Below are 229,162 nucleotides of genomic sequence, written 5' to 3' on the forward strand. Positions count from 1 at the left end.
TGGCGTGTCATATTCAACGTGTGACGTTGAAATAGTAATACCACGCTCTTTCTCTTCTGGCGCGTTATCGATGGCTGCGAAGTCTTTCGCCGCACCACCATAAACTTTTGCCAAAACTGTTGTGATAGCAGCAGTCAGTGTAGTTTTACCGTGGTCAACATGACCAATGGTGCCGACGTTTACGTGCGGCTTCGAACGTTCAAATTTTTCTTTAGACATTGCAGCCTCTCTAACAAAATTCTTTCGGTGTGTTACCTAAGCTAAAAAGCAAGACCGAGGTTTATTAGGGGCCTAAAGTGAAATGGTGCTGATAGGCGGATTCGAACCGCCGACCTCACCCTTACCAAGGGTGCGCTCTACCAACTGAGCTATATCAGCACTAACGGAATTTGGAGCGGGTGGCGGGAATCGAACCCGCGTCATCAGCTTGGAAGGCTGAGGTAATAGCCACTATACGACACCCGCAAATTCACAATTTTGTGAGGCCACCTCAAAACCAAGGAAATTGCGTGGTGGAGGGGGCAGGATTCGAACCTGCGAAGGCTGAGCCGTCAGATTTACAGTCTGATCCCTTTGGCCACTCGGGAACCCCTCCCGCATTTTGCAATTTGAATTGGTGCCGGCAGAGAGAGTCGAACTCCCGACCTACTGATTACAAGTCAGTTGCTCTACCAGCTGAGCTATGCCGGCACCCCGGTTAGGTGGAGCGCATTCTATGGTACTAAATTTGATAGTGCAATAGATGCGTGCAATTTTTTTGATTTTTTTGTTCTGACTGGTCAGTTTTTATCTACATCGGATGAAAACTGACCGTCTTTTAGTAACATATACTATAGTCGTTTACTTGCCAAAAGGGTGTCGTAAAACGATGGTTTCTTTACGATCAGGACCGGTTGAAATGATGTCTACCGGAACACCTGTTAAGGCTTCAATACGGGCAATATAAGCCAGCGCTTCAGGAGGTAACTCATTGTGCTGTGTTACACCCACTGTGCTTTGTTGCCAGCCAGGCATGCTTTCGTAAATAGGCTCAACGACTTCGTAATCCTCTGCAGATAGCGGCGGGTGATCGGTCACACTGCCGTCTGCAAGCTGATAGCCGGTACAAATTTTCAATTCCTTAAGCCCGTCTAACACATCTAACTTAGTTAAGCAGAAGCCACTGATAGAATTGATTTGTACAGCTCGGCGCATGGCAACGGCGTCTATCCAGCCAGTACGGCGTTTACGTCCCGTTGTTGCACCAAATTCATGGCCTTTTTCACCTAAATACTGCCCCACTTCACAATCGAGTTCTGTCGGGAAAGGTCCACTACCGACACGAGTGGTATAGGCTTTTACAATACCTAACACATAGTCAATATAACGAGGACCAAAACCAGCGCCTGTAGCAACGCCACCGGCAGTCGTATTTGAAGAGGTGACGTAGGGATAAGTACCGTGATCAATGTCCAGTAAAGTGCCCTGCGCACCTTCAAACATTATTGACTCGCGGTTTTTGCGAGCCTTATCCAGTAACGATGGTACATCGGCTACCATTGGTTTTAATACTTCAGCGAATTCTTCGCATTGCTTCAGAACCGTTTCAAAGTCAATCGGATCAGCTTTGTAGTATTCAACCAAAGAGAAGTTGTGGTAGTCGACCAGTTCTTTTAGCTTTTCACCGAAGCGTTTCATATCGAACAGGTCGCCAACGCGCAGACCGCGGCGGGCAACCTTATCTTCATACGCAGGACCAATACCACGACCAGTTGTTCCAATCGCCTCTTTACCTCGGGCACGCTCACGTGCCTGATCAAGAGCAATATGGAATGGTAAAATTAGAGGGCAGGCTTTGCTAATTCGAAGACGGTCAGCAACAGGAACATTACGTGCTTCCAACATGGCCATTTCTTCCATCAGCGCTTCAGGTGACAAAACGACACCATTGCCAATAACGCACTGAACGTTGGTGCGTAGAATACCTGAAGGAATTAAATGCAGAACGGTCTTTTCACCGTCAATAACCAATGTGTGTCCAGCGTTATGTCCACCCTGATACCGCACAACCATTGTGGCTTTATCGGTTAACAGGTCGACAATTTTACCTTTGCCTTCATCACCCCATTGGGTGCCTAGAATTACAACGTTCTGACTCATGATTGCCCCGCGTAAAAAAAATCGGAGCGATCTTACCTTTTATCGGAGGGTTTGTACATCGGAGGAGAGCGCCTGATGATCACATCAGACGCTCATTCTTGATTACTCTTCAGATTTTCCCATCATATTTTGTAAATAACGGAAGAAGTCACTGTTCGCATCCAGCACTAACATGTCATTGCCGGTACCGAATGAGCTACTGTAAGCTTCCATGCTGCGAATAAATGCAAAGAACTCAGCATCTTTTTGATACGCCTCAGCATAAATTCTCGCTGCTTCCGCATCACCTTCACCACGTAATTCACGTGACTGACGCTTAGCATCAGCAAGCATTACCGTGACACGGGCGTCAACATCAGCACGAATAAACTCAGCCTGCTCACGACCTTCTGAACGGTGCTCTGTCGCCACCGCATTACGTTCTGCACGCATACGCTGGTAAATGGACTGACTCACTTCGTTCGGTAAGTTGATTTGCATAACCCGAACATCCAGCACTTCAACACCTAAGTCTGAAGCACTTTCTGAGCCCTGAATCAGAGCTTCGCGCATTAACTCATCACGCTCGCCGGAGACGATGTCTGAAATAGTGCGGTTACCAAACTCACTGCGTAAGCCACTGTTAATACGACGTGTCAGCAGTGCTTCGGCCTGGAGATAGTTACCGCCATTAGTACTCAAGTAAAAGGTCGAGAAGTCATTAATACGCCACATGACGTAGGTATCAACAATCAAATCTTTCTTCTCACTTGTTACAAAGCGATCCGGATCTCCGTCCAGCGTCTGTAGACGCGCATCAAGCTTTTTAACCTGCTCAATGAAAGGAATTTTAAGATGCAGACCTGGTTCGAAAACCATGGCTTCACCCGTCTGAGCGTCACGTTCTACCTTACCGAACTGGATTAAGATGGCACGTTCGCCCTCTTTAACCACATAAACGGAGGACAGACCCAGAACGACCAGGACCACAACAATAATTGCGATTAGGTTTTTCATTAGTTTCGACCTCCGCTACGGTTACTGCTGCGCGTATTTTGTGACTCTGAACCACTGTTTGAAGAGCCACCTGAAACATTTTCAGGAACACGCGTCGGAGAGAATGTATTCGTATTTCGACCTTGTTTTTCCAGAAGCTTTTCAAGCGGTAAATACATCATGTTATTACCACCTTCAACGTCAACCAATACTTTAGGCGTTTTTGCATAAAGGTCTTGTAACGTATCTAAGTAAATACGCTCGCGAGTGACTTCTGGCGCATTTTGATATTGAGGTAACAGCTCTTCAAAGCGAGCAACCTCACCCTGAGCTTCCAGGATAATTTGTTCACGGTAAGCCTGTGCTTCCTGCAACATACGACGTACCTGACCACGTGCCAATGGCTCTACTTCACGAGCATAAGCCTCAGCTTCACGGATGAAGCGTTCTTCATCTTCCTGTGCTGAGATGGCATCATCAAATGCGTCTTTAACCGCTTCCGGCGGACGAGCTGGCAGTAAGTTAATATCGACGATCTGTAAACCAACGGTGTACGGATTCATCGTTTTTTCCAGCATTTCCAGCGTGTTGGCTCTGACCTCTTCACGACCACGGGTCAAAACTTCGTCCATGGTTGTGTGACCAACCACATAACGCAATGCGCTATCGGTCGCTCTGGATAATACGCCGTCAGCATCTTCGACATTAAATAGGTAAGAACGCGGATCAACAACACGATACTGAACATCAAGTTCAACACGCACCACGTTTTCGTCCTGAGTCAGCATATAACCGTCGGTCTTATCTGAGCGAATGTTGTTAACGTCAACATGCTCTACCGAGTCAATAAATACCGGACGCCAGTGAAGTCCCGACTCAACCAGTGAATGGAATTGACCGAAACGCAGTACAACACCGCGGTCAGCTTCTTTTACTGTGTAGAAGCCAGCGATAAACCAAACAATTAACGCAATAATTGCGATAATACCGATGCCTTTACTCGGGATACCTGAACTGCCACCCGAGCCGCCGCCTTTCTTGCCACCAAAACCGAATTTGGAAAACAGTTTGCGAACTGCTTCGTCGAGATCAGGTGGCCCCTGATCCCGGCCACCTTGATTTTTCCATGGGTCACGGTCGTTGTTATTACCGTTTCCCGGTTGATTCCAAGCCATTGAGTGCTCCAAGTTTTTAATAAAACTGTTGCTAATAATTTTTATTCAGGGATGACCAAGTCATCCAGTTGATCGCCGTAGGCCTTATGTAAACGCTGCCAGTCTACCGATGACATTCGCACTTGCAACGCAAGTTCGCCATTTTCGTTAACATCTTCTGATGTTACGCAATTCCAACGGTATAATGTACCACGTAATTTACCCATTGAGTGCGGGATTTTAAGGGACAGCTCAACCATCTGTGGACCAAGTATCTGCCGCAACGCTTCCAGCACATGCTCAATACCAAGCCCCTGTTGAGCTGAAACCCATACTCTTATTGGCTTTTCGTTATCATCGTAATCGATTCTGGGTTCGGCACCATCTACTTGATCTATTTTATTACAAATAATTAACTGAGGTACATCACCCGCATCAATTTCTTCTAAAACCTCAGCAACCTGATCCATATTATTTTGCTGCTGTTCGTCGCTGACATCAACCACATGCAACAATAAATCCGCTTCCTGGGTTTCTTGTAACGTAGCTTTAAATGCAGCGACCAAGTCGTGAGGCAAATGACGGATAAACCCAACGGTATCGGCCAGAATAACGTCGCCAATATCTTCTACTGCAAGTTTTCTGAGGGTTGGATCAAGCGTTGCGAATAGTTGATCCGCCGCATAAACACCCGCCTCAGTCAGGCGATTAAACAACGTCGACTTACCAGCGTTGGTATAACCCACCAGCGATACCGTCGGAATATCTGCTTTCTTACGTGCCCGACGACCCTGTTCCCGCTGCTTTTGCACTTTTTCCAGACGCTTTAAAATGTTTTTAATACGTCCGCGAATTAAACGTCTGTCGGTCTCAAGCTGGGTTTCACCCGGTCCACGTAAACCTATACCACCTTTTTGTCTCTCAAGGTGGGTCCAGCCTCGTACCAGCCGGGTCGATATATGACGCAACTGCGCAAGCTCAACTTGCAGCTTACCCTCGTGAGTACGCGCACGCTGCGCGAAAATATCCAGAATAAGACCTGTACGATCTAAAACCCGGCATTTACAAACAGCCTCAAGGTTTCGCTCTTGGGTAGGTGACAGCGCGTGATTAAAAATAACAATGTTGGCGTCTAACAGCTTCACCTGTTCGGCAATTTCTTCTGCCTTACCACTACCAACAAAATATCGGGGAGTTGGGGAGCTACGACTGGATGTCATCACTCCCATCGTTTTCACGCCCGAAGAATCAGCTAAGAGTTGTAATTCTGAGAGATCTTCTCGGTCAACTTCTGCGGGTAAATCCACATGAACCAATATTGCGTAGTCGCCACCTTCATACCTATCGAACAAGTTGTTCAGACCTCTCTTTCATTATTAATCTTCTAATTCAGCCATATCTTCTGCGGCTTGCTGCGGCAAATAATTTTGTGGGATACGCGCAGGCACAACCGTTGAGATTGCATGCTTGTAAACCATTTGGCTAACCGTGTTTTTTAATAAGACAACAAACTGATCAAAAGACTCAATTTGCCCTTGTAATTTAATGCCATTAACTAAGTATATAGATACTGGTATGCGTTCACGACGTAACGCATTTAAGAATGGGTCTTGTAAAGTTTGCCCCTTAGCCATCTTGGATTCCTTTTTATCGTTATTAATATCCAATGTGTAAATAGTAAGCCACAGGACTGCCAATTTGCAGTCACCTGTAAAGACACACTAGACCAGTAAAGAATTTTTGCAATAAGAAAAACGTTAAGAATTACTCATTTAGTCAGAAATTGGATCTGCGGGCTTAAACGTCGTATTTCAATCCTGACGGTCAAATTTCTTTGCCGGCTGCTGCATTACCCTTAATACTTTGGCCTCCATGTCGGTATCGCCAGTGGTCAGCCAATGAACGCCGGGCCAGCCCCGTAGCCATGTCATTTGCCGTTTTGCCAACTGCCGTGTTGCTATAATGCCGCGCTCGCGCATTTCATCATAGCTGAGTTCACCGGCAAGGTACTGCCACATTTGACGATAACCGACGCTGCGTATTGACGGAAGATCCGTATGCAGATCATCGCGGTCAAACAGCTTTTTGACTTCGTCTTCAAAAGGTTGTGCCAACATCTGGTCAAAGCGCTGTTCGATACGCTGGTGTAAAACTTCCCGTTCTGCCGGGGCCACCGCAAATTGATAAATAGGTTTATCCAACTGACCGTAGCGTTCCCGCGTAAGTTCCGTCAGGCTTTTACCGGCGAGTTCATACACTTCCAGAGCACGTATAATCCGCTGAGGGTCATTTGGGTGAATGCGTTCAGCGCTTACCGGATCCACTTCCTGCAGTTGCTTGTGTAACTCAGTTAGCCCTTTGTCATGCCACTCAGCCGAAAGCCTTTCTCGTACGCTCGCATCCGACTCAGGTAAGTGCGAGAGTCCTTCCAGCAATGCTTTAAAATACAACATGGTGCCGCCAACCAACAAAGGTACTTTGCCACGTTGCTGAATGTCTTCAATTAATGCCAAAGCGTCTTTTTGAAAGTCGGCCGCGGAATAGGTTTCAGCCGGGTCACGAATATCCAGTAAATGATGAGGAACTTGAGCTTGTTCCTCGGCGCTGGGCTTAGCTGTACCAATATCCATACCGCGGTATATCAGTGCTGAATCTACAGAAATAATTTCGCAATCCAGTTGCTTACATAGAGCCAGTGACAACGCCGTTTTGCCCGATGCTGTCGGCCCATAAATCGCTATAACAGCGTCCTTACTGTGCATGACGTTCTCCGGGTAGCGGCAATCGCTGCAGTACATCCGGTGCTTCAAAAAGCTGTGAACGCCACTGGATAAGCCAATGTTCAGCCTGAGTGATGCTGTATGACTCAAGACCCGCAAACTGCGCAAGCCAACTCGCCAACGCCTCAGTTTCAGCACCTTCTGTTAATAGCTTTAATAATTCGGTAAAGCCACTAACCACATTCCCCTGACGCAGCATTTCAGGCATTTGCTCAATAATGACCTGTTCGCGCTGACACTGATACACTACGCCACACTGATTCAACTCCTGTTGCGGCCACTGACTTGCCGGGCCCGGTAAGTTGGCTAAATTAATCGCCACCGGTACTAGCAGTGGCTGGCCATTGAGCCCGTCCTGCAGTTGTTGAACCAGCTTTTGGGCAACGCATTCGGTATGCACTTTTGCCAGGTTTAGCCAGGCCAGGTTTTGTTCATTTCTAATAAGCGCGTAAACACCATTAAAAACCGTAAGGACCCGCCAGTTTTCTTCCGATTTTACCGCCCCTGGCTCTGTCTGGGGTTGTCCGCTACTGATACTATTTTGAACTCGGGCGGCATTTGGCAACAACGAACCTGATGCTTTTCTTTCACCTAAGACACTTCCGCCTGAAGCTCTGCCGGAAGGAAACGACGTTGGTCCTGACGGGCGTTCTTGTGAACCATAATGATGCTGGTGAGTCACAGCAGATTGCGGGCTATCTGTTGCAACCAACTGCATCAAAGCTTGCTCAATACGCGTCAGAATAAAGTCGTGCACTTGCCGCTGGCGATGAAACCGCACTTCATGTTTGGCCGGATGCACATTCACATCCACCTGCTCTGACGGCAATTCAAAATAGAGCACAAAAGTGGGGACCCGCTCGTTTGGCAAATACTTTTCATACGCCTGGCGTACCGCATGCGACAACAGCTTGTCCCGCATCATGCGACCATTTACGAAAAAATATTGAATATCACCCTGGTGCCGGCAATGCTCAGGGGGAACGAGCCAGCCAGTTAAATGAAAATCTCCGTCCACCGCATCGACAGTCGAAGCTTGTTCAGCAAAGCCACCACCGCAAATTTTTGCCAACCGCTGCAACTGTTGTTTTTCGCTCAGCGCCTGCGGAAACATACGGACTGATTTGCCGTTATGATTCAGTTGGAAACCAACTTCAAAACGACTGAGCGCAATACGCTTTATCACTTCATCAATATGAGTGAATTCAGTTTTTTCTGTACGCAGAAACTTACGTCTTGCCGGCGTGTTAAAAAATAGGTCCTGAATATCAACCGTGGTGCCGTCGGGGTGAGCAGCCGGCTCAATATTAACCTGCATGTCCCGGCCTTCGGCCCAGGCCTGCCAGGCTTCTTCTTGCTCCGGCGGTTTTGATATTAAACGTAAACGAGAAACCGAACTAATACTGGCCAAAGCCTCACCACGAAAGCCAAGGCTGCCAATATGTTCCAAGTCATCCAGACTTTTGATTTTACTGGTGGCATGCCGGCTTAACGCCAGCGTTAGTTCCTGCTTAACAATACCGCAGCCGTTATCACGAATTCTTATTCGCTTGCTGCCGCCCTGTTCTATATCCAGTACTAACTGGGTTGCACCGGCGTCGAGCGCATTTTCAACTAACTCTTTAACCACCGACGAAGGGCGCTCAACCACTTCACCCGCAGCAATTTGGTTCGCCAGCTCAATGGGTAACTGCTGAATAGCCATCAGCGACTCGGGATCGTCAGCTTCTGGCCAATTTTAAGCGTATTACTGGCCAGACTATTTTCAGATTTAATGGCTTTGACGGTAGTGTTATAACGCTGAGCGAGAACAGACAAAGAGTCACCCGACTTCACGGTATAGGTAAAACTACTTTGATTGGCCAAGTAAGTATTGTCGATTGGGTTACTGACAAAATAACGCCGGATACCATTATAAAGCGCTCGCGCCAGTTTTTGCTGATGGGCATTACTGGTTAGCAGTTGCTCTTCTCTGGGGTTAGAAATGAACCCTGTTTCTACCAGTAATGACGGTTTATCTGGTGATTTTAGCACGGCCAGGCTAGCAGCCTGTGGCGTGCGCTTATGCATTTTGGTTACTGCTGACATTTCATCAATAATGTGTTTTGCCGCACTATAGGCACCGGCAATAGAACTGTCCATTGACATGTCCAGTAGAGTTTCAGCCAAATAAGGTTCGTGTCCATTTTTACTGAGGATGTCCGTTACCCCACCCAGCAACTCCGATTGCTGTTCGCGGTTTTCCAGCCAACGACCCACTTCAGAATCCGCCCGGCGTTTTGATAGCACCCACACAGACCCTCCATTGGGCTGAGGTGAATGAAAGGCATCAGCGTGAATAGAAACAAAGAAGTCCGCTTTAGCATCCCAGGCTTTCTGCGGGCGTTCATTAAGGCCTACGTAGTAATCACCAGTACGAATCAAATAAGCCTGCATACCCGGGTCATCATTAATCAGCTTAGCCAGCGCCCGCGCGATACGAATAACGACGTGCTTCTCGTAGGTGCCGCGTGGACCAATAGAGCCGGGATCATCACCACCATGACCAGCGTCAATGGCAACGGTTACGCGCCTGTCTTTCAGTTCAGAAACGGATTTTGCCGGTCCGCTGCGCTCAATCGACTTACCCGGTAAGTCCACCACTAAGCGATCTTTATAAGAGTCGTTGGCCGGAAGGGTAAACAGGTTCGCGTCACTTTTTGAGTCCAGTTCAATAACGATGCGAGTGCTACGGGAGTTTTTGGGCGAACTGGTGCGAATTTTATCCACCAGCAGAGAGTCTTTACCCAAATTACTCAAATCCGCTTTTAGCGACGTATTGTTGAAATCAATAACCAGCCGATAAGGCTTTTGCTGATAAAGCGTGAAATAGGAATAGTCCGGTGTATCAGACAAGTCAAAAACCACCCGCGTTTTATCCGGAGATGGCCACACCCTTACACTGTCTACACTATTGTCAGCCCATGCCCACAGAGGAACACAAGCAAACAAAAACACCCAAAATCGCTGCATCATAATGTTTTAATTATTCTTTGTCCGGCTTCAGTTAGCGCACTGAAAGTTATTTTACGTCCTTCACCAGCATACTCGATTCGGATTTCTATGTCCGCTCCCGGTAGCCAGCCATAGCCTTTATCAGGCCATTCTATAAAGTTTAGCGTATCTTCGGCAAAATAATCACGAATTCCCATGTACTCAAGCTCTTCCGGATCAGCCAACCGATACAAATCAAAATGGTGAATGCGCCATCCCTGCAGCTGATAAGGCTCTACAAGGGTGTAGGTGGGACTTTTTACCGCGCCACAATGGCCCAAAGCCTGAATAACACCACGACAAAATGCTGTCTTACCGGCACCTAATTCCCCTTTCAAATAGACCACCAAAGGAGCTTGTAAAACTTCTGAAAATTTCTTCGCAAGCGCCAGCGTCTCAGCTTCATTTGCTAATTTACAGTGGTGTACCTCAGTCATCGTCCCTTCCATATCCATTCACCAACCGCCGTATATAGGGCAACAAATCAGAGGCTAAGGTTCCCCGCTCGCCATCTTTTCCTGCTTCTTCACCAGCCATGGCATGCCATAAGGCGCCGGCAATTAATGCCTGTGCCGGTGCCATTCTTTGCGCTAACAGGCCGCTTATCAACCCCGTTAATAAATCACCCATACCACCCGACGCCATTGCCGGTGAACCTCTGTCAATCAGGCATCTCCCGCGATCGGTGACCAACAGTGAGCCGGCGCCTTTAAGTAAAACTTGAGCACCGTACTTTTCGCGTAGTTGTGTTACCGCTAAAAACCTATCGGCTTCCACTTCATCAGCTGTGGTTTGCAGTAATCTGGCCGCCTCTCCCGGGTGTGGCGTCAGCAATAACTTTGACGACCGGGCTGGATAACTTGCCAGTAAATTCAACCCATCGGCGTCTATCACTTTCAATGCATCCGCCTTCATCACTTGTGAAAACACATCGTGACTCCAACGGCTTTGCCCTAACCCGGGACCAAGAGCAATCGCCGAGGCCTCACGTAACAACGGCTTTAACGTATCTTCGTCTTTAATAGAATGCACCATAGCTTCTGGCTGAGTCGCTGCAACAATTGCTTGTACGTCGGGGTGGCAGGCCACTGAAACTTTACCGGCACCTGCTCGCAAGGCGGACTTCATAGCCAGTATCACCGCCCCTGACATACCCGGTTGTCCACCCACGATAAGCACATGGCCTTGTTCGCCTTTATGAGTGCAGCGCGCCCGGGCCGGTAGCCAATTGCCTAACCCTCCGGCATCGACCCGAAACCAGTCGGCTTCATTTTGCTGCTTAAAGGTCTCACCAATGCCTAAGTCCTCTAAAACAAGCTCACCCGTATGATTCTGAGCTTTACCTGTGAGTAAACCGCGCTTTAATGCCACCAGACTTACCGTTAGGTGGGCGCGCACGGCAGCACCGGGAACATGGCCGTTATCGGCATTTAAACCAGAAGGCACATCGACTGAGATCACCGGCGTAGAACTGGCATTGACATGTTGTACCCAGGTCACGGGGTCTCCCTCGAGGGCTCTATTCAGTCCAACACCAAACAACGCATCTACCACAAGGTCAAACTGATCAGGTGCACAATCGAGCAGGGCTTTTTCGTTGCCCCCCTGCTCGCGCCAGGCTGAGCGAGCCCGGTGCGCATCAGATTCTAAGGGGTCTGAAAGCTCTGCATTGGGCTTTAGAGCAAATACCTGTACCTGATACCCCGCCTCCTGAGCCAGTCGGGCAACAATGTAACCATCGCCACCGTTATTGCCCTCACCGCAACATACTGCAATACGCGCCGGTGCCGGGAAGCGTCTTTGTAACTGCTTGAAAACGGCTTTACCAGCGGCTGACATCAGCTGCATCATATTCATTGCGCTGGCTTCAGCTGCCTTTTTTTCGCCTTTCTGCAATTGCTCAACACGATAAAGGCAGTTCTCATAGCGGCTACCGTCGGTGTTTGTCATGGTGCCTCCCCAATAGTGCGTTAGTCTGGCTTAAATACGCCAATGACCTGGTCAAACTGACGCTCGCTACCACCACCCTGCTCCTTGGGCTCACTAAACCGGTGCTTACATTGCACGCATTCAACTTGTTCGATATCGTTTTCGATAAAAAGCATGAGCGTGTCCATGGCATCGCATTTGGGACAAACCGCCCCGGCAATAAATCGCTTCTTTTCTCTAGCCACAACAGCTCCTGTGTTAGAATTGTGAGCAGAACATGTCTATGATACCGCAGCTGAACAGCTGTACAAAATGAAGAGTAGTTTATGATCCGTGCTGAAGCTATCACCTTGTTGCGTGGCGGTGATGTTTTATTTGAAGACAGTGACTTACAAGTATTCCCGGGACACCGCGTTGGCCTGGTAGGCCGCAATGGCTGCGGCAAGTCATCGCTGTTTGCCTTGCTGCGTGGTGAGCTTAGTGCCGACAGCGGAAACATACATTTACCCGCCGACTGGCGCATAGCCAGCGTAGCACAGGACACTCCGGCACTGGATAAGTCCGCTATCGACTATGTAATGGACGGTGACGCCGAGTTCCGTCAGCTAGAAGCGCAACTTACCAAAGCCGAGGCCGACAATAATGGCGAAGCCATTGCGCACTGTCACGACAAACTCGCTGCAATTGGTGCCTACGACATTCAGCCAAGAACGGCCAGTTTAATGGCCGGCCTTGGTTTCACTCAGCAGCAGCTGCAACAACCGGTGAAAGCCTTTTCCGGTGGTTGGCGTATGCGTCTTAATTTGGCACAGGTACTGATTGCCCGTGCCGATTTAATGCTGTTGGATGAGCCAACCAACCACTTAGACGTTGATGCGATTTTCTGGCTGGAAAGCTGGTTAAAGCAATACGATGGAACGCTATTGCTGATATCGCACGACCGTGATTTTCTCGACTCTGTAACCACCGACATTGTTCATATTGAGCATAAAAAGTTGAACAGTTACCGCGGTAATTACTCTCAGTTTGAGCGCCAACGGGCAGAGCATATGGCTCAGCAACAGAGTGAGTACGAAAAAGCACAGGTTATGCGTCAACATTTGCAAGCCTACGTTGATCGGTTTCGCTATAAGGCCAGCAAGGCCAAACAGGCACAAAGCCGCTTAAAAGCCATTGAAAAGTTGCCCAACCAGGCGCCACTTCGCGCCGAAAGCGGCATCGATTTTCACTTTCTGACACCAGAAAAGTTACCTAACCCACTGCTGACCCTTCGTGACGCCAAAGCAGGCTATGGTGACACCACCATACTAGAAAAAATTAAGCTCAACCTGGTGCCGGGGACCCGCTTAGGGTTACTTGGCCGTAACGGCGCAGGTAAATCAACGCTGATTAAACTGCTGGCGGGGGAATTAAAACCTATGGCCGGAGAGCGGCTGGTTAACCCGGGGCTCAGTATTGGCTATTTTGCTCAGCATCAGTTGGAAACTCTGGACCTGGCAGCATCGGCGCTGTTGCATTTACAGCGCATAGACAAGCAAGCCAGTGAACAGAAGCTGCGTGACTTTTTAGGTAACTTTGGCTTTTCCGGAGATCAGGCAACCCGCTCGGTTGAACCCATGTCAGGCGGTGAAAAAGCGCGTTTAGCCCTGGCGCTGATTATTTATCAACGGCCAAATTTATTGCTGCTGGATGAGCCAACCAACCACCTCGATTTAGGTCTGCGCGATGCTCTGGTTGCCGCTTTGCAGGAATACGAAGGCGCGCTGATTGTGGTTTCGCACGATAGACACTTGCTACGCACCACTGTTGATGAATTTTGCCTGGTTGCCGATGGTAAAGCCGAAACCTTCGACGGCGATTTAGAGGCCTACCATGACTGGCTGCAGCAACAGGCAGCCAATGACAAACGCAGCGAGCAACCGGCCACGCGTCAACGCGACGATCGTAAACAGCAAAAACGCAAAGAAGCCGAAGCACGACAAAAGACAAAACCTTTGCGCCAACAAATCGAAAAAGCAGAAAAAAGCATTCACACACTGGAACTGAAGTTGGCCGATATTCATGAACAACTCAGCGATAGCAGCCTCTATGAGGATGCCAACAAAGCTAAGTTACAGAAACTATTAGACCAACAGGCGCAAGCGCAGAAAGACTTACAACAACAAGAGAGCGCCTGGATGACAGCGGAAGAAGAGCTGGCAGAGCTAACCGAAGAACTACAGCAAACGGAGGACAAATGATTATTCCCTGGCAGGAAGTGGATCAGGAAACACTGAATAGTTTACTCGAATCCGTAGTACTGAGAGAAGGAACAGATTACGGCAGTCAGGAACTCAGTTTCGACACAAAAGTCGAGCAACTGAAGCAACGATTAAAGTCCGGCGAGGCCGTTATTGTTTTCTCCGAATTACACGAAAGCGTCGATATTGTCGATAAAGACAGTGTTACCGGAAGCGAGCCTGGCGAGCAATGAAGATCTCGTCCCATGGAACGCTTTGGTCGCCCAAAACCAGAAAGTTAGGGTTTAGCAAACTGACCGTTCGATTGTAGGTAATTGGCTCAAAGTTTTCATTGACGATACGCCCACCAGCTTCACCCACAATCACTTGAGACGCGGCTGTATCCCATTCGCCGGTTGGGCCCAGCCGTAAAAAGCAATCGGCTTTGCCTTCGGCAATGAAGCAGGCTTTTAGTGAACAACTTCCGGTTGGCAAAGGCTGGACATCACGTTCAGTTTGAAGGCGGTTCAGCACCGGTTCCCGGGCCTGGCGACGGCTAATGGCAATAATAATGGGGTCAGTCTTAGGGTCATTAAACTTACGGACATTAATAGACCGGCTTTCTGTGGCGTCCTTTTTAAAAGCTCCTAGCCCTTTCTGCGCGTAATAAAGCGCTTCACCTACCGGCCAGAAAATAACACCAATAACCGGTTCATTGTGTTCCACATAAGCAATGTTTACGGCAAAGTCACCCGAGCGGGCAATAAACTCCTGAGTTCCGTCAATAGGGTCGATAATGAAATAGGCCTTCCACTGACGGCGCTCGTTATAGTCCTGGTGCTCACTTTCTTCAGAAATTACAGGAATGCCCGGAAAGGATTGTTTAAGCCGGTCTTCTATCAGCTCACTAGCGACAATATCGGCGGTAGTAACGGGGGAGTCATCAGTCTTTTCTGCAGTACTGTAGTCACGTCTTTCGTACATGGACAAAATAACGCCGCCGGCTTCTATTGCAATCTCTTTCAGTCGATTCAGCATGGTTTCTGCCACTACCGGTCCTCACCCTGATTACGCAACAACATTAACAGCGCAGCAACGCTGCGGGCTTCTGAAAAATCCGGCTGAGCAAACAGGTTATTAATGTCACTGATAGACCAGGTAACTTTTTCCAGAGGCTCAGGCTCATCACCGGGTAAGCTCTCAGGGTATAAGTCACGAGCGACAAAAACACTCATTTTCGCGGAAAAGAACTGAGGCGCGAGACTCAATTCCATTAGAAACTCAAGCTGGTGACTACCGTAGCCAACTTCTTCTTTCAACTCGCGCTGTGCTGCTTCTTCCGGTGTTTCACCCGGGTCGATAAGCCCTTTGGGAAAGCCTAGCTGATAGTCATGCAGGCCTGCTGCGTACTCGCGAATAAGCAATAAGGTGTCATCGTCAATGCAGGGAACAATCATTACCGCGCCACGGCCACTGCCTTTCATACGCTCAAACTGGCGCTGCTCACCATTGCTGAACTTAAGATCAACCGCTTCTACACGCATTAGCCGGCTTTGCGCAACAACGCGACGGGATAAAATTTGCGGGACTTGTTTTTCTTTACTCATACGACAGGTCCAAGTCATTGTCTCTCTTTACTATAACGAGTCTGCGCACAGAAAACAGTGTCAATTTACGCTTTTCTTATAGAGTGCTACTATCTAAAACCCGTCCACCGGTAGTGAAGCGAGTAATATGACTGCAATAAAGCCTGAAACCGAAACTGAATACGATGTGGTTGTCATCGGTACTGGCCCCGGCGGCGAAGGCGCTGCTATGCAACTGGCCAAAAGCGGCTACAACGTTGCCATTGTAGAAAAACATAAAGCTCTTGGCGGCGGCTGTACTCACTGGGGAACCATTCCCTCAAAAGCCCTGCGCCATTCGGTCAGTCGTTTAATTGAGTACAATAACAACCCACTATTCTCAGGGCCAGGCTGGCAAAGCGGCATGACTTTCAGCCACATATTGCACTACGCTGAGTCGGTTATCCGCAAACAGGTCAAGCTGCGCAGTTCGTTTTACGACCGCAATGATGTCACCGTCGTACACGGTAAGGCCTCATTTTTAGACAAGAACCGTATTCGGGTAACTAAGCTAGACGGTTCGGTGGATGACCTGATTACAAAACATGTTGTTATCGCGACCGGCTCCCGGCCGTATAATCCCGAAGACGTCGATTTTTCGCACCCCCGCATTTACGACTCAGACAAGGTTCTGTCATTGTCACACGAGCCTAAAACCATTTTAATTTATGGTGCAGGTGTGGTCGGAAGTGAATACGCCAGTATTTTCCGTGGAATGGGCGTTAAAGTGGATCTCATTAATCAGCGCGAACGTTTGCTGTCTTTTCTGGATGCTGAAATTTCCGATGCGCTCAGCTACCACTTGCGCAACAGCGGCGTAGTCATCCGTCATAACGAAGAATATGACACCATTACTGGCTATGACGATAAAGTCGTTCTGAAAACCAAGTCCGGCAAGACCATGGCTGCCGACTGCCTGCTTTTTGCTAATGGCCGTTCTGGTAACATAGAAGAGCTAAACTGTCAGTCTGTGGGCCTTGAGCCCAACTACCGGGGGCAACTGGAAGTGAATGACAACTACCAGACAGCCGTGGAAAATATCTATGCAGTGGGTGACATTATTGGGTACCCCAGCTTAGCCAGTGCCGCTTACGATCAGGGCCGCATCTGTGCGTCAGCCATTATTAACGGCGACTGTGACAAAGTTCTGGTGAGTGACATACCGACGGGTATTTACACCATTCCGGAAATCAGCTCAGTGGGTAAAACCGAAGAAGAGCTCACCGAAATGAAAGTGCCTTATGAAGTTGGCCGAGCTCAGTTCAAGCATCTTGCCCGGGCGCAAATATCGGGTGCCGATGTGGGTTGCCTGAAACTGTTATTCCACCGCGAAACCAGAGAGCTGCTGGGTCTTCATTGCTTTGGTGAAAGGGCTTCAGAAATAGTACACATTGGTCAGGCTATTATGGAGCAGAAAAACGGTGGTAATACCATCGATTACTTCGTCAACACCACCTTTAACTATCCGACTATGGCAGAAGCGTACCGCGTTGCCGCATTAAATGGCATTAACCGCCTGCTGCAATAAGCCAGGTTACTGCCGTTTCTGGTACAGCGGCAGCTCAATTCGGACACACAAACCGCCTTCCGGGCGGTTTTGCAGTTTTATATCGCCGTCGTGACGATCAACAATACGCTTAATAATTGCCAACCCAAGCCCTGAGCCTACACCACCACGCGCTTTATCACCCTGAGTGAAAGGCTCAAAGAGTTTCTCTTGTTGTTCCTCGGGAATGCCAGGGCCGTCGTCGGTTATCCGGAACCAGACCCGTTTTTGCTTTTTATCGTGACCAGAGCTGACCACAACCCGCTGCTTACCGTAACGCTCAGCGTTTTCCAGCAAATTAATAATGACGCGCTTCATCGATAACGGGCGCAACCAAACCAAAGGCAACGTCCCTAAATCAAGTTCAAATTGCTTTGTCCAGTTGTCCGGTACATTCGCCACCGTTTGCTCAATGAGTTCATTAAGAGACTCTTTGCTGCTGCGCTCCTGCTGATCAAGACGGACATAATCAATAAACTGATCGATAATGTCATTCATGTCATCGATATCTTCAACGATCCCCTGAGCCAGAGAACCGTCTTCCTGCGGCATCATTTCAGCGGCCAGGCGAATGCGCGTCAGTGGCGTTCTTAAGTCATGAGAAACCCCTGCCATTAACAGGTTACGGTCATTTTCAAGCTCACGAATACCCCGCGACATTTGGTTAAAAGCCCGGGTTACCGCCATAATTTCGTTTGCGCCTTTTTCAGGCAGTTGCTCAGGGAATTCTCCTCGCCCTACTCTGCGCGCCGATTCTTCCAGTGCTTTAAGTGGCCTGTTCAGCCAATTAGCAAACAGCATACCGCCGAATACACTCAAAAGACCAATTAACACCAAGTACATCACCAGCGGAGAGAACTGTCCGCGCTGCATGCTATCCAACGGAACACGTATCCAGAAGTCGGGCGCCCGGGGTGGCTTTACCCAAAGGTAAAACTTTTGCCCCTGAGCAACTCTAACCTGTGACTCCCCGCCCAGCATGTCGCTCATGTCATCCGACAAGTAGCCGTAATAGGTGGAGTTGCCCAGGCCCTGCTGCTCGGCTTCAGTGTCATTAAACACTTCTATGCCAGTGGCTTCAGTGTAATAAGACATCAATTCACGTTCGGTTTCAGCTGAATGCTGACGAGGAATGAACATCGTGCGGATATGTTTAGCCACCAACTCATTAATTTGCTCAATGGAAGGCCGGACAACATAGTTACTCACCATCACGTAAGAGACGAGCTGGTTAATAAGCAATACAAGAGCCAGCAGCGCAACCGTGCGGGCAAACGCTGACTTGGGAAATAACTTCATCAGGACTTCAGCTGACCATCCGGTACAAACACATAACCTAAGCCCCAGACCGTTTGAATATAACGCGGTTTAGTGGGGTCAACTTCAAGCATACGACGTAAGCGTGATACCTGAACATCTATAGAGCGTTCCAGTGCGCTGTAGTCACGCCCGCGTGCAAGGTGCATTAGTTTATCGCGGGAAAGCGGCTGACGAGCATTGCTGACTAAAGCCTTCAAAACAGCAAACTCACCACTGGTCAGCGGCATTGGTGTGTCGCCACGAAACATTTCACGAGTTCCCAGATTCAGTCTGAACTCACCAAAAGTGACTTCCTGATCTTCCTGCGAAGGTGCACCAGGTACTTCGGTACCGCGGCGACGCAATACCGCCCTTATCCGCGCCAGCAACTCGCGGGGGTTAAAGGGTTTTGCCAGATAATCGTCAGCCCCCAACTCCAGGCCAATAATACGATCAACTTCATCGCCTTTGGCGGTCAGCATAATAACCGGCAGGTTATTACCTTCGCTGCGTAGACGTTTACAAATAGACAGTCCGTCTTCACCCGGCAGCATCAGATCTAATACCAGTAAATTAAAATTCTCACGGGTCAGCAAACGGTCCATTTGCTCCGAATCCTGCGCGACTCGTACCTGAAAGTTCTGCTCAGTAAGATAACGTTCCAACAAGCTTCGAAGCCGCGCATCGTCATCCACTACCAAAATTTTTAATGTTTCCTGCATCATCAGTTTTGTTTTCCAAGCTGCCGTGCCTTAACCATAAAGATACACCGCTTAGCGGCGTTATAGAAGCAGGCTTCTGTTAGCAAATGTTTCAACTACCGGTGCCAATAACGCTGCATTTCGACATACAGGAAAGAAGCCGTCCAGGTAATTAAAACCAGTCCTGTTAGGCCCTCAACACCGGTTAAGAACCTTAAGGTGCCTGATGGCTCAATATCACCAAAACCCACCGTAGTAAAAACCGTAAAAGAAAAGTACAAGGCATCTAAAAAGCTGCCGTCAAAGTTTCCTACTAAGGTGCCGAACCCTTGTTCGTGGTGCATGAGGTAATAGGCAACAGCAAAAATGGCAACTTCGACAGTGTGAGCAATAATAGCAAGTATGACCCCAAACATGAGTCGAATTTGGCTGAACATTCTCATGTGGGTAATAAGCCAGCCTATCCGGTTTAGCGCTTCATAATGAAAAATAACCGCCAAGCCAACCACAATAGAATTACACAAAAAGGATATCAGCATAACTTAATCTTTCTCACTGGAGGTCCAAAAGCTGACCGGCTCTGGCCTTGCAAAATAATACCCCTGAAAACGAAAACAGCCCATTTCCTGAAGCTTAAGCAAATGCTCTTCGGTTTCCACGCCCTCAGCAATAATGTCTAAATCCAGGCTGTTTCCTAAAGCGATTACAGTGCGCACAATGGCTTCGTCACTATTGTTGGTGTGCAAATCCCGAATAAAAGACTGATCTATCTTCAGTGAGTTCAGCGGCAAGCGTTTTAAATAACCTAACGAGGCATATCCCGTACCAAAGTCATCTAAAGCGAACGTGACACCCAGAGCTTTAAGCCGCTCCATGTTGTTCGCAGTATGCTCAATATCGTCAATCAACATACTTTCTGTGACTTCTAATTCCAGCAACTCTCCCGGTATGCCTGTTGCCAGCAACCGTTGTTCGATATCTTCAACAAAACCTTCGGTTTTAAACTGACTGGCACTGACATTTATAGCAACCCGCGCACCACACTCAGGAGCGGAACGCTGCAACCTCGGGATGCTAGACAGCACCTGGTCAAGCACCAGTCTGTGCAGGTCGGGCATGAGCCCCTGACTCTCTGCTAATGGAATAAACTCAGCGGGAGAGACCCAGCCAAGCTCATCATCGCACCAACGTAACAAGGCCTCAAAACCTAAACAGTTTAAAGTCGAGTCGGGTGATACCTGCTGGTATTGCGGCTGTAAATAGATTTCCAGAGTTTCAGATTTTATCGCCTTTCGCAAAGCTGCAATGAGCTGCTGTCGATAATTAAACTCTCTCTGTATTCCGGTATTAAAAAACTGCAATTTCGATGCATTTGTTTCTTTTGCCTGTGATAACGCCAAGTCAGCCGCTTGCATTAAATCACTTGTACTTTGCGCATCAGAAAATAAAGTAATCCCCATACTCACTGACACTGACTCAAGACTGCCGCCTAGCTTATAAGGCTCCCCCAGCCGCTCTAAAAGTACTTGTAATCGCTGACGCAAATTATTGTCGTCACGTAAACTTTGGCCTTTTTCACTTTTCAACAACACCATGAACTCGTCCGAGCCTAAACGCCCGGCATTGTCAGCCTGGCGTAATTCAGACTCCAACCTCTGACCAAATAAAATGAGCAATTCGTCCCCGGTGTCATGGCTAAAGCTGTCGTTAATCTTTTTGAAGTGATCAATGTCGAGCATAACCAATACGCCGTCTCCGCCGCCACTCTGGTAAAGGTCAAACTCTTCGTTTAAGCGTTCAAGCATAAAACGTCGATTTGCTAACCCGGTTAAGGGATCAAAGTAGGCAAGAGACTGGATTTCTTCCTTCATATTCTGGTATTCGGAAATATCTGTCGAAATACCGCACAATCCGACTACTTGGTTCGTTGAATCAAATAGCGGGACTTTAACTGACCAAAATTGATGGATATCTTTATCGCCGGGCAGGTTATTCACCTCGCTCTGAGCCAACCGGTGTCCACTCTCCAGCACTTTACTGTCATAACTCTTAAGCTGATCGGCCGTGGTCTTATCGAACAAGTCATAATCGGTTTTGCCAATAATATCTTCAAGCTCCAGCTTGAACAGCTTTAACACCTGCCAGTTCGCATACTGGTATTTTAGGTCTTTATCTTTAATGTAAATGTAGGCTTCCACGCTATCCAGAATGGTATTTAAACGGTACTTACTTTGCGCCAGAGCTTTTGTTCTGTCTGAGACTTTACGTCTTAATAGCTGATTAAAGAACAGCACGCCCACAGCAAGTAACACCAGTGCCGCTATTATCCACCACACATAGGAAGGAACACTGACCGCCTTTTGTTGGGAGCTCCAGCGTTCAATTATTTGGTAATAAACTGAGTTCTCGTCGGCCTTTAAGCGCTTAAGCTCGTTATCTATTGTGGTTAGAATGTCTGAACTTGACTGTTGAGATACGGCAAAAAAGAGTTCACTTGGTAGGAACATGATAGGCGTCATTTCAACGCTTCGATCAACCACTTGCTGGTTCCCGAAAAACTGATTGGTTGCAACTGCGTTCGCTTTACCTGTGAATACTGCGTCAAAGCCCTCGCTAAAACTTTCCACCGGATAAAGCTCACTTTTTAATTCAAAGCTTTCAATCAGTTGTTGTAAGTAGCTTTCCTGTACAGAGCCTTTTAAAACCGCGACACGTTTACTGTTTAAATCCAGCAGACTGGTAATTTTCTCATTCTTTGCGGCATACAGTTGCGACCAGCTAAGCAGTGCAGCTTCCTCATGAAACTCTGCCCATTGAGCCCGGGTATCATTTTTGGCAACGTCCGGAAGAATATCTATTTTCCCTTGCTGCAAAAACGTCAGGCACTGCTCCCAATCGCATTCAACAGGCAGCAGTTGCCAATTGTGGCGCTCGGCAATAACCGTTAATAGCTCACCATGAATACCGCTTAACTTCCCGTATTCATCGAACATGATTTTCGGCGGATTATGGTACACACCCACTTTGAGTGTTTTATCCTGTGCCATTAAAGGCGCCGCAGCTAATAACAGAAAAACAGTAACAAGAAGGTTTCGCAAAAAGATACCTTAAGTTAATAAGTTGTATAGGCCTAGAATAGGCCTATTTCCACGCTGTGAAAAGCCCTGTTACTGCTGCGGACATTTAATTACCAATAACTTACTTCCTAAGGAAGTAAGGTAAAAAGAGAAGCAACGCAAGTAGGCTGACAATAAGCCCGACATAAATCCCGTAACTTAAGGCCGACAGAGTAAATGCGGCGTAGTAAAGAACGTCTAACAGAAGGTATGCCAGAAAAACGCGTTTGAACCAGCTTTGCTTTGTCCAGAGTCCAACCAACAAAGCCAACTGAAGCGGAACAAAAAGCACCAGTTTCCAGGGCAAACCGTACAAAATCACCTTCTGTATACTATCGGCGTTCAAAATCATTGAAAACGCCATTTCATAGGTACTCGCTATGCCAGCAATGAACATACCAAGGTAAAAGAAACTGAATGTATAAATTAGACCCATGACAAGATAAAAGGAAATCAGCTTCTTCGGCACTTTCGCGCTCGGTGCTGAGCCACTCTGAGTTGCCTGTCGGGTCGCGACAACCACTACGGCAATAACGTACAACACCTCTGATGCGATATAGAGAAGACCACCAAACACGCCCACGTCAATCGACCGTGCTATGCGCGACGGTGACGGCCAGGGGAGTTCAGAATAAAAGCCAACCAGATGCAATACACTGGCCAGCATAACCTCCAGTTCGTAGGCTATTGAATCAAACCACTCCATCGGGTAGGTGAGAATATTCGCCAGGTAAATTTGTGATACGGCGCCGACAACAACAGCAAGGCCTAACAGAGCCATCATTCCGGCCGCTGGCGGCATTTGACGGGTTAAAGTAAAATGCATAGCAATCATTAGAAGGTAAGTTCCTTTATATTTTTTTGAAAACTATACCTTTTTTTTAATTGTAAGTCTTGTTCACCTATTACTTGCCACCATAAGCAAGGGAGCTTTACTGCGCGGTATAGCCCCCATCAATCACTAATTCCGTTCCGGTCACAAATTTAGATTCATCCGACGCCAAATACAGCACGCCGTAAGCAATGTCTTCAGACTCACCAACATGACCAATGGGGTGCAGGCTATCCAGCTGCTTTCTGAACGCATTCACGCCTTCATCAGACTCTTTCCCTAGCTGCTCCACCAGTGGCGTCCAGATAAAGCCCGGGTGCACTGAATTGACCCGAATTTTGTCCTTTGCGTAAATGAGTGCATCGTTTTTGCTCATTAATCTGACCGCGCCTTTAGAAGCATGGTAAGGCGGTAAATCGGCAGCACCTATCATTCCGTAAATTGATGACAAATTAATAATGCTGCCCGCGCCTGCTTTTTTCATTGCCGGAATGGCGTGTTTAGTACAGTAAAAAACACCACTGACATTAACGTTAATCACCTTATCCCATTCGTCTTTGGTAATTTCGTGCGTCGGCTTATTAACCCCAGCAATGCCGGCGTTATTGACTAAAACATCGATTGACCCGAACTCTTTCGCAATGTCGGAAAACGTTTGGCCTACTTCGTCTTCATTGGCCGTATCGATATGCCAATATTTGGCTGTACCGCCAAAGCCTTTAATTTCATTGACGACTTTTTGCCCTTCATCGTCCGCTATGTCCGTTACTGCAACCTTGGCACCCTCTTTAGCTAATTCCAGACAAACGGCCCGTCCAATACCTAATGCGCCGCCAGTAACAATGGCAACTTTACCTTCGACTCTTTTCATCACTGTGTCCTATTTTAGCTCTTTTCCTGAGTCTAGTATGGGTCACAAATCGGCATATAGACAGGAATCAAAGTATAGTGATCTAAAGCAACCTTAATCCGTAGAAAAGCAAAGTATCTATAAGTTAACAAGGAACCGTTATGACCACCTATAAAGCCATTAACCTGATTAAACGCCCTGAGCCTGGCCCTGTCACAGCCGACATATTTGATGTTGTAGAGAAAGAGCTACCCAAAGCTGGCTCCGGTGAAATTCTGATTAAGCAAACACAAATGTCACTAGACCCTGCCATGTTCGGTTGGATGAGCCCTGATACTGAAAGCTATATTCCCCCTGTTGAACTGGGCAGCGTAATGCGCAGCTCTGGTGTCGGCAAAGTCATTGAGAGTAACCACCCTGACTTTAACGAAGGTGACCGCGTCATGGGTATGATGGGTTGGCAGGAATATGCGTTGAGTAATGGCCAGGGTATTAATAAAGTACAGGCCGATGTGCCCGACGAAACCGTGCTGTCAGTGTTTGCATTACCGGGTCTGACGGCCACACAAGGACTGTTTAATGTTGGTAAACCTAAGAATGGTGAAACTCTGGTGGTAACCGGCGCCGCAGGTTCGGTTGGATCAATTGTCGGGCAGTTGGCCAAAGCCGAAGGACTGAAAGTGATTGGCGTTGTCGGCAGCGATGAAAAAGCCAACTGGATTGTCAACGAACTCGGGTTTGACGGTGCCATTAATTACAAAACCAGTGACTTGCGCGACCAGCTAATCAAGCTAACCCCTGAGGGCATAGACTTGTACTTTGAAAACACCGGTGGCCCCATTCAGAACCTGGTCGTTGAGCGCATGAACGCTCATGGGCGTGTCGTGGTTTGCGGCATGATAGCCGACTACGACAAAGAAGTACCAAGCCCTGGTCCAAGCTGGATACCGGTTATTAAAAAGCGCCTGACCATTCAGGGCTTTACTATGCCGGACCATTTTGAGGAGATTCCCAGTTTGCTAAGCAAACTAACGCCTTACGTTATGTCTGGAAAAATCAAATACCGTTCTCATATTCTTGAGGGGCTGGAGTCCGCCATTGAAGGCTTGAACCTGTTCTTCACGGGTGAAAACAAAGGCAAATTGATTGTTAAGCTGTAAGTCACTGGAAACTCTTCTCACGCCAGTTTTACCGTATTCGGGTTATCCTCCAAATACGGTAAAACTCAGTCCTACGTAAGCTGCGTATCCTAACAGAAGCAGACCGCCTTCAAATCTGCTTAGCCTACGCCCGGTATAAAGAAAAAGTAGCAAAACTAGTGACGCGCCCAGCATAACCCACTGATCAAACTGCAGTATTCGTTCATGAACGGGTAGCGGCTGTAACAACGCCGAAATACCGAGTATGCCCAAAACATTAAAAATATTACTGCCCAGAATGTTGCCAATAGCCACGTCAGCATGTCGCCTGAAGGCCGCAATAACTGAAACGGTGAGTTCAGGTAAAGAAGTGCCAACCGCCACAAGAGTCAGCCCAATAACGGCTTCAGAAACACCCAACGACTCGGCAATATCGACCGCACCTTTTAAAAGTACCTGAGAACCGACAATTAACAACGCCAGACCAAACACAATGGCTGCTGCTATACGGAGCTTGGTTGTGGGCAAAGAGGTCACCTCCTGCGCCTCTGCTTTATGCAAATCTGCAGATGGTGCATTTCCGAAACGCTCGGTTCTGTATGCCCAGATCAAATAACTTACCAGCGCCAGCAACAAAATAGCGGCATCAAACCTGGCCAGCGCACTTCCACCGACAAGAACCAGAAACAAGACTGTTCCGGCAACTACGGTAATACCGTCACGGCGCAGTACCAGCGGCTTCACTGCAAGAGGCGCGATTACAGCACACAGTCCCAAAATAAGCAGAATATTGCCGATATTACTGCCAACAACGTTACCAACAGCTATGTCCGGCCGCTCGTTTATAGCGGCATCAATTGAAACCACTAACTCAGGGGCAGAAGTACCAAACCCGACAATCAGTAAACCGCTAAGCAAAGGTGAAACACCCATACGCTTCGCAGCGGCCAGCGACCCTCGAATAAGGGCTTCACCACCCGTGGTCAACAACAAAACCCCAATAATGACGAACAACGCACTCAGCATAGCTTTAAGCTCCCGGCCAGACACGTTACATATAAAAACTTTCCAATAGATAGGTGGCGGCCAAACAAACGCCAATAAAAGCACTATTAATAACAGCCCTAACTCCCCACGGGAGACCACCGTAGGTAAGGTCCAAATACTTAGTTACCACAACCATAAGACCCATAAATACAAACCACGGTGTAAAAAAGAGGATGAATTGCCACTTAACAACACTAACCGCTATGTCATGCAGACCACCACTGACTGCAAAAGTTATTAAAACCGCGAGCCAAACCGGCAAAAAAGAACTCGCAGGTTTCATGACGTTACGCGACAGATAGTAGCCCCAAATAGGATTCCAATAATGCCAAAACTGCGTAAAAGAGCCCGCACCCAAAGCTCGCTGAAACATATTCTTCATAGAGCCCGACGCGCCTATGGCGACACCATTTCTCTTCTTTACGTACTTAGCCAAGGATACTGCTTTTTGCATATAGACTCCGTATGGTTAGCGCTTAGCTGCCCAGCTGGGTAAAAATACCAACCGCGAGCTCGGCCCAAACATACAGTAGCGCTACAACGCATAACCCCGCCCAAAGCAACCAATACTTGCCAGGTACTTTTCTTGCCACCAGCACAAACAAGCTGCTTATTGAAAGCAGCAGAGCTCCCATAACAACAAAGTCGTTAAGCTCCCAATTAACGCTTGTCGTGAACTGCATGGCAACAAACGGCACAAGCAAAATGCACCCTGTAGCTACTGCAATCCAGATAAAGACGTCATTGCGCATTATTAAGTTAGTGGTTTTGTTTTTCATTTTGAATTAACTCTTATTGGTTAATAGCTCAGCGTTCTGTTTAAGGCGCCTGTGCAGGCTGCCCCTAAAGCTTATAAAACCACAAAAAACAAATCTAAAGCTATAAAAATGATGTTAAGTATTATTTCGGGCTTTGCATGTAAGGCGGTGAAATCCGCGGAATCTTGTTAAGGAGCTTAAGAAACTGAGTCATAGCTATCGCTTGCCGAGCCATTCTGATGTTCCCGTTATTTACGCTCAAGCTTGCTTACTAACACCATTAGCTTAGTCTGGTCGATTTCTACTGATGCTTCTTTATCGTAAAACACAGTCAGAGTAGGATTAATAACACTCTTCCCAACTTCAACGGCCGCCTGAACCTCAACCGTCTCGCCTTGCGTTGGTGACACGGTTAATTCATAGCGAAAGTCATCACCAACCGTCATGTAAGCCATTTTACCTTCTTCCACGATCATCACTGGCGACTCAACGAGTTCACCACTTTTAAATACTGAGCTTGAGACCCGAAAAGTATCTGCGGCTAAGCATGGCAACGATGCCAACAGTGATACCGACAGCAAATAAAGCCTTGTTTTCATTTCAGTTTTCCTTTGTCGGGTAGGCCATAGTGACTTTCCTCATAGTGGCTATTCAACGCAGCGTTTTCTGGAGAATGCCAGACTAATAGCTGCGAGCACTCCTGCACACAAAAGCCAGAAGGCAACAATAGATAACCACACCATCATTGAAGCATCTTGAACCCCAAACGCACTAAAAGCCACTGCCTGGTCGCTAAAAAAGTGTTCTAACCCCAGCCAAAACGGCGCATTCACCCAGGCGGCTAATAACGCAATGAGAAAGACAGGTTCGAGGCCCAGCTGTATAAATACGGGTGTAACAAGCGGGGGAAGATTAAGCACTAAAGCAACGATTAAAAAGCGCCTAAAAAAGCGGTTGGAGGTAAACATGCTCACATCCTTTTGAGTTAACCTGGCCTTCTGCCTACCAGAGCCAACCTACCTGTATGGTTAACTGAGGGCTCGAGAAGTCGCCGCTACCCGCTGTTATTCCAGGTTCAATATAGAATCCCCCATATTGGAAAGTGCCACTGACACCGGCGTAGTTCCAATCTTCGTCTTCATAGACCCTATAGACAACATCTTGAGTTGAGTAATAAGTAAGGGCGTTATCTTTTATTGTGGAGCTTCCGACTATTACCTGCCAAGAACGCATTGCGCTGTCACGGTTATAGTAAAAACTGTAACCGGCCTCAATTCCGTAGGCTTTTCCCGTGTATCCAACGGCTAACTGAATTGGGTGCCCGGCAATCTCTTTTTTCATAACCAGGTTAACGCCTCCCGGCGTACCTAAAGCAACACCTAGCTGAGTGTCGTCAGGCTCAGCGGCGTGCAGAGTCACAGGAAGCAGAGCAGCTATTGCAAGAAGGTATTTCATCTCATTCCTTTTTTGTTTGTTAACAATTGGCTAACACTAAATGAGAAGGAAACAAAAGGCAACGGTATAATATGCCATGTATCATATATAGTTAGTGCCGAATAATACCCTTAATCCTTCATCACAACCTGATTTCTTCCGTCACGCTTACCTTCATAAAGTAGGTTATCGGCTCGGGTAATCAGCATATCCAAATCGTCTTCGGCCTTGGCAACAGCAACGCCAATGGTCACACTCAGCTCCAGATCATTTAATTCGTCAGTTGATGACAAGGCTTCTACATTTTGCTTAAGACGCTCGGCCACCGCCTTAGCGTCGGCAGGACTCGTATGAGGCAGCCCCACCACGAACTCTTCGCCACCAAAACGACCTATAATGTCGGTTGGCCGAAGTGAGTGCTGACAAACTTCGGCTATCTTCGTCAGAATGACATCACCACGGGTGTGGCCCCAAGTGTCGTTAATACGCTTGAAGTGGTCAACGTCAATCATAAACAAGCAGAACGGAGTATCTTCCAGTCGAGATCTTTGCAGCAAAGCTTCAGCTCGTTTCATAAAATGACTGCGGCTATCAACACCAGTGAGCGCATCATTCTCAGCGACCATGCGCAACTGCGCCTCTAATGACTTTCGGTGTTTTATTTCCTGCAGTAACTCGCGGTTTTGATCGCGCTCTTCGTTAAGCAAGGAGTACTGCTGACGCTGCAAACGCTCTAACCGCCGCAGCGCCGTGTACCCAACAATATTGGCCATGATAAGCAACAGACCCAACCGGATTGCGCCTGTGGGAGTTACTCCTGCGTACAACATACTCGCCGCTAAAAAAGTAATACTTAAGAACAGGCTAGCCAGCGCCGCAACCGTCAACAAATTTGGAATAAGCAGATAAAAAGCCATAATAGCGACCACCACTGCGGTGATCTGCGTAAGAAGGCTTTCCGGGCGCAAAGGAACAATCAGAATAATCCCCGTTGCCAGAATCCATAATGGTAACGCGTGCAACCAAGCTTTTTCAGCATAACCACCCCGGTGACCAATAACAAAGGCTAACACCAGGCAGGAGCCCACTACCGCAACGCGCATAGTTAGCAGCGAGTAATACTCTTGCGTTAGTCCCAGAAGGTTGTAATCGGTAATGCCGAACATGGCAAAAATAATAGCTACTAAAAGTAGCGCAAGGCGGGAGTCAGACCTAACATTAGATTCAATAGAATGGCGGTATTTTAACTCTTTACCGGCGTCAAGAAACTGACCGGTCAGCCAGTGAGTATCATTTTGCTTTTGTTGTTGTGACAAAGTTTTACCTGTTAAAACGGTTTTGATTCCAGACAATAAGCGTTAATTCTGACCTTTTCTCCACCGTTTTGCTGTATTTTTCTCACTCTTCCTCGCTGAGCTTCCTTTTTAAAGCCTTGAGGTTGGCGTTAAGCTCTTTAACTTCCAGTCGAGACTCCCGTGCTATATCTCGAATGTCCTTAACGCGCTTTGAAATAAGAAAAATAAATATTGGTACTAGTATCCATAACAAAGCAATAGCTAAGTAGGCCAGCCCACCTATAATACCGATGCCAGCGAAAAATGTATCTTCCATAGAGTTAGTCTCCTTTTACTGTACCTGTACGAACCATGTTCGCCGAACCTCGGTTTGATCTTTTTGTCACTTAAGCTCATTCCAAACAATGCTCCTGCAGATTCCGTTTTATCTGAGCTTATCATCAAACGAACAATACAACGCCTAGCTATTTTATATATTATAAAATAGCCTTTAAGCAACCCACAGTAATGAAGCAGCACCTTACACCTCAAACCCAAAAAACAACTTTATGTACTGAAAGAAGTCTGGGGTAGCGTAATCTAGCAACGGTTCGCGCTGTACCCACCTACCATTTAAGTAAATAGCTTTAACCTTAGCTGAAAGACCTAAGTCTTCAAAAATACGACGGTGGTGCAGAGTAAAATTGGCTGGTCGACCTTCTTTAATGCCCCAATCCACATCAAGAAAATCATAGGCGCTGTATGTAGATCCCAGAACAATATCCCAGGGAGACATGCCCATTTGTTGCAAAAAGTACATTTCGCGATGAAAACCTACGCCTTGAAATACCGCGAAGTTTCCTCCATCCGAGCCTACCAGTATAGTGACTCCAGCGGCATCTAAACGCTTAATCGCATCCTTCCGATTTACGAGAGCTCCATCTTCTTTTAACCCTGCAATCCAGTCAAAATACACTTTATTTTCTGCGGTTATCGGGTAGTCGTTCAACAGATCTTCCTCGACTAATGCGTCCGTCATTGTAACGGAAAGTACTGAGGCAGAGAGCTCATCGGAGCTTGAATCGTGCAAGTGCAGCAGCTCGTTTATAACACTAACTGTAGGAATAATGACGGTTCCCTGTTTCACCAGTAACTCGGGAATATCCTCAGGCATTGTGTGCCACGGTAAGTGGGTAACAGCATCAGCGCCTAACTCCGAGGCCGTACGAATATCACTCCAGGAACCTATATGCACTACCGATTTAATATTGAGACTCCTAGCTTCGTTCAAAAACGCCTCAAGCGTAGCCTCATCAACGGTGGGTTTACTGCCCGCGTTATCGAATACAATTTTCACGACATCAGGCTTAGTGGGGCTTAAATCACGCAACTCCAAAACCGCTTCATCAGGCGTACTGATCAATCGCGTTTCACCAAAGTCACAATGTCCGGTTGGCACGGTAAAACAGGGGCCAGCGGCAAATACATAGGCTTCGTCGCGCTCCTCTGGAAATTGCTGATCACGATACTCAAAAATATCTTCCTCATCACTATAGAGATCGAGCCAGCCGTGCACGCCTGCGTATAACATGGCGTTCGCAGTGCCGCGTATACCAATGTATTGATAGTCGCTACGATCCAGCGAAGAATTGCCCATGCTGTGGGAATGCATATCGATAAAAGCTGGCATTATCACTTGTCCCTTACCATCACGCACATTGGTATGTGACAAAGGCACCGAGCTATCGACAATTTGTTTGAATTTACCATCCACCACTTCAATATTAACAGGCGTTAATTCACGCGTTTCGAAGTCTGGTAAAAGCACATTGTTTATCACAAAGTCATTTGCCAGAGTCGGCGCTGTAATAGCAAGCGCTAGTAATAACCATAGCTTTTTCATATTATTCTCCGGTTATAGGTTTAGATGCTTTCTTAGCGCTACGGCGCCGCGTCTGCTGGTCGTAATGGTGTCGTTTACACCCTCGAAACGAAGTAAAAGCGCTCCGTTTTGCCACTTTTCTATTTGATGAATATGTTGGGTATTTACGATGCGGTTACGGTGCACCCGCAAAAAGGAAGATGGCAACTGGCTCAACAAGCATTCCAGACTGCCATCCAAATGGTGTTCGCGCTCAAGGCATTGCGCTACCACCAAGCCCTGTGAAGCTTTTAAAAACCGAATATCGAATGAGTTCAGCATCCGTATTTTATCGCCGACTTTCGCGGTGAGTTGCACTGTGGCGGGCTCTGCAACCTGAGGCTCTGGTAACACCACGCGCTTTAAAGCATGACGCAGTCGCGGCAAGTCAAAAGGTTTCAGTAAATAATCTAATGCCTGTTTCTCGAATGCCTTCACGGCATATTGGCTATAAGCCGTGGTAAATATCACATGGCACGGGTGCTTTATTGCTTTCAGAACGTCAAAACCTGACAACTCACCCAGCTCAATATCTAACAGAACCAAATCTGGTTTGAGCGAGTTAATGTCTTGTATTGCCTGAGGCGCATCGGCGCATTCAGAAACGACCTCAACGCCTTCCACTTGTGCAAGCTGCGTGTTTAACTTCGAGCGCGCGGGCGCTTCGTCTTCAACGATAACTACACGCAAGCGTGGATCGGTAAGGTAATTTCGCACACCGCACCTCCTTGCTCTGACGTATCGTTATAAAGCGACAGCTCACCACCTGTAATATCAACACGTTGCTTTACAATATTGAGACCCTTACCAGCTCTAGATTGCTCATCCAACGACTGCTCAGAAAAACCTTTACCGTTGTCTTTTACTTTGAATATCAACTTGCCCTGCTCCACTTGCACGCTAATGATCAACTCAATAGGTCGGCACTTCACGTGCTTCATAACGTTCTCAATCAGCGGCTGCAGTAACAGCGGCGGCACCTTCAAGCGTCGCCTGTCGACGGAAGATGCAATTTGCCAACTAATGTTTAAGTTATCGGTGAACCTCGCTTTCTCAACCGTTAGATAGGTTTCGCAAACAGCAAGCTCCTGCTCCAGAGACACCCACTCATTTTGCTGATCAACGGAGTAGCGCAGTATGTCGGCTAGCTTGTGCAGTACATCGTCAGCTTTGTCGGGTGATGAATGAATTAGCGCCGAAATGGTATTCAAGGAATTGAACAGAAAGTGTGGATTTAAACGGCTGGTCAAATCAGCCAGTTGCGCTTCTTTTCGCAGCTTTTGTTCGTTAACAAAGCGTTGGTACAGAAGATACATATGCGTCATCGAAAAGATAAACACGCCCCACAGGAATGCCGATAGAATCTGCTCCTTTACCGGAAACTGATACTGCGGAAACGCCAGCGAATGCAGTCTACTGACAATATTGGCACCAGCGAACATCATCAGAACGTACAACGCGCCCTGCCCCACCACATGTAAGCGAGCAACACGCCTGCTCTTCTGAACCCAGTAGAACAGCCAAAACGGGCCGAGGTAAAAGAAGAGCAGCCAAATTGGCAGGCTGATTGCAATAAGGTGTAAGTGTTCGCTATCAAACTCTATCCACTCTAACCCTGCTGGTATCAGGTAGAGAATAACCAGCAACGCCGATATCGATAACTTTTCTTTTTTATTGAAGCTCATACGTCAGTGCCGTTAGGAAACTGGCTGCTAAGCTAGCCCAGCCTGCCGATAGATACAAATAGGGAATGCGTGAACGGTAGAAATTTAGGTCTGAGCGGCAAATAGTTCATTCATGGGAATGCAAACACGTTAACCAAAACGCCGTTCGGGTCAGCTACCATGAAGCGCCGCATACCAAAGCTTTCATCTCGCAATTCCAGTTCAATAGAGAAGCCGCGCCTTTTTACCTCAGAATAGGCTGTATCAACGTTTTCAACCTGTGCTGAAATAATCACTCCCTGTGCCGATTGCTGATAAGCCTCCGGCGTAAACTCGTGATCGCGCCGTATAATGCCGACTTGCAACTGGGGATTCGTTTGTGACGCCATTTGGGTGTACCACCCCTGATGTTCAAAGCCAACGACGAAGCCAAGTAACTCCATGTAAAAACTTTTAGTTTCTTCCACGCGATCTGTACAAATATTTGGAAGAAGTCGCGTGACGACAATTTCGCTTTTTGCCTTTTGATGACTTTCCATGATTCCTCCTGCCATCATTTTCCGTATTACATACTAATCTTTTAATGCCTGAATAGATTTTTGAGTCTTGCTTAGGTTTTCAGCCAACGCATCGAGTAATTTTTGATACTCCGCCGACTTCTCACCCAGCTTCGTGCGCTTTACCACAGTTGCCAGTTCTTCATCTTCCTGAAGACACTTATCCAAAATGGCGTTTTTAGAATTCGCAAAGAAAAACTGAGTAAGTTCCCCTTCTATTTTGTGCAGGAGTTCTTTATCAGGGTCAGGTTTAGCCGGTAGCTCGCCTAAGTCTTTAACTACATTCTCAAATGGCTCAATATAGGAAGATCTCTCGTTGGCAATATCATTAAGCTTACTGGCGAGGTTATCATCCCCAACCACTTTCGCTATCTCCCGGTAGTAATCCGTTGTCTCAATGACTAACTTCAGAATTTCTATACTATCGGCCTGATTATCTGTGCGTAATATCGACATTTTAATCCTTGTTTACGTTAGGCAGTGGCATATCACCTACAACAGCTTCAATAGCCTTAGGCATTACCTCGAAATTGGCCGGTGTATCGGTTTTAAACTCACCGTCAGCCTGAATGTGCTTAGCCCTGGAGGTTTTAATGCTAATTTTTCGGGCCTTTTTACAGACAACCCGTTCTGCCTTTTGCAAATTGCCGTTACGAAAATTGACTCCCAGTAATAACAACCGCCACCACCGTATTGGTTTCAAACAAAATAAGTTCAGTTGTCCATCCAGCAGTGTAGAGTCATCATCGACAACGTTCCCGCCACCGTAGTAACGACCATTACCTACCGCCAGGTGAATTGCCTTTACAGACTCCTTCCAACCGTCAGCTTCTATTTGAACTTTAAAACTCTTGTTGCGCTTCATGACGCTGGTAAATGCGCCCAAATACGCAAACACGCCAAAGTATTTCTTCATTTCTGACGTCAGCTCGCGGGTTACCTCTACGCCTAAACCAACATGAGCAACATTCACAAAATAGCTATTATTCACCTTTGCCAAGTTTATGCGTTCTCGCTTGTCATTAACAATAGCCTGAGCGGCTGCAACAACGTCATGCGAAATACCAAGCGAGCGCGCCAAGTCGTTAGCTGTTCCCATCGGTAAAATGGCCAAGGTTTGCTCGCTTTTATAGATTGACTCCAACGCCGAGCTGATGGTTCCATCGCCCCCGGCAACAATCACCACTCCCTTTTTCTCACGGTAATTTTCAATGCATGAGGCCATATGAGATGGACTTTCAGTGACGCAAACCTCAACCTCAATGCCGGAGTTTCTGAGCAAGTCGGTGGCTTGTGTTAACTCATCGGAATGACCATTACGGCTCTTCGGGTTGATAACTAACAACGCATGCTGCAATGCTTTACCTCTTCCTGTTATGCACTGCGTTAAATATAAGAGGTTTATTCCAAGGCTTCAAAGCACTGACGGAATATTTACGTTGGGGATTTGGGGGAGAGATCAATTTGAATTTATTTCGCCCTCAGCCATGAGCCAATTTAAGCCCCACAATACCCGCACAAATTAACCCTAAACTGACCAGTTTAAGAACGTCCGCCGACTCGCCGAACAAAAATATACCCATAACCGCTGTACCTACGGCACCAATGCCGACCCAAATGGCGTAAGCTGTGCCGACGGGTAAAGTTTTCAATGCCAAGCCTAACAAGACGAAGCTGCCGACAAGGGCAACGGTGGTGCCAACCGTAGGCCAAAGCTTGGTGAAGCCGTCGGTGTACTTAAGCCCAACCGCCCAAGCGACTTCCAAAAGACCGGCGATAAATAGTATGACCCAACTCATATAAACCTCTTCAGATTTTGGGGCCGTCCCCGAGTGAAAGTTGAGCGGTGAGGTCGTCCTCACTCCGAATCTCGGTTCGCTTGCGCCGGTAACTCATCAAAACTCGGAACATCACTCAAGTCAGCTGACCAGGCAGCGCAGTCAGCAACAAAGATTTTAGCCGTAGGCTTAACTGATATCGGCATATCGAGGCTACCGGCCGGCACCACAACACAATTAATAGACTCAGCGAATGTAGGAAGCGCTGAGCCGCAACACTGACAAAAGCTCTTCGTATGCAGCGAGCCGGGGTGTTGATAATAAGTTATGTCCGCCTCGCCTTTTAACCAAGCCAACCGCCCTGCTTTAGCAAACAAGTTAGCCGCATGAGCAGAGCCGGTGTCTTTTTGGCAGCGGCTACAATGACATAAATAAAATGCGTCAAAGTCACCATTAACCTCGTAGCCGACACGACCGCAAAGACACGAACCGTAATATTTATTCACCATGACATTACCTGTTAAATAAACCCGCCTATCAATTGGCTTGGTTAGCCACTGCGTCCAATACGACATCTTCAAGTTTTGAGAATAGCAAACAGGTTTAGCTGAGTTTTTCCATAACAAAGTTACGCAACTTCTTACCTCGAATTTCTATCGTTTGTTCCTTTGCGACCTCAAAGCCAAATTTCTCATAAAACGGACGAGCGGTAATGCTTACCTCAGAGTAAAACCGAGTAATTCCTTGTAACTCACCCACTCTCAGCACGTGCTCCATCAAATGACGCCCGATACCTTTCCCCTGATGCTCATGGTGACAAAAGAAATGATCAATTAACCCATCTTCCTGAAGGTCGGCATAACCAACAATTTCTCCGTCAATTTCAGCAACAAACGGAGAGATAGCATTCATCTTTCGCTCCCATACCTCAGGAGAAACGTCATCCGGCGCCCATGCTTCGACTTGCGTTTGTGTGTAGTCACGTGAGTTCACATTGCGAATGGTGTGATAAAAAATAGCCCATAAATCACGCGCATCTGATTCGTTATATTTTCTAATTTTTATCATGTTGGTGTTTGCCGTTCACTCTCAATCACTATCATGACAGAGATCTAAATAAGCAATGAGATACCCATATTCTTTATCCGTAAGCATCCCTTTTGTATGATGCTGCTTTGCTAGCTCATGGCTCCACGCTCTTCCTTCGGGAGGGGGCGGAATCGACAAATCCTTTTCGAGCAGAGCGGTATCTTCGACCGTGTTGCCTCTGGATACTGCCTCTTGAGCGCAATGCGCCAGAACATATTCAACCGCATACTTATCAACACTCGGCTGCCATGTGTATTCCGTTTCGCATGCAACCTTTCGTTCGCCCTCGGCGGTGAAATACTCCAAACGTCCGGATGTGCACGCCGATACGAATAAAGCTAACGCGAAAACAATACAGGTACTTTTAATGTTCACCGGTGTGGTTCCTGTTTATATAACGACCGCTTAAGCGCTTGTTATACGCTTCCTTCGGATTCTACGACCAAGATTCGTGCTTCTCCGCGAGGGTGCGCAACATGCTCAGTTCCAATAGACGCATAAAAAATATCTCCTGTTTCTAACATCGCTGATTGCTCAACCCCATTTTCTTTAAAAAGCATTTCGACAACGCCATCCAAAACAACAAATACTTCTTCGCCATCGTTTACATGCCATTTATATGGCTTATCAGTCCAATGCAAGCGCGTCGTAATTCCGTTCATATTTGCGATGCTTTTTGCACCCCAGGCGCGTTCAGATTTGAATTCTTTACTTCTAATTATTTTCACGATACTTCCAAATTATGAATAGTGTATAACGCCGCGTTCACCAGCTTGCCCGGTGCAACGCCTTGTTCTGCTCACCAAAGTGTAAATCTCGGTGACAGTTTGGACACAGAGCAACAGCATTAGCTACAGTGTCCTCTCCTCCGTCAGCAAGTCTAGTTTTGTGATGAACTTCCAAGTATGGACTTCCATCCTTTTTCCTTTTAAAAGGGGCGTCGGCCTTGCATCTCTCACATACCCCATTTGCGCGGGTAAGCACCTCTGCCACCACAAACGGATTACGCTCATATACTTGGACGAGTACGGGCTTGGTTCTTGGTAGCGCACTCGATTCAGAAATTCGCTTTTGCCGTTCATCCTTGGGCGTATTTATCGCTTTTTCAATCTCCTTATCGAAAGATTCATTCAAATTTTCAAGGCTGGATATGCCTTTCTCGATGGCAAGGTAAGATGAATGCAGATCACGAAGAGACTTAAGCGTAACGTTATTCCTTGCTTCGTAGTACTTAATGTGTTTCCACAACGCGTCGACCGGGTTAGTCAGAGCATTGGTTCCTCCATCGCTCATAAGACGAGCTAAGAAATAACTCATGTGAGCCACGCTCAGAGCACGTTTGAATTCTAGCCCTCTAACCATCTTTCCATAGACGGTTATCATAATTTTCGCGGAGTTAACGTTGACTCCATGTTCCGTATTCAGTTGGCGAGCGCCTTCAGTTTGAGATAACTCTCCTTCGAATACTCTCTTTGCTATTGCGAAAGCCTCTTCAGCAACTTCCATCCAATTCAACCTCAATAGAGCATAACGCTTGGCTTTGCGGCTAACCGGAGCGCAGCGTAGGTACGTCCGACAACCGCCTCTTGTTAAGCTTTTATCGCTCACTTGACCAAACTAATAGCTATCATCCGAAGCCTTTTGTCCACGAATTCATAGTGCACAGTGTAACGATCGGAAATTGACTTGATCCAGCGTTGGTAAAGCTCACTACATTCGGTGATATATTTAGCAACATTCGGTGTTTATTGTTCATTGACATAATTTTGAAGTTCTATAGGCCATGGGGATACTTCCCTCATTTGATTTTCAAAATGTGCGCTAACAGAGCGCCAAAGCAATAGGGCATCTTCACAAACACCAAACATCTTTCCCGGCACCCACTCAACTTCAACCCCTAAGTCCAAATCACTGTTATTGCGAGCTGTACCCTTCAGCCTTCTAGCAAAAAACCAACTCCGTTTAATCATTGGAACAGCCTCTGCTATTTCAATGATTTTTTCAGTACATCTGATATATCTTGTTCCATCCCAGCCCTCAATTGGTCATTGATTACAAATAGCCTTTACCATCACAGCGTGAGCAATTCCCCATGCCGCCAGTTCCTTTACAGACTGGACAAATATCTCCAGACCGACTTTTTGAGGTTTGTTTTTCAATACCTAATTTCTTTTCGTAATCATCAATCTTTGCCCAGCACCCTAGTAAGGCTTTCTTTAATCTTGCCAATTCCTCTTCTAATGGCATAACTCGTTTATTTATTTCCTGTTCTTGACTGTCGATTCGCTTTACAAGGCCATTTTTTATAGAGTGCTCATTTTCAAGGGAAGCTTCTAGAGAAGCACACTTTTCAATCAACTGATTTATGGCAATAACGTTGAACCAAATAATCTCTGACTTGCCCTGTGGGTCCTCTCCATTCTTAAATACATTTACAAAACGCTTCTCGTTAGGATTCTTAGGGCCTATAGAGCCATCATATAGGCCCGCAAGCTTGATACCCCATTTCTCAAGGAACTGCCGCCCTTCCTCGCTAAGGTAGGAGTCAAATTCTGATAGGTCTCGCATCAGGCACCTCTATGCATAGCGCTTTAAACAGCGGCGAACGTTAGTAAGTCCAGCAGCGATATCTGCGGACTGTTTTACTTTGTTTTGTGAAGTTGTACAAACTGCCTTATTCGAATACATAAACCGCAACGCCATTTAACCTAGTGTAAGTATCACCACGATTTACACTTGTCGCATTACCTGTTGCATGTGCGCTACCGCCACTACCTATTGCAGTGGCAGAGCCGTAACTAGTTGTAACGCTTGGTACATCTCGTTCGTCTATTCTTGTGAGTATCACGCCATTTGCGCCGACCTTTGCCGCTTCTTCTTTTAGCCGTTGAATTGCCTCGTTCACTAAAGTGCTACTCTTTTTAAAGTCATGCCCTGCACTTGCATAAACAATTGCGATCTCCTCAAAGCCTTCAGGAGCAGATCTATAAATATGCACACCATTAGGAGCTATAGCGGGACGAGCCTTACCGGTAACAACTGCATTACCGTCTATGACGGTACAACCGGGAATTGTTGTAATCGCGAACACAGCAATAATAAGGGTAAAAATCGTTTTCATATATCTCTTTCCTTATCGAGAGCTAGCCATATCGCACCTATGATCATTCCCATCTGCCTAACACGGTCACAAAGCATCCAATCAACATTAAACAAGTTAAAACTAAATTACAATAATATAAGCAATAGCTCATAGTGGTAACTTACACACCCTTACTAATCCGACATTTCCCTCAAACACATAACCCAGTAAAATCCCCTAATCATTCAACGTAGGCATTAACGAATCAGCGTATGAAAACTAATTTAATTACCCTTGGCGGTTATGAAAAGTTGCAGCAGGAACTCGAGCACCTCTGGCGGGTGGAGCGGCGCGAAACCGTGGAGAAGGTGTCGTGGGCAGCGAGCCTCGGCGACAGGTCAGAGAACGCGGATTATAAATACAACAAGCAGAAGTTGCGTAAAATTGATGGTCGTATTCGCTATTTAACCAAGCGTCTGGAGCAGGTGAAGGTTGTGTATTATTCGCCGCAACAGGACGGTAAGGTGTTTTTTGGTGCCTGGGTGGAAATTGAGGACGAAGACGAGAACATTCGGGCGTTTCAAATTGTCGGCCCGGATGAGATTTATGACCGCAAAGACGCGGTGTCTATTGATTCCCCCATGGCGCGCGCTCTGCTGAAAAAGCAGGTGGACGATGAGGCGGAGGTAAACACGCCACAGGGTACTAAGACCTGGTTCATTAATAAGATAAGTTACCAACAGCCCGCGTAGTCAATTCGTGATAGTATTCGTCCCCATTATTTGTCGTAACGTTTTAAAACCAAGAGATGTACTATGAGCCAGATACCGCAATTACTTGCTAATGAACTGAAGGTCGACGAGCGTCAGATTGCCGCTGTTATCCAGTTGCTGGACGAAGGCTCGACGGTGCCTTTTATTGCCCGTTACCGTAAAGAGGTAACCGGCGGTTTAGACGACACGCAATTACGTCAGCTGCATCAGCGCCTGAACTACCTGCGCGAGCTGGACGACCGCCGTCAGGTGATACTGAAATCAATTGACGAGCAAGGCAAATTAACTGACGAACTGGCTCAGAGTATCAAAACTGCCGATTCGAAAACCGAGCTGGAAGATTTATACCTGCCCTACAAACCTAAGCGCCGCACTAAAGGCCAAATTGCTATTGAAGCGGGCATTGAGCCGCTGGCGGATTTACTGTGGAAAGACCCAACGCAGAACCCGGAACAAGCGGCCGCTGACTACGTTGACGCTGACAAGGGTTTTGCTGACACCAAAGCGGTGTTAGACGGTGCCCGTGCCATTTTAATGGAGCGCTTTGCCGAGCAGGCGGAGTTGTTGAAGCGTTTGCGCTCGCACTTGTGGCAGAACGCGCACTTAACCAGCACCGTTGCGCCGGGTAAAGAGAAAGAAGGCGCTAAATTCCGCGACTACTTTGAGTTTTCTGAATTGTTTAAAACCATTCCCTCGCACCGCACGTTGGCGTTGCTGCGCGGTCGTAATGAAGGCTTTTTGCAGCTTTCTATGGACGCGGACCCGGGCAGTGAAGACAAAACCTCCGGCTCGCACTGCGAAGTGATGATTGCCGACTTCCTGAACTTTGAGCACAAAGGTCGCGCTGCCGATGACTGGCTGCGTCAGGTTATTCAGTGGACATGGCGGGTGAAGCTGTCGCTGCACATGGAAACCGAGCTTATGGCTCGTGTGCGTGAGCGCGCCGAGGAAGCCGCCATTCAGGTATTTGCCAGCAATTTAAAAGACTTGCTGATGGCGGCGCCAGCCGGTGCAAAAACGACCATGGGGTTAGACCCGGGCGTTCGTACCGGTGTTAAGGTTGCGGTGGTCGACGAAACCGGTAAAGCGGTTGCCACTAACACGGTCTTCCCGTTCCAACCGCAGAATCAAATGGACAAAGCCATGCGTACGCTGGCGACCTTGTGCAAGCAGTACAAGGTTGAGCTTATCAGCATTGGTAACGGCACTCACTCGCGCGAGACCGACAAAATGGTCGGCGACATGCTGAAACAGCACAGCGACATTAAAGCCACAAAGGTTATAGTGAACGAGGCTGGTGCGTCGGTTTACTCAGCGTCTGAGCAGGCGGCGCAGGAATTTCCGGATATGGATGTATCACTGCGTGGCGCGGTGTCTATCGCCCGCCGCCTGCAGGATCCATTGGCCGAGCTGGTTAAAATTGAACCTAAGTCTATTGGTGTGGGTCAGTATCAGCACGACGTTAGCCAGTCACAACTGGCTCATAGCCTGGATGCAGTGGTTGAGGACTGTGTAAACGCAGTGGGTGTGGACGCCAACATGGCTTCTGCGGCCTTGCTTCAGCGCGTTTCGGGTTTGTCGAAAACACTGGCGAAAAACATTGTCGATTACCGAGACGCCAACGGTGCCTTTGCTAACCGTAAACAGTTACTTGATGTACCACGCATGGGACCAAAAGCCTTTGAACAGGCGGCGGGTTTCCTGCGTATTAACAATGGCGAACAGCCGTTAGATGCCTCATCAGTGCACCCGGAAGCCTATTCGGTAGTAGAACGCATGGCGAAGGCAAATGACTTGCCGGTGCAGGAGCTTATTGGCAATCATTCATTGGTTAAAAGCCTGAACGCTGCCGACTACACCGACGAGCGCTTTGGTCTACCAACGGTCACCGACATTTTGTCTGAGCTTGAAAAGCCAGGCCGTGACCCACGCCCTGAATTCAAAACCGCGGAATTCAAAGAAGGTGTTGAGAAAGTCAGCGATCTGAAACCCGGTATGCAATTAGAGGGTGTTGTGACCAACGTGGCTAACTTTGGTGCCTTTGTCGATGTTGGCGTGCATCAAGACGGTTTGGTTCACATTTCAGCACTGGCCGACAAGTTTGTCAGCGACCCGCGTGAAGTGGTGAAGGCCGGCGATATTGTGAAAGTAAAAGTGCTGGAAGTAGATATTGAGCGTAAGCGTATTGGTTTAACCATGCGTTTAAGCGATGAAGCGCCAGCCAGCACCTCAGCTGACAAGCCTAAAACGAAAGCCGGTAACGGGCCTAAGAAAAAACCTTCGGGGAACGGTGGTCGTGCGCCGCAACCGCAAAACTCAGCTATGGGCAGCGCATTGGCAGATGCCTTTGCAAAAGCGAAGAAAAATTAAAACGGGATAGAGAGGCGTTAAGCAGTAGCGCTGAATGAGTCCACGGATGGACGAACACGCTTATCGTAGAAAGAGGCAATCATCTCGCCACGCTCCGGCGATGACAGAGTCTTTTTGCCCTGTTCGGCAGGTGCTGCAGCATCGACGCCATTTGACTGGCTATCAGCTTCGCCTTTATCTGCACCTTCCAGACTTTTGTTAAACGGCGCATTAATACTAATGTCCGGGTTTGGCTCTTCGCCCTCTTCACCATCCTGGCCGGACTCAATTTGCATCTGAGCTAACTCAGCCCGCGCCTGAGTTGCTTTATTGGTTGCTTCAGACGCTATTGCTCTGTCTGCCGGTGAAGGTTGCGCCGGTGCCATAGCTGCACGACGAACCACCTGCATTTTCTGGATAGTGGCTTGTGGGTCACCATTAACCGGGCTAACGTCTATCTGAACTTCACCGCCAACAGCATAAGACTTGCCATCGGGTCCTCGCTCATATTCGTACGAAGGTGAGCTGGCATACTGACCACCAACGGCAGCGTGAGCCTGTTCGTGCACACGAACTTCCTGGTCACGGCTTTTCAGTTCATCGACTTTCTCAATTTCTTCTTCACTGAGTTTTTGCTGATTTTTTTCAGCTTCATCGGTAACTTCCTTGCTGGCTTTGTCGGTGGCTGTTTTGTCGTCACCTTTGCCATCACTCTTGCCGCCGGCTTTTCGGTCGGCCTGAGTATTCGGTTTATTACTGGATTGGTCAGATTTGGCAGGTTCTTTCACCAATGGCCGCTCGAAATTATCCCTGTTCATCGACTCCGCAGGTGGAGCCGACGTTACAGGAATAGGCGGTAACGCTGGTGAGATATTCATGTTAGAACATTAAGCGTTGGTATCGATCATTGTGCCCAACACTTCGTCAGCAGTTTCTACTGTACGAGTGTTTGCTTCAAAATTGGTCTGCCCCTGATTCAGAGAAACAAGAGAGTCCGTTGTGCTTGTAGCCGTTACGCTTTGGCTCGTTTCAGATGCGGATTCTGTCGCTGTCTGAGCACCATTAACATTGGCATTGTCCTGCTGCTGAACGTCATTGCGCCCAGATGCAGAAGCTGAAGCAATTTCCTGGCTAGCCTGAGAAACTTGCTGGTTTGCACGTTGCATACCTTGCAAGCCTGAGTTCATTGCTGCACCAATTTCCATAGTCACTCCTAATCACGCGCTGCGCGTGTTACTGCGAATGTACTTGTCAGTATCGGTCATATTTTAAACATTTTCAAGTACTGACAAGTACCGTTCATCGCAATTTTCAGCCGGCTTTATGCGTGTTGTTGAATCTGGTTCAGCAAGGCTTTCCATGAGCGTTTCTGCACTTCTAAGGCTTCTTTCATTTCATCGACCTGCTTTTTCAGCACGTCAATATCATGGTTCACATGCTCTTTTAACGCTTTAGTTTTCGTGTCCAAAAGCTTTTTACGAGCCTGATAGTAAGCCTTCAAATGCTGACCCATTTGATCATAGTGCTCCTGAGCCCTTTCAAACAGCGAATCCGGTGCTGCTTTAGCTTTCTGCTGAGCGCGTTTTAACTGCATTTGCAGTTTCGCCCGCTCTACCTGATACGGCGAGCTACGCTTTAAGTTTTTCGCCAGACCCAGCCATTTACTGGCAACAATGAGCCATTTGGTCGGGTCAAAATGCCACCAGCGAATGCCGTTACGATAGTCCGCAGCAAAAATGTGGTGATAATTATGGTAGCCCTCGCCAAAGGTTAAAAAAGCCAGCACGCCGTTGTCGCGTGCCGTATTTTTGTCGGTATAAGGTTGTTTACCCCAAATGTGCGCCAGCGAGTTAATAAAGAAGGTAGTGTGATGGTTCAGCACCAGGCGCAGTACGCCGATAACCAGTAACCCGGCCCATACGTCGCCCAGCATAAAGCCAGCGGCAATTGGCCAACCAAAGTTCACAAATAAGGTCAGCGGCAGGTAATACTTGTGCTGCCACATAACAATTGGGTCTTTCTGTAAGTCCTGAACATTGTCGTAGTCGGTATAACGACTGGCCTGATATTCACGGATCATCCAGCCTATGTGCGAGTACCAGAACCCTCGCTTAGCGGAATACGGGTCTTTGTCGTTGTCATCAACATGTTTGTGATGTTCACGGTGATCAGAAGACCAGTGAAGCGCACTGTTTTGCAGTGCGACAGCACCACCAATAGCAAAAATAAAGCGAATTACGGGGTTGGCATCGTAAGTACGGTGCGCCCATAAGCGGTGGTAGCCCGCGGTAATCGATAGCCCGGCGAAACACGCCGTGCCTAACATAACCCACCAAAATGCGGCGCCAATACCTACGCTGTACGCGTATAAAGGCACGCCAACAAGGGCGACGATAAAAGTAATGGCAAAAACTAAGGTGTTTAACCAGATAATGGGGGGCTTTTCAGAAATCTGTTGCATGCATATAACCTAAAACAATCAAATAAAGGCAGGTGACAAAACAGCGTACACCTGTTCGCTGAATGTACGTGTTTCTCGGTCAAATTACAAGCGGTAAAAGTGTAAAAAGCTGTGTTATCATTCTTTACACACACGCATAAATAAACGAACACTATGGCCGGAATTCGCGCAAAGCAGAAAGAGAAAACCCGACAGGCGTTAATTAACGCGGCAATGAACCAATTAAGCGCCGAAAACGGGTTCTCCAGCTTAAGCTTACGCGAAGTGGCACGCGAAGCCGGTATTGCCCCTACGTCTTTCTACAGACACTTTCGTGACATGGATGAGTTAGGACTCACTTTGGTTGATGAGTGCGGTCTGGCATTACGTCAGTTGCTTCGTCAGGCGCGCCAGAGAATCGAGTCCGGCGGTTCTATTATTAGAGTATCCATTGAAACCTTTATGCAATTTGTGGCGGACAATACGGCGACCTTCCGGCTGTTGTTGCAGGAACGTTCCGGCCGCTCGCGCAGTTTCCGTTTAGCCGTAGTGCGCGAAATTGATCACTTTAAAGCAGAGCTGGAGGACTACTTAGTAAATGAGCAGTCCTTTACCCGAGAGCTGGCCGAACTGCAATCCGATACCATAGCTAAAATTGTATTCAGCGCCGGGGCCGACTGCTTCGATGTTGATGAAGAAGAACGCGAAATTATTACCGAGAAAACAATTCAGCAAGTTCGCCTGGTTGCCAGAGGCGCCGAAGCGACTCGCCGATTATTAAAACGAGAGTCATAGAAAAACAACTTTAAACAGACAGAACACTGGAGACTTATATGCTTTTACGTGCTGTAAGCGGTATGGCATTAGCAGTTTGGGCGGTTAATTTAGACGCCCGCGAAATGTCGCTAATAGATACCGTAACCACCAAAGCCATTCGTTCAGCTCAATTATCGCCGGATGGGCAATTCACGGCTGTTATCCGCTCTACGCCTCGTACTCCGTACGAAGACGACGACGGTTCCAGCTACCGTGAGTTAGTACTTATTAACGCCGAAGGCGAAGAAACTTCTTACCTGAGCAAAGATAAAAAGTTCAGCCGGGTCAGTTTTGGGCCACAAAGTGAGTACCTGTACTTTACCGCTAAAGAAGAAGGTGACGAGTACCAGGAGTTATATCGCATGCCAGTACGCGGCGGCGGTGTTCAGTCAGTCTTTGAATTTGAAGGTAACATTGGTAGCTACGCACTGAGCGATGACGGTGAGCAACTGGTCTTTTTATCTTCAGGCGCAAAAGACAGTGACAAGAAAAAGCTTTCGAAAAAGGGCTTTAAAGCTGAAGTGTACGAAGAAGATTTAACCTACACCCAGGTTTACCATGTTTCTCTGGGTAACGAAGAGGCAGAAGCCAAAGCGGTTACCGCCGAAGACCAGCACGCGCTTTCGGTTAGCTTCCACCCGAATAACGAACAGTTACTGGTTCGTACCGCACCAACTTCGCTGATTGACGACAACTACATGAGCAGTCAGTACCACTTAATGGGTCTGGATGGTGAAGTTGTTACTTCGTTCGAAAGCGAAGGCAAACTGGGACGCGCTGAATTTTCACCAGATGGTCGTTATCTGGCTATGATCCGCGCGGCGGACTACAACGACCCGTCTGCCGGCACTTTATTTGTTTATGACACCCGCGAGCAAGAACACCGTAATGTTCTGCCGGACTACAAAGGCTCTATCAAGGACTTTAGCTGGCGGACGGATGAAGAAATTGTCTGGTTAGGCCATCGCGGCACGGAGTCAGAAGTTCAGGCGTTGACGCTTAAATTCCTGGAAAGCCGTAGCCTGTTAGAAACTGGCGAAGCCATTTTCACCAGCCTGGACGGCGAAGCGGGCAAATCAGAATTTGTGCTGACGGGTCATCGCCCCAGCCATCCAAACGAAGCCTTTAAGTACAGCAATGGCCGTCTGGAGCGTTTAACGGATTCCAACCCCTGGTTGGCAGATATTGAAATGCCGCGTCAGGAAACCATGACCTACGAAGCTCGTGACGGGCTGAAACTGGAAGGCATTGTGGTTTATCCGACAGACTACGAAGAAGGCAAACGCTATCCGTTAATGATGGTGATTCACGGTGGTCCTGAGTCGCACTACAGCAACGGCTGGTTAGACCGTTATGGTTCGCCGGTTAAGCACGCTGCCGCCAAAGGTTATGCGCTGTTCTTCCCGAACTACCGCGGCAGCACCGGGCGCGGAGTTGAGTTCTCTAAACTGGGTCAGAACGACTACGCAGGTAAAGAGTTCGATGACATTGTCGATGCTAAAAAACACCTCGTTGATATCGGCCTGGCGGATGAGTCAAGCGTCGGTATTACCGGCGGTTCTTATGGCGGCTTTGCATCAGCCTGGGGCGCAACGGCACAGACCGAGCACTTTGCTGCCAGCGTCATGTTTGTCGGTATCAGCAACAACTTATCTAAGTTTGGTACCACTGACATTGCGAAAGAAATGCACGCGGTACACGCGCGCAGCTACCCATGGGACAAGTGGGAATGGTACTTAGAGCGCAGCCCAATTTTCCACGCAGAAAAGGCGCGCACGCCAATTCTTATCATGCACGGTAAAGAAGACACCCGTGTACACCCTTCTCAGTCAATGGAGCTTTACCGTTATCTGAAGACTCACGGTAACGTGCCGGTTCGCTTAGTGCTTTACCCCGGCGAAGGCCACGGTAACCGTAAAGTTGCAGCACAGCTCGACTACAGCATGCGCCTAATGCGCTGGATGGATAGCTTCCTGGTTGAGAAAGCCGAAGAGAAACCATCGTTTGAGCTGCCACACGCTGAGCAGTTGAAGTAAGAATACCTCTAATAAAAAGCCGGGAGCTGTGAAGCGTCCCGGCTTTTTTGTTCCTTCAACTTTTTTATTTACCGGCGACAGCTCGCCAAATTTCTTTCCAGCCTGGTTCTTTACCATAGTACTGAATGCCCATGGCGAATAAACGCCCGGCAACACTACGCATCCAGTAAACGAAGGCCGCCAGCAATACCAGGCTCAGCAACCACTCCCATACTGCAACGTCAGTTTGCAGCAAGCGCGCAGGCATCATTGCGAATGAACTGATCGGAATAATGCTCATCACCGTTGCGATAGTGGAGTCTGGCTCACCAATCACACTGAAGCTTAAAAACACCGGCAACAGCGGTACCAGCATTACGGTACTGCGGGACGAGTGATTCGGGTCATCAATGGTTGCCGAAAAGCCAGCCAGCATGGCGTTGATTAAAACTGTTCCCAGCACCACAAAGATAATACTGAGCAGAGTCGTTCCCACGCCCCAATCCAGGCCCGAACCACCGTCTTCTGAAAAGGCGGCAATCACCATGCTCACGCCCAGAATCATTAATCCAATAAAGGTCATGGATTTAATACTGTGCAGCGTAATACCTATGATTTTTCCGTCCATCCACTGCGTAGGCGTCACAATCGTCAGCAACTGTTCCGTCACACGTTGCTGCTTCTCGGCAGTAATCGACATCATCATCAATCCAAAACCGGTGAAAACGCCGACCATGATCACCATCAGTAACATGGTGGCGGAAGCGTCGCTGGCATCGTCTATCGAAGCGTCTTCGCTTTCTTCAATAGCAAAGGTTATGTCGGGTTTCTCATTAATGACTGTGCGCTCTTCCGGCGTCAGTGACAGTTGTTGAATACGAAGAGTCTGCAACTGCTCCTGCAGCTCGCTGCGTAACTCCTGCTGCCAGCTTTGTGACTTCTTCACCCAAACCTTAGCGGTTAGCTCGGGTGTAATCACAATCAAGGTATCTAAGTCTTCTGGTAGCTGCGTTTGCCACTTTTCCACTTCCATGGTGCCGGCGCTACGAAGGGTTAAGTCTTTTGGTGCCTTGAATTCCCACGCCTGCGGCTTACCTTCCTGATAGAAAATAGCGCCCTGGTATTCATCGGAAAAAATTTGGGTAATAGCTCCCCAACCAGCACTCACCGCAAAAATCACCACTAAAAGCGCAATGGAAAACAGCTCCTGCTTCCACTTAAAAAAGCGTTTGAATTCCCACCAGGCAATAGCTTTTAACTGTTGTAAGTAACTGACTTTCATGACTGCACCTCCCCGGTTTGCTTACGTATGGTGTCCAGGTACAAGTCATGTAACCCCGGCTGAATAGGTGCAAAAGCCTTTATCGGCACCTGCTGTGCTAGCTGCGGCCACAACTGCTCAATATCGGCGTCCTTGTTAAACGTCAGTTCAACCTGCTCGTCGTTTACTTTATGAACTGAATAGACCTGTTCCACTGCCGCCCAGTTTTCCATTGCAAGCTGGGCATTGGTGGTCACCCGGTAAACCGGTTCCGGTAGTAAAGTATTGCGAATTTCCTGAAGGCTTCCCTGCGCAACAGCCCGGCCTTTATTCATTAACAGCATGGTATCGGCTAAACGTTCTACCAATGCCATCTGGTGCGCACTCAGCACCACGGTTTTGCCGCGCTCGCGCAGCTCACTAAGTACCGTCAGCACATGTTCCTGATTCACCGGATCCAGACCTGAAAACGGCTCGTCAAGAATCACCAACTGTGGGTCATGCAGCAAGGTGGCTATAAGCTGCACTTTTTGCTGGTTACCTTTAGACATCTGACGCAACGGCTCGTCTTTACGATCCGTCAGTTCAAACCGTGCCAGCCAGCTGTCAATGTCGCCACGTATGTCGCTCAGCTTCAGTCCGCGCAGACTGGCAATGTAATTAAGGTTATCGAGAATGGAGCGGTCCTGATACAAGCCACGGTCTTCGGGTAAGTAAGCAAAGTCGTGGTAAGTCAGGTCTATGGTTTGACCGTTGTTCTCAACCACAATTTCGCCTTGGTCGGGGTGCGTCAAACCAACCAGCATACGAACTAAAGAGGATTTACCGGCACCGTTGGGACCAAGCAGAGCCTGAATTTTTCCGGGTTGAATATCGAGTGATATTGCATCTACCGCCGTAACCGTGCGATAGCGCTTAGTGACATTATTAACTGAAAGGCGCATGTTGTTTTTCTGTTATTAGAATGTGCCGCCTATCTTAGAAACACAAAGGGCCCGTAACAAGTGTTACGAGCCCTTTAATTTGTTTCAAACTGTGACTTTACAGTTGCGGGCCTGCCGCTACCAGCGCTTTACCGTTATCGGTGTCGGTAAACTTCTCGAAGTTAGCAACGAAACGCTCAGCCAGGTCTTTGGCTCGCACATCCCACTCACCCACGTCTTCGTAGGTGTTACGCGGATCTAAGATGCTGCTGTCTTCAACGCCGGCTAACTGAGTTGGCATCGCTAAGTTGAAGTATGGCAGTTCGACAAATTCCGCGTCTTCAATCGAGCCGTCTAAAATAGAGTCGATGATAGCGCGGGTCGCTTTAATAGAGATACGCTTGCCGGTACCGTTCCAGCCAGTGTTAACCAGGTAAGCTTCTGCGCCAGCCGCTTCCATACGCTTCACTAATACTTCCGCGTACTGAGTTGGGTGCAGACTTAAGAACGCCGCGCCAAAACAGCTGGAGAACGTTGGCGTAGGCTCGGTTACACCACGCTCTGTACCCGCTAATTTCGCGGTAAAGCCAGATAAGAAGTGGTACTGCGCCTGCTCTTTAGTCAGCTTAGATACCGGAGGCAATACGCCAAAAGCGTCAGCCGTCAGGAAAATCACTTTTTTCGCGTGACCCGCTTTAGACACCGGTTTCACAATGTTTTCAATGTGATGAATTGGGTAAGAAACACGCGTGTTTTCTGTTTTTGAGTTGTCGTCAAAATCAACAACACCATTTTCGTCAACGGCTACATTTTCCAGCAGAGCGTCACGGCGAATGGCGTTATAAATATCCGGTTCAGCTTCCTTCGACAGGTTAATGGTTTTCGCGTAACAACCACCTTCGAAATTGAAGACACCGTCGTCGTCCCAACCGTGCTCGTCGTCACCAATCAGTGCGCGTTTCGGGTCAGTCGACAACGTCGTTTTACCTGTGCCTGACAAGCCAAAGAAAATAGCCACATCGCCTTTTTCACCGACGTTGGCAGAGCAGTGCATAGAAGCAATACCTTTAAGCGGCAGAAAGTAGTTCATCATTGAGAACATACCTTTCTTCATTTCGCCGCCATACCAGGTGCCGCCAATTAACTGAATTTTTTCAGTTAAGTTAAACGCCACAAAGTTTTCAGAATTCAGCTCTTGTTCTTGCCACTTAGGATTAATGCACTTTGCACCATTCATGACCACGAAGTCTGGCTCAAAATTTTCCAGCTCTTCTTCGCTTGGGCGAATGAACATGTTTTTTACAAAATGTGCCTGCCACGCCACTTCAGTAATGAAGCGAACCGCAAGACGTGTATCTTCGTTAGCACCGCAATAGGTGTCGACCACAAACAGACGTTTGTGCGACAACTGCTCAGTAACCAAACCTTTCAGTTCATTCCAGGTTTCAGTCGACAATGGCTTGTTGTCGTTCTTGCCCTGGTCAGCCCACCAGACGGTATTGCGAGTTGTGTCGTCGCGAACAATGTATTTGTCTTTGGGGGAACGTCCGGTAAAAATTCCTGTATCAACAGCAACCGCTCCAAGGTCCGTTACCGTTCCTTTTTCATAACCTTGCAGGTCATCGCGAGTTTCTTCTTTGAACAGCAGGTCATAGGACGGATTATGGACGATTTCTTCGACATCGGTGATGCCGTAGCGGCTCAGATCCAGATTTGGCATGACGTAAGGCTCCTGAGATTACGGTCTTGTTCGTTAACGTTAACAGCAGTAGCACCGCGCAAAGCATCCTGTTTTGCTGCTGGTTTACTGGTCAATTTTCAGGCCGCGAATGTTAACCCGATTCCGGTAAAAAAGATAGAGCAAAATTTTGTCAGTTCGATAGAATGCCCGCCTGACTTAAGCAAGCAGCAGTGGGTTTCTGATCATTTATGCGTGATTCTTTTCACAGCCGAATTGGCTTTATACTAGCAGCCGCGGGCTCGGCCGTTGGTCTGGGCAACATTTGGGGCTTTCCGACACAAGTGGCAAACCACGGTGGCGGCGCCTTCCTGCTGGTCTATCTTTGCGTAATCTTTATACTTGCTATACCAGCGTTATACAGTGAAATGCTTATTGGTCACAGTGCACAGGCGAACCCGGTTCGCTCTTTAACGCAGCTGTCTGAAGGTCGCGCCCGCCCCATTGGTCGCCTAATGGGTTACCTGAATGTACTGGGCTCGTGCTTAATGCTGAGCTTTTACCACGTGGTTGCCGGCTGGATGTTGGTTCACGCTCTGGGCTTTTTGGCGCGCGGTTTTGGCATTGAAGTTGCCGCCGAATTTTTGCTTAACAGCTCACTCACCCGCGACTTAATTTTTACCGCTGTATTTTTGCTGGCCACAGCTTATGTGGTTTTTCAGGGTGTGGAAAAAGGCATTGAACGCTGGTCGAAACGGCTGATGCCAACCCTGGTCGTTTTGCTGGTTGCTCTCATTGCTTACATGCTGACTTTACCCGGTGCTGACGAAGGGTTGCAGAAATACTTAGTGCCCGACTTCAGTCTCATGACCGACACCAGCATTTTGGTTGCAGCTATGGGCCAGGCCTTCTTCTCACTCTCTATTGGCCTGGGCGGCATGATGATTTACGGCTCTTACCTGAAGCCTGGTGCTAATTTAGGCCGCTTAAGTTTATCAGTAGCTGCGCTGGACACCTTTATTGCGTTTTTAGCTGGCCTGCTCATTATTCCCGCTTTGTACGCTGGTATTCATCTGGGCGTTAATGTCGGTGAAGGTTCCCAGCTTATTGGCGAAGGCCAGCTCATTTTTGCGGTATTGCCAGAGCTCTTTAACAGCATGGGCGTAGCCGGACCTTTCGTTGCTTTCGCATTCTTTATCTTACTCAGTATCGCCGCTTTGACTTCAACCATTGCTCAGGCCGAAGTCCCGGTCTCTTACTGCATTGAAGAACGTGAGCTAAAACGCCCTGCGGCAACGGCTTTATCACTGGGGGTTATCGCAACCTTCTCGCTGTTATTAATCTTGTTTTTTGAGCCGCTGTTTGGCTGGGTTGTCACGGCAGTTACTCAGTTTCAGTTGCCGCTGTCAGGGTTATTCTACTTGCTGGTGGTCGGTTGGTTATGGCACCGCAGCAACCACTTAAAAGCTATTGCTGCGGGAAGTCTCGGTTTAACTTTATTACGCTGGCATATTCGTTATTTATGCCCGGTGCTAATGAGCATTGTGTTTTATCACGTCGCTTTTAGTTAAACCAAGTTAACTTTTACCGGGACGTTTTCCGGAAAATTTTTGCCCTAATGCTGACGCCACCCGGGCGTCAGTGAATCCGGAAACGTCACCGCCGTGTAAAGCGACCTCTTTCACCAGCGACGAAGAAATGAACGAGTTTTCCTCTGCCGGTGTTAAAAAGACACTTTCCAGGTTCGGGTCTAAACGCCGGTTCATGTTGGCTAACTGGAACTCATATTCAAAGTCTGAAACCGCCCGTAACCCTCGAATCAGCACCGTTGCATCGTACTCATGCGCAAAGTCCACCAATAACCCGGAAAAGCCTACGACAGTTACGTTGTCGAGGTTTTCAGTGACCTGCTGCGCTAATAAAACGCGTTCTTCCAGACTGAATAGTGGCTTCTTGCTCGGGCTTTCTGCAATACCCACCACAATTTCACTAAACAGAGTTGAAGCACGCTCAATTAAGTCGGCGTGGCCGTTTGTAATAGGATCAAAAGTCCCCGGATAAATTGCTCGGCGGTGCATAGCGTCTCCTAAACCGTGATTGAGCCATTCTTAATTTTCAATAAAGAGTACACGCAAGTGCACACTAAACAAAAGCCCGATATTCAAATTAAGGATGCGAGTTACGACTAACATCAGTAAACTAGAGGGTAATTTACGTTTTCAAATAGTGGAGTAAAAAGATGAGCTCAGCCTTTTATCAGCAATTGGCCGACCAACTGGCCGAAACTAAAGCCGAAGGCCTTTACAAGAAAGAACGTATTATCAGTTCGGACCAAAGCTCGGAAATTACGGTTAATGACCGCAAGGTACTCAACTTCTGCGCCAACAACTACTTAGGGCTGGCAAACCACCCGGACTTAATTAAAGCCGCCAAACAGGGCCTGGACGAGCATGGCTTCGGTACGGCTTCTGTCCGTTTTATTTGCGGCACTCAGGACATTCACAAAACGCTGGAACAAAAACTGAGCGAGTTTTTAGGCACTGAAGACACCATTTTGTATTCATCATGTTTTGATGCGAACGGTGGCTTATTCGAAACCCTAATGGGCCCGGAAGACGCTATTATTAGTGACGAGCTTAACCACGCCAGCATCATTGACGGTATTCGTCTGAGTAAGTCCAAGCGTTACCGCTACAAAAACAACAACCTGGAAGATTTGGAAGCACAGCTTAAACAAGCTGACGCGGATGGCGCACGCCACAAATTAATTGCTACCGACGGTGTGTTCTCTATGGACGGCGTTATTGCCAACTTAAAAGGCATTTGCGACCTGGCCGACAAATACGACGCGCTGGTGATGATGGACGACTGCCATGCCACTGGCTTCTTAGGTGAGAACGGTAAAGGTACGCATGAATACTGCGACGTGATGGGTCGTGTCGACATTATCACCGGCACCTTAGGTAAAGCTCTGGGCGGTGCATCTGGTGGTTACACTTCAGGCAAGAAAGAAGTGATTGACTGGTTACGCCAGCGCTCACGCCCTTATTTATTTTCTAACTCAGTAGCGCCAGCCATTGTGCAGGCATCGATTCGTGTGCTGGATATGCTGGCCGAAGGCCATGAGCTGCGCAGCCAACTGTGGGAAAATGCCAGCTACTTCCGTGAGCAAATGACTAAAGCCGGCTTTACTTTGAGCGGCGCAGACCACGCTATTATTCCGGTCATGGTAGGCGATGCCAAACTGGCCTCAGAAATGTCAGACCGCCTGTTAGAAGAAGATATTTATGTGATCGGCTTTTCGTTCCCTGTCGTTCCTAAAGGCAAAGCCCGTATCCGCACACAAATGTCGGCGGCTCACACACGCGAACAACTGGATCGCACCATTGAAGCCTTTACCCGCATTGGTAAAGAGCTGGGTGTGATTTAAGGAGTAAAGAATGAAAGCTTTGTCAAAATTGCACGCAAAACCGGGCATCTGGATGACCGACGTTGAAAAGCCCGAGTGTGGCTACAACGATTTGCTGATTAAAATTAAGAAAACCGCCATTTGTGGTACCGACGTTCACATTTACAAATGGGACGACTGGTCGCAGAAAACCATTCCGGTGCCTATGGTAGTGGGTCACGAATACGTGGGTGAAGTTGCCGCAATGGGTGATGGCGTACGTGGCTTTGAAATTGGTGACCGCGTTTCCGGCGAAGGCCACATTACCTGTGGTCACTGTCGTAATTGTCGTGCCGGCCGTCGTCATTTGTGCCGTAACACCTATGGCGTTGGCGTAAATCGCCCTGGCGCTTTCGCAGAATACTTAGCACTGCCGGCTGAAAACGCCTTCAAACTGCCAGATGACGTCACTGACAAAATGGCGGCGGTATTTGACCCATTCGGCAATGCCGTTCACACCGCTCTGGCTTTTGACCTGGTGGGCGAAGACGTACTGATTACTGGCGCCGGCCCAATTGGTATTATGGCAGCAGCCGTTGCCCGTCACGTGGGCGCGCGTCACGTGGTTATTACTGACGTAAATGAATACCGTCTGGACTTAGCTCGTAAAATGGGCGTTACCCGCGCAGTGGACGTTAGCAAAGAGAAACTGTCTGACGTCATGACTGAGCTGGGCATGAAGGAAGGCTTTGACGTGGGTCTGGAAATGTCCGGCGTACCGTCAGCGTTTTCACAAATGCTGGAAGCTATGAACCACGGCGGCAAGGTTGCCATGCTGGGCATTCCGCCAGAGAACGTCGCCATTGACTGGAATCAGGTCATTTTCAAAGGCTTGGTCATTAAAGGTATTTACGGTCGTGAAATGTTCGAAACCTGGTACAAAATGGCCAGCTTACTGCAGTCAGGACTGGATATTTCACCGATATTAACGCACGAAATGCCCATAGATGACTTTGAGAAAGGCTTTGAAACCATGATTTCAGGCCAGTCGGGCAAAGTCATACTGAACTGGGACTAATAGGTAAATGAGCAATTATCAGCTAATGGAATTACCCGTCGCCGTTGAGCATTGGCAAAATAACGAAGCGGTTTTTGTTGATATCCGTGACCCGCAGTCTTTTGCTGCGGGGCATATTCCGGGTTCTCAACACCTGGATAACAGCAACCTGCCGCAATTCCTGAACTCAGTTGATAAAAGCCAAAAAGTGATTGTGGTCTGCTATCACGGCATTAGCAGTCAGGGCGCCGCTGACTACATAGCAGGCAACGGTTTCACCGATGTGCACAGCATGGACGGTGGCTATACGGCCTGGTCCATGTCTTTTCCTGAACACACTGAAAGGACCTAAACCATGCGACGATTGCTCAGCAGCCGCGACTCAGACTGGATGCACAAGCTGTATCAGTATCTACGTCAGCAAGGCATGCCAGTCAGCGTTACTGAACGCGGTGAGCAATTGGAATTGTGGTTACACCAAAGCAGCTATGAAGCCGCTGCTAAGACATTGATTCAACAGTTTAAAGACAACCCGGAGCTAGCCGCTGAACCGGTACAGCAGAAGCCTGCCACGGCATCGCGTTCAACCTCTTTGTCTTTTAGTTTACTGAAACAAAGTGGCTGGCTGACGCGTATTGTTGCGGTATTGACCTTGCTGGTATTTGCAGCCATTCAGATGTACCCGGAAACCATTCTGGATACGCTAAAAATCAGCATCTACTTTTCAGCTCTGCCTTATGAGCAGCCATGGCGCTTTATTACCCCGGTACTCATGCACTTTACGGCGCTGCACCTGGTGTTTAACTTGTTCTGGTGGTGGTATCTGGGTGGACGAGTTGAGCGCTCTCTCGGGTTCTCCTGGTTACTGGCTCTGCTGTTATTTTGTGGCATTACCGCCAACGTTATTCAGTATTTATTTAATGGACCTAACTTTGGCGGCCTGTCAGGGGTGGTTTATGGCTTGCTTGGCTTTTGCTGGGTATACAGCTTTAACCGCCCAACCCCGCTTTATCTGCCACCGGGCCTTATTATCTTTATGCTGCTTTGGCTGGTCATTGGCTACACCGATATGTTGTGGGTCAATGTGGCCAACGAGGCGCACTTAGCCGGACTCATTTCCGGCTGCTTTGCCGGCTTTGTGGTGCGTTGGTTAAACCCTAAAATGCGGCAACTCTACTGATAAATGTATTTAGTGAAAATAACATCGCGGATAACCGGGTTACCCGTTTCCTGCTGCATGAGTTCCTGCGCTCGCTCCACACACTTTAAGCGCAACTGATCACGGCCTGTCATCGTCCTGACCTGACGTTCGGTTGCGGTACTTAAAATTGAGACAAAGGCATTGCGCAATAACGGCGCATGATGCTCAACCACACTAATGTAGCTGGGGTCTGGCACCATCACTTCAATGGCTACTCGAATAAACCCAAGCCGGTAATCATTACCTTCTTTCAGGTAATTCGTGGTGATGTCCGGTTCAAAACCATAGTAAGAGACATCCTGTGCTGAGGCAGAAGAAACACTGCTGCACCAAAGAAAAATACTTGCTACTACTGTTATCAGAAGTTTCATAGCCCTACCCGGCCCGATTGCTGTTCAATTAAATTCTCTCTGCTATCATAGCGACAGAGCTTAATAACGCCAACACAAATGACAACAGAGTTTTATCCAACACCCGCTTTTCCGGTTAGCGAAGCGCTGCAGTGGTCGCCCCCACAACAATTCGAGTTAACAGCTGAGCAGGCCGACTGGCTGCTTTACGAAGGTTCGTTAACGCAACGTCTGAAAGAAGTCGGTGGAAATTTTTCGGTAAAATTACTGGGGCAGCAGGTATTGGAGCCTACCCCTGAAGAAAAGCAACGACTTAACCTTAACTGCAACGTCGTAGTTCGTGAAGTTCTACTATACTGTGATAAGCAGCCGTGGGTTTTTGCCCGAAGTCTGTTTTCGCCAAGCGCGGAGCAAGCCAGTACGCTGAACTTACAACAGCTTGGCAATCAGTCACTGGGTGAGTCCTTGTTTGCCCGCAGCGATTTACACTGCGGCGATATAGAAGTTGCAGTGGTTGGTGGTGAGCACCCAGTTGCACAATTAAACCAGCGATGGTTTCAAAAGAGCCACACGTTGCTTGGCAGACGAAGAATGTTTTCAACCGCGGGCGAACAGCTGCTGGTCAGTGAGATATTCCTTGAGCCGTCCTCACTGTATTCAGCGTCTGAAACTTTTCGTCGCAATAAAAGGAGTTAGCATGCAAAAGTTAGCCGCATTTTGGCAGTTAATGAGAGCAGACCGTCCTATTGGCACCTATCTACTTGCCTGGCCCACTATTTGGGCACTGATGATAGCCGGTGCCGGCAACCCGCCCATGCGTATTGTGGTTATCTTCCTGCTGGGAACTTTTGTTATGCGGTCAGCCGGCTGCGTTATTAATGACTTTGCTGATCGTAACTTCGACGGCCATGTTCGCCGCACTCGTCAACGGCCTATTCCTGCCGGTAAAATATCGGCAACAGAGGCCATGATAGGCTTTATTGCTCTGTTAGCAATTGCCTTTGGTCTTGTCATGCAGCTTAATACCCAGACCGTTATGCTCAGCTTTTTTGCCGCTGGTGTCGCTGCGCTTTATCCATTTTGTAAACGCTGGACTCATCTGCCACAAATGGTTCTCGGTATTGCCTTCAGTTTTGGTATTTTAATGGCCTTTACTGCACTGGAATCTGAGCAGTGGTTAATCGCCGGGCTATTATTCCTGACCAATGTTATCTGGACCGTAGCCTATGATACCGAGTACGCCATGGCTGACCGCGAGGACGACCTAAAGATTGGGCTGCAGAGCACCGCTATTTTATTCGGCCGGTTTGATCGCCTGGCCATTGGCCTTATGCAGTTAGTCTCTCTGGCGCTGCTGGCCTGGGTGCTTTATTTATTATCCGCCGAAATATGGGCCTGGCTGGGTTTAGCCGTGGTGTTGCTTCTGTTCGGATACCAACATTGGCTGATACGGCACAGAGAGCCCGGAAAATGCTTCCAGGCTTTTCTGCATAACCACTATGTCGGCATGGTGTTCGCTATAGGTTTAGCGCTGCACTACTGGTTCTAGTCACTCTGTTTTTGTTCGTCATCGGTTGGTGCTTTTAACTGTTGAACAAAGTGCTCAACCGACTGGCGAATGGTCTGCAGTACCGGACCATCGATAAGCTCATCTACCTGATCGCTTAACTGACCTACCGGTTGCGCAGCAATTTGCTGACCGTCATCGTCAATTTCCACCAGGCCTTGCTGTTTTAAACTGGCAATCAACGTCGACATGACTTTCTTGTCGTAAAACTCCGGTGCATCAATACCGTGAATTGAGCTTAAACGCTCAGCCAGCGTAATTGATTGCTTCTCCAGGTCGGCACGCATAATTGGCTGCGCCTGTTGCAACAGCTCCAGCACGATACAGTAACGTTGCAGAGTTTCACTGGCACTGTTAGCTAATAAGCGTAAACGATACCACTCGGCACTCTCGCGCTGCGCAATAGTACAGATACCGTCTTCCAGTGTGATAAGATTTTGCCGCGCCAGTTCCTCTGCTAAGGCTTCTGTCCACAAAGGCAGGTCATCCGCATTGTGGCTTAGGTATAACTCCGCCTTGAGCGAAGGATAAATTGCCTGAGTGCGTGCCGCTATCTCCGCTACGCTGACTTTCTTTTTCGCCATAATAATGGAAGCCACAATGCCCGGCACAACCATCATATGCAGTATATTATTGCGATAGTAAGTCATCGCAATGGCCGACATCCGCTCCAGTGAAATTACCTCACCCATGGTGTCACTACTGACGGTGAACTTGTCTGTCCTGAGAGCCTGTTGCCATAATTCTTCCGGCGTTTCTTCAGGAACACTCACTAAATTGCTGTAGGGCACTTCACGCAGAACCCCCAGATACACTTCTAACTGCGCTAAAAGCTCTTCTTTTAATAACGCATGGTGCTCAGAGCTTAATAACGCCAAAGCGGTCAGGTTAACGCTGTTGGCGGCCGCTGAATCGTTGATACCCTGCATTACTTGCTCCGCTAAACCATTTACCACTGGGTTAAGCCAGTTAGGTCGCTCAGGCTCCTGCGCGCCACGGGTAACAGACTGATGCCAGGTGGGTGCCTTTTTGTCTAAATGGTGTTTCAGGTTGATGGGCTGCCCAAAAGTTACAAAACCCTGTCCAAAGTTCTTTAGTTTTGTCAAGGTTTTCAGAATTTGAAATACCGACTCTTTCTCTTTGTCCTTACCTTTGAGTTCTTTCAGGTAAGTCGACACTTCCATAATGTGCTCATAGCCAAGGTACACGGGTACCAGCGACACAGGACGCTGCTGGTCTCGCAGCATGCCCTGAACGGTCATTGCCAGCATACCGGTTTTAGGCGGTAATAAGCGGCCGGTTCTGGAGCGGCCACCTTCGCTGAAGTATTCCACCGGGTAGCCTTTTTGAAACAACCAGCACAAATATTCACGAAAAACGGCTGAATACAGTTTGTTACCCCGGAAGCTGCGGCGAATAAAGAAAGCGCCGCCACGGCGGAAAATCCCCCCAACAGGAAAGAAGTTAAGATTAACCCCTGCGGCAATATGCGGCGGTACCAGTCCCTCTTTATAGATCACATAACTCAGCAGTAAGTAATCCATGTGACTGCGGTGGCAAGGGACATAAATAATTTCATGCCCTTGTTGCGCCAACCTTCGGATAGTATCGCCACCTTTGACATGAATACCGTTATAAATACGATTCCACATCCAGGTCATAAAGCGGTCAAGTACACGAACTAAGGTCGAACTGTAATTCGCTGCAATTTCATCAATGTAAGATAAGGCACGCTTACGAGCTGCTTCTTCGCTGATTTTCTTGCCCCGGGCTTCATCTGCTACAGCCTTTTTTAAGGCAGGGGTATCAATCAGTGCTGCCATTAGTTCTTTTCTGTGACTTAACTTAGGACCGGCAACAGCGTGACGCATACGCACAAAGTGCACCCGTGCAACTCGCGCCAATTTATGGGCGATGCGCATATCGGTACCATGGTCATGTGCCATTGTGCCCAGACTGACAGCTCGCGAGAAACGAAGTAAAACCTGGCGACCAGAAAACAACACCAACCAAAACTTGCGCCAATGGCCCGGGTTATCAAGATCCCCTGTCATCGCGCTACCCGCATTGGCTTCCTGACCTGCCTGACGCCCCCAGAACACTCCCGCAGGCACAAGCTGCACGTCGAGCTCTGCGTTGTCTTTGTGTAAGGTCAGCAGTTGATGAAATTCTGAAACAGTCTGCTCGGAGGTTTCCTCAGCAAACTCTTCGAGGAACATAATTCGGTCGTAGCTTTTACCGTCAACCACTAAAGGCACGGTCGGGTCTGGCAATCCCCGTTTTGCTGCAGCTCTTTGTAAAATGGATAAGTCTGCTTTAGAGGTTGAACGCATGACATACACAACTGGCTTAGCAATTGTGGTTTCATGCTCTTCTTCAGTACCGTCCCAAATTTCCTGAAAGCGTGTTAACCAACGCAACGGGTACTTAAAGACTGGGTAAAAGCGACTTATTCCTTTCATACTTAGACCTCTGTTTTAAACAGAAAGATAGGATACCAACTTCGTTTAAATTTGTCGTTCAAGAAATTACTTGCGAAATGAATTTACCTGTATATACTCACAGTATCACTGTACAAATAAACAGGTACATTATGCGCCCGTTAACACCAAGACAATCTGAAATCCTTGAACTTATTAAGGATAACCTACACGCCACCGGTATGCCGCCAACGCGTGCAGAAATTGCTCATAAGCTGGGCTTTCGTTCTGCCAACTCCGCAGAAGAGCATTTAAAAGCTCTGGCACGCAAAGGGGTTATTGAAATTTTACCCGGTATGTCGCGCGGTATTCGTCTTGTAGCCGATGACTACGACATCGCTGATGGCCTACCGTTGATTGGCCAGGTTGCAGCCGGGGAGCCCTTGCTGGCCGAACAGCACGTTGAAGGTCATTACAAAATTGACGAGTCTCTATTTCATCCTGCTGCCAGCTTCTTACTGAAAGTAAACGGCATGAGCATGAAAGACATTGGTATTTTAGACGGCGACTTACTGGCTGTGCATAAAACCGAGCAAGCTCGTAACGGCCAGATAGTCGTTGCCCGCGTAGAAGACGATGTCACTGTAAAGCGTTTTGAACAGCGTGGAAAAACTATTTTGCTTCATCCTGAAAATGAAGATTTCTCGACCATTACTGTCAATCTGGCAGAGCAAGTTTTTGCCATTGAAGGACTTGCCGTCGGTGTTATCAGAAACGGAGCGACCTTATGAAAACTCAACATCAGCACAAATTACATCACCCAGGTCTTTGGACTGCCGAAAATACAGCGCAATCGTTCCAGTTAGATGCTAAAAACACGCAGGACGCAATTGACGTCGACAAGCTGTCCCCTGTTGTTCAGCAGGCTTTGCAACAAAAGCCAAGCCAATGGGTAACGGTTATTGGCGGCGACAAAGACGTGATTCAACAGCTTATTGCTTGTGGTGTTGCTGAATCGCAAATTCGCTGGTTGCGCAGCCACTCAGCTGAACGCTGCGAGTGGGCGCTGGAACAGGCTCTACTGGCCGGTACCAGCAGTATGGTTATCGGTTATTTGGACTCAGTTTCTAACCGTACCTGGCAGCGTGCCCGTATGGCCAGTAAATTGAGTGAAACACAATATTTCCTGTTTGATAAAAACACACTGACATCCCACCTGCACTAATCCCACTTTGTTTGTGTGTTTTATCCCCCAAGGCTGCTTTTGCAGCCTTTTTTTAACAGATCCGTCTATTTTTTGTGCATTTGTTTGATTTGATCTGGATCTTTGGTTGTAAATTCGTTAATAAATGCACTACCCGACTATAAAAATAATATAACAACGATAACTACAACAAAGAGTCAGTAGAGAAAGCGATTTCTGGGGAGAAGCTGTACCTTTTTCTGCTTACCTCTTTGTTCTTCTATTTCAGGCTAGCGAAATTATTTGCTGTCTCATTGAAGAATAAGAGGAGAAGCCACGTGAAAATGAAGCCTTTGTGGGCACTATTGGCGCTAACGAGTCTACCGGCTGCTGCTCAGTCGCGTCTCAATTTGACCCAAGGTGTCACTGAAGTGAGTAACCGGGTTTACGATCTCCACATGACCATCTTTTACATTTGCTGTGTAATTGGTGTGGTCGTATTCGGTCTCATGTTTATTTCGATGATCCGACACCGGAAGTCTAAAAACCCTAACCCTGCAAATTTCCACGAGAACGTTAAAGTCGAAATTGCCTGGACTATTGTGCCTTTACTTATACTGGTAGGCATGGCCATTCCTGCAACAACGACCTTAATTGCCATGGAAGACACTTCCGATGCTGACGTTACTGTCCAGGTAACAGGTTCGCAGTGGAAATGGCACTACAAGTACTTTGAGAACGACGTGGAATTCTTCAGTCGTTTAGCCACTCAACAAGAACAAATTGATAATAAATTTGAGAAAGGCGAAAACTACTTGTTAGAAGTGGACCGTCCATTGGTTATTCCAACCGATAGAAAAGTTCGCTTCCTGGTCACTTCAGACGACGTTATTCACAGTTGGTGGGTTCCTGACTTTGCCGTTAAGAAAGACGCTAACCCGGGCTTTATTAATGAAACCTGGACTAAAGTCGACGAACCCGGTATTTACCGCGGTCAGTGTGCAGAGCTTTGCGGTAAAGATCACGGCTTCATGCCTGTCGTTGTTATAGCAAAAGAACCTGCTGAATATGAAAAATGGATTACCGAGAAAGAAGCTGAGCAAAAGGCGGCACGGGAACGTGAACAAGAATTGCTTGCTATGGAGATGTCGGAAGATGAACTGATGGATCTCGGTGAAAAAGTTTACAACAGCACCTGTGCTGCTTGTCACCAGGCCAACGGCCAGGGCGTCAACGGAGTATTCCCTGCATTAGCGGGCTCCGGCGTTTCTGTGGATCCCGAAGCCAAAGGTCAGCACATAGACATCGTTGTTAATGGCGTAACCGGCACAGCTATGCAGGCCTTTGGAAGCCAGCTGTCCATGCGCGAATTAGCTGCGGTAATCACCTACGAGCGTAACGCTTGGGGTAATGATACCGGACAGCTGATTCAGGCCGCCGATATTAACGAAGTCATGAATCAATAAGGAGACGGTGATGAGCACTACAGTGGAAGAGACACATCACGACACACACCACGATCATAAGCCGTCGGGTATTGGTCGCTGGCTATTTACAACGAACCACAAAGACATTGGCTCAATGTACTTGTGGTTTAGCTTCATTATGTTTTTGACCGGTGGCGCCATGGCCATGGTCATTCGTGCTGAACTATTTCAACCAGGCTTACAGTTGGTCGAGCCGCATTTCTTTAATCAGATGACCACGGTCCATGGCCTTATAATGGTTTTTGGTGCGGTCATGCCTGCTTTTACCGGGCTTGCTAACTGGATGATCCCGATGATGATTGGTGCGCCCGATATGGCGTTGCCACGTATGAATAACTGGAGCTTCTGGATTCTGCCATTCGCTTTCATTATCTTATTGGGCTCGTTATTTATGGAGGGTGGTGGCCCTGCCTTCGGCTGGACATTCTATGCACCGCTTTCAACCACCTACAGCTCGGACTCAACCGCGTTGTTCGTGTTCTCAATACACATTATGGGTATTTCATCCATCATGGGTGCCATTAACGTGATAGTCACTATCATGAACATGCGCGCACCGGGTATGAATTACATGAAAATGCCATTGTTTGTGTGGACCTGGCTGATTACCGCCTTCCTGCTTATTGCGGTTATGCCAGTATTGGCCGGTGCGGTTACCATGGTACTGACCGATAAGTACTTTGGCACCAGTTTCTTTGACGCTGCAGGCGGTGGTGACCCAGTTATGTTCCAGCATATTTTCTGGTTCTTCGGGCACCCGGAAGTCTACATTATGATTTTGCCGTCCTTCGGTATTATCTCCGCCATTATTCCGGCCTTTACCCGAAAACGACTCTTTGGCTACGCATCCATGGTTTACGCCACGGCAGCCATTGCCTTACTGTCTTTCCTGGTGTGGGCTCACCATATGTTCACTACCGGTATGCCAGTATTTGCTGAGCTCTTCTTCATGTACTGTACGATGCTCATTGCGGTGCCGACCGGGGTCAAAATCTTTAACTGGGTTGCCACCATGTGGCGTGGCTCAATGACCTTTGAAACCCCCATGCTGTTCGCCCTGGCGTTCGTTATTCTGTTTACCATTGGAGGTTTCTCCGGCTTGATGCTGGCGATTACGCCAGTCGATTTCCAGTACCACGACACATATTTCGTAGTGGCTCATTTTCATTATGTTCTGGTGACAGGTGCGATTTTCTCCATCATGGCGGCCTCTTATTACTGGCTACCGAAATGGACAGGTCATATGTACGACACCACACTGGCGAAGACCCACTTCTGGACATCGCTTATTTCCGTTAACGTGCTGTTCTTCCCAATGCACTTTGCGGGGCTGGCCGGTATGCCGCGGCGTATCCCGGATTACGCTACGCAGTTTGCGGATATTAACCAGATAGCAAGTATCGGTGGTTTTGCCTTCGGTTTGTCACAATTGATCTTCCTTTGGGTAGTTATCAAATGTGTCAAAGGCGGCGAGAAAGCAGAAGCTAAGCCATGGGATGGTGCAGAGGGACTGGAGTGGACCGTTCCATCACCAGCGCCTTATCACACCTTCGAAAAACCACCGAAAGTGGAGTGATGACTCATGTCTGATCAGCGCCCCGACAACAGCATTCTGGTTAAGCGACTGTTACTGACAGTCGCCGGGATGTTTGCCTTCGGCTTCGCGCTGGTACCGCTTTACGATGTATTTTGTGAAGTGACAGGCTTTAACGGCCGTACCAGCAATGAAGCCGCGGTTTATCAAGAGGTAGAAGTCGATGAATCGCGTACGGTTAACGTTCAATTTATTACGCGGAATGCTAAGGGCATTCCGTGGAAATTTGAGCCCTCAACCAAACAAGTCAAAATTCATCCGGGTGAGGTTAAAGTCGTTAACTTTCTAGCGTCTAACCCGACCTCTTCCAATATGGTCGCACAGGCTATCCCATCGGTTGCACCGGCTGAAGCCTCGCTTTACCTCAATAAAGTGGAGTGCTTTTGCTTTAACCAACAGCCTTTAGCTGCGGGTGCTGATACAGAAATGCCAATGCAATTTTATCTGGATCCGGATATTCCGGACCACATCAACACATTAACCCTGTCATACACGCTGTACGATATGACAGCCAATACGTCGGCTGAGCAAATGGCTCAGCTGTTAAAAACAGAATAAGGAAACGACGTTATGGCAGAACAACAGAGTTATTATGTTCCTGCTTCCAGCCCCTGGCCAATTGTTGGCGCAGTTGGGTTAGGCTTAATTGCCTGGGGCTCGGGACACACCGTTATCGATATGAGCAAAGAGCAGGATGGTTACGGCAGTACGGTATTAACCATTGGCTTAATCGTTATAGCAGTCATGCTCTTCGGGTGGTTTCGCGACCAAATTAACGAGTCCATGAGTGGCAAATACAGCGACCAGTTAGGTGTCTCTTATAAACAGGGCATGAGTTGGTTTATTTTCTCCGAGGTAATGTTCTTTGCGGCCTTCTTCGGTGCACTGTTTTACGCTCGTGTTATAGCCGTTCAATGGCTGGGCGGTGACAGCAACAACGCCATGACCAATGAGGTCTTATGGCCGGACTTTGTGGCTCACTGGCCTTTGGTTAACACGCCGGGTGGCACTGAGACTCAGGCAATGGGTTGGTATGGCCTGCCTGCTATTAACACCATTATCCTGTTAATTAGCTCGGTAACCTGTCACTTCGCCCATACGGGTTTAGAGCAAAACAAGCGTAAACAGCTGACAGCCATGCTGGGTATTACCATTATTCTGGGTTGTATCTTCCTGTACTTACAGGGTGCAGAGTACGTTCACGCCTACGAGGAGCTTGGCCTGGCAATAGACTCTGGTATATACGGCAATACCTTTTACATGCTGACCGGGTTCCACGGTATGCACGTAACCCTGGGTACCGTCATGCTTATTGTCATGTTCCTGCGGGTTCTGAAAGGCCACTTTACACCGGATAACCACTTTGCCTTTCAGGCAACCAGTTGGTATTGGCACTTTGTCGATGTCGTCTGGCTATGCCTTTTTGTCGTGGTGTACGTTCTGTAAGAAAAAAAACGCCCCGGTTAATAGGGGCGTGGATTTAAAGGTAAGAAACCACTGGCGGTCGCCGCTATCAGTATGACAAAGATAACGGCGGCTACTCCCACTCGCTTTCCCAAATAATGGGACATAGGTGGTTTGTCCGGGTCGTTCCGCAGCATACTAAATAACGCCCTGAACAGATTAACCACCATATATGCTAACAGCAGTACAATAATGATTTTAAAAAAGACCAACATACGTTTTCCTCTTGTCGCTACGTTAGTTACTCTGCTGGCAATTGCGTTATTGGTCAAGTTAGGTTTTTGGCAGCTTGAACGCGCTGAACAAAAACGCCAGCTGTTTAGCGACTATGAGCAACAGCTCTCAAGCGGTGAAGCAACCAAACTCGACCGTCTGCCGGAGGTGTTTCCTGAAAACGATCGCTTTCGCTATGTGGAAATGAATGGTGAATTTGTTCCACAACCCATTTTCCTTCTCGATAACCAAATTCAAGACGGCACCGTTGGTTATCAGGTAATTGCGCTCTTCCAGCCACAGGCAATGTCTGAAAATTATGTTCCGGTTAATATGGGGTGGCTACCAGCACCGGCTTCCAGACAGTCATTACCGGAAGTGAATATTCCGTCAGGTCAGCATAGGCTGACCGGTTTTCTGTACTTTCCGTCCAACAATCAATTTGTAAATAACACTTATGAGACCGACTTAGCTGATAGCAAAATTCGGGTGCAGGAGTTTCAGCCGCGCGCCATAGCTAAACAACTCGATATGTCATTAACCGATTATACTTTTTTACTTGAGTCGCCAGAAACTATGGGCTGGAGCCGTGACTGGAAACCTCAGGTAATGTCACCGGAAAAACACCAGGGTTACGCCATTCAATGGTTCTCACTGGCAATTGCCTGCTTGGTGATTTTTCTATTTGCTGTTATAAAACTGAATAAACAACCAAAAAAAGAGGAGACCCGATGAGCTCCCTGAATCGCTCTCGACGCGCCATTATTATTGTTTTCGTTGCCTTTATTGTCCCGTTACTAGCGGCCTGGCTGATTTTGTCACAGAACTGGTATGAAGCAGGTACCAATAAAGGCACCCTGCTGCAGCCGCCTATTACCCTAGATAAACAGACCGACCAACTGCCGGAAGGCTGGCAATTGGGTTATGTCGCGCCTAAAAACTGTGGCACAACCTGTGAAAACACCTTGTACGTTATGAACCAGGTCGACGTGGCTATTGGTAAAGACACCGATCGCCTGACTCCAGTGGTGCTTCACCAAAGCGAGAATGCACAGTCAGAGTTTAATCACAGCGCGCCTCACATTACGCAACTGGTAACACCGCAGCTCATTGAACAATTAAGCGAACTGCCGGAAAACACCGTCTTTATTATCGATCCTATGCACAACGTTATGCTGTACTACCCAACTCACTCGGATAAAGAGCAGATGATAACGGAAGGTAAAAACGTGCTGGCGGATCTTCGTAAACTGCTTAAATTGTCCAGAATTGGGTAGGAAAATCACATGCGTTTACTGGTAAAAATTAGCGTTTTTTTCGCTTTCGTCGTTATTGTTCTTGGCGCATTTACCCGGCTAACTGAGGCTGGTCTGGGTTGTCCGGACTGGCCGGGTTGCTACGGTTTTTTAGGGGTTCCTTCGCAAGCAGAGCACATCCAGGAGGCTGAACTTCGATTTCCTGATGCGCCAGTTGAACAGGATAAAGCCTGGAACGAAATGGTACACCGCTACTTTGCCGGCACCTTAGGCCTGTTGATTCTGGCTATTGCTATCATCGCCTGGATTAAAAGCCGTCGCTATAGCCATTACCCTACTCCGGTAAAATTACCCACCCTGTTGCTGGGGCTGGTCATATTCCAGGCAGCTCTGGGCATGTGGACAGTGACCATGAATTTGCAGCCACTTATAGTGATGGGACATCTGTTAGGGGGCTTTTCAGTGATATCACTGCTGTACCTGTTGTCCTTGCGTCTGTCGTCGTTCCGGCTTGCAGGGGGAGATTCAGAGCTAAGGCGCTACCGAGGGCTAGCTTTCTTCACCTTATTAGTTGTTATTGGACAAATAGCTCTGGGGGGCTGGGTTGCAGCCAATTACGCCGCCGTCGCCTGTACTGAACTGCCTTTTTGCGAAGGTAACTGGACGGCACAACTGGACTTTGCCGGCGCTTTTAGCATACCAGAGGCCGATACCTATCAGTACGGTGCCCATGACTACAACGACCGCATGACCATGCATGTCATGCATCGCGTTGGAGCCATTATCACTTTTCTAGTGGTCTGTGCTTTACTCTTTAAATGTTGGAGAAAAGCAAAGTCGCAGTTTTTCCGCCGCTCATTAATTGTTATTGGCTTGTTATTGTCTTTGCAAATTCTGCTCGGTATTAGTAACGTAGTCTTTCAGTTACCGCTTTGGAACGCAGTAGCACACAATGCTGTTGGGGCTTTGTTGTTACTGTCGCTGGTTGGGTTGAATTACAACCTGTCCAGAAAAGCGTAGAGGAGTTGTAATTATGGAATCCGTTGCCACAAAAAATATAACAAAAACGCGCAACGCTCACTGGCGGGACTACCTGGAGCTGACCAAGCCTCGTGTCGTCGCCTTGTTGTTGCTCACTGCTGTGGTCGGCATGTGTCTGGCCACTGAAGAGCTTGTTTCGATGAATGTCCTGGTCCCGGCCTTAGCCGGTATTGGGCTGATGTCTGCTGCTGCGGCTGCTATTAATCATCTGGTTGACCGCCATATCGACGCGAAAATGGCACGTACACTACGTCGGCCACTGCCTCAGGGAAATTTATCACCGACCAAAGTCACGGTATTTGCGGCAACTATTGGCGCTATTGGTTTTGTGACCCTGTATGCCTGGGTTAACCCGTTAACTGCCTGGTTAACCTTTGCCAGCATGGTGGGTTACGCTGTGGTTTATACCATGTTCTTAAAACGCGCAACGCCGCAGAACATTGTTATTGGTGGTCTGGCAGGTGCAGCGCCGCCGCTACTGGGCTGGACAGCAGTCACCAATGAAATTAACGCCCCCGCGGTGCTGTTGGTTATGATCATTTTTACCTGGACACCGCCTCACTTCTGGGCACTTGCCGTACACCGCGCAAAAGACTACGCACGAGCTGAAATTCCAATGCTACCGGTTACTCACGGTATCGACTTCACCAAAACCTGTATTTTCTTGTACACCGTTTTATTGACCGTAGTTTGCCTTATGCCTTTCTTAATTGGCATGACCGGCATGATTTACTTGGTAGGAGTCAGTTTACTTAACGCCATTTTCCTGGCTTACGCCTGGAAGCTGAAGTACGCGCCCAGCAAAAAGACAGCCTTTAACATGTTTGCTTTTTCTATCTGGCACCTCATGCTGCTGTTTGTCATTTTACTGGTCGATCACTACGTATAAATGGAGTAATAGATGAGTCGTATCGTTACACTGCTGGCTGCTCTTATTGCCCTTGCGGCCGGTTTTGCGGTTTACAACTTTTGGCCGGAAGAAAAGCCGGAAGCTTTAGTTTATGAACCGCCTCGCGCGTTAAAGCCCTTTACTTTAGAAAGCACGGCAGCCGGCACAGTGGAAAACGATGCGCTTAAAGGCCAGTGGACTTTACTCTTTACCGGTTATACCTTTTGTCCTGATATTTGCCCAACCACCATGTCAGACTTGAAGGGCGTGATCCCTGAGTTGCAGAAAGAAGTCTCTGAGCCGGTTAAAGTTTGGTTGATTTCGGTTGATCCTAAACGCGATGACATTGAGCGTTTAACTCAATACGTTAACTACTTTGGTGACGACTTTGTCGGTGTGCGGGCTGAGCACAAAGAGTTATTCCCTTTCGTGCGCGATTTAGGCTTAATGTATTCCATTCCCGATGACGGCGAAGAAAATTATCTGGTGAATCACAGTGCCGCTATTATTCTGGTAAACCCGGACGGTAATCGTAAAGCGATTTTCAACGCCGACCACCAGCGCGGAGAAGTACCGGTGGTCAGCATGGATAAACTCAAAAAAGATTTTGCCATTATTGCCGATTAGTCAGGCCAACTGCCTGACTGATCCGGCCGAATAAGCGCTACTGAATACCAATAGTAACGCGATTCTGAAGCACTGGGCGCGGTACAGTTAATTCGTGAGCGGCCAATGTTGATGTCCTGTTCTAAGCTTACACTGAACTTGGTATCACTTTCCCATTCAGGCTTTAGTGCTGAGCCACCAGCAAAACATTGCAACGCATCGGTGCGCATATCGTCCAGTGTATCGCCCGCTTCCAGCGTCACACTGATAGTTGGGCGCTTATTTTCATGTGCGACTAACGGCTCTTCCGGTTGGTAAGCATTTACCGGCATGGCTTTAGAATTCAACTTGGCTTTCAGCGTATTTAAGTTCGCATAGATACCCGATGCAGGGAAACGCGTAATGACCGTATCTTCGCTCCATTTGGACCATGGACCTGAATGCTGAGCAAAGGCCAGAAAACCCCATTCATCCAGTAAAGCTCTCAGCTCATTGTTATACTCGCCGTAAGGGTAGGCAAAGTACTTCTGTTGTTCGCCTAAGTTCTCATCAATGGCTTCCTGTGCCGTAATAACGTCGTAACGCATCCGCTCCTGCCACTCTTCATCGCTTTCACCTTCTTGCTTGCGAATAAGGTGTGCGTGAGTCTGTCCGTGGTTAGCAACGGTGGCGCCATTCTTCTGAATTTCTTTAAGTTCTTCCCAGCCCATGTAATGGCCGCTGTGCTTACGCATGAGTTCAGGGTTAACGAACACCGTATAAGGCATCTCAAACTCTTCCAGAACCTTTACAGCGTTTTCATAGACGTTTTGGTAGCCGTCGTCGAAGGTAATAACAACGGCTTTTTCAGGAAGCTCTTCGCCTTTTTCAATGGCATCGCGCGCGACGGTAATATCAATAACGTTAAAGTTGTTATCCTGCAGGTATTGCAGATGCTCTCGAAACGTCTCCGGGTCAATTGACGTTACGGCGGGAGTTGAGTCACTGACGTGGTGGTACTGCAGCACCACCACGCTATCGGCGCTGCCCGCCTGAGCCAATGGTGAGCACCCCAGCAATAAGCCCGATGCGGCACTCAACGTCATTTTGTTCAACATCTTCATACTGACTCCTGATAAAGTATAAAAGCCGTTTTTAACCGAGTTTACTTAAGGATAGTTATGCACAAGCTGTTTGGATTTTCATTGTCTGATCACAACCGCGTTTTTGCGATTGCCCTGCCAATGATCATTTCCAATATTGCTGCGCCGCTTCTCGGTCTGGTTGATACTGCCATCATAGGTCATTTGCCTGACGCTATCTACTTATCCGCCGTTGCCGTTGGTGCCATGGTGGTCAGTTTTATTTATCTGCTGGCGGTATTTTTGCGTATGGCGACAACCGGCTATATAGCCCAGTCCTACGGTGCCGATGACATACATGCTCAGCGGCAGCACTTTAATAACGGCATTATTATCGCGCTGGGTTTAGGCGTTTTAATAGCCGTTGCCAGCCCGTTAATTAATGACTTAGCCATGTGGGTTATCGCCCCTTCTGTCGAGCTCGAAGGCTACGCCCGCGATTACATCGAAATTCGCTTATGGTCAGCACCGGCTTCGCTGATAACGCTGGTCGCTCTGGGGGTATTATTAGGCCGGCAAAACAGCCGCAAAGCCATGCTCCTGGTAATCATTACCAACGCCGTGAATGTGGTTATGGATGTGATACTCATTCTTGGCTTTGGACTGAATGTAAAAGGCGCCGCCTGGGCATCGTTAAGTGCCGAGTGGGTAACCGCCATTGTCGGTTTCTACTGGACCGCCCGTGCACTGGGCTGGCACTTACGTCACTGGCAGCTCAAATTTCAGCAGCTGCGTCAGTTTTTAGGCGTTAACGGTAATATTTTTATTCGCAGCCTGGTGTTGCAGCTGTGTATGGCCACAATGACAGGCTACGCGACGCGCTACGGCAGTACCATGGTGGCAGTTAACGCCGTACTCATGCAGTTCCTAATGCTAATTTCTTTAGGGTTAGACGGCATAGCCTATGCCGTGGAAGCTCTTGCCGGTGCCGCAAAAGGTCAGAAACGTTACGATAAAGTGCGTTACTGGTGCAAAATTACTTTGCTCTGGTCGTCACTCTTTGCTGTGGTTTATACGCTCGTTTTCGCTCTGGCAGGCAGTGCAATTATTCGTTTAATTACCGATATTCCCGAAATTATCCGGGTTGCTGAAGATTATTTACCCTGGATAATAGTACTGCCGCTACTGGCTCACTGGAGTTACTGGTTTGACGGTGTATTTATCGGTTTGTCGTTAAGCCGTGGTATGCGCAACACCATGATACTCAGTGCTGTCATTGGCTTTTTACCGTTGTGGTGGGCAGGATTGCCGCTGGAGAACCACGGTTTGTGGTTAGCTCTCAGCGGCTTTTTATTCATGCGTGGTATTACCCAGGCAATCTGGTTCAAATATCTTAGTTCGCCAGATCATCCATCAGGATAAGCTGTGGTGGCAAACCTCCGTCAGTTGCATCAACCGCAACTGCCGTGTAGATGCCACCGCCTTCTAATGTCAGTACAGGCGTCTGAATAGCAATATCCTGCGTACCTGTTGCCGTTACGTAGATATCAACATTACCGGCACTGGGTGCGGCATGAACCAGTTGTACCTTCGCTTCAGTCGCGACCCGACGGCGTTCTTCAGTCAGTACTTGTAAGCCAATAGTGCTCAGCTCACCAACCGCATAAACCGAATAGCTCATTGCGTTTTCTACAGCAAGAGCGGCATCTTCAATAACAACCGGATCACCGCCCGCAGCAGCAACGTCAACACTGTACTCAGCGGCTTCCAGGTTTAAGTACCCAGTTGCACTTTGGAAAGGCAGGTCTTGCACTTGGGCTTCTGCTGCATCATTTAATGTGACATCAACGTTCGGTGCATCCGCCACGGCATGCACAACACGAACATCGGCCCCAGCGTCGGCGTCATGTACTAAAGTGGTCAACTCACCGTCGCTGATCTGCAGAGTAACCGGTGAGTTAGCCGAGTTGGCCGCCACATTATTGGTTGCCGCAATGATGTAATCACCGCCATCTGCAAGGCTAACGGTGCCAGAGTCATAGAAAACCGCATCGTCACCCGCACCGGTTAAGCGAATGCGGTAGTCACCGGCTCCAACATCGACCTGACCGCTGTCTTCACCATAAGCAAGTGTCAGGGCAGGTGATGCCGCACTTAAGTCTGCATCCGGAGCCGTTAAATAAACATCGACTGTCGGCGCACCATAGGCGGCATGCACAACCTGAATACGACTCTCCCCGCCTGCTACATCAGATACCGGGTTAGAGATAATTAACGGCTCCAGGGATTCATCCGCCAATTGACCAACGGCGAACACTTCATAACGCGTATCGGCAGCAAAAGTTAAAGAGGCAGGCCCAATGGCATCGACGGTAGTCTCATCAGGCAGAATACCCTGAACCGTAATGTCATAGTCACCGGCATCAACTTCTAAAACTGCGGAAGAAGTATGATAAGGCACATTTTCTAATAGCGCTGCGTCACCTGCTAAAACATTAACGTTAGGTGAGTCGGCTGAGGTATGATGGACACGGACAAAGCTTGATTCAGCTTCAGGTGGAGTTGTGGTAGCATCGTCATTGTCGCTGTCGAACCAGTCACAACCCGTTATTAATAATAGAGATGTCGCCAGGACACCAAACTTTTTGATCCCTTGCATGATTAATTTCCTCGTATTGATTAGGCAAATATCGTTACGAGTGAAGATCGTGCAAGGGATCACATATTTTTAACACTAAAAAATCGAACAATACAAAGTTGTATAGTCGAAAGATCTAGTAGTACGAGTGCTCTCCGTGCTCATGATCAGTTATATCACGAACTCCGGTCACTTCTTCTGGGAAGCGTTCAAGCAATTCTTTTTCAATGCCGTTTTTCAACGTGACATCGATCATGCTGCAGCCGTTACAGCCACCGCCAAATTGCAAAATAGCCACGCCGTCATCGGTAATTTCGGCAATCATAACCTGACCACCGTGACTCGCTAACTGCGGGTTTATCTCAGCCTGAATCACATACTCTACACGCTCAATTAACGGTGCGTCATCAGCAACCTTACGGGCTTTCGCGTTTGGTGCTTTCAGAGTTAACTGAGACCCCATTTCCTGCTCTTCAAAGTCAATGGCTGCGTCTTCCAAAAACGGAGCGCTACCGGAATCTACGACGGCATCAAAGCCGTTAAACGGTAAACGTTCGTCGTCAGGCTCAACGGAATCTGGCGGACAATAAGAAACACCACACTCGGCATTTGCCATTCCCGGATTAACCACAAAAACACGAATACACGTGCCGTCTGGCTGGTCCGCTAATAGCTTCTGAAAGTGGGACTGCGCTGCTTCTGAAATACGAATCATAAATACTGACCTCACGGCTTATACCTGAGTAAATTACTAAGGTATAGTGTAACCGAGATACCCTTCAGTTTCTAGTCGTGTTGGTTATAGACAACCGCCCAGGCATCCACGGCTGCGGCCCCTTTTTTGTAGAGGGCATCGGCGGCGGCCATCATGGTGGCTCCGGTACTGAGTACATCATCAACAACAGCCACCGTACTACCACTAAAATCGTGAAGGGCTAACTGACTTCGCTTACTGTTTTCCCAGCGAGCGGACTGCGATGCCATATGCTGCATAGGCACCGAGCGTATTTTACGTAAGCCACCCGCAATGTAAGGCACCTGTAGTACAGCAGACAAATAGCGCGCCAATAATGCAGTTTGGTGAAACCCGCGTTGGCGCCAGGCGTGCTGCGTCATTGGCACCGCAACAATACAGTCCGGCATGGGCTGCCCCTGATAGCAAAGTCGCAAATGAGCCGCCAGCTGAGTAGCCAGTAGAGGAGCAAGCTCAGCCTTATTGCGGAATTTAAACAGAGTCATCAATTGTTGCACTTGCGGCTCCCATCGCAACGCACCATACCAATAGCGGCACCGCTTTTGATCTTCGATGAGATGCTGCTCAATATCGGACAGGTGCTGACAACAACGTGGATACCAACGTGGTAACGCCTCGTCGCAGTATGAGCACAAAGCCGTAGCTGTAGCACTCGCGCAACCACAGCTCCAACAAGTGCCTAATTCAAAAGCATTGGCGAGGCTTCGGAAAAACGCTAGCATAGTCACCTAAATAACAAATTTGGGAAAGTGAGTATAGTGAGCCTATCGGTAACATGCAGTGGCACAGGAACGCCTTTTGTTGTACTCCATGGCTGGGGCATGAACGGGAATATCTGGCAGCCGGTGGTGCCTGCTTTAAGCGAAAACTTCCAACTTCACTGTGTTGACTTACCCGGCTTTGGACTTTCCGAATGGTCGCCGACCAGCGAAGTTTCGCTCGAAGGCTTTGTGCAACAAATTATGCCCGCCCTGCCCGAGCGTTTTCATCTTCTGGGGTGGTCTTTAGGTGGGCTTATTGCTAAGCAGGCGGCTCTTAGTTACCCCGAACGGGTCATTTCATTAAATACCGTGGCCTCATCGCCTCACTTTGTGGAAAGTGATAGCTGGTCGGGCATCAAACCAGATATCCTAGAGCAGTTTCAGCAGCAGCTGGAGACAAACTTTAAAAAGACCATTGAACGCTTTTTGGCCATTCAGGCTATGGGAAGTGACGATGCACGTGAGCAAGTGAAGCAGGTAAAACAACTGATATTTGCCAAACCCATGCCTAACCCGGGTGTGCTTAAACAAGCGTTATCCATTTTGCAAACCGCCGATCTGCGCCAGCAATTGAAGAATATTGAAGTGCCCTTTACCCGTTTTTACGGACGCCTGGACAGCCTGGTTCCTGAGCGCGCTATTGCGGATATCTCGGCATTGGTACCTAACTCAGACGCGGTAATATTCAATAAAAGCTCACACGCTCCGTTTATTTCAGAACCGGAACGCTTTGTCAGCGAGTTATTAAGGGCAGTAAAAAGTTAAACTAGCGCTGGCAATGGGTGCAGTACACTGTGCTGCGCTGACCCAGACGAATTTCCTTCAGCCGTTTACTGCATACCATACAAAGCTTGCCACCACGTCCGTAAACCTGAAGTTTTTGCGCGAAATAACCGGGGTTACCGTCTACTTGAGTAAAATCTTTTAGCGTCGTTCCGCCCATTTCTATAGCGCCTGCCAGAGTTTCTTTTATGAGTGGCACTAATTTTTGGTAGCGTGCTTTACTGATTTTACCAGCCGCGCGTTTGGGGTTGATACCGGCTTTAAATAAAGCTTCATTGGCGTAAATATTACCAACACCGACCACAACTTTATTGTCCATAATAAAAGTTTTTACCGACTGCGTTCGCCCCCGCGAGCGCTCAAATAAATAGTCAACATGGAAGGCTTCTGTTAGCGGCTCCGGACCTAGCTGTTTGAGCAATTCATGCCCGGTCACATCGGTTTCACTGTAAAGCAAAGCACCAAAGCGGCGCGGGTCGTTTAACCGGAGTGTCTGCCCGTTAGCAAACTCGATATCAATGTGATCGTGTTTGTAATGCGGGGTTTCAGCCGGCACCACTCTGAGCTTGCCCGACATGCCCAAATGGAGTATCAGGCACCCATTATCCGTCTGCAGCAATAAATACTTTGAACGGCGGCTTACCGAGCGCAAAATATGGCCTTCCACCTGATGCACGGTCTCCGGTACCGGCCAGCGAAGACGCTTATCGTGAACCTGAACGGCGGTAATCTTGTGACCTTCGATGTGCGGAGATATGCCTAATCGGCTGACTTCAACTTCGGGTAATTCCGGCATAAACTTCAGACTTCCTTAATGACCCAGTAATTGACTGGCAGTGAATTCTTTTACGCGAAAACTCTGCTGTTGGTTCGGCAAACGAATTATCAACTCAGACTCGGCGTACAGCTCGACACGCGCTTCTTCTCCCCCGGCAAAACGAAAATAAACGTCAGTGATTAAATTTTCCGCTGTTTGGCTGGTTGGCTCCATAGTCAACGCCAGCCAGTTCTCTACCACACTTTCAGCGGCTTTTTCAGACAGGCGACATGGGTTCTGGCACCGCCATTTCTGTTCCTCAAGAACCAGCCGAAGTTCATCAATTTGTATCTCTCTTAAATTGCCATCATCGGGGATCAAGCCAATAACCTCACCCGGTGCGGCTTCATCCTTAATACCTTGCTCTGCTTCTTCTTTAACCGGCGGCGCGACATACCAGAACACCACCATAATAATTAATATGGCGTAAACCAGAACGTTGTTCCACGCTCTGCGGGTCATAGTCAGCCCAAATATTTTTCGCTTCTCATTCACTTTCATTGGCTTTCGCTCTATGTGATAACCTGTCGAATAATTTTCTTGTTGCTGTACTTCTTGTTGTTACTAGAAACAGAATACCCTATATTCTCGCGCGACAACAAAATACGGGACTTTATTGCATTATGGTGCTATCTGATATTATCGACAAAGTCGCCGACCAAGGCTACTGCATTATCGATGATTTTCTCCAGCCGGAGCGCTCTGAGGCACTGTATCACTATGCCCAGCAGTTACCCGCCCAGTACTGGAACCTGGCTGGCATTGGCCGTCAACAGAATCAAACCATTAATACCATGGTACGCAACGACCGCATTTACTGGTTAACTCAGGAAGAGCCCCGCCACAAAGATTACTTGGCCATTATGGAACAATTGCGCAATGAATTTAACCGCGAGTTGTTTCTTGGCTTGTTCGATTACGAATGCCACCTGGCTCATTACCCGAAAGGGGCTTTCTATAAAAAACATCTGGATGCGTTTAAAGGCCGGAGTAACCGCGTGTTAACCACGGTCTTTTACCTGAACCCCGAATGGGAAGAAACCGATGGCGGGCAACTGGTTATTTATGGTAATAGAGGTCAAGTGCTGGAAACCGTACTGCCCAAACAAGGACGCCTGGTGGTATTTTTAAGTGACCGTTTTGTACATGAAGTACTACGTTCAGAAAGAGACCGCTTCAGCATTACCGGTTGGTTCCGCATCAATGCCAGTATTTCCGGCATTGTGGACCCTCCACGCTAACCGTAAAAGTCAGGCAATAAAAAACCCAGCCGAAGCTGGGTTTTTTGTAAGCTTTAGAACCAATTACTTGATTTTAGCTTCTTTGAAGATCACGTGCTTACGAACCACTGGATCGAATTTTTTGATCTCCATTTTTTCTGGCATGGTGCGTTTGTTCTTGTCTGTGGTATAGAAGTAACCCGTACCAGCAGATGACACTAAACGAATCTTATCGCGCATAATTGAGTTCCTTAAACCTTAACACCACGGCCGCGGAGATCCGCTAATACCGCATCAATACCGTTTTTATCAATAATACGCATACCTTTAGTAGAAATGCGTAACTTAACCCAACGCTTCTCGCTTTCTACCCAAAAGCGGTGCGATTGTAGGTTCGGCAGGAAGCGACGCTTAGTCGCATTGCGTGCGTGCGAGCGGTTGTTACCGACTACCGGACGCTTACCTGTAATTTGGCATACTTGTGACATGTCTCTACTCCAAAATTGCTGCAAGCTCGCCTGTCGCCCAACGTGACCTTGCCTATAAATCCGAGGGCGCATTTTATACAGCAAACTGCCCTTCTAATCAAGCTAATACGACGGAAATATGATCCTTATCGATCGTTCGGGGCGGATTTTACGTGATTTTTAATCAAACTGCCAGTACAAAACTACAACAATCCGCGCTCCGCAAAAGAAATTGGATCGCCGGCACCAACAACGAAATGATCCAACAGCGCCACATCGATTAAAGTCAGGGCTTTTTTTACCCGCTCAGTCACCCGCTGGTCTGCCTGGCTGGGCTCTGCCACACCTGATGGGTGGTTGTGAGCCAGAATTACTGCGGCGGCATTGTACTGCATGACCAGCTTAATAACTTCTCGCGGATAAACCGGTGCGGCGTTAATTGTACCCTGAAACAATTCTTCATAACGTAATAACCTATGCTGACTGTCCAGCAGTAAAATAGCAAAGACTTCGCGGCCCTGATGTCGAAGCTGCGCAGTTAAATAATCTTTCACCATAGACGGGTCAGTGAAGCCATCTGAACGCTCTAGCTGCCACTTCAGGTACCTTCTTGATAACTCCATGACAACCTGCAACTGATTCACTCGCGCAGGACCGATGCCACTACAGGCTAAAAGTTGCTCTGGCTTTGCCGTAAGCAGTGCCCCTATCCCGTTAAACTGGTTCAATAAATGGCGAGCAAAAGCGACAACATCCTGTCCCTGACTGCCACTACCGAGTAAAATGGCTAATAATTCCGCATCACTCAGGTATTCTGCTCCCTGATTTTGCAGTTTTTCTCTGGGTCGTTCCGAAACAGGCCATTCCTTGACGCTCATTACTCTCTCCTTAATTCTAAAGAGAGAAGTATAACGACCATCTACCCTGTAACGGGGTCTCATGTTATCTTTACACGAATTAACACAGAGGGGTTCGCATGGCACAGTTGCAGAACAAACACATACTTTTAGGTATTACCGGCGGTATTGCCGCCTATAAAGCGCCTGACCTGGTGCGCCGTCTGCGTGAGCAGGGCGCAGAAGTTCGTGTGGTAATGACTGACAGTGCCAAAGCTTTTGTAACCCCACTTAGCTTACAAGCCGTGTCAGGTTTTACGGTCAGCGATGATTTGTTAGATCCGACAGCAGAAGCCGCTATGGGCCATATTGAGCTAGCTCGCTGGGCCGATATCATTCTCGTTGCGCCAGCCACAGCGAATACCATTGCCCGCATAACGCACGGATTTGCTGACGACTTACTCAGTACATTGGTGCTTGCCAGCAAAGCACCTGTTGTCATTGCTCCGGCCATGAACCAACAAATGTGGGCGGCAACCTCCGTGCAGGAAAATATTGAAACTCTGCTGAACCGGGGCGTACAAATGATAGGCCCTGAAAGTGGTGAACAGGCCTGCGGCGATGTCGGTTATGGCCGCATGAGCGATCCAACCCAGATTGTACAGGCGTTAATTGAGAAGCAGCCTAAAACGCCACAAACCTGGCAAGGAAAAACCTTTGTTATTACTGCCGGCCCAACTCGCGAAGCCATTGATCCTGTGCGTTATATCAGTAACCACAGCTCCGGCAAAATGGGTTATGCGTTAGCAGAGGCTGCCGCCCATGCCGGCGCTAACGTTATTCTGGTTTCCGGACCGACGCAGTTGGCGACTCCTGCCGGCGTTCAGCGAATTGACGTAGAAACTGCCGAGCAAATGCTTAACGCGGTACAGCAGCAACTGCAGCAGTGCGATGTCTTTATTGGCTGTGCTGCCGTGTCAGACTATCGGATTGCCGAAATTGCCTCACAAAAAATCAAAAAAGAGCAGAGTGACCAGCCTCCGCAACTTAAGCTGGTGCAAAACCCGGATATCCTGCAACAAGTAGCCAGTTCAGAGAAACCGCCGTTTACCGTTGGTTTTGCAGCCGAAACCGAAAACTTAAAGGCTAACGCGTTGCGTAAACTGGAACGAAAACAATTAAAAATGATTGTCGCTAACGATGTTAGCCAGACCGGTCTGGGTTTTAACAGCGACAGCAATAACGCCATTATTTTCAGTCAGGATAGTGAACAGTCACTTCCGACGATGAGTAAGCATGATATGGCCATTGCAATTATTGATGCGATAGCCAAACGCTATTTTGATAATACAAATCCTGAAATCAGGGCTAATTAAAAGAAAGTGAGAACTCCATGACGCAAGTCGAAGTAAAAATTTTAGATGAACGTATTGGCCAGTCTATTCCGCTTCCTGAATATGCCACCCAGGGTTCTGCCGGAATGGATCTGCGCGCCTGTTTGGATCAGCCATTAACCATAGAACCGGGACAAACCCAGTTAATTGGCACCGGTATTGCTATGTATATTGGTGACCCGAACTACGCAGCAACTATTCTGCCTCGCTCAGGCCTGGGCCATAAACATGGCCTGGTACTGGGTAATTTAGTTGGACTTATCGACTCAGACTACCAGGGCGAGCTTAAAGTTTCGTGCTGGAATCGCAGCGACAAGGCCTACACCATAGAACCTGGCGACCGCATTGCGCAATTGGTGATTTTACCCGTTGTACAGGCGCAAATGACCGTTGTCGACGAGTTTCACGAAACCGACCGCGGTGAAGGTGGTTTCGGTCACTCTGGCCGCTCATAAACCGAATTACAATAAATTCCGGCCTCTCAAATAAGGAAAGTTACAAGCATGGCAGAACAAAAACGTAACCGTCGTGAGGAAATTTTACAGGCTTTGGCGGCAATGTTGGAAACCAGCCCGGGTCAGCGTATTACAACAGCAAAACTGGCGGCTAACTTAGGTGTTTCGGAGGCGGCTTTATACCGTCACTTTCCATCAAAGGCGCGCATGTTTGAAGGGCTTATTGAGTTTGTTGAAGACACCCTGCTCACCCGCATTAACATGATCATGAACGAGGAGAAGAATACGCTCTCCCGTTGCTACGCTATTTTGCAGCTCTTATTAACCTTCGCTGAGCGTAACCCTGGTATCACACGAGTAATGACGGGTGATGCACTTATGGGCGAACACGACCGCTTAAGAGGTCGTATGGAAGACCTTTTTAATCGTATAGAAAGCTCAATAAAGCAGGTGTTGCGGGAAAAAGCGATGCGAGAACAGCAACGCTTTATTGTTGATGAAGCCGTGTTGGCGAATTTATTGCTAAGCTACGCCGATGGAAAAATCAGTCAGTTCGTGCGCTCTAATTTCAAACGTTTGCCAACAGAACATTTATCGGCTCAATGGCAAGTCATGGAACAACAGCTAATAAGTGCGTAAAACGGGTTACTGTGTGAAACAGGTCACTCCGTTTTACGCTCACGACTCAATAAATCAATAGCTGCCTGCTGCGGTTCTTTACCTTCATAAAGGACCGCATATATCTGCTCACAAATTGGCATTTCAACGTCATAGCGTTTGGCCAGAGCAACCACTTCACGGGTATTCCGATAACCTTCAACCGACTGACCAATACTTTTCAGGGCCTGCTCAACGCCTTTCCCCTGCCCTAAAGCCAGACCAAAACGACGGTTTCTCGACTGGTTGTCGGTACAAGTCAGGATTAAATCCCCCAGCCCGGCCATACCGGTAAAAGTATCGCTTTTAGCACCTAATGTCAGACCCAGTCGGGTCAATTCCGCTAAGCCACGGGTAATCAATGCCGTTCGTGCGTTTGCACCAAAGCCAATGCCATCTGCCATGCCGGCACCAATGGCAATCACATTCTTCACCACCCCGCCCAGCTGTACCCCAATAAAGTCATTATTGGTGTAAACACGGAAGGAACGGTCACAATGCAGAAGCTCCGAAAGCTCATCGACAAAAGCTTTGTTGGTCGATGACATTGAAATAGCCGTTGGTAACCCTTTTGCCATTTCAATCGCGAAGGTAGGACCTGACAATACCGCCAATGGATGCTCTTCACCGAGAATATCTTCTGCTACTTCATACAGTAAACGCCCTGTATCGGGCTCCAACCCTTTAGTTGCCCAGGCTACGCGAGCGTGCTTCGCTAACAAAGGTTTCGCCTGCTCTAACATAGACGAGAAAGAATGGCTGGGAACCACAACGACGACGTTTTTTACGTCATGCAATGCTTCGCTTAAATCTGCCGTTACACTTAAGGACTCAGGAAAAGGGCAGGCAGGAAGATACTCTTCGTTTTCATGCGCAGCCTGCATTATCGCCACTTTATCGGCGTCCCGGCCCCACAGCGTAGTCGCTATGCCTTTACGGGCGAAACAAATAGCAAGGGCGGTCCCGTAAGAGCCCGCCCCTAACACTGTCACCTGAGGTGTCTGCATTATCGTATCGCTTACGCGTCAGCAGTTTGCTGGCCTTGAGCCTGTTCAGCTTGCTGCTGCATGTGACGCTGGAAAATAGCATCAAAGTTAACAGGAGCCAGGTTCAACTGTGGGAAAGTCGCACGGTTAACAAGGTTTGAAACACACTCACGAGCGTAAGGGAACAAAATGTTCGGGCAGAAAGAACCCAGCATGTGTGCCAACTGACCTTCCTGGATTTCATCACCGATAGTGAAAATACCTGCCTGATGTACTTCACACAGGAATGCTACATCGTCTTCAACCTTGTTGGTTGCGGTCAAAGTGAGCACCACTTCGTAAACACCGTCTTCAATTTTTTCGTGTTTTACGTTTAAGTCCAGCTTCAGTTCTGGCTTCCACTCTTTGCGGAAAATAGCCGGTGAGCTTGGAGTTTCAAAAGAAATGTCTTTCGCGTAAATGCGCTGAATTGCGAATTGTGGTTGCTGTTGTTGGTTTTCAGCGGCCGCGCCGTTTGCTTGCTGTTCTTCAGCCATGATTTTACTTCCTATTCATTTTAAGTTTTAGACGAATTTTATTATTTTTTCTGCGAAACCGGCAATTTAGCACTGCGCCATGTGTTAATACCACCTTGCAGCACAGCCACCTGACTAAAGCCTTCAGCGATTAATTGGCTGGCAGCCGATTTTGCCGTCATTCCTGTTGCACAGACTATCACAATGGGGGCTTCTTTGAACTTTTCAATAGTTGAAAGTTCTTTTTGTTTGATTTTTTCAGCCGGTAATGACACCGAACCGTGAATATGGCCTTTCTTAAATTCGTCTTTATTACGGATATCGACGAATACGCCATCACCCCGGTTGACCCAAACCGTTGCTTCTTGCGGCTGCAGGCTTTTCATCGGCGACATAGCAGAGCGAATCGTCGTCACTATTAATGCGATTAACAGAACAACCCACACGCCACTCATCATTGGGTTGCGGCTGACAAATTCAAAAAGTTCTTGCATAAGACCTACCAGTAATCGTGGGTAACAGAAAAAAATAGCGGTCAAAGAGTATACCTGTACAAATCTCAGTTGCCAGAAAAATCTTGGGTGGATGCGTAAGCTCCGGAAATCGAGTAGAATGTTGACTAATTTCATCATCGAAAACACCGAGCAATGAGGCCCATTATGACTCCTACGATAAAACCTTTGGTATTGTTGATTCTTGACGGCTGGGGTTACCGTGAAGATGCACCGGATAACGCCATTGCAAAAGCCAATACACCGGTTATGGATCGTTTATGGAAGCAATACCCTCATTGTTTAGTCGATGGTTCAGGGGGCGCAGTTGGTTTGCCGGACGGCCAAATGGGCAACTCGGAGGTTGGTCATGTTAATTTGGGCGCTGGTCGCATCGTTTACCAGGATTTTACCCGCATCAGTAAAGCTATTTCTGACCGCAGCTTTTTCAGCAACACCGTACTGTGTGACGCATTAAATAAGACCGGAACAGCTAATGGTGCCGTTCATATTATGGGTCTGTTGTCTCCGGGCGGCGTACACAGCCACGAAGACCACCTGGTCGCTATGGTAGAAATGGCTATCGAACAAGGTGCAGATGATGTCTACTTGCACGCGTTTTTAGATGGCCGGGACACGCCGCCAAAATCCGCCCTGGCGTCTATTGAGCGCTTTGAAGCTTTATTTGCCCGTTTGGGTAAAGGCCGTTTCGCCACCTTAAACGGTCGTTTCTTTGCCATGGACAGAGACAAGCGCTGGGAACGCATTGAACAGTCTTACAAAGCAATTTACCACGGCCTCTCCGGGGTTACTTCACCGAATGCCACAGACGCATTAGAAGACGCATACGAGCGCGGAGAAACCGATGAATTCGTTACTCCGGTCGTCATTGGCCAACCTGCACCATTGAAAAACGGTGACTCGGTGTTCTTTATGAACTTCCGTGCCGACCGCGCCCGCGAAATGACTCAGGCTTTTATTGATAATGATTTCGACGGTTTTGACCGAGGACCACGGATCGAACTCAGCGACTTTGTCATGCTGACTCAGTACGCCGACACATTAAAAACACCTTGTGCCTTCCCGCCGGAACCATTGAATAACGTGCTGGGTGAGTGGTTATCTAAACATGACAAAACGCAATTACGCATCTCAGAAACGGAAAAGTACGCACACGTCACCTTCTTTTTCAGCGGCGGCCGCGAACAGGAGTTTGAGGGAGAAAAGCGCGTTCTAATCCCCTCTCCTAAGGTGAAAACTTACGACTTACAGCCAGAAATGAGCTCGGAACAGCTCACTGATGAGCTGGTTGAAGCCATTGAGTCTCAAGCCTTTGATGTGGTTATTTGCAACTACCCTAATGGCGACATGGTTGGCCATACAGGCAACTTCGATGCGGCCGTTAAGGCTTGTGAAACTGTCGACCACAGCGTTGGCCGTGTGGTATCGGCTTTAGAGGCTGTTGGTGGTGAATGCCTGATAACTGCAGACCATGGCAACGCTGAGCAAATGAGTGATGCGACAACCGGCCAGGCGCATACAGCTCACACTAATGAGCTGGTTCCTTTCATCTATGTTGGTCGTCCCGCTAAGGCACAAAATGGGCGCTTATCCGATGTCGCACCCACAATTTTGCATTTAATGGGCATGGAGCAGCCTGACGAAATGACCGGCACCCCGCTTATGGTGTTAAAGCAGGAGCAGGACTAACTCATGCCGCTACCGGTGTTCTTGCTGATTGTTCTGGGCTTATTGGTCAACCCGGCAGTAGCTCAGGACTACAGTGAAGACGACAAAGCCTCTACGGAGGCCGAAATAGCTGCTGTCAAAGAAGAACTGGCAGAGCGCCTGCAAGCCATAGAAGAACGTAATTCGGAACTAAGCTCAACCGAGCAACAGCTCCGCGACCTGGAAATAAGAACAGCGGAAGTTGCCGGCTCACTGCGTAAAACCCAAACCAAACTCGATAGCGTCAATGCTGAAATTGAAGAATCAGAGCGTAAGCGCAAAGAACTGCAGCAAAAGCAGAAGCAACAGATGGCGTTATTGGAAGACCAGCTTGTTTCCGCCTATATGAACGGCGACCATGACTTCCTAAAAATGCTGTTAAACCAGCAGGATCCCGGTCAATTCGAAAGAATGCTGAGTTATTACCAGTACTTCAACACCGCAAGAGTTGAAGAAATTAAGGTAATTAAGAGTACCCAACAGGAAATTGTTGCACTTACCGAAGAGTTAAAACAGCAGCAAAACCAATTAGCCGCTTTACGGCAGCAACAGGAAGAACAGCGTTCTCAGCTTGAGCAACAACAACATCGTCAGGAAGAAAAGTTAGCGGAGCTGCAACAGCAACAACGTAAAGACCGTTCACGCGTGGGACAACTGGAACAAAGCCGGGATCAGTTGGAGCAGGTATTGAGCGCCATAGAAAACGCTCTGGCCCAACAAAAAGACGTGCAACTGGTTGGCTTACAGTCAGTCAAAAACCAATTACGCTGGCCAAGTGACGGCGATGTAAAGCGGTTGTTCGGTCAACGCCGAGAAGGTCCGGTTGACTGGAAAGGCGTTCTAATAGAAGGCAGTAACGGACAGCCCGTTCGCTCAATTGCTAATGGCCGGGTGGTATACGCAGACTGGCTACGCGGATTTGGTTTAGTCATTGTGGTTGATCATGGGCAAAGTTACATGAGCCTTTATGGTCACAACCAGACATTAACGAAAGCCGTTGGTGACAAAGTTCGCAAAGACGAGGAAATTGCACTTATGGGGCAGTCCGGCTCGCGTAACAGCCCTACTTTATACTTCGAAATACGCCACCAGGGGCGTCCGCAAAACCCAAGTAACTGGATACGCTGATGCTACGCCTTATTGCGACTCTGGCTTTACTTACTTGCCTGGCAGCTCCGGTTTCTGCCGGCAAGATAGCTATTGTTATTGACGACATAGGTAATCACAAGAATGACTTAAAAGCGGCGCTTTTACCGGGCAATGTCAGTTTCGCCGTGCTGCCATACACCCCCTACGCCCGGGCTTTTGCATTACGTGCACACCACCAGCAAAAGCAAGTGCTTTTACACATGCCAATGGAAGCAATAGAAAACGACCGGCCCGGTCCGGGTGTGGTCACCGCCAACATGAGCAACGCGCAAATAAAGCTGCAGCTGGTTAACGCTCTCGACTCGATTCCTTACGTGACCGGAGTGAATAACCATATGGGCAGTAAACTGACTCAGCTCCCCATGCCTATGCAAGCGGTTATGGAAACATTAGCAGCCCGCAAACTCTTTTTTATTGATAGTCGGACGTCGGAATTTAGTGTGGCTGAACAAATTGCCGGACAGTTTGGAGTCAGGACCTCTCGCCGCCATGTCTTTCTTGATAACGAAGTTGACCAAAATTATCTGCAACAGCAGTTTGACCAGTTGCTTCGTTTAGCCAAGCGAGACGGTCAGGCCATTGGCATTGGTCACCCCTACCCCGAGACGTTGAGTTTTCTTAAGCAGCATTTACCTGAATTGCAAAAGCAGGGAATTGAGTTGGTGTTCGTTTCTGAGCTAACTCAGGCGACTAACCAGAACGGGTATCTTCTTCCAGTGACGTCAGCAAAATAATTGCCTGCTCGCGGCTTTCACCGCAAATCTCTCTATCCGCTGAAAACTCTCCACACACGGCCGGACGTTCGGGCTTACCAAACAGCCGGCATAAATTATCATCGTCGAGTTGGACACAGCGCACACCCGCCGGCTTGCCATTTGGCATGCCGGGGATGGGAGAACTAATAGAAGGAGCTATGCAGCAAGCACCGCAACCAATGCGGCACTTCATTTAGCTCATTGCGAGACGAAGTTTCTTCATCGCGTTCTGTTCAAGCTGACGAACGCGCTCTGCCGATACTTCGTATTTTGCTGCTAAGTCATGCAGCGTGGTTTTATCTTCAGACAGCCAACGCGACTGAACGATATCCTGACTACGTTCATCCAGGTGACTCATAGCACCCAGTAGTTTCTGCTGTGTATGACTTTCGTAGTCTTCGGCTTCAATTTCTGCCGCTAAATCGGAACGCTTGTCTTCCAGATACATCGCTGGAGAGTAGGCACTACCCTCTTTCGAGTCATCGTCGTCGGAGCTTAGCTCAAAGGCCTGGTCGTGAGCACTCATGCGGGATTCCATTTCCAACACTTCTTTCGTGCTGACACCCAGCTCATCGGCAACAGTTTCAACTTCTTTCTGGCTAAACCAACCTAAACGTTTTTTCATTTTACGCAGGTTAAAGAACAACTTACGCTGTGCTTTTGTGGTTGCCACTTTTACAACGCGCCAGTTACGCAGCACGTATTCATGAATTTCTGCTTTAATCCAGTGAACAGCAAATGACACCAAACGCACGCCCACAGATGGATCAAAGCGTTTAACGGCTTTCATCAGGCCAATATTGCCTTCCTGAATTAAATCGGCTTGCGGCAGACCATAACCTGAATAACTACGGGCTACGTGTACCACAAAGCGGAGATGCGACATGATGAGCTCTTTCGCAGCATCGAGGTCACTGTTCTCATAAAGTCTTGTTGCCAACGCCTTTTCTTTTTCGGCGGTGAGCATAGGAATACGGTTGACTGACTGAATATACCCGTCCAGTCCTCCCCCTTGGGGAACCGATAATGCCATGGTGTTTAATTCAGTGCTCATTTAACAACCTCTACTTAAAATACCGACTTAAATTACTGCCTTTCAGTCAGCTTCTAAGACCCTTTTAGAGTCTAAAAGTTCCATTATGATCGTTGTCGATCAGGTGATTTAGTATAACTAAGCCTATGGCTTTCGCAACCCTATTTTATTCAGGCTCAATACTCTGTATATGACGTCTTACAGCCAAATAAGAACCAGCTAAACCCAGGCCAACAGCAATCAACCATATAATCAATAATTCGCCTAACGTCAGACCGTTTAATTGAAACGGCGTTTCGTAAAGTTCGGTTAAATCTACTACGGCACTTTCAACCCACCAGATCAATAAGGCGGTTGCCAACCAGGCCACCAACCCGCCGATAATTCCGTACCAAACGCCAGTGTATAAAAAAGGGCGTTGAATAAAGGCGTTAGTAGCTCCTACCAGCTTCATCACCATAATTTCGTCACGCTTAGACAAAATGTTCAGCCGAATGGTGTTACCGACAATAAGAACAACCGACAAACAAAGAACCACGGCTAACGCACCGAGAATATCTTCAATCAAATTGAGAATTCCCTGTAGTCGATTAAGCCATTCCAAATCCATTTTCGCGTAAGCGACTTCGCGCTGTTTTTCCAGCCGGTTGAGCAACGCCTCCGCCCGCTGCGGCGAGCGATGCGACTCAGCCGGGATCACCACCAATACATCTGGTAACGGGTTCGACGACAGATAATCCAGTGTTTCGCCAAAGCCCGACTGCTCTTTAAACTCTTCCAGCCCCTGCTCTTTCGGAATAAGACGCACCGACTCAACACCCTCAGACAGTTCCGTTTGCGTTTTTAGTGTGTCGATTTCTGATTGCTCTAAATCTTTTCTTAAAAACAGCGTGACTTCGGAGGCTTCCTGCCAGTTATCAGCAATCGTGCTGGTATTTTTAACTAAAACATACAGTGATGACGGCAAAGTCAGACTAAGCCCCAGCACCGCCATGGTCATAAACGAAGCAAACGGATTGCGCCACAGTTCGCCTAAACTGGCGATGGCTTGCTGAGCATGATGCACCGGCACCATGATTAAACGTCGCCACCAAGGTAAACGCCCGCGGCTACTTGCGCCCTTTTCTATACTGCGGTTACGGAACAATAAACTCATAGTTCACTGTCCTCCAGGCCATCGTTAATCATACGCCCGTCTTTTAGGGTTAAAGTACGGTAGCGTAAGCGTGCAATGAGGCCCAGGTCGTGGGTCGCTATGAGAACAGCAACACCCACTTTATTGAACTCTTCAAACAGCCGGATAATCTCCATCGACAGCTTAGGATCAAGGTTACCGGTGGGCTCATCAGCCAATAGCAAGGGTGGCTTGGTGACAATAGCGCGGGCAATACCTACTCGTTGCTGCTCACCGCCGGACAACATCTGTGGATAATGCTTCACCTTGTCGGCTATACCGACTTTTTCCAGCGCGGCAACAACACGTTTGCGCGCTTCCTGAACACTGTAGCCTTCGATAATCAACGGCAACGCAACGTTATCGAACACCGTTTTATCCATTAACAAACGGTGATCCTGGAAAATCATACCAATGTCACGACGCACATAAGGCACTTGCGAAGGCTTAATTTTTCGCAAATCGTGCCCGTTAATCAGTACCCGGCCTGCGGTTGGCCTTTCCATTAAACTGATCAGTTTGAGCAGCGTACTTTTACCCGCTCCGGAATGACCGGTTAAAAAGGCCATCTCACCCGGTTCTACGTGAAAGTCGACATGGCTCAGTGCCTGATGGCCTCCACGGTAGGTTTTACTGACTTGCTCAAAGCGGATCATCTTTAACTCGCTGTTGTTTCTTCTGATTCGTCTACGTTACGGTCAAATAGCGCCGCGATAAAGTCTTTTGCCACAAAAGGCCGTAAATCTTCTAAACTTTCACCCACCCCAATATAGCGAATAGGAATAGCGAATTGGTCTGCGACCGCGAAAATCACCCCACCTTTTGCGGTACCGTCGAGCTTGGTCATCACAATACCCGAAACACCTACGGCCTCGGTAAAAAGCTTCGCCTGACTAATAGCATTCTGACCGGTACCGGCATCAAGCGTCAGCATCACTTCGTGGGGCGCTTGCGGGTCAAGTTTTTTCATGACCCGAACCAGCTTTTTCAGCTCTTCCATTAAGTTGGCTTTATTCTGCAGGCGCCCGGCTGTATCCGCAATAAGCACATCAACATCGCGTGCCTTGGCGGCCTGCAGCGCATCATAAAGAACCGACGCACTATCAGCACCGGTATGTTGAGCAATAACCGGAATGTCATTACGCTCGCCCCACACCTGCAACTGTTCTACCGCCGCCGCACGGAAGGTATCACCGGCCGCCAGCATTACCGACTTACCTTCAGCTTTAAATTGCTTAGCCAGCTTACCAATAGTGGTGGTTTTACCCACGCCGTTTACGCCGGTCATTAAAATAACAAAAGGTGAGTCGGACTCCGGTATTTCCAGACGTTTATCGACGGGCTTTAAAATTTCAGCTAACTGCTCTTGTAATAACTCGTACAAAGCTTCCGCATCTTTTAGTTGTTTGCGGTCGGCCTGTTTAGTCAGGTTATCGATAATTTTGGTGGTGGTCGCGACGCCGAGGTCCGCCATGAGTAACTGAGTTTCGAGCTCTTCGAACAGGTCATCGTCAATTTTCTTACCGCGGAATACGCCAATAAGACCTGAACCGATAGACCCGGAAGTTCTGCGTAAACCCTGAGTCAGGCGTGCCCAGAAACCTTTCTTCTCACCCTTCTCTTTCGGCGCGACTTCGGTTGGTTCAGGTTTAGCTTCTGGTTTAGTTTCTGACTCTGGCTCTGGTTCAACTGCGGGCTCAGGTTCGGTAACCGACTCAGGCTGAGCGGCTTCCCTCGCTTCTGGTGCGTATTTCGACGCGTGTGATTCAGCGGTAACTTGCGCGCAGTCTTCCGCCGCACTGGGCAACTCTTCGCGTGTCTCGGTTATTTCTGGTTCCCGCTCGTCGTGAGGCTTAGATTCAGGCTCAGCCTCAGACTCTGATTCAGGCTCTGACTGCTCCTGCTCTTCTACTACCGCATCTTCTTTTTTCTCTTCGGCCTCAGGTGCCTTTTCATTACGCTTTTTCTTAAACAGCGAAAACATCGACATATTGGTTTCCTTGGAACTGACACGCAGGAATCGTTAAACTATAGGCTTTAGTTTACCATGCTGTTAACAAACTGACGACGGTCTGAATGAAGGAAGCCACAGAGTGAGACAAAAACGCCAGACAAGCGCCAGCGGCGACTATCGGATTATTGGCGGACAATGGCGCGGCAGGCGTTTACCTGTTGCCGACAGCCCCGGTTTACGACCCACCACAGACCGAGTACGCGAAACTCTGTTTAACTGGCTGCAGTGGGACATCACCGACGCACGGGTGCTGGACTTATTTGCCGGCAGTGGCAGCTTAGGTTTCGAAGCGGCATCGCGCGGAGCGGCTCAGGTTACTTTGATAGAAGCGGTAAAGTCCGTCAGCCAGCAGTTACAGAATAATGTCACCTTGTTAAGCAGCGAAAACATTGATGTTATTACTCATAACGCGCTCGACTGGCTGCAAACTCAATCCGCTGAAGCATACGACATCGTTTTTATCGATCCGCCGTTTCGTGAAGGACTGGCCGATAAAACGCTGAAACTGCTGGATGAAGGTAAATGGCTGGCCTCCGACAATCAGGTGTATCTGGAAACAGAAAAGGAATGGCCATTGAAATTACCCGCAAACTGGCGTGTGACCAAGGAGAAAACTCACGGGCAAGTTTGCTTTCGCTTACTGACTAAGGACATAGAATGAAAGTTATTATTGTTGCAGGCAAAGTGGTTTTTGCCGTTATTTGGCTGGGTCTTTTTGCTCTGCTTGCAGGGGCAAACGGCGAACTCAGCACCCAGTCCATTGGTTTGCTGAGCTTGTTATTAGCCGTTATGGTTATTACTCACCTGCTGCTGCTTGGTATTTTTGTTGCCACCATGAAAGAGGTCTTTCCCTGGCGCAAAGGCGACAGCTGGCAAATTCTGGCCTTTGGCATTTTCGCCTGGCTGTCTATTCTTCAGCGTCCAAAGCCAGACCAAGGTTCGACACCCCCTCGTCCTTGAGCATCATTTTTAACTGGCTTACCAAAGCCTTGTTTACCGCAGGCTGTTGTTCAAGAAAGTTGAGCATAGCCTGCTGAATAGCAACTTCGTATTCCATTAATTCATGGTTCTGAACGTGTTCTTTTAATTGCTCGGTTCCCACTTCTTCGGCGTCATTGAGTTCGATAAACTTCGCCACACTCGCTTGTGATATTTTTGCCACATCCAGAAAGTTAGATCCGTTATCGTCCAGCAGCCCCTGCAACAACGTACTCAACGCTGTGCAGGCATCCATTGCCGGGTACACACCTAACATGTCGTGTCCGTATTCACTCGGGGTTTGCTCGTCGACTTTTTCCTGCCAGCGGGCATAATTCACTTTGGTTTTCTTCGGGTTGGCCACCCAATCCCAGCAGGCATTTAAGGTGCCATGCAAGGGTTTGCTGTCACCAAAGCCGGTTAACTGATGAAAGAAGTCGTAATTAGGAACCATGCGTTCGCACAAATATAACGCCATAACAATTTGCTGTTCACGCGGCAGTTCGCGTATGCGCTGAAAGGTATCGAGTTGACTCACGTTCCGGCTCCAGACAGTGTATGCTTATCACTGTGTCGTTTTATTCGTTAAGGGTCCGTATTATGCCGAAGTTATCGCTCCCCTGCCATGCCGATGTTGTGCAAGCCCGTCAGAGAATCAATAGCTACACCGTCAAGACGCCTGTGCTGACTAACCCTGCTTTAAATCAGCAATTGGGCTGCGAATTATTTTTCAAATGTGAAAATTTGCAACGTACCGGGGCTTTTAAGTTCCGTGGTGCCACTAACGCGCTACTTAAACTTAGCCCGGAGCAGCGCCAGCAAGGGGTTATTACGGTGTCTTCGGGCAACCATGGTGCGGCATTAGCTCATGCAGGTAAAGCTTTGGGTGTAAAAGTAAAAGTCGGCGTACCCACTAATGCTCCCGCAATAAAACGGCAAAATATTGAAGCCGGTGGTGCTGAAATTACTGATATTGAACCGGGTATGGAGGCTCGTGAAGCCATTGTTGCAAAGTGGCAAAAAGAAGGCGAAAGTCACTTTATACCGCCTTATGATCATGCCGACATTATTGCCGGTCAGGGCACAGCAACACTTGAATTACTGGAGCAAACGGATGCACTGGATGCGGTAATAACGCCACTGGGCGGCGGAGGTCTGCTTTCAGGCGCCTGTCTTGCCTGTGACGGTACCGAAATACAAGTGCTCGGAGCGGAGCCGGAATTAGCAAATGACGCTTTCTTGTCATTGAAAGCCGGAGAGCGACAGTCAGCATTACCTGCAAAAAGCCTGTGCGATGGCCTACTGACTCAAATAGGTGAATTGCCTTTTGCCATTATTCAGCAGCGTATCAGCGATATCTTAGTCTTGAGGGATGAAGACACTCTAAACGCCATGCAGCTTATTTGGCATCATCTGAAAATTATTGTGGAACCGTCGTCGGCTATTGCTTTAGCTGCCGTTATACAAAATAAAGCGCTGTTTGAAGGCAAACGAGTTGGCTTGGTGCTAAGTGGTGGTAACGTTGCAGCGCAGCCGGAAGAGGCAAAGCTGCGCCAGTAGTCGAGGAGATTTCAAAACTTAGGTCGCAAAAATATCGCTGTCGTCATTAAAGGTTTTGAATTCCAGCGCGTTACCGCAGTAATCGTAGAAGAACATGGTGCCCTGCTCACCCGGTTTGCCTTTAAACCGAATATAGGGCTCTATAACAAACTCAATATTCGCGGCTTTCACACGTTCAGCCAGTGCTTCCCAGTCATCACGCAATAAGACAACGCCAAAGTGCGGAACGGGAACGGAGTGCCCATCAACGCCACTGTGATTCTTTACACCAGCAACATTGGGTGCAACGTGAGTCACAAACTGGTGACCAAAGAAGTTCCAGTCTATCCATTCGTCACTGCTGCGTCCCTGTGACAGCCCTAGCACATCACCGTAAAACGACCGTGCATTATCGAGAGAGCTGACAGGAATGGCTAAATGAAAGGGTCGTACGTTGGTTGTATCTGACATACTGCTAATTTGCCTTCACTCTTAATGACTAAATTAATGACTGAGTTTTGCCGCAATATTTTGTGGTGAGCTGGTTTGCGGCGAACGGCGCCACATTCTGACACCAATAGCGAACACTAAAAGCGCCCAGTTTACCGGAGGAATAAAACCCGCGGTTAAAACCGCCAACAAATTCCACAGTGGCTTTTTCTGATGCTGGCCCACTAAAGTGTAAAACAATAGAGCGGCTACGAGTCCTTGGAGTACCATGAGGCTCAATAGCATAAGTCTTTCCTTCTCGTTATTTATGCAACGCTTTTGCGTTTTTATTTTTGTTTTCGATCAGTTTTTACTGATAGGTAAAGACTACTGAATTATGACGAAAGTGTAAAACTTTGTATAAATCTTTGAATTTAAAAACAAAAAACCGACCAAAAGGCCGGTTTTTTATATTAAGCGTTATGCTTTTAATCGTTGGTGGCGATTAAAATGCGTTTAGCGCCTTGTCTAAATCGGCTTTCAGATCATCCAGATCTTCAATACCAACCGACACGCGTACAAAGTTGTCTAAAATGCCTAACTTCTCGCGGTTTTCTTTCGGTACCGAAGCGTGCGTCATAATAGCCGGGTGCTCAATGAGAGACTCAACGCCACCTAAGCTTTCCGCCAAGGCGAACACTTCTACCGACTCCAGGAATTTACGCGCCGCTTCTAAATCACCTTTCAGCAGAATAGAAATCATGCCGCCAAAGCCCTGCATCTGCTTTTTAGCCAACTCGTGCTGCGGGTGGCTTTCAAGCCCCGGATAAATCACTTTTTCCACTTTCGGATGTTGTTCAAGCCATTTGGCTAATTCCATTGCCGCTTCGTTGTGATGACGCATACGCAATGCCAGCGTTTTCACGCCGCGCAGCGCCAGGTATGAGTCAAACGGACCTGCAATAGCACCCGCTGAGTTCTGTAAGAACAGCATGCGCTCAACCAGGTCGTCATTGTCGCCAACAACGGCAATACCGCCAACCATGTCTGAATGACCGTTTAAGTATTTGGTGGCCGAATGCATAACCATGTCTGCGCCCATTTCCAGCGGACGCTGGTTAAATGGCGTAGCGAAGGTGTTGTCCACCACCACAATAATGTCCGGGTTCTTTTTCTTCGCCAGTTTAACGATGGCTTCAATATCAACCAACTTCAGCATCGGGTTGCTTGGTGTTTCCACCCAGATCATGCGGGTGTTGTCCTGAATGCTGGCTTCCACTGCGCTTAAGTCAGCTAAATCGACATAAGAGAATTTCAGGCCAGCAGAACGTCCGCGTACCTTATCGAATAAGCGGAAGCTGCCGCCGTATAAGTCGTCCATAGCAACGATGTGATCGCCGCTGTCTAATAACTCCAGAATGGTTGAGGTTGCCGCCATACCCGAAGCAAAAGCCAAACCTTGCTTACCGCCTTCCAAAGAGGCAACAGAACGCTCCCAGGCAAAACGCGTTGGGTTATGTGAACGCGAATATTCAAAACCTTTGTGCTGGCCCGGGCTTTCCTGTGCGTAGGTTGAGCTGGTGAAAATTGGCGGCATAACCGCGCCTGTTACCGGCTCAGGAGACTGCCCGCCATGAATGGCGCGCGTCGCGAATTTCATTGTTTTTTCATTTGCCATGATTCAGGTTCCTTAATTTACAACAAGGGTTACAGCAAGTTTTGAGAACGCATCCAGTCGTCGTTGAACAGCTTGGACAGATAACGATTACCTGTATCACAAGCTAAAGTCACAACGCGCTTTGGTTCGGTTTGTTGTTGGCAATAGCGCAGCGCCGCGGCAATTAAATAGCCACTGGATGAACCGACCATCACACCTTCTTTTTCCAGTACCTTACGCGCGGTTTGCATACCTTCTTTATCAGAGATAGCAAACGCCGTATTAGCCAATTTCAGATCACAAATAGTTGGGATAAAGTCCTCCCCAATACCTTCGGCAAGCCAGCTACCCGCTTCCACTTCTTCGTTACGGTTAACCAAAGGCTCTAAAATTGAGCCTGCCGGGTCTGCAAGCACCAGGTCCACTCCGCTGTTTTGCTCGCGTAAATAACGCCCAACACCGGTCAAGGTACCACCTGAACCAACACCACAGACAAACGCATCCAGTTTACCGTCCATTTGTTTCCAGATTTCCGGGCCGGTCGTTTTGTAATGTGCATCGACATTTGCCGGATTTTCAAATTGGTTTACATAGTAGTAACCGTTTTCTTCAGCCATACGTGCTGCCATGTCCTGATAATACTCAGGGTGGCCTTTTTGCACATCTGAGCGAGTCTGTACCACTTCAGCACCCATAGCGCGCAGATTGTTCACTTTTTCCTGGCTCATTTTGTCCGGCATAACAATTTTCAACGGATAGCCTTTGCCAGCCGCTACTAACGCCAGACCCAACCCCGTATTACCAGCCGTTGCTTCAATAATGGTGTCGCCCGGCTTCAGCTTGCCTTGCTTTTCTGCTTGCTCAACCATCTCTACCGCAATACGGTCTTTAATGGAGCCGCCAGGATTCTGCAGTTCGAGTTTCAAATACAGCTCACACGGGCCGGTATCCATATTGGTGACTTTCACCATTGGCGTGTTACCGACCATTTCTATTACATTATTAAAAACTTTCATATGGGCTCGCTTTGTTGTCGAGTGTCTGGTTCAATATCGGGTCATTATCCCTTGACTGAGCTCGCTAAACAACCTTGCGCTTAGAACCGGATGATAGTTGTTATAACTAACCCCAAAATGAGGCTGTTATGCTGGATTTACGCAGTGATACCGTAACCCTTCCAAGCACCGCAATGCGCGCCGCAATTGCCGATGCCAAAGTCGGTGATGATGTTTATGGTGAAGACCCGTCAATTAACGCACTGGAAAAGCGAGTAGCAGAGTTGCTGGGTAAAGAAGACGCTTTGCTGTGCAGCTCAGGTACCCAAAGTAACTTACTGGGGTTAATGAGCCACTGCCGTAATGGCGAAGAGTACATTGTGGGTCAGGAATATCACACTTACCGGTACGAAGCTGGCGGTGCTGCAGTTTTAGGCAGCATAGTGCCACAAACCATTGAGGTAGAAGCCGACGGAACCTTGTCACTCGAAACCATTAAACAACGGATAAAACCTAACGATCCGCACTTTCCTATTACCCGGTTGCTGGCTTTTGAAAATACCCACGGCGGGCAACTGATTGACCAGGCTTATTTTGATAAAGCCCGCATTCTGGCGGACCAGAATGGTTTGTCGATGCATTTAGACGGCGCGCGTTTACCTAATGCAGCCATTGCCAGCGGTCGCAGCATGGCAGAACTGGCTGCGCCTTTCGACAGTGTGTCTCTGTGTTGCTCAAAAGGTCTGGGCGCGCCTATTGGTTCACTGCTGGCCGGCTCAAAAGAACTGATTGCCCGCGCACGTCGTTGGCGCAAAATGGTCGGTGGCGGTATGCGCCAGGCAGGGTTTGTTGCCGTAGCCATTGATTACGCATTAACGCATCAGTTTGAGCGCATTCAGGACGACCACGACAATGCAGAGTGGCTTTTCGAGCAGCTTTCTAATTTGCTGGCAGGCACCGAGGCTAAAGTTCGCTATTCCGGCACTAATATGACCTTTGTTGATTTACCTGAGTCTTTGAATGCAGACGGCTTACGCGCGCTTATGGCGCAACATGATATAAAGCTGCCCGGCGGCCAGAAGCTGCGCCTTGTCTGCCATTTGGATGTTAGCCGTGAACAGCTGGAGCACTTTATTGAACTGTTTAAGCGGTGGCTGAACGACGGGCGCTGAGGTTGCCTACGGCGCTACAGACTCTGCACTTGGTCTATGAGCCGGTCGAGTGCTCGGTAGTTGAGGGCTTCGGCCAGATGTTGCTGTTCTATGACTTCGCTATCGGCTAAGTCAGCGATGGTTCGGGCTAAACGAAGGGTTCGGTGATAGGCCCGATGGGACAACTTCATTTTTTCTGAGGCGGTTGCTAAAAACGCTTCCGTTTTCTCTGACAGCTCACATATTTGCTTCAACGCTTTGGGTTTTATCTCGCTGTTCAGGCAGCCCTGTCGCCTAATTTGGCGCAGCCGGGCTTTTTCGACTAAGTTTTTTGCTTGTGATGTGGTCATGGGTTGGTTGTTCTGCTTAGTAGCGCCGTTTAAACTCATAGATTCTGTTTCTCGGGGCACCATCACCTGGATATCGATGCGATCAAGCAACGGTCCGGACAGCTTGCTTAAGTATTTTAAGATTTGGTCCGGGGTGGAACGACAATTAGCCAGTGAGCCATCAAACTGACCACAGGGCGATGGGTTCAAAGCGCAGACCAGCTGAAAATTAGCCGGGAATTTGACGTTGTAGCCCGCTCGACTAATCGTTATTTCACCACTTTCGAGTGGCTCTCGTAAGCAATCCAGTACATGCCGGCTGAACTCAGAAAATTCATCAAGAAAAAGCAAAGCATTATTTGCTAATGATATCTCTCCGGGGCGAACAGAATTACCTGTTCCTGTCAGTTCGCAAATTAAATTCAACCATAAATAAGTGAAATCACTTAGTTACGATAATAATTTGCAAAATAAACTACCCGTTATTTCGCATAATAGAAACTACCAAAGTGAATATTCGCATAATAAATACATCTATCCATAAAGCTGTACCTACCTCAGATAAAATCTAAATCGTATTTACTAAGCAACTACCGACGTTTTGGTTAAACAGTTACTCCAGGGGACGGTACTAAGCACACTTTAACTAATGCTATGTCTAAATAGTTTAAACGCTACCTCATAGCGCGATTTTAAACTGTCCGTGATAACAAGGTGTCCCAGCAATTACTGCCCGCACAGAAGATTTTCAAATTTCACCGCTGTCTTTCAGTTGTTTAATGAACTCCGCCCTATCTGTTAATGCCCATTGCCCTGTTTTACTATCAAAATTACCTATATAATTTCTTAAGTTTAAAATATCCTCTACTGAATCCTGTTTACCAGGACCATTATCTTTTATAATTTTAAAGGCCTCCTCGATGCATTTGTTTTGAATCGCCTCACTTGCAGATGAAGGTACTCTCAAATCAAAACTGCCACGGCCAGCACTGAAACGAATACCAAAATCTGCAGGGATAGTCGCCTTTTCGCCTACCGCATCAATTTGTAAGATAGTTTTTCCAGGAATGCTGCTACTGAACATGAAGATGCTGTGTTTAAGTGCATCATACGCCACGTTGGCTAGCATACCTGTCGCTATGGATTGCACTAGCGAAGGAGCCATAAGCACATATATTTGACTCATTAATTCGGTCACGCACGCTTCTGGCCTATTCGTGCGGTCGTGAAGGTGAAGGTGAATGCCGTTATTTGCTAATTGCATTTGCGCGTTGCCAACCACTTCATCAGCAACAATGCCTTTATAATAACCTAACGCTAGCTGCATCGTTCCTCCTAAACTAGGTTACACGTTAAATGGGACCGCCTTAAAAGCAACGTCCATATTTTGTTTAAACTAAAACCACGAATCTCGTATTCTACTCCTCAGATTGGGCTCCACCGCTACTAGAAGTTAATACAAGATGTCCTTCAACCACTTGAAATTGACGGCCCGAGTCATCAATTAAATACTGTACATCAGGTCGTGGTGGCGGCTTCAACTCTCCGGTAGTAATATAATAAGAGTACTCATTGCCATTTTTGTCTTTGAGTGTCCAAAAGATACCTTTCTCCAAATCAATCTTGGAGCCAGCTAATGTTGTAAATTCTCTTCCAAGTAAGCTATCACCTCCAGCGTCTACTGGGTTTAACAAGCGGTGAGCAGAATCCTTCACAGCACTATACACGTCAAACGTGAAGGTTAATTTGTTGACAGTTGTTTGATTCGACTGGAGTTTCCCTGACAGTAACGAAATACTGACACCTCCGCTACTTGTTGACGAAAATGACACCCCGGCTTCAAAAGTGACCTGAGATAGTCTCAATGCACCTTTAGGAGATCCCTCGTTTTTCTCATCATTCACTACTGCCTCACTTATCTGCCGGCGTACTTCCTTTATCGCATCCTTTAGTTCAAAGTCTCGTTTACTCACAATGCTCCCTCTCTATGATTAGCTCGAACTATACGTTAACGAAACGCATTAAGTCAGTGTAGTACAAGTCATCATGAACGAGATAAGTCACCACTGGGAATATCGTACCTGACTGTAGGGGTACTATGAGAGAGAGTATGCACTTAACTTCGCTATTGTGCCGACACCAAACTTTAATCAACCACTTTTCGACTTAAACTTCAACGTCCTACAGTTTGCTTTTACATGGTTAGCCATAGCCTCTTTGATATCAAGAAACCCATCAACAACCGCATCCCTGACTTGCTCCTATAAGAGAGGCTTGGCTGAGCTTAATTGTTCATCTCCGAGACAAACTGTCTCCATAGTTATGGAGAGTCCGAAGACAAGGTGTCAGTTCACAAATTAAACTCAATTAATAGCCGTGCTTATTATGTGACTACCTTTTAGTCATGTGAAAATTAAGTCCTCAATACAAATTTAGCCATCATTTACGGTCAACGAGATACGCTGGAAAAACTCATAAACCTCCGGAGTGCTTTTAACCTCCTCTGGAAGTTTGCAATCGACATACTGCCTAATCTCATCTAACCATTTTTTATAAGAATTGGTGTGTTTTACTTCTGCTGGATTGCTCGCAGAGCTTAATACCAGAAGCGTAGATACATTCCACGGGGCATTCTTCTCGGATTCAAACCATTTTATCAATTTCCTACCCATATCATTTGCGTCAAAAACCTCGGAAAGAAGATTGTGCGCATAGTTAAAAAACAACTGGACGTGAAACTCCGATTTCCCGTCTTTTCGGTCACCAAATACAACACATTGATAATGAAATAGAAAAGACTCGGGGATTCCAGAGAGCAAATCCTTGTCCCCCAGTAAAAACCTATCGGTTATTTTCTTAAGGTAACCCTTAACTTTTGGTTCAGTCGCTTCAGTATAAATTTTTAAAAAATCTAAAAATAAAGGGCTTCCTCTTATTACATCATTTATAACGTCAAACCCAATTTTATCGACACGCCCTTTAAGATTTTTTATATAATCACTGATAGCTTTTACAGAGGCCTCTTTTAACTTCTGTTCAGAACCAGTCAAGCTAGAGTTTTTGCTTCGATTAGCAGGGATCAACGCTTTGTAAGCTCGAAAGGGGAAAGTAACTTCTAGAATTTTATTCAAATTCATATATTCAGTAACATTTTTTAATGTACTTTTCTTCTGGGCTTGATTAGCCTCCCCCTCTTCAAGCAGCGCTAACGCATCATAATGAACTCTGTGGACATCATACTCTTTAAACTGTGTATCTAGTTTATCGACGGCATGGTTCAGGTCTTCATCTAAATTCAACGCTCCGATTGACAAGCTCTTTGTCAAAGGTTTCAAGCTTTCTTTCGATTCTGATAACAAGGCATCACAATTCACCGGCATATTTTTAAAATAAGCACGCTCAAAGGATGCTTTTAAGCTAGGGGTTGCAGACTGTTTACTCAGGGAAAAACTAAGTGAATTTATAGATACTATTGCGCTACACAATAGTTGAAGAGTAATAGGGTGATGAGCATTACCATCCAATCCTTCACAAACAGTTTTGATCTTTTCTATATTTTTCTCCAGCTGGCGTAAATCTTCTCCCTCATTCTCTTCTTTGTTAACAGACCACTCGACAAGCTGCTCAAGAAAGGCAATACCTTTCGTTTCAGGGGACATAATTCTCATACCGTGCCCAGCCAGTAATGCCTGTTCTAATTCCGTATCAGCAAAATGCCGCTCTAAAAGACCCCTTAACACTAAATAAGGATTTGTCCTGCAGCGGACCCAATTGCCTTTTATGGCTTTATTTCTAGTACCGAGATACCATCTAGTCTCAGTTACGCTGTCTGCATTCGAGTCTTTTTTATCCTCTTGCGCCTTGACCTTATTAGGTAAATCTAATTGGCGGTCTACTAGCTCTGATTCGGCACAAATAAAAATTACATGTACATTATGCTCTTCCGTGTAACGGTTAACTTCACCAAAAAACTCGGTCAACGAGATTTGGCTGCGCTCAACATCATCTAAAACTATAATGACTTTATATTTACGGAAGTATCGCTCAATTGAAGGACTGAAGAGCCATTGTGTTAATGACTTTATAAACCCTGAAGAATTAACAATTCCTCCGATATCTCGAGAAACTTCACCCGCCATATTTGCAACGTCGTCTGACAACACGGATAGTCTTGAGCGAAGCGACGCTCTGAGTTCATAAATGCTAGTTATTCCATTTAACGAGATGTATGCGTAACGCTCCTGCTTTTTGCGGCCTAAATCATCCTTTGATGTCGCTTGGCATGGAGAATATTCTCTGAACATTCGAAGAAAATGCTTCCCTATCGATAGAAGTATGCTGTACAGCATCAATAACATTTGAGTGCCTGCTTGACGAATATAGCTACTATTCTTAATCCGCTTTTCGCGCTGATTAATCAATTGTTTCACTGCATAAGTTTTGCCAGCTGCCCAGTGACCCGACACCATAAACGCAGAATCCACATTATCTTGTTCTATATAGCTCTCTAGGCGACTTTTGACATGATCTTGAGGATGCTCTTTATCATATTCTAAAACGTAATGTTGTAGAGCTTCGTTAAGTTTGTTTTGCATCAAACAATTAATCCTTATAAACACACCTGGGCTAAAGTACATCATTAATTGAGCCTAGTTAAGGATGCTATGGTCTCCTCCCAGTTCAATTTTAGTATTGGCAGCCACTCAAAGGCCTGCTATGTTAAATTCATGTTCGCACAATAGCCGCTACTATCATGGACTTCAAAACGCCGGTTCGCAAAATCAAGCCTACACGCAGAAGCGTATCTGGCTACTTTTCTTTTCGAGGCAAAGAGCCAACTCCATACGAGTCAACTCTTGAGCGCGACTTCGTTATGCGGATGGATTATGACCGCTCTGTTGAGCGAGTGGTCTCGCAGCCTGCTCGCTTATTCTATATTGATGCAAATGGCATAGAGCGCCGATATACGCCAGATTACCTGGTTTACTTCACTAACCCTATGCGCAAACCATTACTGGTAGAAGTTAAAGAGAAACAAGAGCTGGAAAGCGACTTCCACAAACTGCGTTATAAATTTTCTGCAGCATTCGCGTTTGCAAAGCAAAACGGGTGGGCCTTTAAACTCTATGATGAACGACGCATCCGGGACTCGATACTGGAAAACCTTCAGATGCTTAGGAACTTTGCCAGCCGAAAAGTCAGTAGTGACATAGCAAATGAAATTAAAAGCACCCTAGAGAGCATGCTTCTTCCAATTGCCGTAAGGCGTTTTACTCAGAGGTTTAATTCAGAGAAAAAAACGCCCGGCATTCGAGAAAACGATATTTGGCGATTGGCGCTTGACCATAAACTAGAGCTGAACTTATCTGAGCCGCTATCTGAGGAAACTGAAATCGTTGGAGTTAACCATGGCAACTTCTAACGGACATCAGTTAAAAAGACGCCGGTTTAAATTGACGCCCGGTACCTCAGTTATCATGGGTGGTGATGAATATCTGGTAAAAGAAATACTCAACGAAAAAGAATGCATCGTCAAAAATGTTACCTCAAACACGGCCGATATCGTTGCAATTAATAAGCTCATAGAGCATGCCACTACCGTAACGTCTGATTTAATGCCTGCTGAGCCCGATTTAGATGACATTTCAGAAGCGGACTACAAAATAGCGAAAAACCGACTCGAAGCCATTAAGCCTCTACTTGAACTCGACCAACCCAAGAAAAGCCATGTCCGTTTACGTGCTGCTGAAGTTGATTGCCACTACACGACACTCTACAACTGGCTCAGGGCTTATCAATCGACTCAAGCACTCACAAGCCTTATTCCGAAGCGCAGAGGATGGAGTTATAACCGTAAGCGACTCGATAGTAATGTTAACGCGATAATTGATCACTACATTGAGAACCTTTATCTGACCATAAAGCAGCCAAGTCCTAAAAAGGTATATTCCGAAATCAAAAGAGCCTGCCTGAAAGCTGACCTTAAACCACCACATCAAGCCACTATTTACCGACGAATTGATAGGATCCCAGAGGAAAAACGTTTGCGCGGTAGAGGACGAATAGAAGAAGCAAATAATCGCTTCTCAGTAAAGGCAGGGAAATTCCCCGGCGCAGACACTATTTTGAATGTCGTTCAAATCGATCACACCCCTCTAGATATTATTATTGTTGATGAAGAAACTCGACAAAGTATTAAGAGGGTCTGGCTTACAGTAGCAATTGACGTGTTCTCTCGAGTTATCACCGGGGTATACCTATCGTTGGATGCGCCTAGCCTAACATCCGTCGCTATGTGCATATCTCATTCGATATTGCCCAAGGATAAGTGGTTAAAGCACATTGGTGTCGAGGGAGAGTGGAATGTCTGGGGTTTTCCGAAAAAGATCCACACAGATAATGGCGCTGACTTTCGCTCCATTAACCTATCAGAGGCATGTGCTACCAACGGAATTGATATTGAGTTCAGACCTGTCAAGAAGCCTAATTATGGAGGTCATGTAGAGCGTTACCTGGGAACTTTCTCTAAAAAAATAGCGGAGTTGGATGGTAAAACTTTCAATAGCGCAGGTAAGAGAGAGAGTTACGACCCGGAAAAGAACGCTACCATGACTATCGATGAGATAGAAAGGTGGCTCGTTCACGCAATAATTGAGTATCACCACACGCCTCACAGCTCACTAGGCATCGCTCCGATAACGAAGTGGCGGATGGGTATAGAAGGAGCGCCCGGAATTATGGCGACCGGACTACCGGATATACCTGATGACCCATTAACACTAGAGCTCGATTTTCTCCCTCGAACAATGAGGAGTATCTCTGGAGAAGGAGTGGTTTGGGATAGAATACATTACTATTCGGATGGAATCCGCCACCTTATTGGCGAGAGAGACGAGCACGGTAAAAACCGAAAATACATTGTTCGACGCGACCCTAGGGATATAACTAAAGTATGGGTCTACGACCCATTCCAGAAGCTATATCACGAAGTGCCTTATGCCGATCCGACACACCCCTATACGAATAAATGGGAACTTGAGAAGGCCAGAAAATATTTGAAGTCACTTGATGACACACTCATAAATGAGCAGGCAATTTTTCAGGCTATCGAGAGCATGAGAGAAATAGAAGAAGAATCCAGAACCACAACTAAAAAAGCGAGGCGCTCCGGCGCGGCCAACATCCGTCGAAAAACACAGTCGTCTCCGGCCCAGATATATACAGGCACTAACAACACTAAGGGGAGTAGCACTTCTAGCCCTCAACGCTCTTCTGATGAGTCAAGCGATCCAACCGATGATATCTGGGGAACGGATATCGAAAGTTTTGAAATAGAGTGAGAGCCAAATGGACGAATTCAAACACGTTGACAAGAAATATCGGCAGGTAGTCCTTTTACCAAACAAAGAGCGTGTTTCTTTTATCAATCAAAAGAGGTGGATAAGCTACCCAATAGCCATCAAAGCTATTCAAGAGCTAAAAAACCTTATGGATCAGCCAAAACAGCAACGAATGCGTTCGGCGCTTCTCATCGGTGAGTCCAATAACGGTAAATCGTCAGTTATTGAGAAGTTTTGCGAAGCTTATGGGCAGCCTATTGTTGACGAAGAGGATGAGATACTTAAGAAGCCCGTTTTAGTCACCGAAGTATCAGCCCCGAAAGTCAAAGATATCTACATATCAATATTAGAAGAATTCTGGGCGCCATTTAAGACGACACAAACGGAAAGCGAACTCAGAAAACAAGCCTTTGACTTGATGAGAGTTTGCGAGGTGAAAATGCTCATTTTAGATGAGTTTCACACTTTGTTGGCAGGCACTGCAAAACAACGAAAAAATGCCTTAGCTGAATTAAAAATGATTTCTAACAAGGTAAAAATCCCTATTATCGGTGCCGGCACTAAGGACGCTCTCTCGGTTATTCAGAACGATCCCCAGCTACAAAGCCGCTTTTGGGTGATGAAGCTACCGAAATGGGAGCGAAATAAAGATTTTGTTCAACTCTTATCTAGCTTTGAAAAGGCATTGCCCCTTAAACAGAAATCCAACCTAACAAGTAAAGAGCTGGGCGAACGTATTCTCAAGATTTCTGATGGAAACCTAGGTAATTTACATGAGCTGCTGAAAGTTTGCGCAATTGAGGCTATACATAGTGGTAAGGAGAAAATTGATATAGACATTGTGGAAGCTTTCTCATGGTTCACCCCAACGAAAGGACAGAGAGAAATCAAACTCACTTAAGACCCTGGCCGATACAAACCAAGCCTTTTGAGGATGAGTTATTATCTTCCTGGTTGATAAGAGCTAGCTTTGATAACTTCACAAAGCCATTGATACTGACATCATATCTCTGGGATAAATGGAGAGCTTGGACCTTAGATTTAGATCGAGAACTTACAAAGCCCCGCCTTCATAGACTAAGCATATACTCCGGAATCCCTGAGGAACGTATAGAGCAAATGATGCTGCGTTCAACGTTAGAGAAAATTTCTCGCGCCAAACTTATTTCACAAACGCCTTGGCCTTGGGTCGTAGCGAGGGGAACCCGGAATTTAAATACCTACCGTTATCAACCTTTCTGTCCTGAGTGCTTAAACAATGATTCAGAGCCATATTTCAGACGTATGTGGAGACTTTCTTTCATTACGATGTGTCCAAAGCACCAATGCCTTCTTCAAGACTGCTGCCCGTATTGTAAGCAGTCAGTAGAGCCTCATCAGCTTAAAAAGAAAACGCTGAGAGCTTGTAAGCATTGCCAAATGGACATTTCTAGTCATCCTTCCAAAAAAGCTAACGAGGAACTCACCAATACAACACATGAGCTTGTTCGTTTAATCAATGAACCCAACACGGACACTCAAGACAGGTTTCATCAATTGGATTTCTGGATAGCTATGCTTCGCAAGTTATCCTTGGGGCGCACAGAAGCACATAGGGAAGTTTTCGCAGATCTTGTAAATAGGAAAGATCGGGCATTAATAGCATCTTGCTCAGGAGTAAACTTCGACTTTCTGACCGTTGAAACTCGAGCTGTTTTCCTTAAGTATTGCGAAGCAATGGATAGCAATTCATTCAGCAAAGAAATCGCCCAACTGGCTCCAAGAGGTTTAAGCCAGTCATTCATGCGCTCCCTTCTAACAGTTACTCCACCACCAGTCCTAAAAATTTTAGGAGTAGAGCAATCATCAAAGCCCAAAGAGAAAAAAAACAACAAGCCTTCGGTGATTTTTAGTAAGAAGCCTTGCTCTCGGCCCGTTGTTGAGAAGAAGTGGGAACTCCTTATCAGGAAGCATAACCTTGGAAACCTCTAAAACAAAAATATGCGATCAGTGTGGTCGTTTTGTTGACCAGTTCACTCGACGTTATAAAGAACAAACCTACTGTGCCAATTGCTATCTGCGATGTTTCCCACTTACAACCTGCAGCAATTGCAATCAGCAAAAAAGAATCCACCAGGATGACAAAAAGCGCTTATGTTGTGACTGTTACCCCAGAGTAACGCCTTGTGTTCGATGCAAACGTACCGGTCGGAAAATAAGTAAGATACTAGCGGCCGGACCATTTTGCAGCAGTTGCTACCGTTATATAAAAGAGCTCAAGACGTGTTCAGTTTGTGGAAAACAGGATGTCGTTTCCAGGGGGCTCTCCGTCGGCGTCAATTCACCCATTTGTGATGGGTGCCGCCATAAGCTACGTCCTAAATGCCCGCAGTGCGGTATTCGCAGAAAGCTTTATACACTCGATAACGGAGCGCTCATGTGCTATCGATGTCGAGATAACATCAAATATTACTGTATCGGGTGTGACGCAGAGTTAACTGGGAAAGAGAAAACTATCTGCCAGCTTTGCAGCGCAAAGCGCCTTAATAAAATTAGAAAGCAGCAAAATGCTTTAGGATTCGACACGCCAAGTGGCAAAAGTCTGTTTATCGAATTTGTGAATTGGCTAGAAAAAACGCGAAACTCTTTCGATGCCGCACATAAACAAAACCGATACATCCCATTTTTTGAAAAGATTGAATCATTCCCTAATGATTGGTACCTGACGCTCGGTTTACTTAAGCAAATCGATGGTGGCTATTTAAGGCGCTCTTCAATGCCTCGACAATTTCTAGAGAGTAAAGGGGTTATATTTGACGAGATGTTACTCGTCACAGCCATGGATCTACGAACGATTGATATGAATACTTTGATCTTTGAAAAAGCAAAGTCATCTGCCCTCCAGGAAGCGATTCTTGAATATACCAGCCTGAGACAAAGTCAGCTTGAAAAAGGGGACATTAAAACACGAACACTACGTTTTGAAACCTCAGCGATGAAGAGTCTTATAGGCCACAACCGGTGGGCGGAACGTCCTCAGAAGGCGTTGGAAAGTCTCTTAAGAGAATCGCCGGGGCAGCGTGCATCGATATTTAAGTTTGTCAGCTTCACTCGAGAAAACACTAACCTCGGTATTTTCATGCCTAGCTCAAATGCCGAAAATGGAGTTGTTGCCTCTCTTAAACGTTATTCAAAGAAGCCAAGCTCAAAAGCTTTCCGCCTATATGCTTTCTTCGCATTGGATTACTTTCATGACTTTTACCTTCCCAGAAATGCACACATTCACATAAAGGAAGTTGGAGACGGCCTGGAAGTGACGTTTAAAAGCCATACATACTGGGTGCCATCTCCAACCCGGCTTCAGAAATTAAACAAAAACCTACTTTGACTCCGAATCATCGCGACTTTTCTTTCGGTCTATATGTTTCTTTAAGTGATACCCAGCGGCGTACCTTCTTAAGGCAGGGAAAAGCATAAGAGACATAGCCAGAGTATATACAATTACCTTCCATGAAGGTGAAATAGCGCTATCTTCATCAAGCTTCAAGTATACCCCCGTTAAAAATAATAGAGTGGTGCTTGAAAATAACAAAGTAAAGTAAATAAAGCATAGTTTATCGATTGGCTTGAACTTAACCCAAAGCGTTCTGGAAATCTCATCAATTCTTACATATTCCCAGGCTTTTGTTACCCTTGAGACAAGGATGCCAAGCTTTTCAACTTGTTCATTTAGAATCGAACGCTGTTCATCGGATAGCCGCTTTCCTAAATACGCTCCGCTGTTTTCCTCAAGATAGAGTTTTCTCAGCAATTCTTTCATAACGGACTCAGACTCTATCTTAGAATCCAGTTCATCAATCTGCTTTTTCAATGAACGTAACCGAAAGACTTTCAGATATTCAAAATGAAAGACTCTGGCTTTCGCTGCTACCGAAATGATTAATGACACTAGTACCGCTAACAGGTAAATTTCCCATATATCCATTATTTAGCCTTATTTTCTGTTAGTAATTCAAGTTTTCGTGCTATCTGACCCGCGATCTCGTTTTTCTCTCCTCGATGAGTGATTTGGGTGACCCCTCTGCTCATCGCTCTAGACGCTTTTTTCCATACCCCTTTCGCTGCGACAATATCTGACAGCACCGTAGGCAATACGTCGAGAAATTCGCTTTCAGAATCGAAGGAAAAAATACACGTTCTGAACTTCTCACTACTGAACCTTTCAATGCATACGAAAAAAAAGTGACAGCCTTGAAAGACAAGATGGAAAGTACCGAACTTTCTTTTTGGGAAGGTTTGATAGTGACGCCTACGATATTTTCTATGCTCCTTTCTAAAGCACCATGCCTCACTATTATCGGGCTCTATCAAACATAACTGCCCGGCTACAAATGTATATTGCCCGTTTGTTGAGGTTAGTGAGTCTGGAGGAGATACTTCTGATGCTTTATCACTAGCAAGCTTGTGCAATGCAGACCAAAGCAGGTTTATGGTGTTAGGTGAGTTCTTAACCGGATCATGCTCCTCTGGAGCATCACGAAGATTGATTTTGCCCACATCAGGGTTACTGCCGGTGTGGCTACTTGGGGATACCTTTTCCCGGTGTACTGGTTTTCTATCATTATATTGCCGCTTGCTTTTATTTTCTTTAGGTATTGCCTTTCGAACATCTGTTTCACCCCAGTTTTCAGTGCCGTTAATTGGGATATCCTCTCCAATAGAGTCGGAGGCAGGACATGATTTTGACGTTCCAGTCACGTTTTTACTGGCATTCCTGTTCTTGCCCGAACAACGCTTTTCAGCTTGATTGCCATTTTCACTAACAATGTTGCTGTTTTCTCGAACAAGAAAGAAATTGCTAAATTTCGGGAGCAAATACTTTTTTATTTTTAACGCTAGAAACCGCTTTTCTGGCACAAGCCAGATCCCCGACACTTTCCATTGGTGGTAACCCGAAGACCATGGTCGAACGCGCAAAAACGTCGAACCTTTCCTGTTTTTATTAAGTTGGGTTGCAATGTAGTTTACAGTTTTCATAGTATATTCGCTGTGCTTTAAGGAGTAGACGAAATACCGATCACTATCTAAAACGTCCTTGGCAAGGCCTAGTATGCACTCATTTTCTTTACGTTCGTTGCTGAAATCTTTCTCTTCAAACTCCGTGAACTCCAACTTTTTAATGGCCAGGCTAGCATAGTGACTGAGTACAACCTGCTGCAAGAAGCCTGATACCCCATAAGTTTTGTCGAAAACAGTCAGAGAATTCGTTAAAAGTTCGACACCACAATCAGTCTTTACAGTAAAAAACTGCGCTTCACTAAAGCTTTTTGGTACTTTATATACGTGGGGAGGAAATACGTAACGTTTGCGGTTTTTTTCGAGAGTTTCGTCTGGTAACTCATCGTCTTTGTCTCGATCCCAGGCTCCGGTGAAGAGTTCTTTATCATCAGCTCCGAACGAGAACCTGAATACCTTTTCAATCAGACCTTTTTGTTCTCTAACATACTCGCCATTCTTCCAGATGCTGCCTTTCTCAAGGAGCTTCGTGTAGCTTTTAGCGACGTCGCTATCACTAAATTCACCTGTATTAACGTTTTCTAAAAGTACGTTTACCAGAGGTTCATCGGAAACAGATGCGTTCCATTTAATCCCGCCATACTCTTTGATGAGCCATTCCTCGTCATCAAGTGGCAGTCCTTCAATTTTTATATTGTCGATCACGTAACACCTTTCATTCTGTATAACATTAAATGAAAGGTTTGGTTCTCAAAGCTATGTTGGTGAGTCTATGTCAATTTATTAGAAAGTCTCAGTCTGTCTGCGACTCTGATTCAGCTTTAATACGGAGGAAGATTTCTTCACGATGAACATCGACATCATCAGGCGCATCAATTCCTAAGCGAACCTGGTTCCCTTTTACACCAAGAACACTAACGCTTATTTCATCGCCAATCTTCAATGTTTCACCATTTCTGCGAGTTAGAATCAGCATATCGACAATCCCTGTTAAAAACTCAATCTTACCGAAACCGATAAAAAAGAAAAGTCAATCAAGCGCGTTTGCAGTGAGCTCCTACAGACCTATACGGCAATTTCTGACAACACTTCACTTACTAGCGTACGAAAACCAAACCGGGAGAATAAAATAGAGCCGGATAAAATCCGGCTCTAATCAGAGCTACTAATTAAGTTAAATCGTAAGCCGGAGCGTCCGGACCGTTCGCCTTAACCGAAGCTATACCTTTATCCCGGCCTTGTGTCGTCGTATACATTTGGCTGACTCCGATAACTTTCTCGTTACTGGCTTTTAGTACAAAGTAGTATTTAAAACTTATAGAGGTTTTGCTTTCATAGCGTTCATCAAGAGGGCTGTTCACTCTTACAGAACTAATGCCAGTTTCGGCGCCTTGTTTGGCTTGATATCCCTCACTTTGAAGGATAATTTCACCGTTAGCGGCCTTTAGACGGAAATAATACTGATCATCAGTTCCCTGGAACAATTCATAACGTGCTGACATATTACTTCTCCTTTCTCACGCCCTTGAAAGGCGTCTTGTCTGCTTTAACATTCATGAATTGCCCAGTTTCGGCATTTCGCTTCACCCAGTGACCACTGAGTATCTGAGTTTGTGAGCGCTGTCGAACAGCACCTTTGCGTTGGTTATCACCAACTGGGGGATTAGTCGCCATAATATGACTCCTGTTTAATTGTAAATGATTTGACACTAAACAGGAGTTAGTAGAAACTATCTGTCGCGAAACGGAAGGTTCCACTAATCCTGTATTAGTAACCTCAAAAAGAAGCTGCCATTATTTAGTGGTAGCTTTTTTTTGTAACTACGATTATACTAGTCAAATTGATTACGTCAAGCAATTTGATCTATTTATTCGATCTTTCTGATCGTCCTGATCGATTTTGTTGATTGGAGCACCGGTGATGAGTGAATTAAGTGGTTATCAAAAAGAGCTTTTGGCTCACATAGAGTTCATGGGTCGTTTTTATGGTGTGGTATCCAGAGCTGACCTAACAAAGCGCTTCGAGATTAGTGATGCGAGTGCTACGCGGACATTCCAACTCTATAATTCATTAGCTAAGGATAACCTAATCTACCGTCCCAATATTCGCCGTTACGAGTGGCAAGAGGAGGCTAAACCTATTATTGAAGTGTCTACAGAAAAGTGTGTTAGCACGCTAACCGACGGCTTTGGTGACAGCTATGCGCATATAGACGGCGAATCAGTTGCAGTTAAAAACTCACTATTTAATGTCGACCTAAGTATATTGTCGGCTGTGACCCGTGCAATAAAACGCAAACACGTTATCTTAATTTCATATCTTTCGAAATCTAGCCCAACCGGTTCCCTACGCGAAATCATTCCTCACTCTATTGCAGATAGTGGCTTGCGATGGCATGTGAGAGCTTTCGATAGAAAACGCAAGAAATTCATAGATTTTGTCATTAACCGAATCCAGTCGGTTAGTAAGGTTTCTAATCAAATAATTTTCGAGCATGAGAAAATAGATCATGACGAGGACTGGATGGAATTTGTTGAGCTAGAGATACAACCGCACCCACGATTAGGAAAAGTAACTGATGTAGTCGCATACGAATATAGAATGAAAAACCATGTCTTAACTAAGCGCATTAGACGTGCTTTAGCAGGGTACTTACTTGATAGTTGGAACATTGATGTTTCAAAAAGTGCGATTTTAACCGGCGACCATATACTCTTACACTTAAAAAACACTTCTAAAGTAGACTTCTCCAATAAGCATTTAGCACCAGGCGGAAACTAAAAAGGCTATTTCTGAAAACTAAAGTCCTGCACTGGAAAAAGAGAATGTTGTTCGTACTGCAAAATATCGTTGCCTTTAATTTGTTTAGCTGTCCGACGAGGCCTATTGCTTTCACTGTTAATAATTTTTATTTCTTTGCAATCCATAACATTCTGTAAAGCTTCTTTAATTGAGTCCTCCGTTGCCGCTGTTAGATCCCCTATAGTTGTCAATAGGGTTTGATAAGTTAGTGGCTGATGATCAAAAATAAACTTTGAAAGATCTTTAGTCAGCGCATTTACACATCGAAGCCGGCCTTCTTCGTCAAACTCCATTACATCATCAAATTCGAACATCGCTTGTTTAGGAATTTTTGATGCTTTAAAACCCAACCCAAAGAGACCATCACCTAAAACGTGGCTAAACTGACCATTCGACTTATTAGCTGAATCCCAGTGAATATCCATCATCACTGATCGGGCTTTGTACTGCTTAGATAAGTGAACCAACCAATAAGACCAACCTTTTTTGGGCTCTATAAAAAAAATCGTCATATGTTCAGCCCCTGATGCTTTCTTTATAGCTAAAGATAGTTGTTCTTGTATCAGGTGGTGCCATAGACCGTGGTGTTTCAACTCTTCCAATCTATCCCAATCAATATATTGCTCTAGTCCAATCTTCCGCATTGCACTTCTACTTGACTTATTATCCGAAAGAAAGCTTTGAAGTGATTCAAATCCAAAGGTCAATAGGATTTCGCTGTTCTTTAGGTGCCCCATAATTTTACTTACATATTGAAAAGGAACATCTTTATAAGCAAACTGGTCAAGGATAAACAAACATCTCTGAGCTTTATTTCTTTCATAAATTCTTCGAATTATTTTGTCGGCAGATTCATGAAACGAACTATTGTAGAGGAATAAGTTTTCGTTAACATTATCTTTGTACTGTGATCTATAAAGCTCACCTGTAAGAAAGTGAAAGTAATTACTATCTTTTTCGACAAAATGGTACTCTGCATGTACTTCTTTCGGGCGTTCATACTTCGCTTCAAGATAGGCCTGAGCTTCTCGAACTGAATCCAATATTACAAACGGGGAGCCCTTTACTATATTACCGTCTAAAATATTTGTATATTTACCTCCACCGGCAAAACCATCTACTATTGTTATTTTCAGCTGATCCCAAGCGAACCCGCCTAATAGAGTACATATATACCGATGAATATAGTCTGAAATTATAGAGTGTTTAACAATACTGTGTTCTTCAATAATTGGTGGCGTCTCATCTTTAATCCACTGATACTTATCCTTGTTTGCGACCACCCAGTTCTCCTAGATTCTATTATTATGAATATGACACCACAGCATCTATTTTAGGCATATCATCCCATGTTTTACCATTCAACAGCCTACCATTTGCTTTTTTTGAACGTTTTTTACCATCTGCTCCCCAGCCGCCCCATTGCTTAAAGAAAAAAGCCACGTCTTGCTCATCACATTGAATTCTTATGTTTTCAGCCCATTCAGGTTTCATTTCACGTGCGCTTGGACCCGATTCTCCGCCCACTATGACCCAATGGATATCGCTAAAGTCAACTTCACCCAAATCTTCAAGAAGAGGCTCTACCGATAAAAACCTAATTGTTGCATCTATGGAGCGTAATCGATCTATTCTTCTTAAACCTTGTTTTTTATTTTCTACGGTAACCCCCATCCATGCGTTTCTCGGAGCTGCTTTATTTGCAAAATATTCAGCCATTCTATCTGCTCGTTTAGTCAGAATTTGATATATGTGCTGAGGTGTCCGTTCCATAACGTCAAAAACTTGGTCTATATATGAAAAAGGAACCTCTTCATGAAATAAATCACTCATTGAATTAACAAAATATTTTGTCGGTTTCTTTCGCTTTATTGGTTGCTCAAGTCTTTCAGGTAACAAACTTAATTTAAAGCCATTCTCATAGCCCGCAGTCCCCATTGCTTGAAGACGCTGAGCCATTACCTCGGCGTAACAGTACTTACATCCGGAAGATACTTTTGAGCATCCAACCATAGGATTCCAAGTTTGTTCGGTCCATTCAATTTTGCTTTTAGTACTCATGGGATCTCCAATACTTTTAAAGCTTAACTTACCAGTCTAACTCAACCCTTGTCGAACTACATTCAATACTGATATGATAACATTTCATATTCCAAATAAAAATAAAATATTGAAATGACAGGTGCAAAAAAAAAGTTAGGTAACATAGTCCGAAAAGACGTCAACGAGCTAGGAAGTTACCAAAAGTTATCTGCAAAAATGGGCATTAGTGCATCGACTCTATTTAGGCTGGCAAATGAAGATTGGCAAAGACCTGGTCGGGCCATAAAGGAGGCAGCGGAGAAGTATAGTGTTCCCCTAAAGAAACACCGTAATCCGTCAGAATGTGAACCAGTATTAAAGGCTATTTCAGAAATATGGGATGGTTCTGATAGTCACGCTAAAGCATTAGCCGGCGCTTTAAAAAATATTCACAACTTAGCAATACACTCTTACAATTACCCCCCTAGCTCTTAAAATAATGAAATATTTTGAGTTAAGGGATCAACTAGATCCGACGAGTCTCTTACTAGAACTCGAAAACTGAAGTCATCTGGATAAGAAAATTTCCGTGCCCTTTTATCATTTATTGGTTCTATATTACCCTCTTCCTCCATTCTTCTTAATACGTTTTTTTTAACTCCGTCTGTCGGGAAACCTGTTTTATCCGAACCTATATATTCTATAATCTCAGCGGTAGTAAGGACTTGCTTATTAAAATGTTTCTGTATCTGCTCTATCAATGGGTCATAATTTTTTTTGTAACCATTGGCCAACAACCCTCCATCCCCACCAATATACTTAAAGGAACCATCTGGAATTGCTTTCCAAATCGCTGACTTCATTTTATCGGCTCCTTTCCAATGAGTACTCGCAAAGAATATTGTATAAATGAGTTTATTACCTCGATATAAATCAAAATGAATAACCTCGGATGCCCCGTTAAGCTTCAGTTGTTCCCTATATAACCGCATTAAGAAGCGCTTTCTATCATGAGCTTCCTCGATATCAATGGATTTTTTCCACTCATCTGTTCCAAAAAGAGCCGTTAAATGTGGTTCAAATTCTTTTTGTTTTTTAAACCTGTTTAAGTGCTCGTACATGACCGATATAAATACTTCAGTTTTTGGACGTGTCATCAGCCTACTAATCATACGCATTGGAATATCCGAAACCCCAAACGGATCAATCATGATAAAGCACGATTTCTTCGTCACGCAATTATCATAATCTTTCAATAAATGGGTACATAACTCTTCATTGAAAGGCTTATTGTGAAGTTCATAGGTTAGATTCTTGGGAAGGTTACTATACTTAGTATCCAGGATTTTCACTAAATGCTCAAAACGGCCTGCGTGTTTCTCAACAAAGTGATAAGTAACTTTTCCAAGGATAAGATCCTTGTAATAATGCTCCTGAAAGGCCTTAAGCATAATCTGTGGAGAACCATCATCTCCGTTCTTATACTCTCCAGGTCCTGAAAAGCCATCAATTATTACTAAATTATCGCTAACTGTCCCTACAATAGGCAGCCACGCATCCAAATACTGTTTCAGCACAAGGTGTTTTCCTTTGGTATGGGAATCGAGTTCCCATAGGTTTCGCTTATGTGCCATTTAAGTACCTTGAATGATGAATCAAATAATGCCATAACATATAGATAACGTTATGCTATATCAACTTTTGTTTAATTGGAAAGCGGAGAGTATTAAATGCAACAGACACTGGAAGTCACGAGCCCAGAGGAATACAAAAGCAAAGTCCCCAAATATGAAGATCGTTTATCAGAAGAATTAGTTATAGCACTAGTTGGGCCAATAGCATCTGGATCCACAGCAACCGCAGACTTAATTCAGGATTTACTCGGTTCTGAGTTCGATTACAAAGTTTTTAGGTACAAGCTGAGTGATGTCATTAAACAAGATGCTGAGAAAGTTGATATTGATATAGGAGAGCAAATTAGTTTTGCAAACCGAATTGATAAACATCAGACCGCTGGAGATGGTTTAAGAAAAAGGTTTGGAAATGGTTACCTCGCAAGCAGAATCGTCTCTGCCATAGCCAAAAATCGTAACGACAATGACGGTTTTCAGCAGCCGGGTGATGGGGGCGCGAAAAAAATAGCTAAACAGAAGCGCTGGGTTCACATCATTGACTCAATAAAACATCCTGAAGAGCTGAAAATACTTAAACAAACCTATGGAGATGTCTTTTGGTTGTTCGGAGTATTTGCCCCATTGCAAGTTCGCAAGGAACGCCTAAAAGATCAGTCAGTTTCTGAGGTTGATGCCACTAACATTATCAATCGTGACTATTCCGAAAATGAACAGCATGGCCAAAAAGTTAAGGATGTATTCCACCAATCTGACTTTTTTATCAGAAATGACAGCCAAAGCAAAGAAAGACTAGAAAGAGATATCCAGCGCTTTTTGGAAGTTATGTTCGGCTCTCCTCAAAGAACTCCGACTAAAGATGAGTCCTCAATGTACTCTGCTTATGCAGAAGCATGTCGTTCAGCGTGTTTATCTAGGCAGGTGGGTGCGGCAGTTGTAGACGAAACAGGCAATCTAATCGGCTTAGGAAGGAATGATGTACCCAAAACAAATGGTGGATTATATGAGGCTAACGAACCAAACGCACCTACAACCGACTCTAGGTGTTACGCTTGGAAAAATGGGCAATGTCATAATGACGCACGAAAGGATAAACTTTACCAAGATATTTTCGCCCAACTTAAAAGTAATAACCTCTTGAAAGAAAACTCTTCAGAAGCAGGAGTGATCGAAGCTGTAAAGTCTACTGATGTTAAGTCACTAATTGAGTACTCAAGAGCGGTTCATGCAGAAATGGATGCCATAATATCTATAGCGCGGACAAATAAACCAGGGTTATTAGGCGCTACATTATACTGTACAACTTACCCATGCCATTCATGTGCTAGACATATTGTAGCGAGTGGAATAACAAAGGTGTTTTTTATAGAGCCATACCCTAAAAGCTTGGCACAAGATCTACACTCAGACTCTATTGATTCATCTGAAAGCTCGGATAAGGTTAAGTTTCTTCAGTACATGGGGGTAGCACCTAAAAATATACTAAAGTTATTTAGGGTTGAGAAGGGCCGTAAAGAAAATGGAAAGATCGAACCTTTTGATAAGAAAAACTCTAAACCTGTTGTTAGAGTTTCTCTAGATGACTATACTATGCACGAAGAGCTAGAAGTCGCGCGATTGGAGCAAGATAATGATGGATAAAAACACACAAAGAAGCTCATCATATCAGCAGCTAAGTTTACCCTTAGAGGTAAACGTTCAGCCCCCTTTTAAGCAACCGGTGATTGGCAGTGAAGTAGCCGAAAGCAATGTTATCGATTTCCTCTCAGTAGCTGCAAAGAAAGAAAATAGAGAGATGGCTGTGTTTAGAGAGCAAGTTCTAAGAAACGTGACTGCATACTTTAATCTGTAAAGATACTCGCTTATTTTTCTAGGCCTCATAAGATAAGGAAAGCCACCAAACCGAAATTTGGTGGCTTTTTACTATACTGATTGGAATTCACCACAGTTAGTATCGCTTCATACTTGCGCCTAATAGTATTGCAACACAGTGCGCTAACCGCAAGTTTCCCTATTTATGCGAAAAACTAATTTATAACTATTTTTTAAGAAAACACGCTGCGCCTTGTAGCATAACTATCAGGGAATTTTGGTGGCTCCAATTGAGAAATGATAATTCTGGAGTGGACCGAGAATCATAGATAATTTCTGGCTACTATTTGAGAATAGGAAGGCGATTTAAGGACAACCGACGATACATCTAGTTAGTGGCCAAATTTAGTTGGCCTATATGCCGTTAAGGTAAGCACCTATGAAAAAAACAACCAACCAATCTGTAAACGTTATTACTGATATTTACTGTGATGCTTGTGGAGCTAGTGTCGTTCCTCAGTTTCAAAAAGAGCATAACGAAAACCTTAACGACTTTAATGAGTTTGGCGTATTACATGCCTCCTATGGCTACTGTTCAAACCAGGATGGCGACTCCTTTCATTTTGACTTATGCGAGACATGCTTTAAAGAACTGCTTGATAGAATCAAGAGCTTGCGGACTTTTCATGGCTTGAATAGCTAACGATTGGGAATCCAACTAGCCTAGCTGAATGCTTAACTAGCAAACCGTGTTAAAAATTGAACTGCTTTGGGTAGAACGAGCCACAACAGAAGCTGAAATATTAAGACAGTAACGTAAAAACTTGCGCTAATGGAAAGGGAGGCTAATACTTATCTCGCCAATAGGCGGGCAGCTATTAAGGATAAAGCTTCATGAAATACCTACTTGTCTCGTTAATGCTTTTATTAAATTTGAATTTTGCTGAAGCCAGTGATAGCCAGGGTGGAGCCAAAAACGTCTCCGATATAGAAAGCTCAATTACTATAGCAGACCAGGTAGACTGCGTTTCTCCTGACGGTGGGGCATCTGTAGATACTTTACTAAGTGAAGCCAAAAAGTGTTGTAAAGTCTGTAGGAAAGGAAAAGCGTGTGGCGATTCCTGTATAGCTAAAAGCAAGACATGTACTAAAGGTCCTGGGTGCGCATGTAACGGCAACTAGAAAAAATACAGTGCTCCATCGAACCATACAAAAGACAGAGGAGCCATATCTTTTTGGCTCCCCGTCTAATCATTTAAGTTAACAGCCCAGCTCTGAGGTGAGTCCGCCAGTTTGTCCAAGAACAGCCCCCTCTTTATAGCTAGGTAAGCTTGGCATGATGTCCAAGCCCGAGCGATATTCCACTGTGAAACCAGTCACTTCATAGCTACAAAAATCAGCGCCGCGAGCCGTATTCTGACTGAATATATACGCTGACGATTCCACCCACCCATTATTATCAGTGATAATAACTTTAAAATAACCAGATGGTATCGAGTGCTGTTTAGTCGTCCCCGGTAATGATGCGAAGTGCCATTCATGCAAAGGACCGGTAACGACATAAACGTCCTGCCCGGTGCGAGCTAAAACGCGAACTGCATTTTCGAGACGTGCCCAGGGTCCTTGATTAAGTCCCGAAGCCTGAGGAGTGATATTTGATAAGTAATTGGTTGTTGACCAATGAGATGTATTACTAAACGAAGCCAGTGGTACCTGGTGGCCTCGGTCGGTGCCGATTGTCGCATGGGCTCCAGTGTAATCGTCTGGCTCTAATGTTTGGCTTGATGGTATATCTGGGTCTTTTCGCCAGTAGCGGCTGCGTGAGGGGCCATCAATTGTTTGGTCGGTTACTTTGTATGCCACCCAATTGGTAAACTTCGTATTGGCATTATTCTGAAGAGTGTAAATTGGTCGTTCAATGATTTGACCGGAAGCTCCGGTAGGGCAACCGTAAACGCAGTTTTGGGCGAAAGTAGAAAAGCTAGCAACGAACAGCAAAAGCGTCGCAGATACGCGTAGTGAATTCATAGTAGATCCTAGTTTATTGGTTGTTTAACGAGTACTGCGAAAGTAAATGTACATGCAATTTATTACAGTTTTAATTGTCACTGTTCTGCCAGATACCGGTAAATCACAATAAAGCAGGCATACCGAACATTAGGGATGCCGTTAAACTACTTGCTACCTTTTCAATCATTCAAGTTCGAAACCAAATACGAAGTAATGACAGGTGACCGAGGCAATAGTTGTGCGCTGCGAATGTTTTTGTCATACTAATTTCTACTTTCGGTCTTGTACTACATTGCTAACGTAGATTTATCACCTACTTTAGCTAAAGAAGGTCGCTTTTGGCGGCCTTTTTTATTCGCCAAACTTAATTGCTCTTAACTTCCCCTCTGATACTCAAATAACAGTCAGAAATTGAGGTGTCTAGCAAACCAGAGGCGGTTCACTATGTCGAGGTAATGTACAAGCAATAGTATAAATAAGCGGGAAGGCTATATACCCCCGCCGCCCATTAGAGAGTAAAAAAATCTAGTGCTTTAGATCTAAGATAGCTTCACACGGTGTCACTAATTCCATCGAACTAAAGTAACAGGTACATCACCACCGGTGTATTCGAACTCGACTTCAACAAGACCACCACTATCGGCAATGTCTACCAAGGCGTCGCAATCTGCGTTTTCAGCGCAGAGGAATTCATATTGATAAAAGCCATAAACTCCCTCTTCTTTATCAGTAAAAGGGTTTCCGCTAAGTTCTACTTCGCTGTAGACGTAACTGGTGCCAACGGGGTCGGCCTGCGAGCTTATTACTTCGACCAGTTCAATTGATACTGAACTGCCATCGGCCTCCCCCCCAGTGTCAACGTTTTTCTCAAGTACACGTAACTCATAAGAAGTTCCGAACTCATGTTCAAAGCCTTCAATAGTCGTGGTGAAAATTTCTTGTCCACTTTGAGTCGTTCCATGTCCAGCTATTGGCGGGGTAAATTGAATACCTAAACCGTAATACACGGGTTCAGATGCTACTGTGACAGTATATTCAGTTCCATCATCAGAATCACTTGAGCCGCCGCAGCCAAACAAGTATGCGGTCACAAGTGCGAGTGACAAGGAACGTGATAGGGTTTTAAATTTCATTCAATCGTACTCCTATTATAAGCAGGGTGAATAGTAATGAACATAAAATGAATTTGAGGGAAGCGAACATGCTCCACTAGTGGTACATGCTTTTACCCGTAGATTACCAGACGTACTCAGATTCACTGTTGTTGAGGTGCTTGTCGTGGTCTTAAGTTGCGTCCAGTATCCCGGAGCACTTAAGCTGCGCTCGATGATATACTCGTCAGCACCACTTATTGAGTTCCAATCAAGTTGAGCTCGTCCGCGGCACATTGATGGAACGCCACTCAATGTTGGAGCTTCTAGCGCACCATAAATCTCTTGCAAAGCTGATTTATCAGTGCTTGATAAATTATTGTTACCCGTCGTAGCATTAGGATCTGAATGCACAGTAAGCATAGGCTCGCTAACGTCATAAACGAAAGACGAGTTATAAGTGAATCTACCGTAATGCATTATAGATTGGAGATCGTAATTTCCTACGTGAACTACACTTGAGTCGCTAAAAGTATACTTGTCAAAATTATGGTGATGATCAGGCTTTATGTTTGAATAGTTGACAGTAATGTAGTTATCACGATCCGCTCGAGTATGCATGTGGTAAAAGCCTAAAGCATGCAAGATTTCATGGATAATTGTTCCGACATGGCTTTCGTCTGTACTCTGGCAGTAACCCGCAAGACGGATGGCCTGTCTTCCTCCTTGCATTCCTACTTTTGAACTGCATAGGCCATTTGAAGAAGGTTCGAAATCAACGTAGTTAACGTGCCCGCTTCGCGGAACAAACTTAATGCCCGAATTATCTTCGATTTGTTCCATTGCCAGGGAGATGGCCGACTGAACCTGCTGTGGATTATCAAAGTATGAGCTACTTATAGTATAAGGAACAACAGCATTTGGCCATCTTAATGAAGAGTTGGAGACAACAACGCTCTGAGTTCCAACAAAGCCGTCGGAATCTTTAGATAGATTCTGTTGCGAATCTACTAACTGACCGGACTCGTCGACATATCCAACAAATATATCGCCTTCGAAATAAGCCTGATTCCCGATAACAGTTAGGGTAACTTCCTTCTGCTCAGAACCTTGATTAGTTAGTAATTCAATATTTGCGGTTATGGTTTCCGTTTGTGAGGTGGGCAGAGTCTCTGTATTTGCTGCTGAGAATAGCGGAATAACAGCCAACAAAAAAATTCCTGCTTTTATTTGTTGTTTTCCCATAAATAATAATCCTAAATTTAAGTTAAATAATTGTTACTTTATTTAGGTTTACAATTAAGAACGTGATAGTCAACCTTTTTGTATTTAGGTGACTAATTGGCATATTGACTTGAAATCTATGATTTGGACTAGCCCTGAAGCCACTGGATTTTCTATAAGCTATTGATATAAATAGTCAATATATTTATTTTGGATAAAGTTTTGCGCTAAGCAGCTCTTTATGAGGTTTAGTATCACCCTTGAGTTCAAGAGGTCTTATACTTGTTTTATAATTGTAAGAAAATATTACCAAATATTGTTGTACTCTAGTTACTCATCTGGTTTCTATTTTTGTTTTATGCAAGGTATTTCTCGGTATTTAGCCATGGTGCTACTCTTGGAGGAGGATTATATCTGACCCATTCACTTTTCAGGCTCTGAAGCTGTGGAATCACGCGCCTGATATTTTTAAGGTCAGGGGGGCGCCGGAATGCCGTTTTTTTGCCGTCCTTTCTTACGAGACTAACTCTGAGCGCTATTGGTTGCATTAAACGTTCGACACGACTCAGATTCAATTACTCGCCCTAAATCTCAGAGTAACTCTTTGGTCAAGAACGTTGCCGATTATCGCAAAAAAGCTCGTTTTTTTAGCCGCGCGACTTCTTCGTCAAAGGATAGTTTGGCCTAGTATCTTGACTTTTCAATAGATCAACAAGTATAACAATATTAAAACATTATATTGTACACAAGGATATAGAGCCTGTGTCGTTTCTCCTCTTGATTTTAGTGCAAGCTGGGCTCAGTGCATAGACTATCCTAACAAGGAACTTTAGGAGTTATTAAGTTGATTTATTCCAGATCGTTGACGATATTTTTGGTGAGCTGTGGGCTTCCTTTCCTAACATGTGCTCAAAGCACTGTTGAACTGCAATATGATGCCAAAGGGCGGCTGATAGAAGTTGGTAAAGGTGCTTTGTTTATTGAGTACTCATATGACAGTGGTGGAAACCGAAAAGCCGTTGGAAACGAGCGCTTAGCCGAGGGATCCCCGCTGCTGATTACTGAGTTCAACGTCCCAAATATTGCTTATGACTATGGCACAAATGCTACTGGAAACTGGGCTTCTACAGGCGCCAATTATTGTGAAATAACATTTGAAAACCAAGTCAACTCTTACGAAAACTTACCCACTTCTGGTTCAAAGCCAATAGAAGTCTATGCTTCAGGAGCAGTTTTTTTAACGTGCTTTAATGGCAGTGAAACAGTTCAGGAAAGTGATTACATAAGACACGAAGCGGGCGATGTGATAATGCCGTTTTAAGTTACCATACACATAATTATTAAGAGATAAAAGAATGAAACCTTCAAGGAAGAGCCTAGCATTATTCGGCATATTGGCGGTGCTTTTTACAACTTTTGTGAAAGCAGAAGACGAACAATATAACATTAAACCACTCGATATTGAGCCCGATATAAATAACGTCGATTTGTTAAGTGGTCGTTTTTATCCTAATTTGCCTGAGCTCTCCATCCCTGCCGCACCAAGGTTAACATTAAATACTTTGCAACAGTTTGATAGTAAAGTTACCGGTAAGTTATATCCGCGTACAACGCAACGGAAAGAAAGCTTCTCCCTTACATTTGGAGCGAAAACATCCGAGTACTTTGAATGTGAATCCAGTGACTGCCAACCTCAAGGTAATACGGGATCGACTTTTGTGGGTAGGGTTGGAGGTTCTAGTTTCCGTTATGTACAAGGAAAAACTGGTATCCGAGTCACCTATGCGTCTAAATCGTCTTACTTTGATTATTCAGACGATTCATATCCATCTATTAGTGCACAAGCAACTTATTATGCTACGAATATTAATTACCCTGATGGTGAGTCCCTGCAGATCTATTACGATAAAATTACTCAGTCAGGTGTTACTTACCATCGGCCTGTAAAAGTAACATCCGACGTTGGTTATCAGCTTATATTAAATTATTTCTCGAACGATATTTCTACCGGCGCGGGGGGATGGAGTAAACTGAAAAGAGCTCACATTGCCAAAATATCCAACCCTTCTAATATATTAGCTGAAGTTAACTACAGCTCAACGGGGACGTTCACCGACTTTGGGGGGCTTCAGTGGCAATTTTCCGGATTCAGTAATGCGCTTGGAGCCAGTGATTTCGCAAGGAGCTTTACACTAAAAGGGCCTGCAGATAAGAAGAGTAGACTGTCTTTATCGAGCGCCACCAGGAGTTATGCAGGGATATCCCACAATAATTTTGTAACCTCAGTCACGCATGACGGCCAGAATTACCAATATAGCTATACAGCCTCCTCCGGCTCTGGCTATGATCCAAGGAAGCAGTTCTCGAAGCTTATTATAACAGGCCCTGAGAGCTATCGAAGAACAATCGAATATTTTGTGTGGGGTGGTGCAGAGAAACGCCAATTAATCAAATCGGATACAGACTCCGAGGGAAATAAAACAAGCTATACGTACACAACCAATAAGCGAGTGGAATCGGTGACCTTTCCTGAGGGAAATAAAGTTAAATTTACTTATGATTCCCATGGCAATATTACGAGTAAACGAAGCATTGCTAAGCCAGGTTTCAGCTTGCCAGATAAGGTCGAGCGTGCGGTTTATCCAAGTACATGCACAGAACTGACCTGTTATCGGCCGATTTACACGGTTGATGCTAATGGAAATAGAACGGACTACACTTTTTCATCGGTTCATGGCGGCCTTCTCACTAAAACCGAGCCTTCCGATGCGAATGGCTTTCGCAGGAGAACAATAAATGCTTATTCACAAATTAATGGCATATATCGTTTAACAAAACAGACAGTATGTGTAGTCGGGCAGTGTGGCGGAGCGCAGGCTCAGGTTACAAATTATACATACTGGCAGAATACGGCCCTTATCAAAACAAAAACGCAGACAAATGGTAACGGAACACCTGCTCAGAAAACCACTTATACGTATGATGATGCGGGCCGGCTGTTGATAGAGGATGGGCCTCTTAGTGGGGCCGGTGATGCTAAATATTTTGGTTACGATGATTCCGGTCGACAAACCTGGCAATCAAATGAGAAAAATGCAGCGGGATACTTTGCTGCAGAGAGGATTAGTTACCCTACCTCTAGTAACCGAAAACGTGTGACCGAGCGTGGGACCATTTCTTCCAGAACAAGTACGGATTTGACAGTGGATGTGACGGTTACGGAGTTTTTAAATATCGACAATAACGTCATTAGAAAGGAATTAGCGACCCCAACGACGACTAAGCAAGTCTGGCAATATAGTCATGACTCGCGAGGGCGAGTGATATGTGAGGCGGTTAGGATGAATAGCGGAGCATTTTCACAGCTACCGAGCTCGGCTTGCAATCTAGGTACTGAGGGTATCTTTGGCCCTGACAGAGTAAAACGAATTACATACGATAACCTGTCCAGAACGATAAGTACGACAACTGCTGTCGGAACCCCTATTGAATCAATCGAAAGAGTAAATAGTTACTCTGCAAACGGTAATTTGATATCTGTTACTGATGGAAATGGGAATACAACATCATATTCATTCGACGGACATGACCGTCTTCAACGTACAATATTTCCAAACAGCACGTATGAGCAAAACACGTATGATTTAAATGACAACATTCTTACTTTAAGAAAGCGAGATGGTGTTGTTCTTACCTACACTTATAACTCGAAAGACCAGCCCATCAGTTTAACTGTTCCAAATGAATCGACGGTTTACTATCAATACGATGGAATGGGACGGCGTTCAGAGGTTTCTAGGGGGCCGAGTTTAATAGAATACCAGTACGATAATTTAGGACGTCTGGCTAAGTCGATAACAAATGGCAGAGCTCTGAGCTACGCATATACTAAAGCTAACGAACGAAAACGATTAACGTTTCCGGATGGGTTTTATGTAACATTTAACCATGACCACCGGGGGGAGTTGGTCAGTATCCTGCAAAATGGAAGCAGTACCGTTCTGTCTTATGATTATGATCGGATAGGTCGTATTAAGACATTAAACCGCTCAGCGGGCGCAACGTCCAGTATTAAGTATGATCGCATGAATCGAGTCACGCAATACAACCATAGCGGGATAACCGATATTAGTTTTAGCTATACACCGTCGAATCAATTAGCATCAAGAGCGGTCACTCATGACGCACACCAGATTTCCATACCAACACTAAGCACAGAAAGCTATTCGGTTAATAATCTCAACCAGTATACTAAAGTAACTGCTGGCGGGATAAATAAGTCACTCACTTATTCAACAGTCGGGAATATGACCTCATATGACGGGTGGAGCTATCAATATAGTAATCAGAATCGGCTTAAGAAAGCGACCAAATCAGGAACAACCGTCGATCTGACGTACGATGCGCTGGGACATTTAAATTCAACGAATCACAATGGCAGTAAGATTGAATATCTGTACGATGGCGACAAGTTAGTCGCTGAGTATAATGGCAGCGGTACATTGCTGCGTAGATATATCCATGGCTCAGGTATCGATGAACCGGTTATCCGGTATGACGGAGCCGGTACTTCCAGTCGGCGTTATTTACATCGTGATGAACGAGGTACAATAATCGCTGAGACAACCGCCTCAGGGAGTATTTTAGCAAGACACCAATACGGGCCTTTTGGACAGCCTATGAATGGGAGTAACGCAAGGTTCCGCTATACTGGGCAGATATTGATCCCAGGGACTGAGTTATATTACTACAAAGCACGGATTTATCATCCAAAGCTAGGTCGCTTCTTACAAACTGATCCGATTGGTTATGAAGATCAGATGAACCTGTATGCTTATGTAGTTAATGATCCAATAAACAATACTGATCCTAATGGTGAAAAAACAGTCTTTATGAGTGCAGATGCGAAAAAGCAATACAATATCTCTAAGAGATATCTCACTAAAAAATCTCCAGCGGCGGCTGCTTTATTTCGAAACGCTGAGAGTTTAAAAACACCCACAATTGAAATTTCATTGGGAAAGCAAACTCTAATGACAACTGCTACAGAAAACTCTAATGCTAAAATTCAGTTTGATCCTAAAACAGGTTATATTTTTGAAGGTGGTACTCAAAGTCCAGCTACAGGATTAGCACATGAACTGATTCATGTTGAAAACCAAAGAAACGGCATGGATATGGATAGTCGAATTGAAGGTGCTGAAACTATAAGGCAAGAAAATGTAATAAATACGGAAACAGGTGAAGGACAGAGGGCTATTCATAATGAAATGAATTATGAAACTCAACCTGTTAGTGCTCCAAATTGTAGACCCGATGGTAAAGGAGGAGAAATCTGTGGCTAAAGTTATTTTATCACTACTCTTGCTAGTACTACCGCTGACAGTAAAGGCAAATAATATTGAAATATTTTACAATGGATTTTGGTCTCATAGCCCATTTCCAATGACCATAGAGCGTTTGCGTAAAACATACTCTTTACATATATCAGTTCATAAATTTTCGATACCTGAAGTTCATATCAATATTTTAGAGGATGATTTCCAAGAAAGTGAGGATTTGTCGTTAGATATTGACTATGTATTTTATTTAGTAGAAACCAATAGCGAAGGAAAAGTAGTAAAAGAGTTAGCTGGTAACAATAATGTCCTATTTGATTTAACGAAAAATACCTACAAGCAACTTAGCGAGAAAGAAAAAAGATTACTAAACAATTACATTAAAGATTTAAGCTGTGAAAAATCGGATTTTTTACCTTATAAAAAGGTTTGATTTCTTAGTCTAAGGCCCTGCTCGTGCGAGGACTTGTTTTGAAGCACACCTATTAATTCTTTAAACTCATCATTCCACCAATTGCCATGCGTGGCGGAAAGTAAATCGCTATTGTGATTTGCTAGACACCTCATAGCCATAGATTGGAGTGAACTAAGGCAGTGCTAATCGGCAGACTATAGATTAGATCTAACTTCATAATATTTCCCCCTTGCTTTTACTGTAAAAGGTTAATAACATTTTTTCTACAAGCCATTAGGTAAATAGTTTCAAGAGAAAGTCAGTCTGAATAGCTGAGCTACAGCGGATTTGTTAAGACGCAGAGTCATTTATGAAAATATTTAACCGAGTAGATAAGCTTTCACCTTTACAAAAAGACAACTTTTCTATGGTTAAACATTCATACTAAAAATAGTTTTAGAGTTCTAGTAGAGACAGGAAGTTGAATTTAGGGGGTGATAATGGATTATAAGCTTTGGTCGTTGTTTTTTTCGATTCTTTTTCTTGTTTCCTGTGGTTCGGGGGACGGCTCCACGCCACCTCCGCCATCAGACAAACAATCTATTAACTTATCGTTCGACTTTTCGGAAAATTCTCAGGAATTCGAGATTAGTGTTGCAGACTATGCCGTTGAGCATGAAAGAAATGATGAAATCATTTCAACGCTGTCTCAACTTCCTGAACCCTATGAGTATCGTAAGGGAGTTGAGTTTAGCTGGTTCAATTACTCAGACGATATTAAAGGATATATAAAGAGAAAATTTTCAGATTTAAAGCCCGATACGACGTATAACGTCGACTTTCAAGTGAATGTTTTAACCGTTGAGTCAGAACAGTGTATTGGTGCGGGTGGTGGCCCCGGCTCTTCTGTTTACGTAAAAGCCTCTCTCTTGCCGCAGGAGCCTACCCGCTTCGTATCCTATGAAAGTGCTCCAGAGGGCATTTATAGAGTCGATATTGATGATGGGCAATCAGGAGGCGATGATGTCGCGTTGTTAGGACATATTGGCCTGCCAATATCTTGCGAAACTTCTAAAGAGTCGCCCGTGTGGGAGGTTAAACCTTTAGTTAACGATGAAAGCTTTGTAATGGACTTCCCAGACTTTGCTAGACACTTTTAACAGTTACAATGTAACTTAAACTAGAGGTGTTTATGAGCAAAGGCAAACGGTATACCGAAGAATTCAAGATTGAAGCCGTCAAGCAGGTCACCGAGCGCGGTCACTCTGTTTATGACGTCGCTGATCGTCTGGGCATTTCCGTCAAGTCACTTTACGACTGGCGTGCTAAATACGGTCAGGACAATAAAATCAATAAATCCTCCGATGAACAACTGCGCATAGCAAAGCTTGAGGCCGAGCTAAAACGCGTTAAGGAGGAACGGGATATATTAAAAAAGGCCGCAAAGTACTTTGCAGGCGAGTCCGAGTAAAGTACGCCTTTATCCGTGATCATCAAAATCAGTTCTCTGTTTCAGCCATGTGCCGGGTGTTGAAACTGAACCGCAGTGGTTTCTATGCCTGGCTAAAGAAGCCTTTAAGCAATCGAGCCATAGAAGACGCGAGACTTTTAAAACGCATCAAAGCGTTCTTCATTGCCAGTGGCGGCACTTACGGCAGCCCCTGGATCCACAAAGACTTACGTGAAGCTGGTGAAAAATGCAGTGTCCATCGTGTTGCTAAGATCATGCGTCTCAATAAACTCAGAGCTCAAATCGGCTATAAGCGCCGGCATATCAAAGGCGGTAAGCCTGGCCGGGTGGCAGACAATGTCTTAGAACGGCAGTTTAACCCGAAAGCGCCGAATACTTCGTGGGTAAGCGACATTACCTACGTGCGCACTTACGAGGGCTTCCTTTACGTGGCAACGGTTATCGACTTGTTCTCCAGACGCGTTGTCGGCTGGTCAATGGACAAAAATATGGATAAACACCTGGTTATCAAAGCATTACTGATGGCGGTTTATCAGCGACGCCCGAAAGAGAAAGTTCTGGTACACAGCGATCAGGGCAGCCAATATGGCAGCTCTGATTACCTGACATTCATGAAAGAGCACAACCTAATACCATCGATGAGCCGACGTGGGAACTGCCACGACAACGCTGTTGCTGAAAGCTTTTTTGCCACATTTAAAAAGCGGGTCATCCGGAAGAAGATTTACCCGAGCAGGAACGAAGCGAAGACTGAGATATTTAATTTTATCGAGATGTTTTACAATCCCAAAAAGCGTCATTCTCATACAGGCGGGGTATCACCTGCTAACTTTGAAAAGGCGTACTTTGAGAATCTACAGACTGTCTAGTAAAAGCTGGGAAGTCCATTGTAGCTCTTTTTGCTCTTTTAATGACCGCGATGCTTCTTAAACAATTTGAACTTGTAAAAATAATTTTAGGCTCTGCGCTCGCTGTTGGCAGTGGGGCGGGCATTACAAGCCTTTTTAAAAGGAAGAAATAACTACGCGCAAAGTTTGTATAACAAGCCGCTTAACACTTTTCCTCCGGCCACTGTAACAGTAACGTAGCTGCACTTCATAAATATTCCGCCACGTTACTGCCCGTTAACTTAGCGTTATGTAATGAATAGAGAGATAAAGGAAGGTTATGTCGACTCCTAAGGTATTTATATCGTACTCACACGACTCGCAGCAGCACAAAAAATGGGTACTAGATTTGGCAACTCGGCTAAGAAGTAGCGGCATAGATGCAATCATTGATCAGTGGGAGTTACGCCCAGGTGACGATCTCCCGCATTTCATGGAAAAACATCTAGCTAAATCAGATTATGTAGTCATGGTTTGCACTGACAAATATGTTGAGAAAGCCAATGCAGGAACTGGCGGGGTAGGTTACGAGAAAATGATAATTACTGCCGATCTCCTTTCGAATATCGACTCAAACAAAATTGTACCTGTAATACGCCAATTCGGCACGCACAATGTGCCAACATTTCTAAAAACAAAATTATTTGTAAATTTTTCAAAAGACGATGATTACGAGTTCAGTTTTGATGAGCTAGTTAGAACATTTCATGGCGCACCTCTCTTTGAAAAGCCAGAAATCGGAAATAGTCCATTTATACCAATTAGTGAAACACCGCCTGAAAAAACAGGTGATCCGATAAGGGAAATGATGAAATACATCGTGAATGATTTTGAAAGTGGGGATGATTACACGTTATACAAAAATTTAATCCATGCAGTGGATATGTCGCGCATTATGCTTGATATCATAATTGGCGAAGCCGTCCAAAAAGGATACATAGGTGTAGATAATGACGGAGATATCTATTTGCTGCCTGAAGGTAAAAAATATGCCATACAACATAAACTGGTAAATGCATAACAAGGCCAACCACATTCGTGTAATGCAAGATACGAATTGATTGCGTTGGACAGCATACTCTAAGCTTTGATTGCCCGTGTAGGCAGCTTTATATAATATAGGGATAAATAGTAAACACATAAGAAAAGTATGGAAACTCGCTGATTAAAAGAGCTGTTACTAAGATCCAGTCTTGGTATGGCAGATTGGAATCTCAGACAAGAGATATAGCCATAAAAGCTTTTGATGCGCTAGAGGCGCATGGCGGTAGTGCAAAGGATTCGGCCTAGGTCAAACAAACTGTGAAGGTTGTATTCGGACATGGTTAAAGAGCGGAAATCTGTAATGCCATCGTATGCGGCATCAACGTCTGCTCCTGGCACAGGGCTGCCGTAGCAGCCCACTAACAGTTAGACCTCAATTGACTCAGAAATATCAAGCGCGTCATCCACTTCAATTCCGAGGTAGCGTACAGTGCTTTCCAACTTTTTGTGGCCTAATAAAAGTTGGATAACTCTGAGATTCTTAGTTTTCTTATAGATAAGATATGACTTGGTTCTTCGCATTGAATGAGTGCTGTACAGCGAACTGTCCAATCCTAGCTTCTCGATCCAACCATGAAATATCAGGTCGTACTGGCGGGTCGAGATATGTTCCGCGTCAGTAACTCTCGATCTAAATAAATAATCTGATTCTGATAGGTTCGCTTGCCTGTCCTTCAAGCAAGGATAAAAAAGCCCGCTAAAAAGCGGGCTCCATATTCATCTCAGCGAGCATCTCACCTGACGTGAACGTCAGGCTACATCAAAAGGCCTACCGATACTCTTCAATACTAGGGCATGAGCACATCAGGTTACGGTCACCAAATACGTCATCTATACGGTTTACGGTTGGCCAGAACTTGTCGTAACCAACGGCTTCAACCGGGTAGGTTGCCGTTTTTCTATCGTATGGGCGATCCCACTCTGCGTCGGTAATGTCAGCCAATGTATGCGGCGCATTTACCAGCGGGTTGTTGTCTTTTGGCCATTCACCAGCTGCGACTTTCTCGGCTTCGGCTTTAATGCTGACCAGGGCTTCAATAAAGCGGTCAAGCTCAGCTTTAGACTCAGACTCGGTCGGCTCAACCATAATGGTACCCGCTACCGGGAAGCTCATGGTTGGTGAGTGGAAGCCGTAGTCTTGCAGGCGTTTAGCCACATCAATTTCGGCAATACCGGCAGCGTCTTTCATTGGGCGCAAGTCGATAATGCATTCGTGCGCGACACGGTTGTTGCGGCCACGATACAAGATTTTGAAGTGCTTGCTTAGCTTCTCAGCCAGGTAGTTGGCGTTCAAAATAGCGGTTTCTGATGCTTCACGTAGGCCGCGTCCGCCCATCATGGCAATGTACATCCAGGAAATGGTCAGAATGCTCGCACTACCAAACTGCGCAGCAGAAACTGCGCCGTTACCTGCTTTAGGCCCGTCGATATTCACAATGGAGTGATTTGGCAGGAATTCAGCCAGGTGCTGCTTCACGCCAATAGGACCCATGCCAGGGCCACCGCCACCGTGAGGAATACAGAAGGTTTTGTGCAGGTTCAGGTGCGATACGTCAGAGCCAATGTAACCCGGTGAGGTTACGCCAACCTGTGCGTTCATGTTGGCACCATCCATGTAAACCTGACCACCGTAGCTGTGAACCAGGTCACAAATGTCTTTAATGCCTTCTTCGTAAACACCGTGCGTAGACGGATAAGTCACCATAATGCACGACAGGTTCTCGCCCGCTTCTTCAGCTTTGGCTTTTAAGTCGTCCATATCCACGTTGCCGTGCTTGTCACAGTCAACCACTACCACTTTCATGTTCATCATCTGAGCTGAAGCCGGGTTGGTACCGTGAGCAGAGCTTGGAATAAGGCAAATGTTGCGATGCCCGTCGCCGCGGCTTTCGTGGTACTTCTGAATAGCCAGCAGACCAGCGTACTCGCCCTGCGCACCAGAGTTCGGCTGCATAGACATGTCGTCATAACCGGTTACGTCAATTAACCATTCTGACAAGGTTTCAACCAGCTCGTAATAGCCTTGCGCCTGCTCTGCCGGGCAGAACGGGTGCAACTGACCAAACTCAGGCCAGGTCACCGGAATCATCTCGGCGGTGGCGTTCAGCTTCATGGTGCACGAGCCCAGAGAAATCATCGAATGGTTCAGGGCTAAATCTTTGTTTTCCAGCTTTTTAATGTAACGCAGCATTTCGGTTTCTGAGTGATACTCGTTAAATACCGGGTGCTGTAAATACTGAGAGGTGCGCACTAAGTCAGCAGGAATGGATTCTACGTCACCGCCAGCAACGCGGCTGTCCAGTACGTCAATGTCTAAACCGTGGTTGTCGCCAAACAAAGCAGCAAATAAGTTTTCAACGTCGTCACGCGTTTTGGCTTCGTCCAGGCTAATACCAAATACGCCTTCGCCGTCAACGCGTAGGTTAAGACCCAGCGCTTTACTGCGCGACAATACGTCTGCAGCGTTTTCTTTCATTTCAAAGGTTAAGGTATCAAACCAGTGGCTGTTCACCAGCTTCACGCCTTTGTCCTGCATACCTAGCGCGACAATGTCGGTTAAACGGTGAATGCGGTTGGCAATACGACGCAAGCCTTCCGGGCCATGGTACACGGCGTAAAACGACGCCATGTTCGCCAGCAGAACCTGCGCAGTACAAATGTTCGAATTCGCTTTTTCGCGGCGTATGTGCTGCTCACGGGTCTGCATAGCCATACGCAATGCAGGGCGTCCACGAGAGTCTTTAGAAACCCCGATAATACGACCCGGCAATGAACGCTTAAATTTGTCGCGGGTAGCAAAGAACGCCGCGTGAGGACCACCATAGCCCATTGGCACACCAAAGCGCTGAGCGTTACCGAACACCATGTCGGCGCCCATTTCGCCCGGTGACTTCACCATTAACAGGCTCATTAAGTCAGAAGCAACGGCGACAATGGCCTTTTTCTCCTGCAACTCACCAATTAACTGTTCAATGTTGTGCAGCTGGCCTTGCTTGTCCGGGTACTGCAACAACGCACCAAACACGTCGTGATCAGAAGCTTCACGCGCCGGTCCGACAATAATGTCGAAACCAAAGTATTCGGCACGGGTTTTCACCACGTCAATGGTTTGCGTGTAAACGTTGTCCGCAATGAAAAACGCGTTGGATTTTTTGTTTTTAGAAACCCGCTTCGCCATGGCCATAGCTTCGGCGGCGGCAGTGGCTTCGTCCAGCAGTGAGGCGCTGGCTAAATCCAGGCCGGTTAAATCCATAGTCATTTGCTGGAAGTTAAGCAGTGCTTCTAAACGGCCCTGAGCAATTTCCGGCTGGTACGGCGTGTACGCTGTATACCAACCCGGGTTTTCAAGCACGTTACGCAAAATAACGTTCGGCACTACGGTGTCGTAGTAGCCCATACCAATGTATGAGGTACAAATTTGGTTCTTTTTCGCGATGTTTTTAAGACGAGCCAGAGCTTCGCGTTCAGTTTGCGGCTCCCCTGTTTGCAGGAACGGTTCACGCAGAATCGCACCAGGCACAGTGTCTTTGGTTAATGCTTCTAAAGAATCTACACCCAGCTCAGCCAGCATGGCTTTTTGTTCATCAGCGCTTGGGCCAATGTGGCGGCTAATGAATTCATCGTGGTGCTCTAATTGCGTCAGGGTAGTACTGCTCATTTAACTCAGCCTCGTACATTTATCGGAAATTTATCGAAAACTTATCGGATACAAAAAACAATGAACCCCGGCTAATTTCCGGGGCTCAGGACGCTCTGTGTCATTGGTGCTATGCGCCAATGGCCTCAGTCTTCGTCGATTGAAGCCTCGTAAGTGTTCGCGTCTAATAAGTTGTCCAGCTCGCCGCTGTCATCTGCTTTTATACGGAATAACCAGCCGTCACCGTAAGGGTCGTTGTTGACCGTTTCAGGGGCATCTTCCAGATCTTCGTTAACCGCAACAACTTCACCGGTCATTGGTGCGTAGATATCTGAAGCGGCTTTTACAGATTCAGCGACAGCAATGTCGTCGCCTGTGGCAACTTTGTCGCCTACGTCCGGTAACTCAACAAACACCATGTCGCCAAGAAGTTCCTGCGCGTGCTCGGAGATACCTACAGTAAAAGTACCGTCGCCTTCATCACGAACCCATTCGTGGGTTGATGCGTATTTCAGATCTGCTGGAATATTGCTCATATTGCTTTCCTTCTACCCGGGTTACCCGGAATGTATTGAATCTTGTTCGATTATAAAACAGATTGACCGTTTCTGACGAAACCTGGCTTAACCACCTTCACCGGCATTTGTTTCTTACGCATTTCCACTTCCGCTGTATCACCAACACTGGATGGAACGCGAGCCATTGCAACTGAGAAACCAAGTGTAGGCGAGAATGTACCAGAAGTGATGATACCTTCGCCACCCTCAACGGTTACTTTTTGACCGTGGCGCAGCACACCTTTCTCTTCCATTACAAGACCGACTAATTTGTCATGACCTTTCGCTTTTTTCTGCTCTAAGGCTTTACGACCAATGAAGTTGCGATCAGCCGGTTCAAACGCTACGCTCCAGCCCATATTGGCTTCCAGCGGCGTGATGTTCTCGTCCATGTCCTGACCATACAGGTTCATGCCAGCTTCTAAGCGCAGTGTATCACGAGCACCCAGTCCACATGGAGCCACATCGGCTTTTAGCAAGTCATTCCACAAGGCTTCAAGCTGCTCGGCCGGAACCACAATTTCGTAGCCTTTTTCACCGGTGTAACCTGTGGTCGCAATAAAGTAATCGCCAACGTCTTTACCCACAAAAGGCTTCATGCCTTCAATTTCTGCGTATTGCTCTGCGGTTAATACGCCCTGGATTTTTTCAGCGGCTTTAGGGCCCTGCAAAGCCAGCATACCCATGTCGTCACGCTCTTTGGTGGTGACATCAAAATCGGCAGCGACTTTTTCAATCCATGCCAGGTCGCGGTCACGGGTAGCTGAGTTAACAACCATGCGGTAGGCAGTTTCTGAGAAGAAATACACAATAAGGTCGTCAATAACACCGCCGTTTTCATTCAGCATACTGGTGTATTGTGCTTTGCCTTCGGTTTTTAGCTTAGCAACGTCGTTAGCCAGCAGGTAACGCAAAAACGCCTGAGCCTGTGGCCCTTCTACGTCAACAATGGTCATATGCGACACATCAAAAACACCGCAGTCACGGCGTACAGCATGGTGCTCTTCAATTTGTGAACCGTAGTTCAGCGGCATGTCCCAGCCGTGAAAATCAACCATCTTCGCACCCGCTTTTACGTGTGCATCGTACAGTGGCGTTCTGCTACCCATACCGTGTTCCTTCTCTGTTCACTTTATGTGCGTGTGTATGGGCGCAAATTATAGGCGTGATTCGTTTAAACTTAAAATCAATAATGCTTATAATGGTATTAATTTTTCAAATACCTAGTAACGACTTTATAAAGCGAGCCAATGAAACATTTATCCTTAGAGGCCTTACGCAGCTTTAGTGCGGTGATTGAGCTGGGCAGTATGACACTTGCCGGCGAACGCATGGGGCGTTCTCAGCCTGCTATTAGTTTGCAGCTTAAAAAGCTGGAGCAGCAACTGGGCGTTGAACTGCTAACGCGCCAGGGTAGCGGCTTTGCACTTACCGCCGACGGTGACGTACTGTTTGACTACGCGCAGCGAATGTTGGCGCTAAATGACCAGGCCTGGGCGCAGTTCGAACCGCAACAGGTTAGCGGTAAAGTGCGGCTGGGTATTACCAGTGAATTCGCGTCCAGCTTGCTGCCCAAAGTGCTGGGTCAGTTTGCTCAGGTTTATCCGCAGGTGACACTGCAGGTGACTTCAGCGTTGAGTAAAGACTTACTGTCCGGACTGGGGCAACAGTTCGATATTATTCTGGCACTGCGCGAACAGACCAATAAAAGTGATGTTTTAATTCAGCGCGAAGAGCTGGTTTGGGTGGGCTTACCGGGCTTATTAGAACAACCCGGCTGGCCTATGGTGGTTGCTCCTGAAGGCTGTATTTATCGGCGCAGGGCAGAACAAAGCTTACAAAGGGCGCATCAGCCTTATCGTATCACTTATACCAATACAGACTTCTCGGGACTGACTGCGGCATTGAACAGTGGGCTGGGCATTACCGTTCTGGCTAAAAGTACGGTACCGAAGGACATTCCCGTATTGGAGAGTTTTTCTGATAACAAACCCTTACCCAACCCCGGTTCAGTCAACGTGATTATGCGCCTGGCCGGCGGTGCCTCAAGTGCGGCTTCTCAGTTAGCGGATTATCTGAAAGCAAGGATTTGAACATCTCACCTGACGTGAACGTCAGGCTACGAAAGCTGAGCTCCGGGATAGGTGGCGCTTATGGTTGGTACCTACTGGTCAGGGAGTGTGCGGCGCCATGAATGGCGACGCCCAAGCCCTACAGGGACGTATTCACGGGCGTCTCCCTGACCAGTAGGTACCAACCACAGCCGCCTAGCTCTGGGGGTCAGTGCCCAGCGCGATTTCGGCTAGCTTGCGTTTTAAAAAGGTGAGTTTGTTTGGCAGTGCGAAGGCCAGAGCGCGTAGGCCTTTTACTACTGGGTTTGCTGTACCGAAACCGCGTTTGAACGTTTCCATTGCAGCTATCATTAGCTGAGTGTCGGCTTTGCGCTCGCGCTGATACGCACTCAGCGAGCGGTGCAGTTGCGTCAGTGAAGACAAATCCACACCCTCAATTTTTTCGGTTAAGGCTTTCACGTCACCAAAACCTAAGTTCGCGCCCTGCCCGGCCAGCGGATGAATGGTGTGAGCCGCGTCGCCCGCCAAAACAATACGGTGCTGGTACCATTGGCGGGCGTATTGCATTTTAAGCGGAAAAGCTTTTATATCAGACACACACTCGCAGCCGCCTAATACCCGCCCCGACTCTGTTTCCACCTGTTTTGCAAAGCGCTCAACGGGCTCATTAAGCAAGTTTTTGGCGAGATCTTCATCGGCAGACCAGACAATGGAAACGGTATGAGAGTCAGGTGTTGGCAGAAGTGCCAGCGGCCCTGTTGGTAAAAATACCTGACGAGCCACGCCATTATGCGGTTGCTCCGTGCGAATATTGGCCACAATGCCTTGCTGTCCGTAATCCCAGAAGGTTAGTGGTAATTCAGCATACTGACGCACTTTCGAACGACCACCGTCAGCTCCTACTATAAGATCGGCTGACAGTAACCACTCACCAACATCGATTTCCGCGGGGTGAGAATCATCGCCGGCATGAACCATTGTCCACTGCTGCGTCTGCAATATATCAACACCGACCTGCTCAGCGCGGTGCCACAAAAAGTGCTCCACAAAATTGTTTTCAACTATAGCGCCTAAATCTGCGGCGTTAATTTCCCTGGCTGAAAACTCAATGTGCGCGGGGCTGTCTTTGTCCCACACTTGCATGCTTTGGTAGGGGCCACTTCGGTGTGCCTGCACTAAAGGCCAGGCACCACAGTCTTTTAATACGCTGCGACTGCGATCATTCAGGGCGCTTACCCGCAATGCCAGCTCCTCAGAAAGTTCAGGCTGAGAATGTCTTTCCAGAACCATCACTCGCCGGTTCTGCTGAGCCAGACGTATTGCCAGGCTCAGACCAATCATGCCGCCGCCAACAATCACAACATCGAGCTTTTTGCGTTTCATGGTCATGGTTGCATCCCCATGGTTAAGCGTGCGAAGGCGGATTTCAGCGGCGAACAATGCTGCAGTAACATCAGCGCACTGTTGCGACCCAATACCGTGGGCCAGTAGTGATTCGAAAAGCCGCGCACTAAACCGTCCGTCAGTTTAATAATGGCCTGATAATCACGTTCGCGGTTCTGCTCGTAGCCTTGTAATGCCTGAAAATTTCCGGCGTCATCAACATTGGCCAGCGACTCGCATAGTACTTCGGTATCGCGCAGCCCCAGATTAAAACCCTGCCCGGCTATGGGGTGTAAGGCGTGCGATGCATTACCGATGATCACACTGCGGTGGTGAGTCGAGCGCTTTGCCCGGCGTAACGTCAGCGGATAGAAAACTCGTTTCGACACGCCGCTAAATAAGCCCGCGCGGTAGCCAAACGCCTGCTGACACCGCTGCATAAATTCGGTGTCGGACCATTGCTGGGCAACGTCACGCTGCGCTTCGGTAAAGCTCCACACCAGTGAAGCCTGACTTCCCTGCATTGGCAGTAAGGCAATAGGCCCATTTTCGGTAAAGCGTTCATAGGCCCAGCCATCTAATGGCTGCTCTAAATCAAGCGTTGCAATACAACCAAACTGGCCATAGTCGTAAATATCCGATTTTAGCCCCAGTTGCTCGCGCACCAGTGAGTTCTGGCCATCGGCACCAATCAGTAACTTAGCCAACAGCTGCTGTCCGTTATCCAGGTTTAATTCCACCTGCTTTTGCTGCTGTTGCAATGAATCTAAACGAACACCCGATAACCACTCAAGGTTGGTCTGCTTCTGACAGCTAAGGTACAAGTTATTAACCAGCTCGGAAGCAGCAACAACCCGACCTAAGGCCTCTACCCGCTCGTTCTCAGCGTGCAGTTCAGTGGCGCCGGCAAAGCCCCGGTCGGAAATGTGAATATGTTTTATTGGGGTAGTGTCAATGCCATTGAGTACACCAAGGCTTTGCAGCCGCTGCGCTGATGCAGCAGCCAAAGCAATAATGCGTTTGTCGGCGGGCGGACCTTCGGCGCGGGGTTCACAGACAACAATGTGCCAGTCCGGCCGTTGTTGCGCCAGCATTAAGCCAGTTAAGGCGCCCACCAGGCCACCTCCGGCTATTACCACATCGGCGTGCGTTACTGGCCGTTCATCCATGTCTCAATCTCTTCAATGGTTTTGGGTACATCGGCGGTCATGTTGTCAAAACCGTCCGCTGTTACAACCAGGTCATCTTCAATGCGAATGCCTATACCTCGCCATTTATCTTCAACGTCAGCATCTTCCGGAATATAAATACCGGGTTCTACTGTCAGCACCATGCCGGGTTTGAAAGGTACGGGCTCGCCCTCACTGTCGCGATAACGTCCGACATCGTGAACATCCAGACCCAGCCAATGGCCCAGGCCGTGAATAAAGTACGTTTTCCAGCGTTGCTCTTTGAAGTTTTCTTCGGCATCGCCGGTTAAAATACCAAGCTCGGTGAGACCATCGCTAATGACCCTGGCAGCTGCTTCGCTCGCCTGAACCAAATTACTGCCGGGTTTAATTTCAGCAAAAGCCGCCTGCTGGGCTTCCAGCACTAGGTTATAAAGTATGCTCTGTGGTTCACTAAACTTGCCATTTACCGGGAAAGTCCGGGTAATGTCGGCCGCGTAACCCTGATACTCCGCGCCGGCGTCTACCAGCAGCAAGTCGCCATTCTGTAGCTCGTCCCGGTTGTCGGTGTAATGCAGAACGCAGGCATTAGCACCACCACCGCTGATAATACCGTAAGCCGGATGCAAGGCTCCGTTCATGGCAAATTCATGGTGCAGCTCTGCCGCTACCTGGTACTCGTGCTTGCCCGCTTCAACAAAGCGCATAATGCGGCGGAATGCCCCCGAGCTGATTCGGCCAGCTTCTTTCATCACAGCCACTTCATTGGCTGACTTAATAAGGCGCATGGCGTCCAGTTGAGGTCTTAAATCAGACAAGCTTTGAGGCGCTAATTTACCGCTTCGCCTTGCTTTTACACTGACGTCATCGCGCGCTTCGCTCACCAGTTCGGCCAGCACCGAATCTTCACCCATGGGGTAGAAAACCGATTCAATGCCTTCCAGCAACTCAGGTAAACGTTCCGGTAAGGTGTCGAGATCTTCCGCGCTGTCAACGGCTAAGGCTTCAACAGCATTGGTATAGCCTAAACGCAGCCCATGCCAGACTTCGTGCTTTGGGTCTTTGTCCTGACAGAATAAAACACTGCGAGGGTTGCTGTCGTTAATCAGCAGCAACACCGCGTCCGGCTCATTAAAACCGGTTAAATAGAAAAAGTCGCTGTTTTGGCGAAAAGGGTACTCGGTATCATTGCTGCGCGTAACTTCACTGTTAGCAGCCACCAGTGCCACCGAGTGCGGAGGCAAAGACTCCAGCAGCTGGCGTCGGCGCAGTTTAAATTCATCCTGAGGAATAACGTTTCTCATCAACGACCTCTACTCCGTCAGTAATTAATGCAGAATTTTGGGTGGCTGATTTGCCGGTAGCTCATTACGGCCTAATTCGGCGTAGCACATCATGGCTGAAACACGCAGATACTCGACAATTTCGGTGTAAGCTCGTTCTTCTTCCTCATCACCGTCATCGGTAAACTCTATTTTCGCCAGCTCGACCATGTCTTCAATGGCTTCTTTTAAGTCACCACTTAAGTTGGTCATATTTTCCTGGTTAACACCATAGCCCACTAAAAAGGCATTGACCCAGCCAGCCAGTGCGCTTAAGCGGTCAGACAGCGGCGTCGTGTCTTCAGGTAACAACAAACGGTAGCCTAAGTCTTCGTCACCCAGCGAGTGCTCAATTTCTTCGGCCTGCTGTTGCAGCAAGTTCTCCAGCTCGACGGGCAAGCCCTGGCCGTCGTATGCCAGGTCTGACATTAAGATCATTAATTCATTGCTTTTGGCGTCGCTGCCGGTGGCTATTAGCCCGGTTAACATACCCTGCACTTCTGACGCACTTGGCGTCATGTCGTATTGTGCGTAAAGTTCCACTAAGCGGTCATAATTAAAACGTGTCGACATTAAATTCTGCCCTTTATTTATCATGCATTAATCCTAACACTGGCTTTACATAATCGCTAGCTGACAAACACCGGTAGCTCATGCCATAATGCAGTTATCAAAGCTGTTGAGTCAGTTGCAAGGAGTCTTTTGAATGGCCGCAAAAACCATGGATATAAAATTGCTGGAACGTAATTATAAGGTGGCTTGCCCTGTTGGGCAGGAAAGCGCGTTGCAGCAAGCGGCAGATACGCTCAATGAAAGACTGATGGAAACCAAAGAACGAACGCAACTGACCAATGTCGAACAAATAGCTGTTATGACAGCCCTGAATTTATGCCATGAATGGATTCAGGATCAAAATGAACAATCTGCAAAAACGGCTAAGCTTGAAGAAAAAATTCAGTTACTTCAGGCAACGATAGAACAGGCAATGAGTGAGCAACGCTCACAACGTAACCGTTAGCGGTTAACCTAAAGCAACATTGTAACCCTTTTGCGGTTTCCTGGGGTGTTTGCCAGCAGGCTTATGTCCCTGAGCCGATGCTTGTATTAAAAGGGGATCACTGGCCTGCCATGTGCAAGCCCGGCATGAACCGGGAAGCCTACGGCAGATACCATTTGCTCCCCGCCTTGAACCAATGGGTTCAAGGGCTACAGCCAGCAGCGGCACCTTGGGAAACCACCCTTACTATTGGCGCTCCGCCTTTTCATCAGCAACAATGGCTTTAACGTCCTCTAGCAATTGTTGTGCGTCAAAAATGACACCGTCTTTAATGGTGTACTGAATGCCTTCGGTACGCATCGGCTGGTTGTTGTCGTCCAGCTTGAAGTGCCCCGTGCCGTATAACACTTTAAAGTTATCCATCGGGTTTTCGTTAACAATCACCATGTCGGCTTTTTTACCAATAGCAACAGAGCCAATGTCGTCTTCCATATTCAGTGCTTCAGCACCAGCCAGGCTGGCAGCGTGAATCACCTCTAACGCATTCAAACCAGCTTCACGTAATAACTCCAGCTCGCGAATGTAACCAAAGCCATAAATCTTATAAATGTAGCCCGCATCAGAACCAACCGTAATTCTGCCGCCGTTGGAGTGGAAGTCCTTTAAGAACGCCATCCATTTCTGGTAATTGTTTTTCCAGGCAATTTCATTGTCCGTGGTCCAGTCGAACCAGTAAGAACCGTGGGCGTAGCGGCTTGGCTCGAAAAACTCCCACAACCGTGGCAAGGTGTATTCGTCGTGCCAAATGGCCTGGCGTTCACGCATTAAGTCACGCGACGCTTCGTATATGGTTAAGGTGGGGTTAATGGTGAAGTCCAGTTCAATCAGCTCATTGCGCACTGAATTCCATTTCTCTGAACCTGGCTCCGCGGCCTGCTTCCATAAGCGGCCAGCCTCTTCAAAGCGGTTTTGCTCATTATTGTAGTTATAACCTGCCGGGTAGTCCTGCACGCGGCGCTCTTCAAACAGAGCTTCCGGCAAGCCGTACCAATGCTCCATAGAGGTTAAACCCAGGCGAGCGGAGTCCAGTGCATTCATCGACATTACATTCAGCTGAGCGTGGTGCATCATAGTGCCTAAGCCCTGCTTGTTGGCTTCGTCCAGCGCCGCTTCCATAACTTTGCGTGAGGCACCGAAGAATTTAATACCCTTTGCTCCCTCATCTTTAATGTAGCGAACCCACTCGCGCGCCTGCTCGCCGTTATAAATTGGCTTATCCCAGCCTTGCCCAAAACCGACATAAGGAATAATTCGCGGCGAAGTAATGCGATTATCGACAGCGCGCTCTTCGTGCCACTGAACCCAGTCCAGGCCGTTAAAGCTGCCGGGTTCCCGAATGGTTGTAATACCGTGCGCCAACCACAACTTCAATACATACTCCGCCGGAATACCTTTTGCGGAGCCGCCAATATGTGCATGCATATCAACAAAGCCGGGCAAGATGTACTGCCCGCTGACATCCAGCTCTTTATCGCCTTCGCCTGCTTCAGGACGCCCCTCGGGCTTAATGGGCACTCCCGGATTCCCAACACTGACAATATTCACGATACGATCGTCTTCAATTACGATGTCTACCGGACCAATTGGAGGTGCGCCTTCGCCATTAATTAATGTTCCGCCCCGCAGTATCAGCCGCTCGTACGGACCTTCACCGCGATCACGCTCCGGTGCTTTCGGGGGAGCCTGTACAGCATGGGCTGCAACCGTAAAAGCCATCGCTACCATGGCTAAAGCTATCGTTTTTATTGTTTTCATCGGTTATCCTCTGGCAATTACTCAGCGGTTATCATTAAGCAGACTCTAGCATGACTCGACAGGACCTCCGACGCAAGTTACAGCAAATTCGCCGCAATTTAACCGCCGAACAGCAAAGCGAAGCGGCACGCCTGGTTGCTGACAAACTGGAGCAACGTCTGAGCAGCCTTGTCCCTCAGCAGACCACCGTTGCCGTGTATAAAAGCTTTGCCGGCGAGTTACCAACCTCAGCCATTATTCAAAAGCTGTGGCAGTCAGGTTTTAATACCGTTTTACCCGTGCTTCATCCTTTTGCTAAAGGTCATTTGCTGTTTTTACACTATGCCCCGGATACGCCAATGACAACCAACAAGTACGGTATTGCCGAACCCGAACTGAATGTCCAAAACGTGGTGCCATTGTCCAATATTCAGATACTGCTGATGCCATTAGTGGGCTTCGACAGTCAGGGCAACCGATTAGGCATGGGCGGCGGTTATTACGACCGGACATTAGCGCAATGGCATAATGGGAATAGACCCAACTTATCGCCCATTGGGTTAAGCTATAACGAACAGCAGGTTGAAAAAATACCGGTTGAGAGTTGGGATATTCCGCTGCCGGAAATCATTACACCAGCGCAACACTGGCGCTTTTGAAGTAAAAGAAAGATCGATAAAAAACAACAAATTCCCTATACTGAGCTTAAAGAACAAACACGGAGAAACGCTCATGTCAGGCAACGCTGATGCACTAAAAAAAGCGGCGGCAGAAGCTGCTATGCAATACATTGAAGACGGCACTGTCGTCGGAGTCGGTACCGGCTCAACCGTAAACTTTTTTATCGATGCATTAGCCGAGCGAAAACATGACATTGAAGGTGCGGTTTCAAGCTCTGAAGCCTCTACCGAGCGCCTGAAGTCTCATGGTATTGAAGTCTTTGAACTGAACTCCGTTGCCGATGTTCCCGTTTATGTAGACGGTGCTGATGAAATTAATGAGCATGGGCAGATGATTAAAGGCGGAGGCGGAGCGCTGACCCGTGAAAAAATTATAGCCGCAGTCGCTAAAAAGTTCGTCTGTGTCGCTGATGAAACCAAAATGGTTGGCCGTTTAGGTCAATTCCCGCTGCCGGTTGAAGTCATTCCTATGGCACGTTCATACGTTGCCCGCGAAATTGTAAAACTTGGCGGCGACCCGGTCTGGCGCCAGGGTTTTACCACCGACAACGGCAACTGGATACTCGATGTGCACAACTTTGACATCATGGAGCCCATGAAGCTTGAAGCTCAACTGAACAATATTGTCGGCGTAGTCACCAACGGGCTCTTTGCTCAGCGTGGTGCGAATGTGGCGCTTATTGCCCGTGAAGACGGGGTTCAGACTCTGAAGGTAAGTGGCTGATGCAAACCTCATTAGCGAAGGACAAAATCAAAGTTTTATTGCTCGAAGGGGTTCATGACAGTGCTATCCAGTTATTTCGTCACCACGGCTATCATAACCTGGAAATACTGCAAACCTCTCTGAGCGAAGATGAACTCTGCGAGAAAGTTAAAGACGCTCATATTCTTGGTATCCGCTCACGCAGCCAGTTGAATGAACGCGTATTTGCCGCCGCCGACAAACTCATTGCGGTTGGCTGCTTTTGCATCGGTACTAATCAAATCGATTTAGACGCGGCCAAGCGACACGGTGTCGTTGTCTTCAACGCGCCCTTTTCCAACACCCGCAGTGTGGCCGAACTCGTTTTAGCAGAAATTATTATGCTGCTACGGGGCATTCCTGAAAAGAATGCCGTAGCCCACGAAGGTGGCTGGCTAAAATCGGCTAAGCAGTCTTTTGAGGCGCGCGGAAAAATACTGGGCATTGTCGGTTACGGTCATATTGGCAGCCAGTTGAGTGTTTTAGCCGAACAATTGGGCATGCACATTCGCTACTACGACGTTGAAGACAAACTGCCTATGGGTAACGCCCAGTCGGTTCCCACTTTGGATGACTTACTCACGCAAGCCGATATTGTCACCCTGCACGTACCGGAAACCGAACAAACGCAATGGATGATAGGCCGTCGTCAAATTGAACGTATGAAGCCGGGCAGCCTGCTCATTAACGCGTCGCGCGGAACGGTAGTGGACATTGACGCCCTGGCCGAAGCTCTGTCGTCAAGACACCTGGCTGGTGCGGCAATTGATGTATTCCCGGTTGAACCTAAAGGTAATAACGACGAGTTTATGTCGCCGCTGCGTGGCTTAAAGAACTGTCTGCTAACACCGCATATTGGCGGTTCAACTTTAGAAGCTCAGGAAAACATTGGCGTTGAAGTGGCCGGAAAATTGGTCCGCTATTCGGATAACGGCTCTACCCTGTCTGCCGTGAACTTCCCTGAAGTGAGCTTACCAACCCACGCAACGGCACAACGTTTGCTGCATATTCATAAAAACCAGCCGGGTATGCTAAACGCCATTAACCGCATTATTAGCGACAATGAAATTAACGTGGCGGGTCAGTACTTACAGACCGATGAAAGTGTGGGCTACGTGGTAATGGATATCGACGGTGACAACGGCGCCAATATACTGCAACAACTGAAAGACATTCCGGGCACTATTCGTGCCCGGCGTTTATTCTAGTCTTTTTTGCCCATAACCGTGCGTTCCATGCTCTCTGGTGAGACATGGCGCACGTCTTTGCCTTTCACAAAAAAGATAATGTATTCGGCAATATTCTGACAACGGTCACCAATACGCTCTAAAGAACGTGCGGACCAAAGCACATTCATAATTTTTGGAATAGAGCGCGAGTCTTCCATCATGTATGTCATTAACTGACGTGTCAGCGCTTCGTACTGACGGTCAGCCTGCTCGTCCTGCTGGTGCACATTATAAGCCGACTCCAGGTCCATACGGGCGAAAGCATCCAGTACATTACGCAGCATGCTTAATACGTGTTGCCCCAGGTTTTCGAGACTGACTAACAGTTGCTGTTGGTCGTTACTGAAACTTTCCTTAGCGACTTTTGCAATACGCTCTGCTTCGTCACCAATACGCTCTAAGTCAGCAATGGTTTTGATAATCGCAATGACTAAACGCAGATCGCTGGCGGTTGGTTGGCGTTTAGCAATAATGTGCACACATTCTTCATCAATCTGCACTTCGAGCTTGTTCACTTTATGGTCACTGGTCAGGACTTTCTCTGCCAAGTCGATGTCGCCCTTCTGAATTGCCAGAAGTGAATCCTGCAATTGCTTTTCAACCAATCCGCCCATGCTTAACACACGGTTACGCACAGCTTCCAGTTCGTCATTAAACTTACCGGAAATGTGCTTACCCATATTCATCTTATCCATGACTCGCTCCTTAACCGTAACGACCAGTAATATAATCTTCTGTCTGTTTTTCAGACGGGGTAGTAAATAAAGTATCCGTATCAGCATACTCAATCAATTTACCCATATACAAAAACGCGGTCTGGTCTGATACGCGCGCCGCCTGTTGCATGTTATGCGTAACAATAACAACGGTATACTTTTCCTTCAGCTCAGTAATCAGCTCTTCAATGGTCAGGGTTGAAATAGGATCCAACGCAGAGGTTGGCTCATCCAGCAACAAAATTTCAGGTTCAATGGCAATAGAACGCGCGATAACCACACGTTGTTGCTGACCGCCGGATAAACTGAACGCACTGGCGTTTAAACGGTCTTTAACTTCATCCCATAACGCCGCACCACGAAGCGAGGTTTCTACCGCCTCATCCAATACCCGCTTATCTTTCACACCCTGCAAACGCAAACCATAAACCACGTTTTCATAAATTGATTTAGGAAAGGGGTTCGGACGCTGAAACACCATGCCCACACGGCGACGCAAAGCCGCAACATCAACGTTCTTGTCGTAAATATTGTGACCGTGCATATCAATCTGGCCGTCAATACGGCAGATCTCGACCAAGTCGTTCATGCGGTTAATACAACGCAACAGTGTTGATTTACCACAACCCGACGGACCGATAAACGCGGTGACGCGGTTATTGGGAATGCGCATAGAAATATCGTGTAACGCTTGATCTTGACCGTAGTAAAGATTCAAGTTTTTAATATCTAAAGCAGTCTGCTCTGCTGGCAAGTTGTGCAAGTCCAGCTTTTCCAGGTTGTTTGTACTCGGGTTTACCGAAATCATAAGTTCAGACCTTTTCGCTAATTCATCAAAACTTTCGTGCTCAACGTTAGTGCTCAAGTGAGCGGTATTTTTCACGTAAATGGTTACGCACACCAATCGCCGTTAAATTCAAACCAACAATAATGGTGATCAGCAAGAATGACGTGGCGTAAACCAGCGGCCTGGCCGCTTCAACGTTTGGACTCTGGAAACCAACATCGTAAATGTGGAAGCCCAGGTGCATGAATTTTCTGTCCAGATGGAAGTAAGGGAAGTTCCCGTCCACCGGCAGCATAGGTGCAGATTTAACCACACCAACCAGCATCAATGGCGCAACTTCACCTGCCGCCCTTGCAACCGCGAGAATCAGACCCGTCATAATAGCCGGTGATGCCATAGGCAGAACAATGCGCCAAATGGTTTCCCACTTCGTTGCGCCCAACGACAAGCTGCCTTCTCGTAACGCCGGTGGAATGCGCGAAAGCCCTTCCTCGGTCGCAACAATCACCACGGGCAATGTCAATATAGCCAGAGTAACGGCAGACCATAAAACACCCGGTGTACCAAAAGTCGGATTCGGTAAGGCTTCGGGGTAGAAAATCTGGTCGAGGCTCCCGCCCACCATATAAACAAAGAAGCCTAAACCAAATACGCCATAAACAATCGACGGTACCCCGGCAAGGTTAATGACAGCAATACGGATTAATTTAGTGACCGCATTTTTGCCCGCGTATTCATGTAAATAAACGGCCGCAATAACACCAAACGGAGCGACAATAACGGACATTAACAGCACCATAAATACCGTGCCGAAAATGGCCGGGAACACCCCACCTTCGGTATTAGCTTCCCTGGGCGGTTCAGAAACAAACTTGCCAATTTGCTGGAAAAAATGCCCAAGCTTTGAGAAAAAGCCCATATCGTTAGGGAAGTTTACATCCAGTACGCGGTACATAGGTACTTTGACTTCTTCGCCGCGCATATCCCGCATAATTAAGGAATCACGACCGGCTTCGTCACGCAGTGCAAAAAGTTCTTTCTCGTATTCCAGGTAGTCGGCCTGAAGCTCTTCGCGACGCTGCTCAATGTCGTTTATCGCTTCTTCAGTCAAGCTGCCGCTAAGCTCAAGGCCACGGCGTTGTAGGTTCAATTGCGTTAACTCATAGTTAATAGCACCAATTTCACCTTCCTGCAGCGCCATAGCCTGTTCATTCAGCTCAACTGCGCGCTCAACCCGCTTAAACAATTCATCTCGCAAGTCGCCATGTTTCGCAACACGTTCGCCTGCCTGCTCGATAGCAACTGGATAACCGTAGAAATTACCATCTTTGGTACGTTCAATAACCGCCAGATCAGCCGGTGTTTCATCGGAGCGGATGGCAGGACCAAGCACCCAGGCAAAGTCCAGAGGTACGTACTCACGGTTACCAATTTTCATCAGGTAACGAGTCACTTCCTCTTCTTCGTAACCATCCATGATGGTGCCCGAGTTACTGACTCGTGATGTTGGAACCGACTCGCTCTCATAGATTTCACCAATGAGCGTGCGTGTTGAACCGTCAGCCTGTTCAATAGACATTTCATGAATGGCGGCGGGCCAGAAAAACGACAGTCCACGCCAGCCAATCATTAATACCAGCCCGATAACCGCTATTAAGCTGATGCTAACTGAGCCGGCGGTTAACCAGATCCAGGGCTTTCCGGACTTAAACCATGTATTCATTGAATTAAACCTCTGTTCCGGAATTACATCGAGCTGTATTTGTCGCGCAGACGTTGGCGAACAAATTCAGCAATGGTGTTAAAGAAAAAGGTAAATACGAACAGCACAAAGGCTGCCAGGAACAAGATTCGGTAGTGTGAACTGCCAACCTCCGACTCCGGCATCTCGACCGCAATGTTTGCCGACAAGGTGCGCATACCTTCAAAAATGTTCCAGTCCATAATGGGTGTGTTACCGGTTGCCATCAGTACAATCATCGTCTCGCCTACGGCGCGTCCCAGCCCCATCATAACCGCTGAGAATATGCCCGGACTGGCGGTTAGCAGAACCACTTTAGTCAGGGTTTGCCATGGTGTAGCACCCAGCGCCAGCGAGCCGTTAGATAAATGCTTCGGCACACTGAATACCGCATCTTCTGCAATTGAGAAAATGGTTGGGATAACCGCAAAGCCCATCGCAATACCAACAACCAGGGAATTACGCTGATCGAAGGTAATACCCAGCTCATTGGTTAAATAGCCACGCACATTGCCATCGAACAACACTTGCTCAACCCAGGGACTAAGGCCAAACGATAACCAACCGACCAGAATAACAATAGGTATGAGCAGCAAAGCGGCTCGTCCATCGGTAACGGTGTTACGAATATTGGACGGTAACCTCGACCATAAGAATGCCGTCAGTATTATCGCTGCCGGCACCAGCAGGAACACGGCTATCAGGCCCGGAAGATACCTCTCAATTATCGGTGCCAGCCAAAGACCGGCCAAAAAGCCGAGAATAACCGTCGGTAAGGCTTCCATAATTTCAACGGTCGGTTTGACGTATTTACGCACCGACGGAGACATAAAGTACGCCGTGTAAACAGCAGCAGCCAAACCAATAGGCACAGCAAACAGCATTGCATATGCGGCTGCCTTGATGGTGCCAAAAGCAATAGGAACCAAACTGTATTTAGACTCAAAGTCATCGGAACCAGAGGTCGACTGCCAGGTGTAGTCGGGCTCAGGGTATCCCTCATACCAGACTTCCTGCCACATAGCGCTCCAGGTTACCTCAGGGTGTTCGTTCTTAATATCAAACACACTGAAGCGATCACCACTTTGCATAATGAGGTAGTTAGCTCGAGGGTCGACCATGACATGCTCTAAACTGGATTCAAGAGGGTTGCCCCGGTACAGGTCCGCCTCTGACGTGGTATAGAATATACCCAGTTCCCCGTTCTCTGAAACGGTGTAGAAAGTACGTCGATAGTACTCTACTTCAATATCTTTAACCGGCGAGCCGGCATCAAATGAGCGAATATACTGATACTGCCGGCCTTCATCTGTCGATACCTGGAACCACTGTGTTACCAACCCGGTATCGTGAGTCACTAATATCGAACTTGCTCCGGCCATTAAATAGAGACCCGTGGCATTACCCTGCTCACGCGAATTAACCAGCATTAATTCACGCTCTGTCACCTGGCCTGAAATTCCAACATCGAATACATGAACTCGGTTACCGCGACGCGCCATAACCTGACGTAAGTCCGGAGTGACAATTAAGTCATCGATAGTGCCGTTTAGCGTCACTTTATGAAAAACCGGCTTTAATGTCGTTTCGCCAGTCATAAAGTTTTCTTCTGCTGCGTACTTGGTAATAAGCAAGTTATTACCGCCCTGCACAGCAGCAAACATCATAGTGTCACCATCGCTCTCGTAAGCCAGCTTTTCCAGAGCCTGACCACTTTCATCGACAACTAATGGTTCACCATTATTCAATACCTCCACACGCGGCGTTATTGTACGCTCAAGTGTGCCTTTTTCCGGGTCTTCAGCAAAAGATACTTTAAATTTAGGCTCAGCCACCATCGCTGTACCGTCGTTCAGACCGTATGCGTACTGCTTGTTGACCGGCAGAGTACTGGCAAAGCTCGTTATTTTGTCATCAGAGACCACTTCTTTTGAGTCGATGATATCGCCGGCCTTACGCTTAACGATAGATTTATCGGCCAGCGCGAAGAACTCAAATTTCCCCGATTTCATTAGACGGTAACCAATTTCGGCCTGCTCCTCCATGCCAAGTGCTTCTACATCATCACTGTTTGGCAATGAAAAGCTCTGTTCCTCTTTTAAAGAAACCGACTCGAAGATGGGCTGAACAACATAAAGCAGATAGAAAAAGATAAGCAACAGTGCTACCAACACCATAATGCCACCTAAAGTGACACCATAGCGAGCGGCACGATCTTTAAAGAGTCGTCCCCGGTTAGCGGCTAATTGTTGAGCTGACAGTGATGCCATCAGAAACCTCAGGTTTGAATACGCGTTACTAAAATTCTGCAAATAGTTTAGTTGAAAAATATGACAGTATTGTTACACCACTGTCATATTTTCTTAATAATGCAGTAATAGTTATAAAAAAGCCGGTAGCAAGCTACCGGCAAAGCAGTCTCAGGGACAAATTAATCTAAGCCAAGCTTTTTCAATTCAGCTTCAACAACCGCTTTAGGCAGTCCAATGTAACCGTCTTTATTGACAATATCCTGACCTGTTTTTGACAAGATCATGCGCAGAAACTCACCTTCCGCTTTACCCAGTGGTTTCGTCGGATGCTTGTTCACATAAATATATAGGAAACGAGCTAATGGATATTGACCTGCCAACGCATTCTCAGCAGTTGCGCCGATAAACTCCTGACCTTCGGCTTTTGCGATAGGCACCGCTTTAACACCTGAAGTCACATAGCCGATGCCGGAATAACCAATGGCATTAATTGAGGTTGAAACTGACTGTACAACCGACGCTGAACCGGGCTGTTCATTCACGTTCGAGCGGAAGTCGCCGTCACACAGGCCAATTTCTTTAAAGTAACCATAGGTACCTGATACCGAGTTACGGCCGTAAAGCTGCAAGTCACGGTTAGTCCACTCACCTTCCATGCCCAGGTCACCCCAGCGATTAACCTGCTCGTTCAGGCCACATTTGCGGGTTGAGGAAAATATTGCGTCAACTTCCGGAATCGTCAGACCTTCAATTGGGTTGTCTTTATGCACAAAAACGGCCAAAGCATCGATAGCAACACGAACTGGCGTAGGTTTGTAACCATGGCGCTTTTCAAAAGACTCGATTTCTTTTGACTTCATTGCGCGGCTCATAGGACCGAAGTTTGACGTGCCTTCAGTTAAAGCCGGTGGAGCCGTTGAAGAACCTGCCGCCTGCACCTGAATGTTTACGCTTGGGTAGTTACGCTTAAACTCTTCACTCCAGAAGGTCACCATATTGGCCAGAGTGTCAGAACCCACTGAAGATAAGTTGCCGGATAAGCCACTTACTTTTTTGTATTCTGGTAAATCGTCAGTTGCCGCTGCCAATGTACTGAATGCCAGTGATCCTGCAACAACTAAGCCTGTTAATGTCTTGTTCAAAGTAGATTGAAACATAGTGTATTCACCTCTAAGGGTTATTGAACTGTTTTCGAATTATGGCCAGTTTAAGACGCTTATGTGACAGCTTTATGACAATGTGAAAAATTTATGACTAATTCACTAAAAGTCCGCTCGGAATGCGAAATGAAAAGCGACTGCCTTTTTCTAGTGAACTATTAATATCCAACTGTGAGTTATGATGTTCTATTGCATGCTTAACAATAGAAAGGCCCAGCCCGGTTCCGCCACTGGCACTGTTACGATCATCCTCAACCCGGTAAAAACGTTCGGTTAGGCGAGGAAGGTGTTCAGCGGGTATGCCTTTACCATTGTCCGTGACGCTGAACTCCGCACCGCCTGCCACTCGTTTCCACGACACCGTAATGTTCCCGCCCTCTTGCGTATAATAAATAGCATTGGTTATCAGGTTCTGCATGGCACTGCGCAGAAGGTTTTCTTTACCGTAAATTCTGACAGGAGCCACCTGGAACTCAATAGTATGCTGCTTCGCTTCGTTTAAACGTTTGGCTTCAGCCTGCAGTTGTTCAAGCATAGCTGGCATATCCACTTCATGGTCGAATACGTCGTCACTGGGCGTTTCCATGCGTGACAACGTCAGCAACTGATCAACCAGGTTCGACATACGAGTACTTTGTGCATTCATGTTTTCAACGGCTTTTTTCAACATGGCCGGCGGCGTTTGCTGTGGGTCGTCCATCATTTCCAGATAGCCCTGCAACACCGTCAACGGTGTTTTCAGCTCATGCGATACATTGGCCACGAACTCCCGACGCAAATTTTCCAGCCGTTTCACCTGCGTCACATCACGCGCAACCAACAAGAACTGATCTTCGCTGTAAGGCATGATACGAATTTCAATATCCAGGCTTTCGCGTATTGGCGATGGTATTGTCAGCTCTTCTTCGAAGTTACCTTCGTTCAGGTAGGCATAAAATTCCGGGTGACGAATAAGGTTCGATAAACGTTGACCGGCATCGTCAGGCCAGCGCAGGCCGAAATAGAACTGAGCTAACTTATTACTCCAAAGCAAAGCACCGTCAGCACGGAAGACAATAGCGGCGTCGGGCAAGGCTTCCGCCGCTTCACGAAAACGCCGTAATAAACGAGCTAAAGCTTTACGTCGTTTTTGGCTGCGGCGCTGAGAGCGGTATATTCCATCGTAAATATAAGACCAGCTTCCCGGTGCAGAGGGCGGCATTAGAGTACGACTTTGCCAAAGCCACTTTATGAGCTTTTGCTGATAATAATAATGCCAGCAAACCAACCCCAATAAGGCTAAAGTCGTTATTGGCCAGAACAGGTCAAATAACCAGCCAACGAATAAAAAAGGCAGCAAAAATAAGAGCAGATTGCTGAAAGACTGCCAGTTAGAGTAGTTCCTGTCCATGCTAAATCAGCCTAAGCTTAACGACTTGAGAAACGATAACCGACTCCCCGCACCGTTTGAATCAAACGGTCATAACCATGCTCAGTCAGCGCTTTACGCAGGCGGCGAATATGCACGTCGACTGTTCTGTCTTCAACATAAACGTTGGTACCCCATACGTGATCAAGTAACTGCTCTCGACTGTAAACCCGCTCCGGGTGAGTCATAAAAAAGTGCAATAATTTGAACTCCGTTGGCCCCATATCAATACCTTTATCATCGACCGAAATACGATGTGATACCGGATCAAGTTTCAGCCCTTCAACTTCCAGAGGCTCGTCCAGAACCGTTGGGGCAACGCGACGGAAAACAGCGCGCATACGAGCCATCAATTCCTTCGGTGAAAACGGCTTGGTAATGTAGTCGTCAGCGCCAACTTCCAGTCCTTTGATTTTATCCTCTTCCTCACCTCGTGCTGTCAGCATAATGATGGGAATATTGCGGGTGAAATCATCGCTTTTTATTTTCTTCGCCAACTGCAGACCAGAACCGCCGGGAAGCATCCAGTCCAGCAACACCATGTCGGGGTATGGTTCAGCAATTTTACTAACAGCAGCATCGAAGTCATTGGCCTCTACAGCCTGATAACCGTGTTGTTCCATAACAAAGCTCAACATCTCACGAATGGGCGCTTCGTCTTCAACAATTAGAATTCTACGTGACATGCATTGGTTCCCTAATATGAACTGATGCTGCAATTATTACTAAAGAATATGACACTTTTATGAACCTGGACACATCTCTGTAAAATTTCTTATGTCATTGAGCAGAGAGCCACTGCAATAACTCGTAAACAATTGGAAGAGAAACAAAAGCAAACAGAATACCGTAACCCACCATGGCGGCCGATAACCTTGGCGCCAGCCCTGCCATAATGGCCACTGCACCTGCCGTGATCATAGGTGGCATAGCACTTTCAAATACGGTTACCTGAACCAGCGTGCTTTCAAAACCAAAGCCGAACAATAAAGCAATTGTTAATGCCGGCATTAAGACTAATTTAGTTAATAAGCCAATGGTTAACGGTGTTTTACTGCCCTTGGGTAAACGAAACTTAAGCTGAAAGCCAACAGCAATCATAATGACAGGCACTAAAGTTACGGCGAGTGAGTCAATCAACCGCTGAAAAACTTCAGGGTAAGTGAAAGACTTAGTTAATAACGCAATAACCAGCGCAATAAATGGCGGGAAGGTCAAAATTTGCCGCGAAACACTGCCAACTGTGGGCTTTTCGTCCTGCTCACGATACAGGGCAATAACAATAGTCGAGTAAATTGCTAAACCGAAAAAAGAGCCGAACTGATCGTACAATAACCCGTAAACAATAGCGTCACTGCCGTAAAAGGCTTCTATCATAGGGAAGCCAAAAAAGGACGTATTACCCAGCGGCACACAAATGAGTAGTGCACCGACTACCTCTCTTGGCCACTTAAAAGCGCGACCCAGCAGCCATATAAAAACCGCACTGGCTATCAGTAAAACCCAGGGAATAACAACCGGGATCAGTAGCTCAGAGGAAAACTCCAGGGCCGGAACTTTGCTGAAAATAACACCGGGGAGTGCGGCATAAATAACGTAAAGGTTAAGAACTTGTGCGGTGTTATCCGGGCACTTGCCGGTACGCTTAAGGATAAAACCAATAAGTAGGTAGAGCCCCAAGACTGCGAGGTTGATCATAGCGTACAGAAAGTTTGAGAGTGACCGCTATAGTGTAGCCTGACAGCCACTGTCAGGCTACTTTTGTGTTTACTTTAGGAGAAAGCGCTTACCAGGAAAAGTCGTGGCGAATACCCACAGCAATAAAGTCCTGCTCTACGCCGGGGGTTGCACCACAACCACGGGTTGAATAAAGCGCGATGTCACATTCACGACCGGTGTACCAGGCGTAAACGCGGGTATCACCGCTAAAGAAGTAATCGGCTCCCACTGACAAAGAAGCGTCGTTATCATTGCCGTCATCAATAGCTTGATACTGCGCTTTAAACACCCAGTTTTGATACGGGTGTGCAGCACTTACCAGGTAGCCGTCGGAGTCGTTCGCACCGTTAATGGTTTCAAACTGCTGCAGAGCCACACCAACGCGTGTTTTACCAAACTTTGTTGCGCCGGTTAACTGAGTAATGTCATAACCATTAACGTCACGGTCAAACGCTAACGCTGCATAATAATTGGTTTTCTTCAGCTTGCTGTCACCGTAAAGCAGGCCAAATGAAAAGCCATCGTCTTCGTTGTCATTCTCTGACGCAATGTAGGTCACACCAAACTTAAAGTTATTGAATGAAGGCGAGTAGTAGGTCAGCGTGTTATCCGGGCGGTTTTCACCACGGAATAGACTCTTAAGGTCGGCTTCATAGTGCTTAAACTCATCCACTGAACCTTGGGAATCTTTCAGAAAAGTATCGTACCGGCCAATCATGACCTCACCGAAATTACCGCGTAAGCCAACAACCTGGTTGCGGTTGGTAACAGCGTCTTTATCGTCGTCTGAGTCCGCAAGGTCGACACCAAATTCAATTTGGTAAAAAACCTCTAAGTCAGATTCCAGCTCAGCGGCGCCTTTAAAGCCAAAGCGCGACGAGTTACTGACAACTTCAGTATCCGCCCCATTACCATAGTCATTGCTTTGCAAAGACACATTCGCGCGACCGTAAACCGTTAAGCTGTCGTCGTCATTAGCAAAAGTGGAAAAACTGGCTGCAGTAGCAGCAATTAATAGCGGAACCGAGTACCTTTTCATAGTCATCCTCACGAGGTCTAAACTGGAACTGTCTAAATTTTACGCACATTATAGTGCCCGCAAAATTTATTGCAGTTATTTTTCTGTCGTGAGTCAATTCTATGTCCTTTTTATGACATAAATATGACAGATGAAGGTTTTATTTAAGATTTATTTCAGTTTTGCTAATTGCTGCTGTTGCTTAAGCTGACTTTTGGCGTATTTGAGCCACTGCTGTGCCGACTGTTCAGTTGTCTGATAACCTAAAGCCTGTTCAAAATGCGACGTTGCCTGTTCGTAGCGCTTTAAATTCAGAGACGCCATACCTTTTATCAAGTAAAGGTTGCCTTCGTTGTCCAGGTTCCCTTTACTGAGAGCGCTTTCCGCACTTTCCAGAGCTTTCTCGTTATTGTTCAGAGTTAAGTGTAACTGGGCAACCTGCAGCGCAAAGTTCCCGTGCTCAACCTTACCGGAAAGCTCGTTGTAGGCTTCAATTGCGAGTTCATATTCTTTCGCCTGAGTATAAGCCTGAGCCATAAATTTCAGGTTATCTACTGACTTTTCGACCTGACCGTCAGACATTGCCTGGTGGATAGTTTCAGCGGCTTTATACGGCAACTCGTTAAAATAGTAAGCCTGCGCCAGTTGCTTCCACTCACTGCCTTTTTCAATAAAGCCTTGCTGCCGCGCTGCTTCTAAAACGGCTAACTGCTTGTCATCCTGCTCTAACTGAGCATAAACACCGGCAAGCTGTAACCAATATTCCGGCTTGCTGTAGTCCGCAACCAAACGCTCCATCACTTTAGCAACCTGTTTGGGCTGTTCTAGTTCGTAATGCAGCGCACGCTTTAAAATCAGCCAGTTCTCATCGGGTGTTTTATTTTTCGAGTCTGCGGCGGCTATGGCTTTATCAATGAGTGGCAAGGCTTCCTGATGTTTATCGGCCTGGTAATAGGCTTGCGCTTTTAACACCCAGGCTTTACTCATCTCGTTCTCTTTCGCTAAACCTTCCCACTGCCCCAAAAAGCCAATTGCGCGTTGGAACTGACCGTCACTTAAAGCCAACTGAGCCAGGCTGTAGAGTGTGCTTTTCTGCAAAGAATCGGGAATAGGCGTCTCATTCACTACCTTTTCAAAGTGGTTAATGGCTTGTTTGGTATTGCCCTGCTCGTAATACATGAAGCCATAAAAGTTCCACATCATGGCGCGCTCATAGCTGTTCATGCTGTCCGCTTTTTCCGCTACCTCGCCCAGTATTGATAGCCCCTGCTCCAGGTTACCATTGTCCGCCTGCTCCTGAGCCCGGGCTAGCTGTCCGTAAACTTTTTCGCGCAACGCCGGAACACGCTCTGTCTGTTGAGCCTGAGCCGGATGCACAAATAACAACCAAACACTGCAAACCGCTAACGCCAGAAATTGTAATTTCATAAGTCACCCATTCAGTTCATTTCAAAGGTCATGCGGTTACGAACGCCGGCCACTTCAACGGCTTCACCGTCAATAACCCGGGGTTTGTATTTGAACTTCAGCACAGCATCCATGGCAGCCTGATCAAAAATACCTTCCGGTTCCGCTTCTACAACAACCGGGTCTCGTACTGATCCCTGCTTTGTCACTGTAAACTCAACCACCACATAGCCCTCGATACCACGTTGCAAGGCTCTGCGAGGATAAGCGGCCTGTACCTTCACGATAGGTAAATACTCACCGTCACTTGCCTGCAGTGACATACCATTTCCAATATCTCCGCCAGCATCCATGTTGGCAGAAAAGTCATAGCCAGAACCGCTGTCAGAATCGGCAATGTCGTTATCCATTTGTGGCTGCGGTAAGTCTTCAGGCGGCTGTTCAGGCTCTGGAGGACGCTCGGGCTTGCGCTCTTTTTCCTGCACCTCTTCAGGTTCCGGCGTACGCACAAAGTCCAGTACGCTGCCGCGCGGAGGCTCGCTCATGGCACCTTCACCACCACTGATTAACGATTGCATCAGGTAGAACAAGCCTATGGTGACAAATGCCGCAACCAATAGTGCTGCCAGGAATCTCATCATTTAGTCTTCATCCGTTGCTACAGAAACATCGTAAACACCTGCTGCTCGGGCCGCGTCCATCACCTTAATCAGCACTCGGGTGTTTGACTCTTCATCGGCCTGGATAACAACAGAACCTTGAGGGTTTTCCGCATACAAACGTTCAATGTTGGCTTGTACCGCTCTTACGTCCACCTGTCGTTTGTCTATCCAAATTTCATTGTTTTCACTTATTGCAATGAGAATGTTGGCGCGATCTTTCTGTACCGCAGTCGCGGTATCCGGACGGTTAACATCAATTCCGGCTTCCTTCACAAAAGACGCGGTGACAATGAAGAAAATCAACATAATGAACACCACGTCGAGCATCGGCGTCATATCAATAGCGCTTTCTTCTTCTTCAATTAAATTGGCAAAATGCTGCTTCATAATCTTGTCCTCAACGTCACCTTAGTGACGCTCCAATAAAATTTTATCTTCCAGCTTCATGCGCTCGCGACGTGTGGTTCTTTGCAACCAGGTTGCTGCGAACACGCCAGATAAAGCCCCCACCATGCCAGCCATGGTCGGAATCGTGGCCTTAGAAACACCTGATGCCATTGAACGTGCGCTACCGGTTCCGGTGACAGCCATAACATCGAACACTTCTATCATGCCGGTTACCGTTCCCATCAGACCCAGTAAGGGGCAAAGAGCAACCAGCGCTTTAATAACCGGTAAGTTGCCGCCAAGCGCTAAACTGGCTCGCGAGATCATTGCCTGGCGAATTTGTTCGGCATTCCAGGACGACTTGTCTTCACGCTGCTGCCAGCGTTTTAGCGTGTCTTTAACGCGGGCACGGTGTCCTTTCAGATAGTAAAAAATGCGTTCAAGAATCATCAGCCACATGGTGAAGATGAGAATACCGATGACCAGCAGCACTTGTCCGCCGGCCTCGATGAAGTCTCTAATCGCATTACTGAATTCAATGAGGAATAACACGGTTACTCTCCTCGCTCAGACCGCTCCGCAATAATGCCGGATGCTTGTTCCTGCAATATATGAATCAGGTTCTTACTACGGGTATGTAAGGTGGCGAACAATAAGGTCATAGGAATCGCAACCACCAGGCCCAGCACCGTTGTTACCAGGGCCTGCGATATACCGCCTGCCATCAGTTTCGGGTCACCAGTGCCAAACAGTGTTATCGCCTGGAAGGTGTTGATCATGCCGGTTACCGTTCCTAACAGACCCATCAGCGGTGCAACCACAGAGATGATCTTTATAAACGTCAGGTTACGAGTGATTTTCGGCACTTCCCGCAAAATGCCTTCACTGAGCTTCAGTTCAAGCGTTTCTGTATCCGCCTGTGGGTACTTGTCTTTAATCAGCATGACGCGACCGAGCGGGTTATCATTGCTTGGCTTGTCTTTCTTAAGCTGACGTTTAACTTTGTTACCCAGCAGCATCAGTGATACAAAGCGTTCTAAGGCAAACAGCAGACCAATAGCGCCCAAAGCCAGAATGATGTAACCAACCGTACCGCCCTGGTCGATGCGCTCACCTAAACTCGGTGCCTGAACCAGTAAACCAAGAATAGAGCCGCCTGTAGGGTCCAGACCAAAGGTTACAATGCCACTGTCGGTTTGCTGAATGTCTTCGGCAGTGTTCAGATAACGACCCGAAGGTTGACGCACCAGCTCAGCAACCGAGCCCGTTGAGCTCATGCGCTCCAGATACTTACCGTTTGAAACCAGGTTAAAAGCGCCAACACGAACCACGTCCTGCTCGGCTTTGTCACCATTAGCAGCCGTTACTTCGGTGGTGAATTCTGCCACTTTGCCCGACTCTGTCATTTCCTGTTGCAGAGCAAACCAGACACTCTCAATGTCCTCAATTGACGCCAGTTTAGAAGACGATCCCATACGTTCAGCAAGCTCGTCTAACTGTTCTGCCCGGCCCGGATACTGCGCCGAAATAACCGAATTATTAAAGTTACTGGATGCGTCATTAGCGACCTGCTGCAGCACACCAAACAGCTCCTTTAATGAGCCCATGCGCTGCGTTAAGGTGTCGCTCAAGTTACCCAAGTCGACTTCATTCTGCTCGAACTGAGTTTCCAGATTTTCAGCTCGCTGCTCTAAACGGTTACGCTCAGCAATAGCGTCAGCCAGCATGGCTTTTTGCTCTTGCTCTTTTTCACGGAAACGCTGTTCGCGCTCTTTATTACTTTCCGACTGAGAAAACTTACCCTGCTGTAACTGCTGTAACAGTTCATCTAAGTTAATCGGGTCCTGAGGGACAGGAGCTGCCAACGCCGTAACAGAAGCACAGGCCAATACCGTTACTGAAAACCATTTTGCGATACGCTGTATTAAATTCATGGTTATTACTCCTTATTGACCGGCGCTGTTTTGGGTAGAACTGTTTGATTTATTCGCAAACAGCGGCATCATCAGTAAGTCAGGCGCTAACTGTTTTCTGGCTATGCGAATCGCTTCGTCTACGGCAGGTAGGTGTTTACTGTCCAGCTCTTGCCAGCTGCGCTGCTCCTGGTTCCAAATACCCAGGTGCTGACCGTCACGCGTTTTATAAATTAATGCCACGCGACCAATTCGGAGGTAGGTAACGTCTTGCTGTTGACCATTAATTTCATGTTCTGCGGTATAGGCTTCAATATTGCGGCCATAATCGGCTTCTATCTGATAAGCCTCCATGACCCGGCGGAACTTCTCCGAAACATCGACATTCGCGCGTTCCATAAGGTCATTCAATTGCTGTAACCGCTCACTGCGCTCGGTTTGCAAAAATGGCACATCTAATTCAACAAAAGACTCAAGGGAGTCAATCATTCGCAACATCAGAGGAGTAATTTGACGCTCGACATAGCTGACCTGATCAATAGAATTATTGATGTCCTGCTTTTCACTTTCCTGGCTGCTGATTTGCTGCTCAACTTGGGTGGTATAAACTTTTAAGCCATCAATTTCTTTCATGATGCGTTTATACTGTTGCAGCCGCTCCTGCATATCATCCGAGATTTGATCGATGGTAAGCTGCGACTTACGGGCTGACTCGTTGATGGATGAGGCTCCGTCAACCACAGGCTCGAGTTTATCTTCCTGCGAGTAAGCTGGTGCAACGTTTAAGGCAACCGCAACTAAAACGCCAGCAGAAGTAATTAACTTCATAAATTATGACCTTTGTGAATTAATTTGTGGCGACTTTAGTGACTTTTCGTGACAGCTTAATGACCGAAAAATGTCATTTTTATGTCAGTGGCTTTATTTAGGATGAGCGGATTGCTTTATTGCGTTATTCTGGCCAATGAATTAGTTTATCCCTATCTGTTCAATTCGTTGACATCTGTCTATGGCAATCAAAAGCATTTCTTCCTCGCTGCTTACCCGGGTATTATCCGTTTACTTCGTGCTGACACTGATAGTAACTGCGGTGCAGATAGGGGCGGAGTATTTTGATACCAAGCGTGTATTGATTGCTGAACTTCAGAACCAACAAAGTACTTTCAATGGCTCACTTACGCGCTCGTTGTGGGAGTTCAATAGCAACCAAATTGATACCATTGCCGACGGCCTTATCAGCATTCCCGCCATAGCCGGTGTACTTATCCGCGACGACGCCGGAAATATCCTGGTACAGCTGGGTGAAACCACAGAAATGAGTGATTTACCGGACGATAATAGCGAAGGTATGTTACTTCCGGAGCGCGAAGGCATTTTCGGTTACTACGATTCATTAATCTTCGAGTTTTCCGGTCACTCCACCAAAGTCGGCGACGTCAGTCTGTTCTCGACGCGCGATATTGCGATTGACCGCATAAAAGTCAGCCTTGGCTTTATTATCGGTAATGCCATTATTAAAAGTACCTTCCTTATTGTGCTTTTTACCATTGCCTTTAACCGTATGTTAAGCCGCCCGTTAAGTGATTTAACTCAGCAAATTAAAGGGTTCCGGCTGGATAACCTGGAGCGTTCAAGAATTCGCCTGAACGACCAGCACAACAATGAGCTGGTATTAGTTGAACAGGCCTACAACCAGTTACTCGACAATATCGAAGAGTATCAGGCAGACCTGGACCGGACCCAAAAGAAACTCAAAGCTGCTAACCGCCAACTGGATGAACAAAACGCCATACTAGAGCAGGAAGTGGCACGCAAAACGTCGCGTTTAAGTCAGGTTATGCTGGACCTGGAGCAACGGAAAAACGAACTGGAAATGCGCCAGGAGAAACTGGAGCGCGAAGTCGGTCAACGCCGTGCCATTGAAAATACCTTACGTCAGTCGAACCAACGCTTAGAGTCTTCACTGAACCATTTACGGGAAACACAGCAGCAATTAATTGAATCAGAAAAAATGGCTTCATTGGGCGGTCTGGTGGCCGGTATTACTCACGACGTAAACACGCCCATTGGCATTAGTGTCACGGCCTCATCTTACTTACGGGAAAAGCTCGACACACTGGACCAGTCACTGCTTAATAAAGAGCTGACTCAGGCACAATTGAAGAAGTTTATTGAAGAAGGCCGTGAAAGCCTTAACTTACTGGACAATAACCTGCACCGCGCATCTGATCTTATCAGCAGCTTTAAGCAGGTGGCCGTCGATCAGGCATCTGACGCCATCCGCGATATTAACCTGAAAAGTTATATCGAAGATCTGGTCCAGTCATTACAGCCTCATTTGAAGAAAACCAACCATCAGGTGCAACTTGAATGCGCCGATGACATTTTTATACGTTGCCCAGCAGGGGCTTTATCACAGATATTCACTAACTTGATTCTTAACTCATTACGCCATGCTTTCGACGGCATCGATAACGGCGTTATGACCATTTCTATTAATCTCGATGGTGAAACACTTCAAGTGCGCTACTCAGATACCGGCAACGGCTTATCTCAGGACCAGCTCAGTCGTCTGTTTGACCCCTTCTTTACCACCAAACGGGACCAGGGTGGCAGCGGACTGGGTACGCATATTGTCAGAAACCTGGTAACCCAGACTCTGTCCGGCGAAATTAGAGCCGAGAGCGAACCCGGTGACGGTTTAAGCTATTTCTTTTCGTTTCCTGTACAGGTTTTAAACTGACAGACCTCCCTTAACGGGATACAATCCGCTGTTATCTTTCTTTACTATGTTGCGACAGGAACAGCTTATCTATGTGGTTTAAAAATCTTCGGTTTTACCAATTCAGCGAAACCTTTTCATTACCCGATGACTTCTCTGAACAGCTAGCGGAACACAGCTTTCACCCCTGTTCGCGCTCCGATCAGAGCTCATTCGGCTGGACTTCCCCTTTTGGTGCGGATAACGAAGTATTGACCCACAGCCTGGGTAACTGCTGGCTGCTTTGTGCAAAACGTGAAGAAAAAGTGCTGCCAAGCACAGTAGTCAACGCACAGCTGGATGAAAAAGTTCGCCAGATTAGTGAAGTGGAAGGCCGTTCGGTACCACGTAAAGAAAAACAGAATTTAAAAGAAGATTTAATTCACCAGCTTCTACCACAGGCGTTTAGCCGTTTTCGTCAAAGCTGGGGTTATATTGACCTCGACCGTCAAATTATTGCGATTGATGAATCTGCAGCCAACAAAGCCGAGGACTTTTTAGGGTTACTGCGCTCTTCTGTAGGCTCTTTACCTGTGCGTCCCGTAAGCCCCGGCGAAGCTGTTGAAACTTACCTGACTCACTGGCTGCAAAGCACAGACTTACCAAACCCTTTTGAGTTTGGTGACGAGGCCGAGCTGCGTTCACCTCAGGCCGATGGCGGCATCATTCGTTGTAAACAGGAAGACTTAACCCGCGAAGACATTCAGGCGCATTTAGCCGGCGGTAAGCAGGTGACTCGCTTAGGTTTGGTTTGGCAGGAAAACTTAGAGTTTATTATCGAGTCAGACATGGCTCTTAAACGAGTTAAGCCCACTGACCGTCTGCTTGACGCTAAAGATGATTTAGTGGACCCAAGCCCGGAAGAGAAAATTGATGCCGACTTTGCCTTAGTAAGCGCAGAAGCCGGACTTCTATTTGATGATTTAAAACGAGCCTTTGGTTAAGACAGTAGCTCCAGCATTTGGCGGTAGGATTCCTGAACCGATTCCTGCTGCCAAAAATCATCCGTTTTAATAACCCCTCGCATTTGATACTCAACAACGGTCACACTGTTTTTATTGGGTTTGCCATTACCGGTCAATAAGCTCGCTAAATGGACAATATCGCAGTAGTTCACCGTTATCGCATCGTCTAATTCCATCCGGCCTTTGTAAAAATGCAACGGCACCTGCACCAAGTTGGGCGTGAACTGCCAATAACGCAGAATATTACTGCCTAATGCAGAACTGAATTGAGTAATACATTCGTTAATAAACGACGGATTCGCGAAACTGTCTTCAAACTCGTTGGCCATACGCAAAATTGGGGCAACACCAATGCGTGAAATCATACCGGCTAACAAAGACACATCCTGATGTAACCGATGACCGATTCCCCGCCGTTGAAGATCCTGAGTAATAACGACCGAGGCCGCAGCAATCTCGCGACTTTCGTTAATAAACTGCTCAGAAAACATTTTTACGATGTCATTATCGGGTTTGAATACCTGTTCCATCGCCATTGCCAGTGCCAGAGTACGAATACGCCGCATGCCGATACGGGTCAACGCCTGCATCAAACTCTCAGCCTTATTTCTTCCGCCCAGATAAGCACTGTTTGCCAAACGAATCAGGCGGGCACTCAATACGGTATCTTGCTGGATAATATGACTAAGATCGTGCAGGTTACAATCTGGGTCCATGGTTGCGTTACGCACTTGCTCTGCTGTTTCAGGTAAGCCCGGAAGCTTGAGCTCATCGCGCTTAAGTCGCTCGTCAATTAGCAGATATAACGCATTTTGCGATGACATTTTAAGTCCTTATTATTATGGTTTTCTTGCTTCTCAAAAAGCTTGGAAGTAGATTAACAGAACTTGCCAACAACACAATTTATACAAAAGTCATATTATGAAAAAAACACTGTTTAGTTTAGCCCCACTGGCGCTGATTTTAATGGGCTGCAGCGAGCCTGAGCCAACCGATAAAAAATCAATTGAGAATTACGAATTAGTTGCTGAAGCTGAACAACGGCTTGATATTTATACACCTTATCAGCTCAAGACCGACTTATCGCACTTGTCAGACGACCAAAAGAAGATGGTGAGTTTACTCATAGATGCGTCGGAAATTATGGATAACCTATTCTGGCAGCAAGCTTTCCCCGGAAATAAAGAAAGCCTTTTAAGCAGTGTTGAAGGTGACGTACGTGAATTTACCGCAATTAACTACGGCCCCTGGGATCGCCTCAATAACAACAAACCTTTCTTGACCGGTTTTGAGGAAAAACCTGAAGGTGCGAATTTCTACCCGGCCGATATGAGTAAAACTGAATTTGAAAATGCAGACCTTGCTGACAAAGACAGTCTATACACGTTGTTGCGCCGTGATGAGCAAGATGAATTGATTACCGTACCCTATTCAGAAGCCTTTAAAGATTCATTAACCAGAGCTTCGGACATACTCCTTGAAGCCGCAGACCTGGCAGAGAGTCAGGCATTCGCGAAATATTTGCGCCTGCGCGCTGAGGCTTTTTTAAGTAATGAATACCAGCCGTCAGATATGGCCTGGATGGAAATGACCGATAACGATGTTGATGTGGTTATTGGCCCTATCGAAAACTACGAAGACCATCTGTACGGTTACAAAACCGCGTTTGAGTCTTATGTTTTGATAAAAGATAAAGCATGGAGCGAGCGCTTAGCGAAATACGCTGAGTATTTACCGCAATTACAGGAAGGCTTGCCCGTTGAGCCGGCTTATAAAGCAGAAATGCCGGGCGCCAATGCTCAGCTAAATGCCTACGACGCGGTTTACTATGCCGGTCACTCCAATGCAGGCAGTAAGACCATTGCCATAAACCTGCCTAACGACGAAGAAGTTCAGCTGGAAAAAGGCACTCGCCGCTTACAGCTGAAAAACGCCATGCAGGCTAAGTTCGATAAAATTCTGGTGCCTATTGCTGAGCAGTTAATTGTACCGGAGCAGCGTGAGAACATTACGTTTAATGCCTTTTTCGCGAACACCATGTTCCACGAAGTAGCACACGGCCTGGGTATTAAAAACACCCTGAATGACAAAGGCACCGTGCGTTCGGCATTGAAAGAGCACGCTTCTGCGCTGGAAGAAGGTAAAGCCGATATTCTGGGGCTTTACATGGTCACCCAGTTGTTTGAACAAGGCGTTTTAGCTGAAGGTGAGCTGGAAGACTATTACACCACCTTTATGGCCAGTATTTTCCGCTCGGTGCGCTTTGGTGCATCCAGTGCCCACGGCAAAGCCAACATGATTCGTTTCAACTACTTTGCCGATGAAGGCGCCTTCAAGCGCAATGAAAAAGGCCAATACGCCATTGATATGGACAAAATGCGTGCCGCCATGAACAGCCTTTCAGAAAAAATTCTGACCCTGCAAGGCGACGGCGACTACAACGGTGTGGCTGAACTGGTTGCAACCTTAGGCGTTGTCAGCCCACAGCTCAAAGCCGACCTCGACAAACTCGCCGACGCCGGCATCCCCGTTGACGTCACCTTCAAACAAGGCAAAGAAGTGCTGGGCCTATAGAGCGGGTGGAGGGATTGAACCACGAGCGCTGAGGTTTCAGGAGCTACTGCGGAGGACGCCCGTGAATACATCCCTGTAGGGCTTGGGCAGCGCCATCCATGGCGCTGCACACCTCCTCAGTAGCTCCCGAAACCATTGGGCGCACTCATGGTCCATTCCCCCCACACGACCGATGGTAGATAGGGCCGGTTGCTCACTTGTAAGCGTTACGAGTGAGCAACCGGCCCTCCTCCCAGCTTGGCTATTGCGCGGTCAATATATTCGGTATAGCATATATATGGACTATCGAATATATGGTGTTACCTGATGACGAAGGTTTTGTTTCTGTGTACGGCGAATTCTGCGCGGTCTTTGATGGCGGAGGCTATTTTTCGGCAGTTTGCTGGTGATGACTTTGAGGTTGCCAGTGCGGGTACTGAGCCAACACAACCTGAACCGGGTGCTTTAGCGGCATTAGAGCACTTGGGTGTTGAAACTGATGGGCTGCATTCAAAAGCACTTGCTGAAATTGATCTCAATCGCTTCGATTATGTGATAAGTCTCTGTAACCGCGCCCGCACAGAATGCCAAACTTTGTGCGGTGATCAGCATTTCATTGCCTGGGACTTTCCCGACCCGGTAACCAGCAAAAAAGCGGATGCATTTAAGAAAACGGCGCATGAATTAAGCGAGCGTATAAAGATGCTGTTGCTTATTTTACGCAAAAAAAGTGACCGTCCGCAGCTGTTTGATGAGCCGCATGAGTTCTTCAAAATTCTCGCTGACCCGTTGCGCCTGCAAATGATTTTAATGCTGCAACACCATGGCGAGTTATGTGTCTGCCAGTTTGTCGATGCCACCGGTATGTCACAACCCAAAGTGTCGCGGCATTTAGCACAGCTGCGCGAATACGGCTTGCTGGCCGACCGTAAAGATCAGCGCTGGGTGTACTATCGAATTAATCCCGCCCTACAGGACTGGATGGCAACTATCATTAAGACGACTGCGGACTATCATAAGTCGCTAATTCCCCAACAAGTTAAGGATGTCGATAATGGGTGTGTTTGAACGGTTTTTATCGGTTTGGGTCGCTCTGGCGATTATTGCCGGTACCTTACTGGGTAACTTATTCCCACCAGTGTTTGAAGTACTGTCAGGTATAGAGTTTGCGCAGGTTAACCTGATTATTGCGGTGTTGATATGGCTGATGATTTACCCGGTAATGGTGCAGGTCAACTTCGAGTCCATTACACAAATCGCTAAAGAGCCTAAAGGGCTTATTCTAACGGTCGTTATTAACTGGCTTATTAAGCCATTTACAATGGCTTTTGTGGGTTGGCTATTTTTTAAAGGTGTATTTGCTGATTTCATTCAGCCCGAAACTGCTAACGAGTACTTGGCCGGGGTCATTCTACTCGGTGTTGCGCCGTGTACGGCCATGGTGTTTATCTGGAGCCAACTGACCAAAGGCGATGCCAGCTATACGCTGGTACAGGTGTCGGTCAACGACGTCATTATGATTTTTGCCTTCGCCCCTATTGCTGCCCTGCTGCTGGGTATTACCGATATTATTGTGCCCTGGCAAACCTTACTGTTAAGTGTTGGCTTATACGTCGTGGCACCGCTTATTGCCGGGCTGTTAACGCGCCAGCGGCTAAAGAGCAAAGCAACATCGAAGCAGCAAAATGTCGAGTCCGCACTGCAAACCTTTGATGCCCGCATGAAGCCCTGGTCCATTGTCGGCTTACTGCTAACCGTAGTGCTGCTGTTTGGCTTTCAGGCAGAGGTGTTACTGACGCGTCCCTTAGACATTGCCATGATAGCAACCCCGTTGCTGATTCAAACCTACGGCATTTTTGCTATCACTTTTATTATTGCGTTGCTGATTAAGTTGCCTTATAGAATTGCGGCTCCGGCTTGCTTAATTGGTACCTCAAACTTTTTTGAGTTAGCAGTAGCTGTGGCTATTTCATTATTTGGTTTGCAGTCCGGCGCCGCGTTGGCCACTGTTGTGGGTGTGCTGGTAGAAGTACCGGTGATGCTCTCTTTAGTCTGGTTCGCGAATAAGACGAAACACTGGTTTACATCAAGTTAAAGGGGAATAATGAGCGCAAAAACCCTTTAGATACTGGAGGGGGAGTTTGTTGTCTTGTAAGCGTTATGAGTGTTGCGCCCCCTATGGTGGAGTGTCGAAGGCCAAGGATGGCCTTCGTCAAGCCCTCATGGATGAGCTTGTAGCGTCTCCGCCATAGCGGGCGCAATGCTCAAGCGAAACAGGACAGCAAACTCCCCCCCCCGAGCCCAAAAGCAGGCAGGTAAGAGATACACAAAAGGAGTCTTTTATGACTATTAAGGTTGGAATTAACGGTTTGGGTCGTATTGGCCGTCTCGCTTTGCGGGTGGCGTGGGAAAACCCTGAGCTGGAGGTTGTTCAGGTGAATGACCCGGGTGCTGATGCGGCTACTTTTGCGCACTTACTCAATTTTGACTCGGTGCACGGTCGCTGGGGCTATGAAGCTGAAGGTCTGGACGACGCCATTCAAATTAGTGGGAAACGCATTGCTTTCTCTCAGCACAAAACCATTGCCGACAACGACTGGAGTGGTTGTGATGTGGTTCTGGAAGCCTCCGGTAAGATGAAAACCGTGAAGGTGCTCAACGACTACCTGTCACAAGGCGTTAAACGAGTTGTCGTATCAGCCCCAGTCAAAGAGCCCGGCGCTTTGAATATTGTGATGGGCGTTAATGACCACCTTTACGATCCTGAAAAACATCAGATACTCACGGCAGCGTCCTGCACCACTAACTGTCTGGCTCCTGTGGTTAAAGTACTGCAGGACAAAATAGGTATTAAGCATGCGTCAATTACCACCATTCACGATTTGACCAACACCCAAAGCATTCTGGACGCGCCACACAAAGACTTGCGCCGTGCCCGTGCCTGCGGCATGAGCTTAATCCCGACGTCTACTGGTTCGGCAACGGCTATTGTCGAGATTTTCCCGGAGCTTAAGGACAAGATTGACGGCCACGCGGTGCGCGTACCCCTTGCCAATGCGTCGTTAACCGACTGTGTGTTCGAAGTCGAAAAGGCCACTTCGGTGGAAGAGATCAACGGCTGGATGAAAGAAGCCGCAGAAGGTGAACTTAAAGATATTCTGGGTTACGAAGAGCGCCCGTTAGTGTCAATAGATTACAAAACCGACCCGCGCTCAAGCATCATCGATGCGCTGTCGACCAAGGTCATTAACGGCACGCACGTTAAAATTTATGCCTGGTATGACAACGAGTGGGGTTATGCCAACCGCGCGGTTGAACTGGTCGAAAAGGTCGGATAATGCTAAGTAAGCTGTCGCCGGCAATACGCCAATATTTAATTGTTACCGGCAACTACTGGGCCTTTACCCTGACTGACGGCGCGCTGCGCATGCTGGTGGTGCTGCATTTCCACCAGTTGGGTTACAGTGCGCTGGAAGTGGCCATGTTGTTCCTGTTCTACGAGTTTTTCGGCATAGTCACTAACCTGTTTGGTGGCTGGCTGGGGGCCCGTTGGGGGCTCAATCGCACCATGAACATTGGGCTCGGCATACAAATTGTGGCACTCGCCATGCTGTTGGTGCCCAGTTCGATGCTCACTGTTATTTGGGTGATGGCCGCTCAGGCGCTGTCCGGTATTGCCAAAGATCTCAATAAAATGAGCGCCAAAAGCACCATTAAGCTACTGGTGCCGGACGACAAACAAGGCCAGCTGTATAAGTGGGTCGCCATACTCACTGGCTCAAAAAACACATTAAAAGGCGTTGGCTTTTTCCTGGGTGGCTTGTTGCTTACATTAATTGGCTTTCAGGGCGCAGTGCTTGCCATGGCAGTTATGCTCAGCCTGGTTTGGGTAGGCAGTTTGATCTTCCTGAAAAAAGAGTCTGGCAAAGCCAAGTTCAAACCTAAATTTAAAGACATTTTATCCAAAAGCCGTCCTATTAATATTCTATCGGGCGCGCGCTTTTTACTTTTTGGCGCCCGCGATGTCTGGTTTGTGGTGGCCTTACCGGTGTTCTTAGCCAGCCAGCTGGACTGGAGCCACTGGCAAGTGGGCAGCTTTTTGGCCTTGTGGGTTATTGGCTACGGTTTTGTGCAAAGCATTGCGCCTAAATTCACAAAAAATAGCAAGGACGTGCCCAAAACTCAGGCGGTGGTATGGAATGCACTACTGACGCTGAGTCCGCTTGCGTTAACCCTGGCGCTTTGGCAACACTTGCCGGTTACCCAAAGCATTATTATTGGCTTAGGGTTGTTCGGTATTCTGTTTGCCATTAATTCGTCGCTACACAGTTACCTTATTGTCTCTTACTCACGCGCCGACGGTGTGTCTTTGGACGTTGGTTTTTACTACATGGCCAATGCCGCAGGGCGTCTATTAGGCACCATTTTATCGGGCTGGGTGTATCAGCAATGGGGGCTGGTTGCTTGCCTAATGATATCAACGCTGCTATTGCTATTATCCACGGCTGCAATTAGCTTTTTGCCAGCCAGAGATTCGGTTAAGGAACCACAATGAAATATTTAGTGTTTTTAGGTACGGTACGCGATAGCACACCGCCCAAGCCAGCCAGGTTGGGCGAACGTGTAGCAAAGGCCTGCGTTAATTATCTGGAACAAAGCTTCGATAACGCAGAAGTCGAACTCATCGACCCTTTAGATTACTCATTTGATGATGTTTTTAAGCCACATTTTTCATACCATGAAAAAGACGTTCCCGAACAGTTAGACTCTCTGGCTAAAAAGATTGAAGCCGCCGATGCTTACGTTATGGTCAGCCCTGAGTACAACCACTCCATGAGTCCGGCTCTGGCAAACTTGCTGAATCATTTTGGTGCGTCTTTGTACTCCTATAAACCCAGTGCCATTGTGACTTACTCGGCCGGTCAGTGGGGTGGTGTTCGCGCTGCGGTTAACATGCGCACTTTCCTGTCAGAGTTAGGCTGCTTGCCAGTATCGGCTATGATCCACGTGCCTAAAGCACAAACCGTGTTTGAGGAAAATGGCAAGTTCAATCAGGAAGTTAAAGACACTGAACGCTGGATCCAATATTTTGGCCGAACTCTGAATCAGTTATTCTGGTGGGCCGAAGCCACACAAAAACAACGCGAAGCACTGAACCCGCACAAGCTGGTCAGCGACTTTAAAAGTGACCCGTCACAACGCAATGCACCAGACAGCGACCGAAAATAATTTTTCGGTTGTAGTTGGCACATTTTATGCTAAAATTCGCGCTCTTTTTTTGACCAGCCTCAAACCAGAAGGAGCCACCTACGTGCTGACGCGTATTACGCCACCCTAGCCGTCACTTCCCTGTCACAGGTGCGCAGTAGGCTGTTCACTGCTTTTCTGGCCATTCCGGCCGCTTTATGTTTGCTACTAAAATTTGGTGTCATTTAACTATGTTGAAGTCTATCCAGCAGAACTGGTTTTCTAATATACGTGGTGATTTGCTCTCAGGTATTGTCGTTGCTCTAGCGCTAATTCCTGAAGCTATCGCATTCTCTATTATCGCCGGTGTTGATCCGAAAATAGGCTTGTACGCTTCTTTCTGTATTGCCGTTGTTATCGCTTTTACGGGTGGCCGCCCGGGTATGATATCTGCCGCAACCGGCGCTATGGCCCTGCTAATGGTCACCCTGGTCAAAGATCACGGACTTCAGTACCTGCTAGCCGCCACTCTATTGACCGGCGTACTGCAAATAATTGCCGGCTACCTCAAACTTGGGGAGCTGATGCGCTTTGTTTCACGCTCGGTAGTCACGGGTTTCGTTAACGCGCTGGCCATTCTGATTTTTATGGCACAATTGCCAGAGCTGACCAATGTCACCTGGCACGTTTATGCAATGACCGCAGCAGGCCTCGCCATTATTTACGGTTTCCCCTACGTTCCGGTTATCGGTAAAATACTGCCCTCTCCGCTGGTTTGTATCGTGTCTTTAACCATAGTTGCCGTATTCTTAGGTCTGGATATTCGTACCGTGGGTGATATGGGCGAACTCCCGGACACTCTGCCGATATTCCTGTGGCCTGATGTTCCGTTAAACTTTGAAACCTTAGCGATAATTTTCCCTTACTCTGCAGCACTTGCGGTTGTTGGTATTCTTGAGTCACTAATGACAGCAACCATTGTTGACGACTTAACCGATACTTCCAGTGACAAAAACCGCGAGTGTAAAGGTCAGGGCATTGCGAACATTGGCTCTGGTTTACTCGGCGGTATGGCCGGTTGCGCTATGATTGGTCAGTCAATTATTAACGTAAAGTCCGGTGGCCGTACTCGACTCTCCACACTTGTCGCCGGTATATTCTTATTGGTCATGGTTTTAGTGCTGGATAAATTACTGGTGCAAATTCCAATGGCCGCACTAGTTGCGGTAATGATAATGGTCTCTATAGGTACCTTTAGCTGGAGCTCCATTAAGAACTTGAAGAAGCATCCACTGTCCACCAATATTGTCATGGTAACCACGGTTGCTGTCGTTGTCGCAACACATAACCTGGCTTATGGCGTTCTGGTTGGCGTGCTTCTGGCTGCTATGTTCTTTGCGAACAAAATTGGTCATTATCTTTACGTTAAATCAGACATCGATGCGGACGGCAATAAGCGTACCTACCGTGTCATTGGGCAGGTATTTTTCAGTTCATCTGAAAAGTTTCTTGCGGCATTTGATTTTAAGGAAGGGGTTGAGCAGATTGTCATTGACCTGAGTCATGCTCACTTCTGGGATATTACCGCCGTTGATGCGCTTGATCGGGCTGTAGTCAAATTTCGCCGTGAAGGTGCCGAAGTTGAAGTCATTGGGCTGAACGAAGCCAGTGCAACTATCGTTGACCGTTTTGGCGTACACGACAAGCCTGATGCCGTTGACAAGCTAATGGGCGGTCACTAATGGAAAAGGATTCAGTAATGAAACATGTTGTTGCTTGTATTGATGGTTCCGCGTCAACGCAGTCTGTCTGTGATTACGCCAGTTGGGCGGCGTTGCGTTTAAGTACGCCTCTGACACTCTTTCATGTTCTGGACGAAGCCCGCTACCCTACCGAACCGGATATGACCGGCAACATAGGTTTAGGCAGCAGGGAAGCCTTGCTTGAGCAATTAGCAGAACTGGACCAGCAACGCAGCAAGCTTGCTTTAGAGCAAGGTCACCACATGCTTGAAAGCGCAAAAGAAAGAGCGCTTCATGACGGTGTCGAACAGGTCAATCTGCGACAACGTCATGGTGATTTAGCCGAGTCTCTGTTAGAAATTGAAGACTCTATGCGACTACTGGTTATGGGTCTTCATGGCGAAGACACCTCTCGCACCAACCGCGTGGGTAGTCAGCTTGAAACTGTTGTACGAACCATGCATCGACCAATACTGGTTGCGCCTGAAGAGTTCACTGAACCGAAAAGTGTCATGCTGGCATTTGATGGCAGCGACTCTTCCCGAAAAGGCATTCGTCTTTTGGCTGAAAGCCCAATATTTCGTGGACTACCACTGCATTTGGTGATGGTGGGCGCTGACACTAATGACAACCATGCCGCCATTGAAGCGGCCGCCAACCACTTGCGAGAGTTAGGTCATGACGTGCATTTTGAAATACGCTCCGGAGAAGTTGAACCGACTCTGCACGCCTATCAAAAAGAGCATAATATTGATCTAATGGTAATGGGTGCCTATGGTCATTCGCGTATTCGTCAGTTTTTAGTTGGCAGTACCACAACCAGTTTGTTACAAACGACCAACTCTGCTTTATTGCTGCTGCGTTAATCGCAGACAAAATGATCTCAAGGAAAATGATATGACCCCAGACTGGGAAGAGTTTGATCTTGATGACCGCTTAATTGCGGTCCTTCGGGACGCACAACTGAACAAACCGGCAAAAGTACAGCAACAGAGCATTCCTGCAGCCCTCGATGGCAGAGACTTGCTTGTTAGTGCCCCGACAGGAACCGGCAAAACCTTAGCTTTCCTGTTACCGGCTCTGCAACATTTGCTGGACTTCCCACGTCAACAACCAGGTCCTGCCCGTATTCTGGTTCTTGCTCCAACTCGCGAGCTGGCTGAGCAGATTCATCAGCAGGCTCAACAGTTTGAAAGCAAGACGGGGCTGTCGTCCGTTGTGGTGACCGGCGGTATTAACTACGGTTCGCAACTGTCTCTGCTGGAAAAAACGCACGACATTCTGGTCGCCACACCCGGTCGCCTGATGGATTTGCTCGAAGCCGAGCAATACAACCTGGAAGACATAGAGTGGCTGATTATTGATGAAGCCGACCGCATGCTGGACATGGGTTTTGCTGCCACAGTAAAAGAAATGGCTCTGCAGGCACGCCACCGCCAACAGTCATTGCTGCTGTCTGCAACACTGAATAGCTCTGGTGTTATCAAGTTTTCGCGCGAGCTGCTGACTGAACCTGAATACATTGACGTTCAGCCACCAAAGCGTGAACGTGGTAAAATTGTTCAGTGGGTACACTTAGCGGATACCGATGAGCATAAACGCCAGCTTTTAATGAGCACACTGAAAGAACACCCGGGGCGGCAGTTTGTTTTCGTCAGAACACGTGAGCGGGTAGAGCTCATCGCCAACTTTTTACGCAGTCAGTTTGGTACCGGGCGCAAAATTGTCACCTTGCGGGGCGACATGCCGCAAAGTGATCGTCAGCGCATCATGAACGAGTTAAAACAGACCACAGATATCACGTTAGTAGCTACCGATATAGCCGCAAGAGGCCTGGACGTTGATGATATTACCGTGGTTGTTAACTACGACTTACCAAAACAAGCGGACGTCTATCTGCACAGAATTGGCCGCACCGCTCGCGGTGGGCAGAAAGGCATAGCCATTTCATTAGTGGAAGCGCACGATGCTTTATTACTGGGGCGTATTGAACGTTACTTAGACGCTAAGCTCGACAGAAGAACCATTCAGGGCTTGAAGCCTCAGTATAAGTTCCCGTCGACAGAAAAGGCTCGTTCTAAGAAGAAAGATAAAAAGAAAAAGGATGCAAAGAAAAAAGATACAAAGAAAAAGTCGCGTTAACGCGACTTTTTTCTTAGGTATTTTTCTCTCAAGTGATGCCAGGCAAAGTAAGCGATAACCCCGCTGGCATCCGCTAACCAGTCATAAACATCTGCGCCACGCCCCGGCGCATAAGCCTGAGCCAATTCAATCATTAAACCGTAGCAGGCTAAAAACAAAAGCGATAACCTGGCAGACAACGCAAAGGCCCGGTGGAACGTCAAAGCCAGAACGAAGAAGATCACAAAATGAACCAGCTTATCCATATAAGGGATACTCTGAGCTCCGGTACTAGGGAACTGCCACAGAAATAAAAAGGTGGTTATCGACAGCAGAACAAAAAACAGAACTCTTGCCAGCATAATTTACTTCTCTATTAAATTAAGGCTTATAAACCGATACGTTGCTATAGCCATTTTCGTGCAATAACAAAGCCTGCATCCGGCTCATAATGCCCTGATCACAATACAACAGGTATTCACGACTTTGATCCAATTCAGCAAATTGAGTGGCTAATTTAAAAAATGGTATCTCAATAACCTCTACATCTACCGACAAAGGCGCAGCTTCAATTTCTTCATCATTTCGAATATCTATGATGGTGGTATGACTTTTGAGTTCCGTGGTTGTATCCGGCAGCTCCAGTTCTTTATCAGTTTGAGTTGCTATATCCTGCATGCTGAGTACGTTTGACGCCTGCACCACTTGATCGATTAAATCTTTATTAAGCTTTGCTTCTTCGGCTTCGATAACCGCAGGAATAGCTTTAACCGTTGGCTTATTTGAAATAACCCCACAGTATTCGGGAATCGATTTTGCCAAAGGCTCGGTGCCAATACGCTTGGCTTCATCAACAATTTCTTGTTTGTCCTTGGTAATAAGAGGCCGTAAAACTAACGCACCCGTTGCCTGGTCAATAACCCGCAAATTAGCCAGAGTTTGACTGGAAACTTGCCCCATCGCCTCGCCGGTGACCAAAGCCTGAGCTTTGACATAGCGCGCAACTTTATCGGCAGCACGTAGCATTTGACGCTTCAATACCACGCCCATTTGTCCGTTTTCCACATTGGTAAGAATGTCATCAACAATGGGCGCAAAATCGACGCTGATGAACTTAATGGGATGCGAAGCGCTGTAACGCTTCCAGAGGTAATAGGCTATTTGACGCACGGCCACTTCATGAGCATCGCCGCCTAAATTAAAGAAGCAGAAGTGCGTTCGCGCACCGCGCCGGATAAACTCATAGGTTGCAACGCCTGAATCAAAACCGCCGCTAAGCAAGGACAATACAGTTTCCTGAGTAGGAATTGGAAAGCCACCTAAACCGTTAATACGCTCTCCAACCAGGTGCACGACCTTATTCGTAATTTGCAGTGCAATTTCAAGGTCGGGTTTAGAAAGGTTAACGGATGCGTCCGGAACGCGTTGCAGCAAATAGCCACCAATGTAACGCTCCAGCTGCTGCGAGTTAAATTCGTGATGCCCCTTACGTTTAACACGCATAGCAAAGGTTTTACCCGGCAGGCGCTGTAACCAGTGTTCGCCAACTAATTCCGCAATGGCATCAAAGTCGGTTAATGGCTGCTCGATAACCTCTGCAAACCAGGAAATGCCCGGCGTATTCTGTAAGACTTCTTTGATTTGATTACGTACTTCAGAATCATCGCCATCGGCTGAAACCTCAATTCGGTCCCACAGCCACTTTGCGTAAACCGAGTCATCTATTGGCGCCAGAATTTTACGCAGGTTATTGGTAAGTACTTTACCGTAACGCTTGCGTACAGAGCGGCTTTTAATGGTAATTTCGGCGTGCAGGCGAACAACAAACTTCATAGCAAAATCGTCAAGTCTTTAGGAAAGTGGGCAATTATACGTGTCCTGCCCGACAGAAACCAGCACTCAGTCAATAACATCAACCGGGTCAGACTCTGCCGCCTTACCCTGCATAACCGAAATTTCAACCCGGCGATTGCGCTTACGATTTTCTTCAGAATTGTTTGGTACTAATGGTTTAGTATCTGAGAAGCCCATGACAACCAAGCGGTCCTCACTAAAATCTTCAACTTTCAGCATTTCTTCAGCAACGGCCACCGCGCGTTTGCTGGAGAGATCCCAACGCGACGAGTAGATTTCTGAAACCAGACGTTCATTATCACTGTGCCCGGAAATGGTCACTTCGCCGGGAATATCTTTTAACGCCCCGGCAACCTGCTGAATGATAGGTCGGAACTGCGGCTGTAAGAATGCAGAGCCTTCAGGGAATGAGCCCTGCTCGCGAATACGAATAATGATTTGCTGACCATGCTGTTCCAGCTCTATGGTTCCGGCTTTAATTTCATTCTCTAGCTGCTGTTCAATGCGGCGCATAAGCTCTTTAGACACCTGAGTCATGGCCTCGGTGTTTTCAGATTCCGCTTCTTTTTGATCTTCTGCGCTGTCGGCTTCCTGACCACCACGTTCGGTTTGCTGACCGCCGGCAAAATCAGACTCGCCTTCCTGGAACTCCAGCATTTGCTGGGTCATTTCAACGGTTTGTTGCTGAATGGTTTCAATGGGGGTCGGCTCCGGACGGCCAGGCCGGAATTCCTGTGCAATGACACTGGTACCTTTAGGAATGTCTTTAACTTCAATTTTATTCTGTACACCTAAGGCGTACTTCATAGAACCGGCTATTTGCTTAAACTTTAATACGTCCATTTCGGAGAAAGCCAGCAAGAGCACGAAGAAGCACATGAGCAAAGTCATGAGATCGGCAAAGGTTGCCATCCACATAGGTAAGCCCGCCGGCGGGCAGTTGCAATCTTCTTCTTCTTCGTCTCTGACTTTCTCTGAGGCCATGACTACTCGTCCTCATCCTCATTACCAATACGCTTAGATTCAGCCAGGTAATTACGCAAAATACCTTCAATGACACGAGGGTTTTGACCGTCCTGAATACCTAAAATGGCATCCAGTATTAATTGTTGGTTCAGCTTTTCCTGTTCTGCGCGCAGCAGCAGTTTATTGGCAATAGGAATAGCAATAACGTTAGCCAGAAAAGCACCATAAAGCGTGGTTAACAAGGCAACGGCCATAGCCGGGCCTATGGCTTTAGGGTCGTCCATATTGGAAAGCATAGCGACCAAACCAATCAAGGTACCTATCATACCCATTGCCGGGGCGACATCACTGAGTATTTTAAATACGCGGGCACCTTCCTCGTGACGAGAAAAGCTCATTTTTATGTCTTTTGACAAGGTTTGGCGAACCACTTCAGCGTCATGGCCATCAACGAGCATGTCGACGCCTTTACGAAAGAACTTATTCGGAATTTCCGCCTCTTCCAATGCCAGGAAACCGCCTTTTCTCGCAGAGTCAGCCATTTCAACGGCAGTATCGATAAGCTCTTGTGGGTGTTCAATTTTAAAGAAAAAGGCCTTAACAACAACTTTCCCCGTCCCTAAAAACTGGCTTAACGAGAAGTTAGCTAAGGTTATAAATAATGAACCACCAAATACGATAAAGAACGAGCGAGTATCTAAAAACAGCCCTATGTCCCCACCCAGAATCATGGCGACCACAACAAAGCCGATGGCGCCGATAATTCCTATGAGCGTTGCTATATCCACTCAGCTTTCCTCCCCGATTTGCGTTTTCGCTTATGCTGCTGTGCTCATTCTTAAACAATAGCGCCGCTCTGACAAGCGACATCTGATCATCTTACACAGGAATAATGAGATCATCGGCTGACATTCGGGATTCTTTATCGGATAATTAACTTTCATTCTTGTAGCAATGCGGCTCAAAACAGATTTTAAGGCAGACTCAGCTATGGCAGAAGAACAGAAACAGCAATCCTTTGAACAGGCTCTGGAACAGTTAGAGCAACTGGTTAATGAACTGGAGCAAGGCGATCTACCCTTAGAACAGTCGCTGAAAAAGTTTGAGCAGGCCATTGCGCTGTCACGCTCCAGCCAGCAACAACTGCAGCAGGCTGAACAAAAAGTCACAACCCTGTTAGCCGAGCAACAACAATCAGGCAATGATGAAAGCGATGGAGAACTGATGTGACGATTAATTCGTTAACAGCAGACACAAGAAAGCAAGTCGACACATTTTTACAGCAGAAGCTCGAGCCCCTGACATTAAATAAGCGTTTGAGTCAGGCAATGCAGCATGGTGTTTTACTGGGTGGGAAGCGCATTCGCCCCTACCTGGTAATGACTGTTGCCGATATCTGCGGTGCTAACCAAAACGATGCCTTGCGTGCAGCAGCTGCTATTGAGTTAATTCACGCTTATTCATTAATTCATGACGACTTACCCGCCATGGATAACGACGATTTACGTCGCGGGCAACCGACTTGCCATATTGCGTACGATGAAGCGACAGCTATTCTCGCAGGTGATGCACTACAGACTCTGGCTTTTGAAATACTGACCGAGAGCAGCATGCAGGACATACCGGCTGATCGCCAACTGCAACTCGTTCATGTATTGGCGAAAGCCAGCGGTGCCCGGGGCATGTGTGCCGGTCAGGCAATTGATTTACAGGCAACGGCAAAGAACCTTACTGAAAGTGCACTGGAGCAAATGCATTTAAGTAAAACCGGTGCACTAATAACTGCAGCAGCCAGCATGGGCGTTTTATGTGGTAGCAGCGACGCCCAAAAGTGGCAAGAAAAATTCGAACAATTTGCGCGTTATTTGGGGCTGGCATTTCAAGTACAGGATGATATTCTCGATGTTGTAGGTAACACTGAAGCGCTGGGGAAACCCCAGGGTTCAGATGCCGCGTCTGAAAAATCCACATACGTGCGTTTGTTAGGTATTGAAGGCGCTCAACGCCGCTTACAAAACTTACACAATAAAGCGCTACAGTCATTAGGCGATATCCCTTACAATACCGACAAACTCGAACAATTTTCCGACTTGCTGTTAAAGCGGGACCACTAACTGAATGACTCAACAACATCCGTTACTCGATAAAATTAATTTACCCGCTGACTTGCGTCGCCTGTCGCGCACGCAATTACCTGACTTGTGTGCTGAAATTCGTCAGTTTTTACTGACATCGGTCAGTCAGAGCAGTGGCCACCTTGCGTCCGGTTTAGGTACGGTTGAGTTAACAGTCGCCCTGCACTACATCTACCACACTCCTGAAGACAAGCTGGTGTGGGATGTTGGCCATCAGGCTTATCCGCATAAAATACTGACCGGGCGTAAACAGCAGTTGCACAGTATTCGTCAGAAAGACGGGTTACACCCTTTTCCATGGCGGGAAGAAAGCGAATACGATGTCTTGTCAGTGGGCCACTCAAGCACGTCAATATCTGCTGCTTTAGGCCTGGCCGTGGCAGCACAACGCCAAAGTTTACGCCAGAAAGTGGTGTCTATTATTGGTGACGGAGCCATGACCGCAGGTATGGCGTTCGAAGCAATGAACCATGCTGGTGACATAAAACCCGACATGCTGGTGGTGTTAAACGACAACGATATGTCCATTTCTGAAAACGTCGGTGCTTTGAATCATCACTTTGCGCGTTTGTTATCCGGTCGTTTTTATACTTCATTACGCGAAGGCAGTAAAAAGTTACTCAGCCCTCTGCCACATATTCGTCATTTTGCCAGCCGCGCTGAAGAGCACATGAAAGGCATGATGGCACCGGGTACTATTTTTGAAGAGCTGGGCTTCAACTACATAGGTCCTATCGACGGTCATGATGTCGACACCCTGGTTGAAACTTTATCGAACATGCGCGATTTAAAAGGTCCGCAATTACTGCACATAGTGACGCAAAAAGGAAAAGGTTATAAACCAGCCGAGGAAGACCCCATTGGTTATCACGGCGTTCCTAAATTTGACCCGGCGGAATCCAGCTTGCCGAAAAAAGCGGCAGGCGTTCCCAGCTACTCTGAAATTTTTGGGCAATGGCTGTGTGATACCGCAAGTGGCGACCCGTCGCTAATGGCAGTAACTCCGGCAATGCGTGAAGGCTCCGGTATGGTTGAGTTTTCGCAGCGCTTCCCAAAACAGTATTTTGATGTGGCAATTGCTGAGCAACACAGCGTGACCTACGCCGCAGGTTTAGCCATTGCCGGAATGAAGCCAGTTGTTGCCATTTACTCTACCTTCTTGCAACGCGGTTACGACCAATTAATTCATGACGTGGCTTTGCAGAATTTAGACGTGCTGTTTGCCATAGACCGTGCCGGCATTGTCGGTGCCGACGGACCAACCCATCAGGGCGCTTTCGATTTAAGCTACCTTCGTTGTGTTCCAAACATGCTGGTTATGGCGCCCAGTAATGAACAAGAATGTCTGGATATGCTAACCACCGGCTACCAGCATAAAGGTCCGGCTGCCGTACGATACCCTCGTGGTGCAGGCGTTGGGCTGGAGTTACGTCAGGGGAAGGCTATAGAAATTGGTAAAGCGGTAACCGTTAAAAAGGGACAGGATGTCGCATTCTTAAACTTTGGCACCCTGTTGCCCGAAGTAGAAGAAGCCGCTTCAGCATTTAATGCTACCGTCATTGACATGCGTTTCGTAAAACCGCTGGACACCAACTGTGTGGACGAATTAATGAAAAGCCACTCAGTACTCGTTACGGTGGAAGAAAACGTTGTAGCAGGCGGTGCAGGCAGTGCAGTCAGTGAATACGTCTCGCAGCACAAAGCCTGTCCTCAGGTTCTCAATATTGGTTTGCCCGATGCGTTCATTAAACATGGCTCTCAAAGCGAGGTTCGCGAGGAAATTGGACTAGACGCGAAAGGCATCCAGAGCCAGGTGAGTAACTTCCTGAAAAAAGGTTAGAACAGACGGTTAGAGTGTCGGGTTTATTTAGCTGAGTAAACCCGATATCCACCATCCAAGGTGCAATAACGCCGCAGAGAAAATACCGGCGAGGACATCATCCATCATGATGCCGTTACCACCGTGCAGCTTTCTGTCAGCCCAGCCTATTGGACCGGGTTTCCAGATATCAAAAAGACGAAATAGGACAAAAGCGGCAATCAACCAAAAAGGTTCTGCCGGCAGCGCGAACATGGCTATGGCGTAGCCAACTATTTCATCCCAGACAATAGCAGGGTGATCGTGCTCTCCCATAGCCTTCGCCGTATACTGGCAGATCCAGATACCCGCAAGCGTCATCACCACCAGCGCGAGCAGATACTCCCACCAGCTAAGCTGAGCCATTAAGAAAACAACAGGGATACCAACAAGAGTACCAAAAGTACCGGGAGCTTTGGGCGCCAGACCCGAACCAAACCCCAGAGCCAGCCAATGTATTGGGTTAAACCATGAAAGCGATGTCTTTGACATTAGTACATAACCCTCTAGCCCTTTTCCCCGGAAAGCTCACCTTCCGCAAAATGATTAAAACTGTGGTAACCATCGGCCAGAGACCATTCCTCGCCCTGATAACGCAATTGAATACCCCCTTGTCCGCCATTAGCGACCCTGCCAATACAAACTGGTCGTGTTTTAAGGTGGGCTGTCAGGGTTTCCATACGTCCGCGATGCTCTTCTGGCAAGGTAAAGCAAAGCTCGTAATCGTCGCCAGCGGTTAGTGCCAAAGCTAATGCTTCATCCACTTTTAATGTTTCTGTTAGGGCTAAAGACAACGGCAGTTTATCTAATTCGAGTTGACCGACAGTTCCGGCTTCTGTCATTAAATGCCCCAAATCTGCAAGTAAGCCATCGGAAACATCAATACAGGAGCTGGCTATGCCACGTAACGTTTGTCCCAACGCAACTCTGGGCGTAGGAAAGTGCAACCGCTCTATCACTTGCTGTAAGTGCCGCCCTGTTGTGCTGACCTTGTCCTGAGTTACCTTCAGGCCTAAGCCTGCATCGCCCAGAGAGCCGCTAACGTAAATCCAGTCTCCTGCTTTGGCTCCGGAACGCGGTATTGCGCTTCCTGAAGGCAGCTGTCCATGCGCAGTTACGGTAATAGTGAGCGGCCCTCTGGTTGTATCGCCACCAATCAACTGACAGTCGTAGTAACTGCAAATTTCATCCAACCCACCACTAAACTCCTGCAGCCAGTCTTCATCAACGTTTGGCAGGGTTAATGCCAGGCTCACCCAACACGGCTGGGCACCCATTGCCGCTAAGTCACTTAGGTTAACAGCCACACTTTTATGACCAATTGCTCTTGGCGGTGTGGTTTTATCAAAATGTACGCCTTCTACCAAAGTGTCGGTAACAATGACGAGGTCATGCTCGGGCAGTGGACGGACAACGGCACCGTCATCTCCAATCCCCATAGCAACATCGCCCCGTTTTGCGGAGCGATGAGTAAAGTATTCATTGATTAGCGAAAATTCATCGCGGGGCATAAGTTACTGCCTGGTTGGGCGGAGAGTATCTACTGCTTTATCGAGAACGCCGTTCACAAAACGATGGCTTTCGTCAGCACCGAAAGATTTAGCCAACTCTATCGCTTCATTAATAGCGACTTTATAAGGCACATCCACGCGCTCGCGCAACTCGTAGGCAGCCAGTCTCAGAACCGCCATTTCAATTGGGTCGAGTTCTTTAATGGGTCTGTCTAAAAACGGTTCCAGCGCATCGTCCAGTGTCCGGTAATGCCCGCCAACACCACGAACCAACTCTAAAAAGTAGTCGACATCGACTTTGCTGGTATCGTTTTCTGTTAAAAATTGAGCCTCAATATCGCTAAAGCTATTTTGCGATAACTGCCATGAGTAAATTGCTTGCACGGCCAGCTTACGGGCCTTTCTTCTTGCTGCGGGTTTCATTTAATGTGTCTCAGAGTTGTTTCAGTACATTAACCATTTCAAGCGCGCTTAATGCGGCTTCCGAGCCTTTATTACCGGCTTTAGAACCACTGCGTTCAATGGCTTGTTCCAGCGTATCAGTGGTAATAACACCAAACGCCACTGGCAGATCAAATTCCGTTGCAACCCGGCCTAACCCGCTATTACATTCACCTGCAACAAACTCAAAGTGAGGTGTTCCGCCACGAATAACAGCACCAACGGCAATAATCGCATCGTATTTACCTGAGCTTGCCAGCCGCTTAGCCGTTACCGGCATTTCATAGGCGCCGGGAACACGCACAACCGTGATGTCTTCGTCGGCTACTTCACCGTAGTGTTTCAGCGTCTGCACAGCACCGTCTAACAGGCTTTCCACCATAAAATGGTTAAACCGGGAGACAATAATGGCAAACTTTTTACCAGCTGCGTTAATTCCGCCTTCAATTACCTGCATGAGTTTTCCTTATTAACCGTTCGTTAATTGCGCGCGATGATAGCACAATGCGGGATTATTTGCGTGATATTGCGTAGGAGAAATACTTTTCTTCTGCATCTAAGTCACGCCCGAGCGAACGCGCGTTACTACTTTCTAATAGCTGTAAGGCTGTATCGTTGCTTTGCGATACCGGGAACAACACTTGCCGCCAGGGCCAGCTTGCTTCCAGCCAATTTGTTAACAAAACAAAAAAGTCATTGTGCAAATTGTCATTCACCGCTGACTCTAATAACCACCAGCTAATTTCAGCGTTATAAGCATTGCGGGGAATACCGCTTTTCTCTTCTCTGCTGGCGGCAACGGGTACCATGTAAACGGCGCCAATTATGGACTTGTCTTCTTTATCAAGTACTAAGTAGGTAAAGCTTGTTCTTTCTTTGGCTTGCTCCAGGTGGTAGCTCACCATGGTTTCATTTTGTTCCAGACTGCTTTTTTCCGAAGGCCAGGCCCACCCAAGACGGTTATACAGCCACTTTTGCGATGTCATGTAACTGTGGAAGAAGCGATCAGCATCCGATGCTTCTATTGGGCGAATTATTAGCTTTTTGCCTTCAGCAGATTCAGGCACCATCCACTCACTGCGCCAGAAGTCCGCCGCTACCGCCGAATGAAAAACCGGCAGTATTAACAGCAGTAGACAAAGCCGCAAAGGAAGCTTCAACACGCCTCTCCCCGCTTACCTTGAGCATGTTCGAAATAGGACTTCACTCGCTCCAGTTCTTTCTCAATTTCGTCACTAACCATTAGTGCCGGGCCAATATCAATCGCTTTTCGCGCATAGTCAAACGCTATGGGGACAACAGGCACTTTTGCTTGCTGTGCCATGTGTAAGAACCCTTTTTTCCATTCATGCACACGTTTTCGGGTTCCTTCCGGCGTTATCACCAGAATCAGTTCATCTTTTTCTCTGAACTGCTTTACCATGTTGCCGACCACACCATTGGCGCTACTTCTGTCTATAGGAATGCCACCCAGTTTTGTCAGCAGTCCTTTGAGCGGAAAACGGAACAAGCTATGCTTGGCAAGGTAATTCAGTTTCAAACCCATAGCTAACATAACGCATGCACCGACTGGAAAGTCCCAGTTTGAGGTGTGTGGTGCCACAGGAAGAATGGCCTTTTTCACGCTTGGCATTTCACCATTAATTTTCCATCCGCCCAGAACTCGCAGACCAAGTCGGCCAACCCAGCGCAGGAATCGATTATGGGTAACAGGGAACTCGCCTTTAACGAATTCCGGAATGGTATTTTTATCCGTCATAAACTTACTGCAACGCTCTTCTTATTTCGCGTAATTTATCTTTTACACGTTGAATATTATCCGGCCCCATACGTAATAACTGCTTTTGCGCCGCCGGTAATGACTCATAGCTATCGTCCGCAAAGGTATACATTACGCTATCGTCTTCTACTTGAACCAGTCCATCCGGTACCGGTGTATCAAGAGCAACTTCGATAGCGTCCAGCAAAGTATTGTCAAAGTCAGATTCCGGATACCCGATTTCTGCGTAAGCTTTCTGCACTAAGGGCTTAAATAACTCGTAGTTTTCAACTAAGACATCTGCCTCCAGGCTCACAAACCAGTCAACTAAAGCATCGTAGCGGTGATAACTGCTTTCATCGATATAAAGTTCGCCATCCACTTCCAGTACCTTAAAGCGCCCATCGGGACGTTGTACGATAGTGCGTTCGCGAACAATACTGCCGTTGCTGATGTTATCCATTAGCACAACAGCATCGCGGATAAGCTGAGAGCTTTTTAATGGACGAATATTGATTTCCGCTGAATCAAGGTTCTGCAACACGGTTGGTGTGCTCTCATCAAGTTCAGGCAAAGCTATGGGTTCAGGCTCGGGTTCCTGAGATTCAGGAGCTGCTTCCGGCTCTGTTGGAATTGGTTCTAATTCCAGTTCCGGCTCAGGCTCCGCCGTTTCTTCGTCATAGCTTTCCACTGCAACTTCAGTAGATTGCTGCTGATCCACCTCGACCGTCTCTGTTTGTGGCTTCTTGTCTTCTGAAGCGGGTAACCACCACCATACAATAGCGGCGATAACTGCCAACACAATTAAGCTAACGACAACCCAAGTCGTTTTACGACTGGCTTCTTCAGTTGCCGGTGATGTTTCAACCTGATCGTCACTCATTGTGCGCTCCTCTACTTTTGCTCAGCACGACAAAAAACCAATTGTTTATCGCTCGACATTGCTTCATTAAAGCGATAACCACTTGCATCAAACTCTTTAAGATCAGACACAGATTTTGGCTTTTGGTTCACGATGAATCGCGCCATAAGCCCCCGCGCCTTCTTCGCATAAAAGCTGATAACTTTATACTGGCCGTTTTTCTCGTCTTTAAATACGGGAGTGATAATATCCGCATTAAGCGCTTTTGGCTTAACGGCAGAAAAATACTCATTTGACGCTAAGTTAACCAACGTTGAGCTTCCCAGCTTGGCCAAGTCGTCATTCAGCAGCTCAGTAATGGTATCGCCCCAGTATTCATATAGGTTTTTACCCTTTGGATTGTCCAATTTAGTTCCCATCTCCAGCCGATAAGGCTGCATAAGATCCAACGGACGCAAGACACCATAAAGGCCAGAAAGAATTCGCAGCTGTTGCTGTGCCGTATTAATGGCTTCCGAATTCAAACTGGCAGCATCTAATCCAGTATAGACATCACCGTTAAACGCGAACATTGCCGGACGTGCATTTTCTTCATTAAAAGGCCGTTGCCATTGCTCAAACCGAGCGGCATTAAGGCCGGCCAGTTTGTCGCTAATTTTCATTAACGAACCCAATTGCTGAGGGCTCAACTGCCGGCACACCTTCACCAACTCTTCGGCGTTATCCAGCAATCGTGGCTGAGTTACATCGAGGCTCGGCAAGTTGCTTTCATAATCCAGGTTTTTTGCAGGTGAAACTACAGCCAACATGTCAAATGCACTCCGTTCAAGTTAAACAGTTATACCTATATTAAGGCAAAGGATCCTGATCCGCGCCTTCTTTTTCCACTTCCGTCGGCATTAAGTCGTCACGGCTTACGCCAAAGGCCAGAGCCACTGTACTGGCGATATAAATGGATGAATAAGTACCAATAACCACACCAAATAATAAAGCCGTAGCAAACCCGTGAATTAACGGTCCACCAAGGAAGAACAATGTCAGCAGCACCAGTATCGTTGTTAACGAGGTCACTAAGGTTCGGCTCAGCGTATCGGTTAATGCCCGGTTAACTGTCTGAATAGGTGTTAACTTAGCAAACTTACGGAAAGTTTCCCTAATCCGGTCACAGACCACCACGGTATCGTTAATTGAGTAACCGATAACCGCCAGCAGAGCTGCCATTACCGTTAAGTCGAATTCAAGCTGCAATATTGAAAACAGTCCTAAAGTCAAAATAACATCGTGTGCTAAGGCTGCAACCGCGCCAACAGCGAGACGCCATTCAAACCGCATCGCAATGTAAAGCAAAATACAAATAAGAGCGGTTAACATGGCCAGCCCACCCTGTTCGATGAACTCATCACCAACATTGGGGCCCACAAACTCTATACGGCGCATCTCAACGGTTTGCTCAAATTCAGCGCGCAAAGAGTCAAGAATATCGGTGCCGAGCTGCTCGGCTTTCACGCCTTCACGCGGCTCCAGACGAATAAGGATATCTTCCTGGGTGCCGTAGTTCTGCACCACGGCATCACCGAAGCCCTTATTGTCTAACGCACTTCTCACCCGGCTTAAATCTGCTGGTTTTTCAAACCCCACCTCAAGTAGTGTTCCGCCGGTAAAATCAAGCCCAAAATTGAGCTTATTAACCGATAAAGAAGCTATGGAAGCCACCACCAGTATAATACTGATAATGCCCATAATTCCGCGGAACCGCATGAAGGGAAGTCGTTCATTTGTCTTTATAATCTCTTGCATGGCTCCCCCTAGATAGGCAGTTTAGACAGCTTTTTGCCGCCCCAAACTGAGTTAACAATGGCTCGGGTTCCGACTATCGCAGTAAACATGGATGTGATAATCCCGATAGCAAGAGTGATGGCAAAGCCTTTAATAGGACCGTTACCAATAGCGAACAATATAAGCGCCGCAATTAACGTTGTGACGTTAGCATCGGCAATGGTCGACAAAGCGCTGTCGTAACCATGATGAATGGCCTGTTGCGGACTCCGCTTAGCTTTAATTTCTTCGCGTATACGCTCAAAAATAAGCACATTGGCGTCAACGGCCATACCGACGGTCAATACAATACCGGCCATACCTGGCAAGGTCAGTGTTGCGCCGGGTATCATCGACATAACACCGATAATAAGAATCAGGTTAGCTGCCAAAGCTGTGTTTGCCACCAAACCAAACTTCTTGTAGTACACAACCATAAAGGCCAGTACTAAAACAAAGCCCCAGAAAATAGCCTGTGTACCTGAATCAATGTTTTGCTGTCCCAGGCTTGGTCCTACGGTGCGTTCTTCAACAATCTGTATGGGGGCTATCAACGCACCGGCGCGTAATAGCAGCGCCAGATTCTGTGCTTCGTTAGCGCCAACACCCGTAATACGGAAGCTACTGCCTAAACGAGACTGAATAGTGGCTACGTTAATAACTTCTGCGTTTTTGGTGAACTGCAGGTTACCTTCTTCATCACGCTCATCGGTGGCTTTATATTCGATAAAAACCGTTGCCATAGGCTGACCAACATGGTCTTTGGTTGCCATAGACATTTTATTGCCGCCAGCACCATCCAGCGTAATATTAACCTGAGGGCGGTTGTACTCATCGTAACCAACGCCTGCGTTAACAATATGGTCACCAGTCAGAATAACGTCTTCTTTCAGTAGCTGCTGTGGACCATCACGCATTGGCATTAACTCACTACCAAAAGGCACTCGGCCGTTGACGGCGTCGCGTACGTCGTTTTCGGAGTCAACCATACGGAACTCCAGCGTTGCTGTAGCCCCTAAAATTTCTTTCGCCCGGGCAGTATCCTGCACCCCGGGAAGCTCAACAACAATGCGGTTAGAGCCCTGACGTTGAATAACTGGCTCTGCAACACCCAGCTCATTCACCCGGTTACGCATAATGGTGATGTTTTGCGACACCGCATAATCTCGAGTTTCCGCAAGCTTCTGATCACTCATCTGCAACTGCAGCAGCCGGTTTTCTTCGTCTTCTACCAGGTTATAGCCCTGATACCTGCCGTCTAAGTAGCTTGCGGCCTCGGCATAGGCTTCGTCAGTACGCAGCTCAACTTCTACAGTAGTGTCGTCAACTCTAACGGCACTGTAACGAATACGCTCTTCACGCAACTCTGTGCGGATTGTGTCTTTCATACCATCGACAATTTTGCGGACAGCTTCGTCCATGTCGATTTCCATTAAGAAGTGCACACCGCCGCGCAAATCAAGCCCAAGCTTCATCGGCTGAGCACCAACACTTTTCAGCCACTCAGGTGTTGCGGGCGCTAAGTTCAAAGCAACAATGTAATTATCACCTAAGCTGTCCAGGATAGTTTCCCGGGCTTTTAGCTGCTCATCGTCCGAGTTTAAGCGGACCAGTAGCTGCTCTTCTTCCAGTGCGATACTTTTTGCTTGTATGCCAACGTTTTCCAGACTGCTTTTTACGCGATCCATAGTGCTGGTATCAATGGTCGCATTTCGGTTTGCGGAAACTTGAACTGCCGGGTCTTCACCGTAAATATTTGGCAGCGCATAAAGCGCTGCCACTAAAACGATAAAAATAACCAGCAGGTTTTTCCACAACGGGTATTTATTTAACACGTCGTGCCCCTGTTTCTAATGTCAGAGATTAGAGAGACTTCATTGTTCCTTTAGGAAGAACGGAAGTCACAGAACCTTTCTGGATGGTTACTTCTAGCTCGTCAGTCAAAGCAATAACAAGAAAGTCTTTATCGTCGCTTACTTTGGTAATTTTACCGACTAAACCGCCTTGAGTAAGTACTTCATCACCCTTGCTCAATGCACCCATCAATTCTTTATGCTGCTTAACACGCTTAGCTTGCGGACGGTAAATCATGAAGTAGAAAATCAAAGCAAACATTACCAGCATGAAAATTAATTCCATGCCACCGCCACTTTGGCCACCTGCGTCTTGCGCGTAAGCTGAGCTAATAAAAAAGTCCATAAAATTCCCTCAGTTAATTTAAATTTATTATTAATTTTTGAACAACCATCTCACGATATGGGGACAGCTATTGCAAAATACAATTCAATTTATCTAAACCCGTTATACTATCAGAAAGTTTAACGCCGCTCAGTATTATCAAATATCATATCCCAAACTTTTCAGCCTGCGCCTCAAACCAATTTGTGATACTTGTAAATCCCACATCATTTTTTCGGTGTCAGAACGGTTTTTCTCGTAGCTTTGCTTAATCTCTTCTTCGGATAAATCCTGTGCGGTTCGCACACCTTCAAAACGTTGAATTAACTGATAAACAGACGCTCGGGAAATACCGAGTTTTTTCGCTGTAGCCTGCAGCTCAAAGCGACAACTTTCCAGCGTTTCTAATAACTCGTTGCGGCTCACACTGTTTGGTCGCCGCTGAACATGTGTTTCTTCTTCCCAATGACCATTTACCGAGGTGGGCCTAAGCATAGAGAGTAGTTGCGGATCCAAATGCAATTGCTCCTGATCGCGGCTATCAATAACCACCTGTCGAGCAACATTTCGCAACTGCCGCACATTGCCAGGCCAATGAAATGTCATTAGCTGGCTCATTAGTTCACCGGAAATTTTCGCATCGTACGCGCGGTTACCATAAAGCTTTTGCCATTGTTCCCGAACAAAATAATCGAACAACAAGCCTATGTCTTCACGCCTTTCCGTTAAAGGCGGAATAAACAACTGATAGGCGGACAGCTTTTCAATGAGCATCGATAACGTCGAGTTTTCTTCAATGTCGCCAGGGTCTTTATGGCTGGTAAACATAATACGACAGTTGATAGGCTGCGTATCCTCGGTGCCGACAGGGACAACTGAGCCACTTTGCAGAACAGTGTGCAATAAGCGATGCACATTCACCGAAGCGTCTTCGATATCTTCAAGTACAATAGTTCCACCGTTTGCTTGCTCAAAATAGCCAAGCTGACGGTTTCCGTCGCGTTCGCTCCCAAACAGTTCAGCTTCGGCGACTGCGTCATGAATTGCAGCGAGGTTCACGCTGATGAACGGCTTGTCGCGCCTTTCACTGGCCTGATGAATAGCATAAGCCGCCTGCTGTTTTCCTACTCCGGCCGCACCTCTAATCATAACCGGCAGACTCATACTGGCCAGTTGCTCTACACGTTGTCTGATAGCCCGAATATCGGAACTGATACCAAAAAGTACATCGTTATCATCAACCGCAGAGTCATGCAGCGGCAGAAGCTTCAACAATAAAACGATTCTATGGTTTAAACCAATAACCACGCCATTATCCAGCTCTCTTTCGTGCAGCACATACTCGTCCTGAACGCCCCGGCCAACAACGGTTACCGTCGTTTTAGTGCTATGTGCCCGAAGCTTTATGCGCCCATCGGGTTCACTTTGAAAAATAATGGGTGAACGACTAATAAATTCATCAAGCAAGGCTCTACCGGCATTGCCATTTTTAGCGAATTCGGGTTTTACCCGGCTTAAATAATCATTGCCCTCATTGTGCAAATCAATTAATGCGGCACGTTCGCCTATCCGTGATCTATCCGGGTGCGTTGCAATAACTAACATGGGAACTCGTTGATAACTGTCAACGAGTTCGTCAACCGCGTGTTTTGTCGTGTACTGAGTTGCACTCATTCTCGCTAATCCTTAGCCCAACAGCCTTTCTGACGTTGGTGCCATGATAAAATTATGAATAGCAAATAGCCACTCAATTTGTGCTGGGAATCAATAAAGGTTAATGACAAACTAAGTTATACCATTGCTACTTTTTGATTACTCATGGAATTGATATTTTACTGGACAGATCATGCTGGTGTCGCGGTTTTTGCGATAGCTGGTACGTTATTAGCGTTTCGTAAGAAAATGGATGGTTTTGGCGTACTGGTTTTAGCATCAGCAACGGCTATTGGCGGCGGAACGACTCGCGATCTTATACTGGGTTTACCGGTTTTCTGGACTTACGATCCCAACTACCTTTACACCATTATTATTGCGGCGTTACTCACTATAGTCTGGCTGCGCTTTAAAGCCTATATTCCCATGACAACATTAATGGTCGCCGATGCCATTGGACTTGCCTTTTTTGCAACAATGGGCGCGGAGAAAACCTTATCAGCGGGCTTTTCACCTTTTATCGCTATTATTATGGGAACCATATCGGCCTGTTTTGGTGGCATGCTCCGTGACGTTCTTGCCCGTGATATTCCCATGGTTTTAAAAAGTGAGTTGTACGCAACGACTTGCATCGCAGGGGCTACGGTTTATGTTCTGCTGGTTCCTTACCAACCTTTGATAGCATTAGCTGCTGGTATGACATCAACGCTGCTGATTCGCTTAGGGGCAATTAAGTTTAACTGGTCGCTGACTGTTTTCCGTGATCAGCAGGATCACCATTAGCCATGCTAAGCATCGAAGTCACCGTTTTTGCAGCAATTGCTTACTTAACCATTCTATTCAGCATTGCTTATCGCGGTGACCGGGCAGCGTCCAACCGGGTAAAGCCTTATCGCTACTCCCTGGCTCAGGGTGTGCACTGCACGTCATGGGCGTTTTTCGGAACCATTACTCAGTCTGCCTACTATGGCTGGGCCTTTGCGCCAACTTACGCCGGTGCAATTGTTGTTTTTATCGTGCTTCATGGCTTACAACTTAAGCTACTCAATTATTGTAAACATCAGAATATTACGTCCATTGCCGATCTCATCGGCACACGCTACGGCAAGTCGCCTTTATTAGCCGGAATTGTCGCCATTACCGCTTTTATCGCCGTCGTGCCATACATATCACTGCAATTACGTGCGGTCACATCAAGTTTTGCGGCTGTCACCGGGTTTGATAATAACCCGTCGTGGCTATTCGACCTTTCCTTCCTGGTAGCTTTAACCATGATTGGGTTCGGTTTCCTTTTTGGTACACGCCGCCTTAGTTTGGCCGAACAGCATTCCGGTTTAATGGATGCCATTGCTTTCGAGTCTTTAGTAAAGCTTGGTGCTTTTATCATTGTGGGGCTATTTGCCAGTTATACCGTGTTCGACGGTTTAGCCGACCTTTTCCAAACCAGTTTTCAGTCAGCGCACACTCAGGAAGTTCTGGCCGGGCGTGAGCATGGCGGCTATGTGTTTGCGGTACATATGCTGTTAGGCGGGCTATCCATGTTTTGTCTGCCTCGCCAGTTTCATGTGGGCTATGTGGAAAACACCCATCCCGATGAATTGAAAACGGCACGCTGGGCTTTTCCGCTATACCTGTTCGCTATTAATTTTTTCATACTGCCGCTGGCATTAAGCGCATTACACCTAGCACCGGAACAAGCGGGGCAGGATACCTTTCTGCTTGCCATTCCGCTTATGATGGACAGGCCGGATATTACCCTTATTGCCTTTATTGGCGGTTTGTCAGCAGCTACCAGCATGGTCATTATTGCGTTACTGGCGTTGAGCATCATGGTCTCAAACGACGTGGTTATGCCCGTCTGGTTGCGCATGACCCGGCAAAAACTCAGGCAGTTTAGCTTTACGCCCAAGCGAATTTTGTCCATTCGACGCATGACAATGGTCGTGGTCATGTTTATGGCCTACCTGTACTATCAGGCCACCATTGAGTCGATGCCATTGGTAAACTCCGGGTTACTCTCACTGGCCTTACTGGCTCAGTTGGCTCCCGCTATTTTAGCGACGGTTGTGTGGCGAAATGCGACTCAAACCGGGGTGCTGGCCGGACTCGCTGTCGGTACGATTCTCTGGCTGGTACTTTTACTCATTCCATCCATCGGCCGTCAACCTCTGGTTACCGATATTGATATCGCCAATGGCGTACTCATTAGCCTGGGAGCCAACCTGGCCTGCTTTTGGTTATTCTCGGTAATTAGCAGAAATGTTCAGACGGAACTGCCCCATATTGATAACAGTGACAGTTATACACAACAGCCAAGTCTCACCTGGGCCCGGCTGCGTTCACTTTTGTCCCGGTTTTACGATGACCAGCAATTAGCGGCTATTCAACAGCGGCTGAGAATGGATCTGTTAACCCCGGAAGGCCAGGCGATGGTTCCGGCTCCTATGCTGGTTCGTATCGAGCGTGAGTTATCAGCGGTAATAGGCACTTCAGCCAGCCGGCTTCTGTTGGATACCGTTTCGGAACAGCAGGAATTCCCGGTTTCCCGGGTGGTTGACTGGGCGACCGAAGCGTCACGCCTTTATCAGTTTAACCGGGAGCTTTTACAGGCTTCCGTCGAAAATATTCCGCAGGGCATTAGTGTGGTCGACCAAAAGCTGAGACTGGTAGCATGGAACCGACGTTATCTGGAGATATTTGCTTACCCGGACGGATTAGTCCGCTCAGGAATGCCTGTTGAAGAACTGCTGCGTTACAACGCCAGTCGCGGTCTGTTAAGTACCTCTGAAAACGGAGACGTCGAAAGTGAAATTCAAAAACGTCTGAGTTACTTACGTGCTGGTAGTGCCTATCGTTACCAGCGCCAGCAGGGCTCATTAACAATAGAACTTCAGGGAAACCCAATGCCGGGCGGAGGCTTTGTTACAACCTACAGTGATATTACTGAGCGTATCGAAGCCCAAAAACAGCTACAAAAAGTTAATCAGGAGCTGGAGCAACGCGTTGACGAGCGAACACAGCAGTTATTATCCGCCAAACAGGCGGAAGAAAGAGCTCATGAAAGTAAGTCCCGATTTTTTGCAGCGGTAAGCCACGACTTAATGCAGCCTTTTAATGCCGCCAGTTTGTTTTGTGAAATGCTGCAGTCTCGACTACCACAGGACTACCTGCCACTAGCCTCAAATATACAACGGTCTTTAGAACACGCCGAAGAGTTGCTTACCATGCTGCTCGATATGACTAAACTGGATGCAGGAAACCTGCAACCCGACTACCAGTGCTTTTCTATTGATCAGGCGCTACAACCTCTCGTTGAACGTTATCAAATGATGGCGAAAGAAAAGCAACTGCAACTGAACTACCACAAAAGCTCTGGCTTGGTAAAAACGGATAGAAAACTACTGACCCGCATTGTGCAGAACTTGCTGTCTAACGCCTTACGCTATACCGAGCAAGGCCGTATTGTGTTGGGCTTTCGCCGTCGCAAAGATAAACTTACCATCTGCATTGTTGATACAGGCGCGGGCATTCCTGAGCATAAACAACAAGAGATATTCCGCGAGTTTCATCAGCTGCAATCCAGTGGCGACAACCCGGGACTTGGGCTTGGTCTTTCTATCGTTGAACGTATGTGCCGGCTGTTGAAAATTGAGTTAAGCCTGTCTTCAACGCCCGGACAAGGCACAGCTTTTAGCCTAACCCTGCCTGTTGTAGGATGGGAGAAAGAAGCTCAACCTATGGTTATTCAAAACTATTCCGTTGATGAGAAGTTATTACAGGGTATGAAGGTACTGGTTATTGATAATGACCCACAGGTTCTGGTTGCTACCGCGGGTCTTCTAACTGACTGGGGCGCACAAACCTTCACGGCGGCCGATATCAAACAAGCTAAAATGCAACCACCCTGTGAACTGATTCTGGCCGATTATCATCTCGACGACGGTCATACCGGAATTGAACTTGTTTGGGCTATGCGAAAAGCCTGGAGTGCTGATACCCCGGCGATTATCAATTCAGCTGACCCCGATGAACAACTCAGAGAGCAAGCGTTAGAAGCCAACGCTTACTTTATTCCAAAACCTCTAAAAAGTGGGGCTTTAAAGCGTTTACTCAAGCGTATCCGACGTGTCTAGCATTTCTCGGAACATAATGCCGGCCTGGGTGCGGTTTACACAGTTTAATTTGCGCAAAATTGCGGAAGCGTGTTGTTTAATCGTGGTTTCCTGCACGCCCAGTTCATAGGCTATTTGCTTGTTCAGTAAACCGTCGGCAATGCACTGTAAAACCTTAAATTGCTGCGGTGTTAGCTGCTCAAGCTTATTAGCAAATTCACTCATCTCTTCGTCAGGCTCTGCTAAATTCATGCTTAACATCGACTCCGGTAGCCAGTTATCGCCCGACAACACTGTTGTTACAGCCGTCTGCCATTCGGGTAAAGGAACTGATTTTGGAATATAGCCACTGGCACCCAGCGCCATTGCCTGGCGTATAACACGAGTGTCTTCATTTGCAGAAACAATAACGACCAGAATATCCGGAAATTGGCTGCGTAAAACAGACAGTCCGGTTAAGCCCCGATTACCCGGCATTGAGAGATCAAGAAACACCAGTTCAATTTGAGGGAACCGCTTTAACTGCTGTTCTAACTGAGAAAAACTTGAAGCTTCAATAATGTCGCTATCTAAACTATCACTTAATGCCTGCTTCATTGCCGCCCGAAAAAGCGGATGATCATCAGCAATAATTGCTCTGGCCATAGTTCCTGCTGAATTCAACTGTGAGTTAATGACCATGCTAGCGACTTAAAAGAAAAAAGCCAGCGTTACCGCTTTATGCAGCAACGCCGGCCGGGGGGTTAAAAACGATAACCGACAGACAAAGATACGGTCCGCGGATCACCGTAGTAGCCAGTCACAATATTTTCGCCAAAGGTTGAGCCAAAGTTGTAGCCCGATAAACGGTACTCTTCGTCGAAAATATTTTTAGCATGTAAGCCGACGGTCCAGTTGCTGGCATCGGAATACCAAACCAAGCTCGTGTTGGTAATACTGTACGAGTCTTCATCTAATGGCGATGGCACTTCAAATATCTGTGTTTCATCGCGGTAAGAAACTGCCGCTGACCATACTAAAGATCCGCTATCAAGGCTGAACTCTTTATTGAAGCCTAAGTTTGCAGTCAGCTCCGGTGTATTCGCAAACGACCATAATCCCGAAACATCTTCCACTTGTTGCGTTTCAGGGTTAAAGAATGCGACCTCATCAAACTCGGCATTAATGTAACCAATTGAGCCAGTGAAATTCAGAGTTGATGTTGCTGCAAATGTACCTTCAACTTCTACGCCCTTGACAGTTGAGTCAGCCGCATTCAATACCTGCGACGCAACACCGTTTGGAACAGCTCGTTGAACAGTAACCTGCATGTCCTGGTAATCAGAATAGAAAGTTGACGCGTTAAGGCGTAAGCGCCCGTCAAGCAGTTCGCTCTTCATACCAATTTCAAAGGTATCAACTACTTCAGGGTCATAAGGGTTTTGCGCATCCGGGTTAAGTGAAACATCGGCTCGCATATCAACACCACCTGATTTGAAGCCATTACTGTAACTGGCATAAAACATCAGGCTTGGATCCATCTGGTAACGAAGGCTCGCGTGCGGCGAGAATTTGCTCCAGTCTGCTTTGGTGCTGAAGTCAGAGTTAACGACGATAGGATCCGCTGAGTAGTCACCGCGATCCAGAAACTTCACTCCAGCATAAGTGTACCGGAATACATCAGCATCTTTTTCATCGCGGGTATAACGACCGCCTAAAGTTAAGGCCCACTGATCGTCAATTTGATAAGTTCCCTGACCAAATAAAGCTTCACTCGAGGTATCAACACAGCCGCCATTATCAATAGTTAAGTTCAACATACCAAGCACGGTGCCAAAGACACCACAAGCTTCACCTTCATAAAGATACAAGCCGCCGATAAAATCAAACCTCTCGCTACCGTAACTTAATTGAAACTCCTGCGTTGTCTGATCGTCTTCATAAATTGCAGGTACAAGCAGTACAGGGTTTACCGTGGAATCAAAGTCGATGTTCGTATCGGTATAACCCTCACGATAAGCTGTCACTGACTTAAACGCCCAGGCATTATTGATGTCCCAATCCACGGTTACTGAGTAACCCTCGGTTTCAACCGTGTTGTCAGTTGGCATTGCCGTATAGGAATCAAATACGTCATCTAAAGCAGGTTCTGTGCTTAGCAAACTGGGTAGTAAACGATGACCACCCCGTGCATTCGAGTCATCTTCTGTCCAGTCTGCAGCAAATTTCACTGACACGTCTTTAGACGCTAGCCATTTCGCATTAATTCGACCCGTCATTAACTCTTTGTTGTAGTTTTCATCGCCAGTATTAACGAACTCGCCAAAACCATCACGGTTTAAAGTAGCGAATGCGCCGCCAATGTAGAAGTTGTCTGTCAGTGCTGTCTGGCCTGAAACCTTTAAGTCACGCTGGTTATAAGTGCCAACCGTTCCTTTAATTTCAAACTCGTCGTAGCCTGTCAGCTCGCGAGTTACGTACTTCATGGCACCACCGATGGTATTCTTACCGTACAAAGTTCCTTGTGGACCACGCAGAACTTCCACACGCTGTACGTCCAGTACTTCCAGAACCGCGCCTTGAGGTCGGGCGACATAAACATCATCTATGTAAATACCGACACCTGGCTCAAACCCCCATAATGGATCCTGCTGGCCAATGCCACGAATATAAGCAGTGAGCGTCGAGTTAGTTCCGCGACTGACCTGAAAGGTGGTGTTCGGCATTTTAAACTGAAGTTCTGTAATATCTCCAATACCGCCCTGTTCCAATTCCTGTTCACCGAAAGCACTTACAGATACTGGCACTTCCTGAAGACTTTCGTTCGTACGACGCGCGGTCACTTCAATTCGTTCAAGCTTGCCGTCTTCAGCCTCGGTATTCTCATTTTGCTGAGCCAAAGCCATAGGACTGCTAAGCAGAGTGGTTACCGCTGCTGCAATCAGTGATTTCTGAAATTTGGGTTGTTTCATTGTTGTTCCCCTGACAGATAATGTCGTTTGTAATTGTTATTTCCGTTTACAGCTATTTAACGGTTCAGAGTCATGGTTGCTTACTAAACTAGCGCAAATTGTTAAGATTGTGATCTGTACCATAGTACTATAGGGGCAAATCCCTTTATCACGCACAATACATCCATGCAGCGATTCAGAGCATGGTCCGTTTTCTTTTTCGTTGCGAGGTAACTCATGTTAAGTATGATTGGTCTGATCGGCGGCCTTGTGTTGCTCATCATACTCACTTTAAGAGGGATGAACCTGTTTATCAGTGCCCCTCTTTGCGCCGTGGTCGTGGCTTTATGTAGCGGCGTGCCATTACTCACAGGTGACGTGAACTTTGTCAGTGCCTATATGGACGGCTTTGCCAGCTTTGTGGCGGCCTGGTTTTTTATGTTCTTACTGGGCTCTATGTTCGGTAAGTTTATGGAAGACACCGGTGCTGCTGACAGTGTTGCGCGCTGGATAATCAACAAGCTAGGCCGAAAACAGGCGGTTCTCGCTGTTGTCCTGGCCTGCGCAATTCTGACCTACGGCGGCGTCAGCGTATTCGTTGTGGCGTTCTCGGTTTACCCAATGGCGCTCAGTTTGTTTAAAGACGCGAACTTACCTCGTCGCTTTATTCCGGCTGCACTGGCCTTTGGCTCTGTCACTTTTACCATGACCTCGGCAGGTTCTCCGGAAATTCAAAACTGGATACCGGTAAAATACTTAGGTACCTCGCCTTATGCTGCCTGGGAAGTGAGCCTGGTAGTCGCTGTTTTAATGGCAACCTTCGGTTACTGGTGGCTCAAAAAGATCATTAACCGTGCCGTCGCAAACGGCGAGCAATTTGAAGCACGTGAAGGCGACCCAATACTTTTAGAGCGAGAACTACCCTCACCGATAAGTGGGTTAATTCCACTACTGGTTGTGCTTGGGCTGTCCTTTACCTTTCACGATACCTTGCAGCAAAACGCCTTAATTGTTGCTTTGCTGGGCGGTGTTATTGCCATTGCGGTCATTAACTTCAAACATTTTCATAAGCCACAAACCGCCATTCATGAAGCCACAACCGGTGCTTTGGTGGCTATAGGCAACACCGCGGCAGTGGTTGGATTTGGCAGCATCGCCAAGATTACTCCAGCCTTTGATACAGCGGTAAATGCTATGACCAGTTTGCCGGGTAATGAATTAGTCGGCGCGGCCGTTGCTGTAAGCGTTATCGCGGGTTTAACCGGTTCGGCTTCTGGTGGTCAGGCAATCGCCTTACCTGAAGTAGGACCGCACTATATGGCTGCCGGCGTTAACCCGGAGCAATTGCACCGTATTGTCTCAATCTCCTCCGGTGCATTGGATTCCCTGCCGCACAATGGCTATGTGGTTACCACTATTCGCGCTATTTGTAACGAGAAGCACAGTGCCGCTTACTGGGCTGTTGCTGCCGTGACCGTTGTTGTGCCGTTAATGGGTCTGGCCGTGGCCATTGGCTTATTCATGTTGTAACCCAGCAGTAAGGGAAGGTAACCATGTTAGGAAATATGATGAAACGGCCACTGCAAATTATCGATTTACTGAAATTTGCAGCGAGTCGCCACCCTCGACAGGAGATTGTCACCCGACGGCTGGAGGGTGACATTCACCGGTATTGCTATGCCGAATGCTGGCAACGAAGCGGACAATTAGCCCACGCATTGAAAAAGCTGGGGGTACAACCCGGCGAGCGCGTAGCCAGTCTGGCCTGGAACACGTATCGTCACATGGAGCTGTACTATGCGGTAAGCGGCAGCGGCGCTGTTATGCATACCGTAAACCCCCGCCTGTTTGGCGAACAGATAGCCTGGATCCTAAACCATGCTGAAAGCGGTTGGGTCTTTGTCGACCTTAGTTTTGTCGAGCTATTGGAGTCCATTGAAGACGAACTGCCCGGGGTAAAAGGCTTTGTAGTGATGACCGACCAAAACCACATGCCGAATACCAAGCTTAAGAATGTGCTTTGTTATGAAGAACTTCTGGAATCAGAACCTAAAGACTATGACTGGCCAGACGTTGATGAAAACAGCGCGGCGCTGCTTTGTTATACCTCGGGCACGACAGGCAACCCCAAAGGCGTACTGGCCTCACACCGCGCTATGGTGCTACACGCCCAGGCAACCGTCAGTGCCGACATGCTTGACCTACGCAGTGATACTGTATTAATGCCCATGGTCACTATGTATCACGTAGCCGCCTGGGGCGCGCCCTACGCCGGTCCTTTGTCCGGTTGTAAGTTGGTATTCACTGGTGACGGTACATCGGGCGAGGCTATGGCGGACATGATTCGCAACGAACACGTCACTGTTGGCTTAGGCGTACCCACCATTTGGCTCACTTTGCACAATTATTTGAATGAAAATAAGCTGGATATCCCATCATTGAAGCGCGTTTGCGTAGGAGGAGCTGCTTCTCCTATGGGGCTGGTTAAAACTTACGACCAAGAGTACGACGTTTACTGGCAGCCTATTTGGGGTATGACAGAAACAGGGCCGCTGGTGCATTCGGTGCCGCCACAGGCAGACATTATTAGCCGGCCTAAAGACGAGCAATACCAACTGCAGACAACGGCTGGCCGCCCGGTTTTTGGCATAGAACACCGCATTGTTGACGCTGACGATAATCCTCTGCCTAACGATGGCGAAACCCGGGGCGAATTGCAGGTTCGCGGACACTGGATTGCTTCGCAGTATTTTCGTAATGACGACTTAAGTAGCTTCCCTGATGGATGGCTGGCTACGGGTGACATCGCGGTTATTGACCCCGAAGGCTTTATGAAAGTGGTTGACCGTAAAAAAGATGTGATTAAAAGCGGTGGCGAATGGATAAGCTCTCTGGATATCGAAAACATTGTCAGCCAGCACGAAGCGGTTAACGAGTCCTGTGTCATTGGTGTTAGACACCCCAAATGGGACGAGCGCCCGCTATTGCTGGTGGTACTGAATAAAGGTCACCAGCTGTCAAAACAAGACATTAAAGACTTTTTAACCGGCAAAATTGCCCGTTGGTGGATGCCTGACGACGTGGCTTTTGTCGATGAATTGCCCCATACCGGCACCGGTAAGCTGGTTAAAAATAAACTGCGTGAGCAGTACCAAAATTACTTACAGGAGAATGTGTCATGACACGATTATGGACAACGGTTATTAGCATTGCGGTATTGCTGATCAGCTTACCTTTAGCAGCCGAGCAATGGGTCGAGAAAAAGACCTTTAGTATGGACAGTTATACCACCCACGGCGGTGAAACCATTAAAGACGTCAAAGTGGGCTGGGAGTCCTACGGGACACTTAATGAAGCAAAAGATAATGTCGTGCTTATTACCCACTTTTTCTCCGGCAACAGTCACGCCGCTGGCAAGTACAGTGAGGATGACCAACAGGCTGGCTACTGGGATTCTATTATCGGCCCAGGCAAAGCCATTGATACCGATAAGTACTATGTTATTAGCGTTGATTCGTTAGTCAACGCTTACCCTAACCTTCCTACTGTCATTACTACCGGTCCTGCCAGCATTAATCCGGATACCGGAAAGCCCTACGGTTTAGACTTTCCGGTGGTGACCATACGCGACTTTGTGAATGTGCAAAAAGCCCTACTGGAAGAATTAGGCGTTAAAAAACTGCACGCAGTGGTTGGCGCTTCTATGGGTTCATTGCAGGCCATTGAATGGGCAGCGGCTTACCCGGACTGGGTTGAGCGTATGGTCTCTGTTATTGGTGCCGGCTCGTTAGACGCCTGGACCATAATGGGTCTGGAGCAGTGGGCACAAGCCATTAAGCTGGACCCTAACTGGAACGGCGGTGACTACTACGACGGCGATGCGCCTTTAGATGGTGTCACTATGGCACAGGCAATGATCACCCATGGTGCGATGCATCCGGAATACATTAACCAGGCGGTACCTCAGCAGGAGACCCTGCCAGAAAAGGGAATGGAGTCCGTGACTAATGAGTTGCCGGCCGTAGAATGGTTATACAGTGCCAGCCGTGCGCGTGCACCATTGGCAGATGCGAACCATATTCTTTACCTGGTGCGTGCAAACCAGCTGTTTGTTGCCGGTCATCAGGATACTTTAAAAGATGGATTAAAAAACATTTCCGCAAAAACCTTGTTTTTGCCATCCAGTAACGACCTGCTGTTAATGCCGTACATGGCAGAAAACACGGCTGAGCAACTTAGAGAAATGGGTAAAGAGGTTCAGTACGAAGAAATTAATGGTCCCTGGGGACACTTAAACGGACTGTTTTCTATTCAACAAAAAGCCGAGTTACTCAGCGAGTTTTTAACCACTGAGTAACTCGGTTTAGGCTTAAGAGTCGCCGAAAATGCGGCCCTTAAGCTTATCTTTCAGGCTGTCTTCAATTTTTGCCTTAAGTAACTCTTCGAGCTGCTCACTCTTATCGCCCGATTCGTTATCCCACTGAGTCAGGTTTTCCAGCAAACCTTGCTGACCGCCCAATTGGTCAGAGACTTTTGCGGTCAAATCGGCCTTAATTTCCGCCAGTTTCTCATCGGCCTCACCCATTGCACTTTGTGTCAGTAAGTCACCTAACTGGTTATCCAGGTCCGACTCAAAACTCAGCGAAGGGCTTTGAATGTCACCTCCAATATTGGTGGTAATATCCAGCCGTTGCAGCTGTTTCAAAGCACCGGCAATAGCTGATGTCAGTTTGCTACTGCCCTCGGCTTCCAGGTCAAGGTTCAACATCCGGACCATGGCTTTGCCATCAAGCTTATTCTCACGAACCAGTACCGTTCCGTCGCTGTCCAGCAACGAAGACAAAACACGAGCACTCAGCTCACTGCTGTCACTAAGGCCCAGGTTTTGTAATTGAGCGCCTTTCAACTGCCATTGCTGCCTTGCGTCTATGCCCAAGTCGGTCAACGACATCTCACCATTAAGGTTAAATGCGCTCCACAAATCGCTGTTGTCTGCTCTGGCCTGGTAGGTTGTGGGTTGTCCCAGTAAATTGTGCTGATGCGTTATGTTCTGCCAGTCGACATCAATAACGGTACCACCCACCATAAATTCCGTACGAGCTTTTTTAATTAAAAACTCAGGCGGAGCGTTGTCATCAGCGAAGGAGATTCTCTGGCCTTCACCTCGAACCGGCTCTACTGTCGCTGAGTTATCGGAGCGCGCCAGCATAGGGCCCAGCTGCTCATACGCCAGAAGTACATACTTACTCCACTCGCGGGCCTTATCTCCCAAAAGCAAGCCAGTCACGTTCTGTAAGCCACTGCCGTCCATACTGAAAAAGGATTTAATGCGGTCAATATCATTACCGGGCGCATTTTTTAACTCACTAATTTGCTGTTGCACCACGTCTTTCGCTTGTTTGACTTCATCACGAAAGTTACTCACCGCTTCTTTATCGGCTCTTATCGACTCTTTCAACTCGTCTAAAGCCTTTTTCCTGGCGGCAATATCACCCAGACCTTCTACTTTACCTTCGGTTATTTGCTTAATTTTTTGCTCATATTCCTTTATTTTCTCCTCGCTGGGCAGTGCTTCCTGCGCGGCTTTTACTTCCTGTTCTTGTTGTTCATAAGCCGTTTTGGCTTCTTCAATGACTTTTTCGGTACGCAAATCAACCTGACTAACAATCTCATCCACAGAAGGCAGCGACATGGTCAGCTTATCCCAGGATTGGTTCGCCCACCCCTGCATATCTTCTTTGTCCGGTAATACGTAAACCTCACCTTCGCTCTCTCTGGGTTGATTGACACGTATACCTGTCATAGTAAGCTGTTCAATTAAGGTTCTGCCAAGTACCAGCTCGGTTGGACTGATGTCAGCAGAGGCTTCACCAATTTGTACCCGGTTATTCTGAGGGGCGTTAGGGTCAGTCACCTGAACTCCGGCTACCGTTAAAGACAACGGAACCCAGCGATGCTCTACTCGCTCAATATTCACTTCAGCACCGTTTAACCGACCCATAGTATGTTCCAGGGTCACTTTTATAATGGTGTCCAGAAAGAGCCAGGAAATAGCGACTAACAACAGCACAAATCCGGCAAATACGGCCAGTCCCGGCCAGCGAATGATGCTACGTTTCATGCTCACCCCCTTAAGTCCGTATAAATTTGCCAGAAACGGCTGCCACGAATGGCCTGTACAACACGAAGTTTCATTATTTTCGCCTGAATGCGCTTGCGGTAATTGGCAATAACCCAGTAGCTTATGGCTGCCACTATTGGCGCAGCGATAAGAGCGATAACAAAGCTACCCATGGTAATAGTGTGGTTAAACATGGAAAGGCGACCTAACGCAGTAGCGTACATAGCTTCGTAAATTCCCTGCCAACTTGAAGCTTCTAACAAGCTCAGCCCTAAGCTGTGAAACCAGGGGTCAAGCAGGTAGGCGATACCCGAGAACACACCAAAAGATACGATAAATAAACTGAGGTTAACGCGGAAGATCAAGGCCGCCAGAATTATAATTAAGTTATGGATCCGCCATAGCGGCGTTATCCCGATGAACATCCCTAGTACGACAGCTAAGGCCAGGGCCCACGCGCTAGTTTCAGAATTCAAAGCCTTTAACAACTTTGCCAGAATTGTCAGCATTCACCTGACTCCTTTGAAAAAGATAAAACAGCAAATCTGCTTGTTATCCGTTGTCTTTCTAATATAGTGTGAGTTGCATTTATTACGCAAATAATAAGCAAATAACTTACACCTCTTTTAGCGACTTTCGAGTACTTTACGACATGCAGCAACACGTTCACCTTATCATAGATAATGCCGCCGACTGGCAGCCTTATTACCCAAGTCAAAGCTTACTCACCGCAAGTGAATACTTACAATCAGCGCATTTGCAAAGTCGTTATCACGTCTTAAATTTGTGCAATGACCTATCTTACTTGTCCACCGGCTATTACGTCAGCCTGCTCGCAGAAGCACGAGGGCAAAGAGTCATGCCTTCTGTCGCTACCATTAACGACCTGACTAACTTCTCTCATTATCAGTTACTGATTAATACCGCTGACCGATCACTCACAAAGTATTTGCAGAGCTATGATCAGAAGTCGCTATCCCTATTAATTTGCTTTGGCTTGTGCGAACAGCCAGAACTGGCGTCTTTTGCACGGCAAATTTTTGAGCGCTATCCGTGTCCTATTTTAAAAGTTGAGCTGGAATTTAGCGGCCGCTGGCACATCAACAAGCTCACCTCCGGCGCGCTTAATGAGCTGAGTGACGAGCAACAAAGTTTTTTTGGTAACTCACTGGACCATTTCAGTAAACGAGTGTGGCGAAAGGCACGTACACGTAAAGAGTACCGTTTTGATTTAGCCATTCTTTATAACCCGGACGAGGCCATTCCGACCAGCGACAAAAAGGCGCTGGCACAGTTTATTAAGGCCGCAAAAGAAGCGGATATTGAAGCTGAGTTAATTACGGCGAACGACTTTAACCGTTTACTGGAGTTTGATGCGCTTTTCATACGGGAAACGACCCGTATTAACCACTACACCTACCACTTTGCTAAAAAAGCGGAGGCTAATGGCATGGTGGTTATTGACCACCCCGACTCTATTGTTAAGTGTGCCAATAAGGTGTTCTTAACTGAACTGTTGGATAAGCATAAAGTTGCAACGCCGAAAACAGAACTGCTGCTGAGCCAGTCAGAAATTGATTACCAAGCCATAGGCGAGCGCCTGGGTTATCCGGTTGTGCTGAAAATCCCTGATGGTTCATTTTCTATCGGTGTGGAAAAAGCAGAAAGCCTTGAGCAATTTAAACAAGTAGCAGCGGAGCTTTTCAAGCAATCCACTATTTTGCTGGCACAAGAGTTTATGAAAACCGAATACGACTGGCGTATCGGTGTGCTGAATAACCGCCCCATATACGCCTGTCAGTATTTTATGGCCCGTAACCATTGGCAAATTTATAACCATAGCGAGTCGTCTTCGCGGGGTAAAAGCGGCTCTTTTGAAACTTTAGGCGTGCATCAGGCCCCGAAAGACGTAGTCAGACTGGCACTACAGGCAACTCGCTTAATTGGCGACGGCCTGTACGGTGTTGATATCAAGCAAACACCTAAAGGCCCGGTGGTTATTGAAATTAACGATAACCCGTCAATTGAGTCAGGTGTTGAAGATAAACATTTAGGATATGAACTCTATCGGCTGATAATGGCAGACTTTGGACGACGTCTGGATGAATACTGAGTTTAGGGTTGAGCCCGCAAAGCTCACCGATCTTGATCAATTAGTTACACTGGAGCGGGCGACATTTAATTACAGTTGTATTAGTCGCCGCAGCTTCCGGCAGGTTATTCAGTCTGATCATAATTATTGCTGGGTGGCGCGTTCAGAAAACCAGCTAGCCGGGTATGCCATTGCGTTCACCCGGCGCAACAGTAAAGTATGGCGCCTGTACTCTATTGCTGTATCACTAAACTTTCGTGGTTTTGGTGTCGGCAATTTACTCATTAATCACGTACTGGACACCGCCAAAAGGCAGGGCGCTGAAGCTATGTCTCTGGAAGTAAAAAGTGATAATAAAACCGCCATTCATTGGTATCAAAACTGTGGCTTCGAAACTATCGATATTCTGCCAAACTATTATGATGACGGCAGTGACGGTTTTAAAATGCGGTTTACTTTTTATCCGGAAAGTCTGTGAATACACCCTCAACACCGGCCTGCTTCAACCACTGTCGTAGCTGACCATGAGACTTAACGCCGTCGGGCAGGTCGTCAGCTCGCAAGGTATAAACATGAACATTCAGTCCCTTTTCTTCCGCAGAGTCTAAAACATCGCTCCATTGCGGTTCGCCGTTTTCAGAGACACCTTCTAATACATGATGTAACCACAGCCCGACCCCTTCTGCGTAGCTCTTAACCGACTCTAAACCAGCACTGGATCGCATAGCGCTGTAGTCAATATCTGTCGCGCCCCACTTGTTATCGCCAACCAGCTGGATGAGGGGCGCGTCCCAGTTAAACTCTCGTTTTAAACGCCGCAAGACTTCCGGATCAAAAGACTGCAAATAAATAGGGGTAGGCCGTTTGTCAGAATAGCCATTTCGTGCAAGTACCGACATAACAGCTGAAGTAATGTCGTACCCTTGTTGCTGATACCAACGTGAAGATTTCAGCTCCACATAAATACCGGTAGACATCTCACGCACCCGATTCAGTTCATGAATCAACTTAATGTGTTCATCCAGGGTTTGAATAGGGAAACGTACATCCGGTTGAGCAAAGCGTTTAGGATAGACCAGCTCATAGTCTTTATGGCGGGCAACAACCGTTAAGCGCTTTAATTCATCCAGGGAAAAGTCGACCACATAATATTTACCATCGGGCCGGTGCTTCTCCGGGAATACTTCAGACACGTTGGTAACATGGTCCAGTTTTTCGTCGTGCAAAACCACCGGCACACCGTCACGAGTTAGCTGTATGTCCTGTTCAATGAAGTCCGCACCTAATGCATGGGCCATAACCGTACTGGCCTGAGTATGTTCCGGTAGATAACCCGACGCACCACGATGCGCAATATCCAGGAACTCAGGTACTTTTAAGTCATGAAACGGCGCGTCCGGCAGAGTCTCCTGTGCTTTTGGTGCAGCAACTGCCAAGCCTGATAACAAAGTGCAAATGATGAATCTATTCATTATTCCAGTTAACCTCTAGCACTTTATCGCCGAGCTCGCGGTAACGTTTTATCAGCACCTCAATGGGCTCGGGCTCAGGGTTTAATTCACGCCCTCGTAAATACTCCGGGTTATACAATTTACTGACCGAACGCTCACCTAAATCACAGGAAAACGTCACGATACGTTGCCCCGGCCCCTTTCGCAAAGCAGCAGCCAAAGCGCCGGCAACATTAAGCGCGGAGCTGCTACCCAGCACAATACCGTCCTTGTCTCTGACATAACGCGACAGCGTGACTAAATCCTGATCGGGCAAGTTAACGGCATGATCAATGCGTGCCTGACGAAAGTTATCCACTAACCGCATAATACCAATGCCTTCTGTCATGGAACCGCCCGTCGAAACATACTCACCACTGCGAAGAAACTCATAAATACCCGAGCCATCCGGGTCTACAACCCAAACATCAATATCCGGATTCTTCTCTTTCAAAAAACGCGAGTTACCGCCAATGGTGCCACCAGTACCTGCCACGGAAACCAGAACATCAACTTTACCACCGGTTTGTTCCCAAATTTCCGGGCCCGTATGAAGGTAATGCGCACGGGCGTTGCTGGTATTTTCAAACTGATTCGCCCACCAACAGTCGTCACGCTCTTCAGCTAAGCGACGGGCTGTGTGATAAAAGTGGTTTTCGTTTTTAAACGGAACCGGGTCAACGGCCATTAGCTCACCGCCATGCAGGCGTATCATCCGTTCTTTTTCTGGTGTCTGATCATTAGGCATAACCGCCAGCATGTTCAGCCCATAGGACTTAGCAACAACCGCGAGGCCAATGCCAGTATTGCCGGCAGTACCTTCCACTACGGTCATACCCGGCTTAAGTTCGCCGCGCTGCATAGCGTCGTCAATGAGCTGTTTAGCAGCACGATCTTTTATTGAGCCTCCCGGGTTCTGAAACTCGCACTTAATAAAGATATCGCACCCGGTTAAATCAGACAGCGATGGTATCCGTAACAGATCTGTCTCACCAATAAGGTCGCTCTGCCGTGCTCCAAGTTTCATGCTACTGCACCTTTCATCCTGCATTACTGTAGGTAAATAGTATCTCCCCTGTAAGGTCTGGGTTCAATAGCACTTTTGGTGCAGTGCACAGAGGTTGCGCACGTTTTTTGTGCAGAGCTCTCATCGAAATTCTATTTATCCATAAATATCAACAAATTAATCTTTGGCACATTTCCTGAATTAGAAGGTTGCTTAACAATCTTTTAATAAGGAAGCCTCATGAAAATGCTCGTTGCGTTAATCAAACCTTTCAAGCTGGAGGATGTAAAGCAGGCTTTGTTTGAAATTGGCTGCTCCGGCTTAACTGTAACCGAAGTTCGTGGTGTTGGCCGGCAAAAAGGCCATACCGAGCTGTATCGAGGAGCCGAGTACCAGGTCGACTTTCTTCCCAAAATGAAAATAGAACTGGCTCTTCCCGATGAAACCCTTGAACGGGCGCTGGAAGTTGTTAGCGCAGCGGCTCATACCGGCAATATCGGAGACGGAAAGATATTTGTTCTGCCACTTGAGCACTGCGTTCGCATACGTACCGGTGAAACTGACAAAGACGCTCTTTAAGGAGTCCCCCATGGAAGCACAAGATTTACAGCAACTCACTTTTGCCCTCGATACTTTTTATCTGCTTGTTTGCGGCGCGCTGGTCATGTGGATGGCGGCCGGGTTTTCAATGTTAGAAGCCGGCCTGGTAAGAGCCAAAAACACCACCGAAATTCTGACCAAAAACATTGCTCTCTACTCCATTGCCTGTATTACTTATTTAGCCATTGGTTATAAAGTCATGTACCCGGATCCTTCCCCTGCTTACGCCGCCGATGCAAACTTCTTCTTTCAGGTTGTGTTTGTTGCCACCGCTATGTCCATTGTTTCCGGCGCCGTAGCAGAGCGAATGAAGCTCATGAGCTTTTTAGTTTTTTGTGTCGTACTCAGCGCATTTATTTACCCGGTTCAGGGCTTGTGGACCTGGGGCGGCGGCATGATAGCAAACTGGGGGTTTGTCGATTTTGCCGGCTCCAGTATTGTTCACTTAACCGGGGCATCAGCAGCACTGGCGGCGGTCATATTGCTGGGTCCCCGCTCTGGCAAATACCTGAGTGACGGCAGTATTAATGCCTTACCGGGTTCAAACATGCCTCTCGCCGCACTGGGTACTTTTATTCTCTGGTTCGGATGGTTCGGTTTTAACGGCGGTTCCCAGCTGGCTCTGGGCTCAGTTGATGACGCCAACGCCATTGCACGCGCTATGGTCAATACCAACACCTCGGCAGCAGCAGGAACAATAGCGGCACTGCTGTTTACCAAGTTACTCTGGAAAAAAGCCGACCTGACTATGATACTAAACGGTGCTTTAGCCGGTTTAGTCGCCATAACTGCACAACCCGTTACTCCCGAACCCTGGCAGGCAAGTGTTTTTGGCTTTGTCGCCGGACTCATTGTTGTGTTGTCAATTATTGCTCTGGATAAGCTGCACATTGACGACCCGGTTGGGGCCATTTCGGTACATGGTGTCGTCGGTATATTCGGTACCCTGGTGGTGCCCATAACTGACTCCAGCGCCAGCTTTATGATTCAGTTGGCGGGCGTTGCCACAATTTTTGGCTGGGTGTTCGCCTGTAGCTTTATTATCTGGACTATACTCAAGCTGACCGTAGGTATTCGCGTGACGAAAGAACAGGAATACGTAGGCTTAGATCAGGTTGACTGTGGCGTTGAGGCTTATCCGGAGTTTACTTCGCAGAAGTAGCAATACCGACGTCATATTGCCAGGCCCGCCCGTTCTTGATACGGTTTTATGCCATCAATTTCATGAATGGGCGGACAATTATGTCGACATCACGAGAGTATGTTGAAGAACTTTTGGCTCAGGCAGATATTCGCATTAACGGCAATCGGGCCTGGGACATGCAAATACACGATGAAACCGTTTTTGATCAGGCTTTGTCGCGTGGCAACCTGGGTCTTGGCGAATCCTATATGGCACGCTTATGGGATGCCGAGTCTCTTGATCAGTTTTTTTTCAAGCTTTTGCGGTCGGGCATTCAAGACAAAGTAAACCCCGCACGCCTTATCTTTCACTCTCTGAAAAGCCGCATTTTCAATCTACAAAGTCAGTCGAAAGCCTGGGAAGTTGGACAGCACCATTACGATATGGGCAACGACTTGTACTCAGCTATGCTTGACGAACGCATGGTTTATACCTGTGCTTATTGGGAAAAAGCGAAAGATGTCGATGAAGCGCAACGGCACAAACTTGAGCTTTGCTGTAAAAAGTTAGGCCTGAAACCCGGTATGCGAGTGCTTGATATAGGCTGCGGTTGGGGCAGTTTTATGCAATACGCTGCTGAAAATTACGGCGTTGAATGCGTTGGCGTTACTATATCTAAAGAACAAGTTGCATTGGGTGAAGAGCGCTGTAAAGGCCTGCCTGTCGAGTTTCGATTACAAGACTACCGTGAGCTTGATGAACAGTTTGATCGGGTTATCAGCCTGGGCATGTTCGAGCACGTAGGCCAGAAAAACTATGACGACTATATGGATGTAGCCCTGCGCTGCACTAAAGAAGACGGTCTGTTTTTACTTCACACGATTGGCAAAAATGTCAGCGACACAGCAGCTGACCCATGGATCAGTAAATACATTTTCCCTAATGGCGAAGTGCCTTCTATTTCACAAATTGGCACCGCGCTGGAAGAAAAATTTGTCTGCGAAGACTTACACAACTTTGGGGCCGATTACGATAAAACCCTAATGGCCTGGTTTGAAAATTTTGATAAGGCCTGGCCGGAGCTTAAATCGCAATTTGATGATGAGTTTTACCGTATGTGGAAATACTACTTACTATCTTGCGCCGGAGCCTTCCGCGCCCGTGATATCCAACTCTGGCAGTGGGTATTATCACCTAAAGGGCGCGTTGGCGGGTATTCACGGCCTCAGCTTTAAGAGTCCGCGTTAAATTCCGTCATAAAGATATCCCAGAACACCAGGAACAGGGCTGCAACAAGCGGCCCTAATACAAAGCCGGTAATTCCGAATAGAGACAGACCACCCAGAGTGGAGAACAACACTAAGTAGTCCGGCAGTTTTGTATCGCGACCAACCAAAATTGGGCGTAATACGTTATCGGCCAGACCAATAACGATTGCACCGTAAGCAACGAGTATGGTCGCGGCTATCCAGCTTCCTGTCGCGTATAGATAAATAGACACAGGTAGCCAGACCAGGCTGGCACCCACTGCAGGAATAAGTGACAAGAACGCCATCACAACACCCCAAAGTAAAGCACCCGGAATGCCAAGCAACGCAAAGATAATACCGCCTAACGCCCCCTGAACTATCGCAACCACCAAGTTCCCTTTGACCGTCGCGCGTGTTACTTCAGCAAACTTAGTAAATAGCTTACGCTCCCGTTCATCTCCCAGAGGTAATGCCTTAACCATCAAGTTAATTAAATGGTGCCCGTCCCTTAGCAGGAAAAAAGTCAGGTAAATCATTAAAGCCAGGCTAATCAGAAAAGAAAATGTGTTTTGACCAATGCTCAGTGCTTCTTCCGCTAAAAACTTGCTACCGCTAACGGCTGTCGAGGATATTTTATCTCGCACATCGCTGGCTTTAATATCAAACTGAGCAAGTAGGTCATTAATGACCGGAAAGGCGGTCTGAATTTCATCAAAAAGTTTTCCTGGATTAATTTTGCCTTCATCCAGTCGCTGGTAAAAACTAACGCCCTCTTGCACGAATGAATACGAAATTCCCAGTACCGGTATAACAACAATAACAAGTGCAATTAGCAGCGTAACAAGCGCTGCCCGGTTAGGCTTGTCTCCAAACTTGTTCTTCAACCGTTGCTGCAACGGCGAGAAAATTACCGTAACGACACAGGCCCAAAAAATAGCAGCCCAAAAAGGTATAAGTATCCAGGCAAAAGCAACGCTGACAAGTGCCAGTGTCAGTAAAAATGAACGTCTTTCTAATGATTCCCGCATACTTGCTTCCTTGGCATTAGTAATTCTTTGCGTAAAGACTTGACAGACTTCCCGTTAGATAACAACCTCAACATAGCTAACTGCTTAATTTATCACAACTGATAAGAATAAATGTCGAAATCGGAAGATCCATACAGCTTTGCCACTTGGTGCAAAGAAAGTTTGATTAACTTTACAAAAATGAACGCCGAAAAACAGGTGTTTATTGGCTTTGTATTGGCGATATTTATTGCTGCTTTTATACGGGTTATTGAAATGACCGGTGGGCTTCCAAGCCTGTACGAGCATTTACTTTACTTTCCTTTAGTATTAACCGGACTTCTACTTGGCCCCCGTATTGGCGCACTGGCCGGGTTCATGTGCGGTGTTTTACTGAGCCCATTTTCTTTTTCTGATTCATTAATAAGCAGTAACGAAATTGCCGGCGGCTGGATCCTTCGCTTACTGGCTTTCACTTTCATTGCCACTATCGCCGGCATTATTGCAAGAGTCGTAAAAGAGCTTAATGGCGCGGAAAAAAGTGCGAAGTTCAAATATCAGGGCACAGACTTGCCTAACATTAATGCCTTACTGGAGCAGCTAAAAACTATTGGTCACAGTAAGGACGGAGCTCCGGACGACCTTATCGATATTTTCAACTTTCGCTTGCAGAATATGGAGAAAATTCAGCAGCAAGTAGGCACTGAAAAAGCCAATGAACTCGTCAAACAAATGGCAATACAATTGAAAAAGCTACTTGGCGACCAGGTTCACGTTGGGCAGACCTCGAAAAACGAACTGGTCGGGGTAAGCGCGGATGCAGAACAAAATACCAAAGAACTGCAGAGTAAAATTGAAAGCTTTTTAGAAAAGCCGATAGTGGTCGACGGCGTTTCGTACCAAATGGATAGTGCAGCAGGTGTACTCCGGGTCAAAAAAGACCAGCTTAAAGAAGACCATCAAAAAGTGTTCGATGAAGCTCAGGCACATGCATTTAATGCGTTTCAGAAAAAACAGCAGTTTTCATTTTTGGAACAAAATGATAACGCGATAGACCAAATTGAAGAGGTGACGTTCTCTCGTCAGTTTAGCGAGGCCATGAAGAATAATGACATTCAGCTTTACTTCCAGCCCCGCCTTAACACCAATACGGGTTACTTTTCCGTTCTGGAAATATCGGCAAAATGGGTGCACCCAAAACGTGGAGGCATGAATTTAGAAGAGTTCAAGCCCATGATAGAGGAAGCTTCGTTAACCCAGCAGTTCACATCCTGGATGATTCAACGAACCTTTAAAGACTTGAAAACTTGGCTAAAACAAAAAGTCATAGTGCGAGTTTCTATTAATATCACTATTAATGATATTGTCGACCCTATTGTGCTAAACGTTCTGGCACACGAGCTACAGGACTCTAAGTTTCCTGCGCGGCAAGTTTATATTGAAGTGAGCGAACGTGCTCTAATGTCACTGTCTGATAAGTCGAAACGGTATCTGGAGCGTTTAAGAAGCGTTGGTTGTAACGTCATAGCCTCACATTTTGGAGAGGGTCGTTCGACCATTCAGTCACTTTTTGTACTACCCGTAGATGCCGTAAAACTCTCTGAAGAGTTGGTACAAAAAGCAACGTCGCACAGTGATAAGAAGCGAGAGTTAGCGTCTATGGTCAAAATGGCGAGAGCTCGCGGTTTAACCACCATAGCCACAGGCATTAATGACCGCGCTAAACTTCTTCTTTTAAAACAAATAGGATGTGAGGAACTACAAGGATCGATTCTAAGTAAGTCGCTGAAAAAGGCTGATATACCCTGGGCCCGGATAAGATAATGAAAGACAAAATGAAGTTAACAACTCAGCATAAGTGGCGCCGACCGTTTTTCAAGCGTCCGGAAGTTATTCTGGTAATAGCCTACATAGTTGCAGCTATAGTTTGGGAGCTTGGATCCAGCGCCCTAATTCAGAATTTAACGTTAGAAACCGATACCCAAAACCTTATGAACCGGTGGAAACCCTGGGGCTTCGTCGTTTTATCTGTGTTTTTTCTGTTTTTCTTTACTCGTATTTGGGTTTTAAGACTAAAAAAATCTCGCGAACTGCTTTATAACTATCTTGGGAACAGCCCTACCATTCATTACGAACTGCGTTCACTGGACTCAGGCATTCGCATTGACTGGGTCAGCCCAAATTGTGAACGCATTATGGGCTACTCACCCGAGGAAGTGAAAGCGCCGGGCTGGTGGTTACGCAATATCCACCCTAACGATACACAGTTAGCCAAGAAAACCATTTTACGAAGCCTTGAAGAAGACCAATTCGTTTACGAGTATCGCTTCCGTCATAAACAGGGCCACTACGTGTGGGTACGGGACGAATTACGCCGCACCAACAGACGCCCTTTAAGCTTTCAGGGTTCATGGACCAATATCTCAGCCGATTATGTTGATAACTCAAACGGCAAAGCTGGCGAGCTCTCAGAACATGGGGTCTTATCTGGTATTGCCTTGCTCAATAAGCACCGCAAAGTCATTAGCGTGGATGCTCCATTTACCGAAATTTCCGGATTAACCGAAGCTCAGTGTGTTAACTCAAAGTTAGAGGAGCTTTTCACCGCTACAGATATCGACGATCTTGACAGTAACTTCCCTTGTAACCAAAGCATTTTAATTGTTGGCCGTAACGCAGACAAAAAACGTTACTCCGCTGTTCTGACAATTAGAGAGGCCGTTTCAGGCTTTTCTGAAGAAGCGACTTATATCGCTACATTAAGCGATGTAACCCGAATGAAACAGCAACAGCGGCAGTTACAGAAGTTAGCATTTTTTGACGACTTAACCGGGCTACCTAACGGCAATTCATTGGCATTAGATTTGTCCAGACTGCTGGATGAGTTGCCCAGCGATCGCCTCGCTGCAGTGTTAGTCATGAACGTCGATCATTTTCATCAGGTAAACGACAAATACGGTCATCACATTGGCGACAAAATTTTACAGCGCCTGACCCAAAGGCTAAAAGAAGTCACTCCTTTTGGCACTAAACTATACAATTTGGGTGGTGACGAGTTCGCTATTGTGCTGAACCACATTGTCGAATACATCGATATTCAGAATATTATCTTACAAATTCAAAAAGCCTACGAGCGTCCTTTTGTGCTGACCAGTGACGATCAGCAAGTTCAACTAACAACCAGCATTGGCGCCAGCGTTTACCCATTAGACGGGCACGATAGCGGAAAACTCTTAGCTCAGGCTAATTTGGCAATGAATTCAGCTAAAGACCAGCAGAATGAAAACCAGGCTTACTTCAAACAAGAACTTGAAAACCGTTCTTACGATGAAATTCAGCTAGAGGAAGATGTACACAGCGTTCTTCAGAGTGACCAAATGCAACTGGTCTATCAGCCAGTGCTCAATATGGATAAGCAGGTCGTCGGTGTTGAGGCTTTGCTGCGTTGGGAACACCCCGAACTTGGTACCTTACACCCTGAAAAATTCCTTCCCCAGTTTGACGCTAACGGCATGTTAGACACTTTGGGTATTTGGGTCATCGAAAACGTTGTAGCCCAGGTTGAAAGGTGGCAACAGCAGAATATTACGCCAGGTAAAATAGCCATTAATTTGGCCACTGAGCAAATATCACAGCGGCTCTACCAGGCCATGAACAGGTTAAATAAAGAAAACCCTAAGCTTTTAGCTAAAATTGAATTCGATTTAAGCGAGAGTAGCTTAAGCGAACCTCTGCCGAACACGCTCGATATTATTGAACAACTGCACGAATTAGGTATTACGCTGGTTATCGACCGTTTTGGTAAGGGCATAGGCAGTATGCTGCATTTGAAAACTATGGCGGTCAGCAAAATTAAAATTGAACGTGAGTTTATCCGCGACCTTGATACCAACGAACGCTCACGAAACCTGGTCAAAGCAGTTATACGCATGACCACCGAGTTAGGCTTAGAAGTACAGGCAGTTGGCGTAGAGAATCAGGCCCAACTTGATAAACTCAAAGAGTTTGGCTGCCATTACTGGCAAGGGCAGCTTTATAAGCTACCTCAGGCCGCTGATGATGTTTTTAGCAGTGACTGATTTAGTCTTCTACTAAGGCCTCATAAATCTGAGTAATATGTGGGTCATTCACACCCAGTTGCTGTAGCGCCAGTTGCAGCTTTACCAGGTACTCGGCATTGGGGCCACTGGGTCCCGATGCACGGGCAATATGCTGGGCTATTTCAGATTCAGGGGCAGCACCAAGAAACGCTTCATTTTCTTCTGTTGCAATGTAAACCAGACCTTCGTTCTGAGAGCCATCGCGAAACGTCATTGCCGTGGTAAAACGCAGGTAACCGTTTTTCTCCCTATGATCCAAATGCTCAAACACATCCGGCGATACTTTATAGGCCATACCAGTACAAACTTCACCCGGCGTTTCAATTAAGGTGAGCACTCTACCCGGAGCTTCCGGCGTACCACGATGGTCATGCGAGCCTTGCCAGAAGCGGCGCGACCAGCCTTCAATAGAGGCCGGCGCCCTTTCCAGATAAGGAAAGTCAACTTTGTAAATGAGTGACCCATAACCAAATAGCCAGACAGCTTCCAGCCCACTTAAATCCTGACGTTCTCTATTTATCGCAATAGTATCGTGTGACATACAACTCTCTTGCCCGTTTCTCAGTTACAAAGGTTTGTAGCCGATACGGAAACCTCCCCAATGCTTTCCATTCACATAGACAGGTACCGATAAATCGTGCATAACCTCGCCCGTGTCGCGCTTGTACGTCTGTAACAATAACGCTTGTGTATGGGCTCCGCAACGCGCACCGGTTTTATCATTAAACAATCGACGAGAACGGTTACCGACCAAGTCTTTGTTTGGATCCCCGGTTAATGGTTTATTAAAGGCGTCATTATGTCGGGCGACATACCCATTCGGGTCAGTCGCGATAGCGTAGACAATATGTTCGTGACGCTTCAGAACCTGTTCTTGAATAGCGGGCAATACACTGTCGAAAAACTCTGTGTAAGCAGTTCTGTATTTTACCGGATCTGTCCCCGGCACGGGTTCATAGTTTTTTGAGAACAACTCAGAGGATGTCAGTTCACCCTGCTCGAGCGCCTGCTCTAAACGCTGTTCAATTTGCTGTGCCGCATCCGTCGCGGCTTTGTAAATAACTCTATGCTCTGCGTCGGCGTCGTTCTCAACCAAGTGCGCAAATAACTGTTCCGACTGCATTTCCAGTTGCTCTGCCTGACCACTGACATCATCAAGTTGCTGATACTGTTCCGACAGGTCCGAATTAACCGAATGCAGCAGCTCGCCGTTTCGGGAAAGATCCTGAGCGTTTTCTCCCATTAATGCCGTTATTTTCTGCAGTTGTTGTTCGACGGTTTCTGCTTGCTCAACAATGCTAGCCAGCTGCTCAACAATGCCTGCAGTTGTCTCAGACTGCTGCTCAATGTGCTTTGATAAATGCTCGATATTTTTGACAGCAGCAGTCGTTTCGGTATGAATCGCCTCTACCAGATTACTGACTTCTACGGTAGCATCCGAGGTTCTTCCCGCCAGCGTTCGCACTTCATCAGCAACGACCGCAAAGCCTCTGCCATGCTCGCCTGCACGAGCCGACTCTATTGACGCATTAAGCGCCAGCAAGTTGGTTTGTTCGGCAATGCTGTCAATAACCTGAGTCACTTTGCGAATGTCACTGGCCTTCTCCTGCAGGCCCTTAACTGCTTCGGCACTTCCCCGGCTGTCTGATACAACGAGATCAATTTCGTGGGTCAGCTGCTTTATTCGTTCTCTGCCTTCATGACTTATCTGCTTAGTTTGCTCAGCAGCAACCGCAACTTCCGACGAGAAAGTCTCTATTCCCTGAGCCCTCTCACTCACCCGGGACGAGTTATCGACGCTCTCTTCCAGGCGCTCTACAATATCGGCCAGTACAGTCTTAAAACGGCTAATTGCAAAGCTGAGTTCGGCCGTTGCAATAGCATTCTTTCCGGAGTTTTCAGCAAGGTGGTCGGTGCTGTCGTCGGTATCTTCAGGCTCATCAAAAGGAGCCTGGGCTCGCCGCAAGTAGCTAATATAAAAAACGCTTAAACCAATGAACAATAAAGACTGCAGGCAGAGTTGAAGCCAAAGCCAGGGGACAAACGAGGTAACGATTAAACTGGCAACTATCGCTAAAACCGTTATTAGTAAAGGTGGTTTCACATCAACTGTGGACATTTTTTCGCTTCCATAAGGCGTAAACAACGCAACAAACCATGTATATTTATCGAACAGTTTCTATGAAACTTTATGGCGGTGCACTACGACCTTGGTAGCAAAGCCAGGCGAGCGCTAACTCGCCTGACCATTTAATTGATTAGAATCAACGCTCCTTTTCAGTTTCGTCGTTTGAGTCAAGTTCTTCTTGCTGTCGCAAATAACCCGCCGCTTCTTCGTCCGAAGCCTGCGGTTTGTTTTGCTGCAACTTTTCCTGACTTGCAGGAATTGCGCGTGTCTGCTCATTTAGCTGATGTATCTGGGAGGCATTACCTAAGTCTCTGTTGCTGGTAATAGAAGCAATAGACTCACGATCTTTAAGGAAGTCGATGACATCGTTGCGAATCGAGGCCATTTCATCGTCCGATTTATGCATTTCCAGAATGTGTCGAGGGTGTTCGAGGTTTTTCATTCCTGTGGCCGCAAAAGTTGTCGACACAATACGAGAGACAATAACCCAGGGAGTGATACTGCTGCGTACTAAGGTGTTTTCTGAACGGGTACTGTCGTGAATACCCGCACCAGTTGATATTTTAGACTCGGTGAAAGTACCTTCGCACTTAAAGTAGATAAGCATTGATTCAAACTGAATTTCAGCATAGAACAGATGCGCAATATTTGCCGCTAACCGCGCAAAGGCACGTAACACATAACCGATAAGCAAGAAATGAATAGCCGTCATGGCAACACCAGCCAGAGCCATTAAGTCAGCGTAAGGCGTGTTCTCTGATAACCGGTAGTTCATGCTATCCAGCAGTTTCACCACATCCACCGTGGCATAAGCTAAAAAGAAAGTGAAAAGCACACCAACAATAAACAGGCTGTTACCCAACAACAAACTCACCAAGCGGGATTTTTCAAATAAAGCGCCCAACCCCATAGGTTTAACTCGTGGCTGCACTTCCTGAATCATCTCACCGCTGAACGCGCCTTTACCGTCTACTTGTTCCTGCAAGTTAGGATCAAGCTCACGGTAGACTCGGTTAGGTACTTCGCGGTAACGGCGGTTCGCCATTACCAAATTATCCAAATTAATAAAGATTTCTTTAGGGTGTACTGACTCCTGCCAGTTTTCGCGTAGCTCTGAAACTTCGGAAACCGGGTTCGCATCGGCTAAACGTTTTTTCAACAGCACCACGGTTACTAACGTACAAACAATAGCACCGACAAAAATGCTCAATAGATACCAACCGGCATGAAAGTTTGGTAACGCCGCAAACTGTTGCTCAATTGCAGCCGCGGTTAAATTTGCGGCGTTCATCCACCACCCAACAACCAGACCTACAACAACCGGTAGAAGCAGCGCAAAGGCTATAGTTTTAACCAAGTCGCCACTGCCCATTGAATCAATAGACTGCTCTGCTCCGCGCGATATAGCCTGACCTGCAGACTTCCATACATGCATGATATACAGCGTTAACAATACGGTATAAACCGGGAACGCAAGTACACCAGCGTCACCGGCAAACCCAGCCAGAGAAACAAAGGCAGCAAAACCAAAGGCAACCATTGCAGTCAGAGTACGCACCCACGCACCTAACAAACGCTGCGCCATGTTTCGAATGGGGTAAGGCATAAACAGCAACTTGGGAAATACCGTGTGAGCAATGCGCGCCAACAAGCCTTTTGGCTCTATAAAGGTACTGTTCTTACGACCCATCAGCATTTCTTCCAATGCCTGATCGTTATAAGCAACATAACGCGACTCTTCCTGCGCTGTGCTGCGTTCAGACTTACTAAAATTGCGTGCCAGTGATGTTGGATGGTTACGACCAACAAAGTAGCGCAGCATAGCCATAATACCGCCACTCAGCACTTTAATACCGCCAGCCAGCAATAACAGCCCGAAGATAGCTAATACCCAGCCTGTAATTGCATCGGGCTTAACGGCCCCGGCACCTGCTACCAGTAAATAAATGCCAAACAACGATTGCACCACACCGCGAACACTCGTCACCAATCCTTCGGTTTTAAACGGGTTCTTTAACCCCAGATCAATCGAACCGTAATCAAACGCCACCGAACTTCCCCTATTTAATACCTAATAAAAATAAAGGCTTTAGGTTAGCGGTAAGTTAACGGCTGAGCAATAGAAAGTTAGGTATGGCAAAGGCGCTTACTTCATTGACATCAAGCCCCACGCGTAGCAATCTAACCTTCTATTTAGGCACCAACTGGCAAAACCTATGAAAAACATCGTTGATCACTTAGCGCAGTATGCGGCTTATCATCGTAATCGTAAGAATGTGGCGACCCACATTGTCGGCATTCCTATGATTGTCGTTGGTATCATTAGTCTCTTGTCTCGACCTGCACTACCTTTGGATTATCTGTTGATCACCCCGGCCAGTCTGGTTGTTTTAGCCGCTGTTATTTTTTACATTCGGCTTGATATTAAGCTTGGGCTACTCATGACCGTGCTGCTATGGCTGTCTTTAGCCATTGGCCGGGACATTGCAGCTTTACCAACAGTGTTGTGGCTTAGCTGGGGCATTGGCCTATTCGTAGTCGGCTGGATCTTCCAATTCATTGGCCATTATTTTGAGGGCAGAAAGCCCGCTTTTGTTGATGACATTATGGGTTTAGCAATTGGTCCCTTATTTGTGGTGGCAGAAGTCGTATTCATTTTAGGCTTTAGAAAGGACTTAAAAGCAGCGGTGGAACAAAAACTATGATGGAACTGGATTACCCTCAGTGGTTTCATGACTGGGCGGCCTCCCAACCCTGGGCTTATACCATTAGTGCCTGTGTTATTCTGGCAGTTGCCGTTTGGATATCCCAGCTCATCACTCAGCAAGTTTTATTACGTGGTGTTTCGCGACTACTGTCACAAACAGAGTTAGGCAGTGACCCAGGCGTTGGCATTCGGGTTATTGTGCACCGTCTGGCTCAGGTTGTTCCTGCTTTGGTATTGTCCGCCGGTATTTATCTGGTACCCGACCTACCTGAAACCGTTACCACAGTCATACGTAACATCAGTATTGCTTACTTAATACTGACCCTGGCGCGTTCATTCAGCGCTGCCATGACCAGCGTTAATGAAATATACAACCGTCAGCCCGACGCGCATGAAAAGCCCATTAAAGGTTATCTGCAAATAGCGAAAATTGTGGTTTACGTTGTTGCCGCCATTCTCATCATAGCGTCATTACTCGACCGTTCACCGGTTATTCTGCTTTCGGGAATTGGTGCTATGGGTGCTGTTGCTATGTTGGTGTTTCAGGACACGATACTGTCACTGGTTGCCAGCATTCAGCTTTCCTCTAACGACATGATTCGGGTTGGCGACTGGATAGAAATGCCACAGCTCAATGCCGAT

At 47.1% G+C, this 229,162-nt stretch carries 228 protein-coding genes, 4 tRNA genes, 1 other RNA gene and 1 pseudogene (1 of these 234 cut by a window edge); 89 read left to right on the forward strand and 145 right to left on the reverse strand.

Annotated features, from left to right (window positions below):
* From BM359_RS05450 to BM359_RS05525, 16 genes are all read right to left on the reverse strand, one after another.
* Window positions 1-219 (reverse strand): GTP-binding protein (locus tag BM359_RS05450; protein ID WP_234972464.1); only part of this gene is annotated, 219 nt, incomplete at its 3' end.
* 83 nt (window positions 220-302) lie between these two features.
* A tRNA-Thr gene (locus BM359_RS05455) sits at window positions 303-378 on the reverse strand.
* A 12-nt stretch (window positions 379-390) separates the two neighbouring features.
* Window positions 391-465, reverse strand: a tRNA-Gly gene (locus BM359_RS05460).
* Between the two features lie 45 nt (window positions 466-510).
* A tRNA-Tyr gene (locus tag BM359_RS05465) sits at window positions 511-595 on the reverse strand.
* A gap of 19 nt (window positions 596-614) precedes the next feature.
* Window positions 615-690 (reverse strand) — tRNA-Thr (locus BM359_RS05470).
* Window positions 691-840: 150 nt separating this feature from the next.
* Window positions 841-2,139: an adenylosuccinate synthase gene (locus tag BM359_RS05475; protein WP_054490697.1), complete on the reverse strand. Its 1,299-nt coding sequence runs from the start codon at window positions 2,137-2,139 to the stop codon at window positions 841-843.
* A gap of 102 nt (window positions 2,140-2,241) precedes the next feature.
* Entirely contained in the window at window positions 2,242-3,135 is an 894-nt protein-coding gene (gene hflC, locus BM359_RS05480; protein ID WP_054490699.1) for a protease modulator HflC, read from the reverse strand.
* Window positions 3,135-4,289, reverse strand: coding sequence for an FtsH protease activity modulator HflK (hflK, locus tag BM359_RS05485; protein ID WP_054490701.1), 1,155 nt, complete (start codon window positions 4,287-4,289; stop codon window positions 3,135-3,137). The genes hflC and hflK overlap by 1 nt, the downstream gene beginning before the upstream one ends.
* Window positions 4,290-4,330: 41 nt before the next feature.
* Window positions 4,331-5,620: a ribosome rescue GTPase HflX gene (gene hflX, locus BM359_RS05490; RefSeq protein WP_054490703.1), complete on the reverse strand. Its 1,290-nt coding sequence runs from the start codon at window positions 5,618-5,620 to the stop codon at window positions 4,331-4,333.
* Window positions 5,621-5,644: 24 nt separating this feature from the next.
* The gene (gene hfq, locus BM359_RS05495) at window positions 5,645-5,902 is read right to left on the reverse strand and encodes an RNA chaperone Hfq (RefSeq protein ID WP_054490705.1); all 258 of its coding nucleotides are present in this window, start codon (window positions 5,900-5,902) and stop codon (window positions 5,645-5,647) included.
* Window positions 5,903-6,079: 177 nt separating this feature from the next.
* Window positions 6,080-7,030, reverse strand: coding sequence for a tRNA (adenosine(37)-N6)-dimethylallyltransferase MiaA (gene miaA, locus BM359_RS05500; protein ID WP_054490707.1), 951 nt, complete (start codon window positions 7,028-7,030; stop codon window positions 6,080-6,082).
* Window positions 7,020-8,753 carry a DNA mismatch repair endonuclease MutL gene (gene mutL, locus BM359_RS05505; RefSeq protein ID WP_054490709.1) on the reverse strand — a complete coding sequence of 578 codons (1,734 nt, stop codon included), beginning with the start codon at window positions 8,751-8,753 and terminating at the stop codon, window positions 7,020-7,022. Before mutL ends, miaA begins: the two co-directional genes overlap by 11 nt.
* Window positions 8,753-10,063, reverse strand: a complete 1,311-nt coding sequence (locus BM359_RS05510; protein WP_054490712.1) for an N-acetylmuramoyl-L-alanine amidase — start codon at window positions 10,061-10,063, stop codon at window positions 8,753-8,755. The genes mutL and BM359_RS05510 overlap by 1 nt, the downstream gene beginning before the upstream one ends.
* Entirely contained in the window at window positions 10,060-10,518 is a 459-nt protein-coding gene (gene tsaE, locus BM359_RS05515; protein WP_054490714.1) for a tRNA (adenosine(37)-N6)-threonylcarbamoyltransferase complex ATPase subunit type 1 TsaE, read from the reverse strand. The genes BM359_RS05510 and tsaE overlap by 4 nt, the downstream gene beginning before the upstream one ends.
* Window positions 10,511-12,031, reverse strand: coding sequence for an NAD(P)H-hydrate dehydratase (locus BM359_RS05520; RefSeq protein ID WP_054490717.1), 1,521 nt, complete (start codon window positions 12,029-12,031; stop codon window positions 10,511-10,513). The genes tsaE and BM359_RS05520 overlap by 8 nt, the downstream gene beginning before the upstream one ends.
* A gap of 20 nt (window positions 12,032-12,051) precedes the next feature.
* Complete coding sequence (locus BM359_RS05525; RefSeq protein WP_054490719.1) at window positions 12,052-12,255, reverse strand: YheV family putative zinc ribbon protein; 204 nt, start codon at window positions 12,253-12,255, stop codon at window positions 12,052-12,054.
* A gap of 81 nt (window positions 12,256-12,336) precedes the next feature.
* Here BM359_RS05525 and BM359_RS05530 point away from each other — a divergent pair, with 81 nt between their 5' ends.
* Window positions 12,337-14,250 carry an ATP-binding cassette domain-containing protein gene (locus tag BM359_RS05530; protein WP_054490721.1) on the forward strand — a complete coding sequence of 638 codons (1,914 nt, stop codon included), beginning with the start codon at window positions 12,337-12,339 and terminating at the stop codon, window positions 14,248-14,250.
* Window positions 14,247-14,483: a YheU family protein gene (locus BM359_RS05535; RefSeq protein ID WP_054490723.1), complete on the forward strand. Its 237-nt coding sequence runs from the start codon at window positions 14,247-14,249 to the stop codon at window positions 14,481-14,483. Before BM359_RS05530 ends, BM359_RS05535 begins: the two co-directional genes overlap by 4 nt.
* On the opposite strand, the gene cysQ is transcribed toward BM359_RS05535, so the two are convergent.
* On the reverse strand, window positions 14,455-15,267 hold the full coding sequence (cysQ, locus tag BM359_RS05540; RefSeq protein ID WP_054490969.1) for a 3'(2'),5'-bisphosphate nucleotidase CysQ: 813 nt from the start codon (window positions 15,265-15,267) through the stop codon (window positions 14,455-14,457). The two genes, BM359_RS05535 and cysQ, sit on opposite strands and share 29 nt — an antisense overlap.
* An 11-nt stretch (window positions 15,268-15,278) precedes the next feature.
* Window positions 15,279-15,854, reverse strand: coding sequence for an ADP compounds hydrolase NudE (nudE, locus tag BM359_RS05545; protein ID WP_412458231.1), 576 nt, complete (start codon window positions 15,852-15,854; stop codon window positions 15,279-15,281).
* A gap of 109 nt (window positions 15,855-15,963) precedes the next feature.
* Between nudE and sthA the strand changes: the two genes are divergently transcribed.
* Entirely contained in the window at window positions 15,964-17,382 is a 1,419-nt protein-coding gene (gene sthA, locus BM359_RS05550; RefSeq protein ID WP_054490725.1) for a Si-specific NAD(P)(+) transhydrogenase, read from the forward strand.
* A gap of 6 nt (window positions 17,383-17,388) precedes the next feature.
* Here sthA and envZ read toward each other — a convergent pair whose 3' ends face one another.
* The 6 genes from envZ to BM359_RS05580 form a co-directional block, all read right to left on the reverse strand.
* Window positions 17,389-18,699, reverse strand: coding sequence for a two-component system sensor histidine kinase EnvZ (gene envZ / locus BM359_RS05555; protein ID WP_054490726.1), 1,311 nt, complete (start codon window positions 18,697-18,699; stop codon window positions 17,389-17,391).
* A complete protein-coding gene (ompR, locus tag BM359_RS05560) occupies window positions 18,699-19,424 on the reverse strand; it encodes an osmolarity response regulator transcription factor OmpR (protein WP_143441135.1) in 726 nt (241 codons plus the stop codon). The genes envZ and ompR overlap by 1 nt, the downstream gene beginning before the upstream one ends.
* Window positions 19,425-19,516: 92 nt before the next feature.
* Entirely contained in the window at window positions 19,517-19,939 is a 423-nt protein-coding gene (locus BM359_RS05565) for a potassium channel family protein (RefSeq protein WP_054490728.1), read from the reverse strand.
* Window positions 19,940-19,942: 3 nt separating this feature from the next.
* Entirely contained in the window at window positions 19,943-22,447 is a 2,505-nt protein-coding gene (locus tag BM359_RS05570; protein WP_234972465.1) for an EAL domain-containing protein, read from the reverse strand.
* A gap of 151 nt (window positions 22,448-22,598) precedes the next feature.
* Window positions 22,599-23,351 carry a hypothetical protein gene (locus BM359_RS05575; protein WP_054490732.1) on the reverse strand — a complete coding sequence of 251 codons (753 nt, stop codon included), beginning with the start codon at window positions 23,349-23,351 and terminating at the stop codon, window positions 22,599-22,601.
* A 97-nt stretch (window positions 23,352-23,448) separates the two neighbouring features.
* Complete coding sequence (locus tag BM359_RS05580) at window positions 23,449-24,219, reverse strand: SDR family NAD(P)-dependent oxidoreductase (protein WP_054490734.1); 771 nt, start codon at window positions 24,217-24,219, stop codon at window positions 23,449-23,451.
* A gap of 140 nt (window positions 24,220-24,359) precedes the next feature.
* Between BM359_RS05580 and BM359_RS05585 the strand changes: the two genes are divergently transcribed.
* The gene (locus BM359_RS05585) at window positions 24,360-25,358 is read left to right on the forward strand and encodes an NADP-dependent oxidoreductase (protein WP_054490736.1); all 999 of its coding nucleotides are present in this window, start codon (window positions 24,360-24,362) and stop codon (window positions 25,356-25,358) included.
* 42 nt (window positions 25,359-25,400) lie between these two features.
* On the opposite strand, the gene BM359_RS05590 is transcribed toward BM359_RS05585, so the two are convergent.
* The 23 genes from BM359_RS05590 to BM359_RS05700 all read right to left on the reverse strand — a co-directional run bounded on the left by BM359_RS05590 (window position 25,401) and on the right by BM359_RS05700 (window position 39,980).
* Entirely contained in the window at window positions 25,401-26,363 is a 963-nt protein-coding gene (locus tag BM359_RS05590) for a calcium/sodium antiporter (protein ID WP_054490738.1), read from the reverse strand.
* A gap of 25 nt (window positions 26,364-26,388) precedes the next feature.
* The gene (locus BM359_RS05595) at window positions 26,389-26,838 is read right to left on the reverse strand and encodes an MBOAT family O-acyltransferase (RefSeq protein WP_054490740.1); all 450 of its coding nucleotides are present in this window, start codon (window positions 26,836-26,838) and stop codon (window positions 26,389-26,391) included.
* Window positions 26,839-26,860: 22 nt separating this feature from the next.
* Window positions 26,861-27,163, reverse strand: a complete 303-nt coding sequence (locus BM359_RS05600; protein WP_200795865.1) for a hypothetical protein — start codon at window positions 27,161-27,163, stop codon at window positions 26,861-26,863.
* Window positions 27,164-27,390: 227 nt separating this feature from the next.
* Window positions 27,391-27,741, reverse strand: coding sequence for a hypothetical protein (locus BM359_RS05605; protein ID WP_054490741.1), 351 nt, complete (start codon window positions 27,739-27,741; stop codon window positions 27,391-27,393).
* Between the two features lie 48 nt (window positions 27,742-27,789).
* On the reverse strand, window positions 27,790-28,110 hold the full coding sequence (locus BM359_RS05610) for a hypothetical protein (protein ID WP_054490744.1): 321 nt from the start codon (window positions 28,108-28,110) through the stop codon (window positions 27,790-27,792).
* 34 nt (window positions 28,111-28,144) lie between these two features.
* On the reverse strand, window positions 28,145-28,597 hold the full coding sequence (locus BM359_RS05615; protein WP_054490746.1) for a hypothetical protein: 453 nt from the start codon (window positions 28,595-28,597) through the stop codon (window positions 28,145-28,147).
* A 110-nt stretch (window positions 28,598-28,707) separates the two neighbouring features.
* Entirely contained in the window at window positions 28,708-29,892 is a 1,185-nt protein-coding gene (locus BM359_RS05620) for a GGDEF domain-containing protein (RefSeq protein ID WP_054490976.1), read from the reverse strand.
* An 82-nt stretch (window positions 29,893-29,974) separates the two neighbouring features.
* Window positions 29,975-30,187: a hypothetical protein gene (locus BM359_RS05625; protein ID WP_054490748.1), complete on the reverse strand. Its 213-nt coding sequence runs from the start codon at window positions 30,185-30,187 to the stop codon at window positions 29,975-29,977.
* A 204-nt stretch (window positions 30,188-30,391) separates the two neighbouring features.
* Window positions 30,392-31,753: an amidohydrolase family protein gene (locus tag BM359_RS05630; RefSeq protein WP_054490750.1), complete on the reverse strand. Its 1,362-nt coding sequence runs from the start codon at window positions 31,751-31,753 to the stop codon at window positions 30,392-30,394.
* A gap of 12 nt (window positions 31,754-31,765) precedes the next feature.
* Window positions 31,766-32,488 carry a LytR/AlgR family response regulator transcription factor gene (locus tag BM359_RS05635; RefSeq protein ID WP_054490752.1) on the reverse strand — a complete coding sequence of 241 codons (723 nt, stop codon included), beginning with the start codon at window positions 32,486-32,488 and terminating at the stop codon, window positions 31,766-31,768.
* Entirely contained in the window at window positions 32,452-33,456 is a 1,005-nt protein-coding gene (locus BM359_RS05640; RefSeq protein ID WP_054490754.1) for a sensor histidine kinase, read from the reverse strand. Before BM359_RS05640 ends, BM359_RS05635 begins: the two co-directional genes overlap by 37 nt.
* A gap of 110 nt (window positions 33,457-33,566) precedes the next feature.
* Window positions 33,567-33,974, reverse strand: coding sequence for a VOC family protein (locus BM359_RS05645; protein WP_054490757.1), 408 nt, complete (start codon window positions 33,972-33,974; stop codon window positions 33,567-33,569).
* 33 nt (window positions 33,975-34,007) lie between these two features.
* On the reverse strand, window positions 34,008-34,448 hold the full coding sequence (locus BM359_RS05650) for a ferritin family protein (protein WP_054490759.1): 441 nt from the start codon (window positions 34,446-34,448) through the stop codon (window positions 34,008-34,010).
* A gap of 1 nt (window position 34,449) precedes the next feature.
* Complete coding sequence (locus BM359_RS05655) at window positions 34,450-35,349, reverse strand: lipid kinase (RefSeq protein WP_054490761.1); 900 nt, start codon at window positions 35,347-35,349, stop codon at window positions 34,450-34,452.
* A 124-nt stretch (window positions 35,350-35,473) separates the two neighbouring features.
* Window positions 35,474-35,791 carry a quaternary ammonium compound efflux SMR transporter SugE gene (sugE, locus tag BM359_RS05660; RefSeq protein ID WP_054490762.1) on the reverse strand — a complete coding sequence of 106 codons (318 nt, stop codon included), beginning with the start codon at window positions 35,789-35,791 and terminating at the stop codon, window positions 35,474-35,476.
* Between the two features lie 59 nt (window positions 35,792-35,850).
* Entirely contained in the window at window positions 35,851-36,279 is a 429-nt protein-coding gene (locus BM359_RS05665; protein WP_054490764.1) for a GFA family protein, read from the reverse strand.
* 94 nt (window positions 36,280-36,373) lie between these two features.
* Window positions 36,374-36,838 (reverse strand): GNAT family N-acetyltransferase, encoded by a 465-nt coding sequence (locus BM359_RS05670; RefSeq protein ID WP_054490766.1) that lies wholly within the window; start codon window positions 36,836-36,838, stop codon window positions 36,374-36,376.
* 21 nt (window positions 36,839-36,859) lie between these two features.
* Window positions 36,860-37,234, reverse strand: coding sequence for a hypothetical protein (locus BM359_RS05675; RefSeq protein WP_054490768.1), 375 nt, complete (start codon window positions 37,232-37,234; stop codon window positions 36,860-36,862).
* Between the two features lie 41 nt (window positions 37,235-37,275).
* Window positions 37,276-37,587, reverse strand: a complete 312-nt coding sequence (locus BM359_RS05680) for a cupin domain-containing protein (protein ID WP_054490770.1) — start codon at window positions 37,585-37,587, stop codon at window positions 37,276-37,278.
* Window positions 37,588-37,624: 37 nt separating this feature from the next.
* Window positions 37,625-38,365 (reverse strand): HNH endonuclease, encoded by a 741-nt coding sequence (locus BM359_RS05685; protein ID WP_054490772.1) that lies wholly within the window; start codon window positions 38,363-38,365, stop codon window positions 37,625-37,627.
* Window positions 38,366-38,604: 239 nt separating this feature from the next.
* Entirely contained in the window at window positions 38,605-38,829 is a 225-nt protein-coding gene (locus BM359_RS05690; protein WP_054490774.1) for a hypothetical protein, read from the reverse strand.
* An 82-nt stretch (window positions 38,830-38,911) separates the two neighbouring features.
* Window positions 38,912-39,427: a DUF413 domain-containing protein gene (gene maoP, locus BM359_RS05695; protein WP_054490777.1), complete on the reverse strand. Its 516-nt coding sequence runs from the start codon at window positions 39,425-39,427 to the stop codon at window positions 38,912-38,914.
* A gap of 106 nt (window positions 39,428-39,533) precedes the next feature.
* Window positions 39,534-39,980 (reverse strand): heavy metal-binding domain-containing protein, encoded by a 447-nt coding sequence (locus BM359_RS05700; protein WP_054490779.1) that lies wholly within the window; start codon window positions 39,978-39,980, stop codon window positions 39,534-39,536.
* 233 nt (window positions 39,981-40,213) lie between these two features.
* Here BM359_RS05700 and greB point away from each other — a divergent pair, with 233 nt between their 5' ends.
* Both greB and BM359_RS05710 read left to right on the forward strand, forming a co-directional pair.
* Complete coding sequence (greB, locus tag BM359_RS05705; RefSeq protein WP_054490781.1) at window positions 40,214-40,693, forward strand: transcription elongation factor GreB; 480 nt, start codon at window positions 40,214-40,216, stop codon at window positions 40,691-40,693.
* Between the two features lie 63 nt (window positions 40,694-40,756).
* Entirely contained in the window at window positions 40,757-43,084 is a 2,328-nt protein-coding gene (locus BM359_RS05710; RefSeq protein WP_054490783.1) for a Tex family protein, read from the forward strand.
* A 17-nt stretch (window positions 43,085-43,101) separates the two neighbouring features.
* Here the strand turns inward: BM359_RS05710 and BM359_RS05715 are convergent, their stop codons facing one another.
* From BM359_RS05715 to BM359_RS05725, 3 genes are all read right to left on the reverse strand, one after another.
* Entirely contained in the window at window positions 43,102-43,941 is an 840-nt protein-coding gene (locus BM359_RS05715) for a putative metalloprotease CJM1_0395 family protein (protein ID WP_234972466.1), read from the reverse strand.
* Between the two features lie 9 nt (window positions 43,942-43,950).
* The gene (locus BM359_RS05720) at window positions 43,951-44,268 is read right to left on the reverse strand and encodes a flagellar basal body rod C-terminal domain-containing protein (protein WP_054490787.1); all 318 of its coding nucleotides are present in this window, start codon (window positions 44,266-44,268) and stop codon (window positions 43,951-43,953) included.
* Between the two features lie 116 nt (window positions 44,269-44,384).
* Window positions 44,385-45,524: a fatty acid desaturase gene (locus tag BM359_RS05725; RefSeq protein WP_054490789.1), complete on the reverse strand. Its 1,140-nt coding sequence runs from the start codon at window positions 45,522-45,524 to the stop codon at window positions 44,385-44,387.
* A gap of 153 nt (window positions 45,525-45,677) precedes the next feature.
* On the opposite strand from BM359_RS05725, the gene fabR reads away from it, so the two are divergent.
* Window positions 45,678-46,298 carry an HTH-type transcriptional repressor FabR gene (gene fabR, locus BM359_RS05730; protein WP_054490791.1) on the forward strand — a complete coding sequence of 207 codons (621 nt, stop codon included), beginning with the start codon at window positions 45,678-45,680 and terminating at the stop codon, window positions 46,296-46,298.
* A 38-nt stretch (window positions 46,299-46,336) separates the two neighbouring features.
* On the forward strand, window positions 46,337-48,355 hold the full coding sequence (locus BM359_RS05735) for a S9 family peptidase (protein ID WP_054490793.1): 2,019 nt from the start codon (window positions 46,337-46,339) through the stop codon (window positions 48,353-48,355).
* 64 nt (window positions 48,356-48,419) lie between these two features.
* On the opposite strand, the gene BM359_RS05740 is transcribed toward BM359_RS05735, so the two are convergent.
* The 3 genes from BM359_RS05740 to pckA all read right to left on the reverse strand — a co-directional run bounded on the left by BM359_RS05740 (window position 48,420) and on the right by pckA (window position 52,238).
* Window positions 48,420-49,616, reverse strand: a complete 1,197-nt coding sequence (locus BM359_RS05740; RefSeq protein WP_054490795.1) for an ABC transporter permease — start codon at window positions 49,614-49,616, stop codon at window positions 48,420-48,422.
* Window positions 49,613-50,539, reverse strand: coding sequence for an ABC transporter ATP-binding protein (locus tag BM359_RS05745; RefSeq protein WP_054490797.1), 927 nt, complete (start codon window positions 50,537-50,539; stop codon window positions 49,613-49,615). The genes BM359_RS05740 and BM359_RS05745 overlap by 4 nt, the downstream gene beginning before the upstream one ends.
* A 97-nt stretch (window positions 50,540-50,636) precedes the next feature.
* Window positions 50,637-52,238 (reverse strand): phosphoenolpyruvate carboxykinase (ATP), encoded by a 1,602-nt coding sequence (pckA, locus tag BM359_RS05750; protein WP_054490799.1) that lies wholly within the window; start codon window positions 52,236-52,238, stop codon window positions 50,637-50,639.
* Window positions 52,239-52,447: 209 nt separating this feature from the next.
* On the opposite strand from pckA, the gene BM359_RS05755 reads away from it, so the two are divergent.
* A complete protein-coding gene (locus tag BM359_RS05755; RefSeq protein ID WP_054490802.1) occupies window positions 52,448-53,767 on the forward strand; it encodes a sodium-dependent transporter in 1,320 nt (439 codons plus the stop codon).
* Window positions 53,768-53,773: 6 nt separating this feature from the next.
* Here the strand turns inward: BM359_RS05755 and coaD are convergent, their stop codons facing one another.
* Window positions 53,774-54,274, reverse strand: coding sequence for a pantetheine-phosphate adenylyltransferase (gene coaD, locus BM359_RS05760; protein ID WP_054490804.1), 501 nt, complete (start codon window positions 54,272-54,274; stop codon window positions 53,774-53,776).
* Between the two features lie 161 nt (window positions 54,275-54,435).
* Between coaD and BM359_RS05765 the strand changes: the two genes are divergently transcribed.
* The 4 genes from BM359_RS05765 to BM359_RS05780 are packed head-to-tail and all read left to right on the forward strand — an operon-like array spanning window position 54,436 to window position 57,821.
* A complete protein-coding gene (locus tag BM359_RS05765) occupies window positions 54,436-55,626 on the forward strand; it encodes a glycine C-acetyltransferase (protein ID WP_054490807.1) in 1,191 nt (396 codons plus the stop codon).
* 10 nt (window positions 55,627-55,636) lie between these two features.
* Window positions 55,637-56,662 (forward strand): L-threonine 3-dehydrogenase, encoded by a 1,026-nt coding sequence (gene tdh, locus BM359_RS05770; protein WP_054490809.1) that lies wholly within the window; start codon window positions 55,637-55,639, stop codon window positions 56,660-56,662.
* A gap of 7 nt (window positions 56,663-56,669) precedes the next feature.
* Complete coding sequence (gene glpE / locus BM359_RS05775) at window positions 56,670-56,993, forward strand: thiosulfate sulfurtransferase GlpE (protein WP_074930793.1); 324 nt, start codon at window positions 56,670-56,672, stop codon at window positions 56,991-56,993.
* A gap of 3 nt (window positions 56,994-56,996) precedes the next feature.
* Window positions 56,997-57,821 (forward strand): rhomboid family intramembrane serine protease, encoded by an 825-nt coding sequence (locus tag BM359_RS05780; protein WP_054490813.1) that lies wholly within the window; start codon window positions 56,997-56,999, stop codon window positions 57,819-57,821.
* On the opposite strand, the gene BM359_RS05785 is transcribed toward BM359_RS05780, so the two are convergent.
* Window positions 57,815-58,213, reverse strand: a complete 399-nt coding sequence (locus BM359_RS05785) for a flagellar basal body-associated protein FliL (RefSeq protein ID WP_054490815.1) — start codon at window positions 58,211-58,213, stop codon at window positions 57,815-57,817. The two genes, BM359_RS05780 and BM359_RS05785, sit on opposite strands and share 7 nt — an antisense overlap.
* Window positions 58,214-58,291: 78 nt before the next feature.
* On the opposite strand from BM359_RS05785, the gene BM359_RS05790 reads away from it, so the two are divergent.
* Together BM359_RS05790 and ubiA are read left to right on the forward strand one after the other, a co-directional pair.
* A complete protein-coding gene (locus BM359_RS05790) occupies window positions 58,292-58,888 on the forward strand; it encodes a chorismate--pyruvate lyase family protein (RefSeq protein ID WP_054490817.1) in 597 nt (198 codons plus the stop codon).
* Window position 58,889: 1 nt separating this feature from the next.
* The gene (ubiA, locus tag BM359_RS05795; protein ID WP_054490819.1) at window positions 58,890-59,741 is read left to right on the forward strand and encodes a 4-hydroxybenzoate octaprenyltransferase; all 852 of its coding nucleotides are present in this window, start codon (window positions 58,890-58,892) and stop codon (window positions 59,739-59,741) included.
* On the opposite strand, the gene plsB is transcribed toward ubiA, so the two are convergent.
* On the reverse strand, window positions 59,738-62,221 hold the full coding sequence (gene plsB / locus BM359_RS05800) for a glycerol-3-phosphate 1-O-acyltransferase PlsB (protein WP_054490821.1): 2,484 nt from the start codon (window positions 62,219-62,221) through the stop codon (window positions 59,738-59,740). The two genes, ubiA and plsB, sit on opposite strands and share 4 nt — an antisense overlap.
* Before the next feature lie 131 nt (window positions 62,222-62,352).
* Between plsB and lexA the strand changes: the two genes are divergently transcribed.
* The 6 genes from lexA (at window position 62,353) to BM359_RS05830 (ending at window position 67,889) form a co-directional block, all read left to right on the forward strand.
* On the forward strand, window positions 62,353-62,970 hold the full coding sequence (gene lexA, locus BM359_RS05805) for a transcriptional repressor LexA (RefSeq protein ID WP_054490824.1): 618 nt from the start codon (window positions 62,353-62,355) through the stop codon (window positions 62,968-62,970).
* On the forward strand, window positions 62,967-63,404 hold the full coding sequence (locus BM359_RS05810) for a hypothetical protein (protein ID WP_054490826.1): 438 nt from the start codon (window positions 62,967-62,969) through the stop codon (window positions 63,402-63,404). Before lexA ends, BM359_RS05810 begins: the two co-directional genes overlap by 4 nt.
* Window positions 63,405-63,706: 302 nt before the next feature.
* Entirely contained in the window at window positions 63,707-64,828 is a 1,122-nt protein-coding gene (gene coxB, locus BM359_RS05815) for a cytochrome c oxidase subunit II (RefSeq protein WP_054490978.1), read from the forward strand.
* Between the two features lie 10 nt (window positions 64,829-64,838).
* Window positions 64,839-66,425 carry a cytochrome c oxidase subunit I gene (gene ctaD / locus BM359_RS05820; RefSeq protein ID WP_054490828.1) on the forward strand — a complete coding sequence of 529 codons (1,587 nt, stop codon included), beginning with the start codon at window positions 64,839-64,841 and terminating at the stop codon, window positions 66,423-66,425.
* A 6-nt stretch (window positions 66,426-66,431) separates the two neighbouring features.
* On the forward strand, window positions 66,432-67,001 hold the full coding sequence (locus tag BM359_RS05825; protein WP_054490830.1) for a cytochrome c oxidase assembly protein: 570 nt from the start codon (window positions 66,432-66,434) through the stop codon (window positions 66,999-67,001).
* 12 nt (window positions 67,002-67,013) lie between these two features.
* Window positions 67,014-67,889, forward strand: a complete 876-nt coding sequence (locus BM359_RS05830; RefSeq protein ID WP_054490833.1) for a cytochrome c oxidase subunit 3 — start codon at window positions 67,014-67,016, stop codon at window positions 67,887-67,889.
* A gap of 17 nt (window positions 67,890-67,906) precedes the next feature.
* Here BM359_RS05830 and BM359_RS05835 read toward each other — a convergent pair whose 3' ends face one another.
* On the reverse strand, window positions 67,907-68,122 hold the full coding sequence (locus tag BM359_RS05835; RefSeq protein WP_054490835.1) for a DUF2909 domain-containing protein: 216 nt from the start codon (window positions 68,120-68,122) through the stop codon (window positions 67,907-67,909).
* Between BM359_RS05835 and BM359_RS05840 the strand changes: the two genes are divergently transcribed.
* The 5 genes from BM359_RS05840 to BM359_RS05860 are packed head-to-tail and all read left to right on the forward strand — an operon-like array spanning window position 68,100 to window position 71,933.
* On the forward strand, window positions 68,100-68,855 hold the full coding sequence (locus BM359_RS05840) for an SURF1 family protein (protein ID WP_054490837.1): 756 nt from the start codon (window positions 68,100-68,102) through the stop codon (window positions 68,853-68,855). The two genes, BM359_RS05835 and BM359_RS05840, sit on opposite strands and share 23 nt — an antisense overlap.
* On the forward strand, window positions 68,852-69,397 hold the full coding sequence (locus BM359_RS05845) for a hypothetical protein (protein ID WP_054490839.1): 546 nt from the start codon (window positions 68,852-68,854) through the stop codon (window positions 69,395-69,397). Before BM359_RS05840 ends, BM359_RS05845 begins: the two co-directional genes overlap by 4 nt.
* A gap of 9 nt (window positions 69,398-69,406) precedes the next feature.
* Entirely contained in the window at window positions 69,407-70,396 is a 990-nt protein-coding gene (locus BM359_RS05850; RefSeq protein WP_054490841.1) for a COX15/CtaA family protein, read from the forward strand.
* Window positions 70,397-70,409: 13 nt separating this feature from the next.
* Window positions 70,410-71,306 carry a heme o synthase gene (cyoE, locus tag BM359_RS05855; RefSeq protein ID WP_054490843.1) on the forward strand — a complete coding sequence of 299 codons (897 nt, stop codon included), beginning with the start codon at window positions 70,410-70,412 and terminating at the stop codon, window positions 71,304-71,306.
* A 12-nt stretch (window positions 71,307-71,318) separates the two neighbouring features.
* The gene (locus BM359_RS05860) at window positions 71,319-71,933 is read left to right on the forward strand and encodes an SCO family protein (RefSeq protein WP_054490845.1); all 615 of its coding nucleotides are present in this window, start codon (window positions 71,319-71,321) and stop codon (window positions 71,931-71,933) included.
* Here BM359_RS05860 and BM359_RS05865 read toward each other — a convergent pair.
* Window positions 71,930-73,015 carry a polysaccharide deacetylase family protein gene (locus BM359_RS05865; RefSeq protein ID WP_054490847.1) on the reverse strand — a complete coding sequence of 362 codons (1,086 nt, stop codon included), beginning with the start codon at window positions 73,013-73,015 and terminating at the stop codon, window positions 71,930-71,932. The genes BM359_RS05860 and BM359_RS05865 overlap by 4 nt on opposite strands.
* A 57-nt stretch (window positions 73,016-73,072) precedes the next feature.
* On the opposite strand from BM359_RS05865, the gene BM359_RS05870 reads away from it, so the two are divergent.
* Window positions 73,073-74,395, forward strand: coding sequence for an MATE family efflux transporter (locus BM359_RS05870; RefSeq protein ID WP_054490850.1), 1,323 nt, complete (start codon window positions 73,073-73,075; stop codon window positions 74,393-74,395).
* Here the strand turns inward: BM359_RS05870 and BM359_RS05875 are convergent.
* From BM359_RS05875 to BM359_RS05885, 3 genes are all read right to left on the reverse strand, one after another.
* A complete protein-coding gene (locus BM359_RS05875; protein ID WP_054490852.1) occupies window positions 74,367-75,632 on the reverse strand; it encodes a DUF4397 domain-containing protein in 1,266 nt (421 codons plus the stop codon). The genes BM359_RS05870 and BM359_RS05875 overlap by 29 nt on opposite strands.
* Window positions 75,633-75,747: 115 nt before the next feature.
* Complete coding sequence (nfuA, locus tag BM359_RS05880) at window positions 75,748-76,326, reverse strand: Fe-S biogenesis protein NfuA (RefSeq protein ID WP_054490854.1); 579 nt, start codon at window positions 76,324-76,326, stop codon at window positions 75,748-75,750.
* A 71-nt stretch (window positions 76,327-76,397) separates the two neighbouring features.
* Window positions 76,398-77,087, reverse strand: a complete 690-nt coding sequence (locus BM359_RS05885; RefSeq protein ID WP_054490856.1) for a ComF family protein — start codon at window positions 77,085-77,087, stop codon at window positions 76,398-76,400.
* Between the two features lie 36 nt (window positions 77,088-77,123).
* Between BM359_RS05885 and bioH the strand changes: the two genes are divergently transcribed.
* On the forward strand, window positions 77,124-77,891 hold the full coding sequence (bioH, locus tag BM359_RS05890) for a pimeloyl-ACP methyl ester esterase BioH (protein WP_074930795.1): 768 nt from the start codon (window positions 77,124-77,126) through the stop codon (window positions 77,889-77,891).
* Between the two features lies 1 nt (window position 77,892).
* Here the strand turns inward: bioH and mutM are convergent, their stop codons facing one another.
* Both mutM and BM359_RS05900 read right to left on the reverse strand, forming a co-directional pair.
* Window positions 77,893-78,705 carry a bifunctional DNA-formamidopyrimidine glycosylase/DNA-(apurinic or apyrimidinic site) lyase gene (gene mutM / locus BM359_RS05895; protein ID WP_054490859.1) on the reverse strand — a complete coding sequence of 271 codons (813 nt, stop codon included), beginning with the start codon at window positions 78,703-78,705 and terminating at the stop codon, window positions 77,893-77,895.
* Window positions 78,706-78,720: 15 nt separating this feature from the next.
* Window positions 78,721-79,227 (reverse strand): hypothetical protein, encoded by a 507-nt coding sequence (locus tag BM359_RS05900; protein ID WP_054490861.1) that lies wholly within the window; start codon window positions 79,225-79,227, stop codon window positions 78,721-78,723.
* 122 nt (window positions 79,228-79,349) lie between these two features.
* Between BM359_RS05900 and BM359_RS05905 the strand changes: the two genes are divergently transcribed.
* Window positions 79,350-79,967 (forward strand): 2OG-Fe(II) oxygenase, encoded by a 618-nt coding sequence (locus BM359_RS05905; RefSeq protein ID WP_054490863.1) that lies wholly within the window; start codon window positions 79,350-79,352, stop codon window positions 79,965-79,967.
* 63 nt (window positions 79,968-80,030) lie between these two features.
* Here BM359_RS05905 and rpmG read toward each other — a convergent pair whose 3' ends face one another.
* The 3 genes from rpmG to radC form a co-directional block, all read right to left on the reverse strand.
* A complete protein-coding gene (rpmG, locus tag BM359_RS05910) occupies window positions 80,031-80,186 on the reverse strand; it encodes a 50S ribosomal protein L33 (protein WP_006953863.1) in 156 nt (51 codons plus the stop codon).
* Window positions 80,187-80,197: 11 nt separating this feature from the next.
* Window positions 80,198-80,434, reverse strand: coding sequence for a 50S ribosomal protein L28 (gene rpmB / locus BM359_RS05915; RefSeq protein ID WP_054490864.1), 237 nt, complete (start codon window positions 80,432-80,434; stop codon window positions 80,198-80,200).
* Window positions 80,435-80,616: 182 nt separating this feature from the next.
* Window positions 80,617-81,291 (reverse strand): RadC family protein, encoded by a 675-nt coding sequence (gene radC / locus BM359_RS05920; RefSeq protein ID WP_054490866.1) that lies wholly within the window; start codon window positions 81,289-81,291, stop codon window positions 80,617-80,619.
* A gap of 98 nt (window positions 81,292-81,389) precedes the next feature.
* Here radC and coaBC point away from each other — a divergent pair, with 98 nt between their 5' ends.
* Genes coaBC through slmA form a run of 3 tightly spaced genes read left to right on the forward strand, consistent with a single transcriptional unit; the run spans window position 81,390 to window position 83,737 of the window.
* Window positions 81,390-82,625, forward strand: coding sequence for a bifunctional phosphopantothenoylcysteine decarboxylase/phosphopantothenate--cysteine ligase CoaBC (gene coaBC, locus BM359_RS05925; protein ID WP_054490868.1), 1,236 nt, complete (start codon window positions 81,390-81,392; stop codon window positions 82,623-82,625).
* 17 nt (window positions 82,626-82,642) lie between these two features.
* Entirely contained in the window at window positions 82,643-83,098 is a 456-nt protein-coding gene (gene dut / locus BM359_RS05930; RefSeq protein ID WP_054490870.1) for a dUTP diphosphatase, read from the forward strand.
* Window positions 83,099-83,146: 48 nt separating this feature from the next.
* Window positions 83,147-83,737 (forward strand): nucleoid occlusion factor SlmA, encoded by a 591-nt coding sequence (gene slmA, locus BM359_RS05935; RefSeq protein WP_054490872.1) that lies wholly within the window; start codon window positions 83,147-83,149, stop codon window positions 83,735-83,737.
* Between the two features lie 23 nt (window positions 83,738-83,760).
* Here the strand turns inward: slmA and gpsA are convergent, their stop codons facing one another.
* From gpsA to BM359_RS05950, 3 genes are read right to left on the reverse strand one after another with little or no spacing between them, the layout of a single operon-like run.
* The gene (gpsA, locus tag BM359_RS05940; protein WP_054490874.1) at window positions 83,761-84,762 is read right to left on the reverse strand and encodes an NAD(P)H-dependent glycerol-3-phosphate dehydrogenase; all 1,002 of its coding nucleotides are present in this window, start codon (window positions 84,760-84,762) and stop codon (window positions 83,761-83,763) included.
* An 11-nt stretch (window positions 84,763-84,773) separates the two neighbouring features.
* Window positions 84,774-85,277, reverse strand: a complete 504-nt coding sequence (gene secB / locus BM359_RS05945; protein ID WP_054490876.1) for a protein-export chaperone SecB — start codon at window positions 85,275-85,277, stop codon at window positions 84,774-84,776.
* Window positions 85,278-85,318: 41 nt separating this feature from the next.
* Window positions 85,319-85,750, reverse strand: coding sequence for a rhodanese-like domain-containing protein (locus BM359_RS05950; protein ID WP_054490879.1), 432 nt, complete (start codon window positions 85,748-85,750; stop codon window positions 85,319-85,321).
* Between the two features lie 165 nt (window positions 85,751-85,915).
* Here BM359_RS05950 and gpmI point away from each other — a divergent pair, with 165 nt between their 5' ends.
* The 3 genes from gpmI to BM359_RS05965 are packed head-to-tail and all read left to right on the forward strand — an operon-like array spanning window position 85,916 to window position 89,358.
* Entirely contained in the window at window positions 85,916-87,457 is a 1,542-nt protein-coding gene (gpmI, locus tag BM359_RS05955) for a 2,3-bisphosphoglycerate-independent phosphoglycerate mutase (protein WP_054490881.1), read from the forward strand.
* Between the two features lie 3 nt (window positions 87,458-87,460).
* Window positions 87,461-88,603, forward strand: a complete 1,143-nt coding sequence (locus BM359_RS05960; RefSeq protein ID WP_054490883.1) for a murein hydrolase activator EnvC family protein — start codon at window positions 87,461-87,463, stop codon at window positions 88,601-88,603.
* Window positions 88,603-89,358 carry a divergent polysaccharide deacetylase family protein gene (locus BM359_RS05965; protein WP_054490885.1) on the forward strand — a complete coding sequence of 252 codons (756 nt, stop codon included), beginning with the start codon at window positions 88,603-88,605 and terminating at the stop codon, window positions 89,356-89,358. The genes BM359_RS05960 and BM359_RS05965 overlap by 1 nt, the downstream gene beginning before the upstream one ends.
* Here the strand turns inward: BM359_RS05965 and BM359_RS05970 are convergent.
* From BM359_RS05970 to ftsY, 5 genes are all read right to left on the reverse strand, one after another.
* Entirely contained in the window at window positions 89,315-89,572 is a 258-nt protein-coding gene (locus BM359_RS05970) for a YkgJ family cysteine cluster protein (RefSeq protein WP_074930797.1), read from the reverse strand. The two genes, BM359_RS05965 and BM359_RS05970, sit on opposite strands and share 44 nt — an antisense overlap.
* Window positions 89,573-90,433: an RNA polymerase sigma factor RpoH gene (gene rpoH, locus BM359_RS05975; protein ID WP_054490888.1), complete on the reverse strand. Its 861-nt coding sequence runs from the start codon at window positions 90,431-90,433 to the stop codon at window positions 89,573-89,575.
* A 145-nt stretch (window positions 90,434-90,578) separates the two neighbouring features.
* Window positions 90,579-91,568, reverse strand: a complete 990-nt coding sequence (gene ftsX, locus BM359_RS05980) for a permease-like cell division protein FtsX (protein WP_054490890.1) — start codon at window positions 91,566-91,568, stop codon at window positions 90,579-90,581.
* A complete protein-coding gene (ftsE, locus tag BM359_RS05985; RefSeq protein WP_054490892.1) occupies window positions 91,565-92,242 on the reverse strand; it encodes a cell division ATP-binding protein FtsE in 678 nt (225 codons plus the stop codon). The genes ftsX and ftsE overlap by 4 nt, the downstream gene beginning before the upstream one ends.
* A gap of 2 nt (window positions 92,243-92,244) precedes the next feature.
* Window positions 92,245-93,576 (reverse strand): signal recognition particle-docking protein FtsY, encoded by a 1,332-nt coding sequence (ftsY, locus tag BM359_RS05990; RefSeq protein ID WP_054490895.1) that lies wholly within the window; start codon window positions 93,574-93,576, stop codon window positions 92,245-92,247.
* Between the two features lie 103 nt (window positions 93,577-93,679).
* Here ftsY and rsmD point away from each other — a divergent pair, with 103 nt between their 5' ends.
* Together rsmD and BM359_RS06000 are read left to right on the forward strand one after the other, a co-directional pair.
* On the forward strand, window positions 93,680-94,261 hold the full coding sequence (gene rsmD / locus BM359_RS05995) for a 16S rRNA (guanine(966)-N(2))-methyltransferase RsmD (protein WP_054490897.1): 582 nt from the start codon (window positions 93,680-93,682) through the stop codon (window positions 94,259-94,261).
* The gene (locus tag BM359_RS06000) at window positions 94,258-94,560 is read left to right on the forward strand and encodes a hypothetical protein (protein WP_054490899.1); all 303 of its coding nucleotides are present in this window, start codon (window positions 94,258-94,260) and stop codon (window positions 94,558-94,560) included. Before rsmD ends, BM359_RS06000 begins: the two co-directional genes overlap by 4 nt.
* Here the strand turns inward: BM359_RS06000 and BM359_RS06005 are convergent.
* The gene (locus BM359_RS06005) at window positions 94,508-95,116 is read right to left on the reverse strand and encodes a YjaG family protein (RefSeq protein ID WP_054490901.1); all 609 of its coding nucleotides are present in this window, start codon (window positions 95,114-95,116) and stop codon (window positions 94,508-94,510) included. The genes BM359_RS06000 and BM359_RS06005 overlap by 53 nt on opposite strands.
* A gap of 62 nt (window positions 95,117-95,178) precedes the next feature.
* Here BM359_RS06005 and BM359_RS06010 point away from each other — a divergent pair, with 62 nt between their 5' ends.
* Window positions 95,179-96,138 carry a threonine ammonia-lyase gene (locus BM359_RS06010; RefSeq protein WP_054490902.1) on the forward strand — a complete coding sequence of 320 codons (960 nt, stop codon included), beginning with the start codon at window positions 95,179-95,181 and terminating at the stop codon, window positions 96,136-96,138.
* A gap of 18 nt (window positions 96,139-96,156) precedes the next feature.
* On the opposite strand, the gene BM359_RS06015 is transcribed toward BM359_RS06010, so the two are convergent.
* The 4 genes from BM359_RS06015 to BM359_RS06030 form a co-directional block, all read right to left on the reverse strand.
* Window positions 96,157-96,588 (reverse strand): VOC family protein, encoded by a 432-nt coding sequence (locus BM359_RS06015; RefSeq protein WP_054490904.1) that lies wholly within the window; start codon window positions 96,586-96,588, stop codon window positions 96,157-96,159.
* 33 nt (window positions 96,589-96,621) lie between these two features.
* Window positions 96,622-96,852, reverse strand: coding sequence for a hypothetical protein (locus BM359_RS06020; protein ID WP_054490906.1), 231 nt, complete (start codon window positions 96,850-96,852; stop codon window positions 96,622-96,624).
* A gap of 199 nt (window positions 96,853-97,051) precedes the next feature.
* Window positions 97,052-98,224 carry a cystathionine gamma-synthase gene (locus BM359_RS06025; RefSeq protein WP_054490908.1) on the reverse strand — a complete coding sequence of 391 codons (1,173 nt, stop codon included), beginning with the start codon at window positions 98,222-98,224 and terminating at the stop codon, window positions 97,052-97,054.
* Between the two features lie 29 nt (window positions 98,225-98,253).
* On the reverse strand, window positions 98,254-99,219 hold the full coding sequence (locus tag BM359_RS06030) for a PLP-dependent cysteine synthase family protein (protein WP_054490910.1): 966 nt from the start codon (window positions 99,217-99,219) through the stop codon (window positions 98,254-98,256).
* A gap of 128 nt (window positions 99,220-99,347) precedes the next feature.
* Between BM359_RS06030 and ltaE the strand changes: the two genes are divergently transcribed.
* On the forward strand, window positions 99,348-100,370 hold the full coding sequence (gene ltaE, locus BM359_RS06035) for a low-specificity L-threonine aldolase (RefSeq protein ID WP_054490912.1): 1,023 nt from the start codon (window positions 99,348-99,350) through the stop codon (window positions 100,368-100,370).
* Between the two features lie 14 nt (window positions 100,371-100,384).
* Here ltaE and BM359_RS06040 read toward each other — a convergent pair whose 3' ends face one another.
* The 4 genes from BM359_RS06040 to BM359_RS06055 all read right to left on the reverse strand — a co-directional run bounded on the left by BM359_RS06040 (window position 100,385) and on the right by BM359_RS06055 (window position 105,273).
* The gene (locus BM359_RS06040; RefSeq protein ID WP_268766553.1) at window positions 100,385-101,104 is read right to left on the reverse strand and encodes an ATP-binding protein; all 720 of its coding nucleotides are present in this window, start codon (window positions 101,102-101,104) and stop codon (window positions 100,385-100,387) included.
* A 322-nt stretch (window positions 101,105-101,426) separates the two neighbouring features.
* Window positions 101,427-102,005, reverse strand: coding sequence for a hypothetical protein (locus BM359_RS06045; RefSeq protein ID WP_054490914.1), 579 nt, complete (start codon window positions 102,003-102,005; stop codon window positions 101,427-101,429).
* A 91-nt stretch (window positions 102,006-102,096) separates the two neighbouring features.
* Window positions 102,097-102,651: a trypco2 family protein gene (locus tag BM359_RS06050; RefSeq protein ID WP_054490916.1), complete on the reverse strand. Its 555-nt coding sequence runs from the start codon at window positions 102,649-102,651 to the stop codon at window positions 102,097-102,099.
* A gap of 459 nt (window positions 102,652-103,110) precedes the next feature.
* Window positions 103,111-105,273 carry a hypothetical protein gene (locus BM359_RS06055; protein WP_054490918.1) on the reverse strand — a complete coding sequence of 721 codons (2,163 nt, stop codon included), beginning with the start codon at window positions 105,271-105,273 and terminating at the stop codon, window positions 103,111-103,113.
* A gap of 158 nt (window positions 105,274-105,431) precedes the next feature.
* Here BM359_RS06055 and BM359_RS06060 point away from each other — a divergent pair, with 158 nt between their 5' ends.
* The 6 genes and pseudogenes from BM359_RS06060 to BM359_RS06080 all read left to right on the forward strand — a co-directional run bounded on the left by BM359_RS06060 (window position 105,432) and on the right by BM359_RS06080 (window position 111,385).
* A complete protein-coding gene (locus BM359_RS06060) occupies window positions 105,432-106,100 on the forward strand; it encodes a TnsA endonuclease N-terminal domain-containing protein (protein WP_054490920.1) in 669 nt (222 codons plus the stop codon).
* A complete protein-coding gene (locus tag BM359_RS06065; protein WP_054490922.1) occupies window positions 106,087-108,018 on the forward strand; it encodes a Mu transposase C-terminal domain-containing protein in 1,932 nt (643 codons plus the stop codon). The genes BM359_RS06060 and BM359_RS06065 overlap by 14 nt, the downstream gene beginning before the upstream one ends.
* A 7-nt stretch (window positions 108,019-108,025) precedes the next feature.
* A complete protein-coding gene (locus tag BM359_RS06070; RefSeq protein WP_054490924.1) occupies window positions 108,026-108,919 on the forward strand; it encodes a TniB family NTP-binding protein in 894 nt (297 codons plus the stop codon).
* Window positions 108,874-109,341 (forward strand): annotated as a pseudogene (locus tag BM359_RS13200) (TniQ family protein); the annotation flags it as partial. The gene BM359_RS06070 and the pseudogene BM359_RS13200, both read left to right, overlap by 46 nt.
* A 96-nt stretch (window positions 109,342-109,437) precedes the next feature.
* The gene (locus BM359_RS13125) at window positions 109,438-109,989 is read left to right on the forward strand and encodes a hypothetical protein (RefSeq protein ID WP_054490926.1); all 552 of its coding nucleotides are present in this window, start codon (window positions 109,438-109,440) and stop codon (window positions 109,987-109,989) included.
* 445 nt (window positions 109,990-110,434) lie between these two features.
* The gene (locus BM359_RS06080; RefSeq protein ID WP_054490927.1) at window positions 110,435-111,385 is read left to right on the forward strand and encodes a hypothetical protein; all 951 of its coding nucleotides are present in this window, start codon (window positions 110,435-110,437) and stop codon (window positions 111,383-111,385) included.
* On the opposite strand, the gene BM359_RS06085 is transcribed toward BM359_RS06080, so the two are convergent.
* From BM359_RS06085 to BM359_RS13085, 5 genes are all read right to left on the reverse strand, one after another.
* The gene (locus BM359_RS06085) at window positions 111,377-111,982 is read right to left on the reverse strand and encodes a hypothetical protein (protein WP_054490928.1); all 606 of its coding nucleotides are present in this window, start codon (window positions 111,980-111,982) and stop codon (window positions 111,377-111,379) included. The genes BM359_RS06080 and BM359_RS06085 overlap by 9 nt on opposite strands.
* The gene (locus tag BM359_RS06090) at window positions 111,982-113,718 is read right to left on the reverse strand and encodes a hypothetical protein (protein WP_054490930.1); all 1,737 of its coding nucleotides are present in this window, start codon (window positions 113,716-113,718) and stop codon (window positions 111,982-111,984) included. Before BM359_RS06090 ends, BM359_RS06085 begins: the two co-directional genes overlap by 1 nt.
* Before the next feature lie 88 nt (window positions 113,719-113,806).
* Complete coding sequence (csrA, locus tag BM359_RS06095) at window positions 113,807-113,989, reverse strand: carbon storage regulator CsrA (protein WP_054490932.1); 183 nt, start codon at window positions 113,987-113,989, stop codon at window positions 113,807-113,809.
* Between the two features lie 193 nt (window positions 113,990-114,182).
* Window positions 114,183-114,515: a YegP family protein gene (locus BM359_RS06100; RefSeq protein ID WP_054490934.1), complete on the reverse strand. Its 333-nt coding sequence runs from the start codon at window positions 114,513-114,515 to the stop codon at window positions 114,183-114,185.
* Window position 114,516: 1 nt separating this feature from the next.
* Window positions 114,517-114,687, reverse strand: coding sequence for a hypothetical protein (locus tag BM359_RS13085; RefSeq protein WP_167336996.1), 171 nt, complete (start codon window positions 114,685-114,687; stop codon window positions 114,517-114,519).
* Window positions 114,688-114,934: 247 nt separating this feature from the next.
* On the opposite strand from BM359_RS13085, the gene BM359_RS06105 reads away from it, so the two are divergent.
* Entirely contained in the window at window positions 114,935-115,795 is an 861-nt protein-coding gene (locus BM359_RS06105; RefSeq protein ID WP_054490936.1) for a BrxR family transcriptional regulator, read from the forward strand.
* Between the two features lie 5 nt (window positions 115,796-115,800).
* On the opposite strand, the gene BM359_RS06110 is transcribed toward BM359_RS06105, so the two are convergent.
* The 3 genes from BM359_RS06110 to BM359_RS06125 form a co-directional block, all read right to left on the reverse strand.
* Entirely contained in the window at window positions 115,801-117,099 is a 1,299-nt protein-coding gene (locus BM359_RS06110; RefSeq protein WP_054490938.1) for a three-Cys-motif partner protein TcmP, read from the reverse strand.
* 22 nt (window positions 117,100-117,121) lie between these two features.
* Window positions 117,122-117,877, reverse strand: a complete 756-nt coding sequence (locus BM359_RS06115) for a DUF5131 family protein (RefSeq protein WP_054490940.1) — start codon at window positions 117,875-117,877, stop codon at window positions 117,122-117,124.
* 452 nt (window positions 117,878-118,329) lie between these two features.
* Complete coding sequence (locus BM359_RS06125) at window positions 118,330-119,472, reverse strand: three-Cys-motif partner protein TcmP (protein ID WP_054490944.1); 1,143 nt, start codon at window positions 119,470-119,472, stop codon at window positions 118,330-118,332.
* Window positions 119,473-119,568: 96 nt separating this feature from the next.
* Between BM359_RS06125 and BM359_RS06130 the strand changes: the two genes are divergently transcribed.
* The 3 genes from BM359_RS06130 (at window position 119,569) to BM359_RS06140 (ending at window position 121,984) form a co-directional block, all read left to right on the forward strand.
* The gene (locus BM359_RS06130) at window positions 119,569-121,110 is read left to right on the forward strand and encodes an anti-phage dCTP deaminase (protein ID WP_054490946.1); all 1,542 of its coding nucleotides are present in this window, start codon (window positions 119,569-119,571) and stop codon (window positions 121,108-121,110) included.
* Complete coding sequence (locus BM359_RS06135) at window positions 121,100-121,321, forward strand: hypothetical protein (RefSeq protein ID WP_054490948.1); 222 nt, start codon at window positions 121,100-121,102, stop codon at window positions 121,319-121,321. The genes BM359_RS06130 and BM359_RS06135 overlap by 11 nt, the downstream gene beginning before the upstream one ends.
* Before the next feature lie 399 nt (window positions 121,322-121,720).
* Window positions 121,721-121,984, forward strand: coding sequence for a hypothetical protein (locus tag BM359_RS06140; RefSeq protein WP_054490950.1), 264 nt, complete (start codon window positions 121,721-121,723; stop codon window positions 121,982-121,984).
* A gap of 557 nt (window positions 121,985-122,541) precedes the next feature.
* Here BM359_RS06140 and BM359_RS06150 read toward each other — a convergent pair.
* From BM359_RS06150 to BM359_RS06160, 3 genes are all read right to left on the reverse strand, one after another.
* Window positions 122,542-123,309, reverse strand: a complete 768-nt coding sequence (locus BM359_RS06150; protein ID WP_054490955.1) for a DNA/RNA non-specific endonuclease — start codon at window positions 123,307-123,309, stop codon at window positions 122,542-122,544.
* Window positions 123,310-123,854: 545 nt separating this feature from the next.
* On the reverse strand, window positions 123,855-124,424 hold the full coding sequence (locus tag BM359_RS06155; protein ID WP_054490957.1) for a DUF4377 domain-containing protein: 570 nt from the start codon (window positions 124,422-124,424) through the stop codon (window positions 123,855-123,857).
* Window positions 124,425-124,439: 15 nt separating this feature from the next.
* The gene (locus tag BM359_RS06160; RefSeq protein WP_054490959.1) at window positions 124,440-125,627 is read right to left on the reverse strand and encodes a M12 family metallopeptidase; all 1,188 of its coding nucleotides are present in this window, start codon (window positions 125,625-125,627) and stop codon (window positions 124,440-124,442) included.
* An 823-nt stretch (window positions 125,628-126,450) separates the two neighbouring features.
* On the opposite strand from BM359_RS06160, the gene BM359_RS06165 reads away from it, so the two are divergent.
* From BM359_RS06165 to BM359_RS06195, 6 genes are all read left to right on the forward strand, one after another.
* Window positions 126,451-126,927 (forward strand): hypothetical protein, encoded by a 477-nt coding sequence (locus BM359_RS06165; protein WP_143441136.1) that lies wholly within the window; start codon window positions 126,451-126,453, stop codon window positions 126,925-126,927.
* 34 nt (window positions 126,928-126,961) lie between these two features.
* Window positions 126,962-130,951: an RHS repeat-associated core domain-containing protein gene (locus BM359_RS06170; RefSeq protein WP_054490963.1), complete on the forward strand. Its 3,990-nt coding sequence runs from the start codon at window positions 126,962-126,964 to the stop codon at window positions 130,949-130,951.
* Complete coding sequence (locus tag BM359_RS06175) at window positions 130,944-131,378, forward strand: hypothetical protein (RefSeq protein ID WP_054490965.1); 435 nt, start codon at window positions 130,944-130,946, stop codon at window positions 131,376-131,378. Before BM359_RS06170 ends, BM359_RS06175 begins: the two co-directional genes overlap by 8 nt.
* Window positions 131,379-131,839: 461 nt before the next feature.
* Window positions 131,840-132,499, forward strand: a complete 660-nt coding sequence (locus tag BM359_RS06180; RefSeq protein WP_054490967.1) for a hypothetical protein — start codon at window positions 131,840-131,842, stop codon at window positions 132,497-132,499.
* A 32-nt stretch (window positions 132,500-132,531) separates the two neighbouring features.
* Window positions 132,532-133,679, forward strand: a protein-coding gene (locus BM359_RS06190; protein WP_143441137.1) for an IS3 family transposase whose coding sequence is annotated in 2 segments (ribosomal slippage) — window positions 132,532-132,769 and window positions 132,769-133,679 — 1,149 coding nt in all. Because the reading frame shifts where the segments join, the coding sequence is not laid out codon by codon here.
* A gap of 298 nt (window positions 133,680-133,977) precedes the next feature.
* Window positions 133,978-134,718, forward strand: coding sequence for a toll/interleukin-1 receptor domain-containing protein (locus BM359_RS06195; RefSeq protein WP_054491219.1), 741 nt, complete (start codon window positions 133,978-133,980; stop codon window positions 134,716-134,718).
* A 389-nt stretch (window positions 134,719-135,107) separates the two neighbouring features.
* Here BM359_RS06195 and BM359_RS06200 read toward each other — a convergent pair whose 3' ends face one another.
* The 4 genes from BM359_RS06200 to gcvT form a co-directional block, all read right to left on the reverse strand.
* A complete protein-coding gene (locus tag BM359_RS06200) occupies window positions 135,108-135,419 on the reverse strand; it encodes a tyrosine-type recombinase/integrase (protein ID WP_327077526.1) in 312 nt (103 codons plus the stop codon).
* A 91-nt stretch (window positions 135,420-135,510) separates the two neighbouring features.
* Entirely contained in the window at window positions 135,511-138,399 is a 2,889-nt protein-coding gene (gene gcvP, locus BM359_RS06205; RefSeq protein WP_054491220.1) for an aminomethyl-transferring glycine dehydrogenase, read from the reverse strand.
* A 125-nt stretch (window positions 138,400-138,524) separates the two neighbouring features.
* On the reverse strand, window positions 138,525-138,914 hold the full coding sequence (gene gcvH / locus BM359_RS06210) for a glycine cleavage system protein GcvH (protein WP_054491221.1): 390 nt from the start codon (window positions 138,912-138,914) through the stop codon (window positions 138,525-138,527).
* A gap of 50 nt (window positions 138,915-138,964) precedes the next feature.
* Window positions 138,965-140,044 (reverse strand): glycine cleavage system aminomethyltransferase GcvT, encoded by a 1,080-nt coding sequence (gcvT, locus tag BM359_RS06215; protein WP_054491222.1) that lies wholly within the window; start codon window positions 140,042-140,044, stop codon window positions 138,965-138,967.
* A gap of 141 nt (window positions 140,045-140,185) precedes the next feature.
* On the opposite strand from gcvT, the gene BM359_RS06220 reads away from it, so the two are divergent.
* The gene (locus BM359_RS06220; RefSeq protein ID WP_054491223.1) at window positions 140,186-141,028 is read left to right on the forward strand and encodes a LysR family transcriptional regulator; all 843 of its coding nucleotides are present in this window, start codon (window positions 140,186-140,188) and stop codon (window positions 141,026-141,028) included.
* Between the two features lie 174 nt (window positions 141,029-141,202).
* Here the strand turns inward: BM359_RS06220 and BM359_RS06225 are convergent, their stop codons facing one another.
* From BM359_RS06225 to BM359_RS06240, 4 genes are read right to left on the reverse strand one after another with little or no spacing between them, the layout of a single operon-like run.
* Window positions 141,203-142,396 carry an FAD-dependent oxidoreductase gene (locus BM359_RS06225; RefSeq protein WP_054491224.1) on the reverse strand — a complete coding sequence of 398 codons (1,194 nt, stop codon included), beginning with the start codon at window positions 142,394-142,396 and terminating at the stop codon, window positions 141,203-141,205.
* A complete protein-coding gene (gene ubiH, locus BM359_RS06230) occupies window positions 142,393-143,559 on the reverse strand; it encodes a 2-octaprenyl-6-methoxyphenyl hydroxylase (protein WP_054491225.1) in 1,167 nt (388 codons plus the stop codon). The genes BM359_RS06225 and ubiH overlap by 4 nt, the downstream gene beginning before the upstream one ends.
* Window positions 143,541-144,863 (reverse strand): Xaa-Pro aminopeptidase, encoded by a 1,323-nt coding sequence (pepP, locus tag BM359_RS06235; RefSeq protein WP_054491226.1) that lies wholly within the window; start codon window positions 144,861-144,863, stop codon window positions 143,541-143,543. The genes ubiH and pepP overlap by 19 nt, the downstream gene beginning before the upstream one ends.
* Window positions 144,864-144,887: 24 nt before the next feature.
* Window positions 144,888-145,454: a UPF0149 family protein gene (locus BM359_RS06240; protein ID WP_054491250.1), complete on the reverse strand. Its 567-nt coding sequence runs from the start codon at window positions 145,452-145,454 to the stop codon at window positions 144,888-144,890.
* 133 nt (window positions 145,455-145,587) lie between these two features.
* On the opposite strand from BM359_RS06240, the gene zapA reads away from it, so the two are divergent.
* Both zapA and ssrS read left to right on the forward strand, forming a co-directional pair.
* On the forward strand, window positions 145,588-145,899 hold the full coding sequence (gene zapA, locus BM359_RS06245) for a cell division protein ZapA (RefSeq protein WP_054491227.1): 312 nt from the start codon (window positions 145,588-145,590) through the stop codon (window positions 145,897-145,899).
* A 34-nt stretch (window positions 145,900-145,933) separates the two neighbouring features.
* A non-coding RNA gene (gene ssrS / locus BM359_RS06250) (6S RNA) lies at window positions 145,934-146,118 on the forward strand.
* Between the two features lie 6 nt (window positions 146,119-146,124).
* On the opposite strand, the gene BM359_RS06255 is transcribed toward ssrS, so the two are convergent.
* Window positions 146,125-147,693, reverse strand: coding sequence for an amidohydrolase family protein (locus tag BM359_RS06255; protein ID WP_054491228.1), 1,569 nt, complete (start codon window positions 147,691-147,693; stop codon window positions 146,125-146,127).
* A gap of 50 nt (window positions 147,694-147,743) precedes the next feature.
* Between BM359_RS06255 and BM359_RS06260 the strand changes: the two genes are divergently transcribed.
* The 3 genes from BM359_RS06260 (at window position 147,744) to serA (ending at window position 150,302) form a co-directional block, all read left to right on the forward strand.
* A complete protein-coding gene (locus BM359_RS06260; RefSeq protein ID WP_054491229.1) occupies window positions 147,744-148,331 on the forward strand; it encodes a 5-formyltetrahydrofolate cyclo-ligase in 588 nt (195 codons plus the stop codon).
* 73 nt (window positions 148,332-148,404) lie between these two features.
* Entirely contained in the window at window positions 148,405-149,076 is a 672-nt protein-coding gene (gene rpiA / locus BM359_RS06265) for a ribose-5-phosphate isomerase RpiA (protein WP_054491230.1), read from the forward strand.
* On the forward strand, window positions 149,073-150,302 hold the full coding sequence (gene serA, locus BM359_RS06270) for a phosphoglycerate dehydrogenase (protein ID WP_054491231.1): 1,230 nt from the start codon (window positions 149,073-149,075) through the stop codon (window positions 150,300-150,302). Before rpiA ends, serA begins: the two co-directional genes overlap by 4 nt.
* Here serA and phoU read toward each other — a convergent pair.
* From phoU to BM359_RS06345, 15 genes are all read right to left on the reverse strand, one after another.
* Window positions 150,299-151,018 carry a phosphate signaling complex protein PhoU gene (gene phoU, locus BM359_RS06275; protein ID WP_054491232.1) on the reverse strand — a complete coding sequence of 240 codons (720 nt, stop codon included), beginning with the start codon at window positions 151,016-151,018 and terminating at the stop codon, window positions 150,299-150,301. The genes serA and phoU overlap by 4 nt on opposite strands.
* Before the next feature lie 10 nt (window positions 151,019-151,028).
* The gene (gene pstB, locus BM359_RS06280; RefSeq protein WP_054491251.1) at window positions 151,029-151,847 is read right to left on the reverse strand and encodes a phosphate ABC transporter ATP-binding protein PstB; all 819 of its coding nucleotides are present in this window, start codon (window positions 151,845-151,847) and stop codon (window positions 151,029-151,031) included.
* 46 nt (window positions 151,848-151,893) lie between these two features.
* Window positions 151,894-153,549, reverse strand: a complete 1,656-nt coding sequence (gene pstA / locus BM359_RS06285) for a phosphate ABC transporter permease PstA (RefSeq protein WP_054491233.1) — start codon at window positions 153,547-153,549, stop codon at window positions 151,894-151,896.
* Window positions 153,550-153,572: 23 nt separating this feature from the next.
* Window positions 153,573-155,837 carry an ABC transporter permease subunit gene (locus BM359_RS06290; RefSeq protein WP_054491234.1) on the reverse strand — a complete coding sequence of 755 codons (2,265 nt, stop codon included), beginning with the start codon at window positions 155,835-155,837 and terminating at the stop codon, window positions 153,573-153,575.
* A gap of 161 nt (window positions 155,838-155,998) precedes the next feature.
* Entirely contained in the window at window positions 155,999-156,976 is a 978-nt protein-coding gene (locus BM359_RS06295) for a PstS family phosphate ABC transporter substrate-binding protein (protein WP_054491235.1), read from the reverse strand.
* A 97-nt stretch (window positions 156,977-157,073) separates the two neighbouring features.
* The gene (phoR, locus tag BM359_RS06300) at window positions 157,074-158,369 is read right to left on the reverse strand and encodes a phosphate regulon sensor histidine kinase PhoR (RefSeq protein WP_054491236.1); all 1,296 of its coding nucleotides are present in this window, start codon (window positions 158,367-158,369) and stop codon (window positions 157,074-157,076) included.
* A gap of 17 nt (window positions 158,370-158,386) precedes the next feature.
* Complete coding sequence (gene phoB / locus BM359_RS06305) at window positions 158,387-159,073, reverse strand: phosphate regulon transcriptional regulator PhoB (protein WP_054491237.1); 687 nt, start codon at window positions 159,071-159,073, stop codon at window positions 158,387-158,389.
* 94 nt (window positions 159,074-159,167) lie between these two features.
* Window positions 159,168-160,085, reverse strand: coding sequence for an AEC family transporter (locus tag BM359_RS06310; protein ID WP_054491238.1), 918 nt, complete (start codon window positions 160,083-160,085; stop codon window positions 159,168-159,170).
* A gap of 88 nt (window positions 160,086-160,173) precedes the next feature.
* Window positions 160,174-161,145 carry a porin gene (locus tag BM359_RS06315; protein WP_054491239.1) on the reverse strand — a complete coding sequence of 324 codons (972 nt, stop codon included), beginning with the start codon at window positions 161,143-161,145 and terminating at the stop codon, window positions 160,174-160,176.
* A 150-nt stretch (window positions 161,146-161,295) separates the two neighbouring features.
* Window positions 161,296-162,552 (reverse strand): tetratricopeptide repeat protein, encoded by a 1,257-nt coding sequence (locus tag BM359_RS06320; protein WP_054491240.1) that lies wholly within the window; start codon window positions 162,550-162,552, stop codon window positions 161,296-161,298.
* Between the two features lie 11 nt (window positions 162,553-162,563).
* Window positions 162,564-163,172 (reverse strand): energy transducer TonB, encoded by a 609-nt coding sequence (locus BM359_RS06325; RefSeq protein ID WP_054491241.1) that lies wholly within the window; start codon window positions 163,170-163,172, stop codon window positions 162,564-162,566.
* Window positions 163,173-163,580: an ExbD/TolR family protein gene (locus BM359_RS06330; protein ID WP_054491242.1), complete on the reverse strand. Its 408-nt coding sequence runs from the start codon at window positions 163,578-163,580 to the stop codon at window positions 163,173-163,175.
* 21 nt (window positions 163,581-163,601) lie between these two features.
* On the reverse strand, window positions 163,602-164,132 hold the full coding sequence (locus BM359_RS06335; protein WP_054491243.1) for a MotA/TolQ/ExbB proton channel family protein: 531 nt from the start codon (window positions 164,130-164,132) through the stop codon (window positions 163,602-163,604).
* Window positions 164,133-164,134: 2 nt separating this feature from the next.
* Window positions 164,135-165,514 (reverse strand): MotA/TolQ/ExbB proton channel family protein, encoded by a 1,380-nt coding sequence (locus BM359_RS06340; protein ID WP_054491244.1) that lies wholly within the window; start codon window positions 165,512-165,514, stop codon window positions 164,135-164,137.
* A gap of 12 nt (window positions 165,515-165,526) precedes the next feature.
* Entirely contained in the window at window positions 165,527-166,321 is a 795-nt protein-coding gene (locus BM359_RS06345) for a DUF3450 domain-containing protein (protein WP_054491245.1), read from the reverse strand.
* A 181-nt stretch (window positions 166,322-166,502) separates the two neighbouring features.
* Between BM359_RS06345 and BM359_RS06350 the strand changes: the two genes are divergently transcribed.
* Both BM359_RS06350 and rdgC read left to right on the forward strand, forming a co-directional pair.
* Complete coding sequence (locus BM359_RS06350; protein WP_054491246.1) at window positions 166,503-168,236, forward strand: sensor histidine kinase; 1,734 nt, start codon at window positions 166,503-166,505, stop codon at window positions 168,234-168,236.
* 71 nt (window positions 168,237-168,307) lie between these two features.
* Complete coding sequence (rdgC, locus tag BM359_RS06355) at window positions 168,308-169,198, forward strand: recombination-associated protein RdgC (protein WP_054491247.1); 891 nt, start codon at window positions 168,308-168,310, stop codon at window positions 169,196-169,198.
* Here the strand turns inward: rdgC and BM359_RS06360 are convergent.
* The gene (locus tag BM359_RS06360; RefSeq protein WP_054491248.1) at window positions 169,195-170,043 is read right to left on the reverse strand and encodes an HDOD domain-containing protein; all 849 of its coding nucleotides are present in this window, start codon (window positions 170,041-170,043) and stop codon (window positions 169,195-169,197) included. The genes rdgC and BM359_RS06360 overlap by 4 nt on opposite strands.
* 97 nt (window positions 170,044-170,140) lie before the next feature.
* On the opposite strand from BM359_RS06360, the gene BM359_RS06365 reads away from it, so the two are divergent.
* The 9 genes from BM359_RS06365 (at window position 170,141) to srmB (ending at window position 180,843) form a co-directional block, all read left to right on the forward strand.
* Window positions 170,141-171,793 (forward strand): dipeptidyl-peptidase 3 family protein, encoded by a 1,653-nt coding sequence (locus BM359_RS06365; protein ID WP_054491249.1) that lies wholly within the window; start codon window positions 170,141-170,143, stop codon window positions 171,791-171,793.
* Window positions 171,794-172,099: 306 nt separating this feature from the next.
* Window positions 172,100-172,840: a metalloregulator ArsR/SmtB family transcription factor gene (locus BM359_RS06370; protein ID WP_054489406.1), complete on the forward strand. Its 741-nt coding sequence runs from the start codon at window positions 172,100-172,102 to the stop codon at window positions 172,838-172,840.
* Entirely contained in the window at window positions 172,827-173,867 is a 1,041-nt protein-coding gene (gene arsB / locus BM359_RS06375; RefSeq protein ID WP_054489408.1) for an ACR3 family arsenite efflux transporter, read from the forward strand. Before BM359_RS06370 ends, arsB begins: the two co-directional genes overlap by 14 nt.
* 247 nt (window positions 173,868-174,114) lie before the next feature.
* The gene (locus tag BM359_RS06380) at window positions 174,115-175,110 is read left to right on the forward strand and encodes an ArsJ-associated glyceraldehyde-3-phosphate dehydrogenase (protein WP_054489410.1); all 996 of its coding nucleotides are present in this window, start codon (window positions 174,115-174,117) and stop codon (window positions 175,108-175,110) included.
* Complete coding sequence (arsJ, locus tag BM359_RS06385) at window positions 175,110-176,327, forward strand: organoarsenical effux MFS transporter ArsJ (protein ID WP_054489412.1); 1,218 nt, start codon at window positions 175,110-175,112, stop codon at window positions 176,325-176,327. The genes BM359_RS06380 and arsJ overlap by 1 nt, the downstream gene beginning before the upstream one ends.
* The gene (locus BM359_RS06390) at window positions 176,324-177,001 is read left to right on the forward strand and encodes an NADPH-dependent FMN reductase (RefSeq protein ID WP_054489415.1); all 678 of its coding nucleotides are present in this window, start codon (window positions 176,324-176,326) and stop codon (window positions 176,999-177,001) included. Before arsJ ends, BM359_RS06390 begins: the two co-directional genes overlap by 4 nt.
* Window positions 177,002-177,210: 209 nt before the next feature.
* Window positions 177,211-178,701, forward strand: a complete 1,491-nt coding sequence (locus BM359_RS06395) for a SulP family inorganic anion transporter (RefSeq protein ID WP_054489417.1) — start codon at window positions 177,211-177,213, stop codon at window positions 178,699-178,701.
* 17 nt (window positions 178,702-178,718) lie between these two features.
* Window positions 178,719-179,567 (forward strand): universal stress protein, encoded by an 849-nt coding sequence (locus BM359_RS06400; protein WP_054489419.1) that lies wholly within the window; start codon window positions 178,719-178,721, stop codon window positions 179,565-179,567.
* A 31-nt stretch (window positions 179,568-179,598) separates the two neighbouring features.
* Window positions 179,599-180,843 carry an ATP-dependent RNA helicase SrmB gene (srmB, locus tag BM359_RS06405; RefSeq protein ID WP_054489421.1) on the forward strand — a complete coding sequence of 415 codons (1,245 nt, stop codon included), beginning with the start codon at window positions 179,599-179,601 and terminating at the stop codon, window positions 180,841-180,843.
* On the opposite strand, the gene BM359_RS06410 is transcribed toward srmB, so the two are convergent.
* The 4 genes from BM359_RS06410 to pomA form a co-directional block, all read right to left on the reverse strand.
* Complete coding sequence (locus BM359_RS06410) at window positions 180,840-181,184, reverse strand: VanZ family protein (protein WP_054489423.1); 345 nt, start codon at window positions 181,182-181,184, stop codon at window positions 180,840-180,842. The two genes, srmB and BM359_RS06410, sit on opposite strands and share 4 nt — an antisense overlap.
* A gap of 19 nt (window positions 181,185-181,203) precedes the next feature.
* Entirely contained in the window at window positions 181,204-182,655 is a 1,452-nt protein-coding gene (gene thiI / locus BM359_RS06415; RefSeq protein WP_054489425.1) for a tRNA uracil 4-sulfurtransferase ThiI, read from the reverse strand.
* 66 nt (window positions 182,656-182,721) lie between these two features.
* Window positions 182,722-183,660, reverse strand: coding sequence for a flagellar motor protein MotB (locus BM359_RS06420; RefSeq protein WP_054489427.1), 939 nt, complete (start codon window positions 183,658-183,660; stop codon window positions 182,722-182,724).
* A gap of 2 nt (window positions 183,661-183,662) precedes the next feature.
* Window positions 183,663-184,430: a flagellar motor protein PomA gene (pomA, locus tag BM359_RS06425; protein ID WP_054489430.1), complete on the reverse strand. Its 768-nt coding sequence runs from the start codon at window positions 184,428-184,430 to the stop codon at window positions 183,663-183,665.
* A 202-nt stretch (window positions 184,431-184,632) separates the two neighbouring features.
* Between pomA and BM359_RS06430 the strand changes: the two genes are divergently transcribed.
* The 3 genes from BM359_RS06430 to dxs are packed head-to-tail and all read left to right on the forward strand — an operon-like array spanning window position 184,633 to window position 187,617.
* Complete coding sequence (locus BM359_RS06430) at window positions 184,633-184,872, forward strand: exodeoxyribonuclease VII small subunit (RefSeq protein WP_054489432.1); 240 nt, start codon at window positions 184,633-184,635, stop codon at window positions 184,870-184,872.
* On the forward strand, window positions 184,869-185,756 hold the full coding sequence (locus tag BM359_RS06435) for a polyprenyl synthetase family protein (protein WP_054489434.1): 888 nt from the start codon (window positions 184,869-184,871) through the stop codon (window positions 185,754-185,756). Before BM359_RS06430 ends, BM359_RS06435 begins: the two co-directional genes overlap by 4 nt.
* Window positions 185,757-185,760: 4 nt before the next feature.
* Window positions 185,761-187,617, forward strand: coding sequence for a 1-deoxy-D-xylulose-5-phosphate synthase (gene dxs, locus BM359_RS06440; protein ID WP_054489436.1), 1,857 nt, complete (start codon window positions 185,761-185,763; stop codon window positions 187,615-187,617).
* Between the two features lie 27 nt (window positions 187,618-187,644).
* On the opposite strand, the gene BM359_RS06445 is transcribed toward dxs, so the two are convergent.
* The 12 genes from BM359_RS06445 to BM359_RS06500 form a co-directional block, all read right to left on the reverse strand.
* On the reverse strand, window positions 187,645-188,127 hold the full coding sequence (locus BM359_RS06445; protein ID WP_054489438.1) for a phosphatidylglycerophosphatase A family protein: 483 nt from the start codon (window positions 188,125-188,127) through the stop codon (window positions 187,645-187,647).
* Window positions 188,128-188,141: 14 nt separating this feature from the next.
* A complete protein-coding gene (gene thiL, locus BM359_RS06450) occupies window positions 188,142-189,146 on the reverse strand; it encodes a thiamine-phosphate kinase (protein WP_054489440.1) in 1,005 nt (334 codons plus the stop codon).
* A gap of 3 nt (window positions 189,147-189,149) precedes the next feature.
* Window positions 189,150-189,569, reverse strand: coding sequence for a transcription antitermination factor NusB (nusB, locus tag BM359_RS06455; RefSeq protein ID WP_054489442.1), 420 nt, complete (start codon window positions 189,567-189,569; stop codon window positions 189,150-189,152).
* A gap of 10 nt (window positions 189,570-189,579) precedes the next feature.
* The gene (ribH, locus tag BM359_RS06460; protein WP_054489444.1) at window positions 189,580-190,044 is read right to left on the reverse strand and encodes a 6,7-dimethyl-8-ribityllumazine synthase; all 465 of its coding nucleotides are present in this window, start codon (window positions 190,042-190,044) and stop codon (window positions 189,580-189,582) included.
* Between the two features lie 55 nt (window positions 190,045-190,099).
* Window positions 190,100-190,750: a GNAT family N-acetyltransferase gene (locus BM359_RS06465; RefSeq protein ID WP_224798084.1), complete on the reverse strand. Its 651-nt coding sequence runs from the start codon at window positions 190,748-190,750 to the stop codon at window positions 190,100-190,102.
* On the reverse strand, window positions 190,744-191,346 hold the full coding sequence (locus BM359_RS06470) for a lysophospholipid acyltransferase family protein (protein ID WP_054489446.1): 603 nt from the start codon (window positions 191,344-191,346) through the stop codon (window positions 190,744-190,746). The genes BM359_RS06465 and BM359_RS06470 overlap by 7 nt, the downstream gene beginning before the upstream one ends.
* A 4-nt stretch (window positions 191,347-191,350) precedes the next feature.
* Window positions 191,351-192,229: a DUF3014 domain-containing protein gene (locus tag BM359_RS06475; protein WP_054489448.1), complete on the reverse strand. Its 879-nt coding sequence runs from the start codon at window positions 192,227-192,229 to the stop codon at window positions 191,351-191,353.
* An 11-nt stretch (window positions 192,230-192,240) separates the two neighbouring features.
* On the reverse strand, window positions 192,241-193,017 hold the full coding sequence (gene yaaA, locus BM359_RS06480) for a peroxide stress protein YaaA (RefSeq protein WP_054489450.1): 777 nt from the start codon (window positions 193,015-193,017) through the stop codon (window positions 192,241-192,243).
* Between the two features lie 40 nt (window positions 193,018-193,057).
* Entirely contained in the window at window positions 193,058-194,005 is a 948-nt protein-coding gene (gene secF, locus BM359_RS06485; RefSeq protein WP_054489452.1) for a protein translocase subunit SecF, read from the reverse strand.
* An 8-nt stretch (window positions 194,006-194,013) separates the two neighbouring features.
* Entirely contained in the window at window positions 194,014-195,858 is a 1,845-nt protein-coding gene (gene secD, locus BM359_RS06490) for a protein translocase subunit SecD (protein WP_054489454.1), read from the reverse strand.
* A 28-nt stretch (window positions 195,859-195,886) separates the two neighbouring features.
* Window positions 195,887-196,222 (reverse strand): preprotein translocase subunit YajC, encoded by a 336-nt coding sequence (gene yajC / locus BM359_RS06495; protein ID WP_054489456.1) that lies wholly within the window; start codon window positions 196,220-196,222, stop codon window positions 195,887-195,889.
* A gap of 138 nt (window positions 196,223-196,360) precedes the next feature.
* Window positions 196,361-197,875, reverse strand: coding sequence for a sigma-54-dependent transcriptional regulator (locus BM359_RS06500; protein WP_054489459.1), 1,515 nt, complete (start codon window positions 197,873-197,875; stop codon window positions 196,361-196,363).
* A 144-nt stretch (window positions 197,876-198,019) separates the two neighbouring features.
* Here BM359_RS06500 and BM359_RS06505 point away from each other — a divergent pair, with 144 nt between their 5' ends.
* Both BM359_RS06505 and BM359_RS06510 read left to right on the forward strand, forming a co-directional pair.
* Window positions 198,020-198,637: a trimeric intracellular cation channel family protein gene (locus tag BM359_RS06505; RefSeq protein ID WP_054489461.1), complete on the forward strand. Its 618-nt coding sequence runs from the start codon at window positions 198,020-198,022 to the stop codon at window positions 198,635-198,637.
* Between the two features lie 2 nt (window positions 198,638-198,639).
* On the forward strand, window positions 198,640-201,987 hold the full coding sequence (locus BM359_RS06510; protein ID WP_054489463.1) for a PAS domain-containing hybrid sensor histidine kinase/response regulator: 3,348 nt from the start codon (window positions 198,640-198,642) through the stop codon (window positions 201,985-201,987).
* Here the strand turns inward: BM359_RS06510 and BM359_RS06515 are convergent.
* Window positions 201,961-202,611: a response regulator transcription factor gene (locus tag BM359_RS06515; RefSeq protein WP_054489465.1), complete on the reverse strand. Its 651-nt coding sequence runs from the start codon at window positions 202,609-202,611 to the stop codon at window positions 201,961-201,963. The two genes, BM359_RS06510 and BM359_RS06515, sit on opposite strands and share 27 nt — an antisense overlap.
* 98 nt (window positions 202,612-202,709) lie before the next feature.
* Window positions 202,710-204,917: a TonB-dependent receptor gene (locus BM359_RS06520; protein ID WP_054489467.1), complete on the reverse strand. Its 2,208-nt coding sequence runs from the start codon at window positions 204,915-204,917 to the stop codon at window positions 202,710-202,712.
* Between the two features lie 216 nt (window positions 204,918-205,133).
* On the opposite strand from BM359_RS06520, the gene BM359_RS06525 reads away from it, so the two are divergent.
* The 3 genes from BM359_RS06525 to BM359_RS06535 are packed head-to-tail and all read left to right on the forward strand — an operon-like array spanning window position 205,134 to window position 209,253.
* Window positions 205,134-206,426 carry a GntP family permease gene (locus BM359_RS06525; protein ID WP_054489469.1) on the forward strand — a complete coding sequence of 431 codons (1,293 nt, stop codon included), beginning with the start codon at window positions 205,134-205,136 and terminating at the stop codon, window positions 206,424-206,426.
* A gap of 23 nt (window positions 206,427-206,449) precedes the next feature.
* On the forward strand, window positions 206,450-208,078 hold the full coding sequence (locus tag BM359_RS06530) for a long-chain fatty acid--CoA ligase (protein WP_054489470.1): 1,629 nt from the start codon (window positions 206,450-206,452) through the stop codon (window positions 208,076-208,078).
* Complete coding sequence (locus BM359_RS06535) at window positions 208,075-209,253, forward strand: E22 family MetX-like putative esterase (protein WP_054489472.1); 1,179 nt, start codon at window positions 208,075-208,077, stop codon at window positions 209,251-209,253. The genes BM359_RS06530 and BM359_RS06535 overlap by 4 nt, the downstream gene beginning before the upstream one ends.
* Before the next feature lie 12 nt (window positions 209,254-209,265).
* Here the strand turns inward: BM359_RS06535 and BM359_RS06540 are convergent, their stop codons facing one another.
* Both BM359_RS06540 and BM359_RS06545 read right to left on the reverse strand, forming a co-directional pair.
* A complete protein-coding gene (locus tag BM359_RS06540) occupies window positions 209,266-211,017 on the reverse strand; it encodes a TIGR03545 family protein (RefSeq protein ID WP_054489475.1) in 1,752 nt (583 codons plus the stop codon).
* Between the two features lie 2 nt (window positions 211,018-211,019).
* Window positions 211,020-211,526 (reverse strand): DUF2062 domain-containing protein, encoded by a 507-nt coding sequence (locus BM359_RS06545; RefSeq protein WP_054489476.1) that lies wholly within the window; start codon window positions 211,524-211,526, stop codon window positions 211,020-211,022.
* Between the two features lie 143 nt (window positions 211,527-211,669).
* Here BM359_RS06545 and BM359_RS06550 point away from each other — a divergent pair, with 143 nt between their 5' ends.
* Both BM359_RS06550 and BM359_RS06555 read left to right on the forward strand, forming a co-directional pair.
* Window positions 211,670-213,130: a RimK family protein gene (locus BM359_RS06550; protein WP_054489684.1), complete on the forward strand. Its 1,461-nt coding sequence runs from the start codon at window positions 211,670-211,672 to the stop codon at window positions 213,128-213,130.
* Complete coding sequence (locus tag BM359_RS06555) at window positions 213,120-213,587, forward strand: GNAT family N-acetyltransferase (RefSeq protein WP_054489479.1); 468 nt, start codon at window positions 213,120-213,122, stop codon at window positions 213,585-213,587. Before BM359_RS06550 ends, BM359_RS06555 begins: the two co-directional genes overlap by 11 nt.
* On the opposite strand, the gene glpQ is transcribed toward BM359_RS06555, so the two are convergent.
* Both glpQ and BM359_RS06565 read right to left on the reverse strand, forming a co-directional pair.
* The gene (gene glpQ / locus BM359_RS06560) at window positions 213,562-214,581 is read right to left on the reverse strand and encodes a glycerophosphodiester phosphodiesterase (protein WP_054489481.1); all 1,020 of its coding nucleotides are present in this window, start codon (window positions 214,579-214,581) and stop codon (window positions 213,562-213,564) included. The genes BM359_RS06555 and glpQ overlap by 26 nt on opposite strands.
* Window positions 214,574-215,626, reverse strand: a complete 1,053-nt coding sequence (locus tag BM359_RS06565) for a cysteine synthase A (RefSeq protein ID WP_054489483.1) — start codon at window positions 215,624-215,626, stop codon at window positions 214,574-214,576. Before BM359_RS06565 ends, glpQ begins: the two co-directional genes overlap by 8 nt.
* Before the next feature lie 219 nt (window positions 215,627-215,845).
* On the opposite strand from BM359_RS06565, the gene BM359_RS06570 reads away from it, so the two are divergent.
* The 3 genes from BM359_RS06570 (at window position 215,846) to cfa (ending at window position 218,563) form a co-directional block, all read left to right on the forward strand.
* Window positions 215,846-216,184: a P-II family nitrogen regulator gene (locus BM359_RS06570; protein ID WP_054489485.1), complete on the forward strand. Its 339-nt coding sequence runs from the start codon at window positions 215,846-215,848 to the stop codon at window positions 216,182-216,184.
* Window positions 216,185-216,194: 10 nt separating this feature from the next.
* Complete coding sequence (locus tag BM359_RS06575; protein WP_054489487.1) at window positions 216,195-217,367, forward strand: ammonium transporter; 1,173 nt, start codon at window positions 216,195-216,197, stop codon at window positions 217,365-217,367.
* 80 nt (window positions 217,368-217,447) lie between these two features.
* Window positions 217,448-218,563 carry a cyclopropane fatty acyl phospholipid synthase gene (cfa, locus tag BM359_RS06580; RefSeq protein WP_054489489.1) on the forward strand — a complete coding sequence of 372 codons (1,116 nt, stop codon included), beginning with the start codon at window positions 217,448-217,450 and terminating at the stop codon, window positions 218,561-218,563.
* On the opposite strand, the gene BM359_RS06585 is transcribed toward cfa, so the two are convergent.
* Entirely contained in the window at window positions 218,560-219,606 is a 1,047-nt protein-coding gene (locus BM359_RS06585; RefSeq protein ID WP_054489492.1) for an AI-2E family transporter, read from the reverse strand. The genes cfa and BM359_RS06585 overlap by 4 nt on opposite strands.
* Window positions 219,607-219,717: 111 nt before the next feature.
* On the opposite strand from BM359_RS06585, the gene BM359_RS06590 reads away from it, so the two are divergent.
* Together BM359_RS06590 and BM359_RS06595 are read left to right on the forward strand one after the other, a co-directional pair.
* A complete protein-coding gene (locus BM359_RS06590) occupies window positions 219,718-221,409 on the forward strand; it encodes an EAL domain-containing protein (RefSeq protein ID WP_054489494.1) in 1,692 nt (563 codons plus the stop codon).
* A complete protein-coding gene (locus BM359_RS06595) occupies window positions 221,409-223,664 on the forward strand; it encodes an EAL domain-containing protein (protein WP_054489496.1) in 2,256 nt (751 codons plus the stop codon). Before BM359_RS06590 ends, BM359_RS06595 begins: the two co-directional genes overlap by 1 nt.
* Window position 223,665: 1 nt before the next feature.
* On the opposite strand, the gene BM359_RS06600 is transcribed toward BM359_RS06595, so the two are convergent.
* From BM359_RS06600 to BM359_RS06610, 3 genes are all read right to left on the reverse strand, one after another.
* Entirely contained in the window at window positions 223,666-224,226 is a 561-nt protein-coding gene (locus tag BM359_RS06600) for a gamma-glutamylcyclotransferase (RefSeq protein WP_054489497.1), read from the reverse strand.
* Window positions 224,227-224,250: 24 nt separating this feature from the next.
* Window positions 224,251-225,804 carry a methyl-accepting chemotaxis protein gene (locus tag BM359_RS06605; protein WP_054489499.1) on the reverse strand — a complete coding sequence of 518 codons (1,554 nt, stop codon included), beginning with the start codon at window positions 225,802-225,804 and terminating at the stop codon, window positions 224,251-224,253.
* 145 nt (window positions 225,805-225,949) lie between these two features.
* Window positions 225,950-227,863, reverse strand: a complete 1,914-nt coding sequence (locus BM359_RS06610) for a hypothetical protein (RefSeq protein WP_054489501.1) — start codon at window positions 227,861-227,863, stop codon at window positions 225,950-225,952.
* A gap of 166 nt (window positions 227,864-228,029) precedes the next feature.
* Here BM359_RS06610 and BM359_RS06615 point away from each other — a divergent pair, with 166 nt between their 5' ends.
* Both BM359_RS06615 and BM359_RS06620 read left to right on the forward strand, forming a co-directional pair.
* Window positions 228,030-228,518, forward strand: a complete 489-nt coding sequence (locus BM359_RS06615; RefSeq protein ID WP_054489503.1) for an Mpo1 family 2-hydroxy fatty acid dioxygenase — start codon at window positions 228,030-228,032, stop codon at window positions 228,516-228,518.
* Window positions 228,515-229,162 carry the 5' portion of a mechanosensitive ion channel family protein gene (locus tag BM359_RS06620; protein WP_054489505.1) on the forward strand. The gene runs 621 nt beyond the window's last position, so only the first 648 of its 1,269 coding nucleotides appear in the window; its start codon is at window positions 228,515-228,517; its stop codon lies off the right edge, out of view. The genes BM359_RS06615 and BM359_RS06620 overlap by 4 nt, the downstream gene beginning before the upstream one ends.

The sequence above is a fragment of the Idiomarina abyssalis genome, assembly GCF_900116625.1.
GTDB classification, from domain to species: domain Bacteria; phylum Pseudomonadota; class Gammaproteobacteria; order Enterobacterales; family Alteromonadaceae; genus Idiomarina; species Idiomarina abyssalis.

What these genes read in the sequence shown, in the direction of transcription:
- BM359_RS06600 (WP_054489497.1), bottom strand. Translation starts at nt 224,226, where the DNA reads ATGTCACACGATACTATTGCGATAAATAGAGAACGTCAGGATTTAAGT.
- zapA (WP_054491227.1), top strand. Translation starts at nt 145,588, where the DNA reads ATGGCCGCAAAAACCATGGATATAAAATTGCTGGAACGTAATTATAAG.
- coxB (WP_054490978.1), top strand. Translation starts at nt 63,707, where the DNA reads ATGAAGCCTTTGTGGGCACTATTGGCGCTAACGAGTCTACCGGCTGCT.
- cysQ (WP_054490969.1), bottom strand. Translation starts at nt 15,267, where the DNA reads ATGCTGAATCGACTGAAAGAGATTGCAATAGAAGCCGGCGGCGTTATT.
- BM359_RS05630 (WP_054490750.1), bottom strand. Translation starts at nt 31,753, where the DNA reads ATGAAAAAGCTATGGTTATTACTAGCGCTTGCTATTACAGCGCCGACT.
- BM359_RS06535 (WP_054489472.1), top strand. Translation starts at nt 208,075, where the DNA reads ATGACACGATTATGGACAACGGTTATTAGCATTGCGGTATTGCTGATC.
- cyoE (WP_054490843.1), top strand. Translation starts at nt 70,410, where the DNA reads ATGGAATCCGTTGCCACAAAAAATATAACAAAAACGCGCAACGCTCAC.
- BM359_RS05900 (WP_054490861.1), bottom strand. Translation starts at nt 79,227, where the DNA reads ATGAAAGTGAATGAGAAGCGAAAAATATTTGGGCTGACTATGACCCGC.
- BM359_RS06380 (WP_054489410.1), top strand. Translation starts at nt 174,115, where the DNA reads ATGACTATTAAGGTTGGAATTAACGGTTTGGGTCGTATTGGCCGTCTC.
- BM359_RS06290 (WP_054491234.1), bottom strand. Translation starts at nt 155,837, where the DNA reads ATGGCATCACTGTCAGCTCAACAATTAGCCGCTAACCGGGGACGACTC.
- BM359_RS06000 (WP_054490899.1), top strand. Translation starts at nt 94,258, where the DNA reads ATGAAAGTTATTATTGTTGCAGGCAAAGTGGTTTTTGCCGTTATTTGG.
- greB (WP_054490781.1), top strand. Translation starts at nt 40,214, where the DNA reads ATGAAAACTAATTTAATTACCCTTGGCGGTTATGAAAAGTTGCAGCAG.
- pstA (WP_054491233.1), bottom strand. Translation starts at nt 153,549, where the DNA reads ATGAATACATGGTTTAAGTCCGGAAAGCCCTGGATCTGGTTAACCGCC.
- BM359_RS05600 (WP_200795865.1), bottom strand. Translation starts at nt 27,163, where the DNA reads ATGAAAAACAAAACCACTAACTTAATAATGCGCAATGACGTCTTTATC.
- BM359_RS06085 (WP_054490928.1), bottom strand. Translation starts at nt 111,982, where the DNA reads ATGGATATATGGGAAATTTACCTGTTAGCGGTACTAGTGTCATTAATC.
- BM359_RS05960 (WP_054490883.1), top strand. Translation starts at nt 87,461, where the DNA reads ATGCCGCTACCGGTGTTCTTGCTGATTGTTCTGGGCTTATTGGTCAAC.
- gcvP (WP_054491220.1), bottom strand. Translation starts at nt 138,399, where the DNA reads ATGAGCAGTACTACCCTGACGCAATTAGAGCACCACGATGAATTCATT.
- BM359_RS05875 (WP_054490852.1), bottom strand. Translation starts at nt 75,632, where the DNA reads ATGCAAGGGATCAAAAAGTTTGGTGTCCTGGCGACATCTCTATTATTA.
- BM359_RS06150 (WP_054490955.1), bottom strand. Translation starts at nt 123,309, where the DNA reads ATGAATTCACTACGCGTATCTGCGACGCTTTTGCTGTTCGTTGCTAGC.
- slmA (WP_054490872.1), top strand. Translation starts at nt 83,147, where the DNA reads ATGGCAGAACAAAAACGTAACCGTCGTGAGGAAATTTTACAGGCTTTG.
- BM359_RS06330 (WP_054491242.1), bottom strand. Translation starts at nt 163,580, where the DNA reads ATGAAGCAGCATTTTGCCAATTTAATTGAAGAAGAAGAAAGCGCTATT.
- BM359_RS05950 (WP_054490879.1), bottom strand. Translation starts at nt 85,750, where the DNA reads ATGCAAGAACTTTTTGAATTTGTCAGCCGCAACCCAATGATGAGTGGC.
- BM359_RS06500 (WP_054489459.1), bottom strand. Translation starts at nt 197,875, where the DNA reads ATGAGTGCAACTCAGTACACGACAAAACACGCGGTTGACGAACTCGTT.
- BM359_RS06605 (WP_054489499.1), bottom strand. Translation starts at nt 225,804, where the DNA reads ATGTCCACAGTTGATGTGAAACCACCTTTACTAATAACGGTTTTAGCG.
- gcvH (WP_054491221.1), bottom strand. Translation starts at nt 138,914, where the DNA reads ATGAGCAATATTCCAGCAGATCTGAAATACGCATCAACCCACGAATGG.
- lexA (WP_054490824.1), top strand. Translation starts at nt 62,353, where the DNA reads ATGCGCCCGTTAACACCAAGACAATCTGAAATCCTTGAACTTATTAAG.
- coaD (WP_054490804.1), bottom strand. Translation starts at nt 54,274, where the DNA reads ATGCACCGCCGAGCAATTTATCCGGGGACTTTTGATCCTATTACAAAC.
- BM359_RS05735 (WP_054490793.1), top strand. Translation starts at nt 46,337, where the DNA reads ATGCTTTTACGTGCTGTAAGCGGTATGGCATTAGCAGTTTGGGCGGTT.
- BM359_RS06240 (WP_054491250.1), bottom strand. Translation starts at nt 145,454, where the DNA reads ATGTCGACACGTTTTAATTATGACCGCTTAGTGGAACTTTACGCACAA.
- BM359_RS06115 (WP_054490940.1), bottom strand. Translation starts at nt 117,877, where the DNA reads ATGAGTACTAAAAGCAAAATTGAATGGACCGAACAAACTTGGAATCCT.
- gpmI (WP_054490881.1), top strand. Translation starts at nt 85,916, where the DNA reads ATGACTCCTACGATAAAACCTTTGGTATTGTTGATTCTTGACGGCTGG.
- BM359_RS05835 (WP_054490835.1), bottom strand. Translation starts at nt 68,122, where the DNA reads ATGTTGGTCTTTTTTAAAATCATTATTGTACTGCTGTTAGCATATATG.
- rpiA (WP_054491230.1), top strand. Translation starts at nt 148,405, where the DNA reads ATGTCAGGCAACGCTGATGCACTAAAAAAAGCGGCGGCAGAAGCTGCT.
- ubiA (WP_054490819.1), top strand. Translation starts at nt 58,890, where the DNA reads ATGCAAAAGTTAGCCGCATTTTGGCAGTTAATGAGAGCAGACCGTCCT.
- BM359_RS06530 (WP_054489470.1), top strand. Translation starts at nt 206,450, where the DNA reads ATGTTAGGAAATATGATGAAACGGCCACTGCAAATTATCGATTTACTG.
- cfa (WP_054489489.1), top strand. Translation starts at nt 217,448, where the DNA reads ATGTCGACATCACGAGAGTATGTTGAAGAACTTTTGGCTCAGGCAGAT.
- tsaE (WP_054490714.1), bottom strand. Translation starts at nt 10,518, where the DNA reads ATGACTGAGGTACACCACTGTAAATTAGCAAATGAAGCTGAGACGCTG.
- dut (WP_054490870.1), top strand. Translation starts at nt 82,643, where the DNA reads ATGACGCAAGTCGAAGTAAAAATTTTAGATGAACGTATTGGCCAGTCT.
- BM359_RS05740 (WP_054490795.1), bottom strand. Translation starts at nt 49,616, where the DNA reads ATGAAAGTCAGTTACTTACAACAGTTAAAAGCTATTGCCTGGTGGGAA.
- BM359_RS05830 (WP_054490833.1), top strand. Translation starts at nt 67,014, where the DNA reads ATGGCAGAACAACAGAGTTATTATGTTCCTGCTTCCAGCCCCTGGCCA.
- yaaA (WP_054489450.1), bottom strand. Translation starts at nt 193,017, where the DNA reads ATGTTGGCTGTAGTTTCACCTGCAAAAAACCTGGATTATGAAAGCAAC.
- BM359_RS05595 (WP_054490740.1), bottom strand. Translation starts at nt 26,838, where the DNA reads ATGCAAAAAGCAGTATCCTTGGCTAAGTACGTAAAGAAGAGAAATGGT.
- BM359_RS06225 (WP_054491224.1), bottom strand. Translation starts at nt 142,396, where the DNA reads ATGACCATGAAACGCAAAAAGCTCGATGTTGTGATTGTTGGCGGCGGC.
- BM359_RS06370 (WP_054489406.1), top strand. Translation starts at nt 172,100, where the DNA reads ATGACGAAGGTTTTGTTTCTGTGTACGGCGAATTCTGCGCGGTCTTTG.
- secF (WP_054489452.1), bottom strand. Translation starts at nt 194,005, where the DNA reads ATGCAAGAGATTATAAAGACAAATGAACGACTTCCCTTCATGCGGTTC.
- BM359_RS06135 (WP_054490948.1), top strand. Translation starts at nt 121,100, where the DNA reads ATGATGGATAAAAACACACAAAGAAGCTCATCATATCAGCAGCTAAGT.
- BM359_RS06565 (WP_054489483.1), bottom strand. Translation starts at nt 215,626, where the DNA reads ATGAAACTTGGAGCACGGCAGAGCGACCTTATTGGTGAGACAGATCTG.
- BM359_RS06360 (WP_054491248.1), bottom strand. Translation starts at nt 170,043, where the DNA reads ATGTCATCGCAAAATGCGTTATATCTGCTAATTGACGAGCGACTTAAG.
- mutM (WP_054490859.1), bottom strand. Translation starts at nt 78,705, where the DNA reads ATGCCGGAATTACCCGAAGTTGAAGTCAGCCGATTAGGCATATCTCCG.
- BM359_RS05575 (WP_054490732.1), bottom strand. Translation starts at nt 23,351, where the DNA reads ATGATTGCTATGCATTTTACTTTAACCCGTCAAATGCCGCCAGCGGCC.
- sugE (WP_054490762.1), bottom strand. Translation starts at nt 35,791, where the DNA reads ATGAGTTGGGTCATACTATTTATCGCCGGTCTTTTGGAAGTCGCTTGG.
- BM359_RS06015 (WP_054490904.1), bottom strand. Translation starts at nt 96,588, where the DNA reads ATGTCAGATACAACCAACGTACGACCCTTTCATTTAGCCATTCCTGTC.
- BM359_RS06475 (WP_054489448.1), bottom strand. Translation starts at nt 192,229, where the DNA reads ATGAGTGACGATCAGGTTGAAACATCACCGGCAACTGAAGAAGCCAGT.
- radC (WP_054490866.1), bottom strand. Translation starts at nt 81,291, where the DNA reads ATGAGCGTCAAGGAATGGCCTGTTTCGGAACGACCCAGAGAAAAACTG.
- BM359_RS05530 (WP_054490721.1), top strand. Translation starts at nt 12,337, where the DNA reads ATGATCCGTGCTGAAGCTATCACCTTGTTGCGTGGCGGTGATGTTTTA.
- BM359_RS06025 (WP_054490908.1), bottom strand. Translation starts at nt 98,224, where the DNA reads ATGGCAAATGAAAAAACAATGAAATTCGCGACGCGCGCCATTCATGGC.
- BM359_RS05790 (WP_054490817.1), top strand. Translation starts at nt 58,292, where the DNA reads ATGACAACAGAGTTTTATCCAACACCCGCTTTTCCGGTTAGCGAAGCG.
- BM359_RS06310 (WP_054491238.1), bottom strand. Translation starts at nt 160,085, where the DNA reads ATGATCAACCTCGCAGTCTTGGGGCTCTACCTACTTATTGGTTTTATC.
- BM359_RS05605 (WP_054490741.1), bottom strand. Translation starts at nt 27,741, where the DNA reads ATGAAAACAAGGCTTTATTTGCTGTCGGTATCACTGTTGGCATCGTTG.
- BM359_RS06295 (WP_054491235.1), bottom strand. Translation starts at nt 156,976, where the DNA reads ATGTTTCAATCTACTTTGAACAAGACATTAACAGGCTTAGTTGTTGCA.
- BM359_RS05720 (WP_054490787.1), bottom strand. Translation starts at nt 44,268, where the DNA reads ATGGAAATTGGTGCAGCAATGAACTCAGGCTTGCAAGGTATGCAACGT.
- BM359_RS06540 (WP_054489475.1), bottom strand. Translation starts at nt 211,017, where the DNA reads ATGAAACGTAGCATCATTCGCTGGCCGGGACTGGCCGTATTTGCCGGA.
- BM359_RS06590 (WP_054489494.1), top strand. Translation starts at nt 219,718, where the DNA reads ATGTCGAAATCGGAAGATCCATACAGCTTTGCCACTTGGTGCAAAGAA.
- BM359_RS05475 (WP_054490697.1), bottom strand. Translation starts at nt 2,139, where the DNA reads ATGAGTCAGAACGTTGTAATTCTAGGCACCCAATGGGGTGATGAAGGC.
- BM359_RS06130 (WP_054490946.1), top strand. Translation starts at nt 119,569, where the DNA reads ATGCAACAGACACTGGAAGTCACGAGCCCAGAGGAATACAAAAGCAAA.
- BM359_RS06105 (WP_054490936.1), top strand. Translation starts at nt 114,935, where the DNA reads ATGAGTGAATTAAGTGGTTATCAAAAAGAGCTTTTGGCTCACATAGAG.
- BM359_RS05580 (WP_054490734.1), bottom strand. Translation starts at nt 24,219, where the DNA reads ATGAAAAGAGTCGAAGGTAAAGTTGCCATTGTTACTGGCGGCGCATTA.
- BM359_RS06060 (WP_054490920.1), top strand. Translation starts at nt 105,432, where the DNA reads ATGGACTTCAAAACGCCGGTTCGCAAAATCAAGCCTACACGCAGAAGC.
- miaA (WP_054490707.1), bottom strand. Translation starts at nt 7,030, where the DNA reads ATGCACAGTAAGGACGCTGTTATAGCGATTTATGGGCCGACAGCATCG.
- BM359_RS06045 (WP_054490914.1), bottom strand. Translation starts at nt 102,005, where the DNA reads ATGCAGCTAGCGTTAGGTTATTATAAAGGCATTGTTGCTGATGAAGTG.
- BM359_RS06510 (WP_054489463.1), top strand. Translation starts at nt 198,640, where the DNA reads ATGCTAAGCATCGAAGTCACCGTTTTTGCAGCAATTGCTTACTTAACC.
- BM359_RS05840 (WP_054490837.1), top strand. Translation starts at nt 68,100, where the DNA reads ATGATTTTAAAAAAGACCAACATACGTTTTCCTCTTGTCGCTACGTTA.
- BM359_RS05685 (WP_054490772.1), bottom strand. Translation starts at nt 38,365, where the DNA reads ATGGAAGTTGCTGAAGAGGCTTTCGCAATAGCAAAGAGAGTATTCGAA.
- BM359_RS05640 (WP_054490754.1), bottom strand. Translation starts at nt 33,456, where the DNA reads ATGAGCTTCAATAAAAAAGAAAAGTTATCGATATCGGCGTTGCTGGTT.
- BM359_RS05610 (WP_054490744.1), bottom strand. Translation starts at nt 28,110, where the DNA reads ATGTTTACCTCCAACCGCTTTTTTAGGCGCTTTTTAATCGTTGCTTTA.
- BM359_RS06550 (WP_054489684.1), top strand. Translation starts at nt 211,670, where the DNA reads ATGCAGCAACACGTTCACCTTATCATAGATAATGCCGCCGACTGGCAG.
- BM359_RS05665 (WP_054490764.1), bottom strand. Translation starts at nt 36,279, where the DNA reads ATGGTGAATAAATATTACGGTTCGTGTCTTTGCGGTCGTGTCGGCTAC.
- BM359_RS06030 (WP_054490910.1), bottom strand. Translation starts at nt 99,219, where the DNA reads ATGAAAGTTTTTAATAATGTAATAGAAATGGTCGGTAACACGCCAATG.
- BM359_RS05510 (WP_054490712.1), bottom strand. Translation starts at nt 10,063, where the DNA reads ATGATGCAGCGATTTTGGGTGTTTTTGTTTGCTTGTGTTCCTCTGTGG.
- dxs (WP_054489436.1), top strand. Translation starts at nt 185,761, where the DNA reads ATGACTCAACAACATCCGTTACTCGATAAAATTAATTTACCCGCTGAC.
- BM359_RS05780 (WP_054490813.1), top strand. Translation starts at nt 56,997, where the DNA reads ATGCGACGATTGCTCAGCAGCCGCGACTCAGACTGGATGCACAAGCTG.
- BM359_RS05645 (WP_054490757.1), bottom strand. Translation starts at nt 33,974, where the DNA reads ATGGAAAGTCATCAAAAGGCAAAAAGCGAAATTGTCGTCACGCGACTT.
- BM359_RS05700 (WP_054490779.1), bottom strand. Translation starts at nt 39,980, where the DNA reads ATGAAAACGATTTTTACCCTTATTATTGCTGTGTTCGCGATTACAACA.
- BM359_RS06365 (WP_054491249.1), top strand. Translation starts at nt 170,141, where the DNA reads ATGAAAAAAACACTGTTTAGTTTAGCCCCACTGGCGCTGATTTTAATG.
- BM359_RS06320 (WP_054491240.1), bottom strand. Translation starts at nt 162,552, where the DNA reads ATGAAATTACAATTTCTGGCGTTAGCGGTTTGCAGTGTTTGGTTGTTA.
- BM359_RS06430 (WP_054489432.1), top strand. Translation starts at nt 184,633, where the DNA reads ATGGCAGAAGAACAGAAACAGCAATCCTTTGAACAGGCTCTGGAACAG.
- BM359_RS06340 (WP_054491244.1), bottom strand. Translation starts at nt 165,514, where the DNA reads ATGAATTTAATACAGCGTATCGCAAAATGGTTTTCAGTAACGGTATTG.
- secB (WP_054490876.1), bottom strand. Translation starts at nt 85,277, where the DNA reads ATGGCTGAAGAACAGCAAGCAAACGGCGCGGCCGCTGAAAACCAACAA.
- BM359_RS06080 (WP_054490927.1), top strand. Translation starts at nt 110,435, where the DNA reads ATGTGCTATCGATGTCGAGATAACATCAAATATTACTGTATCGGGTGT.
- BM359_RS05670 (WP_054490766.1), bottom strand. Translation starts at nt 36,838, where the DNA reads ATGATAAAAATTAGAAAATATAACGAATCAGATGCGCGTGATTTATGG.
- BM359_RS05850 (WP_054490841.1), top strand. Translation starts at nt 69,407, where the DNA reads ATGCGTTTACTGGTAAAAATTAGCGTTTTTTTCGCTTTCGTCGTTATT.
- BM359_RS06570 (WP_054489485.1), top strand. Translation starts at nt 215,846, where the DNA reads ATGAAAATGCTCGTTGCGTTAATCAAACCTTTCAAGCTGGAGGATGTA.
- BM359_RS05745 (WP_054490797.1), bottom strand. Translation starts at nt 50,539, where the DNA reads ATGCGCCTTTCAGTTAATAATGTCACTAAGCGCTATCGCACGGTTACG.
- BM359_RS06220 (WP_054491223.1), top strand. Translation starts at nt 140,186, where the DNA reads ATGAAACATTTATCCTTAGAGGCCTTACGCAGCTTTAGTGCGGTGATT.
- BM359_RS06525 (WP_054489469.1), top strand. Translation starts at nt 205,134, where the DNA reads ATGTTAAGTATGATTGGTCTGATCGGCGGCCTTGTGTTGCTCATCATA.
- BM359_RS05585 (WP_054490736.1), top strand. Translation starts at nt 24,360, where the DNA reads ATGACCACCTATAAAGCCATTAACCTGATTAAACGCCCTGAGCCTGGC.
- BM359_RS05965 (WP_054490885.1), top strand. Translation starts at nt 88,603, where the DNA reads ATGCTACGCCTTATTGCGACTCTGGCTTTACTTACTTGCCTGGCAGCT.
- BM359_RS05625 (WP_054490748.1), bottom strand. Translation starts at nt 30,187, where the DNA reads ATGGAAGATACATTTTTCGCTGGCATCGGTATTATAGGTGGGCTGGCC.
- pepP (WP_054491226.1), bottom strand. Translation starts at nt 144,863, where the DNA reads ATGAGAAACGTTATTCCTCAGGATGAATTTAAACTGCGCCGACGCCAG.
- ctaD (WP_054490828.1), top strand. Translation starts at nt 64,839, where the DNA reads ATGAGCACTACAGTGGAAGAGACACATCACGACACACACCACGATCAT.
- nudE (WP_412458231.1), bottom strand. Translation starts at nt 15,854, where the DNA reads ATGACTTGGACCTGTCGTATGAGTAAAGAAAAACAAGTCCCGCAAATT.
- BM359_RS05710 (WP_054490783.1), top strand. Translation starts at nt 40,757, where the DNA reads ATGAGCCAGATACCGCAATTACTTGCTAATGAACTGAAGGTCGACGAG.
- csrA (WP_054490932.1), bottom strand. Translation starts at nt 113,989, where the DNA reads ATGCTGATTCTAACTCGCAGAAATGGTGAAACATTGAAGATTGGCGAT.
- BM359_RS05690 (WP_054490774.1), bottom strand. Translation starts at nt 38,829, where the DNA reads ATGATTAAACGGAGTTGGTTTTTTGCTAGAAGGCTGAAGGGTACAGCT.
- BM359_RS06260 (WP_054491229.1), top strand. Translation starts at nt 147,744, where the DNA reads ATGACTCGACAGGACCTCCGACGCAAGTTACAGCAAATTCGCCGCAAT.
- tdh (WP_054490809.1), top strand. Translation starts at nt 55,637, where the DNA reads ATGAAAGCTTTGTCAAAATTGCACGCAAAACCGGGCATCTGGATGACC.
- BM359_RS06055 (WP_054490918.1), bottom strand. Translation starts at nt 105,273, where the DNA reads ATGCAAAACAAACTTAACGAAGCTCTACAACATTACGTTTTAGAATAT.
- nusB (WP_054489442.1), bottom strand. Translation starts at nt 189,569, where the DNA reads ATGAAACCCGCAGCAAGAAGAAAGGCCCGTAAGCTGGCCGTGCAAGCA.
- BM359_RS05785 (WP_054490815.1), bottom strand. Translation starts at nt 58,213, where the DNA reads ATGAAACTTCTGATAACAGTAGTAGCAAGTATTTTTCTTTGGTGCAGC.
- BM359_RS06545 (WP_054489476.1), bottom strand. Translation starts at nt 211,526, where the DNA reads ATGCTGACAATTCTGGCAAAGTTGTTAAAGGCTTTGAATTCTGAAACT.
- coaBC (WP_054490868.1), top strand. Translation starts at nt 81,390, where the DNA reads ATGGCACAGTTGCAGAACAAACACATACTTTTAGGTATTACCGGCGGT.
- BM359_RS05765 (WP_054490807.1), top strand. Translation starts at nt 54,436, where the DNA reads ATGAGCTCAGCCTTTTATCAGCAATTGGCCGACCAACTGGCCGAAACT.
- envZ (WP_054490726.1), bottom strand. Translation starts at nt 18,699, where the DNA reads ATGAAGTTATTTCCCAAGTCAGCGTTTGCCCGCACGGTTGCGCTGCTG.
- BM359_RS05865 (WP_054490847.1), bottom strand. Translation starts at nt 73,015, where the DNA reads ATGAAGATGTTGAACAAAATGACGTTGAGTGCCGCATCGGGCTTATTG.
- BM359_RS05810 (WP_054490826.1), top strand. Translation starts at nt 62,967, where the DNA reads ATGAAAACTCAACATCAGCACAAATTACATCACCCAGGTCTTTGGACT.
- ompR (WP_143441135.1), bottom strand. Translation starts at nt 19,424, where the DNA reads ATGATGCAGGAAACATTAAAAATTTTGGTAGTGGATGACGATGCGCGG.
- BM359_RS05590 (WP_054490738.1), bottom strand. Translation starts at nt 26,363, where the DNA reads ATGCTGAGTGCGTTGTTCGTCATTATTGGGGTTTTGTTGTTGACCACG.
- BM359_RS06010 (WP_054490902.1), top strand. Translation starts at nt 95,179, where the DNA reads ATGCCGAAGTTATCGCTCCCCTGCCATGCCGATGTTGTGCAAGCCCGT.
- BM359_RS06400 (WP_054489419.1), top strand. Translation starts at nt 178,719, where the DNA reads ATGAAACATGTTGTTGCTTGTATTGATGGTTCCGCGTCAACGCAGTCT.
- fabR (WP_054490791.1), top strand. Translation starts at nt 45,678, where the DNA reads ATGGCCGGAATTCGCGCAAAGCAGAAAGAGAAAACCCGACAGGCGTTA.
- BM359_RS05520 (WP_054490717.1), bottom strand. Translation starts at nt 12,031, where the DNA reads ATGACAAACACCGACGGTAGCCGCTATGAGAACTGCCTTTATCGTGTT.
- BM359_RS05845 (WP_054490839.1), top strand. Translation starts at nt 68,852, where the DNA reads ATGAGCTCCCTGAATCGCTCTCGACGCGCCATTATTATTGTTTTCGTT.
- BM359_RS05615 (WP_054490746.1), bottom strand. Translation starts at nt 28,597, where the DNA reads ATGAAATACCTTCTTGCAATAGCTGCTCTGCTTCCTGTGACTCTGCAC.
- BM359_RS13125 (WP_054490926.1), top strand. Translation starts at nt 109,438, where the DNA reads ATGGACATTTCTAGTCATCCTTCCAAAAAAGCTAACGAGGAACTCACC.
- BM359_RS06585 (WP_054489492.1), bottom strand. Translation starts at nt 219,606, where the DNA reads ATGCGGGAATCATTAGAAAGACGTTCATTTTTACTGACACTGGCACTT.
- BM359_RS05860 (WP_054490845.1), top strand. Translation starts at nt 71,319, where the DNA reads ATGAGTCGTATCGTTACACTGCTGGCTGCTCTTATTGCCCTTGCGGCC.
- phoU (WP_054491232.1), bottom strand. Translation starts at nt 151,018, where the DNA reads ATGGATAAGATGAATATGGGTAAGCACATTTCCGGTAAGTTTAATGAC.
- rpmB (WP_054490864.1), bottom strand. Translation starts at nt 80,434, where the DNA reads ATGTCACAAGTATGCCAAATTACAGGTAAGCGTCCGGTAGTCGGTAAC.
- rpmG (WP_006953863.1), bottom strand. Translation starts at nt 80,186, where the DNA reads ATGCGCGATAAGATTCGTTTAGTGTCATCTGCTGGTACGGGTTACTTC.
- BM359_RS06515 (WP_054489465.1), bottom strand. Translation starts at nt 202,611, where the DNA reads ATGGCCAGAGCAATTATTGCTGATGATCATCCGCTTTTTCGGGCGGCA.
- sthA (WP_054490725.1), top strand. Translation starts at nt 15,964, where the DNA reads ATGACTGCAATAAAGCCTGAAACCGAAACTGAATACGATGTGGTTGTC.
- rpoH (WP_054490888.1), bottom strand. Translation starts at nt 90,433, where the DNA reads ATGAGCACTGAATTAAACACCATGGCATTATCGGTTCCCCAAGGGGGA.
- BM359_RS06615 (WP_054489503.1), top strand. Translation starts at nt 228,030, where the DNA reads ATGAAAAACATCGTTGATCACTTAGCGCAGTATGCGGCTTATCATCGT.
- BM359_RS05905 (WP_054490863.1), top strand. Translation starts at nt 79,350, where the DNA reads ATGGTGCTATCTGATATTATCGACAAAGTCGCCGACCAAGGCTACTGC.
- BM359_RS05650 (WP_054490759.1), bottom strand. Translation starts at nt 34,448, where the DNA reads ATGTCGATATTACGCACAGATAATCAGGCCGATAGTATAGAAATTCTG.
- ftsE (WP_054490892.1), bottom strand. Translation starts at nt 92,242, where the DNA reads ATGATCCGCTTTGAGCAAGTCAGTAAAACCTACCGTGGAGGCCATCAG.
- ribH (WP_054489444.1), bottom strand. Translation starts at nt 190,044, where the DNA reads ATGCAGGTAATTGAAGGCGGAATTAACGCAGCTGGTAAAAAGTTTGCC.
- BM359_RS06410 (WP_054489423.1), bottom strand. Translation starts at nt 181,184, where the DNA reads ATGCTGGCAAGAGTTCTGTTTTTTGTTCTGCTGTCGATAACCACCTTT.
- BM359_RS06505 (WP_054489461.1), top strand. Translation starts at nt 198,020, where the DNA reads ATGGAATTGATATTTTACTGGACAGATCATGCTGGTGTCGCGGTTTTT.
- BM359_RS05885 (WP_054490856.1), bottom strand. Translation starts at nt 77,087, where the DNA reads ATGCTAGCGTTTTTCCGAAGCCTCGCCAATGCTTTTGAATTAGGCACT.
- BM359_RS05825 (WP_054490830.1), top strand. Translation starts at nt 66,432, where the DNA reads ATGTCTGATCAGCGCCCCGACAACAGCATTCTGGTTAAGCGACTGTTA.
- BM359_RS06520 (WP_054489467.1), bottom strand. Translation starts at nt 204,917, where the DNA reads ATGAAACAACCCAAATTTCAGAAATCACTGATTGCAGCAGCGGTAACC.
- BM359_RS05870 (WP_054490850.1), top strand. Translation starts at nt 73,073, where the DNA reads ATGCACAAGCTGTTTGGATTTTCATTGTCTGATCACAACCGCGTTTTT.
- BM359_RS05570 (WP_234972465.1), bottom strand. Translation starts at nt 22,447, where the DNA reads ATGGCACAGGATAAAACACTCAAAGTGGGTGTGTACCATAATCCGCCG.
- BM359_RS06020 (WP_054490906.1), bottom strand. Translation starts at nt 96,852, where the DNA reads ATGCTATTGAGCCTCATGGTACTCCAAGGACTCGTAGCCGCTCTATTG.
- BM359_RS13085 (WP_167336996.1), bottom strand. Translation starts at nt 114,687, where the DNA reads ATGGCGACTAATCCCCCAGTTGGTGATAACCAACGCAAAGGTGCTGTT.
- BM359_RS06140 (WP_054490950.1), top strand. Translation starts at nt 121,721, where the DNA reads ATGAAAAAAACAACCAACCAATCTGTAAACGTTATTACTGATATTTAC.
- plsB (WP_054490821.1), bottom strand. Translation starts at nt 62,221, where the DNA reads ATGAAAGGAATAAGTCGCTTTTACCCAGTCTTTAAGTACCCGTTGCGT.
- BM359_RS05970 (WP_074930797.1), bottom strand. Translation starts at nt 89,572, where the DNA reads ATGAAGTGCCGCATTGGTTGCGGTGCTTGCTGCATAGCTCCTTCTATT.
- BM359_RS06065 (WP_054490922.1), top strand. Translation starts at nt 106,087, where the DNA reads ATGGCAACTTCTAACGGACATCAGTTAAAAAGACGCCGGTTTAAATTG.
- BM359_RS06345 (WP_054491245.1), bottom strand. Translation starts at nt 166,321, where the DNA reads ATGAAGTTAATTACTTCTGCTGGCGTTTTAGTTGCGGTTGCCTTAAAC.
- BM359_RS05565 (WP_054490728.1), bottom strand. Translation starts at nt 19,939, where the DNA reads ATGCTGATATCCTTTTTGTGTAATTCTATTGTGGTTGGCTTGGCGGTT.
- BM359_RS06470 (WP_054489446.1), bottom strand. Translation starts at nt 191,346, where the DNA reads ATGACGGATAAAAATACCATTCCGGAATTCGTTAAAGGCGAGTTCCCT.
- thiL (WP_054489440.1), bottom strand. Translation starts at nt 189,146, where the DNA reads ATGCCCCGCGATGAATTTTCGCTAATCAATGAATACTTTACTCATCGC.
- yajC (WP_054489456.1), bottom strand. Translation starts at nt 196,222, where the DNA reads ATGGACTTTTTTATTAGCTCAGCTTACGCGCAAGACGCAGGTGGCCAA.
- arsJ (WP_054489412.1), top strand. Translation starts at nt 175,110, where the DNA reads ATGCTAAGTAAGCTGTCGCCGGCAATACGCCAATATTTAATTGTTACC.
- glpE (WP_074930793.1), top strand. Translation starts at nt 56,670, where the DNA reads ATGAGCAATTATCAGCTAATGGAATTACCCGTCGCCGTTGAGCATTGG.
- ltaE (WP_054490912.1), top strand. Translation starts at nt 99,348, where the DNA reads ATGCTGGATTTACGCAGTGATACCGTAACCCTTCCAAGCACCGCAATG.
- BM359_RS06350 (WP_054491246.1), top strand. Translation starts at nt 166,503, where the DNA reads ATGGCAATCAAAAGCATTTCTTCCTCGCTGCTTACCCGGGTATTATCC.
- BM359_RS06195 (WP_054491219.1), top strand. Translation starts at nt 133,978, where the DNA reads ATGTCGACTCCTAAGGTATTTATATCGTACTCACACGACTCGCAGCAG.
- BM359_RS06325 (WP_054491241.1), bottom strand. Translation starts at nt 163,172, where the DNA reads ATGATGAGATTCCTGGCAGCACTATTGGTTGCGGCATTTGTCACCATA.
- pstB (WP_054491251.1), bottom strand. Translation starts at nt 151,847, where the DNA reads ATGATTTCGGTAAACCCGAGTACAAACAACCTGGAAAAGCTGGACTTG.
- gpsA (WP_054490874.1), bottom strand. Translation starts at nt 84,762, where the DNA reads ATGCAGACACCTCAGGTGACAGTGTTAGGGGCGGGCTCTTACGGGACC.
- BM359_RS06395 (WP_054489417.1), top strand. Translation starts at nt 177,211, where the DNA reads ATGTTGAAGTCTATCCAGCAGAACTGGTTTTCTAATATACGTGGTGAT.
- BM359_RS06575 (WP_054489487.1), top strand. Translation starts at nt 216,195, where the DNA reads ATGGAAGCACAAGATTTACAGCAACTCACTTTTGCCCTCGATACTTTT.
- nfuA (WP_054490854.1), bottom strand. Translation starts at nt 76,326, where the DNA reads ATGATTCGTATTTCAGAAGCAGCGCAGTCCCACTTTCAGAAGCTATTA.
- gcvT (WP_054491222.1), bottom strand. Translation starts at nt 140,044, where the DNA reads ATGGGTAGCAGAACGCCACTGTACGATGCACACGTAAAAGCGGGTGCG.
- BM359_RS06170 (WP_054490963.1), top strand. Translation starts at nt 126,962, where the DNA reads ATGAAACCTTCAAGGAAGAGCCTAGCATTATTCGGCATATTGGCGGTG.
- glpQ (WP_054489481.1), bottom strand. Translation starts at nt 214,581, where the DNA reads ATGAATAGATTCATCATTTGCACTTTGTTATCAGGCTTGGCAGTTGCT.
- hflK (WP_054490701.1), bottom strand. Translation starts at nt 4,289, where the DNA reads ATGGCTTGGAATCAACCGGGAAACGGTAATAACAACGACCGTGACCCA.
- ftsX (WP_054490890.1), bottom strand. Translation starts at nt 91,568, where the DNA reads ATGAGTTTATTGTTCCGTAACCGCAGTATAGAAAAGGGCGCAAGTAGC.
- thiI (WP_054489425.1), bottom strand. Translation starts at nt 182,655, where the DNA reads ATGAAGTTTGTTGTTCGCCTGCACGCCGAAATTACCATTAAAAGCCGC.
- srmB (WP_054489421.1), top strand. Translation starts at nt 179,599, where the DNA reads ATGACCCCAGACTGGGAAGAGTTTGATCTTGATGACCGCTTAATTGCG.
- BM359_RS06390 (WP_054489415.1), top strand. Translation starts at nt 176,324, where the DNA reads ATGAAATATTTAGTGTTTTTAGGTACGGTACGCGATAGCACACCGCCC.
- rdgC (WP_054491247.1), top strand. Translation starts at nt 168,308, where the DNA reads ATGTGGTTTAAAAATCTTCGGTTTTACCAATTCAGCGAAACCTTTTCA.
- hfq (WP_054490705.1), bottom strand. Translation starts at nt 5,902, where the DNA reads ATGGCTAAGGGGCAAACTTTACAAGACCCATTCTTAAATGCGTTACGT.
- BM359_RS06595 (WP_054489496.1), top strand. Translation starts at nt 221,409, where the DNA reads ATGAAAGACAAAATGAAGTTAACAACTCAGCATAAGTGGCGCCGACCG.
- ftsY (WP_054490895.1), bottom strand. Translation starts at nt 93,576, where the DNA reads ATGTCGATGTTTTCGCTGTTTAAGAAAAAGCGTAATGAAAAGGCACCT.
- BM359_RS06070 (WP_054490924.1), top strand. Translation starts at nt 108,026, where the DNA reads ATGGACGAATTCAAACACGTTGACAAGAAATATCGGCAGGTAGTCCTT.
- maoP (WP_054490777.1), bottom strand. Translation starts at nt 39,427, where the DNA reads ATGCGAGACCTATCAGAATTTGACTCCTACCTTAGCGAGGAAGGGCGG.
- BM359_RS06315 (WP_054491239.1), bottom strand. Translation starts at nt 161,145, where the DNA reads ATGAAAAGGTACTCGGTTCCGCTATTAATTGCTGCTACTGCAGCCAGT.
- BM359_RS06555 (WP_054489479.1), top strand. Translation starts at nt 213,120, where the DNA reads ATGAATACTGAGTTTAGGGTTGAGCCCGCAAAGCTCACCGATCTTGAT.
- BM359_RS06160 (WP_054490959.1), bottom strand. Translation starts at nt 125,627, where the DNA reads ATGGGAAAACAACAAATAAAAGCAGGAATTTTTTTGTTGGCTGTTATT.
- BM359_RS06255 (WP_054491228.1), bottom strand. Translation starts at nt 147,693, where the DNA reads ATGAAAACAATAAAAACGATAGCTTTAGCCATGGTAGCGATGGCTTTT.
- BM359_RS06100 (WP_054490934.1), bottom strand. Translation starts at nt 114,515, where the DNA reads ATGTCAGCACGTTATGAATTGTTCCAGGGAACTGATGATCAGTATTAT.
- phoR (WP_054491236.1), bottom strand. Translation starts at nt 158,369, where the DNA reads ATGGACAGGAACTACTCTAACTGGCAGTCTTTCAGCAATCTGCTCTTA.
- pckA (WP_054490799.1), bottom strand. Translation starts at nt 52,238, where the DNA reads ATGCCAAATCTGGATCTGAGCCGCTACGGCATCACCGATGTCGAAGAA.
- mutL (WP_054490709.1), bottom strand. Translation starts at nt 8,753, where the DNA reads ATGGCTATTCAGCAGTTACCCATTGAGCTGGCGAACCAAATTGCTGCG.
- arsB (WP_054489408.1), top strand. Translation starts at nt 172,827, where the DNA reads ATGGGTGTGTTTGAACGGTTTTTATCGGTTTGGGTCGCTCTGGCGATT.
- BM359_RS05715 (WP_234972466.1), bottom strand. Translation starts at nt 43,941, where the DNA reads ATGAATATCTCACCAGCGTTACCGCCTATTCCTGTAACGTCGGCTCCA.
- ubiH (WP_054491225.1), bottom strand. Translation starts at nt 143,559, where the DNA reads ATGGATGAACGGCCAGTAACGCACGCCGATGTGGTAATAGCCGGAGGT.
- BM359_RS05725 (WP_054490789.1), bottom strand. Translation starts at nt 45,524, where the DNA reads ATGCAACAGATTTCTGAAAAGCCCCCCATTATCTGGTTAAACACCTTA.
- BM359_RS06180 (WP_054490967.1), top strand. Translation starts at nt 131,840, where the DNA reads ATGGATTATAAGCTTTGGTCGTTGTTTTTTTCGATTCTTTTTCTTGTT.
- BM359_RS06445 (WP_054489438.1), bottom strand. Translation starts at nt 188,127, where the DNA reads ATGTCAAAGACATCGCTTTCATGGTTTAACCCAATACATTGGCTGGCT.
- BM359_RS05755 (WP_054490802.1), top strand. Translation starts at nt 52,448, where the DNA reads ATGCGTGATTCTTTTCACAGCCGAATTGGCTTTATACTAGCAGCCGCG.
- BM359_RS06125 (WP_054490944.1), bottom strand. Translation starts at nt 119,472, where the DNA reads ATGGCACATAAGCGAAACCTATGGGAACTCGATTCCCATACCAAAGGA.
- BM359_RS06420 (WP_054489427.1), bottom strand. Translation starts at nt 183,660, where the DNA reads ATGGCCTCAGAGAAAGTCAGAGACGAAGAAGAAGAAGATTGCAACTGC.
- hflC (WP_054490699.1), bottom strand. Translation starts at nt 3,135, where the DNA reads ATGAAAAACCTAATCGCAATTATTGTTGTGGTCCTGGTCGTTCTGGGT.
- BM359_RS05535 (WP_054490723.1), top strand. Translation starts at nt 14,247, where the DNA reads ATGATTATTCCCTGGCAGGAAGTGGATCAGGAAACACTGAATAGTTTA.
- phoB (WP_054491237.1), bottom strand. Translation starts at nt 159,073, where the DNA reads ATGTCACGTAGAATTCTAATTGTTGAAGACGAAGCGCCCATTCGTGAG.
- BM359_RS06155 (WP_054490957.1), bottom strand. Translation starts at nt 124,424, where the DNA reads ATGAAATTTAAAACCCTATCACGTTCCTTGTCACTCGCACTTGTGACC.